General features: G+C 59.4%; 199 protein-coding genes and 6 pseudogenes. 95 read left to right on the forward strand and 110 right to left on the reverse strand.

The window, feature by feature from the left end; genetic code table 11:
• Window positions 1-779 (forward strand): BID domain-containing protein (locus AC1D2R_RS05110; protein WP_477965415.1); only part of this gene is annotated, 779 nt, incomplete at its 5' end.
• A 344-nt stretch (window positions 780-1,123) separates the two neighbouring features.
• On the opposite strand, the gene AC1D2R_RS05115 is transcribed toward AC1D2R_RS05110, so the two are convergent.
• The 6 genes from AC1D2R_RS05115 to AC1D2R_RS05140 form a co-directional block, all read right to left on the reverse strand.
• On the reverse strand, window positions 1,124-2,374 hold the full coding sequence (locus AC1D2R_RS05115) for a class I SAM-dependent methyltransferase (RefSeq protein ID WP_477965417.1): 1,251 nt from the start codon (window positions 2,372-2,374) through the stop codon (window positions 1,124-1,126).
• Between the two features lie 373 nt (window positions 2,375-2,747).
• Window positions 2,748-4,181 (reverse strand): endo-1,3-1,4-beta-glycanase EglC, encoded by a 1,434-nt coding sequence (gene eglC, locus AC1D2R_RS05120; protein ID WP_477965419.1) that lies wholly within the window; start codon window positions 4,179-4,181, stop codon window positions 2,748-2,750.
• A gap of 182 nt (window positions 4,182-4,363) precedes the next feature.
• Window positions 4,364-5,671 (reverse strand): HlyD family type I secretion periplasmic adaptor subunit, encoded by a 1,308-nt coding sequence (locus tag AC1D2R_RS05125; RefSeq protein WP_477965421.1) that lies wholly within the window; start codon window positions 5,669-5,671, stop codon window positions 4,364-4,366.
• On the reverse strand, window positions 5,668-7,422 hold the full coding sequence (locus tag AC1D2R_RS05130; RefSeq protein ID WP_477965423.1) for a type I secretion system permease/ATPase: 1,755 nt from the start codon (window positions 7,420-7,422) through the stop codon (window positions 5,668-5,670). The genes AC1D2R_RS05125 and AC1D2R_RS05130 overlap by 4 nt, the downstream gene beginning before the upstream one ends.
• Before the next feature lie 518 nt (window positions 7,423-7,940).
• Entirely contained in the window at window positions 7,941-8,177 is a 237-nt protein-coding gene (locus AC1D2R_RS05135) for a hypothetical protein (protein ID WP_477965425.1), read from the reverse strand.
• Between the two features lie 619 nt (window positions 8,178-8,796).
• Window positions 8,797-10,326, reverse strand: coding sequence for a phospholipase D family protein (locus AC1D2R_RS05140; RefSeq protein ID WP_477965427.1), 1,530 nt, complete (start codon window positions 10,324-10,326; stop codon window positions 8,797-8,799).
• A 446-nt stretch (window positions 10,327-10,772) separates the two neighbouring features.
• Between AC1D2R_RS05140 and AC1D2R_RS05145 the strand changes: the two genes are divergently transcribed.
• Complete coding sequence (locus tag AC1D2R_RS05145) at window positions 10,773-11,660, forward strand: glycerophosphodiester phosphodiesterase (RefSeq protein ID WP_477965429.1); 888 nt, start codon at window positions 10,773-10,775, stop codon at window positions 11,658-11,660.
• Here AC1D2R_RS05145 and AC1D2R_RS05150 read toward each other — a convergent pair.
• Genes AC1D2R_RS05150 through AC1D2R_RS05180 form a run of 7 tightly spaced genes read right to left on the reverse strand, consistent with a single transcriptional unit; the run spans window position 11,657 to window position 18,852 of the window.
• A complete protein-coding gene (locus tag AC1D2R_RS05150) occupies window positions 11,657-12,481 on the reverse strand; it encodes an inositol monophosphatase family protein (RefSeq protein ID WP_477965431.1) in 825 nt (274 codons plus the stop codon). The two genes, AC1D2R_RS05145 and AC1D2R_RS05150, sit on opposite strands and share 4 nt — an antisense overlap.
• Window positions 12,481-13,485 carry a LacI family DNA-binding transcriptional regulator gene (locus AC1D2R_RS05155; RefSeq protein ID WP_477965433.1) on the reverse strand — a complete coding sequence of 335 codons (1,005 nt, stop codon included), beginning with the start codon at window positions 13,483-13,485 and terminating at the stop codon, window positions 12,481-12,483. The genes AC1D2R_RS05150 and AC1D2R_RS05155 overlap by 1 nt, the downstream gene beginning before the upstream one ends.
• Window positions 13,469-14,248, reverse strand: a complete 780-nt coding sequence (locus tag AC1D2R_RS05160; protein ID WP_477965434.1) for a glycerophosphodiester phosphodiesterase — start codon at window positions 14,246-14,248, stop codon at window positions 13,469-13,471. The genes AC1D2R_RS05155 and AC1D2R_RS05160 overlap by 17 nt, the downstream gene beginning before the upstream one ends.
• Window positions 14,248-15,303, reverse strand: a complete 1,056-nt coding sequence (locus AC1D2R_RS05165; protein WP_477965436.1) for an ABC transporter ATP-binding protein — start codon at window positions 15,301-15,303, stop codon at window positions 14,248-14,250. Before AC1D2R_RS05165 ends, AC1D2R_RS05160 begins: the two co-directional genes overlap by 1 nt.
• Entirely contained in the window at window positions 15,303-16,145 is an 843-nt protein-coding gene (locus tag AC1D2R_RS05170) for a carbohydrate ABC transporter permease (RefSeq protein WP_477965438.1), read from the reverse strand. Before AC1D2R_RS05170 ends, AC1D2R_RS05165 begins: the two co-directional genes overlap by 1 nt.
• A gap of 2 nt (window positions 16,146-16,147) precedes the next feature.
• The gene (locus AC1D2R_RS05175) at window positions 16,148-17,449 is read right to left on the reverse strand and encodes a carbohydrate ABC transporter permease (RefSeq protein WP_477965440.1); all 1,302 of its coding nucleotides are present in this window, start codon (window positions 17,447-17,449) and stop codon (window positions 16,148-16,150) included.
• A gap of 56 nt (window positions 17,450-17,505) precedes the next feature.
• Complete coding sequence (locus AC1D2R_RS05180) at window positions 17,506-18,852, reverse strand: extracellular solute-binding protein (protein ID WP_477965442.1); 1,347 nt, start codon at window positions 18,850-18,852, stop codon at window positions 17,506-17,508.
• A 499-nt stretch (window positions 18,853-19,351) separates the two neighbouring features.
• On the opposite strand from AC1D2R_RS05180, the gene minC reads away from it, so the two are divergent.
• From minC to AC1D2R_RS05205, 5 genes are all read left to right on the forward strand, one after another.
• On the forward strand, window positions 19,352-20,089 hold the full coding sequence (gene minC, locus AC1D2R_RS05185) for a septum site-determining protein MinC (RefSeq protein WP_477965444.1): 738 nt from the start codon (window positions 19,352-19,354) through the stop codon (window positions 20,087-20,089).
• Window positions 20,090-20,121: 32 nt separating this feature from the next.
• Window positions 20,122-20,937 (forward strand): septum site-determining protein MinD, encoded by an 816-nt coding sequence (gene minD, locus AC1D2R_RS05190; protein ID WP_477965446.1) that lies wholly within the window; start codon window positions 20,122-20,124, stop codon window positions 20,935-20,937.
• Window positions 20,934-21,194, forward strand: coding sequence for a cell division topological specificity factor MinE (gene minE, locus AC1D2R_RS05195; protein WP_477965448.1), 261 nt, complete (start codon window positions 20,934-20,936; stop codon window positions 21,192-21,194). The genes minD and minE overlap by 4 nt, the downstream gene beginning before the upstream one ends.
• A gap of 237 nt (window positions 21,195-21,431) precedes the next feature.
• Window positions 21,432-21,830: a (R)-mandelonitrile lyase gene (locus AC1D2R_RS05200; RefSeq protein ID WP_477965450.1), complete on the forward strand. Its 399-nt coding sequence runs from the start codon at window positions 21,432-21,434 to the stop codon at window positions 21,828-21,830.
• Between the two features lie 163 nt (window positions 21,831-21,993).
• The gene (locus AC1D2R_RS05205; RefSeq protein ID WP_477965452.1) at window positions 21,994-23,088 is read left to right on the forward strand and encodes an extracellular catalytic domain type 1 short-chain-length polyhydroxyalkanoate depolymerase; all 1,095 of its coding nucleotides are present in this window, start codon (window positions 21,994-21,996) and stop codon (window positions 23,086-23,088) included.
• 325 nt (window positions 23,089-23,413) lie between these two features.
• Here AC1D2R_RS05205 and AC1D2R_RS05210 read toward each other — a convergent pair.
• A pseudogene (locus tag AC1D2R_RS05210) lies at window positions 23,414-23,524 on the reverse strand (SOS response-associated peptidase); the annotation flags it as partial.
• A gap of 414 nt (window positions 23,525-23,938) precedes the next feature.
• Here AC1D2R_RS05210 and AC1D2R_RS05215 point away from each other — a divergent pair.
• The 4 genes from AC1D2R_RS05215 (at window position 23,939) to AC1D2R_RS05230 (ending at window position 27,175) form a co-directional block, all read left to right on the forward strand.
• Complete coding sequence (locus tag AC1D2R_RS05215; RefSeq protein WP_477965454.1) at window positions 23,939-24,286, forward strand: hypothetical protein; 348 nt, start codon at window positions 23,939-23,941, stop codon at window positions 24,284-24,286.
• Between the two features lie 188 nt (window positions 24,287-24,474).
• Window positions 24,475-24,921 (forward strand): SyrB-like regulator, encoded by a 447-nt coding sequence (locus tag AC1D2R_RS05220; RefSeq protein ID WP_477965456.1) that lies wholly within the window; start codon window positions 24,475-24,477, stop codon window positions 24,919-24,921.
• A gap of 1,015 nt (window positions 24,922-25,936) precedes the next feature.
• Window positions 25,937-26,407: a transposase gene (locus tag AC1D2R_RS05225; protein ID WP_477965458.1), complete on the forward strand. Its 471-nt coding sequence runs from the start codon at window positions 25,937-25,939 to the stop codon at window positions 26,405-26,407.
• 156 nt (window positions 26,408-26,563) lie between these two features.
• Window positions 26,564-27,175 (forward strand): hypothetical protein, encoded by a 612-nt coding sequence (locus AC1D2R_RS05230; RefSeq protein WP_477965460.1) that lies wholly within the window; start codon window positions 26,564-26,566, stop codon window positions 27,173-27,175.
• Between the two features lie 209 nt (window positions 27,176-27,384).
• Here AC1D2R_RS05230 and AC1D2R_RS05235 read toward each other — a convergent pair whose 3' ends face one another.
• Window positions 27,385-28,383 (reverse strand): ABC transporter permease, encoded by a 999-nt coding sequence (locus tag AC1D2R_RS05235; protein WP_477965462.1) that lies wholly within the window; start codon window positions 28,381-28,383, stop codon window positions 27,385-27,387.
• Window positions 28,384-28,425: 42 nt separating this feature from the next.
• Window positions 28,426-29,229 (reverse strand): ATP-binding cassette domain-containing protein, encoded by an 804-nt coding sequence (locus AC1D2R_RS05240; RefSeq protein WP_477965464.1) that lies wholly within the window; start codon window positions 29,227-29,229, stop codon window positions 28,426-28,428.
• A 191-nt stretch (window positions 29,230-29,420) separates the two neighbouring features.
• On the opposite strand from AC1D2R_RS05240, the gene AC1D2R_RS05245 reads away from it, so the two are divergent.
• Both AC1D2R_RS05245 and AC1D2R_RS05250 read left to right on the forward strand, forming a co-directional pair.
• The gene (locus AC1D2R_RS05245) at window positions 29,421-30,401 is read left to right on the forward strand and encodes an NAD-dependent epimerase/dehydratase family protein (RefSeq protein WP_477965466.1); all 981 of its coding nucleotides are present in this window, start codon (window positions 29,421-29,423) and stop codon (window positions 30,399-30,401) included.
• Between the two features lie 42 nt (window positions 30,402-30,443).
• Complete coding sequence (locus AC1D2R_RS05250; RefSeq protein WP_477965468.1) at window positions 30,444-31,430, forward strand: sugar-binding protein; 987 nt, start codon at window positions 30,444-30,446, stop codon at window positions 31,428-31,430.
• Between the two features lie 359 nt (window positions 31,431-31,789).
• Here AC1D2R_RS05250 and AC1D2R_RS05255 read toward each other — a convergent pair whose 3' ends face one another.
• The gene (locus tag AC1D2R_RS05255; protein WP_477965470.1) at window positions 31,790-32,011 is read right to left on the reverse strand and encodes a hypothetical protein; all 222 of its coding nucleotides are present in this window, start codon (window positions 32,009-32,011) and stop codon (window positions 31,790-31,792) included.
• Between the two features lie 84 nt (window positions 32,012-32,095).
• Here AC1D2R_RS05255 and AC1D2R_RS05260 point away from each other — a divergent pair, with 84 nt between their 5' ends.
• Both AC1D2R_RS05260 and AC1D2R_RS05265 read left to right on the forward strand, forming a co-directional pair.
• Window positions 32,096-32,953, forward strand: a complete 858-nt coding sequence (locus AC1D2R_RS05260; protein WP_477965472.1) for a DUF6030 family protein — start codon at window positions 32,096-32,098, stop codon at window positions 32,951-32,953.
• Between the two features lie 309 nt (window positions 32,954-33,262).
• Complete coding sequence (locus AC1D2R_RS05265) at window positions 33,263-34,408, forward strand: ROK family transcriptional regulator (RefSeq protein ID WP_477965474.1); 1,146 nt, start codon at window positions 33,263-33,265, stop codon at window positions 34,406-34,408.
• Window positions 34,409-34,442: 34 nt separating this feature from the next.
• Here the strand turns inward: AC1D2R_RS05265 and AC1D2R_RS05270 are convergent, their stop codons facing one another.
• Complete coding sequence (locus tag AC1D2R_RS05270; protein ID WP_477965476.1) at window positions 34,443-35,489, reverse strand: Gfo/Idh/MocA family protein; 1,047 nt, start codon at window positions 35,487-35,489, stop codon at window positions 34,443-34,445.
• Window positions 35,490-35,761: 272 nt separating this feature from the next.
• Between AC1D2R_RS05270 and AC1D2R_RS05275 the strand changes: the two genes are divergently transcribed.
• From AC1D2R_RS05275 to AC1D2R_RS05305, 7 genes are all read left to right on the forward strand, one after another.
• The gene (locus AC1D2R_RS05275; RefSeq protein WP_477965478.1) at window positions 35,762-37,060 is read left to right on the forward strand and encodes an extracellular solute-binding protein; all 1,299 of its coding nucleotides are present in this window, start codon (window positions 35,762-35,764) and stop codon (window positions 37,058-37,060) included.
• A 67-nt stretch (window positions 37,061-37,127) separates the two neighbouring features.
• Window positions 37,128-38,057, forward strand: a complete 930-nt coding sequence (locus AC1D2R_RS05280) for a carbohydrate ABC transporter permease (protein ID WP_477965480.1) — start codon at window positions 37,128-37,130, stop codon at window positions 38,055-38,057.
• Window positions 38,054-38,896 carry a carbohydrate ABC transporter permease gene (locus tag AC1D2R_RS05285; RefSeq protein ID WP_477965482.1) on the forward strand — a complete coding sequence of 281 codons (843 nt, stop codon included), beginning with the start codon at window positions 38,054-38,056 and terminating at the stop codon, window positions 38,894-38,896. Before AC1D2R_RS05280 ends, AC1D2R_RS05285 begins: the two co-directional genes overlap by 4 nt.
• A gap of 56 nt (window positions 38,897-38,952) precedes the next feature.
• Entirely contained in the window at window positions 38,953-40,191 is a 1,239-nt protein-coding gene (locus AC1D2R_RS05290) for an ROK family transcriptional regulator (protein ID WP_477966050.1), read from the forward strand.
• A gap of 32 nt (window positions 40,192-40,223) precedes the next feature.
• Window positions 40,224-41,078 carry a sugar phosphate isomerase/epimerase family protein gene (locus AC1D2R_RS05295; RefSeq protein ID WP_477965484.1) on the forward strand — a complete coding sequence of 285 codons (855 nt, stop codon included), beginning with the start codon at window positions 40,224-40,226 and terminating at the stop codon, window positions 41,076-41,078.
• Between the two features lie 23 nt (window positions 41,079-41,101).
• Window positions 41,102-42,157, forward strand: a complete 1,056-nt coding sequence (locus AC1D2R_RS05300; protein ID WP_477965486.1) for an ABC transporter ATP-binding protein — start codon at window positions 41,102-41,104, stop codon at window positions 42,155-42,157.
• 142 nt (window positions 42,158-42,299) lie between these two features.
• The gene (locus AC1D2R_RS05305) at window positions 42,300-45,344 is read left to right on the forward strand and encodes an alpha-mannosidase (protein ID WP_477965488.1); all 3,045 of its coding nucleotides are present in this window, start codon (window positions 42,300-42,302) and stop codon (window positions 45,342-45,344) included.
• 288 nt (window positions 45,345-45,632) lie between these two features.
• On the opposite strand, the gene AC1D2R_RS05310 is transcribed toward AC1D2R_RS05305, so the two are convergent.
• Window positions 45,633-45,824 (reverse strand): hypothetical protein, encoded by a 192-nt coding sequence (locus AC1D2R_RS05310; protein ID WP_477965490.1) that lies wholly within the window; start codon window positions 45,822-45,824, stop codon window positions 45,633-45,635.
• Between the two features lie 310 nt (window positions 45,825-46,134).
• On the opposite strand from AC1D2R_RS05310, the gene AC1D2R_RS05315 reads away from it, so the two are divergent.
• Window positions 46,135-46,941, forward strand: coding sequence for a phosphate/phosphite/phosphonate ABC transporter substrate-binding protein (locus AC1D2R_RS05315; RefSeq protein ID WP_477965492.1), 807 nt, complete (start codon window positions 46,135-46,137; stop codon window positions 46,939-46,941).
• Here the strand turns inward: AC1D2R_RS05315 and AC1D2R_RS05320 are convergent.
• Entirely contained in the window at window positions 46,931-47,329 is a 399-nt protein-coding gene (locus tag AC1D2R_RS05320; protein WP_477965494.1) for an ATP-binding cassette domain-containing protein, read from the reverse strand. The two genes, AC1D2R_RS05315 and AC1D2R_RS05320, sit on opposite strands and share 11 nt — an antisense overlap.
• 223 nt (window positions 47,330-47,552) lie before the next feature.
• Between AC1D2R_RS05320 and AC1D2R_RS05325 the strand changes: the two genes are divergently transcribed.
• Window positions 47,553-48,506 carry a fatty acid desaturase gene (locus AC1D2R_RS05325; RefSeq protein WP_477965496.1) on the forward strand — a complete coding sequence of 318 codons (954 nt, stop codon included), beginning with the start codon at window positions 47,553-47,555 and terminating at the stop codon, window positions 48,504-48,506.
• A 205-nt stretch (window positions 48,507-48,711) separates the two neighbouring features.
• On the opposite strand, the gene AC1D2R_RS05330 is transcribed toward AC1D2R_RS05325, so the two are convergent.
• The gene (locus AC1D2R_RS05330) at window positions 48,712-49,074 is read right to left on the reverse strand and encodes a winged helix-turn-helix transcriptional regulator (RefSeq protein ID WP_477965498.1); all 363 of its coding nucleotides are present in this window, start codon (window positions 49,072-49,074) and stop codon (window positions 48,712-48,714) included.
• Between the two features lie 101 nt (window positions 49,075-49,175).
• On the opposite strand from AC1D2R_RS05330, the gene AC1D2R_RS05335 reads away from it, so the two are divergent.
• The 10 genes and pseudogenes from AC1D2R_RS05335 (at window position 49,176) to AC1D2R_RS05380 (ending at window position 59,944) form a co-directional block, all read left to right on the forward strand.
• Window positions 49,176-50,189 (forward strand): zinc-binding alcohol dehydrogenase family protein, encoded by a 1,014-nt coding sequence (locus AC1D2R_RS05335; protein WP_477965500.1) that lies wholly within the window; start codon window positions 49,176-49,178, stop codon window positions 50,187-50,189.
• Between the two features lie 660 nt (window positions 50,190-50,849).
• Window positions 50,850-52,484 (forward strand): annotated as a pseudogene (locus AC1D2R_RS05340) (TIGR04028 family ABC transporter substrate-binding protein).
• A gap of 57 nt (window positions 52,485-52,541) precedes the next feature.
• Window positions 52,542-53,486, forward strand: a complete 945-nt coding sequence (locus tag AC1D2R_RS05345) for an ABC transporter permease (protein ID WP_477965502.1) — start codon at window positions 52,542-52,544, stop codon at window positions 53,484-53,486.
• Window positions 53,483-54,403: an ABC transporter permease gene (locus AC1D2R_RS05350; protein WP_477965504.1), complete on the forward strand. Its 921-nt coding sequence runs from the start codon at window positions 53,483-53,485 to the stop codon at window positions 54,401-54,403. The genes AC1D2R_RS05345 and AC1D2R_RS05350 overlap by 4 nt, the downstream gene beginning before the upstream one ends.
• Complete coding sequence (locus AC1D2R_RS05355; protein WP_477965506.1) at window positions 54,400-56,100, forward strand: dipeptide ABC transporter ATP-binding protein; 1,701 nt, start codon at window positions 54,400-54,402, stop codon at window positions 56,098-56,100. The genes AC1D2R_RS05350 and AC1D2R_RS05355 overlap by 4 nt, the downstream gene beginning before the upstream one ends.
• Window positions 56,100-57,143: a putative FMN-dependent luciferase-like monooxygenase gene (locus tag AC1D2R_RS05360; RefSeq protein WP_477965508.1), complete on the forward strand. Its 1,044-nt coding sequence runs from the start codon at window positions 56,100-56,102 to the stop codon at window positions 57,141-57,143. The genes AC1D2R_RS05355 and AC1D2R_RS05360 overlap by 1 nt, the downstream gene beginning before the upstream one ends.
• A gap of 29 nt (window positions 57,144-57,172) precedes the next feature.
• Window positions 57,173-57,808, forward strand: coding sequence for a CMD domain protein (locus AC1D2R_RS05365; protein ID WP_477965510.1), 636 nt, complete (start codon window positions 57,173-57,175; stop codon window positions 57,806-57,808).
• 14 nt (window positions 57,809-57,822) lie between these two features.
• On the forward strand, window positions 57,823-58,428 hold the full coding sequence (locus AC1D2R_RS05370) for an alkylhydroperoxidase domain protein (protein WP_477965512.1): 606 nt from the start codon (window positions 57,823-57,825) through the stop codon (window positions 58,426-58,428).
• A gap of 162 nt (window positions 58,429-58,590) precedes the next feature.
• Window positions 58,591-59,103, forward strand: a complete 513-nt coding sequence (locus AC1D2R_RS05375) for an L-2-amino-thiazoline-4-carboxylic acid hydrolase (RefSeq protein WP_477965514.1) — start codon at window positions 58,591-58,593, stop codon at window positions 59,101-59,103.
• Between the two features lie 85 nt (window positions 59,104-59,188).
• Complete coding sequence (locus AC1D2R_RS05380; RefSeq protein ID WP_477965516.1) at window positions 59,189-59,944, forward strand: MBL fold metallo-hydrolase; 756 nt, start codon at window positions 59,189-59,191, stop codon at window positions 59,942-59,944.
• 82 nt (window positions 59,945-60,026) lie between these two features.
• On the opposite strand, the gene AC1D2R_RS05385 is transcribed toward AC1D2R_RS05380, so the two are convergent.
• From AC1D2R_RS05385 to AC1D2R_RS05450, 14 genes are all read right to left on the reverse strand, one after another.
• The gene (locus AC1D2R_RS05385) at window positions 60,027-61,097 is read right to left on the reverse strand and encodes an LLM class flavin-dependent oxidoreductase (RefSeq protein WP_477965518.1); all 1,071 of its coding nucleotides are present in this window, start codon (window positions 61,095-61,097) and stop codon (window positions 60,027-60,029) included.
• Window positions 61,098-61,263: 166 nt separating this feature from the next.
• Window positions 61,264-62,322: an amino acid ABC transporter permease gene (locus AC1D2R_RS05390; protein ID WP_477965520.1), complete on the reverse strand. Its 1,059-nt coding sequence runs from the start codon at window positions 62,320-62,322 to the stop codon at window positions 61,264-61,266.
• Complete coding sequence (locus tag AC1D2R_RS05395) at window positions 62,319-63,518, reverse strand: amino acid ABC transporter permease (protein ID WP_477965522.1); 1,200 nt, start codon at window positions 63,516-63,518, stop codon at window positions 62,319-62,321. The genes AC1D2R_RS05390 and AC1D2R_RS05395 overlap by 4 nt, the downstream gene beginning before the upstream one ends.
• Before the next feature lie 8 nt (window positions 63,519-63,526).
• Window positions 63,527-64,555, reverse strand: a complete 1,029-nt coding sequence (locus AC1D2R_RS05400) for an amino acid ABC transporter substrate-binding protein (RefSeq protein WP_477966052.1) — start codon at window positions 64,553-64,555, stop codon at window positions 63,527-63,529.
• Window positions 64,556-64,747: 192 nt separating this feature from the next.
• Window positions 64,748-66,124: an O-acetylhomoserine aminocarboxypropyltransferase/cysteine synthase family protein gene (locus AC1D2R_RS05405; RefSeq protein WP_477965524.1), complete on the reverse strand. Its 1,377-nt coding sequence runs from the start codon at window positions 66,122-66,124 to the stop codon at window positions 64,748-64,750.
• Between the two features lie 107 nt (window positions 66,125-66,231).
• On the reverse strand, window positions 66,232-67,272 hold the full coding sequence (locus AC1D2R_RS05410) for an isopenicillin N synthase family dioxygenase (RefSeq protein WP_477965526.1): 1,041 nt from the start codon (window positions 67,270-67,272) through the stop codon (window positions 66,232-66,234).
• Between the two features lie 26 nt (window positions 67,273-67,298).
• Entirely contained in the window at window positions 67,299-67,595 is a 297-nt protein-coding gene (locus tag AC1D2R_RS05415) for a hypothetical protein (RefSeq protein WP_477965527.1), read from the reverse strand.
• Window positions 67,585-68,376 carry an ABC transporter ATP-binding protein gene (locus tag AC1D2R_RS05420; RefSeq protein WP_477965528.1) on the reverse strand — a complete coding sequence of 264 codons (792 nt, stop codon included), beginning with the start codon at window positions 68,374-68,376 and terminating at the stop codon, window positions 67,585-67,587. Before AC1D2R_RS05420 ends, AC1D2R_RS05415 begins: the two co-directional genes overlap by 11 nt.
• Complete coding sequence (locus AC1D2R_RS05425) at window positions 68,376-69,383, reverse strand: ABC transporter permease (protein WP_477965530.1); 1,008 nt, start codon at window positions 69,381-69,383, stop codon at window positions 68,376-68,378. The genes AC1D2R_RS05420 and AC1D2R_RS05425 overlap by 1 nt, the downstream gene beginning before the upstream one ends.
• Window positions 69,384-69,392: 9 nt before the next feature.
• Window positions 69,393-70,418, reverse strand: coding sequence for an ABC transporter substrate-binding protein (locus AC1D2R_RS05430; protein ID WP_477965532.1), 1,026 nt, complete (start codon window positions 70,416-70,418; stop codon window positions 69,393-69,395).
• Window positions 70,419-70,613: 195 nt separating this feature from the next.
• Window positions 70,614-72,008 (reverse strand): LLM class flavin-dependent oxidoreductase, encoded by a 1,395-nt coding sequence (locus AC1D2R_RS05435; RefSeq protein ID WP_477965534.1) that lies wholly within the window; start codon window positions 72,006-72,008, stop codon window positions 70,614-70,616.
• Between the two features lie 107 nt (window positions 72,009-72,115).
• Entirely contained in the window at window positions 72,116-73,372 is a 1,257-nt protein-coding gene (locus AC1D2R_RS05440) for an LVIVD repeat-containing protein (protein ID WP_477965536.1), read from the reverse strand.
• 57 nt (window positions 73,373-73,429) lie between these two features.
• Complete coding sequence (locus tag AC1D2R_RS05445; RefSeq protein WP_477965538.1) at window positions 73,430-74,476, reverse strand: ABC transporter permease; 1,047 nt, start codon at window positions 74,474-74,476, stop codon at window positions 73,430-73,432.
• The gene (locus AC1D2R_RS05450) at window positions 74,473-75,954 is read right to left on the reverse strand and encodes a sugar ABC transporter ATP-binding protein (protein WP_477965540.1); all 1,482 of its coding nucleotides are present in this window, start codon (window positions 75,952-75,954) and stop codon (window positions 74,473-74,475) included. Before AC1D2R_RS05450 ends, AC1D2R_RS05445 begins: the two co-directional genes overlap by 4 nt.
• A 289-nt stretch (window positions 75,955-76,243) precedes the next feature.
• Between AC1D2R_RS05450 and AC1D2R_RS05455 the strand changes: the two genes are divergently transcribed.
• A complete protein-coding gene (locus AC1D2R_RS05455) occupies window positions 76,244-77,290 on the forward strand; it encodes a substrate-binding domain-containing protein (RefSeq protein ID WP_477965542.1) in 1,047 nt (348 codons plus the stop codon).
• A gap of 74 nt (window positions 77,291-77,364) precedes the next feature.
• On the forward strand, window positions 77,365-78,576 hold the full coding sequence (locus AC1D2R_RS05460; protein WP_477965544.1) for an acyl-CoA dehydrogenase family protein: 1,212 nt from the start codon (window positions 77,365-77,367) through the stop codon (window positions 78,574-78,576).
• 63 nt (window positions 78,577-78,639) lie between these two features.
• Here AC1D2R_RS05460 and AC1D2R_RS05465 read toward each other — a convergent pair whose 3' ends face one another.
• Window positions 78,640-79,857: an SfnB family sulfur acquisition oxidoreductase gene (locus AC1D2R_RS05465; RefSeq protein WP_477965546.1), complete on the reverse strand. Its 1,218-nt coding sequence runs from the start codon at window positions 79,855-79,857 to the stop codon at window positions 78,640-78,642.
• A 342-nt stretch (window positions 79,858-80,199) separates the two neighbouring features.
• Between AC1D2R_RS05465 and AC1D2R_RS05470 the strand changes: the two genes are divergently transcribed.
• Window positions 80,200-80,712, forward strand: a complete 513-nt coding sequence (locus AC1D2R_RS05470; protein WP_477965548.1) for a DUF992 domain-containing protein — start codon at window positions 80,200-80,202, stop codon at window positions 80,710-80,712.
• Window positions 80,713-81,344: 632 nt separating this feature from the next.
• Here AC1D2R_RS05470 and AC1D2R_RS05475 read toward each other — a convergent pair.
• The 8 genes from AC1D2R_RS05475 to AC1D2R_RS05510 form a co-directional block, all read right to left on the reverse strand.
• Window positions 81,345-82,145, reverse strand: coding sequence for an ABC transporter permease (locus AC1D2R_RS05475; RefSeq protein ID WP_477965550.1), 801 nt, complete (start codon window positions 82,143-82,145; stop codon window positions 81,345-81,347).
• Window positions 82,142-82,996: an ABC transporter permease gene (locus AC1D2R_RS05480; RefSeq protein WP_477965553.1), complete on the reverse strand. Its 855-nt coding sequence runs from the start codon at window positions 82,994-82,996 to the stop codon at window positions 82,142-82,144. The genes AC1D2R_RS05475 and AC1D2R_RS05480 overlap by 4 nt, the downstream gene beginning before the upstream one ends.
• On the reverse strand, window positions 82,993-84,078 hold the full coding sequence (locus AC1D2R_RS05485; RefSeq protein WP_477965555.1) for an ABC transporter ATP-binding protein: 1,086 nt from the start codon (window positions 84,076-84,078) through the stop codon (window positions 82,993-82,995). The genes AC1D2R_RS05480 and AC1D2R_RS05485 overlap by 4 nt, the downstream gene beginning before the upstream one ends.
• 80 nt (window positions 84,079-84,158) lie before the next feature.
• Window positions 84,159-85,184, reverse strand: coding sequence for an ABC transporter substrate-binding protein (locus AC1D2R_RS05490; RefSeq protein WP_477965557.1), 1,026 nt, complete (start codon window positions 85,182-85,184; stop codon window positions 84,159-84,161).
• 54 nt (window positions 85,185-85,238) lie between these two features.
• A complete protein-coding gene (araD1, locus tag AC1D2R_RS05495; RefSeq protein WP_477966054.1) occupies window positions 85,239-86,237 on the reverse strand; it encodes an AraD1 family protein in 999 nt (332 codons plus the stop codon).
• A 29-nt stretch (window positions 86,238-86,266) separates the two neighbouring features.
• Entirely contained in the window at window positions 86,267-87,046 is a 780-nt protein-coding gene (locus AC1D2R_RS05500) for an SDR family NAD(P)-dependent oxidoreductase (RefSeq protein WP_477965559.1), read from the reverse strand.
• A gap of 12 nt (window positions 87,047-87,058) precedes the next feature.
• Complete coding sequence (locus AC1D2R_RS05505; RefSeq protein ID WP_477965561.1) at window positions 87,059-88,786, reverse strand: IlvD/Edd family dehydratase; 1,728 nt, start codon at window positions 88,784-88,786, stop codon at window positions 87,059-87,061.
• Window positions 88,783-89,499, reverse strand: a complete 717-nt coding sequence (locus AC1D2R_RS05510; RefSeq protein WP_477965563.1) for a FadR/GntR family transcriptional regulator — start codon at window positions 89,497-89,499, stop codon at window positions 88,783-88,785. Before AC1D2R_RS05510 ends, AC1D2R_RS05505 begins: the two co-directional genes overlap by 4 nt.
• Window positions 89,500-89,688: 189 nt before the next feature.
• On the opposite strand from AC1D2R_RS05510, the gene AC1D2R_RS05515 reads away from it, so the two are divergent.
• Both AC1D2R_RS05515 and AC1D2R_RS05520 read left to right on the forward strand, forming a co-directional pair.
• Entirely contained in the window at window positions 89,689-89,979 is a 291-nt protein-coding gene (locus AC1D2R_RS05515) for a DUF982 domain-containing protein (protein ID WP_477966056.1), read from the forward strand.
• A gap of 163 nt (window positions 89,980-90,142) precedes the next feature.
• Window positions 90,143-91,381, forward strand: coding sequence for a DUF763 domain-containing protein (locus tag AC1D2R_RS05520; protein ID WP_477965565.1), 1,239 nt, complete (start codon window positions 90,143-90,145; stop codon window positions 91,379-91,381).
• A gap of 1,037 nt (window positions 91,382-92,418) precedes the next feature.
• On the opposite strand, the gene AC1D2R_RS05525 is transcribed toward AC1D2R_RS05520, so the two are convergent.
• The 7 genes and pseudogenes from AC1D2R_RS05525 to AC1D2R_RS05555 all read right to left on the reverse strand — a co-directional run bounded on the left by AC1D2R_RS05525 (window position 92,419) and on the right by AC1D2R_RS05555 (window position 98,755).
• A complete protein-coding gene (locus AC1D2R_RS05525; protein ID WP_477965567.1) occupies window positions 92,419-92,652 on the reverse strand; it encodes a hypothetical protein in 234 nt (77 codons plus the stop codon).
• A gap of 435 nt (window positions 92,653-93,087) precedes the next feature.
• Window positions 93,088-94,110, reverse strand: coding sequence for an LLM class flavin-dependent oxidoreductase (locus AC1D2R_RS05530; protein ID WP_477965568.1), 1,023 nt, complete (start codon window positions 94,108-94,110; stop codon window positions 93,088-93,090).
• A gap of 458 nt (window positions 94,111-94,568) precedes the next feature.
• On the reverse strand, window positions 94,569-95,861 hold the full coding sequence (locus tag AC1D2R_RS05535; RefSeq protein WP_477966058.1) for a peptidoglycan L,D-endopeptidase MepK: 1,293 nt from the start codon (window positions 95,859-95,861) through the stop codon (window positions 94,569-94,571).
• Between the two features lie 707 nt (window positions 95,862-96,568).
• Window positions 96,569-96,772, reverse strand: a complete 204-nt coding sequence (locus AC1D2R_RS05540; RefSeq protein ID WP_477965570.1) for a cold-shock protein — start codon at window positions 96,770-96,772, stop codon at window positions 96,569-96,571.
• A 117-nt stretch (window positions 96,773-96,889) separates the two neighbouring features.
• A pseudogene (locus AC1D2R_RS05545) lies at window positions 96,890-97,502 on the reverse strand (class I SAM-dependent methyltransferase); the annotation flags it as partial.
• 19 nt (window positions 97,503-97,521) lie between these two features.
• On the reverse strand, window positions 97,522-98,031 hold the full coding sequence (locus tag AC1D2R_RS05550) for a PAS domain-containing protein (RefSeq protein ID WP_477965572.1): 510 nt from the start codon (window positions 98,029-98,031) through the stop codon (window positions 97,522-97,524).
• 106 nt (window positions 98,032-98,137) lie between these two features.
• Entirely contained in the window at window positions 98,138-98,755 is a 618-nt protein-coding gene (locus AC1D2R_RS05555; RefSeq protein WP_477965574.1) for a TetR/AcrR family transcriptional regulator, read from the reverse strand.
• Window positions 98,756-98,865: 110 nt separating this feature from the next.
• On the opposite strand from AC1D2R_RS05555, the gene AC1D2R_RS05560 reads away from it, so the two are divergent.
• The 6 genes from AC1D2R_RS05560 (at window position 98,866) to AC1D2R_RS05585 (ending at window position 105,698) form a co-directional block, all read left to right on the forward strand.
• Complete coding sequence (locus tag AC1D2R_RS05560; RefSeq protein WP_477965576.1) at window positions 98,866-99,555, forward strand: PspA/IM30 family protein; 690 nt, start codon at window positions 98,866-98,868, stop codon at window positions 99,553-99,555.
• Window positions 99,556-99,587: 32 nt separating this feature from the next.
• Window positions 99,588-99,869 (forward strand): YiaA/YiaB family inner membrane protein, encoded by a 282-nt coding sequence (locus AC1D2R_RS05565; protein WP_477965578.1) that lies wholly within the window; start codon window positions 99,588-99,590, stop codon window positions 99,867-99,869.
• Window positions 99,870-99,964: 95 nt separating this feature from the next.
• Window positions 99,965-103,360, forward strand: coding sequence for an acyl-[ACP]--phospholipid O-acyltransferase (locus AC1D2R_RS05570; RefSeq protein WP_477965580.1), 3,396 nt, complete (start codon window positions 99,965-99,967; stop codon window positions 103,358-103,360).
• A 602-nt stretch (window positions 103,361-103,962) separates the two neighbouring features.
• Window positions 103,963-104,868, forward strand: a complete 906-nt coding sequence (locus AC1D2R_RS05575) for an adenylate/guanylate cyclase domain-containing protein (protein WP_477965582.1) — start codon at window positions 103,963-103,965, stop codon at window positions 104,866-104,868.
• On the forward strand, window positions 104,850-105,326 hold the full coding sequence (locus AC1D2R_RS05580) for a helix-turn-helix domain-containing protein (RefSeq protein WP_477965584.1): 477 nt from the start codon (window positions 104,850-104,852) through the stop codon (window positions 105,324-105,326). Before AC1D2R_RS05575 ends, AC1D2R_RS05580 begins: the two co-directional genes overlap by 19 nt.
• A gap of 15 nt (window positions 105,327-105,341) precedes the next feature.
• A complete protein-coding gene (locus AC1D2R_RS05585; protein WP_477965586.1) occupies window positions 105,342-105,698 on the forward strand; it encodes a CAP-Gly domain protein in 357 nt (118 codons plus the stop codon).
• A gap of 115 nt (window positions 105,699-105,813) precedes the next feature.
• Here the strand turns inward: AC1D2R_RS05585 and AC1D2R_RS05590 are convergent, their stop codons facing one another.
• The 6 genes from AC1D2R_RS05590 to AC1D2R_RS05615 all read right to left on the reverse strand — a co-directional run bounded on the left by AC1D2R_RS05590 (window position 105,814) and on the right by AC1D2R_RS05615 (window position 111,822).
• Window positions 105,814-106,152, reverse strand: coding sequence for a hypothetical protein (locus AC1D2R_RS05590; protein WP_477965588.1), 339 nt, complete (start codon window positions 106,150-106,152; stop codon window positions 105,814-105,816).
• 101 nt (window positions 106,153-106,253) lie between these two features.
• The gene (locus AC1D2R_RS05595; protein WP_477965590.1) at window positions 106,254-107,351 is read right to left on the reverse strand and encodes an ABC transporter substrate-binding protein; all 1,098 of its coding nucleotides are present in this window, start codon (window positions 107,349-107,351) and stop codon (window positions 106,254-106,256) included.
• Between the two features lie 49 nt (window positions 107,352-107,400).
• On the reverse strand, window positions 107,401-108,441 hold the full coding sequence (locus AC1D2R_RS05600) for an ABC transporter permease (RefSeq protein ID WP_477965592.1): 1,041 nt from the start codon (window positions 108,439-108,441) through the stop codon (window positions 107,401-107,403).
• Between the two features lie 18 nt (window positions 108,442-108,459).
• Window positions 108,460-109,956, reverse strand: coding sequence for a sugar ABC transporter ATP-binding protein (locus tag AC1D2R_RS05605; RefSeq protein WP_477965594.1), 1,497 nt, complete (start codon window positions 109,954-109,956; stop codon window positions 108,460-108,462).
• A 107-nt stretch (window positions 109,957-110,063) separates the two neighbouring features.
• Window positions 110,064-110,957, reverse strand: a complete 894-nt coding sequence (locus AC1D2R_RS05610) for an NAD(P)-dependent oxidoreductase (protein ID WP_477965596.1) — start codon at window positions 110,955-110,957, stop codon at window positions 110,064-110,066.
• A 100-nt stretch (window positions 110,958-111,057) separates the two neighbouring features.
• Entirely contained in the window at window positions 111,058-111,822 is a 765-nt protein-coding gene (locus tag AC1D2R_RS05615; RefSeq protein ID WP_477965598.1) for an SDR family oxidoreductase, read from the reverse strand.
• A 138-nt stretch (window positions 111,823-111,960) separates the two neighbouring features.
• Between AC1D2R_RS05615 and AC1D2R_RS05620 the strand changes: the two genes are divergently transcribed.
• Both AC1D2R_RS05620 and AC1D2R_RS05625 read left to right on the forward strand, forming a co-directional pair.
• Entirely contained in the window at window positions 111,961-112,902 is a 942-nt protein-coding gene (locus AC1D2R_RS05620) for a 2-hydroxyacid dehydrogenase (protein ID WP_477965600.1), read from the forward strand.
• Between the two features lie 10 nt (window positions 112,903-112,912).
• Complete coding sequence (locus tag AC1D2R_RS05625) at window positions 112,913-113,944, forward strand: L-idonate 5-dehydrogenase (protein WP_477965602.1); 1,032 nt, start codon at window positions 112,913-112,915, stop codon at window positions 113,942-113,944.
• A 13-nt stretch (window positions 113,945-113,957) separates the two neighbouring features.
• Here AC1D2R_RS05625 and AC1D2R_RS05630 read toward each other — a convergent pair whose 3' ends face one another.
• Entirely contained in the window at window positions 113,958-115,025 is a 1,068-nt protein-coding gene (locus AC1D2R_RS05630; RefSeq protein WP_477965604.1) for a LacI family DNA-binding transcriptional regulator, read from the reverse strand.
• Window positions 115,026-115,255: 230 nt separating this feature from the next.
• Between AC1D2R_RS05630 and AC1D2R_RS05635 the strand changes: the two genes are divergently transcribed.
• Window positions 115,256-116,182 carry an SMP-30/gluconolactonase/LRE family protein gene (locus AC1D2R_RS05635; RefSeq protein ID WP_477965606.1) on the forward strand — a complete coding sequence of 309 codons (927 nt, stop codon included), beginning with the start codon at window positions 115,256-115,258 and terminating at the stop codon, window positions 116,180-116,182.
• Between the two features lie 406 nt (window positions 116,183-116,588).
• Window positions 116,589-117,578, forward strand: coding sequence for a potassium channel beta subunit family protein (locus AC1D2R_RS05640; protein ID WP_477965608.1), 990 nt, complete (start codon window positions 116,589-116,591; stop codon window positions 117,576-117,578).
• A 284-nt stretch (window positions 117,579-117,862) separates the two neighbouring features.
• Here AC1D2R_RS05640 and AC1D2R_RS05645 read toward each other — a convergent pair.
• Together AC1D2R_RS05645 and AC1D2R_RS05650 are read right to left on the reverse strand one after the other, a co-directional pair.
• A pseudogene (locus AC1D2R_RS05645) lies at window positions 117,863-118,058 on the reverse strand (4-oxalocrotonate tautomerase); the annotation flags it as partial.
• 36 nt (window positions 118,059-118,094) lie between these two features.
• On the reverse strand, window positions 118,095-118,316 hold the full coding sequence (locus AC1D2R_RS05650; RefSeq protein ID WP_477965610.1) for a hypothetical protein: 222 nt from the start codon (window positions 118,314-118,316) through the stop codon (window positions 118,095-118,097).
• A gap of 824 nt (window positions 118,317-119,140) precedes the next feature.
• Between AC1D2R_RS05650 and AC1D2R_RS05655 the strand changes: the two genes are divergently transcribed.
• A complete protein-coding gene (locus AC1D2R_RS05655; RefSeq protein ID WP_477965612.1) occupies window positions 119,141-119,932 on the forward strand; it encodes a LuxR C-terminal-related transcriptional regulator in 792 nt (263 codons plus the stop codon).
• 50 nt (window positions 119,933-119,982) lie between these two features.
• Here AC1D2R_RS05655 and olsE read toward each other — a convergent pair whose 3' ends face one another.
• Window positions 119,983-120,930 (reverse strand): ornithine lipid hydroxylase OlsE, encoded by a 948-nt coding sequence (gene olsE, locus AC1D2R_RS05660; RefSeq protein WP_477965614.1) that lies wholly within the window; start codon window positions 120,928-120,930, stop codon window positions 119,983-119,985.
• Between the two features lie 222 nt (window positions 120,931-121,152).
• Here olsE and AC1D2R_RS05665 point away from each other — a divergent pair, with 222 nt between their 5' ends.
• From AC1D2R_RS05665 to rfbC, 8 genes are all read left to right on the forward strand, one after another.
• Window positions 121,153-122,055: a DMT family transporter gene (locus tag AC1D2R_RS05665; RefSeq protein WP_477965616.1), complete on the forward strand. Its 903-nt coding sequence runs from the start codon at window positions 121,153-121,155 to the stop codon at window positions 122,053-122,055.
• Between the two features lie 878 nt (window positions 122,056-122,933).
• On the forward strand, window positions 122,934-123,515 hold the full coding sequence (locus tag AC1D2R_RS05670; RefSeq protein WP_477965618.1) for a hypothetical protein: 582 nt from the start codon (window positions 122,934-122,936) through the stop codon (window positions 123,513-123,515).
• A gap of 374 nt (window positions 123,516-123,889) precedes the next feature.
• Window positions 123,890-124,048, forward strand: coding sequence for a hypothetical protein (locus tag AC1D2R_RS05675; protein ID WP_477965620.1), 159 nt, complete (start codon window positions 123,890-123,892; stop codon window positions 124,046-124,048).
• Window positions 124,049-125,094: 1,046 nt separating this feature from the next.
• Window positions 125,095-126,528: an exopolysaccharide biosynthesis polyprenyl glycosylphosphotransferase gene (locus AC1D2R_RS05680; RefSeq protein ID WP_477965622.1), complete on the forward strand. Its 1,434-nt coding sequence runs from the start codon at window positions 125,095-125,097 to the stop codon at window positions 126,526-126,528.
• A 54-nt stretch (window positions 126,529-126,582) separates the two neighbouring features.
• A complete protein-coding gene (rfbB, locus tag AC1D2R_RS05685; RefSeq protein WP_477965624.1) occupies window positions 126,583-127,632 on the forward strand; it encodes a dTDP-glucose 4,6-dehydratase in 1,050 nt (349 codons plus the stop codon).
• Complete coding sequence (gene rfbD, locus AC1D2R_RS05690) at window positions 127,629-128,525, forward strand: dTDP-4-dehydrorhamnose reductase (RefSeq protein WP_477965626.1); 897 nt, start codon at window positions 127,629-127,631, stop codon at window positions 128,523-128,525. The genes rfbB and rfbD overlap by 4 nt, the downstream gene beginning before the upstream one ends.
• Window positions 128,522-129,406, forward strand: a complete 885-nt coding sequence (gene rfbA, locus AC1D2R_RS05695; protein ID WP_477965628.1) for a glucose-1-phosphate thymidylyltransferase RfbA — start codon at window positions 128,522-128,524, stop codon at window positions 129,404-129,406. The genes rfbD and rfbA overlap by 4 nt, the downstream gene beginning before the upstream one ends.
• The gene (gene rfbC / locus AC1D2R_RS05700; RefSeq protein WP_477965630.1) at window positions 129,403-129,948 is read left to right on the forward strand and encodes a dTDP-4-dehydrorhamnose 3,5-epimerase; all 546 of its coding nucleotides are present in this window, start codon (window positions 129,403-129,405) and stop codon (window positions 129,946-129,948) included. Before rfbA ends, rfbC begins: the two co-directional genes overlap by 4 nt.
• 315 nt (window positions 129,949-130,263) lie before the next feature.
• On the opposite strand, the gene AC1D2R_RS05705 is transcribed toward rfbC, so the two are convergent.
• Window positions 130,264-130,905 (reverse strand): GntR family transcriptional regulator, encoded by a 642-nt coding sequence (locus AC1D2R_RS05705; RefSeq protein ID WP_477965632.1) that lies wholly within the window; start codon window positions 130,903-130,905, stop codon window positions 130,264-130,266.
• Window positions 130,906-131,080: 175 nt separating this feature from the next.
• On the opposite strand from AC1D2R_RS05705, the gene AC1D2R_RS05710 reads away from it, so the two are divergent.
• From AC1D2R_RS05710 to AC1D2R_RS05740, 7 genes are all read left to right on the forward strand, one after another.
• On the forward strand, window positions 131,081-132,505 hold the full coding sequence (locus AC1D2R_RS05710) for a M20 family metallopeptidase (protein WP_477965634.1): 1,425 nt from the start codon (window positions 131,081-131,083) through the stop codon (window positions 132,503-132,505).
• Window positions 132,502-133,221 (forward strand): ABC transporter permease, encoded by a 720-nt coding sequence (locus AC1D2R_RS05715; protein WP_477965636.1) that lies wholly within the window; start codon window positions 132,502-132,504, stop codon window positions 133,219-133,221. Before AC1D2R_RS05710 ends, AC1D2R_RS05715 begins: the two co-directional genes overlap by 4 nt.
• Complete coding sequence (locus tag AC1D2R_RS05720; protein ID WP_477965638.1) at window positions 133,221-133,961, forward strand: ABC transporter permease; 741 nt, start codon at window positions 133,221-133,223, stop codon at window positions 133,959-133,961. Before AC1D2R_RS05715 ends, AC1D2R_RS05720 begins: the two co-directional genes overlap by 1 nt.
• The gene (locus AC1D2R_RS05725) at window positions 133,958-134,740 is read left to right on the forward strand and encodes an ABC transporter ATP-binding protein (protein WP_477965640.1); all 783 of its coding nucleotides are present in this window, start codon (window positions 133,958-133,960) and stop codon (window positions 134,738-134,740) included. Before AC1D2R_RS05720 ends, AC1D2R_RS05725 begins: the two co-directional genes overlap by 4 nt.
• Window positions 134,741-134,775: 35 nt before the next feature.
• Window positions 134,776-135,633 (forward strand): transporter substrate-binding domain-containing protein, encoded by an 858-nt coding sequence (locus AC1D2R_RS05730; protein WP_477965642.1) that lies wholly within the window; start codon window positions 134,776-134,778, stop codon window positions 135,631-135,633.
• 623 nt (window positions 135,634-136,256) lie between these two features.
• On the forward strand, window positions 136,257-137,294 hold the full coding sequence (locus AC1D2R_RS05735) for a LacI family DNA-binding transcriptional regulator (RefSeq protein WP_477965644.1): 1,038 nt from the start codon (window positions 136,257-136,259) through the stop codon (window positions 137,292-137,294).
• A gap of 17 nt (window positions 137,295-137,311) precedes the next feature.
• The gene (locus AC1D2R_RS05740; protein ID WP_477965646.1) at window positions 137,312-138,565 is read left to right on the forward strand and encodes a glycerate kinase type-2 family protein; all 1,254 of its coding nucleotides are present in this window, start codon (window positions 137,312-137,314) and stop codon (window positions 138,563-138,565) included.
• Between the two features lie 136 nt (window positions 138,566-138,701).
• Here the strand turns inward: AC1D2R_RS05740 and AC1D2R_RS05745 are convergent, their stop codons facing one another.
• Window positions 138,702-139,397 (reverse strand): TetR/AcrR family transcriptional regulator, encoded by a 696-nt coding sequence (locus AC1D2R_RS05745; RefSeq protein ID WP_477965648.1) that lies wholly within the window; start codon window positions 139,395-139,397, stop codon window positions 138,702-138,704.
• Window positions 139,398-139,605: 208 nt separating this feature from the next.
• Between AC1D2R_RS05745 and AC1D2R_RS05750 the strand changes: the two genes are divergently transcribed.
• The 11 genes from AC1D2R_RS05750 (at window position 139,606) to AC1D2R_RS05800 (ending at window position 152,636) form a co-directional block, all read left to right on the forward strand.
• Window positions 139,606-140,805 carry a multidrug effflux MFS transporter gene (locus AC1D2R_RS05750; RefSeq protein WP_477965650.1) on the forward strand — a complete coding sequence of 400 codons (1,200 nt, stop codon included), beginning with the start codon at window positions 139,606-139,608 and terminating at the stop codon, window positions 140,803-140,805.
• A 321-nt stretch (window positions 140,806-141,126) separates the two neighbouring features.
• Window positions 141,127-142,161, forward strand: coding sequence for a Gfo/Idh/MocA family protein (locus AC1D2R_RS05755; RefSeq protein ID WP_477965652.1), 1,035 nt, complete (start codon window positions 141,127-141,129; stop codon window positions 142,159-142,161).
• 11 nt (window positions 142,162-142,172) lie between these two features.
• On the forward strand, window positions 142,173-143,075 hold the full coding sequence (locus AC1D2R_RS05760) for a sugar phosphate isomerase/epimerase family protein (protein ID WP_477965654.1): 903 nt from the start codon (window positions 142,173-142,175) through the stop codon (window positions 143,073-143,075).
• 63 nt (window positions 143,076-143,138) lie between these two features.
• A complete protein-coding gene (locus tag AC1D2R_RS05765) occupies window positions 143,139-144,371 on the forward strand; it encodes an ABC transporter substrate-binding protein (protein WP_477965656.1) in 1,233 nt (410 codons plus the stop codon).
• Window positions 144,372-144,480: 109 nt separating this feature from the next.
• Window positions 144,481-145,383: a carbohydrate ABC transporter permease gene (locus AC1D2R_RS05770; protein WP_477965658.1), complete on the forward strand. Its 903-nt coding sequence runs from the start codon at window positions 144,481-144,483 to the stop codon at window positions 145,381-145,383.
• Window positions 145,380-146,207 carry a carbohydrate ABC transporter permease gene (locus AC1D2R_RS05775; protein ID WP_477965660.1) on the forward strand — a complete coding sequence of 276 codons (828 nt, stop codon included), beginning with the start codon at window positions 145,380-145,382 and terminating at the stop codon, window positions 146,205-146,207. Before AC1D2R_RS05770 ends, AC1D2R_RS05775 begins: the two co-directional genes overlap by 4 nt.
• On the forward strand, window positions 146,204-147,274 hold the full coding sequence (locus AC1D2R_RS05780) for an ABC transporter ATP-binding protein (RefSeq protein ID WP_477965662.1): 1,071 nt from the start codon (window positions 146,204-146,206) through the stop codon (window positions 147,272-147,274). The genes AC1D2R_RS05775 and AC1D2R_RS05780 overlap by 4 nt, the downstream gene beginning before the upstream one ends.
• 142 nt (window positions 147,275-147,416) lie before the next feature.
• Window positions 147,417-148,346 carry a phosphatase PAP2 family protein gene (locus AC1D2R_RS05785; protein ID WP_477965664.1) on the forward strand — a complete coding sequence of 310 codons (930 nt, stop codon included), beginning with the start codon at window positions 147,417-147,419 and terminating at the stop codon, window positions 148,344-148,346.
• Between the two features lie 168 nt (window positions 148,347-148,514).
• On the forward strand, window positions 148,515-149,174 hold the full coding sequence (locus AC1D2R_RS05790; protein ID WP_477965666.1) for an ABC transporter ATP-binding protein: 660 nt from the start codon (window positions 148,515-148,517) through the stop codon (window positions 149,172-149,174).
• Complete coding sequence (locus tag AC1D2R_RS05795; RefSeq protein ID WP_477965668.1) at window positions 149,171-151,579, forward strand: ABC transporter permease; 2,409 nt, start codon at window positions 149,171-149,173, stop codon at window positions 151,577-151,579. Before AC1D2R_RS05790 ends, AC1D2R_RS05795 begins: the two co-directional genes overlap by 4 nt.
• Window positions 151,569-152,636 (forward strand): lipocalin-like domain-containing protein, encoded by a 1,068-nt coding sequence (locus tag AC1D2R_RS05800; RefSeq protein WP_477965670.1) that lies wholly within the window; start codon window positions 151,569-151,571, stop codon window positions 152,634-152,636. Before AC1D2R_RS05795 ends, AC1D2R_RS05800 begins: the two co-directional genes overlap by 11 nt.
• 388 nt (window positions 152,637-153,024) lie before the next feature.
• Here the strand turns inward: AC1D2R_RS05800 and AC1D2R_RS05805 are convergent, their stop codons facing one another.
• From AC1D2R_RS05805 to mazE, 3 genes are all read right to left on the reverse strand, one after another.
• On the reverse strand, window positions 153,025-154,257 hold the full coding sequence (locus AC1D2R_RS05805; protein WP_477965672.1) for an MFS transporter: 1,233 nt from the start codon (window positions 154,255-154,257) through the stop codon (window positions 153,025-153,027).
• 390 nt (window positions 154,258-154,647) lie between these two features.
• Window positions 154,648-155,007: a type II toxin-antitoxin system toxin MazF gene (gene mazF, locus AC1D2R_RS05810; protein WP_477965674.1), complete on the reverse strand. Its 360-nt coding sequence runs from the start codon at window positions 155,005-155,007 to the stop codon at window positions 154,648-154,650.
• Entirely contained in the window at window positions 155,007-155,270 is a 264-nt protein-coding gene (gene mazE / locus AC1D2R_RS05815; RefSeq protein WP_477965676.1) for a type II toxin-antitoxin system antitoxin MazE, read from the reverse strand. Before mazE ends, mazF begins: the two co-directional genes overlap by 1 nt.
• A gap of 280 nt (window positions 155,271-155,550) precedes the next feature.
• Here mazE and AC1D2R_RS05820 point away from each other — a divergent pair.
• Window positions 155,551-156,036, forward strand: a pseudogene (locus AC1D2R_RS05820) (transposase); the annotation flags it as partial.
• Here AC1D2R_RS05820 and AC1D2R_RS05825 read toward each other — a convergent pair.
• The gene (locus tag AC1D2R_RS05825; protein WP_477965678.1) at window positions 156,033-156,899 is read right to left on the reverse strand and encodes a lipid kinase; all 867 of its coding nucleotides are present in this window, start codon (window positions 156,897-156,899) and stop codon (window positions 156,033-156,035) included. The pseudogene AC1D2R_RS05820 and the gene AC1D2R_RS05825 overlap by 4 nt on opposite strands.
• Before the next feature lie 211 nt (window positions 156,900-157,110).
• A pseudogene (locus AC1D2R_RS05830) lies at window positions 157,111-157,852 on the reverse strand (efflux RND transporter permease subunit).
• Window positions 157,853-158,896: 1,044 nt separating this feature from the next.
• On the opposite strand from AC1D2R_RS05830, the gene AC1D2R_RS05835 reads away from it, so the two are divergent.
• The 3 genes from AC1D2R_RS05835 to AC1D2R_RS05845 all read left to right on the forward strand — a co-directional run bounded on the left by AC1D2R_RS05835 (window position 158,897) and on the right by AC1D2R_RS05845 (window position 162,372).
• Complete coding sequence (locus AC1D2R_RS05835) at window positions 158,897-160,678, forward strand: peroxidase family protein (protein ID WP_477965680.1); 1,782 nt, start codon at window positions 158,897-158,899, stop codon at window positions 160,676-160,678.
• Between the two features lie 183 nt (window positions 160,679-160,861).
• The gene (locus AC1D2R_RS05840) at window positions 160,862-162,094 is read left to right on the forward strand and encodes a S8/S53 family peptidase (RefSeq protein ID WP_477965682.1); all 1,233 of its coding nucleotides are present in this window, start codon (window positions 160,862-160,864) and stop codon (window positions 162,092-162,094) included.
• A 17-nt stretch (window positions 162,095-162,111) separates the two neighbouring features.
• Window positions 162,112-162,372: a hypothetical protein gene (locus tag AC1D2R_RS05845; protein WP_477965684.1), complete on the forward strand. Its 261-nt coding sequence runs from the start codon at window positions 162,112-162,114 to the stop codon at window positions 162,370-162,372.
• Between the two features lie 449 nt (window positions 162,373-162,821).
• Here AC1D2R_RS05845 and AC1D2R_RS05850 read toward each other — a convergent pair whose 3' ends face one another.
• Both AC1D2R_RS05850 and AC1D2R_RS05855 read right to left on the reverse strand, forming a co-directional pair.
• Window positions 162,822-164,723: an ABC transporter ATP-binding protein gene (locus AC1D2R_RS05850; protein ID WP_477965686.1), complete on the reverse strand. Its 1,902-nt coding sequence runs from the start codon at window positions 164,721-164,723 to the stop codon at window positions 162,822-162,824.
• A 95-nt stretch (window positions 164,724-164,818) separates the two neighbouring features.
• The gene (locus AC1D2R_RS05855) at window positions 164,819-166,624 is read right to left on the reverse strand and encodes an ABC transporter ATP-binding protein (RefSeq protein WP_477966060.1); all 1,806 of its coding nucleotides are present in this window, start codon (window positions 166,622-166,624) and stop codon (window positions 164,819-164,821) included.
• 512 nt (window positions 166,625-167,136) lie between these two features.
• On the opposite strand from AC1D2R_RS05855, the gene AC1D2R_RS05860 reads away from it, so the two are divergent.
• Window positions 167,137-168,543, forward strand: coding sequence for an FAD/NAD(P)-binding protein (locus tag AC1D2R_RS05860; RefSeq protein ID WP_477965688.1), 1,407 nt, complete (start codon window positions 167,137-167,139; stop codon window positions 168,541-168,543).
• A gap of 1 nt (window position 168,544) precedes the next feature.
• On the opposite strand, the gene AC1D2R_RS05865 is transcribed toward AC1D2R_RS05860, so the two are convergent.
• From AC1D2R_RS05865 to cyoA, 5 genes are read right to left on the reverse strand one after another with little or no spacing between them, the layout of a single operon-like run.
• Window positions 168,545-169,300 (reverse strand): SURF1 family protein, encoded by a 756-nt coding sequence (locus AC1D2R_RS05865; RefSeq protein ID WP_477965690.1) that lies wholly within the window; start codon window positions 169,298-169,300, stop codon window positions 168,545-168,547.
• 45 nt (window positions 169,301-169,345) lie between these two features.
• Entirely contained in the window at window positions 169,346-169,747 is a 402-nt protein-coding gene (cyoD, locus tag AC1D2R_RS05870) for a cytochrome o ubiquinol oxidase subunit IV (protein ID WP_477965692.1), read from the reverse strand.
• Window positions 169,744-170,364 (reverse strand): cytochrome o ubiquinol oxidase subunit III, encoded by a 621-nt coding sequence (gene cyoC / locus AC1D2R_RS05875; RefSeq protein ID WP_477965694.1) that lies wholly within the window; start codon window positions 170,362-170,364, stop codon window positions 169,744-169,746. The genes cyoD and cyoC overlap by 4 nt, the downstream gene beginning before the upstream one ends.
• A gap of 4 nt (window positions 170,365-170,368) precedes the next feature.
• Window positions 170,369-172,372, reverse strand: a complete 2,004-nt coding sequence (gene cyoB, locus AC1D2R_RS05880) for a cytochrome o ubiquinol oxidase subunit I (protein ID WP_477965696.1) — start codon at window positions 172,370-172,372, stop codon at window positions 170,369-170,371.
• Between the two features lie 45 nt (window positions 172,373-172,417).
• The gene (gene cyoA / locus AC1D2R_RS05885; RefSeq protein ID WP_477965698.1) at window positions 172,418-173,587 is read right to left on the reverse strand and encodes a ubiquinol oxidase subunit II; all 1,170 of its coding nucleotides are present in this window, start codon (window positions 173,585-173,587) and stop codon (window positions 172,418-172,420) included.
• 380 nt (window positions 173,588-173,967) lie between these two features.
• Here cyoA and AC1D2R_RS05890 point away from each other — a divergent pair, with 380 nt between their 5' ends.
• On the forward strand, window positions 173,968-175,296 hold the full coding sequence (locus tag AC1D2R_RS05890; protein ID WP_477965700.1) for an MFS transporter: 1,329 nt from the start codon (window positions 173,968-173,970) through the stop codon (window positions 175,294-175,296).
• 60 nt (window positions 175,297-175,356) lie between these two features.
• Here the strand turns inward: AC1D2R_RS05890 and AC1D2R_RS05895 are convergent, their stop codons facing one another.
• From AC1D2R_RS05895 to AC1D2R_RS05940, 10 genes are all read right to left on the reverse strand, one after another.
• Window positions 175,357-175,827 (reverse strand): cyclic nucleotide-binding domain-containing protein, encoded by a 471-nt coding sequence (locus tag AC1D2R_RS05895; RefSeq protein ID WP_477965702.1) that lies wholly within the window; start codon window positions 175,825-175,827, stop codon window positions 175,357-175,359.
• 92 nt (window positions 175,828-175,919) lie between these two features.
• Window positions 175,920-178,634, reverse strand: coding sequence for an ABC transporter transmembrane domain-containing protein (locus AC1D2R_RS05900; RefSeq protein WP_477965704.1), 2,715 nt, complete (start codon window positions 178,632-178,634; stop codon window positions 175,920-175,922).
• 194 nt (window positions 178,635-178,828) lie between these two features.
• Window positions 178,829-179,977: a glycosyltransferase family protein gene (locus AC1D2R_RS05905; protein ID WP_477965706.1), complete on the reverse strand. Its 1,149-nt coding sequence runs from the start codon at window positions 179,975-179,977 to the stop codon at window positions 178,829-178,831.
• On the reverse strand, window positions 179,959-181,206 hold the full coding sequence (locus AC1D2R_RS05910) for a glycosyltransferase (RefSeq protein ID WP_477966062.1): 1,248 nt from the start codon (window positions 181,204-181,206) through the stop codon (window positions 179,959-179,961). The genes AC1D2R_RS05905 and AC1D2R_RS05910 overlap by 19 nt, the downstream gene beginning before the upstream one ends.
• A gap of 45 nt (window positions 181,207-181,251) precedes the next feature.
• Complete coding sequence (locus AC1D2R_RS05915) at window positions 181,252-182,460, reverse strand: glycosyltransferase family protein (protein WP_477965708.1); 1,209 nt, start codon at window positions 182,458-182,460, stop codon at window positions 181,252-181,254.
• Between the two features lie 87 nt (window positions 182,461-182,547).
• The gene (locus tag AC1D2R_RS05920; RefSeq protein WP_477965710.1) at window positions 182,548-183,720 is read right to left on the reverse strand and encodes an ABC transporter permease; all 1,173 of its coding nucleotides are present in this window, start codon (window positions 183,718-183,720) and stop codon (window positions 182,548-182,550) included.
• A complete protein-coding gene (locus AC1D2R_RS05925; protein WP_477965712.1) occupies window positions 183,720-184,718 on the reverse strand; it encodes an ABC transporter permease in 999 nt (332 codons plus the stop codon). The genes AC1D2R_RS05920 and AC1D2R_RS05925 overlap by 1 nt, the downstream gene beginning before the upstream one ends.
• 3 nt (window positions 184,719-184,721) lie before the next feature.
• Entirely contained in the window at window positions 184,722-186,629 is a 1,908-nt protein-coding gene (locus AC1D2R_RS05930) for an ABC transporter substrate-binding protein (RefSeq protein ID WP_477965714.1), read from the reverse strand.
• Complete coding sequence (locus AC1D2R_RS05935) at window positions 186,623-188,515, reverse strand: ABC transporter ATP-binding protein (RefSeq protein ID WP_477965716.1); 1,893 nt, start codon at window positions 188,513-188,515, stop codon at window positions 186,623-186,625. The genes AC1D2R_RS05930 and AC1D2R_RS05935 overlap by 7 nt, the downstream gene beginning before the upstream one ends.
• A 150-nt stretch (window positions 188,516-188,665) precedes the next feature.
• Complete coding sequence (locus tag AC1D2R_RS05940; protein ID WP_477965718.1) at window positions 188,666-190,009, reverse strand: adenylate/guanylate cyclase domain-containing protein; 1,344 nt, start codon at window positions 190,007-190,009, stop codon at window positions 188,666-188,668.
• Between the two features lie 447 nt (window positions 190,010-190,456).
• Here AC1D2R_RS05940 and AC1D2R_RS05945 point away from each other — a divergent pair, with 447 nt between their 5' ends.
• Entirely contained in the window at window positions 190,457-191,797 is a 1,341-nt protein-coding gene (locus AC1D2R_RS05945) for a nucleotide sugar dehydrogenase (protein ID WP_477965720.1), read from the forward strand.
• Here AC1D2R_RS05945 and AC1D2R_RS05950 read toward each other — a convergent pair.
• Window positions 191,787-192,962, reverse strand: coding sequence for a DUF3095 domain-containing protein (locus tag AC1D2R_RS05950; protein ID WP_477965722.1), 1,176 nt, complete (start codon window positions 192,960-192,962; stop codon window positions 191,787-191,789). The genes AC1D2R_RS05945 and AC1D2R_RS05950 overlap by 11 nt on opposite strands.
• Before the next feature lie 337 nt (window positions 192,963-193,299).
• Between AC1D2R_RS05950 and AC1D2R_RS05955 the strand changes: the two genes are divergently transcribed.
• On the forward strand, window positions 193,300-196,953 hold the full coding sequence (locus tag AC1D2R_RS05955; RefSeq protein ID WP_477965724.1) for a hydantoinase B/oxoprolinase family protein: 3,654 nt from the start codon (window positions 193,300-193,302) through the stop codon (window positions 196,951-196,953).
• A 246-nt stretch (window positions 196,954-197,199) separates the two neighbouring features.
• A complete protein-coding gene (locus AC1D2R_RS05960; RefSeq protein WP_477965726.1) occupies window positions 197,200-197,679 on the forward strand; it encodes a class I SAM-dependent methyltransferase in 480 nt (159 codons plus the stop codon).
• Here the strand turns inward: AC1D2R_RS05960 and AC1D2R_RS05965 are convergent, their stop codons facing one another.
• Window positions 197,680-198,558 (reverse strand): FkbM family methyltransferase, encoded by an 879-nt coding sequence (locus AC1D2R_RS05965; RefSeq protein ID WP_477965728.1) that lies wholly within the window; start codon window positions 198,556-198,558, stop codon window positions 197,680-197,682.
• Window positions 198,558-200,276 (reverse strand): adenylate/guanylate cyclase domain-containing protein, encoded by a 1,719-nt coding sequence (locus AC1D2R_RS05970; protein WP_477965730.1) that lies wholly within the window; start codon window positions 200,274-200,276, stop codon window positions 198,558-198,560. The genes AC1D2R_RS05965 and AC1D2R_RS05970 overlap by 1 nt, the downstream gene beginning before the upstream one ends.
• Window positions 200,277-200,467: 191 nt before the next feature.
• Here AC1D2R_RS05970 and AC1D2R_RS05975 point away from each other — a divergent pair, with 191 nt between their 5' ends.
• On the forward strand, window positions 200,468-201,556 hold the full coding sequence (locus AC1D2R_RS05975) for a glycosyltransferase family 4 protein (protein ID WP_477965732.1): 1,089 nt from the start codon (window positions 200,468-200,470) through the stop codon (window positions 201,554-201,556).
• Window positions 201,553-202,305, forward strand: a complete 753-nt coding sequence (locus AC1D2R_RS05980) for a polysaccharide deacetylase family protein (protein WP_477965734.1) — start codon at window positions 201,553-201,555, stop codon at window positions 202,303-202,305. The genes AC1D2R_RS05975 and AC1D2R_RS05980 overlap by 4 nt, the downstream gene beginning before the upstream one ends.
• Here AC1D2R_RS05980 and AC1D2R_RS05985 read toward each other — a convergent pair.
• The 11 genes from AC1D2R_RS05985 to pcaD form a co-directional block, all read right to left on the reverse strand.
• The gene (locus tag AC1D2R_RS05985) at window positions 202,302-203,132 is read right to left on the reverse strand and encodes an MBL fold metallo-hydrolase (RefSeq protein WP_477965736.1); all 831 of its coding nucleotides are present in this window, start codon (window positions 203,130-203,132) and stop codon (window positions 202,302-202,304) included. The two genes, AC1D2R_RS05980 and AC1D2R_RS05985, sit on opposite strands and share 4 nt — an antisense overlap.
• Before the next feature lie 341 nt (window positions 203,133-203,473).
• Window positions 203,474-204,190 (reverse strand): ABC transporter ATP-binding protein, encoded by a 717-nt coding sequence (locus AC1D2R_RS05990; RefSeq protein WP_477965738.1) that lies wholly within the window; start codon window positions 204,188-204,190, stop codon window positions 203,474-203,476.
• A complete protein-coding gene (locus AC1D2R_RS05995; protein ID WP_477965740.1) occupies window positions 204,171-204,935 on the reverse strand; it encodes an ABC transporter ATP-binding protein in 765 nt (254 codons plus the stop codon). Before AC1D2R_RS05995 ends, AC1D2R_RS05990 begins: the two co-directional genes overlap by 20 nt.
• Complete coding sequence (locus tag AC1D2R_RS06000; protein ID WP_477965742.1) at window positions 204,932-205,942, reverse strand: branched-chain amino acid ABC transporter permease; 1,011 nt, start codon at window positions 205,940-205,942, stop codon at window positions 204,932-204,934. The genes AC1D2R_RS05995 and AC1D2R_RS06000 overlap by 4 nt, the downstream gene beginning before the upstream one ends.
• 1 nt (window position 205,943) lies before the next feature.
• On the reverse strand, window positions 205,944-206,807 hold the full coding sequence (locus AC1D2R_RS06005; protein ID WP_477965744.1) for a branched-chain amino acid ABC transporter permease: 864 nt from the start codon (window positions 206,805-206,807) through the stop codon (window positions 205,944-205,946).
• Window positions 206,808-207,004: 197 nt separating this feature from the next.
• Window positions 207,005-208,177 (reverse strand): ABC transporter substrate-binding protein, encoded by a 1,173-nt coding sequence (locus AC1D2R_RS06010; RefSeq protein ID WP_477965746.1) that lies wholly within the window; start codon window positions 208,175-208,177, stop codon window positions 207,005-207,007.
• 121 nt (window positions 208,178-208,298) lie between these two features.
• A complete protein-coding gene (locus tag AC1D2R_RS06015; protein WP_477965748.1) occupies window positions 208,299-209,357 on the reverse strand; it encodes a 3-carboxy-cis,cis-muconate cycloisomerase in 1,059 nt (352 codons plus the stop codon).
• Window positions 209,358-209,498: 141 nt separating this feature from the next.
• A complete protein-coding gene (pcaG, locus tag AC1D2R_RS06020) occupies window positions 209,499-210,113 on the reverse strand; it encodes a protocatechuate 3,4-dioxygenase subunit alpha (RefSeq protein WP_477965750.1) in 615 nt (204 codons plus the stop codon).
• Window positions 210,113-210,862, reverse strand: coding sequence for a protocatechuate 3,4-dioxygenase subunit beta (gene pcaH, locus AC1D2R_RS06025; RefSeq protein ID WP_477965752.1), 750 nt, complete (start codon window positions 210,860-210,862; stop codon window positions 210,113-210,115). Before pcaH ends, pcaG begins: the two co-directional genes overlap by 1 nt.
• A 10-nt stretch (window positions 210,863-210,872) precedes the next feature.
• Complete coding sequence (pcaC, locus tag AC1D2R_RS06030; protein WP_477965754.1) at window positions 210,873-211,277, reverse strand: 4-carboxymuconolactone decarboxylase; 405 nt, start codon at window positions 211,275-211,277, stop codon at window positions 210,873-210,875.
• A complete protein-coding gene (gene pcaD / locus AC1D2R_RS06035) occupies window positions 211,274-212,083 on the reverse strand; it encodes a 3-oxoadipate enol-lactonase (RefSeq protein ID WP_477965756.1) in 810 nt (269 codons plus the stop codon). The genes pcaC and pcaD overlap by 4 nt, the downstream gene beginning before the upstream one ends.
• A gap of 152 nt (window positions 212,084-212,235) precedes the next feature.
• On the opposite strand from pcaD, the gene pcaQ reads away from it, so the two are divergent.
• From pcaQ to AC1D2R_RS06050, 3 genes are all read left to right on the forward strand, one after another.
• Complete coding sequence (gene pcaQ / locus AC1D2R_RS06040; protein WP_477965758.1) at window positions 212,236-213,162, forward strand: pca operon transcription factor PcaQ; 927 nt, start codon at window positions 212,236-212,238, stop codon at window positions 213,160-213,162.
• Between the two features lie 79 nt (window positions 213,163-213,241).
• Window positions 213,242-213,670, forward strand: coding sequence for a lipocalin-like domain-containing protein (locus AC1D2R_RS06045; RefSeq protein ID WP_477965760.1), 429 nt, complete (start codon window positions 213,242-213,244; stop codon window positions 213,668-213,670).
• 270 nt (window positions 213,671-213,940) lie between these two features.
• Entirely contained in the window at window positions 213,941-215,533 is a 1,593-nt protein-coding gene (locus AC1D2R_RS06050; RefSeq protein WP_477965762.1) for an adenylate/guanylate cyclase domain-containing protein, read from the forward strand.
• Window positions 215,534-215,726: 193 nt separating this feature from the next.
• On the opposite strand, the gene pobA is transcribed toward AC1D2R_RS06050, so the two are convergent.
• The gene (gene pobA, locus AC1D2R_RS06055; protein ID WP_477965764.1) at window positions 215,727-216,899 is read right to left on the reverse strand and encodes a 4-hydroxybenzoate 3-monooxygenase; all 1,173 of its coding nucleotides are present in this window, start codon (window positions 216,897-216,899) and stop codon (window positions 215,727-215,729) included.
• A 111-nt stretch (window positions 216,900-217,010) separates the two neighbouring features.
• Here pobA and AC1D2R_RS06060 point away from each other — a divergent pair, with 111 nt between their 5' ends.
• Window positions 217,011-217,910, forward strand: a complete 900-nt coding sequence (locus tag AC1D2R_RS06060; protein ID WP_477965766.1) for a helix-turn-helix domain-containing protein — start codon at window positions 217,011-217,013, stop codon at window positions 217,908-217,910.
• On the opposite strand, the gene AC1D2R_RS06065 is transcribed toward AC1D2R_RS06060, so the two are convergent.
• Entirely contained in the window at window positions 217,907-218,662 is a 756-nt protein-coding gene (locus AC1D2R_RS06065) for an IclR family transcriptional regulator (protein WP_477965768.1), read from the reverse strand. The genes AC1D2R_RS06060 and AC1D2R_RS06065 overlap by 4 nt on opposite strands.
• Window positions 218,663-218,793: 131 nt before the next feature.
• On the opposite strand from AC1D2R_RS06065, the gene AC1D2R_RS06070 reads away from it, so the two are divergent.
• Genes AC1D2R_RS06070 through pcaF form a run of 3 tightly spaced genes read left to right on the forward strand, consistent with a single transcriptional unit; the run spans window position 218,794 to window position 221,642 of the window.
• On the forward strand, window positions 218,794-219,654 hold the full coding sequence (locus AC1D2R_RS06070; protein ID WP_477965770.1) for a CoA transferase subunit A: 861 nt from the start codon (window positions 218,794-218,796) through the stop codon (window positions 219,652-219,654).
• Between the two features lies 1 nt (window position 219,655).
• Window positions 219,656-220,444, forward strand: coding sequence for a CoA-transferase subunit beta (locus AC1D2R_RS06075; protein WP_477965772.1), 789 nt, complete (start codon window positions 219,656-219,658; stop codon window positions 220,442-220,444).
• Window positions 220,437-221,642 (forward strand): 3-oxoadipyl-CoA thiolase, encoded by a 1,206-nt coding sequence (gene pcaF / locus AC1D2R_RS06080; RefSeq protein ID WP_477965774.1) that lies wholly within the window; start codon window positions 220,437-220,439, stop codon window positions 221,640-221,642. Before AC1D2R_RS06075 ends, pcaF begins: the two co-directional genes overlap by 8 nt.
• Window positions 221,643-221,766: 124 nt before the next feature.
• On the opposite strand, the gene AC1D2R_RS06085 is transcribed toward pcaF, so the two are convergent.
• From AC1D2R_RS06085 to AC1D2R_RS06120, 8 genes are all read right to left on the reverse strand, one after another.
• A complete protein-coding gene (locus AC1D2R_RS06085) occupies window positions 221,767-222,561 on the reverse strand; it encodes an SDR family NAD(P)-dependent oxidoreductase (protein WP_477965776.1) in 795 nt (264 codons plus the stop codon).
• Between the two features lie 97 nt (window positions 222,562-222,658).
• The gene (locus tag AC1D2R_RS06090; RefSeq protein WP_477965778.1) at window positions 222,659-223,387 is read right to left on the reverse strand and encodes a glutathione S-transferase; all 729 of its coding nucleotides are present in this window, start codon (window positions 223,385-223,387) and stop codon (window positions 222,659-222,661) included.
• Window positions 223,388-223,535: 148 nt separating this feature from the next.
• Window positions 223,536-223,712 carry a hypothetical protein gene (locus AC1D2R_RS06095; RefSeq protein WP_477965780.1) on the reverse strand — a complete coding sequence of 59 codons (177 nt, stop codon included), beginning with the start codon at window positions 223,710-223,712 and terminating at the stop codon, window positions 223,536-223,538.
• A 286-nt stretch (window positions 223,713-223,998) separates the two neighbouring features.
• Window positions 223,999-224,250, reverse strand: coding sequence for a DUF2934 domain-containing protein (locus AC1D2R_RS06100; protein ID WP_477965782.1), 252 nt, complete (start codon window positions 224,248-224,250; stop codon window positions 223,999-224,001).
• Window positions 224,251-224,472: 222 nt separating this feature from the next.
• Window positions 224,473-224,925, reverse strand: coding sequence for a helix-turn-helix domain-containing protein (locus tag AC1D2R_RS06105; protein ID WP_477965784.1), 453 nt, complete (start codon window positions 224,923-224,925; stop codon window positions 224,473-224,475).
• A 157-nt stretch (window positions 224,926-225,082) separates the two neighbouring features.
• Window positions 225,083-225,376, reverse strand: coding sequence for a hypothetical protein (locus AC1D2R_RS06110; RefSeq protein WP_477965786.1), 294 nt, complete (start codon window positions 225,374-225,376; stop codon window positions 225,083-225,085).
• 130 nt (window positions 225,377-225,506) lie between these two features.
• Window positions 225,507-226,667, reverse strand: coding sequence for a fumarylacetoacetate hydrolase family protein (locus tag AC1D2R_RS06115; protein ID WP_477965788.1), 1,161 nt, complete (start codon window positions 226,665-226,667; stop codon window positions 225,507-225,509).
• Window positions 226,668-226,904: 237 nt separating this feature from the next.
• The gene (locus AC1D2R_RS06120; RefSeq protein WP_477965790.1) at window positions 226,905-228,782 is read right to left on the reverse strand and encodes an IlvD/Edd family dehydratase; all 1,878 of its coding nucleotides are present in this window, start codon (window positions 228,780-228,782) and stop codon (window positions 226,905-226,907) included.
• Between the two features lie 78 nt (window positions 228,783-228,860).
• Between AC1D2R_RS06120 and AC1D2R_RS06125 the strand changes: the two genes are divergently transcribed.
• On the forward strand, window positions 228,861-229,760 hold the full coding sequence (locus AC1D2R_RS06125) for a LysR family transcriptional regulator (protein WP_477965792.1): 900 nt from the start codon (window positions 228,861-228,863) through the stop codon (window positions 229,758-229,760).
• An 11-nt stretch (window positions 229,761-229,771) separates the two neighbouring features.
• On the opposite strand, the gene AC1D2R_RS06130 is transcribed toward AC1D2R_RS06125, so the two are convergent.
• Window positions 229,772-230,686 carry a helix-turn-helix domain-containing protein gene (locus AC1D2R_RS06130; RefSeq protein ID WP_477965794.1) on the reverse strand — a complete coding sequence of 305 codons (915 nt, stop codon included), beginning with the start codon at window positions 230,684-230,686 and terminating at the stop codon, window positions 229,772-229,774.

Raw genomic sequence — 230,686 nt, forward strand, 5'->3', positions numbered from 1 at the left:
CTGAAGGCAATGAGCACAGTGTGGAGAAACCTCCGCCGCTGCTGCCGGCCGTCCAGCGATATGATCGTAGCATCGAAGACGTCGCCCGCGACAAGGCGATGCCGACATTTGATCGGCAGTGGCAGGACGTGGAAATGGTTGCCCGGATGGCGTTCAACAATCCGATTGCCATCGTGGCCAGCCTGCGCCTGGCCATCATCGAACAGAGCGCTGACGCCGAGCGGCTGGCGAAGGTACTTGCCGAACGGCCGGAGCACTTTGGTAGTCTACGCGGCAGGACCGGAATGTTCGGAGACAACCGTGAGCGGAAGGAGGCGCGGCGCCTCGCTCGGGCCGTCGCCTCTCATGTCGCGTCAGCCGGTGCGACCTGGCAACGGTGCCTCTCCGAAGAACGCGGCGCCGAACAGTGGCGACGTGACAAGCGTGACGTGGTCGAGGTTCCGGATCTCACGCCGCGAAGTGCCGCCCTGTTGCACCAGCTCGTCCAGACTGCCGAACGGAGCAGGTTTATCGAACAGCTTGGCGGCACCGCCGAGGGACGACAGGCGCTCGACGAGGCCAGGCAGATCACATCTGCCTTCGAGAGACGGTTCGGCCGGTCCGATCCTCGGGACCACCATCTCCGCCATGAGTTCGAGCGACTGGGACCGGAGCTTGCCGGTAAGCTTGACCGTATCAAGAGTGTCGCCCGCCTCGTCGATCGCGCGCACCACGCCGAACTGAGCCAGCAGCTGGAGCCAAAACGATCACTCAGGCGCGGCCTGGGTCTGCAGCGATAAGGCCGCTCGGTCAAAGAACGCACTGGGCGCAGGATCATCGCTTGTCAGGAAGGTCTGAATGCTTGCCCGCTGACTCATGACCGCGCGCCTCGTTTGTCGGGCAAGCCCGGCAGGGCTAACGAGCTCGCCGGGACACGCGGGCGCCTCCGCCGAAACCAAGGGGCATTTCTGTCCGGGACCTCCACATCGACATCCGGAAGGTGACGTTTCGCCGATGGCTCAGCCCTCCGATCGGGGCAATCCCGATCGTTCATTATCGGAATGCTAATTCGCACTCGTCAGCGGGTGCTCGACCGTTGGCCTGATGTAACACATTGCCGCGCGAAGGAGCGAATTGCAGCAGCTCATCGAGTCCCTAAAGAAAGATTTAGCTTCGCTTCCGCTTCCGCGTATTCTCTCTGTTTGTCGGTGATGTAATCTCGAACGATCGGGGCTGCGTCACGGGAACGCGACAGCTGCATATGGAAAACGAGTTGACTGCCGGTCCGGAACATCATCTCCGCGCTGATGAGGTAGAATTCCCACATGCGCGCGAAGCGGTCATCGTAAAGTGCCACGACCTTGTCGCGGTTACGCTCGAAACGCTCGGTCCAATGAGCGAGGGTTTTTGCGTAGTGAATACGCAGGAATTCCAGATCAGTTACCCAAAGACTATTCTGCTCGACAACGGCGAAGACTTCGGAGAGGGCCGGTGAATAGGCCCCTGGAAAAATGTATTTCCGCAGCCACGCGCTGGCCATTCCCGGTGGGCTCATGTGGCCAATCGAATGCAGCACTGTCAGGCCGTCGTCCGGCATCAGCGCATTCAGCTTCTTGAAGAATTCGTCGTAGTGGTGGACGCCGACATGTTCGAACATACCGACGGAAACAATGCGGTCGAACTGTCCTTCGACATCCCGATAGTCCTTGAGCTCGAAACGGACGCGGCCGGCAAGCCCTGCGTTTCTGGCACGTTCGGAGGCAAGCACCTGTTGCTCCTTCGAAAGCGTCACGCCGAGAACTTCCACATCCTCCAGCGCTGCAAGATAGAGCGCAAGGTCGCCCCAACCGCAACCTATATCGAGTACCTTCATTCCGGGCTTTAGCTCAAGCTTGCTGGCGAGAAGCCTCAGCTTATTGCGTTGAGCCTGCTCCAGGGTCTCGCCAGGCTCCCTGAAATAAGCGCATGAATACAACATGTTATCATCGAGAAACAGTTTGTAGAATTCATTGCCGAGATCGTAATGGTGGGCGACATTCTGCTGGGCTTGCCCCTTGCGATTTGACTGCTGGCGCTTGCGGAACCGCATCTTTATTGCGCGCAGGACCTTCTGGATTGGATATGAGCCGAGTGACAGACGGTTTATGGAGAAGAGCGTCAGAAAATCCCGAAGAGTMGAGCCATCCTCGAACCGCATCGTTCCGTCCATATAGGCCTCGCCGGCGGCAAGCTCGGCGTTGAAAACCAATGTCCGGTAGAGCGTCTTGTCGGTCAGCCTCATCGTCACGCGTGGACCAGGCTCGCCTTCGAAAACATGGGGTTTGCCGTCGGCATCGATGACGGTTAGCCGACCCTTCCGTATGAACGATCTCATCATATGGGAAAGCGGAAACATGATCGCCTCGATTGCTTTCAGTGTCGGACCTTCGACTCGTGTATACTCATCTTATAGTTTGCGATTCGCAAGTCGCGCGTGCGTTATCGATATCGGCGCGTTTATGTCAGGAGGGAAGCGCAACAGCCCCTGTCATTCGATCATGCCATTCAAACACAATAGCGCCTACGTCATCGTATTGAGAAATTGAACTTCAGGGTAACGAACTGGCTGCGATAATAACGTGATCGCTTGGCGATGTTGCGATTGAGCTCGTGGCGAAAGCCTCCTGGCGCTGGCGGCTTAGCGATTCACCCGGGGGCGCATTCGCCACGCATTGAAAGAAGCATGCTTGCACCTTTTCGACTTTGAACATTTGACTAAATGTTTCGCCTCAGGTCTGCCAGTCATCGCCTGTCACGTGCGCGCCTTGAGTGGCAGGGCTATCGGCAAGCGCGTAGGCATGGATGTAGTCTATTTGAAGATCGGCGCCGTTCGGTAAGCCATCGCTTGGTGATCCTGCGCTGCCGCCGATGGCCAGATTGACCAGCATATACATTGGGCCATGCATGTCGGCTGGCGTGTCTGCGTGTGCCACGGCCACGTCATCGAAATACCAGACGATCTGATCCTGGTCCCAGAGTACGCCGTACTTATGAAACCCCTCGGTGCTGGCGACCTTGACCGCAGTCGATTCCATCACATGGGATCCGGCTTCCTGACTGTGGACCGTGACATTCACGGTGTTTGGGTCCTGGCCCCGCATCTCCACGATGTCGAGTTCCGGCGGCCAGGATCCGTCTTCAGGCAGTAGCCAAAACGCGGGCCAAGCTCCCTGCTGTGTCGGCATGTCGGCGCGAATCTCGAAATAGCCGTAGGTCTGCGCAAACGATGAATGGGTCGTGAGTATGCCCGACGTGTAGTCGTAGCCGTCGATCTGTGGTTCGAGCGCTGCAGGCGTCCGGCTCGCCGTAATGGTCAGGACGCCGTCGTCAACCGAAAATGGGTTGACCGCCGAAGTCGCGGCGTAAGAAGGGTTGATATACCATTGCTGCTCACCATTCCCAGGAAGCGTGCTGCCCTTTTCGGGCGCCCACCAGAATTTAGTGTCCCAGGTGCCCTGGTCGCCATTGCGAACAGACAGACTGTTGAATTCATCTGCAAATGTGAGCGTCAGCTTGGACCGATCGAGTGTCAGCTGAAACTGATCGGCGTGGAGATCGGCGGCTGTGCTATTCGCAAAGACAAGGCTTTCACCACCCCCGAGATCCAGCCGCAGATTGTTGCCCTCCTGCGTCGAATGGCTGAGGACCTGATTAAAGGTGGTCAGGCCATAGCCGTTGAGACGGATCGTGTCGTCGCTGCTGAAATCGACGATGAGGTCGCTGCCATTGCCATGCGTGAAGATGAACGTATCGGCGCCGCCGCCACCAATGAGGACATCATTTCCTGCTCCGCCATCGATGGTCTGGCTCCCAGATGCGCCCGAGATGATGTTGTCGCCATGATTGCCGAACGCATAGCGGCCGTTGCCCGTAACGGTCAGGTTCTCGAAGTTCTCGGGCAGGGTATAGCTCATCCACGTGTTGATGGTGTCAGTGCCTGCGCCCGGCGCCTCGACGGCGCGGTTGATGCTGGAGTAGAGGTAGTAGATATCGTCGCCCGTTCCACCCTGCATCGTGACATTGACTGAGCTGTCACCCCAGATGGAATCATTGCCAGCGGTACCATTCAGCACCGGCCCCGAACCGGTTGCCGAGAACCAGGCGCTTGATCCGCCACTGTAGAAAAGGCTTTTACCAACGGCGTTTTGAATCGACTGCGGCATGGTCAGCTCCTTTTTTGCCTCCCCACCTGAAGGCTATCATCGTGAATAGTGTGGCGGCACCCTCAAGGGTCAGATGTCCGACTGAGGCACCCGGTTCTCCCATCAATCTCAATGGGAGTATTAACAATCATTCCCGTTGGCATCGCCTGTGCCAGTGCGGGCATCCGTCGTCAAAACAGCTTCTACTCCTCCCTGAACGCTCGGGCAGACTGGTCCATGAACGGCTTTGCGAGGTAGGCGAGGGCGGTTCGCTCACCCGTTTCGATAAATGCTTCTACGGGCATGCCAGCGAGGGGCGCCAACTTTCCAAGCCGCTGCCATTCTGGCGCGGGCACATGAATTCGGACACCGTAGTAGCTTTGGCCGGTGCGTTGATCGGCGGTAAGATCTGCCGTCACGCTGGCGACGCGGCCGGTCAGTTCCGGCGTGGTGCGCTGATTGAAGGCGGAGAACCGCAGCGTCACCTTTTGGCCCACGGTCACCTGGTCGATGTCCTGAGGCGACAATCTCACCTCCGGGGTCAAGGCATCGTCGTCGGGCACGATCTGCATGATCGCTTCGCCGGGCGCAACTACAGCACCCGGAGCATGAACCGCCAACTGATGGACCACGCCCGCCTGCGGCGCACGAATGTCGACGCGCTTCAGTTCATCCTGAGCAGCGACAAGTCGCTCCGAGTATTCTCCGATGTCACCTTGTGCCTGCCGTAGCTGTTCCGACACTTCACTGCGCCGATCATCGCCGACTTGAATCATCTGCAATTCAGTCTCGGCAATTTTCCCCCTCACTTCAGCCGCTGACGCGACCAACCTGCCTAACTCGCCTCTCGAGTCAGCTGCGTCGCGCTGGAGAGCATAAACGCGGGTAGCGGGAATGATGCCCTGGCTCAGGAGCGGCTGAAGACTTGCAAGCTCCAGGCCGATGATATCGATCGCCTGACGCTTTCCCTCCTGCTGCGAAATCAAACCGTCGGCTTCTTGGTCGAGCTGGCGCACACGCTCCTTCAACTGCGCCTCACGGCCACGGATCGAAGATCTGCGGTCGTCAAACAGCCTGCGTTCCCCATCCATGAGTGCGGCGCGTTCATCAGCGTCTGCTCGACCTACCACTGCGGGAAATTCGAGTGTCTCGCGGCCATCGCGTTCAGCCGTCAGTCGCGCAGCCCGTGCCGCAAGCTGCCTCAGTCTCCGAGAGACAATGGCAAGCGTTGCGCGGGTTTGGGTGTCATCGAGATGAACCAAGACCTGTCCTGGCTCGACGCGGTCGCCATTGAGAACGAAGACATGATCGACGGTACCGCCTTTTTGATGCTGAACCGGCTTTACGTAGCTGTCGACAACGAGCGTGCCAGTGGCAATCACGGCGCCGTTCAAATGGATAGTCGCCGCAAGACTGCCGAGAACGCCAACGAGAACCAAGATGACGGAGAGGGCAACCAGTGTCAGCCGCCTGATTGCACGTTCCGCGGGCAGGGCACCTTTTTCCATCATTGCGCCGCCGCTTCCTGGGTGGGATGACGAAGGCGGGGGGAGAAGGACACGGTTGTGGACGGCGGAGTGGCCTTGTTGAGAACATCGTCCTTTGAGCCAAAGGCCTGTTTCTGGCCATGTGAAAGAACCAACACCTTGCTGACGCTCGCCAGGGCGCTTGGCCTGTGAGCCACGACGATCGTCATGCCTCCGCGCTTGCTGACGCTGAGGATCGCGCCCGCGAGTGCCGCGTCTCCTTCGGCGTCAAGATTGGCGTTCGGTTCGTCGAGGACCACCAGGAAAGGCTCACCGTAGAGTGCTCGCGCCAGTGCAACACGTTGTCTCTGGCCAGCTGACAAATGAGCGCCCTGTTCGCCGATTCTCGTATCGAAACCATCAGGAAACTGCACGATCATGTCATAGATGCCCGCTGCGCGAGCCGCGGCGATGACCATGTCCGGCGAAGCCGTGCGGTCAAACCGTGCGATATTCTCGGCAATCGAGCCGTCGAACAGGCCAATCTCCTGCGGAAGATAGCCGATATGCCTGCCGAGTTCCTCCGGAACCCATTGCGACAGGTTCGCGCCGTCGAGGCGGATCGCACCAGCAAGCGGCGTCCAGAGCCCGACAAGTCCTCGTGCCAGCGAGGATTTTCCCGATGCGCTTGGACCAATCACACCAATCGCTTCGCCAGCTTTGACTTCGAACGATACACCACGGACGATCGGAGTCGGCGACCCGGGTGCGGCAAGATAGAGGTTCTCCACCCTGAGGCCGACGCTGGGCCTGGGAAGACGAATTTCCGGTTTGTCAGTGTTGGTTTTCCCGCTGAGGTTGATAAGACGCGACCAACTCTGGCGCGCCGCAGTAAATCCTCGCCACTGCCCGATTGCAAGCTCGACCGGGGCGAGTGCACGGCTGACCAGGATGGAACTCGCAATCATGATGCCACCGGTCGCCTCCTGGCGGATGACGAGCATGGCGCCCACCGCCAATACACCCGATTGCAGCATGAGCCGGACGATCCGGGACAGGGTCGTAAGCGCCGCAGTGACGCTCGTTGCCCGAAGGTGGTTTTGCCGGTACCGCGCATTGATCTCCACCCACCGATCTCCCAACCGGTGAGCGAACCCCATGGAGGCGACCGCTTCGGCATTGCGCCGCGTTGCCTCTGCAAGAGCCGTTCGCTCGATGCCAATTTTGGCGGCTTCTCGTGCAGGCGCTTTCGATTTTATGTCTGCGAGCACAGTCAGTCCAACAAGAAGCACGGCACCCGTCAGTGCTGTGATCCCTATCCATACATGGAAGAAGAAGCATAGGCCGAGATAGAAAGGCATCCAGGGTAGATCAAAGAGTGCCGTCGGGCCCGGTCCGGAGAGGAAGCCTCGCACAGTATCTATATCCCGCAGCGACTGGAGGCTGTTGTCTTGGCCCTGCCTGCGCGACGGCGCTGCGACGAGTGATCGAAACACCACTTGACTGAAACGCTCGTCAACGGATTGGCCAATGCGAGCAAGGAGAAGGGCGCGGATAAGCTCCAGAATGCCCTGAAAGGCGAAGAGGGTTGCCGTAATCATGATCAATCCGGTCAGCGTCGGCAAGCTGCGGGCGGGAATGACCCGATCATACACCTGCAGCATGAAAAACGAGCCGGTGAGCGCGAGAACGTTTACGAAGCCACTTGTCGTCGCGACGCCGAGAAGCGCGCTACGCAAAGATGAAACGGCTGCAAGCAGGAAGGATGGGGATCGATTGGGATGGGATTGGGACAACGTGCCTCTCAGTAGGTCGTGTCGGGTTGTGCAGACAATGGGCCAGATTGTTCGCGTCGGCCAACCCCGAGTGCGAGGGTTCTTGGGAGTTCTGCCCGGTTTATGCCTTTCAGCATTAACAAACGCTTTCCGCGCGACACCGATCCGTGCCGGCTTGAAGCACGCCGGGACAGCAAACGCGTGACAGAGCGCAGCGTTTTGACGAGGGGCCATGAAAGCATCAAACGGTTGTTAGTGGCCGCGCCTGGGTGAGCGTTGTGATCGACGTCGAACGGGCCACGCGCCATGCTGATCGCCACCGAAATGTCGCGCGACGTTGGAAGTCACCCGTTTGCTAGCACAGCGATGATTCGCGCACGGGATGCCAAGTGTGACTAAACAGGCCGAAGTCCGATGCTTCATCGCGGACCGACACTAGGGTGGGTCCAAAGGGACAACCTGTTGCTTATGCCGAGCAGATCGACCCCTTGCTTGAGCGTTCAAGAGCGTTCAAGCTGAGTCTGCCTTTGCTTGCACCGCTAGATTTTGCGCTGGCTGCGATCACGATCAGTCCAATGAACGACTTCACCTTTAATCAGGATGAGGAAGTTTTCGTTGTCGAGGCGACTGACGACTTCGCCATCCTCGGTGATGTAGTCGGCCTTGGGTATCGCATTGCGTTGAAATGAATCCGATTCCCTTATCTGTTCAATGATGACGCAGTTTTTGCCGGCATCGCCTTCGCAACGAAAACGCTTGGTCTCTTTGTAGCGCAAGATTTTAGCCCTCCGTTTCGATGACTAAGTTTGGGCGAATGGGGACAGAATTCAAGACGGCAAAACTAGGTAATTCCTAAAGGGTCCCAGACGGATCTTGTCAGCTGTATGATCCCCGGGGTGAATAGCTCTTTCCTCCCAAAGGGCAGTTCGCGAAGCGTTCGAGCGGCCGTGATTCCGGCCAGAAATTCGCGGCATTAGGTAGCAAAGACCACCAAAAACGGGTTACGCATGTGAATTAGAACAGAAACCAGCAAACTTCCGGAAATGCCGCTGACGTTGGTCACGCTCGTGGCGTTGCATGTGAGCCGTCATCGCGCTTAGTCCGGAAAGCGGACAAAGCCGACGCTGGCTTTAGGTAAAATCTCGACGGTTCGTCGGCATGCAAAGGATCGCTTATTTGCGGCCAACCAGCAAGGGGCCGGCGGAAGGCGACAAGAACTCTTTGCTCCATCCGCCATCGCTTCAGTTGTCGAATACAATTATCCTGTTTGGCGCTCACGCCGAACGCTACAGTCTAGCTTAGCTAGGTCTGGATCTTTCCGGTTTCGATTACGAAAGGTGTCGGATAAAGACGTCACGTCAGAGTGCCGGTCAGGCTGGTTGCGTCGCGAAAACCTCAGAGCTGCGAACCGATAGGGAGAATCGCATAAAATCCCGCCACGAATTGATCCCAGGGCGAACCCGTCGGCTCATGATAATAGATCCGCTGCGTCCCGTCCGGCTCGGTCTCCGTCCACGAGATCCGCTTGTACTTGTCCAGCCTTACGGCAAAGGTTTCTTCTCTTAAAACGCCTCTTAGAGCATTCGACGTCTTCCTGGTAAATTCAGGCGAGTCGATCAGAATGCCCATTTCCGTATTGATATTCACCGACCGCGGGTCCCAGTTGAACGAGCCGACGAACAGGTAACGATCGTCGATGGTAAACGCCTTGGCATGCAGACCCGATCGCGATTCACCCCAATTGACGCCGCGCCGCGCTTCTTGATCCGCGTCAGGCCGAAGTTCGTAGAGGTGGACTCCACCTTCCAGAAGAGCCCGCCGGTCCTTTGCATAATGCGCATAGACGGGTTTCACGTCGTTCGATGCCAGCGAATTGGTTACAACCAACACCTCGACGCCCCGCGCCTCAAGTTCCCGCAACCACTCTGTGCCGCGTTTGCCTGGCACGAAATATGCGGAGATGATCTCAATCTTTGATGTTGCATCGGCGAAATACTTTGACAGTTGAGAGGCAAGAATCTCGTCTTCATTGTCTTCACCGGCCGCTTTTGAAGGGGGGTCCGAGTACATTTTGGCGGGAACCCACGCGAGCTTCAGCGTCGATGGCGTTAGATTCTGCTTCGCAGCCGCACGCACGACGCTGGCATATTCCGTCTCTCGGGCATCCCCGATGATCTCGTCAAGGCGATGGCGCGCTTCGTCGAGACTGAACCCCTCTGGTGCGCCAACGACGGCGCGCGCAGGCACTGCAAACTTGCTGTTCCAGTATTCATCAAAGTTTGTCGAGACTTCGTCGACAACGGGTCCAGCAACCAGCACATCGAGATCCGAATAGTTCAATTCCCTCTTGGCCAGGAAATACTCATCGCCGATATTGCGGCCACCGACGATCGACATGGCATTATCGGCGGTCATCGACTTGTTGTGCATCCGGCGGTTGATCCGCTTGAAGTCGGTGAGGCCGGCCGCGAGACGGCTCTGATCCCGCCAGAACGGGTTAAAGAGCCGGATTTCGATGTTTTTATGCGAGTCCAGAGCCGCAGTCACGGCGTCATAGCTCTTAGTGTCCATGTCATCGAGCAATAGCCGCACCCGCACACCCCGATCCGCGGCTTGCAGCAAGCTCCACGCAAAGATTTTTCCGGTAGGATCATTGTGCAGAAGGTAATACTGCGCATCGATCGTCTGTTCGGCGGCCGCTGCAAGCGCCAAGCGCGCCGCCAGCGCTTCTTCTCCGTTGCCGATCAGCCTGACCCCGGAGCGACCGTCCCTAGGGTCACCAAGCCTTTGGACAGCTTGTGTCAGCCGCGTGCTTGTTGGCTGCGCGGGCGAATATGACGCTGTTTGCTTGAATGTTCGCACGGTGTGCGAACAGGCGGCGAGAAGAAACAAAGAAAGCAATGCGGCCGAGATAAATGGTTTCATACTACGCCCCATCCAGAATGCTCCACGCCACCGTCCCGTCGCGACTCGCCAATCGAGAGTTTGGCTGTGTCGCGCAGTTTGCCGCTAGTACAGGCATGCTCTCACGTTTTGAGCTTGAGCACCATTTCCGGAGTGACATCGTCCACGAAAACTCATTGTCGCTCTGGGCCCGGAAGTTGCCAAGGAGCCGCTTTCGCTTCGCGCTATTAGCGGTCATCGCAGATCTTCATCGATCTCTCCACTCCTTGACGTTTTCCCCGGAAACAGGGTTCGGACGCGAAGAAACTGCGGACCGCCCGGCGACAATAGCCTCCATGACGCGACAGTCCGAAGTGTTTTCGTGCACCACTGGAAATGCTGTTGTTGCTATCCACAGCGACCGCTTCAAGTCCGTCAGTCATCTCCTGCCAGAAAGCGCATTGTGTTCACCAAATGGGAAATGATAGATGCCTCGACCAAAGAGTCGGGAGACAAAACGAGCGATGGACGCCATAGGCTTGGAGATACGTCACGATGGTCATTCTACGCGACTGAAATGGCATCGGTTGCGCCGCCAAATGCGCGACCCGCTGTTTTCGCGGGAGGTTATGACGGCAGGTTTCGATGAAGGTGCATCAATGGAACTCGATCTGCGCGTTCGCGCAGATGGGGGGTTCGTCGTGCTGCACGATGCCGAGCTTCAGGGCGAGACGACTGGAACAGGACCGATCGCAGCGACTACGGTCGATGAGTTGCTCCCAATCTGCATGCAGCAGGGCGGACGGCCCCTTATCCTCAGCGAAGACCTGTCTGCCATGATGCAAAGCACACATCCGCAAGCTCTTTTGCAGTTCGACATGAAGGACGATTATGCAACGATCGGCGAGAAGGGGATTGCGCATCTCACGGCGCATTTCACCAACGTCGCCGCGTCGATCATTGTCAGTGGAGCCTGCCTCGACCTTATCGCCGCAGTCAAGGAGCGTCTGTCGCATCTGAAACGTGGTATCGACCCGACCGACAAATTGATTGATATCTATCGGCAAGACGGGCTGGCTGCCGTCGAGCGCGAACTATTGGTCGACTTGCGCGGACCCACGGAACCGAACACGGTCTATCTTCACTGGCCGCTAATCCTGCGCGCCAAGCGTGACGGTCTCGACATGATCGGCCTCTGCAGGGCCGAAGGGCGGCTCGTCGATGCCTGGACCTTTACGTTGAAGAACCCCGAGGCCGGTTTCGATGACGAGGAATGGACGAATTTCTCGGCCTTGATGGCGTTGAAGCCTGATCAGGTGACCACTGACGAAGCCCCGGCGACAGAGCGTGCCTGGGCACGGCGCGTGGCGGGCTAGTCAGCCGCCAGCGGCTTCAGGCCCTCTATCTCCAGGATGAACTCGAACTCCCGGGCAAGCGCCGGCGAAAAGGCGACGACCGGACCACCATCGGAGAGAAGGGTGGTCAGCTCGGGCATCGCGACCTTCGCGCCCGCTTCATAAGCGATCAGTGCGCCAGCCAGCATATCCCACGCATTCAGATGCCGTTCATAGTAGAGATCAGCTGCGCCCTCAGCCACGCGCAGGAGGTCGATTGCGGCCGCGCCCATGCGGCGATAGTCCATGCCGCGCTCATACAGGCGGCGGGACAGGGAAAGATGCTCCTCGAAACTTGTCTTGCGCGAATGGCCAAGGATGCACATGGCATTGGTAGGATCGCTGGTGGCCGCAGCATGGACGGCCACACCCTCGCGGAAGGCTCCTTTCCCACGGACCGCGGACACAACCGAGTCCTTGGCGGCATCGTAAACAACACCGACTTCCAGGCGGCCCTCGGCGCAGAAAGCGATTGACACGCCCCAGTGGCGGAAACCGCGGATGTAGTTCGTCGTGCCATCGATCGGGTCGACGACCCAGGTTCCGGCGCCGCCGGAACTTCCGCCTGTTTCCTCGCCCATAAAGGTGTCCCGCGGAAATAGCGAAAGCAGTCCGTCGCGAATGGCCTGCTCGGCATTGCGGTCGGCGACAGTGACAAAATCCTGCAAGCCTTTGTTCTCGACTTTCAATCCCGCACCCATCTCTGTGCGGAAACGAGCCGCCTCGCGCCCAACGCGGCGGGCGATATCAGTCGCGGCCGCGGCGCGGTCATCAAGGGCAGCGGCATCGAATGCGGAACTCATCAGGCGGTCCTTCTCTTGATCAGTGAAACAGGTGTGAATTCCACACGCGCCCTCATGTCGGGCTCGGCCATCCGGCTGATCAGCAGGTCGATCGTCTGTTCGGCCTGGAGGTCACAAGGCTGGCGGATCGTGGTGAGCTCATAGGCGGCCCAGCTTGCCTGGGGAATGTCGTCATGGCCGACGACGCGGGTAGCAGGTGTGTCCTCACGGCTGCGACCGTGCATAAGTTGGTCGACGACCCCGCAGGCCATGTAGTCGTTTGCGCAGAACACCCCGTCAATCGCCATCGGACCAAGTTTGGATGCGATGTCATAGCCGCATGGATAGTCGTTCACGACAACAGTCAGCAACTGTGCTTCAACGCCGCGCTGGCGGCAGCGACTGAGGAAGGCATCGCTGCGGCGGCGGGCCGTATAGGAGACAGAAGGTGCTGCAATCACGGCCAGACGCCGGGCGCCGGCATCGATCAGATGATCGGCGGCCAGATGCCCGGCAGAACGGTCATCGGAGATGATGCGGTCGACAAACGGAATGTCGTCACCCTTGTTGATCAAAACGATCGGTACGCCTTCGGCGGCACACTGTTCACAGATTTCCGTCGGCGGGGCGTCCGATGTCACGATAACCCCCGACACCGCATAGTGCAGCAATTGGCCGATGACGGTCGAGGTATCCGCCTCCTTCGAGGTTGGCAGCAGGATCGGGCGGAAATTCCGGGAAATGAGGGTTCGCGCCAGATGCTCGATCTGCAGTGTGCGGAACGGATTGTCCAGCCCCGCCGCGACGACACCGACGAGGTCAGAGCGCTTGTTCGTCAGGCTGCGGGCAAGATAATTGACCCGGTATCCCAGCTCCTTTGCGGCTTGATATATCTTTTCGCGGGTCTTCGGAGAGACGCTCGCATCGGGCGTAAAAGCGCGCGAAACCGCCGCGCGCGACACGCCTGCCACGCGCGCGACATCGAACGACGTTACTCTGCGCGGTACCCTATCCTTGTCGGCCAAGATTTCGATCCCCACCCCGTGCCGTGCGCATCATGTCCGGCAGGTCCGTGCAGATGCCGAGCACCGGCAGTCTCATTATATCATCCAGTATCTCCCGTCGTTCCTCGTGCCACAGTACGATTTCGCGGCCTTCTGCGAAGGCGCGATCCGTCAGTGCCGGGGTGACCAGATCCTGCGGCCGGTCGCCGCCCCGCTCCCAGCAAAGATGCAGGATATCTGCAAGTGCCTCGTCGCCCATGGCGTGCGGATCTTGACCGACGCGGACAAGCACTGAGAGCGGATAGTCGCAGCCAGCCACGCGAAGCTCGCGGATCTGTGCGGTGTCGAAGGAGCCGAGACAGGCGAAATGCTGGCCTTGCCCCTGTAGATGCTGCCAGCAGTGAAGTCCGCTTCCCGGCGCCTTCAGCTCGACATAGAGCCCGGTTCCGGTTTCCCGGGCGAGGGTGGCGACAGCCTCGAACGTTGGCACCTCCACACCCTCCAATCCAGCAAGTTCAGGTGCGGTCATTTCCGAGATCAGGCGGTCCACGCCGAATACGCGCTGGAGATGATCGTCATGGGAGACGACGACCACGCCGTCCTTCGTCATTTGCGTGTCGAGCTCCCACATTTCGGCTCCGAACTCCGTCGCCAGCCGGAAGGCGGCGAGAGTGTTTTCACGGGCATGGCCGCTGGCGCCTCGGTGGCCGATGCAGAAGGGAAGTTGGAGCTTGGCTGCCGGCCAGCGGAAGCGCTCGAAGAAGGCCGAAAAGTCCCGTTCCATCAGAGCCTCCGTCCGATTTCATCGAACACCAGCACATTGCGGCTGTCGATCGCCCATGTGACCTCGTCACCGATCCCGACGTCATGGCGCACCGGCTGGATGGATCGCAACAACGGGCCGCCCGCCAGGCGCACGTCATAGAGGTTTTCGCGCCCCTGGGTCTCCGCGAAGTTCACCGTGCCGCTCACGCGGACGTCACCCGTCGGATTATAGTGTTCCGGTCGTACGCCAAGCATCAGTTTTGCGCCTTCGCTGGCGTTGACCGAGACGGGCAACGGAACTTCGATCTGGCTCCCGGGAATGGAGAAGGCGCCTTTCGACACCACGCCGTGCAGGAAGGTGATTGGCGGATTGCCGAGAAAACCGGCGACGAAGGCGGTACGCGGATCGTTGTACATTTCCGCGGGCGTCGCGATCTGCACGATTTCGCCTTCCTTCATGATGGCAATGCGGTCACACATGCTCATGGCCTCCACCTGGTCGTGGGTCACGAGAATGGCGGTAATGCCCGTTTCGCGCTGGATGCGGCGTATTTCGGACCGCATTTCCAGCCGAAGCTTCGCGTCGAGGTTGGCGAGCGGCTCATCGAGAAGCAGGACGTCGGGCTTGCGGATGAGAGCGCGGGCGAGCGCCACGCGTTGCTGTTGCCCGCCGGAAAGCTCGGAGGGGCGGCGGCCCATCAGGTTGCCAATCTGCACGAGCCCCGTGATGAGCTCGACTTCCCGGCGAATATCGGCTGCGGCCATCCCCTTGACCTTCAAGGGGAAACCGATGTTTTCGGCCACCGTCATGTGCGGGTAAAGCGCGTAGGACTGGAAGACGACGCCGACATTGCGCGCCTGACTCGGAAGGTCGGTCACGTCGCGGTCGCCAAAAAGAATACGGCCGCCGGACGGACGGTGGATGCCGCAGACGGCGAAAAGCGTCGTCGATTTGCCGCAACCCGAGGGACCTAAGAGCGCCAGCATCTCGCCATGGGCCACTTCAAGGTTCATGTTCTCGATGACCTTCGTGGAGCCGAAGCTCTTCGAGAAATTGTCGAGGAGGATACGCATCAGCCCTTGCTCCCGCCGCCGTAGATATTCATCAGATATTTGTGAAAGAAAATGTAGAGCAGCAGGACGGGGATCACGTAGAACACGCCCACCGCCTTGAATGTGCCGAAGTTGAAATTGTTGTCGTCGGCGATCAGTCCCGAGAGATAGACCGAGAGCACCTGAACCTGGCCGCCCGGCGCTAGCACCTGCGGCAGGATGAATTCGCCCCAGCCCGAGAGGAAGGAGAAGAGCGCCAACGCCATGATCGCTGGGCGTACCTGCGGCAGCACCAGGCTGCGCCACACGCGAAAGCGCGAGGCGCCATCGACGATGCCGGCCATTTCAATCTCCCAGGGAACGGCGTCGTAGAAGCCCTTCATCAGCCAGATGCCGAGGGGCAGGTCGATCGCAGCCTTCACCAGAATGACGCCGACCAGGGAGTTATAGAGACCGACCATCTGAAGCACGATGAAGATTGCAATGATAAGCGTCACCGACGGGAAGGCGTGCAGCACCATAACGCCGGCGAGGAAGAAGCCGCGTGCGGGCACGTTCAACCGTGAGAGTACGTATCCGGCCATAGATGAGACGAGCAGCACGAGAGCCGTTGTGCTGGCTGTAAAGATCAACGTGTTCAGCGTCACCAGCCAGATGTTCGGCTTTCCGGGCAGCGTCTGCCAGAGAAAGGTCCAGTGACGAAAGGTGATCGAATCCGGGATCAGCGACGCAGGCTGCTTGTCGGTGATCGTGTCGATGAAGAGATAGACATACATCAGGACCAGCGGCAGACTGACGATCGTAAGCGCCAGGATAACCGGCCAGGTGCGATAGTTTGCAGAGGGTTGCGATTTCTCTGCCATGATCAATCCTCGATGAGTGGCCGCGCTACCAGCGTGGCGTAGTTGAAGACGCGCAGGTAGGCGAGCGACAGGATTATTCCGATCACCACGAGGACCAGTGCCATTGCGGCGCCAAGTCCGTATTCCAGATTGCCGGCGTAATTGTTGAGCGCCGTGTGATAGGCCGCAAGCGACCAGACCTCGGTCGCCTTCCCCGGTCCACCGCGGGTCGACAGCAGGATTTCGTTGAAGGAGGCAAGGAGCGACAGCGTCTGGTAGCAGGTGACGAAGAGGATCGGCCAGCGCATCTGCGGCAGGATGATGTAGCGGATTTGCTGCCAGCGACTGGCACCATCGACTTCGCTTGCAAAGAATTGGCTCTTGGGAATCGCTCTCAGTGCGGAGGAAAAGACCAGCATTCCCATGGAGGCGCCGATGAAGCCGTTGATCAGCACGACGAAGAACCAGGCGTGGTAGGCGCTGTCGAGGAGATAGTTCTTCGGTGGATAGCCGAATTTGCCCATCAATACGGAAATGAAGCCGGTATCCCAGGCAAGCCACTTCCACATCAGCACGTAGATGACGACCGGCGTAATGCGCGGCAGGAGCCAGACCGACCGGAAGATTGTCGCCGGCATGTTCGGCATGTAGTGCGTCCAGATCGCCAGGGCCATCGCATAGGTCGTATTGAACAGCACAAGTACCAGGGCGACATAGAGAAGCGTGTTGAAGAGAATCTGCGCCATATCCGGGGAGGAAACGATGCGCGAGAAATTCTCCGTGGTCCAGCTCCACCCCGTATAGGTTGCACTGGCAAGGCCTTCCTTCTGATCCGACGTCAATTTGAGGCCGAACTTGTCGAGCGAGGCGAAAAGCTCGTCCTTGCTCTCGAAACGAAGATTGGCCACGGAACGGTTGAACTGCTCCGAGATCTGCTTGACATCTCGGGTCGAGGGCCGGTTCTGCAAGTCCTTGATCATGCGTTCAGCCTCGCGACGCGAGGGGAAGACGTCGCCGAGGTGCTTTTCGCGCAGTTCCCTGGCGATGCCGGGTTCGAGCCCGAGAACTTCAACGCTCTTGATGCCTCCCTCATCGATTGCGTAGCGCGGTTCGGTCAGCTGCTGCACAACATCCGGCATTTCGCGCTTGAGCGCGTCTAGCGAGTTCGGTGCGATCTGATAGGCGCCGCCCGAAATGCCGGTGGCCGTCGTCATGTTCGTGAAGGAGAAGACGGCAGTCAGGACGACCGGCATCAAGAAGAACAGCAAGATCATGACTGCGGCAGGTGCAATCATCACGAGCCCGAGCGTTCTGGAGGTTCTCATCGAAAGTCTCCGCAAAGGATCCGGGCGGACTGGCCGCCCGGAAGGTTGCTGCGTGCCTAGCGGATGACGATCTTGTCGCCGAGCGTACTTTTCAGCTCGCTCTCGACGTCGTTGACGGCCGCATCTGGAGTCTTGGCGCCCGTCCAGGATGCTTCGAGGCCTTTCCACATGATGTTCCAGTAGGTGCCGAAGTCGGCATTGTTGGGCATCGCATTGGCGTAGGGCAGCAGGCGCTCGGTGGCTTCACGCGCCCAGCGATCAGAGGAGTAGAGCTCGATCTCGGTTTCGGCTTTCGAAATGCCGAGGTGGGCGGACTTGACGGCATGCAGCACGTTGATGCGCGGCTCGGAAGCGATCTTGACCAGTTGGGCGGCGACCTCGGTGGAATCCTTGTCGTGACCAGAGGTCAGAAGATAGACGAGCGGATGCGTCAGTGTGTTGGCCTTGCCGCCTTCGCCGGCCGGGATCAGCGTGAAGACGACGTTGCCGAAGAAGTCCTTCAGACCTTCCTGGTTGACGTATCGGGCATAGTGCCAGGTGCCGCCGTGCCAGATGCCCGCCTTGCCCGAGGCCACTTCCTTCCACCATTGGTCGCCTGGCATGCCGATATGGTTTTTCTTGGTGACCCCATCCTTTACAGCATCGGCGAAGAATTGGTAGGTGCGCTGCATCGCCGCCTTGTCGAAGACGAGCTTGCCGTCCTCTTCCATCTTTCCGCCGAAGCTGGTGTAGAATTGCCAGTAATCCGGGCCGTTGCTGTTGCGCGGATAGAAGCCGTAACCCGCCTGGACCAAGCCCTTGTCCTGCATTTTCTTGGCGTCTTCCAGCACGTTTCTCATCGTGTAGCCGCCGTCCTGGACTTTCTTCGGCAGCGCATCTAGATCGGCGTCGCTATAGCCGATCGCCTTCATGTAAGGCTTCCAGAAGAACATCGGGCGGGACTCCGCATCCTGCGGAATGCCGTAGACCGTACCGTTGAAGGAGGCGATGTTCATCAGGTTTTCGTAGATGTCGTTGACCGGCCAGGAATCCAGGTCGACGTAGTCCTCGATCGGCACGATCAGGCCTGACTGCGCCCAGGGGGCGATGTCTTCGTGGCCGGTGACGACGATATTCGGAGCAGTCTTTGCTTCGGCGGCAAGCGTCATTGCCTGCTTGAAGTCCTCCCAACCGCTGTAAGCCTTTTTCTCCACCGTGATCTTGAGGTCTTCGCCCTTGATCGCGGCTTCACGCTGAAGCTGTTCGGCGGCAATGTCGATAGCGTCGAGGCGGTAGACATCATTGGGTCCTGTACCACCCGCCCACACCGTGATGGTCAAATCCTTGGCAAAGGACAGGGCGCTGCTTGAGGCCAGGATGGCAGCCGCGGCGGTCATGCACTTCAATGTCGTGAGAATAGTCATCTCTTCGTTTCCTCCGGAAGGTCGGGTGTGAGCCTCTTGAAGGGCCATCACCTGTGTTGAAGGCCGTCGCGAGGTCCCATGAAAGCGCGAACGAGATCCGCTCTACGTGGGGCATGTGACGGCCGAATGACAAAATTGAGCACGTGTGCAAGATTAATATGACGCGGCAAAAAAACATTGCAAGCGGCATCTTAGGCTCGTGAAATCGCGCATACTTGTGCTGATTTGAGCAACGGAAATCCACGGCGATGTGCGATGGTCAGCGACAGCATTGGCGCGAACCGACGAATAGCCAGATCGCCTGCGGGACCGGACAAACGCCGCCCATCCCACTCAATCCAAACGCCTTTGCCCACTGCCCCGGGAAACCGCTCATCGAGACATCAATCCTCGACATGTTGGATCCGCGACCGGGCAGGGAGCTCTCTCAGTGGATCGTCGCGTTAACGCTTTGTTAACCACTTTGGCGATAGACAGGCACAACGATTTATTAACATAGATGACCAAAGTGCTAACAGACGCTCGCTCGATCCGCATCAAGGGCCGTTCTTTCCTGGCGGTCATGCTATCTCCAGACCTGCCTTTCGATGACTGGTTGGTCCGGCTCGACGATCTTGCGGCGCGTTCTGCGGGCTTTTTCCTGGGGCGTCCGGTCGTACTCGATGTTACCGACCTGCCGATTGACCGGTCTCAGCTCAAGGATCTCGTCGCAGACCTCGCTAGGCGCAATGTAAGCATTATGGGAATCGAGGGCGGGCGCCCTTCCATTCTCGGACCAGGCATGCCTCCAGCGCTGAAGGGTGGCAGACCGGTTTCCGACTTTGCGATTGCCGAAAAAGGTCAGGCCGTCGATCCGCAAAACGGACCGTCAGCGAGCGAAGCCCGCCAAGCCGTGCAATCATCGGCCCCACAATCAATCGTGCTGCGGGAACCGGTGCGTTCGGGCCAGTCGGTGATTTTCCCCGAAGGGGACGTGACGGTCGTCGGATCCGTTGCTTCAGGGGCAGAGATCATTGCTGGGGGCTCGATCCACATATACGGAACGTTGCGCGGAAGAGCGATGGCCGGGTCGATCGGCAACACTTCCGCGCGCATCTTTTGCCGAAAGCTTGAGGCCGAGTTGGTAGCGATCGATGGCATCTACAAAATGGCAGATGACATGACCCCCGACCTTCGTGGGCAAGCCGTCCAGCTATGGCTCGAAGATGACGCGATCATGGCAGAGAAACTTATCTAAGCCGCAAGCCGGCTAGGTCAAAGGAGAGCAAGATGGGGAAAGTCATCGTAGTCACGTCAGGCAAGGGCGGGGTTGGAAAGACGACCTCGACCGCCGCACTTGGGGCGGCCCTGGCGCAGCGAAACGAGAAGGTCGTCGTCGTCGATTTTGACGTCGGGCTACGCAATCTCGACCTGGTGATGGGTGCCGAGCGGAGGGTCGTTTACGACCTGATCAACGTCATACAGGGTGACGCCAAGCTCTCTCAGGCGCTTATCCGCGACAAACGGCTGGAAACGCTCTTCTTGCTGCCAGCCTCCCAAACCCGGGACAAGGACAACTTGACAGCAGAAGGTGTCGAGCGGGTGATAAGCGATTTGAAGCGACATTTCGACTGGATCATCTGCGACAGCCCCGCCGGTATCGAGCGCGGTGCTACCTTGGCAATGCGCCACGCCGACATCGCGGTCGTCGTAACCAACCCCGAAGTGTCATCGGTTCGCGATTCAGACCGCATCATCGGTCTGCTGGACGCAAAGACAGCCAAGGCGGAGCGCGGCGAGCGCATGGAAAAGCACCTTTTGCTTACCCGCTATGACGCCAACCGCGCCGAGCGGGGGGACATGCTCAAGGTCGATGACGTCCTCGATATTCTATCCATTCCCCTTCTTGGCATTATTCCAGAAAGCATGGATGTCCTGCGTGCCTCCAATATCGGTGCTCCGGTCACTTTGGCCGACAGCCGCAGTGCTCCTGCGATGGCTTACTTCGATGCTGCCCGACGACTCGCTGGCGAGAATCTGCCGATCACGATTCCTGGGGAAAAGCGGGGCATTTTCGGCAAGATATTCGGACGGAGGGCCGCATGAACATTTTCCAGTTTTTTGTCAAACAGAGAACCGCACCCGCTGCACGCGAACGTCTGCAGGTGTTGCTAGCCCACGAACGCTCGTCGGTAGGCTCGGACCTCATATCGGTTCTGCGCGAGGAAATCCTTGCGGTAATCGCAAAGCACGTGCAGGTCGACAGTGACAGAGTACGTGTAAAGATGGATCGCGATGAACATATGTCGATCCTGGAGATTGATGTCGAGATACCGCTTGATGCGGCTGTTCGAGCAGCCTAAGGTGGTCACCGCGCCGTGGTTCTGAACTTCATGGGCTGTCTCGGAAGAGCGCCACGATTTCAGATTCCGGTACGTCCACAAGCAGTATTCGCCTTACATTCGCACCTTGCGCATGCATGAACCGCGTTCACAGGTTCATGCAGCTTGTTCCATCTAATCGACCCGCAAGCGGGGTGATATCGGTTCCGACAAGATGAGGCGCAACCGCGTCCTCGCATACTCAGGAAGGATCACCCCATGGAAATCAAGCGCGCAGGAACCCAGGCCTCTGCCAAAGGTCCATCAGACTGGTTCACGGGCACAGTGCGGATCGACCCACTGTTCGCCGTCCGTGATCCGGCCCGTTCAGCCGGAAACGCCGTCACATTCGAACCGGGAGCGCGGACGGCCTGGCATACGCATCCGCTTGGACAGATTCTGATCGTGACCGCCGGATTTGGCCGCGTCCAGCGTGAGGGCGGCACGGTTCAAGACATCGGCCCAGGCGATATCGTCTGGTTCGAACCAGGCGAAAAGCACTGGCATGGCGCGGGTCCCACCACGGCCATGACACACATTGCCATTCAGGAATCGCTCGACGGCAAGGCGGTCGATTGGATGGAGAAGGTCAACGACGGCGAATATGCAGGGTCCTGAAGTTCCGGAAAGCGCAGGGCGAGCCTAATCGGTCGATTTTTTCAACGGAAGTGGACCGGTCGCAATTCATTCAAAAAATTTTGTGCGGTGCAGCAACGATCTGGCTTCTGGTACGTTGTCCCTGATCACAGCCATCCCGGCTGGCGACTGCCAGGAGGCTGCAATGAGAACACTGTCCGACACCATCGCCAGACTTGTAAATCTGCGTTCGCGAGGGAACGGAGGCGAGCCTCCGTCCCACAAGCGTTTGGCGTCGCTCGAGGAATTCGGATCTAACCCAGGCGCTCTCGACGCGAAGCTGTATATACCCGACGGGCTCAAGCCAGCGGCTGCACTTGTGGTCGTTCTCCATGGTTGTGCGCAGACGGCGGAAGGATACGACGCGGGATCGGGATGGTCTCGCCTTGCCGACGAATACGGCTTCGTTGTTCTTTATCCGGAGCAGACACGCGCAAACAATGCCAATCACTGTTTCAACTGGTTCCAGGCCGCCGACATGGAACGCGATCACGGTGAAGCACTTTCAATACGACAGATGATCCAATCGACGGCTGTCAAACACGACATCGACGAAAAGAGGATCTTCGTCACCGGACTGTCTGCAGGCGGCGCGATGGCCAATGTCATGCTTGCAACCTATCCCGAAGTCTTCGCTGGCGGTGCTGTTATCGCGGGGCTGCCTTACGGGACGGCGAATTCTGTCCCGCAGGCTTTTGATCGCATGCGCGGGCAGGGCATGCCATCCGTCCTCAACCTGCAATCAGCTCTTCGCAACGCGTCACCGCACCGCGGCCCGTGGCCGACGATTTCAGTCTGGCATGGAGCCAACGACGGCACTGTGGTCGATGCCAACGCGCGCGCGCTACTTGACCAATGGCGAGCGGTTCACGAAGTCTCCGGCAGCCATGGCCGTGTGGAGAAAAACAGCCACTATACCTATGAGGCCTGGGTGGATGCTTCGGACCGGACCGTCATGGAATCCTACAGCATTCCTGGCATGGCGCACGGTACGCCCATCGACGCGAAGAGCGGCTTTGGGCGCCCCGCACCGTTCATGCTCGACGTTGGAGTTTCGTCGACGGAGATGATTGCCCGCTCGTGGGGCCTTCTAGCCTCGTTCGAAAGACGCGATCGGGCTACTGACCAACACACTGCTCCTTCGGACGAGGCGTCTCCGGTCCCGGTCGGACAATTGCCTATCAGCAACGTTCAGAAGGTCATCGAGGATGCGCTGCGATCGGCCGGGTTGATGCGTTGAGACGGTCACCCAACCGGGCAACGCGTCTGGCGCAACTCTGTGCGCGCAGTGGATGTATCGCTCATAGCGTAACGAGAGCTCAAACGCGCATTTGAGCAAAAGCACCTCCTTTTTGGCTTTAATGGCATATGGCGCGCGAGCGCTAAAAGCGGAGCTCAATGCGAGATGAGAGGCAGGCATCGCGCGGCATCTAGACTTGGGAAAGCGTTAGCGCGGCATGAGGGAACCGTCCGAGGTCAAACCGAGCTCAGCGAGTCGCCCCCCAAATAAACGCGATTGCTGCGATCACGCCGACTGCCACGCCGGGGCTTTCTCTAGATCGGACCATTTGGTCCGGGTTCATCTGATGGGCAGGCATCAGATTGGTCAGGCTTTCCGCGTCCAGAGCCCATTTGCTCACCCAATCCTTATCTTCCATGCGGTACAGATTGCAGATGGACGCGACGACCTCCCGAACAGACTGATCGCCGTCATAGGCCGAACTGAAAGCTGATTTGGGAGCGGCGCAGCTTTTGCATAGCTGCATTGCACAAAAAATGTTTTCCAAATGGTCAAAAAACGATCATAACGCACGCAGCTGATGCACATGGCGCCTCCTCCCAGTTCGCCGCAGCAGCTGTTCCCCTCTGGAGGTTTATGACCTTCACACCTAATGGGCCGCGGTTTTCCGACGGCCCTTTTTTCTTTTTCGCTCGTCTTGCTAAATCAAGACACCTGCCGGCTTGGCCGCCCCGGGCGCTCAACACGGCCCCAAAGGGATTGGATTGCGCCGCTAGGTCAAAGCATGTGACCCCAGTCTCCCCGACGGCATGCCGGCTGCGAAAGCATAGCTATCGGCGGCGGGTTGCAATTGATCGATCCGGATCCGATCGCCGATGCGGCGGCACTCGAGCGCTTCACGCTTTGGGCTCTGGTCAATGTTCTCCCATTGTCGCGTCGGATGCACCCCGACGGTATCGTCTGGATACCGAGGCGCCGATCACACGCAGGCGGTGAGGCGTTGATGCTGTCGGACGTGGGTCAACCGCTTCATGCCAAGGGGCTGACAGTACATGTGGCGATCGCCGACAGGTGGGGTGCTGGCTATGCCTTGGCGCGGGTCGACAAAACCAAGACCGTCATTGTTCCGCGGGGGAGACACGGGACGCTTCGCATCCGCCCGTGTCGATCATCTGGCGTGGCAAACGCCGTTGCGTGAAACGTGTTGACGGTCCGGGCATATTGATACCTTTTGAAAGTGAGGAGCCGGCTCGAAGACGACTTGGTCACGGCGTCTCAAATCTGGCTCTCGTCCCGTGGCTTCACACCACACGCAATCCGTGGCGCTTTAGTTGACTCCGCCCTTAGCGCAGTCGAAAAATGGCACGGCTACAGAGGAGATAGGGAATGGCCGACGAGACCAATACACGCCTCATTGCTGAGGCTGCGGAGACGGATGCCCCGGAAACGACACCGGCGACCAAAAAGCAGCGTGCGCCAAGGCTTGAAAAGACAGCTGTCGAAGCGGTTCAGGCCGCGACAAAGGCGACGACTGCGAAGTCACCGACAGTAAATCCTGGGAAGCGTGACAAACAGGGTAGAACAGGCAAGCGCAAGCCGATCGAGGCGAAAGTCACGGATGGCAAGAGCACGCCCAAAGACGCCATCAAGAGTGTCGGAAGGAAGAAGGCTGCGACGCCCGTTGAGCAAACGGCAATGACGATTGCTTCCGCAATCGATGAGATGGCAGATCTTGTCCAGCTCGAGGAGGAGAACAAGAGGCTTCGCAAAACGCTTGCAGAAAAGCTGCGCGCGGAAAATGCAGAACTGCGCAAGCGGCTCGGGCTCGATTGATCAATGCAGGCAGGCGGGTCGGACGTGAGAACGACTTTGGTCAGTGTCTTTTTGGCGCCGAAGACAAATTGGCCGGGCTCTCGTTATGAGCCCGGCGAAACAGTAATCATGGGTATGTTGAAAATGCAGCAGCACAGCAATGCAGGTTGCCCAAGGTTGAAACACTATAAAAACGTCACCATGGAAATTCCTTGTAGGATTGACGTCACGGCGACCGCAGGAAAAGGCGCAGGAGGGCGCGATTGGGGATGATGCCGACCCCAAAGTTTCCGGTAGCGACCTAGAACACCCCTCGGCGCTTCTGCCGAATTCCACTGGGCCGTCGGGCCCATCCGACCACGACGAAAAAGTCCCAATTGATCGAAAAGCGGCCGCAGCTCCAAAATGAACCTGAGGGTAATCCCGAAATCGCGTCGCGAGCAACGCTTGATGAAGAAGTTCAGATACCGAAGGCCGCTGCGGCCGTTCATTTGGGTGCTGATGCCGATGTAAAGTACCGGAGAGGGGAGCACACAATCCGTCTCAGCGAAAATCCGGGATCAAGAATCCAGAGCGCGCAAAACGTCCCCGCGCCCCGGTAGTCGCGCAGAGCGCTGTCGGCAAAAAAATCAGGATCAAAGAGGGCAATCTTTGGCCTCCGGTGAGCCTGTTTTCTTAGAAGAAGCGGCTGGCCTTGACGAAGAAATCAACCAACTGAAAAGCCTCTTGGCTCAGAAACATTAAATGCAGAACGTTCAGCTAAAAAGGATGCTTGAGCGGTTTGACGTTTCGTAAGCCTGCTGGCGTGACTGAGCATAATTGATGGCAACGCGCTTGAACGGCTGGGACACGGTGGGACCCTTTCAGAAGTGCCGCCGATGGAACTCTTCGTATCTGTGTAACAACAAAACAGCGGACGCAGCGCTGGTCGGTCTGAGATTCTGTTCAGGGCACGCAAGTTTCAGTCGGGCGGCGTCATGTTGACTCCTGAGTCCAGTCAGCCGAAAACATGCAACAGCGAAAGAGAGGCATGCTGATGGCTGACGAGAACAACGTCGAACCTGTGACCGTGGTCGCTGGTACGGATCCCGAGGTAAAGGCATCTACTGCCACGAAGCAGAGACTATCACGGCGTCAAAAGATCCCTGTTAAACCGGTTCGAGCTGCTCCACCGGCGGTGGCCCCCAGCCCCCAGCCCTCACGTGCCAAAAGCTATAGCGCCGAAGAACGGGTGGCGAAGCTCAAGGTAATAGGTGAGCAGGTCGGCGAAGGGATCAGCACACTCAGGGACGCCGTCAAGGCCGCCGGCATATCGGAGCAAACCTACTATAACTGGAAACGGACCGCGAACTCTATTGAGCGGACCGACACCAGGCCCCTCGTGGCCGACGACGAACTGGCAGATCTTTTTCAGCTCGAACAGGAAAACGTGAGGCTCCGTAAGATTCTAGCGGAAAAGCTGCGCGCGGAAAATGCTCAACTGCGCAGGAGGCTGGGGTTGGACTAACCCCAGGAAGAAGTCACCAGTCTCGTTCCGCGTTGATTAACGCCCATTGAATGGTTATTTGAGCTGAGCGAGAAGACAATATATAGGTCCTTAGCGGGAACGCTGCGGCGTTGATCAGTGTGGGCGCAGTGTGAATTTGATTGGATTGAATTATTTATGAGAACGCCACAACGGAAATTCGTTGTTGAATTCAAATCGGGGCGACGACAGCAAAGAGCGGGGACGAAGTCGATTTGGGGCGATACCGACCTCAAAGCTTTTGTCCGCAAAGCGGAAGATGACGCACCGCATCTGTTCGGTCCAAACGAAACACTGGGTTCGTCAGATGACGATGGATCCAAATCGCCTGAACCGATGAATTTGAGATACGCCAGCGCAGCCGAACGTGATAGCGACTCTGCATGCACGATGTTGCAAGCGGCCGATCAGGAAGAGGAAGTGGCACCGAAGCAGCATGAGGATTATTTGGTAGTTCCGGATACTGTTGGGCAAGCAAAGGTGATCCATACAGCACGGCAGCCTCGTGACCCTTCGACAGCCAAACCTCGATCGCGCGCTCGTCGTGCTGCCGCCCCCGCCATCGATGGTAAGGACCGTAACAACGGGGGTCCAAGCGCGCGGTCTTTGACCGCCGGGGTTGCAGTTTCTCTTCAAGAGTTGGCGGTGCTTGATTTAGAAAACAAGCGGCTCAAGGGGATGCTGGCCGAACTCCTTCGTGCCCAGAACGTGCAGATCAAAAGAATGCTTGAACGGTTCGATGCCGGTTGAGAATGCTTATCTTGGGAAGTGGCGTGTCGATTCCTCACTCGCTTCGAGCGTTATAGAGGGCCCTTGGTTCGACGCTTCCCGAGGCATTGGATGGGCTTAGCGTGCTTTCAAATCAGGCCAAATCCTCGACCAATCCGCAGATCAGACTGACCTTCAGGATCGCGCTGAATTCGAGACTCGATTTGCTGAGGGTCTTTGGCGGCTCTTTGCTATTCACTTTGCCGGAAGTTGCGAATCCGGTCGAACAGGACCGCAAGCACGATAGCCCCGCCAATGAAGGTGCCTTGCCAGAAGGCATTGATGCCGAGCAAGCCGAGGCTGTTGCGGATTACCTCGATCAATGCTGCCCCGATTAACGCGCCGAAGGCAGTCCCGACGCCGCCGGCCAAGTTGGCCCCACCAATGACAGCAGCAGCAATGACTTGGAGTTCCATTCCGGCTCCGATGTTGGTGGTGACTGCACCGAGCCACCCGGTTTGAATGATGCCGGCGATCCCCGCTGACAAAGCGGAAATCATGTAAACAGCAACCTTGATCCTGCGTACCGGGACACCGGTGAGCGTCGCAGCATGTTCATTGCCACCGATGGCAAAGATATACCGACCGAATCGGGTCCAACGCAGCACGAAGCCGGTGATTAGCGCCAGTGCGATCATGTAGAGCACCGGATTGGCAATGCCGAAAAGCCATGCGCCGCCGCCCAGCGCCAGCAGCTTATCGTGATCCGGCCCGAACTGGAACACGACCGTGTTGTTGGAGGCCACCATCGCCAGGCTGCGCGCGATTGAGAGCATGCCGAGCGTGACGACGAATGGTGGAAAACCCAGATAAGCGATCAGCACCCCGTTGAACGCCCCTATCACAAGAGCGGTGCCAATCGAGGCGGCGACGCCCACCTCGATGCTGTAGCCAGCATGCATGACGACCGCGAGCACCATGCTGCACAGGCAAAGTACTGAGCCTACCGACAAATCGATCCCACCGGTAATAATGACAATTGTCATACCCAGCGCAATGATCGCAACAAAAGTGACGTTACGGGTGATGTTGTAGAGGTTCTTCGTCGTCGCGAAAGAGTCGGTGGAAAAAGAGAGGAAAATGCAGGCCAGGATGACGGAGAGCAGAACCCAGAACGTCTGGCTCCCAAGTACCGCCGCAAGCCAGCCTTGCTGCTTCTGCCTGGTCGTCTGGTCAAGGGTAATCGTCATTGTCGACCTTCGCTTCCATTCGATACCAGTAAGTCGCTGCAATCACACCTGTTCAATCGCGCCGGTTATGAGCCCGGTCACTTCCTCGGGCGAACTCGCCTCGATTGGCTTGTCTGCGACTTTTCTGCCTCGCCGCATCACGATGACCCGGTCGGCAACAGCAAACACGTCCGGCATGCGGTGGCTGATCAACACGACGGCAATACCCCGATCGCGTAGGTGGCGGATCAGGTTGAGAACTTCCGCGACCTGCCGCACCGAAATGGCCGCTGTCGGCTCATCCATGAGCACAATCTTAGCCTCGGATAGCATCGTTCGGGCGATCGCCACTGCCTGGCGCTGACCACCCGACATCTGCTTGACGAGGTCGCGAGAGCGGGTCTCTGATTTCAGCTCCTTGAAAATCTCCCCGGCGCGACGGTACATGGCCTTGTAGTCCAGCACCTTCAGCGGGCCGACACCGCGGCGCAATTCCCGTCCGAGGAACACATTCGCCGCCGCGGTCAGATTGTTGCAAAGTGCGAGATCCTGGTGAACAATCTCGATCCCATGCTGACGGGCTTCCACTGGGCGGTGGAGGATAAGTTCGGCGCCGTCCATGCGCATGGTTCCGTGACTCGGCCGAAAGTTGCCGGCGATCATCTTGACCAAGGTCGACTTGCCGGCGCCGTTGTCGCCCATCAGTCCGACCACCTGCCCTGCTTCGAGGACAAACGAAACATCGTTGACCGCCTGGATGGCGCCGAAATGTTTGAAGATGTTGGTGAGTTCGAGAACTGCCACCAGCCTTCTACCCTCCTCAAGCACACAGGCGTGTGATCGCCCCGAACCCGGCTCATCCTGCACGCTGAGCCGTCGCGATGCTCATTCCCGTTTTCCTCCCAGGAGAAGCGACGCTATGCATTTATGCAAAGCCGCGTGACAGCGTCAATCGATTGTACGAGGAATCGAACCACATCCCGCAATATTCCACTTGTAGTACAAATATCCATTGACGAGCCGAGCACGCGGATATTAGCTGTTGCTGGGAGGAGAGCATGCTTACCCTTGTTACCGGTGCTACGGGCAAGGTCGGGCGGCACTTCATTGCTGGGCTGCTTGACGATCCGCGATTTTCGAATACGCGCATACGTGCCCTTTGTCATAACCGGTTGTGCGATGAGACCGACCGGATCGAGGTGATGCGCGGCTCGATCGCCGATCGGCGCATCGCGACGGCGGCGCTTGTCGATGTTACTCATGTCGTACACCTCGCCACTTGCAAGGAGACGCCTGCCGACGTCATGGACGTAACGGTCAAAGGCCTTTTCTGGCTGCTGGAGGCGTTCCGGGTCAGCCCCACTGGGCACCAGTTCATCCTTATTGGCGGCGATGCCGCGATCGGTCATTTCTACTATCGCCATGAGGCGCCGATCACTGAGCACAGGCCACACAGCGCGTACCCGGGAAGCTACGCTCTGTCGAAGGTACTGGAGGAGGTGATGCTGGAGCAGTTCGGAAAACAGTATGACATCAACTGGTGCTGTCTGCGTGCACCCTGGATCATGGAAAAGGACGACTTCAGACACACGCTGTCCTTCGGTGACGACGTGTTCGGTGGCCCTGATTGGAAAACGCTTGTCCCGACAACTGACGCGACACGTTATGCGAGAGAGGGAACTGTGCCGTTGCTGCGCGATGCGGACGGGCGTCCGCTGAAGCGCAACTTTGTGCACGTCGATGATCTGGTCAGCGCGATGTTGGCGGCGATCGACAATCCGCGCGCGAAGCGACAACTTTTCAACATATGCATGGATCGGCCGGTTGACTATGGCGAAGTCGCCGACTTCCTCGCCCGTACCCGCGGCCTCGATTCCGTCGACATACCAAGCCAGTTCCACTCGAACTGGATGGACAACAGCAAGGCCAGGTACCTGTTGGACTGGCGACCCGGATACGATTTGGAATTGCTTATTGACTCGGCCTGGAAATACGAGCGCTCACAGAATGACCCTCGCATGGTCTGGTATCCGGGTTGATGTGTGGCGGACACACGTCCGTCTGTTTCAAGGGAGGAAGAAATGAAGAAGATACTACTATTGGGAGTAGCCGTTTTGGCATTGTGTGCCGGACAGGCATTGGCAAAGAAGCAGTTGGTGATCGTCGTGAAGGGCCTCGACAATCCGTTCTTCGAAGCGATTAATCAAGGGTGCCAGAAATGGAACAAGGAAAACGCGAACTCGGAATATGAGTGTTTCTACACGGGTCCCGCATCGACTTCCGATGAGGCTGGTGAAGCGCAGATCGTACAGGACATGTTGGGCAAGGCCGACACCGCTGCGATCGCGATTTCGCCGTCCAACGCCAAGTTGATTGCCCAGACCCTGAAGAGCGCCAATCCCGCTGTTCCGGTGATGACCTTGGATGCGGATCTTGCGGCCGAGGACTCGGCGTTGCGCAAGACCTATCTGGGCACCGACAATTACCTTATGGGCGCGCGCATTGGCGAGTATATCAAAAAGGCCATGCCGAAAGGCGGCAAGATCTGCACCATTGAAGGCAATCCGGGAGCGGACAACATCCTGCGACGCGCTCAGGGTATGCGCGACACCCTCACCGGCCAGAAGGGTGTTGCCGAGCTGAAGGGGGAGGGCGGTTGGACGGAGGTCGCCGGCTGTCCGGTGTTCACCAATGACGATGGCGCCAAGGGCGTTCAGGCGATGACCGACATTCTCGCGGCCAATCCCGACTTGGCTGCGTTCGGCATCATGGGCGGATGGCCGTTGTTCGGCGCGCCGCAGCCCTACCGGGACTTGTTCAAGCCGATGGCCGATAAGATAGCCAGCAACGCGTTCGTCATTGGCGCCGCCGACACGATCGGCGACGAAGTGGCGATCGCGCGTGAAGGCTTGGTGACGGCTCTCGTCGGCCAACGGCCGTTTGAGATGGGCTATAAGGCACCATCGGTGATGCTGGATCTGATTGCTGGCAAGCCGGTAGAGGATCCGGTGTTCACGGGTCTCGATGAATGCACCAAGGACACTGTTGATACCTGCATTCAGAAGTAGTCTGTCCATCGATGGACCCGGCCCCCAGTACATCTAATTGATCGGTAAGTGATGGGGCCGGGGTAGTATCGCGCCGACTTGTATGTCGCTGCAGCAAATGCCGCGTTTCGCAAACTGCATCCGAAGTGAGCTTCGAATTGCTGCTCACACATCGGATGGTCAGCCTCCATGCGAGCGATCTGGATCGAGCGATCGGGGCAGCGGGGCTTTTCGGGTCCCGCGCCCCGGCGGGTGCGCCCCGTTCATGAACGCCCCTTAGACCTCTGCCGTGTCGAACATGGCAGTCGCCTGCGTCCTGCCGTTGTTGCTGCTTGTTGGTGCTTTCTGGAACGGCGATATCGGTTGAACTGCGTCGCCAATCATCTCTGCTCGAAATCCGTCATGGCTGGCGTCGTCAATACCATCATCATGGCATTCTGCACCATGGCGCTCGGGATCCTTCTCAGCGTGGTGGCGGCCTTCATCTTGAACATCAACTGAAAGCTCGGCTGTCGAAAGCACAGATGCCGTGCGTGAGGAACAACAGGGATCTGGAGCCGGATAAACCAGAGGCCCGTTACAGTGGCGATCTGATTTTTCATTGAACAGTTTGCTTCTATGCCGTCATTGAAGCATTGTTGGCCTGAGTTTGAACTTCGTATCCAGCCACGAAGGTGATGGATTTGGTGAGCGAGACTTCAGAAAGGCGCACGCAAACGCCGCGATTGCGGAGAAGGTCTCGCGAGATCCTTTGGCCAATCGTTTTTTTATCCCTGTCGGTTGTTGCTGGGACCGTTCTGTTCTCCGACAACATGGGACATCTTGGAGATCTTATCGGGCACTTCGACTATAGGGTTGCAAAAGAACCGACCCGCTCATCTCGCCTGACGGCCCTCCCACCTGAAGTGGCCATCCCTTCTCGTCCGGCGCCGGTCTCGCTTCCACAGCGTCTCATCGAAGCCCCGAAGCCCGAATTGGCAAGTCAGTTTCTGCGCATATGGCGGGTCTCGGGGCCGAATATGTGCAAGGCTCTTCGAGAGGCCGGGATCGAAATGTCCGAGTGGCGTGCCCCATCGATGCGCAGCGCCATCTATGAGTGCTATTTTCAGCGCATATACAAACAGGACGACGTGCGTCCCCTCAGTTCAATCTTTGTCAAGATTCGAGGAAATGCGAGGGGCGATATCATTGAGATACGAGGCAAGATCAACGGGCCGAGCACAGATGGCCAGGGGCGGCTCGACCCCGCACTCATGCGCATCTTCGAGACCCTGGTGCAACAGGCGCGCTGGAATGATTTCCAGGATATACTCATCCCGGTCCGAAGCCTCCACGATGTTGAATACGAACGCTTCGGGGCATACTTCAGTTTCACACGCGAGGCCGCCAGCGAAAATAGCTTCAACTTCATGCTGGTGATTGAGCCGGTTCCCGGCCCGCAGACGCGGACCAAGGCGTATTTTTCGGCAGATCGTTGGGTGACCCCTCCGGATCCACGGATTTCCGGAGATCTTTTGCCGATCATTCAGAGGGTTGAGCCGTAGGCCCCGGGAAACGCCGGGCCACGTCGATGTCATTTCGTCAAATGCCCATTCGGCCCCGAGCCGTTCGGTTGCTGCCTCGATTTCAGCTTCCTTGCCAATCGGGAAGGAAGGTGGTGTGAGAAAACCCGATCGGTAAGGTTTGGTCCTGCGGGGACCTAAAAGGATCCCGATGCTTCATGGTTTGATACCGTCGGTATCACATGCTTGTCGGCGGCGCTCGAGCGCTGAGGCCACTGATTCGAAGAATAGTGTTGTGATCGATGCCCGCATCGTTCAAAAGCGCATGATCGCTATCGAAGAAAGTGGACTATGCGGCACCTGCGATCGAGACCGGGGCGCACCGTTGCCATGAATGCCGAACCCGTTTTCGGCAAGAATGTCGGTTTGCGCTCGCTCGAGATAGCCGACCGGAATTTTCGTGTCATCCTGGAAGCTATCCGCCGCCACGGGCCGCTGACACGACTGGAACTCGGCGTACATTGCGGCTTGACCGGTCCCGGCATCACCAATGTCCTTGGCAGGCTCACAAAAGAGGGGTTGGTCAGCTCCGGTCGCCGCAACGGTGTGGCCGGCGGTGGTGCGTCCTCGACCGAATTTGCCCTGATACCGGATGGTGCGTTATCGGTCGGACTACGACTGCGGCCGGACCGTGTCGAGGCAGTGCTTGTCGATCTCAGCGGACAGATCCGCAAGCGGTTGGATTTGGGGGCAGGGACCTCGGTTGCTGATACTGTTGCCGAGGCCGTCGGCCGCATATTGGAGGAAGGCCGACCCAGCAAGCCGATCATCGGCGTCGGCATCGCGGCCAATGCTTGGGACACCGAACAGGGCCGTGCTGTTGCCGATTCCTTGGGAGCATCGCGGGTTCTGGTCGAAAACGAATGCGTTGCGGCCGTTCTCGCGGAGCGGACCATGGGCGCTGGCGTTCCGGCCGGCGGACTGGCGATGATCATCATCGACGACGACGTCCAGGCGGGGTTCCTCGTGCGTGGCGTGCCTTTTGCCGGCGTTCACGGAAGGGCTGGCAGCATTGGTGCGATGCGGACAGGCCCCGACCACGTCCGGCTCGACAGCGTCGTTGGCCTGCAGGCGTTGAGAGCGGTCCTTGGCGAGGAGGAATTCAGGCGTGTTCTTGCAGATGAAGATATCCCGATTTCTCCCGCGTTGGGCAAATGGGTCAAGGATGCAGCGAGCCACTTGCTCGATCCCATTCTCGCAATTGCCGGCTTCATCGCACCGAGCACAATCATGATCGGAGGACGCCTGCCGCGATGGATCGTCGAAGCCTTGATCAACCAGCTGTCGATCGAGCGCCTCGACACAAATACCCGGCCGTTTCTCACTCCCTGGATTTCGCCGATCAAACCGGCAAGCTTCAGCGGCGGCGGCATCGCGCTCGGAGCGGCATTGCTGCCATTCCTCGACACTCTTCTGCCGCCGCCGGTGGCAGGCTAAGGTCCCTGCCGTCAGTACGGGTAGAGGGCGCTTCTCACACCAACTCTTCGTCCTTGTGGCTCGCGTCCGATGCAAGTGCCTTGTCGAGGACTTTCTGGATATTCGCGGCGCGGCGGAAAGAGGGCTCCTGGGTTTTTCCGGCCCTGACCGCCTGCACGAAACGCTGATAGTTCGTCTCGACCGGATCGAAGGAGATGTCGCGCCACGTGCGGGTGTGCACATCCTCTCCAAGGCAGCCCCGCAGCGTTGACTTGCCGGTGTCGTAGATCATCTCGATGGAGCCGGTTTCGCCGTAGCAACGCAGCCGCAGCTGGTCGAACTGCCCGGCGGCCGTGCGTGTTGCCTGGATCGTGCCGATCGCGCCGCTGCTGAAATCGACATTCATCGTGAAGCTGTCGTTCGCATCGAGATCGTATTCTCCGATCCTATGCCCAGGCGCCTTGTCGAATGTCTTCAGCCGCGCAAAGACATGGGCGACGTCCAGCCCCGAGCCATATGAGGCGAAATCGACGATGTGGATGCCGATGTCGCCCAGCGCACCGTTCGAGCCGTGCTTCTTGCTGAGGCGCCATAGCCATTTGCTTTCAGTCTTCCAATCGCCCCAGTGATTGCCGACGAGCCAACTTTGCAGGTGAGAGGCTTCGACGTGACGCACTGCGCCAATCTCGCCTGCAAGCACCATTTGGCGGCCCTTCTGCAAGGCAGGTGAATTCCGGTAGGTGAAATTGACCATTCCGACCTTGCCGGAGCGCTCGATTGCTTCGGTCATTTCCATCGCTTTCGGAGCATCGGTCGCCAGCGGCTTTTCGCAGAAGACGTGCTTGCCGGCGGCAATCGCCTGCAAGGTCGTCGGATGGTGGATACGATCCGGAGTGACGTTGGCGACGGCGTCGAATTCGCCCCAGGCGAGTGCATCGTCGAGAGAACTGAACTGATTGGCGATGCCGTGCTCTGCGCAGAAAGCCGCGAGACGCTCAGGCTCGACATCGACGCCACCGACGACACTCACGCCTTCGATGACCTTGAAATTCACGGCATGCTGGTTGGCCATTCCGCCGGTACCAAGAATAAGTAGACGCATGAAATCCTCCATGAGATTGGAAAATGGCCGTCTGATGCAACGGCGCAGCTATGCTCAGCAGCCGCGGCCAGCCGCGGCGCCCACTTTTTCAAACTGAAATACGGATCCCTTCGCCTCGGTCAGCTGGTGTTGGAAACCGCCATGATCCGCTCCTCCACGTTCACGCTTGACAGGAAATCAAAGTTACTTAATCTAATCACTGCAGCATGGAAATGAGGATAGGTCAACAGACTGCCAGGCTGCATTCGTTCAAAATGGGGAGGAGACCCATCATGATCAGAACTACTGTCAGCGCACTCGCGCTGAGCACTGCGTTGTTCTCATTGCACACTGCGTCAGCCCAGGAACTGGCTTCAAAAGACAGAATCGGCCTGGCCAACGCACCAAAATCGCTTGTCGTCAGGTTGACGAATGACAGCCCGAACAATGCCGACCCGGCGATCGCCGCGGGCTATCAAAAGATATTCATCGATTTCATCAAGAAATATCCGGATTGGAAGCTGCAGCTGCAGTTCATGTCTGCCGATATCGGTACAGAGCAGGCGAAAATGCTCGAGCAGGCCAAGGCCGGCAATGCGCCCGATTGCGCTGCCGTAGATTCCTTCGTGCTTTCTCAGTTCATGGTCAACCATGTGCTCGCCGACTTCACGCCCTACTTCACCAAGGAAGAAGTCGCCGATCTGTTTCCCTTCATCCGCGATGGCATCACCGACAAGGATGGCGCGGTCCGTGCCTGGTGGTGGGATACCGACCTACGTGTCCTCTATCGCAACAAGGCGATCGTTCCCGATGCGCCGCAGACCTGGGACGACCTGAAGAAGGCGGCATTGTCGTCCGTTCAACAGGGCATGGAGGGCGTACTCTTCAACGGCGGCCGGTATGAGGGCGCAACGTTCGATTGGCTTGCAAATTATTGGGCGCTTGGCGGCAAGCTTGTCGACGATTCCGGCAAGCCCGTCTTTGGTGAAGGCGACAACAAGGAGAAATTCCTCAAGGCGCTCGACTACTACAAGGACCTGGTCGATTCCGGTGCCGCGCCGAAACGCGTGACGACCATCGCCAATTACGACGACCTCAATGCCGCCGCGGCGGCGGGTACGTCGGCCCTCTTCATCGGCGGCAACTGGCAATACGCCCAGCTGAAAGCCACTCTCGATGAAGGCGATTTCAACAACTGGACCTTCTCGCCAATTCCCGGGCCGACCGCAGACCAGCGCTCGACCGGTACCGGTGGCTGGACAATTGCCTCGTTCAGCAAGGACAAGGAGAAAGTCGAGATGTGCGCCAATGTCGCGCGCGAAGTCTACATGGGTCCGGCGAACGCCCTGCAACAGCAGCTGCCGACACGCAAGTCGCTCTTCGACAAGTATCCGGTCTTTGCGACAGACGCGAACAAGGTCTTCGCCAACGCGCTCACCAACGGTCAGGCGCGTCCCGGTGCTCCCATCTATCCTGAAATCTCCAACCAGATCCAGATCATGATGGGCGACGTTCTGTCAGGCACCAAACAGCCTGAAGAGGCGCTGAATGCTGCCTTCAATGCGACCATGGAGGCCTACAAGCGTCTCTAGCCCTCGCGATCGCGGCGGCGCCGACAGGCGCCGCCAATATCCATCAAAATCCGGATAGAGAAGCCCTATGAGCCCAATCGCAATGGAGGCCACGAGTTTGCCTCATCGCAGATCGTTCATGCGCAGTTTCGCTGGCGCCCCGCTGCCGTGGATGCTGCCCGCCATCGTCGTTATCGGGATCTTCTATCTCTATCCCGTGCTCGACGTCTTCCGCCTGTCCTTCACAAACGCCACGCTGATCGGGGACAATCAGCAATACACGTTCGGGTCGATATATAACGCGCTGACCTCTCCGCAACTGCCTGATATTCTCCAGGCCACTCTGATCTTCGTCGGAGGCAGCGTTGTCGGACAGCAGATCCTTGGGCTTGCCGTGGCCGTCGTCGTGGTCCGTGGCGAAAAGCGCGGTCTGTTCGGGACGACCATATTGCGAACGACGGCGCTCGTCGCCTGGGTCGTGCCGGGGATTGCCGGTGGCATCATCTGGCAGATGCTGTTTTCCGAAGCCCCTTACGGCGCGCTTAACAGCATCCTGCGCCTCATGCATATGCCCACCGTCGCCTGGCTTTCGGACCCTTCGATCGCGCCCTGGTCGGCGCTCATATCCAATATCTGGCGCGGAACGGCCTTTTCCATGGTCGTAATGTATGCCGCGCTGAAGGCCATCGATCCGTCGCTCTACGAAGCCGCCGAAGTGGACGGTGCCACGTCCTCGCAGCAGTTTGCCTTCGTCACCCTGCCGCAGCTGCGTGCCGCGATCCTCGTCAACATGATCCTTATCACTATCATGACGCTCAACACCTTCGACGCCATCATAACGCTGACCGGCGGCGGACCTGGACGGGCGACCGAGGTGATCTCGCTCTACGTCTTCAACATTGTCTTCAGGAACTACGATCTCTCCGGTGGCAGTGTGTTGTCGGTGCTGATGCTGCTGATCAGCCTCAGCCTCGCCTTCGTCTACGCCTCGTTTCTGCCCAAGGAGGAAGAACAATGAGCGCCAGAACCGGAAGCCGGCTCGGAGACCTGCTCAGTTACCTCTTCATGATCGTGATGTTCGTTTTCTTCGCCGGCCCGCTGTCCTATCTTCTGTCGTTGGCGATGCGCGACCGGCGGGAAATCTACCGTGGCGTGGCGCGCTACATCCCGAACAACCCGACCCTCGACAACTTCATCACGGTGCTGACCAACAGCTACTTCCCGCTTTATCTTTGGAACGGTCTGAAGCTCGCGGCACTCAGCGGCTTCGGTGTGCTTGTCGTCGCCCTGCCGGCCGCTTATGCCTTTTCCCGCTTTCACTTCCGCGGCAAGGGACTATCCATGATGGGACTGCTGCTCTTCCAGATGATTTCGCCGCTTGTCATCATGGTTCCGCTGTACCGTTACATGAACCGACTGGGCCTGCTCGACACTCATTTTTCGGTGGTCATGGTCTATGTGGCGCTCGGTGTGCCATTGGCTACCTGGCTTTTGAAAAGCACGGTGGACGGCATCCCGCGCAGTCTCGACGAGGCTGCGATGATCGACGGCTGCAATCGCTTTTCGGTCTTCTGGCGGATCGTGCTTCCGTTGTCGGCGCCAGGCATCGCCTCGGTGTTCATCATCACCGTCATCGCGGGCTGGTCGCAGTTCCTGGTTCCCTTTCTCCTCCTGACACAGAACAACTTGATGCCAATTGGCGTCGGCATTTTCAATTTCAGGGGAATGCAGACCGATTCATCAGTGCAACTGCTTGCGGCTGCTTGCCTGATCTCGGTCGTGCCTGCGATTGTCGCCTTCCTGTCCCTGCAACGGCTCATTCTAAGCGCGATGACGAGCGGTGCCGTCAAAGGCTGACATGAGATCGCGAATGTCTTCGAGGACAGTATGAAAAACAGCAGGAGGCAGCAATGATGCGGCAAACACGCGGGAGCAATGGTTTTGCAGATCTTTCAGGGGCGAATGTCGAGGATGCGGGCGAGCATAACCGTGCCATCGTATTGCGCTGCATCCATCGTCAGGCGCCTATCTCCCGGGCCGAGGTGGCCCGCCAGACAGGCTTCACGAAACCGGCGATCGCCCGCATCGTCGACAGGCTTCTGGACGCGGGCCTCATCATCGAGGCGCGCCGCCGGCACGGTCTCAGAGGTCAGCCGGCCATCGAGCTGGAAATCAACCCGGACGCCTGCTTCTCGATTGGTGTGAATATCGACCGTGACCATCTGACGATTGTGGCGGTCGATGCCGTGGGCAATGTCCGCGGCCGGGTCCACCACGAAAAGCCTTTCATACTGCCGGACGAGTTCATCGAACTGACTTCAGATGCCATTTCGCACTTCCAACGCAGCCGACTGATCGACGAAGCACGGCTCGCCGGCATTGGCCTGGCGGTTCCCGACTGGCTGGGCGAGATCGCCTTCCTCGGAAAGCCACCGGAATACCAGGCCTGGACGAAATTCGACGTGCGCGCGGCACTTGAGAGCCTGACCGACCGTCCAGTCTACATCGAAAATGAGACCAACGCCGCGGCATTGGCGGAACTGGAATATGGGCTCGGCACGGAAAGCAGCAGTTTCTTCTACATCGCCATTAACGCCTGCATGGGTGGCGGTCTCGTTCTAGACGGCAATGGTCATCGCGGTGCCATGGGCCTTAGTGGCGAAATTGGCTGGCTGCCAACGGTCGATCCCGCGAACCCTAGCGCCACAAGAGTGGAACTGTTCGGGGAGATATTCTCCCTGTTTTTCCTCTACGACTATCTTGCGAAGAACGGCGTTGATGCATTCTGCCCGCAGGATCTGCTGGCACTCGATGCCACCGGCAGGGCTCTTGTTTCTCGGTGGCTGAAGCAAATGAGCGTCTATGTCGCCGAGGCCGTCACACATATCGGTATGATCGTCGATCCCGACGCAGTGCTCGTCGGCGGCCGGCTTCCGGTGCGAATGATAGACGAACTGCTGCGCTACACACACGAGCATCTTCAAAACACGGATCCCGACCTGCCGTCGATTCACCGCGCATCGCTCATGGAGGACGCGTCGGCTCTCGGCGGCGCCGTCATGCCGATGGCCGCCGCCTTGATGCTTTCGTCCGCCAATCCCGAACAACGTACCCGGTCTCCGCTCAAGTTCATGGACAGGCTGAATGCCTGAACAGGGACTGACCGGATTGAGGAGGAATTGATATGAAAGTTGGATTCTACACGTCGACCTTCAACGACCGGCCCTTCGAGGAGGTGGCTGATTTCGCGGCTGCCGAGGGCTTTGACGCAATCGAGATCGACGTGGGCAGCCATATCAAGTCGCCCGAGCGCGTGGCTGGTGCCGTCGCAATCGCGCGCGAACGCAATCTGTTCGTCTCGTCGATTACCTTCTTCGGCAACCAGCTCGATCCTGATCCCGCCCGGCGGGAGGAGTTGCGGCGCAGGACGGCCGATTTCGCGCAGGCGATCGGAGAGGCCGAGGTGCCGGTTTTCGTCATATTCCCGGGACGCGACGACACGGTAAGCGACGAGGCGAACTACGACGACTTTGCCGACAACGCCAACCGCCTGATTGCCAGAACCCAGGCGAGCGGATTGATTTTCGCCATAGAGAACTGGCCTGGCCCGAAAGACAATTTCATTGGGACGACCCCGCGGGGGTGGCAGGAACTCTTCAAGCGTATCGAGAGCCCGCGCTTCGGCCTGGAATTCGACCCCTCGCATCTGATCCGCCTCGGCATCGATCCCTACAAGGCGCTTGAACACGTGCAGGACCGCATCGCAATCCTGCATGCAAAGGATACGGCGATTGACCATGAGATGCAGCAGGAGGTCGGCTATCACGGAAAGGGATGGTGGCAATACAAACTGCCTGGCAAGGGCCTGCTCGACTGGCAAAGATTCCTGAACCAGGCAACGTCATACGGCTTCGACGGCACGCTCTCGATCGAACACGAGGACGCGGCCTACGGATGGCCGGGCAAGGATCTCGACGCACGCAGGCAAGGAGAACGACTTGGCCTTGCCTATCTGCGTAATGTCCTGAAGACGATCTGACCCGGGCAATCAGGAGAACGAAAATGGCGAATGTGTCGGTTAGCAATGCGCGCAAGGACTACGGCGCATTCAAGGCGATCAAGGGCGTCTCGGTCGATATCAGCGACGGCGAGTTCGTCATTTTGGTTGGCCCGTCCGGTTGCGGTAAATCCACACTACTGAGGATGATCGCCGGGCTGGAGGGCATAACCGATGGCGAGATCCGGATCGGCAAGCACGTGGTCAACGAACTCGCCCCCAAGGACCGCGACATTGCCATGGTTTTTCAGAATTATGCGCTCTATCCGCATATGACGGTCGCCCAGAATATGGGTTTTTCGCTGCGCCTGAAGCGCATGCCGAAGGCCGACATTGCTGCGCGCGTAGACAGGGCGGCTCGAATTCTTGGTCTCGAGAGCCTTTTGGAGCGCTATCCCAAACAGCTCTCCGGCGGCCAGCGCCAGCGTGTCGCGATGGGCAGGGCAATCGTGCGCGATCCGGCGGTCTTCCTGTTTGACGAACCTCTCTCCAATCTCGATGCGAAACTGCGCGTGCAGATGCGCTCCGAAATCAAGGAACTGCACCAGCGCCTGAAAACGACGACGATCTACGTGACCCATGACCAGATCGAAGCGATGACGATGGCAGACAAGATCGTCGTCATGCGTGACGGCCGGATCGAACAATCGGGATCACCGCTTGATCTCTACGACCGGCCGAACAACCTTTTCGTTGCCGGCTTCATCGGCTCGCCCGCAATGAATTTCATCAAGGGCAGCATGACGCAGGAAGGCTTCCAGACAGAGCACGGAACCGTCCTTCGCGCTGACTTCAAGCCGTCAAATGCCGTCACCTATGGAATACGACCCGAACACATCGTTCTGGATCCCCAAGGTATCGAAGCCGAGATCGTCGTATTGGAACCGACAGGCTCCGAGACATTCCTGATCGCGCGCCTTGGCGAGCAATCGCTTTCCTGCGTGTTCCGCGAAAGGATCAGTCTAAAACCCGGAGATAAGCTTCGCGTGTCGCCAATCATCTCTGCCGTCCATCTCTTCGACGAAAAGGGGGATCGGATCGCGCCGAGATACGGCCACTGACAGTGCGAATGCGGCGAAAGCTCGGGACCTCATCGTGGCCACCCGTGGCCTCGACCGACGTGGCAGTTCAACGCCACCCTTGAAGGCCATGACCCAGCAGCGAAGGTCAACGGCTGTAGTTAACAAAGACAGGACATGCGCCATGCAGCATCTGACAATTTCTCAGCGTCTCGATCGCCTCAAGGTTCGGACCGCCGAACTTGCCCATTGGCGCAACAAACACACGATTGAGATCGATGGCTGGACCTTCGACGGCAAACCCATCGCGCATCAGCAGGATTGGCCGCACCGCGAGGGCGTCGTGCATTTTGCCGCGAAGGCGCAGGCGCCAATGGAGTGGCCACTGGAGGATGTCCGGCTACAGCTTGACCTTGGCGGTGAAAGTCTGATCACACTTGCCTATGGGGGCGGTCAATCCGAGACCTTCGGTTTGGATCCGTATCACCAGGAGTTCGAAGTAAGAGACCGCGATTTTTCGATCAAGACCGAGAGCGTCGCGCGTTTCCCCTTCGGCGAACCCAATCGTCATCCGAAGCTCAACCGTGCAAGGCTGGCCTTGCTGGACCTGCCCGTGCACCGCCTGCACCTTCTTTTGCGTCAGATCGCCGAGGCAATCGAGGCTCTTGGTGAACACGAGGTGATCTCGCATCTCATGGACGCGGCCGAACATGCTCTTCGAAGTCTCGACTGGCCGTCGGCGACCGCGGCATACATCTCCCGCACATCGGGAGGAGAATATCAGCAGAAGATCTGGCAGCTGCCGGAGCTTGAGAAATACCCCGTTGGCCTGACCGGCGAGCAAAGCGCTTTGACTGGCGCTGCCTTCGAAGCGCTGACAGCGCAACTGAAAGGATTGCAGAAGCGTTTCCCGCCAAATGGCGAGTTGCTGCTGTCGGGGCATGCGCATATCGATCTCGCCTGGCTTTGGCCTTACGACGAGACACGCCGGAAGATGCGTCGCACCTTCAATACGGCGCTGTCCCTGATGGAACGCTCTGACGATTTCCGCTTCAACCAATCGACGGCGCACTATTATGCGCAGGTAGAGGAAGACGATCCCGAGCTCCTGGAGCGCATCAAAAGGCAGGTTGAGAAAGGCAGGTGGGAAACGGTCGGCGGCATGTGGGTCGAACCTGACACCAATATGCCGACCGGCGAGAGCCTCGCCCGCCAGGTGCTCTACGGCCAGCGTCTTTTCGAGAGGATGTTCGGCACGCGCCATACGGTTTGCTGGCTGCCGGATTGCTTCGGTTTCTCGGGGGCCCTCCCGCAGATCCTTCGTCTCGGTGGGATCGACAGTTTCTTCACCATCAAGGTGAACTGGAGCGAGACGAACCGGTTTCCGTCTGACCTCTTCTGGTGGAAGGGCCTCGACGGCAGCAAGGTCCTGACCCATACATTCGACAATCCGATGCAGGGCTACAATGGCTTCGTGCGGCCTGATTGTTTCGTGCCGACTTGGAAGAATTTCCGTGGAAAGACGCAGCACGAGACATCACTGCTTGCAGTCGGATATGGCGATGGCGGCGGCGGCGTAACGCCGGAGATGATCGAGCGCGAAGTGCAGCTCCGGGACTTTCCGGCCATCCCGCAAGCGCGCTGGGGCACCGTCAAGGCCTACTATGAAAAGGCGCATGAGACGGCGTCCAAGAAGGATCTGCCCGTGTGGGACGGCGAAATTTATCTCGAGCTGCACCGCGCGACGCTGACCACGCAGAGCGGCGTCAAGAGGATGCATCGCCAGGCAGAGCGCGCGTTGATCACGGCCGAAACGCTGGCTTCGCTAGCTCATCTGATCGGCGGCCAAGCGCCGCAGAGCCTTGAGACGGATTGGCGCATCGTCTTGAAGAACGAGTTCCATGACATCCTGCCAGGCTCCAGCATCCGCGAGGTTTACGTCGATGCAGAGCAAGAGCTTGGCGGTGTGATCGAAAACGCCAAGACCGAACAGGACAGGGCCATGGCAGCGCTGACCTCGAAGCTTTCGAAGGGGAATATCGCCAATGCAGTGGTAGCTGCAAATCCGTCCCTTGGTGCCCGGCCGCTAAACGTCAGATTGGCAGACGGTACGGTGCTCTCGACGGGCGATATGATCGCGCCACTTTCGATTTCGGTTTTTGACCGCGCCGCACTCCGGCCCGCAAGCGAGTTGAAAGCAAGCGCCCAAACACTTGAGAACGCCTATCTGTCCGTATCGATCGGCAAGGATGGCGCTGTGTCCAGTCTGGTTCACAAGGCGACCGGCCGCGAAGCGCTCGCCGCCTCCGCAAACCAGCTCTGGGTTTATCCAGTCGACAAGCCGCGCAACTGGGACGCCTGGGATGTCGACGGCGACTATGCCGAGAAGGGCGTTCGTCTGGACAGGCCCGAAAGCATAACGCTCGTCGAAAGCGGGCAGCATCGCGCTGCAATCCGTGTGACCTATCGCTACCGAGATTCGAGCGTGGCCCAGACTTATGTGCTGGCGGCCAATGCCAGGCGTCTGGACATCGAGACGACAATCGACTGGCATGATCGCCGCACAATGCTGCGCACCCTCAATCCGGTTGCCGTGCAATCGCGCACGGCTACATTCGAATGCGCCTTTGGAGCGATCGAGCGCGCGACCCACACGAACACATCCTGGGATCAGGCCATGTTCGAGGCGGTGGCCCATCGTTTCGTCGACCTCAGCGAGCCAGGCTTCGGCGTTGCGCTCCTGAACAACGCGAAATACGGTCACAGCGCGCGTGGTAACGTGATCGGCATGAGCCTGGTGCGTGCGCCCATCTATCCGGATCCGCTTGCCGACGAGGGGGAACAGCGCTTCACCTATGCACTGATGCCGCATGAAGGCACATGGCACGATGGCGGCGTTCTCGGCGAGGCGATCGATCTCAACCAGCCGCTCGTCAGCGTCGAGGCAAGGGGGCTTGCCGCCGGCTCGGTGCAGCCGCTTGTGGTTGAAGGTGTGCCGGTCGCGTTCTCTGGCCTGAAACGTGCGGAGGATGGTGACGGCCTCATCCTGCGTCTATACGAGCCTGCTGGACGGCGGGGCGATCTTGCTCTCCAGCTGCCTTATGGCTGGAAAGCCTCGGGTGCATTGAACATTCTCGAAGAGCCGATGCAGAGACACGGTCGGGCAGAGATCATGCCGTTTGAAATTCGGACCTGGAAGCTGCAGCAATCCCGATCGAAGGCAGATTGAAGAGTCAGTAGCCTATGGAGCTGAGCCCATGAACGAGCGTCCATCAGATAGTCTGAGGCAGACCCAGCTGGTGCCGTTGCCGGCATCATCGGGTCACCTGCGCATGGCATCGCGCATCTGGAGCTCGGCAATCCGGACGATCACGCCGAGAAACTCAGCGCTCAGCTGATATCCCGACGCCAGAATTCGACGGGAACACGACATCGCCGGGCCAGCGCTATTGCGGCAGACGGAAGTGGTCGTCGATGTGACGCCGGTGGCGGCTTTCCTTGTGCCAGCCGATCGCTTTCACCCGGCGCCGCGACAGTGGCATATATTCCGGTCACTGGACGGAAATGCGCTGCTGCTCCCCCTTTTCGTCGCGTGGGAAGGGATACCCCAGTCCGCCAGCCGGTTGACGCTTTCGAAGGTCTTGTCGAGGACCGGCGCCATCCAAGATCCTTCGGAAAGATCGCCGCCCATCGCTTCGCGGCTGGTCATTGCCGTTTCCCGCTCCGCCGGGTCCGGGGGTACGTCCCAGATCTGGCCGAAGCGGTGGCGCCGGAGCTGCTACAACAGCCCTTGTCGATGACCTTGGCCTTGGCGCTGGCTGCTTGCAGGGCGGCCCAGCACCCCGCGGGACCGCCGCCGGCGACGAGCACGTCGCGGGTAATCGCGGTTGCAGCCGAAATCGGGGAGCGGGCTTCCCGAGAGGGCAGGCTCATGGCAGACAATCCTTTCAACGAACAAACTCATTGCGGTTTAAATCTATGTGCATAGGTTTTTGATTTGTCTTACCCGGAGTTCGCGCATGTCTCTCGCCAGCCTCGCCATGTATGTCAGCCCGCCGCCCGTCAAGGAGGCGACGCGCCTGTTTTGGGAAGCATTAGGCAAGCGCATTCGCGCCTTGGGGCTTGAGGCGCCGGCGGCGCTTGACGAAGACATCCCCTACAACGCCGCCTGGCTTCATCCCGACCTGCTGTTCGGCCAGACTTGCGGATATCCCTACGTTCGACATCTGCGCGGCAAGGTGCAGCTGGTGGCTACGCCTGCCTATGGGTTGCCGGGCTGCGACGGCCCGCTCAAATGCAGCTTCATCATCGTCAGCACACAGTCGTCCGCACAGTCGATCGAAGACATGCGGGGCATGCGCGCGGCAATCAACGAACCCGGCAGCAATTCCGGCTACAACCTGTTCCGCGGCTTCGTTGCGCCGCATTCGGTCGATGGCCGGTTCTTCTCGTCCGTGCTCGAGACGGGAGGGCATCTGGCGAGCATCGATGCCGTTTCGAGCGGGGAGGCCGATATCGCGGCGATCGATTGCGTGACTTTCGGCAATACCCTGCGCTTCGACCCCGATCGTGTCGCCGGTGTGCGCATCCTGGCTGAAACGGCGAAGGGTCCGGGGTTGCCTTTTATCACTGCCGCCACGACGTCGGCGAAGGATCTTGCCATCCTGCGCCAGGCCCTCGCGGACATCATAGCCGATCCCGACCTCGCCGGTATCTGCGATACGCTCTCGCTGCGCGGTATCAGCCTGCTCGGCGATGCCGACTATGAGGCGCTGGCGAAACTTGATCGTGATGCCACGCGTCATGGCTATCCCGCTATCGCTTGAGGCATGATGGCCAGTTCCGCTGCCCGCCGCTCAGCTGGTGCGGACAGCGCGAAAGAAGCTGCTTGCCGAGGCCGATGCTCTCCGCAAGCGCGGCGATCCGCGCCCAACTCTCGGGTGTGTGCAGCTTGGCGATTTTCAGCGGTTCGGCCAGAAGCGCGCCTACTGTGATGAGGGGCGAGAGAGAGGCGGCCGGGTCCTGAAACAGGACCTGGATCGTGCCCTGCAGATCGCTCCGGCGCCGTGCCGAAGCTTTATGAAGCGTCTCACCCTTGATCACGAGCGTACCCGCCGCGAGCTGCTGAAGCCCGACGATCGGCCGGGCGACGGAGGACTTCCCGAAGGCGAGATGGATCTGGAGGGATGCGTCGCTCGGCGAGGAGATTGCCACGAAGCTGATCGGCAGTGGCCCCGTGGGGCTCGGAAATTCGATGGAGGATTAAAGCCGATATCTATATTTTACATAGAATAAATATCCTCCAGAGGTGCCGATTTTCGCAACCAGCTTTCCCTTTTGATCGCTCTGATGCAAAACCATGCGGCGCGGTTCCCGGTGCCACGGTTTTATATTTGCGCCTGAAATCGCATTCTTTTCCCATTCACCGGAACTAATAATGCCCAGCCGCCCTTCGACGGATACCCTTCCTCTTCACTCCAGTCTTTCCGCCATCGCCCGCGTCGAATGGCAGACCGTGGCCTTGGCGGTCGTTATCTATGGCGGGCTCTTCGCCGTGACGTGGTTCTGGCAATCGCTGCCTGTCGTGGTCGTGATCGCCATCGGTGGCTGGCTGGTCGCTTGGCAGGGGTCCCTCCAGCACGAGGTGATGCACGGACATCCGACCCGCAACCGCCGCGTCAATGATGCGATCGGTTGGCCACCGGTATCTCTTTGGCTCCCCTACGCAATCTATCGCGAAGGGCATTTGACCCATCATCGCGACGAGCACCTGACTGACCCGATCGAAGACCCGGAGTCCTCCTATTTCACCCAGGCTGCCTGGGAGCGGATGGGCCGTCTTGGAAAGACCCTTGCCGCTTGGAACATGACGCTTCTTGGACGGCTTACGATTGGGCCACTCGTCATGGTCCTCAGTTTTCTGGCACAGGAATTCGCGATCGTTCTGAAGGGAGACCGGCAAAGGGCATCGCTCTGGACGCGGCATGCGATTGGCGTAGGGTTCGTGTTGGCTTGGGTGATCTGGGTATGCGAGATGCCGCTTTGGCTTTATCTCGGAGGCTTTGTCTATCTCGGCGCCGCTCTCAGCCGGTTGCGATCCTATGCGGAGCACCGCTATGCCGACCACCACGATAAGCGCACGGCAATCGTTGAAAACAGTCCGCTGTTCGGGTTGCTTTTTCTCTACAACAACCTGCATGTACTGCACCACAAGCGGCCCGGCGTGCCTTGGTACCGCATTCCGATTCTCTACCGCCGACACAGGGAATTTCTCGTCGATGTCAACGGTGGCCTTGTCTATGACGGCTATGGGGATGTAGCGCGGCGGTTTCTGCTGAAGCCCCATGACGATCTGTGTCACCCCCTTCATCGATGGTCCGGCAATGATTGAAGGGATGAACTGACTGTAGCGGGGCGGTCGCGGTGGCCGCAGGCGCGCGAAGCCATGGCAAATGGCGGGCAACAAGCCTGCAACCTGTGGCCGGATCGTGCTGTTCACGGCCCCCTTGTTTTGCGGCCATAGAGCTAACCGCATGCACAACCGTCGGGTGGGCGCGATGGGCGAGCGACGCCCGCAACTGAGGGCCGCTATGTGGCTACGCTGGGTGGGGAGCGCCGTTTGCGAACAAATGCATGTTTTGATCCCCCCAGGTCTTCAGGACTTGCACGACGGGTTCAAGGGTGCGGCCTCGCTCCGACAGCGCGTAGTCAACCCGTGGCGGAACTTGCGCGAAGACGGTGCGCACAATGAGCCCGTCCGTTTCCAGTTCTCGCAACTGGGTCGTCAGCATTCGCTGAGTGACGCTGGGCAGCTTTTTACGGATTTCGTTGAAACGCATGGTGCCAGACATCAGGTGGAAGAGGATTACACCTTTCCACTTTCCATCGATCATGCTCAGCGTGGCCTCTACGGAGCAACCGGGACTGCAATCATAGGTGTTGTGGCGCGAGCGTCCCATCCAACAGTATCCTTTTCGACACTATGTGCACTTTATGTGCGTTCTTGCACAAATATCTCATAGAGGCCATGTTTGTTCCGATCAACCAAAGGAACCAACTGATGCGTGCCGTCGGCTACCAAACCCCACAGCCTGTCGAAGCAGATACCTCACTCCTCGATATTGAACTGGCGAAGCCCGAGCCAACCGGCCGCGATATTCTCGTCGAAGTGAAGGCCGTCTCGGTTAATCCGGTCGATACCAAAATCCGCAACTCAACCCGGCCGGCGCAAGGGCAGTGGAAAGTGCTGGGCTGGGACGCTGCAGGGGTGGTCACTGCCATCGGTCAGAATGCAACGCTGTTCAAACCCGGTGACGAAGTCTTTTATGCCGGTGCTATCAACCGTTCGGGCACCAATGCGCAATTCCACCTCGTCGATGAGCGGATCGTCGGCACAAAGCCGAAGTCGGTGGACTTCGCTGCTGCCGCAGCCTTGCCGCTAACCTCGATCACCGCTTGGGAAATGCTCTTCGATCGCCTTGAAGTGACCCGCGCGGTGCCGGGTGCGGCCAATGCGCTGTTGATTATCGGCGGTGCGGGAGGTGTAGGCTCGATTGCCATTCAGATCGCACGCGCCCTTACAAATCTTACCATCATCGCCACTGCATCCCGTCCGGCAACGCAAGAGTGGGTGACGTCGCTGGGCGCCCACCATGTGATCGATCATCGCCAACCGATTGCGCCACAAATCGAAGCGCTTGGCATCGGGCAGCCCGCGTTTGTTTTCTCTACGACCAATACCGACGATCATCTGGCGCAGATTGTCGAGCTTATCGCCCCGCAAGGCCGCTTCGGCCTCATCGACGATCCGAAGGAACTGAGCGCTCTATCGTTGAAACGCAAGTCTATTTCTCTCCATTGGGAATTGATGTTTACCCGCTCGCTGTTCGACACGGCTGACATGGAAAAGCAGCATGAACTGCTGATCCGCGTGGGCGAGATGATCGATGCCGGTACAATAAAGTCGACTCTTGCTGAGAACTTCGGCGTCATCAACGCTGCCAACCTCAAACGGGCGCATGCATTGATCGAGTCCGGTAGGTCAAAGGGCAAGATCGTCCTCGCGGGCTTCTAGCTTTGCAATGGTATCGGGGTGGATAGGCAAACCTGCGCCAGATCGCCGACGCGAGATGTTTCAGGATCGCGTCGATCTGAGAGCATGACCCGGCGCATGAACGAAAGGGGTTGCAACGGGTCATACACCTCGGTTGCGGCATATCCAGCCGTTTTCAGGGTTCATCCTTGCCCGGCCCTAGCAATCCGAGCTGCACGCCGCTGGCGCGCCACGGTGCGATAGGCATCCTTGGTCGATCGGCATCAGGGGCGCGTTCCTGGATGGCTTGAGTCCGCTCCGCAATCGCAACATAGTCGCCGGCCTCACTGCCGTTGGCGCAACAAAGCAACAGCGATTGCGAGGCAGGGCGCAGAGATCTAGCTTCGGATCTCGGCGCTCACCGTCGGCCGCCTCGGATATCGCTCTCTCCATCGCCTGTTCTGACGGCACCAGCGCCGGGGCGCACCCTGCGCCTGCCGCTCGCTCCGCCAGGGCTGAGGAAATGGAGACGTTGAGTGCTCTCCCGATCCCCGTCCGATCAACCTCGATCTTTTTTTGCCGACATCGTGGCAAACAGGCGGTCACCGTTTTCCGCGGTCGACGATAAATAGAATACAAATTCTATGGACGAAATACTTTATGCCTTAGCCTCATTCTCATCAATCTCGCAGAGGGAATTCGATGACAGTCCGAGGAACATTCAAAGCTGCAACCGTGATTGGCGCACTGTCGCTGAGCGCCTACGCAGCCGTCGCCCAAGATACCGCAAAACCGATTGAGGGTGGCACGCTGATTTATCTCGAGCAGCAACCGCACACGAACCTTTATCCTCCTGCCGGCGGATTCTATCCCAACGGCGGTATCATCAACCAAATCACAGATAAACTGACCTATCAGAACCCGAAAACGTTAGAGATCGAGCCCTGGATCGCCGAATCCTGGACAGTCAACGACAACGCAACCGAATATTCCTTCAAGCTCCGCAGGGGCGTGACCTTCTCGGACGGATCGCCGCTCGATGCCAACGCAGTTGCCAAGAACTTTGATGTATTCGGGCTCGGAAACAAGGAACTCAAGCAGCCCGCGTCTGAGGTCATCAACAACTATGACCACAGCGAAGTCATCGATCCGCTCACGGTTAAATTCTATTTCAAGAAGCCGTCTCCAGGCTTTCTGCAGGGCACCTCGGTGATCGGTTCGGGCCTTGTCTCGCTAAAGACACTGTCCCTTCCGTTCGAGCAGCTTGGCGATGCCACGAAGATTATTGGCTCCGGCCCATTCGTGGTCGAAAGCGAAACGCTGGGCAAGGAGCTGTCTCTCGGCGTACGGGCGGACTACAGCTGGGGTCCGGCCAAGCTCGAGCATCAAGGGCGCGCCTATCTGGACGGGATAAAATACATCGTGACCGGGGAAGACAGCGTGCGCATCGGCGCGCTGCTGTCGGGTCAGGCTGACTTTATTCGCCAGGTGCAGGCTTACGACGAAGAGCAGGTCGAGAGCCAAGGCTACAAGATCTATGCTGCCCCCACCCGCGGCGTGAACAACAGCGTCGTCTTCCGTCCAGACAATCCCCTCGTCGCCGATCAGCGCGTCCGTCAGGCGCTGCTCCACGGCACGAATACGCAGGAGATTGTCTCGACGCTTTTCTCCGCAAATTACCCGCAGGCCAAGTCGATCATTGCCTCGACTGCGCTGGGCTATGTCGACCTGTCGTCGAAACTCACCTAGGATCCGACTGAAGCAGCAAAGCTGCTGGACGATGCCGGATGGAAGCCCGGTGCTGGAGGAATCCGCGAGAAGGACGGCCAGCAACTGGTATTGACGGCCTACGAGTCTCCCCCGCAGCCGCAGAACAAGGCAACCCTTCAGCTCGTTGCGCAGCAATGGGCAAAACTCGGGATAACACTCAACGTTCTGGCCGGCGACGCCGGCAGCAGAACCGTCGACGATCTCGATCCGGCAAAGACACCTGTCTCTCCTGCAATGGTGGGCCGTGCCGATCCTGACGTGATCAAGAGCCAGTACTACCCGAAGAACCGCGATGTGTTGCGCCAGAAGGGTGGGCCGAGCGACAAGGTCAAATCCTTCGTTGACAACAAGCTGAACGGTCTACTCGAGGCGCTGTCATCGGAGCCAGATCGCCAGAAGCGATTGGCCATTGCGGGCGAGGTGCAGAACTACGTGCTCGACCAGGCCTACGCGATCCCGATTTTCGAGGAGCCTCAGGCCTTTGCGGGCGCCCCTTATGTGCAGGGTGTAGGCTTCGAGTCCGTCGGCCGCCCGACCTTCTACAATACCTGGCTCGCGGCCCATTGAGTACTCGACACCGGCCCGACAGATCGTCGGGCCGGTCGCAATGACAAGGTGGTCGTGATGGCAAGATACATACTATCGCGGATAGGTCAGGCTATCCTCGTGCTCTGGGTGGCATTTACCATCTCCTTTGTACTGTTGCAGGCAATGCCCGGCGATGCGGTGCTGATCAAATTTCAGAATCCGGAATATGGATTGAGCCCGGAGCAGATCGCCGACATCCGCGCTGCTTACGCAGCCGATGGTTCGGTGGTGTTTCAATACCTGCGCACGATCGAGAACTTCCTCAGGGGCGATTTCGGCTATTCGCTGCAGGCGGGCGTTGCCGTCGGCGCCCAGCTTGCCGCCAATCTGCCGCCGACAATCCGGCTTGCCGGTTTGGCCTTCCTGGCCGCTTCGATCCTCGCGGTCATCATCGCTGTGCTCTCCAATATTCCCGGGCTCGGTCGGCTGCGGGGGCTAATCCAGGCAATTCCGGCGCTTTTCGTCTCCATTCCGACATTCTGGCTTGGCATCATGCTTATCCAGATATTCTCCTTTCGACTGAGATTGGTGCCCGTCATCAACCCGGGGCCCTGGGAGGGCCTCGTTTTGCCGATCTTGACGATCGCGGTGCCGATTTCCGCACCGATGGCGCAGATCCTTTTGAGAAATGTAGACGAGGTGCTGACCCGTCCTTTCGTGGCAGTGGCCCGTGCCAAGGGCGCCTCGCAAGGCTGGGTGCTATGGAGGCATGTCGCCAAGAATGCCTTCCTGCCGGTACTCACTGTTGCCGGCGTCCTTTTCGGCGAACTGCTGGCCGGCGCGGTCATCACTGAGACTGTCTTCGGCCTCAACGGCATTGGCAGCCTCACCGAACAGGCGGTCAACTTCCAGGATGTCGCGGTGCTTCAGGCAATCGTCGTTCTCTCTGCCGCCGGCTTCGTCACCATCAATCTCGCGGTCGATCTCCTCTATCCCTTGCTCGATCCGCGGCTGAAAACCAAATTGGGGAACGCGCGATGACCATTCTGGAAACCGGCGAACGCCATATCATCATCGATAGTGCCGCGCCGGTCGATCGGGCTGCAGAGACGCCGCCCGCACATCGAACGGCGAAGGTTGCTGCAGGTCGTCGGCGGTTGCCGATCGACATACAGCCAGGTTTTGTCCTTTCAATTATTGTCCTGACGCTCGTTCTGCTCTGGGCAATGCTGCCAGGCATATTCACCAGCTATGATCCCGTCCAAGGGCTTCCCGGCCAGCAGCTCAAGGCGCCGAGCGCGCTACATCTGCTTGGAACGGATTCGCTTGGCCGCGATCTCTACGCCCGTCTTGTCTACGGCGCGGTTCATTCGCTGTCCGGCGCGCTGGCGGCCGTTGCGATCGGCCTTGTCGTCGGCTCCGCGCTCGGCGTCTTTGCGGGCTCGCTGGGCGGCTGGGTCGATGAGGTCATCATGCGGTTTGTCGATGTGCTTCTCTCTATACCAGCACTCCTTCTGTCCCTCAGCATCATCATTCTGCTTGGCTTCGGCACCGTCAACGCTGCCGTCGCCGTGGGGGTGACCTCGATTGCAAGCTTCGCGCGCCTCGTCCGTTCGGAGGTCGTCAGCGTCCGACGCAGCGAATATGTCGAGGCGGCCTTCGGCAGCGGCGGCACCTTCCTCAAAGTTCTCTGGCGTCATGTCCTGCCTAACTCGCTGACGTCGGTGATCGCCTTCACAGCCCTGCAGGCAGGATCGGCCATCCTGCAATTGTCTACCCTCGGCTTTCTCGGATATGGCGCTCCGCCGCCCACCCCTGAGTGGGGCCTGCTGATCGCGGAGGGTCGCAACTACATTGCAACAGCGTGGTGGCTGACGGCCGCGCCCGGCATCGTCGTGGTGCTCGTCGTTCTCTCGGTCAATCGTATCAGCCAGGAAATAGCGAAGGTGCAGCGATGACAGTCTTGCCCCTTGGAAGGTCGCAGGACATCCTGCCGTCGCCGGTCCTGGACGTGTCAGGACTGACCATTTCCTACCATGACCGACAGGGTGCACGGACAGCCGTTCACGGCATCGATTTTTCAGTCGGAGCCGGCGAGGTGGTGGCGCTGGTTGGCGAGTCCGGCTCGGGAAAGAGTTCCACCGCCCAGGCAATCATCGGCCTCCTGCCGGAGAACGGTCGCCTTGAACAGGGTAGCATTCGCTTGAACGGGCAGGATATTGCCGGTTGGCCGCAGCGCCGGCTGGCTGCCATCCGCGGCTCGGTCATGAGCCTTATCCCCCAGGATCCAGGGAGTTCGCTCAACCCGGTCAAGACAATCGGCAAGCAGGTTGCGGAAATCCTGGCGATCCATGGCAAGGCCTCAGGCCCCGTCGCCTATGCTCAGGCGATCGAGTTGCTCGAGCGCGTCGGCCTCAACCAGCCGAGGCTTCGGGCGACCCAGTATCCCCATGAACTCTCCGGTGGCATGAAACAGCGTGTTCTCATTGCCATTGCCATCGCGCTGAAACCTTCCTTGATCATCGCCGACGAACCCACGAGCGCGCTCGATGTGACCGTGCAAAAACACATTCTGGACCTGATCGACGAGCTTCGTCGTGCCTACGGGACCGCGGTCCTTCTCGTAACGCACGACCTTGGCGTCGCCGCCGACAGATCCGACCGGCTGATCGTTTTGCAGCATGGTCGTATTCAAGAGGAGGGTCGCACCTTTGAGGTTCTGAAAAATCCTCAAAGCGCCTATACGCGACAGCTCCTTGCAGACGCCCCTTCGCTGAACGGCGGCAAGCGCCGGTCGCCCGCCGTTTCCGCTACTGAAGCGCGCGGGCCTGAAGAGGAGGACATCATCATCGTCGAAAACCTCGTGCAGGACTTCGGTGCCGGCGATCGTCATGGTGACTTTCGCGCAGTCAACGATATTTCCTTCCGCGTCCGGCGTGGCACCACACATGCCCTGGTCGGCGAATCCGGCTCCGGCAAGACGACGACGATCCGGACGGTGGCGGCGTTTCAAAGGCCGACAGCCGGAAGAGTGATCGTTGATGGGTTGGATCTTGCCTCCCTGCGGGGCGAGACGCTCCGGTTATTCCGAAAGAAGATCCAGCTTGTCTATCAGAACCCCTTCGGTTCACTCGATCCGCGGCAGACGATTTCAAGGATCGTTGAAGAACCGCTGTTGAATTTCGATCCCCTGCCGCCGGCTGCACGTGTTGAGCGTGTCGCGAGCACCCTCGAAAAGGTCGGACTTCCCCTCGATGTTCTGGAGCGGCGGCCGTACGCGCTTTCGGGTGGTCAGCGTCAGCGGGTGGCTATTGCCCGTGCTCTCGTGCTCGATCCGCAGATTCTTGTCCTGGACGAGGCCGTATCGGCCCTTGACGTGACGGTGCAGGCGCAAATTCTGGAACTGCTCGATGCACTCCAGCGTCAGCTTGGCCTTACCTACCTGTTTGTGTCTCACGACCTCTCCGTGGTCAGGCAGATTTCCGATACGGTATCGGTGCTGAACGGCGGGAAGCTCGTCGACAGCGGGCCGGTGGAGGCGGTCTTCAGCCGTCCGCAGAGCGCCTATACGCAAGAGCTGATCGACGCCATCCCAGGCAAGAAATATCCGCGGCTCGCCACGCGGCCATCCCCGACAAGTCCAGGAGTCATCTGATGATCCATGCAGCCCAGCCCAAACGGCTTGGATTTTTCAGTCGCATTCTCGACCAGGCCGATGCCGCGACGCGCTACAGGCTGGTCGCCGAGCAGATCATCCACGCCGAAAAACTGGGTTTCGATAGCGCTTGGGTGGCTCAGCACCATTTCAACGGCGAGGAAGGCGGTCTTCCTGCTCCGCTGGTCTTCCTGGGCGAGCTTGCTGCCCGCACATCGCGCATCCGGCTTGGAACAGGGGTCATCACGCTGCCGATGGAAAATGCGGTTCGCGTCGCCGAAGACACCGCGGTCCTGGATATTCTTTCCGGTGGCCGCCTCGAGGTCGGCTTCGGCACCGGCGGCACGCCGGCTTCGTTTCTGCCGTTCGGGCGCGACAGCGGAAGCCGTGGATCCGTTTACGCCGAGAGCCTCTCGACGGTGCGTGATGCCTGGGCCGGACGGGAGCTTCCCGGAGGCAATCGTCTTTACCCCACGGCGCCGCATCTGCTGGATCGCGTCTGGCAGGCGACTTTCTCCGTTGGTGGAGGCGAACGGGCAGGGCAGGACGGTGACGGGCTGATGCTGTCACGCACCCAGCCGCGCCCGGCAGACGCGTTGGATGCCGAGCTCTGGGAAATGCAAAACCCGATCATCGATGCATATCTTGCAAAACTTCCCAAAGGCAGGCCCCCACGTATTTTTGGTTCGCGCAGCCTGTTCGTCGCCGACGACAGGGCCTTGGCGCTGGAGCTGGCGGATCTAGGTCTGCGACGAAGCGCCGAGCGCTTCGTCGCAAGCGGGCACACGATTCCCGGCACCGCGACAACCGATCTGATCAAGGCATTTGACGTCCATGTCGGCACGCCTGACGACGTGATTGCATCGCTCAAGGCGGATACGGCGCTCGCGCGCGTGACCGATCTCGTGTTTCAGGTGCACTCGGTTGATCCTCCCCACGACCATATCCTGCGCTCCCTTGAATTAACCGCCAACGTGGTGGCGCCGGCGCTAGGCTGGGCCCGGCCAGAACATCAGCAACGCCGCCTTGCGGCAACCGCCTGAGATTTTCATTCCGAAGAAAGGCAATCACCATGACTTCAACGACGCCTGATGTCATCGATCTTCTCGCGGGTGTCCGCGCTGGATCGTTCGTCGAACGTATCCGCGCGCAAAGGCCCGAGACCCGTGCCAACGCGCAGAAGAGCTATCTCGCGCTCTTCGAGCCCGCTCAAGAAGGCGACGTGACACGTGCCGAGCGGTTTGTCGTGGCGGCTTTTGTCACCGGGCTGCACGGTGCGACGGCTGCTGCCGAATTCTACGCCGCCGGCGCCGGTGAAGGAAATGGCGGCGCCTCCCTGATCGCGGCCGTCAAGGCCGAGGTCGAGAGGGGCTCCGCCCGGGGCCCTTATGGCAGGTATCCCGATGGACCTCTTTCGGTGGAAGACAAAGAGGGTCTGGCATTCGACGTCTCGGAGTTCAGTCGCGTCGTTCTCGGCGCAAAGCTGTCGGCCGCTCTGGCACATAGCCATCTGCTTGTATTCCGTCCACGCGAGGCAAGTGCGGCCGCGCTGCAGGCCCTGCGGGATGCCGGATGGAGCACCACCGCAATCGTGACGCTGTCCCAGATCGTTGCCTTCCTGGCCTTTCAAGTGCGCGTGGTGACGGGGCTTGCTGCGCTCTCGGGGGCGGGTGAAGGAAAAGCAGTTGCGGCAACGGCAGCCGAGTAAGGAGACGATAGATCATGACCGAGACCGCAATTGACACCCCAGTCGCAAACCGACCCAATGCCTTCACACAGGCGGAAATCGGTTGGACTCCATGGCTGCAACCACTCGCCGAAGCGGAGTTGACCGACCGGCACTGGGCCGGGCTCGTCGATGCATCGCGTGCGAAATCGCCATACTTCATGTTGCTTGCCCGCGATCCGGAAATCCTGGAAGCGCGCACCAAAACGGATAAGGACATCTTCTACAACACAAGCGTTGGCCTGCCGCGAGCCGAGCGCGAACTCTCGGCCACTGCGGCATCGCGCTCGAATGGCTGCATTTTCTGCGCATCGGTGCATTCCCGCTTCGCCTCTCATTTCTCGAAACGAACGCAGGATGTGCAGCGGTTGCTCGATGAGGGAACAGACGCAGATCTTGGGAGCCGGCGGTGGAATTCAGTGGTAGAGGCCTCGGTCGCGTTGACCCAGACGCCCTTGGCATTCGGCAGGGCGGAAATCGAACGTTTGCGCTCAGATGGACTGGATGACCTTGAGATTGCCGACGCAATCCACGGCGCTGCCTTTTTCAACTGGGCAAATCGTCTGATGCTCTCCCTCGGTGAACCCACACCGGCATCCTAGACCAGATCGGGCCACTGTCGTCCTGTAAACTCGGACTTTGCTGCCACTCATCATCGTGCGGACGATTATGGGTGGCATCGTATGTCCGGCGTCGTTGCCTAAGGACGAGAGCGTTGCTTTGGGCTATCTGTAGGCATAGCCCGCAATCGGAGAGGATTCCAGATGGACCAAGAGACCAACAACGATCAACCTCGGGCCGAAATAGGTATCCTGCGTCGTCGCACGATCGAGGCATCGGTCATCGCGCCGATCTACGAAGAACTCGTCGCGGAGATTGGCGAGACACGTGCGCAGTCGGTCCTCGACAGAGCGATCAGCAAGGCCGCAATCGCGGCGGCCGAGACTTTCGCAGCACACACGCAGGGCGGAACCAGCCTCAGAACATTCCAGGCGCTGCAGACGTTGTGGACGCAGGATGATGCCTTGGAGATCGAGGTGCTGAACGCGACGGATAAGGAATTCGACTACAATGTCCACCGCTGTCGCTATGCCGAAACCTATCGGGATATGGGGCTCGGGAAGATAGGGCACCTTCTCTCCTGCAATCGGGATGCAGTCTTCTGTCAAGGATATGACCCGCGCATCAAAATGAAGCGGACGCAGACCCTCATGCAGGGCGCGACGCATTGCGACTTCCGTTACACCTTCAATGATAAAGCAGACGTTTCCGATTGATCTGCGGCAGCATCTTCGCGTGTCCGCTATGTATATCGCGCCCTACCGCATATCTTTGAGCTGATCAGCAGCGTGAGCACCGGTCATGAAACTACAGCTTATTCGCAACGCGACGCTCAAGCTCGAGTATGCAGGGCGAAGTGTGCTGATAGATCCGTTCTTCGCACCGAAGCAAAGTCGACCGTCGTTTACGGGTCGCTCGCTCAACCCGCTCGTGGATCTGCCCGTAAGCATCGAAACGATCCTGTCAGACGTCGAGTTTGTGGTCGTTTCCCATTTGCATGCGGATCACTTTGATCCGGTCGCTCAAGCGGCGGTGCCCAAACACCTTCCATTGCTTTGCCAGCCAGTTGACGAAGAGGCAATCACGGCGATGAGCTTCGAAAATGTCATACCTCTGCACGACGGTTTCAATTGGCAGGGGTTGGATTTCGTCCGCCACGAAGCAAGCCATGGTCTTGGCCCCGTCGTTAAAAAGATGGGTTCTGTCATGGGCTTCACCCTGGAGGCCGTCGGTGAGCCAAGGATCTATTGGGCAGGCGACACGGTGTTCTATCCGGCGATTGCCACAACGCTTCAGAGCACGCGCCCGGACATTGTCGTTACCCATTCCTGCGGAGCGCGTTGGGACGGTGAGCTGATTGTGATGGATGCAGAGCAGACCCTTTGCGTGTTGGACCACGCGCCGGCCGCCACCGTTGTTGCAACCCATATGGAGGCGCTCGACCACGCAACGATCGACCGCCGCGAGCTACGCGAGGCAGCGCGCCTGCATGGTATAGCCGATAGCGCACTCCTGATCCCCGACGACGGCGATACTCTGACCTTCTCACGGCTGTGACCACGAGGTTGAACCCGTTTGCCGGCGTGCTGTCCTTCTATGGGCCCGCTTCGTGATGAGCGCGAGTACACGCTCGGCTGCCTCAACTGCGTAGCAACGGAAGCAGTTTATCGCCCTGCCGTCTTATCTCGGTCAAATACGGCGTATCGGATAAGACAAAGTGGGTAATACCGAGATCCTGATACTTGCGCAGCGAACGGGCGACATCCACCGCCGAACCCACCAGCCATGTAGTGCCGGCCCCGCCGCCGCCGAACTTGCCCGGCGCCGTGTAGAGGTTGTCGTCGAGCACCTCGCCGCGGGCGTGTAAATCGAACAGCCGCTTCTGGCCTACTGCAACGTCCCGACGGTGATCGTTCCAGCCGTCTCCGCTGCGCTTGGCCATCTCGGCTACCTTCGCCTCCGCGTCGGCCCATGCCTGCTCGGTGGTGTCGCGGACCAGTGTGGTGATACGCAACCCGAACTCCAGTGGAGGGATGTCACGGCCAAGCGCCGCGCTCAGCGCCTTCAGCCTTTCAATTCGTTCGCGGACGCCGTCCAGGGGCTCGCCCCAGAAAAGCTGCACATCGGCCTCGGTGGCGGACACGCGCTCGGCCGCCTCTGAGGCGCCGCCGAAATAGAGCCTGGGGTGCAGACGGCTGCCTTTAACCCGAATGCGCGGGACCACGGTGGACCCGGCCACCTGGAAATGCTCTCCCGCATAGGTGACATCCTCTTCGGTCCACAGCCTGCGAATCAGCCGCATGAATTCCTTGGTGCGGGCATAGCGATGCGCCTGATCGCCTTCGCTGTCGCCATACGCAGCCAGGTTGTCCTTGCCTGATACGATATTGATACGCACACGCCCGCCGGTCAGGTGATCCAGCGTGGCCGCAGCAGACGCGAAATTCGCGGGCCGCCAATAGCCCGGGCGGACAGCAATGAGCGGTTCGAAGGTGACGGTGCGCGCAGCAAGCGAGGCTGCAACGGTGAAGGTATCGGGCCGGCCCCATCCCGTGCCGATCAGCGCGCCCGTCCAGCCGTGATCCTCAAGTGCCTTGGCGTGGCTGGTCAGCGTTTCCAGGCTATTGTGGTTCTCGACGACGGCATCGCCGCGGTGGCCGGCGGTAACGTCGTTTGGAATGTACCAGAGAAATTCGGAATTGGTCTTCATGATAAAACCTGCTGTTGCGCGTCGGGAACGCCGGGGTCGGCGTGGTTGGTCTCTCTGTGAGCTGACCGGTCCTGGTGGATCAAAAAGACGATATCAGATGCCGCAGGCCGGCTCGAAATGAGGCTTGCAGTCGGTGCTGACGCGCCTTTGGCATCGCGTTCCCCCATCATACCCCTCGCAATCGTCGCTCTAGCCAGAGACTGTAGCGGGATGCGGTGAGGCTGATGACGAAATAGATGCAGGAGGTGAAAATGAAGGCCTCTGTATAGTATCCCAGCCATTGCGGATCAGTCGCGGCGGTCTTTGCCGCGTTAAGGAGGTCGGAGATTCCGATGACGGCAAGCAGGGACGTATTCAGGACGATCCCAATCGACAGGTTGACGATCGCCGGGATGACTGCGCGCAAGGCTTGCGGCAAAACGACGAGCTGCGCCGTTCGCCAGTAGCCGAGGCCGAGAGCATAGGCTGCCTCTTTTTGTCCGGCCGGGATGGACTGCAGTCCGGCGCGGATGATTTCCGCAAGGTATGCGGAGACGAACAGGCTGATGCCAACCTGTGCTCTGGCAAGCTTGTCGAGCATTGCGTCGGCCGGCAACGCCATCGGCACGATCAGCATAGCGACATAGAGTACGACGATCAGAGGCACGCCACGAAGGCACTCGATGAGTACGACGGCAAGCATGCGCAGGAGCGCCATCGACGAACGCCGCGCCAGCGCAAGGAGCAAGGCAACAGGGAACGCCGTTGCGAGCCCGGTGAGTGACACCAGGATCGTGATCGGAAGTCCGCCCCATTGATTGGACGGCACAGCAGGCGGCAACAGGGTGCCGGCCATGAGCAGCCAGGCCAGCCCAATGGAGGCGAGCCACAGCAAGACAAGCCGCTTGCTCCACAGGCGCGGCCGTGCTGAAACAAGGAGGAGGGCTGCGATCGCCACGAGCACCGCGGTAGGGCGCCATTGCAACGCGGGGGGATAAAAGCCGAACATGATGAACCTGAACTTTGCTCTGACGAAAGCCCAGCAGGCTCCGGCGGCCTCGAGGGAGCAATCCTTCGCCCCCCCGATCCACACGGCGTCGCTGACGGCCCACTGCCAGAATGGCCAAATGAACCAGACAAGGATGGCAAAGCATGCGAGCGTGATCAGCCCATTCAATTTGCTGTCGAAAAGACCGGCAGACATGGCCCTGGTTCGACCTCGAATGACCATATGGCGCTTGCTCATGATCTGAGCCCGTCCTTGCGCAAAAGACGGTTGTTGTAGAGGTTCATCAACACGGAAACACCAAGATTGAGCGCGAGGTAGGCAAGCGCAATGATCGTGATGGCCTCCAGTGTCTGGCCGGTGGTGTTGGCAGTCGTGTTTGCAACGCTCACGAGATCGGGAAAGCCGATGGCGACCGCAAGGCTCGAGTTTTTCGTCAGATCAAGATAGCTCGAGGTCATCAGGGGTGTGATGACGCGCAGCGCCTGCGGCATGACGATCAGGCGCATGATGTGCCCGGGGCTAAGACCAAGTGCGCGCGCTGCCTCCCATTGGCCGTTTCCGACGGACTGAATGCCGCTACGGACGATTTCCGCAATCGTCGCGGCCGAATTGAACACCAGGCCGGTCAGGAGTGCTGCGAATTCCGGCGTAAGTGACAGGCCGCCGCTGATGTTGAACCCGCCCCTTGCTGGCAACTCCGCCGCAATCGAGACATCTGCAACCCAGAGCGCGCCGAGGCCGCACAGGATAGCGGTTGTGGCAATGCGGCTGGCATAGAACCGCTGTCCGAAGAAAAGCCGGCGCGTTGCAACGACGGCAGTGGCCGCCGCAGCGAGCGTCAGTGGCAGCCAGACGGCCGCAGGCGGGCCATCGAAAGACAAGCGCGGAACAAAGACGCCACGATTGGTCAGAAATACGCTGCCGGCAAACTCCACCGCTCGCCGCGGTGCCGGCAGGCCGTGGAAGATCGCGCTCCAGAGGAAGAGCTGCAGAAGAAGCGGCGTGTTGCGGAAGATTTCGACGTAGCCGCGTATAATGGATGACAGGACGAGGTTGCCTGAGAGCCGTGCAATGCCCAGAGTCGTGCCAAAAAGCGTGGCGATCAGGCAGCCAATGAATGCAACGTTGATCGTGTTGAGCAGTCCCGCCAGGAGCGCATGACCGTAGTTGTCGGACGATGAATATTGGATCAGGCTTTCGCCTATCTCGAAATTGGCGCGTTGGCTGAGGAAGCCGAAACCAAACCGCAGTCCGAGCCGCTCCATGGTTTGCACCACGTTATGACCAAGGTACCACAAGACAGCGACGACGGCCAAAAGGACCATCGCCTGAGTGAACGGCGAGGGGCCGATCCACCGGAGGATGCGGATGAAAAAGCCGGGCTTGGAAAAGCCCGGCTGGTGTTGGCTGCGAGAACTGACCCGGAACAGCACTGGCAGGCTCAGCGGAACGGCGGGGAGTAGATGAGGCCGCCATTCGTCCAAAGCTGGTTATAGCCACGCTCGAAATTGAGCGGAGTGCCCTTGCCGACGTTGCGCTCGAAAATCTCGCCGTAATTGCCGACAGCCTTGATGATGTTATAGGCGAACTTGGGATCGAGGCCGATCGCTTCGCCGAGCGAGGTGTCGACGCCAAGGAAACGCTTGATCGCAGGATCTTCGCTGTTGAGGAATGTATCGACATTGTCCTTGGTGATGCCGAACTCTTCAGCCTGAATGGTGGCATAGACCGTCCAGTTGACGATTTCGAGCCATTGATCGTCGCCTGATCGAACGGCCGGCGCGAGGGGTTCCTTGGACAGGCGCTCTGGCAGAAGGACATAGTCGTCAGGCTGCTTGAGTTGTGTGCGCTTGGCCGCCAGATCGGTGGAATCCTGCGTGAGGGCGTCGACACGACCGGTGTCGAGCGCCTTGGTGAATTCGCTGGTTTCCTCGATCGTCACCGGCGTGAATTTCTTGCCGGTCTTGCGGAAGAAATCAGCGATGTTCAGTTCGCCCGTCGTACCGCTCTGGACGCCGATCGTGGCGCCATCGAGGTCCTCTCCCTTTGTCACGCCAAGATCCTTGCGAATCAGCAGGCCCTGGCCGTCGTAGAACACCACCGGACCGAAATGAAAGCCGAGCTTGAAGGCGCGGGTAATGGTTTCGGTGACGCCTGACAGAAGGATATCGAACTCACCGGCCTGAAGAGCCGGCAGGCGCTGCTGCGGCGAGGAATTGGTGAACTCGACCTTGTCCGGATCGTTAAAGACCGTCACCGCCAGTGCCCTGCCCAAGTCGACAAAGAACCCCTGCCAGCGGCCATTGCTGTCGGGTGTAAAGAAGCCCGGCGTGGTGCCCACGCCCACTTTGATGGTGCCCCGTTCCTTGATCTTGTCGAGTGTCTGACCGGCTTGCGCCGCGATCGGCAGAAGGGCCGTTGCGGCCAAAAGGGCAGCACCCGCCGCAACCCTTAGGGATTGGATCGTCAAATAGGATCTCACAATATGCTCCTTGGAATGTTTGCCCCCGCCGGCGGTGTGATGCTTGGGAGGATCTACGACCGCCAGCCAGTTGAACTTAAATACTTATTGTCTATAGAATAGATAGATTAATGCAAATTACCGGCTAAAGCAGAAACAATTTGCTCAATCTTTGGGCACTGGCAAGCCAGTCCCGCCCTATCAAGCGACATCCAGTGCCTGCGAAATGTCGGCGATGATATCGTCGGCATGTTCAATGCCGATGGATAGCCGCACATAGCCCGGCGTCACCCCCGTTTTCAGCTGCTCCACAGCAGAGAGCTGCGAGTGGGTGGTTGTCGACGGATGGATGGCAAGCGATCGCGCATCACCGATGTTGGCGACATGGTAGAGCAACTGTAGCGCGTCGATGAAGCGACGACCGGCATCGCGACCATCCTTGAGTTCGAACCCGACCAGTGCGCCGAACTGGTTGTTGCGGAGGTACTTCTTCGCCCGCGCGCCAGCGACGCCGTCCTGGAACTTCGGGAAGATGACCGTGGCGACCTTCGGATGATCGAGAAGGAACTCCGCCACCTTGATGGCATTCTCATTATGCTGTCTCAGGCGAAGCGGCAGCGTTTCCAGGCCCTGGATGAACTGGAAGGCGTTCTGCGGACTGATGGCGGCGCCGATGTCACGAAGAAGCACGGCCCGAATGCGCAGGATGTACGGGTGAAAATCGATAAGCGCTGCTTTCTCAATCCAGCTCTTGCCTTGATAGCTCGGATCGGGCTCGTGCAATGTCGGCAATCGTTGAGAAAGGTCCTTCCACGGAAAGTTGCCGCCATCGACGATCGCACCACCGATCGAGGTGCCGTGACCGCCGATGTATTTCGTCGTGGAGTAGACAACGACGGCGGCGCCGTGCTCCAGCGGTCTGATGGTCAACGGCGCGGCCGTGTTGTCAACTATCAGCGGTATGCCGAAGCGACGGCCGATCTCGGCCACTTCGCCAATCGGGAAGACCTCGAGTTTCGGGTTTGGCAGGGACTCCGCATAATAGGCGCGCGTGCGCTCGTCCGTTGCCCGTTCAAATGCCTCCGGGTCGGCTGCATCCACGAAACGAACCTCGATACCAAAGCTCTTGAGCGTTGCGGCAAAAAGCGCCCAGGTCCCGCCATAGAGGCCGACAGCGCTGACGATGTTATCGCCGGCGCGCGCCAGGTTCAGGATTGCAAAAGCAGACGCTGCCTGCCCTGATGCGAGCGCCAGCGCGGCAGCGCCACCCTCAAGCTCGGCAAGACGCTGTTCGAAGGCATCCTGAGTTGGATTGGAGACGCGCGTGTAGAGATGGCCGGCAGCCTCCAGTGCAAAGAGCTTGTCGGCGCCTTCCGTGCCAGGCAGCTGGAACGAGGTCGTCTGGTAGATCGGTACCGCGACCGCACCGGTTGCCGGGTCGAACCGGAAGCTGCCGCCATGAAGCGCGATTGTCTCCGGATGCAGTCTGAGCGCACGTGGGCCAGAGGTTCCCACCGGCCGCACTGTCGGCTCGGGGGCAGGAGTAGCATCAGGAGCAGGAGGCGTATGAATGGTCATGTCGTTCACCTTTCCGTTGTTTGGCCGTTGTTGTCGCCGACAGGGCATAACCAGAACCGGCTCTCACAGGTGCCGGCAATCAATCATTGCGTCCCGACGAACGCTGATCAGGCAGTGACAGTCTCGCGGGCCTGCTCCTCAAGCAGATCGGCATGGTGCTCGCGGGCGACATCGGGGTGCGAGCGCAGCCGCGATTTCAGGACATTGCGCCCGACCTCGCGAAAGAGCGGATTGAGCGGGTCCTGGGTGACGCCACGCACCTCGGCGGCAAGTGCGGGCGGCAGGTCGAGGACCGGAATGGATGCGGCCAGATTGGCGCCGAGGAAGAAGGGGATGGAAAGGCGATCGCCACCTGCAGGCGGTGTGACGACGCGATGGATGTTGGCTTTCAGATAGCCGTTGGACGCCAGCTCCAGGAGTTCGCCGACATTGATGACGAAGGTGCCGCGGATCGGCGGGGCGTCGATCCAGCCGCCTTCGCCATCGTCGACCTGCAATCCACCGACAACGTCCTGGAGCAGGATGGTGACAAAGCCGCCGTCCTTGTGAGCACCGACGCCCTGATCGCTCTGCGTATGGTCGCGCCCGGGATAACGGACGATCTTCAACAGCTGGTTGGGACCGTTGCTATAGATCGGGGCAAAGACATCGGGTTTCTGACCGAGCGCCTCGGAAAATGCCTGCAAAACCTTCAGGCCGACCGATGTCACGTCGTCGATCCATTTGAGAACGGCCGGGCGCAATTCCGGCAATGCTTCCGGGAACTGGTTCGGCCCGATCAGACGTTTCCATGGAGCGTCGTTGGACGAGAGATCGAGCCTCTCTCGTTCCGGGCCGAAGTCGACCTGCTCGCGCCAGTCCTGGGTGCCGCGTGTGTATTCGAATCCGGCTCTGTTGTAGCCGCGAAAATGCGGCGATTTGCGCATTTCGATCTGGAGCTTCTCATCTTCGGTCAAGGAGAAGAAGCGCCGGGCAAGCGCTGTCAGCGCATCGATTTCATCCTGTGCAATGCCGTGACCGGTGAGATAGAAAAAACCGAGTGTGCGGGTGACGTCGCGCAATTGCGAAAGGACCCGGTCGCGTTCGGGATGGCCGGCACCAAAATGTTCGAGATTGAGGATGGGAAGCGTCTTTGGCGTTGCGGCCATGATCAGGATCCTTCACTTTTATGCGCTCAGACCGGGCGTTTTGCAGAGCGCAGAGCGATACCTGCGCTGATCGTGGCGAGCCCTGCCCAGAAGATGACGGAGGAATATGTGGTGACACCAAGCCAATGGTTCGACTTGCACAGAGCCTGGGCAAGTGCGCATAGATCGCTGGATCCGCCGATGCAGGTGGCCGCCTGGCTGTAGCTGATATAGCCGTTGGCCACGACTTCCTCGAACACCACCCACCACCAGAAAACGCCCAACGCCAGCGTGCCCAGGCCCGATAATGTGATCAAGGTCGACAGGCGCCCATCAGTCGTCATGAGACACTCCCAGCTTCTCAAGCAGGGTCTGGCGAAGAGCAATGAGCGCTGGATCGTCGCGGCGGCGCGGATGGGCCTTCCCGACGGTGACGTCGGCGATGATGCTCGCCGGCCTGTCGCCGAAGACGATCACGCGGTCGGCCAACAGGAGTGCCTCCTCGACGTCATGGGTCACGAGAAGGGCGGTAAAACCTGAGCGCTGCCACAATTGTAGCAGTTCTTTCTGCATCTTCAGCCGGGTCAGTGAATCGAGCTTGCCAAACGGTTCGTCGAGAAGGAGCAACTTGGGGTCGTTGACGAGTGCGCGAGCGATTGCGGCGCGCTGCGCCATTCCGCCGGAAAGCTGGTGTGGATAGGCGTCGGCGAAGGCGTCAAGCTTCACGAGTTTGAGAATGTCGTCGACGCGATCCTCGTGATCTTTCAATATGCCTCGGGCGTCCAGTCCGGCCGCAACGTTCTTCCAGACGGTCAGCCAGGGAAAAAGCGTGGCGTCCTGAAAGACGAGAATGCGGGAGGGGTCCGGACGTGTGATCGGCTTGCCGTCTTCGAGCACGCTGCCACGGGTCGCGGTTTCAAGGCCGGCCGCAAGTCTGAGCAATGTCGATTTTCCGCAGCCGGACGGCCCGAGCAAGGCCACGAATTCACCTGGCTCGACAATGATGCTGATGTTGGACAGCACCGGCAGCCGCGTCTTGCCGAGATCGAACTCATGGCTGACATTGTCGATGTCGAGCCGCAGGCTGCGTTCGACGGCTCTGGCTTGCGCAAATGCGACGTTCATCAGATTATCCCCTTCTGCCAGCCGAGAAGGCTGTCTCGGGCAATGAACAACAGCCTCACCAGTCCGGCGCAGATCAGTGCCATCACGATGAGCGCTGCGTAGACGTTGGCATAGGCGGAATAAGCGGTGTTGAACTGAAGGTACCAACCCAGGCCGTATTTCGCGCCAAGCATTTCAGCAACGACGAGCACGGCGAACGAATAATAGAGGCCCATGAACAGGCCGACGAAGACATTCGGAAGAGACGCCGGGATTGCTACCTTGAAGATGAGGTAGCTGTTTCTTGCCCCGAGTGTCCGGGCCACGTCATAGAACGATCGGTTGACCTGGCTGACACCGGCTGCGGTCAGGATGGCGACCGGAATGCCGGACGCAAGTGCCACCAGAAAAATGCTCGCGTGAAATGTCGACGGGAAGATGAAGAATGTGCAGGGTATCCAGGCGCTGGCCGGAACAGGGCCGATCAGCTTCAGGATTGGCATTCCCCAGTAGGCGAAGCGCTTCGACCAGCCGAGCGCAACGCCTGCGACAAAGCCGCTAATGACGCCGGAGGTGAAACCGAGAATCCACAGCCGTCCGGTATAGGCAATGCAGATCAGCAGCCGGTCCCAGTCGCTGAGGTAGACATGCAACAGGCCTTGAGGCGGCGAGAAGAAGGGCTTGGGCAGCCAGCCGAGCTTTGCCGTCACCAGCTCCCAGACAGCAAGCCAGATGCCGATTGCAATGAACCACGGTCCGTAATGCACAAGGGTGCGGGTGCGGTCCGGCATATGCGGCACGATGAATGCCAAGAGAAGAAACACCAGCCCGCCGACCGCTGCAAAGACAGCAAATGCCCCGGTATTGCCCCAGACGATCACATCCGGCAGGTACCACGTGATGGCTGCCGTGATGAACCATGAAAGGGCGGCAATCAGGCCGTCCTTCCATAGCAATCCAGTCAGCGCGGCGGCCTGTCGTGGGCGTGGACGACCGATGGACGCATCGTCCTGGGCAAGGTCAGTCATCGCCTGGCCTCACGCGAAAATATCGAGAGTGACGCGATTTGCGATCTCTTCCGGATCCGTGCTCGTATCGATGACGCCGGTGAGCTTCAGGTTCGCATAACCCTCGCGCACTTCAGCGACCAGATCCTTGCCGAACCAGTTCTTGTGGTAGGTCAGCGATCCGAGAACCTCCGTGAGGTCCTCGAGCGGAAGGCCAGGCTTCAGGGTATCGAAATACCACTTCGCCACTTCGTCGGGATGCTCTGCGGTGTACTGGTGAATCTCCAGATTGGCGGTGGCAACACGACGGATAATATCCTTGTTGCTCTCGTAGTAGTCGCCGTTGACGCCGAGAACGCAGCAAACGCGGTTCTCGAATATGCCCGTCTGGGTGTCGTAGATCTTCAGGAAGTCGTGCTGCTTTTCATATGAGTAGGCCCACGGGTCCATATGGGCGACCGCGTCCGCTTCGCCGCGCTCCACGCCTTCTGCGACGAGATCGAACGGGAAGACTTTCCAGGTGACGTCGTGCTCCGGGTCGATGCCCGCCTTTGCGAGCGCCACCGAGAAGGCAACGCGCGACGGCGAGCCGACATCGAACGTGCCGATGGTCTTGCCCTTGAGATCGGCGAGCGACTTGATGCCGGAATCCTTCTTCACCAGAAGTCGCTGGCATCCGCCATGCGATCCGTGGAACAGCTTGACGTCGAAACCCTGCTCGATCGGCTTCAGCCAGTCGTAGAGCAGGCCCGGACCGGCTTCTGCCTTGCGGGTCGCCAGCGACTGGATCAATGTCTGGCCGCTTGCGCCCTGGTAAAAGAGTTCGACATCAAGGCCATGCTTTTCATAGATGCCTTTTGAGAGTCCAAAGCCGACCGGCGAGTGGCATGCAGCCACTTCGGTCCATTCGAGCTTGATCTTGTCGAGGTTGCCGGCGATTGCATAGCTGGTGCGACCCGCGATTGCGCCGACCGATGCCGCCGCGCCGACAACGCCAGCCGCCTTGAGAAAATTACGACGTGAAAGAATGCCGGTATCGGAAGATAGGTCGCTCATCGATGTCCCCTTCGAATTGACTGGGACGCACGTTATAAAGAAAAGACTGTAATCTACAGAATTAATAGACTAATTATGCCCCACCGCTGGGAAATTATTTTTATGGCGGAGCACGTCGTCGGTCGACGCCCGATGCTTGGCATACCAGTGTGGAACGGGAGCGCGCAGGAATTCTCGTGCACGCGTCCGGTAATGTCAGACGGCGAGCCGCTGCGATGTCCTTGCGGAGAGATCGCGGTAGCTGGTGCCGGGATGCGGCGCCTCGAGCTTCGACCCCCCACCAAATAGCTTCTCGCGCAACGTGCCCTGACGGTAGTCCGTCTTGTAGACCCCACGCTTCTGAAGCTCGGGGACCAACAGGTCCACGGCATCCTCGAAGCTCTCGGGCGTCACCGCATAGGCGAGGTTGAAGCCATCGACATCGGTGTCTTCAACCCATTCCTGAAGCAGATCGGCAACCGTCTGTGGCGAGCCGACGAAGACCGGACCGAAACCGCCGACGCCGACCCAGTCGGCCATCTCGCGGACCGACCACACCTTGTCCGGATCAATGGTCGTGAAGGTTTCGACAGCCGACTGGACGGCATTGGTATAGCGGTGGCGAAGCGGCTCATCCGGCGAGAACTGGCCGAAGTCGATGCCCGTCCAGCCGGAGATCAGCGCCTGCGCACCCTCAAAGGAGGCATATTTGCGGTAGTCGTCGAACTTCTTCTTTGCCTCCGCATCCGTTTCCCCGAGAATGACGGTCTGAAGATTGAAGGCGAGAATATCGCGCGGGTTGCGACCGACGCGTTCGGCAGCGTCGCGAACGTTCTTTACATAACGCTTCAGGACGGTTTTCGACGGGGCGGCAACGAAGATGCATTCAGCATGCGCGCCGGCGAAATCCTTGCCACGGCTGGATGCTCCGGCCTGGTAAAGCACCGGTGTGCGCTGAGGCGACGGTTCACTGAGGTGGATGCCGGGCACGGTGAAATGCCTGCCGGAATGACGGATGGGGTGGACTTTCTCAGGACGCGTAAAGATTCCGGCCTCACGGTCACGAACTACGGCGTCATCCTCCCAGCTGCCTTCCCAGAGTTTGTAGCAGACCTCCAGATACTCCTCGGCGAGATCGTAGCGGTCATCATGCCTGGCCTGGGCTGCCTGGCCGATGTTGATCGCGCCGCTGTTGAGGTAGGACGTCACGATGTTCCAGCCGACGCGACCCTTCGTCAGGTGATCGAGTGTCGAAATCCGGCGGGCGAAGGTGTAGGGGTGCTCGAAGGAGAGTGAGGCGGTGAGACCGAAGCCCAGATGCTCGGTCACGTAGGACATCGTCGGGATGAGCTGCAGCGGATCGTTCACCGGCACCTGCGCCGAGTGGCGCAACGCCGCATCGACGTTCCCGTTCAGCACGTCATAGACGCCCAGCACGTCGGCAATGAACAAGCCATCGAATTTGCCCCGTTCGAGCGTCTTGGCGAGATGGACCCAGTAATCGAGATCCTTGTATGTCCAGGATCTATCGCGGGGATGCCTCCAGAGACCGGGCGACTGGTGGCCGACGCAGTTCATGTCGAAGGCGTTCAGCCTGATTTCTCGTGTCATCTGCAATTCCTCAAGCAAGACGGGATGGAGACAGCAATCGTCAATCCCGAGCCCGATGAAAAGATATCTAATTCTATAGTCATTGTGTAATTAAAACGGTATTGCGTTCAGCCGCCATACTCGATGATTTCCAGACCGGCATTGTAATCGGTGGCGTATATCAGTCCGGACGCGTCCACGAAGACATCAGCCGACTGGATGACCTTCGGGCGGCCCAGCCGCCTGTCGGTCATCGTTGTCGGGGCAGCAGGCACCAACGCTCCCGTCTCCCGAGGTCGATAGGGATCCGAGATATCGAAGGCCCTGATCCCGGCATTCTGCCAGGTTGCGAATATGAGCGTGTCTGACACGAAGGATCCCGGGCGGTTTTCGTGAAGGTTATGCGGACCGAAATGGCCTCCCTTGGCGGCGTAGTCGGCCTCGGACGGGGTCGGAAACGTCGAGATGCTGACCGGGTTTGACGGTTCTCTGATGTCGAAGACCCAGCCATGCTTGCGGCCGTCCTCCTCGTTGTCGAGGACCGCCTCATCGGCAACAACGAGGAGATTTCGGCCAGGCAGTGGCAAGGGGGAGTGTGTTCCCCCTCCATAGGGCGGCGACCAGTTGCGATGGGCGATCAGGCGGGGTGCGGCGTGGTCGGAAATGTCGAGCAGCGTCAGTCCACCGTCGCGCCAGCAGGCATAGGCGGTATTGCCTGATACCAGCGCATGATGCAGCGCGTAGCGCTTTCCCTCAGGCGAGGCGGAGACCTCGCCTGCAGCCCTGTTCATGCCTGGAAGCCACCAGCGGCCGACAAGTTGCGGGCGCGTCGGGTCTGCCATGTCGATGGTGACGAAGATGTAGTCGGAAAAGCCGTTGATGAGGGCGGACGCATAGGCATAGCGGCCGCCGACATACCAGAGTCGATGGAAGCCGACGCCTTCGACGTCAAGCTGCCCGATCCTGCGCGGTCTGTCCGGCAGCGAAATATCGTAGACTGTCATGCCCGCCGTCCAGGAGCGCGACGTCTTTGCGCGGGCGACCGTTTCTCCGACAGATTTCGTATAGTAGCTTTTCTCGTCGGTGAAGGTATCGACATCGGCAAAGAGGTCGAGCGCGTTGATGACGAGCAGCAGGTCGTCATGTGTCTGTAGATGGATGTTCCAGGTGTTCGGCGGGGCGGGAACGTAGGTGGCGGCACCAGGTCGCCTCGGGTCGCGCACGTCGACAATCGAAAATCCCTGGGACCAAGGATGGGCCACATAGGCATGTCCGCGATGCACCATGATCTGCAATCCGTCACCCCTGCCACCGATGTCGGAATGGCCGATGAGCCGCATGTTGCGGGCGAAATCCGGGCGTGGAAGGTCGTGGCTGTCGGCCATGGTCGTCACCTGTGTTCGATGCAATAATTTGAAAAACCGCCGCCCGCTGTCCTCGTTTCAGGAATTGTTGCGGCCAAGGCCATAGGTCATAGCCAACGCGCTGGCGAGCACGGCGCCCTTGACGAAGTCCTGCGTGTAATAAGGTGCGTTCAGCATCGTCAGACCGTTCAGAAGCACTCCGACGAAGACGGCCCCGACAATGGTCCCGAGCACGTTCGGCCGGCGCAACCCCATCACGGTAAAGCCGATCAGGGACGCCGCGACCGCATCCATCAGGAGCGAACCACCAGAGGAAACATCGCCACGGCCAACGCGAGCGGCGACTATGATACCGCCGAGGGAAGCCAGCGTTCCTGATATGACATAGGCAAGCGTCTTCAGGCGCGTCGTCGAGGCGCCGGCCAGCCGGGTTGCGACTTCGTTGCCGCCAGTCGCAAAGAGCAGCCTGCCAATGCGGGTACGCTCGGTCAGCACATAGAGAACGATAGCAACCAGAGCCATGAGGACGACGGCAACGGGAACTGTTGCGAAAACGCTGTGGCGCCCGATCAACAGAAAGCGTGGGTCATAGGCGCCACCTGCCGTTGTGCCGTCGGGAAGGATGAGACCCGCGGAGATCGACCGGCCGGCGGTCGGGATCAGTTGCAGACCGGAGAGCAGGAACATCATCGACAGCGTCGCGAGCAGGTCGGGCACTTTCAGTCGCACGATCACGAAGGCGTTCAGAAGCCCGACGAGGGCACCGAAGGCCAGCACCAGAGGAACGGTTGCGAATACTCCGAGGCCCCAGACGATCATGGCGTAGCTTGCGGCCATGACACTCGACGCTGCGACCGCACCGATCGAGAGATCGAAGCCTCCGACCGCGAGCGTCACCGTCACGCCGGCGCCCAGAATGGCGACCACGGAGACGGCCTGCAGAATGCTCATCAGGTTGTTGATGTTTATGAAGGCTGGCTCAGCCGCCGTGAAGCCGATGACAAGGGCAACCAGCAGAATGAAGACGGCGCCGGAGCGCAGGGTTTCTGCGAGCCGCGCGCTCAACGGACTGCCTCCTTGCTGTACGGGAGCTTTCGAAAGGGTTTCGTCGGTCATTGAGCTCATGCTGGAATTCCTTCGAAGGCGGTTTCGTCGCCCTGGCCTTGTGCAGGTCTGATGCTGTGACGGTCGATGACAAGGATGCGGTCGGCCACTTCATGGGCCTCCTCCGGATCGGAGGTCGCGATCAGTGTCGCGCGGTCGGTGCGGCTGCGGATGGCGTCGATAATGTCGCGGCGGGCGCCGACATCGACACCCTGGAACGGTTCGTCGAGAAGCAGAAGCCGGCTTGGCTCAGCCTCCCAACGCGCCAGCACCGCCTTCTGCTGATTGCCACCTGACAGCGTCCAGATCGAAGCGTCCGGGCCGGGCGCCTTGATGCGCAACCGTTCGATTGCTGTGTCCGCTTCACGTCGTTCGCGTTTTCCCAGCAGAAATTGATAGGGAAACCATTTGCGCAGGTGAGGCAGGCTGATCGTTGCCGCTACACTGTTGCCGGGCCACGACGGTGGCATCAGGGAGGAGCGATGGCGGTCCTCGGCGGCCATCGCGACACCTGCTTCTATCGCTTCGGCCGGGTCCGCCGGGCAATGCGGCTTGCCATCGAGCAGCATGGTTCCGGCGGAAAGCGTGCCGGTGCCGAAGATCGCGGAAAGCAGGCGGCTCTTTCCGGCTCCCAGAACGCCGGTGACAGCCACGACTTCGCCTTCGCGCACGCAAAGGCTGAAGGCGTCGCTGCCGGGAAGCAGGCGCGCGTTCGCCATTTCGAAGATCACCGCACCACGACCCTCCGGTGATCCAGGCCGCGCGGATTGAAGCTTGCGACCGATCATCGTCTCGATGGCTGCTCCAAAGTCGATTGGCCGCGCAAAGGAGCCGACGACGCGGCCACCGCGCATCACCAGCGCGCGATCGGCAATGGCCTGAAGATCGGCGGTGCGGTGGGAAATATAAAGAATTGCAAGGCCTTGTGCCTGCAGGCGTTGCAAGACCGCGAAAAGCCGCTGGCTCTCTCCGATCGACAGGCTGGCCGTCGGCTCGTCGAGGATCAAGAGATCCGCCTTGCTGGCGAGCGCGCGTGCGATCGCAACGAGCTGCCGGTCGGCGGCCGTCAGCTCGGCGAAGTCGCGATCGAGCGGTAGAGAAAAACCCGCTTCATCAACTATGGCTTTCGCGCGACGACGGATACCGGCTTTCGATACGAAGAACGGTTCGTCACCATCAGCAAAGCCTCCGAGAAGCAGGACGTCAGCCACTGTCAGGCCGGGTGCGCCAACGAGATCGGTCGACTGGTGGACGGTGACGATGCCGCGCCGCGCAGCCTCGGCCGGCGTTCGCGGGGAAAAAGCCAGACCCTTCAGTCTGACCGCGCCGCCGTCGGAAGGAAGCACGCCGGACAGGATCTTCACCAGGGTGGATTTCCCGGCACCGTTGGCCCCCATCAACGCAACGATTTCTCCACGCTCAACGGAAAGTGAAGCCCCGGAGAGAGCGCGCGTGGAGATGAAACTGCGGGTGAGATCTTCGACTTCAAGCAAGGGCATGGCTGCAACAAATCATCACTGGTGGAGACATATGAACGCTATGCACGGCGACGCCGGCACAAGGGGTGGTGTGCTCAAGGAAAGGAGCGGTCAGTTGGGCGCCAGCTTGGCGCGAAACAGGACCGCGCGACAGGCAACGCTTTTCTCAGGCGCCTGGGAAACGGCACAAAGTTTCCTCCGAATACGGAAAAAACGCAGCAATTAATCTACTAAAAATATGGAAAATATATCTAATGAAAATGCGGAGGACAGACCGCAGATCGTTTTTAAACCTCCACAGGAGCGCACAATGAAGATTTCAACGCGTCTCGCGCTATCGGCTGCCGCGATTTCCCTTCTCTTTTCGGGGGCTGCCCGCGCCGACGGGTTGGCGGGGGCGCCTGCTCCCTTTGACAAGGGCGGCGTCAAGCTCGCGCTGATCAGCTACATCTCCGCCGGCGACTTCTTCCAAGCCTATCAGGCAGGTGCCGAGGCGCAGGCAAAGGCTCTCGGCGTCGATCTTCGTGTATTTCCCGGTCGCCAGAACGCTGCCGAGCAGCGCGAACAGATCCTCCAGGCCGTCAATCTCGGCGTTCAAGGCATCGTGGTTGATCACGGCCTGCCGGAATCACTCGGCGACGTCGTACAGCAAGCGCTCGACAAGGGCGTGAAGATCGTCGCTTTCGACGTTAATCTCAACAATCCAAAGATCCCGCAGGTCGAGCAAAGCGACCATGAACTTGCACAGCTCGCGCTCGATCAGGCCGTCAAGGACAACGGCACCAGCTTCAACGCCGGCTACGTCTATGTCGCGGGCTTTGCGCCGCTCGATCGTCGCAATGAGGTCTGGGAAAAGTTCAAGGCGGACAACAAGGGCGTGGTCGAGAAAGCCCACTTTGGCAATGTCAGCGACACCACGGCAGCATCGACGGCGGACCAGGCGAAGGCGGCGCTGACGGCCAATCCGGATATCAGTGTCGTCTTCGCTCCCTACGATGAGTTTGCACGCGGCGTGAAGCTGGCAGCAAACGATCTCGGGATTTCCTCGAAGTTGAAGATCTACTCGGCCGACGCCTCGACTGCCGATATTCAGGAGATCACCGAAGAGGGCAGTCCCTGGGTGGCGACCGTCGCAACCAATCCGGCGGTGGTCGGGGCGGTCTCGGTGCGTGCAGCGGCTCTTCAGATTGCCGGTGAGGAGGTACCTCACAGCATCACCGTGAAGCCAACGCTCCTGACGCAGGAGGCGCTTCGCGCTGCAGGCGTCAAGACGATCGAGGATCTGGGCAAGAAGATCCCGGCCTTCAGCACGAGCGACGCCGTGACGGCAAGCTGGATCCCGGCCACGCTTTTCTGACAAGGCAGACCTGTCTTGCGGCGGGACCGAGAGGTTCCGCCGCTCTCGTTTTCAGCAAACCTGGAGTTTTTTCGATGAGCCCATCCAACGTCATTCAAGTCGTCAGCAGAGGCTCGACGCGCGACGACATCTTTGCACGGGCGGAAGAGATTTCCACCGATCTTGCGCGGCGCGCCGCTGATCTCGATCGTGACGGGCGGCCGCCTCTGAGCGAAATCGTGAAGCTCAAGAATGCCGGACTGCTCAATGCCCTTCATGCACCTCAGATCGGCGGCGGCGGGCTGGATTGGGTCGATGGACTGAAGCTTGTGCGCATTCTTGCACGCGGCGAAAGTTCGATCGGCCAGTTGCTCGGCTATCACTTTGTCAACAGCCAGTACATCTACTGGGCGATCGAAGATGAGGCCCGTGCCAACGCGCTTGGCGCCGAGACGGTCGCAAGGAATCTCTATTGGGGCGCTGCGGTCAATCCGCGCGATCCCGGCCTGGTCCTGACCCGACGCGGTAACGGCTACGTGCTGAATGGCAAGAAGTCGTTTTCCACTGCCGCGCGGATTTCCGACTACATCAATGCCAATGCGACGCTTGACGGAAAGATCGCCAGCTTCGCAGTTCCGACCAACCGGCAGGGCTATGTGGCAAATGACGATTGGGACAATATAGGTCAGCGGCTCTCCGACAGCGGCAGCGTCGAGTTTCGCGACTTTCCAGTCTACGAGGACGACCTCATCGGGATCCCTACCGACGAAAACGCAGTTCCGTCGGCGCTTCCGACATTCAACACGCCCCTCATCCAGCTGGTGTTTGTGAATTTCTATCTGGGTACCGCGGAAGGGGCGCTGCGGGCAGCCCTGGACTATGTCCGTAGCACGACAAGACCGTGGATCACCTCGGGCGTCGCTCGCGCACAGGACGATCCGTATATTCTTGAGCGGGTCGGAGAGCTCACCGCATCGCTGAAGGCGTCCGCGGCGCTGGCTGATAGCGCCGCAGCAGATGTCCAGAACGCCCTGGCGCGCGGCAGGGACGTAACAGAACGTGAGCGTGGTGAAGTTGCTGCCGAAGCTTATGCAGCAAAGGTGCATGCCACGAATGTCTCGCTCGATGTCACGGCCCGTGTCTTCGAGCTGACGGGTGCAAGATCGACAGCAGAGACCTATCGCTTTGACCGCTTCTGGCGCAACGTTCGCACGCACACGCTGCATGATCCCGTGTTCTACAAGGCAAAGGAAGTCGGTGAGTTCGCGCTGAACGATAAAATCCCGGTCGTCAGCCTGTACAGCTAGTCAAACATTCTCAAGGTAAAGGGCCCGTTGTGCAATCCTCAACGGGCCTGTGTCATTCGATGGTCAGAGAGCGCCACTTCTGGGAGGTGCCGCATCGTTGAGGTGATAGTTTCCGACGACATGATACTTCCAGCGCACCGGATCGTGGAGTGTATGCGTGCGTGCGTTGCGCCAATGCCTGTCGAGATTCAGTCCGCTGCTGGTAGAAGCCGTGCCGGCGAGTTCGAAGAGTGCGCTTGAGGCGTCGAGGGCGATTTCCGACGTCAACACCTTGGCGGCGGCGACCGCCAGCGTCGCAGCAACGACATTCTCCTGCGTGGTATCGATTTGAGCGATGTCCACCTTTCGCCCCGCGCGCTCAAGCAGTGCGGAGGCTGCCTCAAGCCGGATTGCGAGCTCGCCCACTCGTGCAACAGTCAGCGGATCGTCCGCTGCCCGGTCCACGCCGCTGTCGGTCCATGGGCGCGACTTTGTCCTAACGAAATCGATTGTATCGGCAAAGGCTGCGCGTGCTATGCCAAGATCGATGCCGGCGTGGATGATCTGGCCGACGGAGCCGATGGTCGTCGGGCGCTCAAACCCCTTGTGGTGCAAAACGACAGCATCTGCATGGACGTATACATTGTCGAGCACTGTCGTGCCGCTGCCCGTCGTTCTCTGCCCGAATCCATCCCAGTCATCGACGACCTCAATACCGTCGGCTCCTTGAGGCACGAATGACATCGTCAAGTGGTCGTCTTCGTTGAGAGCAAAGACCGTGATCCAGTCTGCAAAGATGACGCCAGTCGAGTAGTATTTGCGACCGTTGATCCTGTAGCCGAACCCGTCACGGACGATGCGCGTGTTGTAGTGACCAACCGTCTTCGTACCCCGTTCGGAAAGAGCATTTCCGAAACGATCGCCCGCCAGCGCGCGGCCGAAGAAGAAGCGCTTCTGTTCCTCGGTTCCGTCGGCGCGCAACGCTTCAAGGATATAGAAGTGGTTTTGTGGGATCTGCCCGATTGATCCGTCCGCCTCGGCGAGGCTGGCCGTCACTTCGGCGAGAACGGCATTGGAAACGTCAAGGCCGCCATATTCTGCAGGAACGGTAATGGAGAGAAGCCCCGACTTCGACAATACGTCGAGCTCGTCATAGGGTAGCAGTCGATCTACATCGCGCGCCGATGCTGTCTTTGCGAAACGCTCTGCCAGTTGCCGCGCTGTTGCAATTACCTCTTCCTCACTCCGCAAGCGCGCAGCGAGGGGACGATTTCGATCTGTCTGATGTAGGACTTGATTCATCTTTCGCTCCAAAAATTGCATGTTCACATGCGTGGAAGATGTGCGCCGTAAAATTAAGAGCTGAAATTCTATAGAATCACTCAAGGATAGAATGTCTTTTCTACGCTAGGCGCATCCTCCAGGCGGGCCTCACTGGCGGGCTGTTCAATTGATGAAGATCGCCCGGTCGCACTCATCCTTGACGAAGAACACCATTGACGATGAGCCGCAACAGTTCAGGCGGCTCGACGGCGGAGGCAAGACGCTGCCGCTTCCACCTTTGAGCATTCCAGCATGCCTCTGAATGAACGAACTGGGCTGGGGCGCGTTTAGGATCAGCGCCAAACCAAAAAAGGAAAAACCATGAACAAGATCCTCCTCTTAGCTGCGGCCTTCTCCGTTGCCGTTGTTCCGATCGCCAACGCTGCAACCATGCATAAGCCGAACACGCACACCACCCAAATAGCTGAACCCAGGCAGCGCCTTGGGACATTGTCCTGCGAAGTCGCCGGGGGCGTCGGGCTTATCATCGGATCGAGCAAGTCGGTCGATTGCACTTTCAAGCAGAGGTCTGGAAAGATTGAGCGATATGCCGGCAAGATCGGCAAACTTGGAGTTGACGTCGGTGTTACCGGCAAGACCTATCTGAGCTGGGTGGTCCTGAATACCGCACCAACCCGTGTAGGCGACGGCGCCCTTGCCGGCACGTATGTCGGCGCCTCGGCCGCCGCTTCGATCGGTGTGGGACTTGGAGCAAACGCCTTGGTCGGTGGCAATAGCAAGAACTTCGCCTTGCAGCCCCTTAGCACCGAAGCTGGCACCGGGCTGAATGTTGCGGCTGGCGTGTCGCGTCTGCAGCTTCAACGGATGCGCTAATCATGGTTTGGTCACGCGGCGACTCCTTGTCGCCGCTTTTCACTGTGGGCGGTTCATTGCATCTAGAAGAGCTAGATTTCGCCCTCCGTCGTCCCATCGCCAGCAAACGTCGCCTCGCCGGAGCACTACTATCGCCAGCCTGCGCTCCCAGTACCTGGGTGCGGACGCGGCCTTCGTGCAGGGCAAGGAACCTCAGGTGACTTCGGCGACACATTCTCGGGCCTTGCAATGCCCGCCCGGAGGCCTACGCCGCTTCGTCGATGCTGGAGCCGGAAACTACGTCGCCCTGCACGCCTGTTTCTGGCGAAGTCGGCGCTGAAGCGTGGACATCTCCTACCGACATCAACCCAGAAATCCGAAAAACCAACCCGCGAGAAGGACTCCACTCAGTGCCATCCCGATCAATATCCACACGCCGCGTCCGTATTTGGGCGGTCTCCCGGAATAACGAGCAGGATTGGCCATCGCGCTTGCCTCCAATCGCAAAGCTCGGCTCGGCCGCCGGCTTGGCTCTTCTGGCTTCGCCTATAGTGCGCCCAACTCCACCTCACGTCCACCAACAAAACCCTGCAGACAGTGGCGGGGCAATTGCACGTGCCGAACATCGCTGGTGCTGCATCATTTGGAGTGTCTTATGCACGCGACGTTGCCATCTGCTTCGGTATCAAGAGTCGAGCCGTCAACATGCAGAGAAGGACGGTAAACAAAAGGATGAGGGCGACGAGCGCGTTGATGTCGGGTGAAAATCCCAGCCGCATCATCGCCCACAAACGGACAGGCAAGGTGCTCTGCGTGCCTGTGACGAGGATGGTGATCATGGTTTCGTCGAACGAAAGAGCGAAGGCGAGAATGGCGCCACCAGCCATGGCACTGGAGAGGTTAGGCAGGACAACGCGCCAGAAGGTCTGCCATCCGTTCGCACCGAGGTCGTATGAGGCTTCGACGAGCGTCGGGCTCATCGACTGCAGCCGCGTGAGTATCGTCCGGTAAACGATTGCAAGCACAAAAACCGTGTGGCCGATGATGATGGTGACGAGCGAGCGATCGAATTCGATCTCGCGAAAGAATATCAGCAGCGCGAGACCGCTGATGACGGGCGGCATCAGGAAGGGCAGGAAGATGATGAACTGCAGTGCCCCGCGCCCCGCACCCCGGCTGTGGTAGTACTGCGCCAGTAGCGTGCCGGAGACGACCGATATGATCATGGTGCAGAGTCCCACGATCAGGGTCGCACGCAGTGCCGCGAGGACGTCGGTATTCTCCGTCAGCGCCGTATAGGCTGAAAGCGTCGGCGTCGTCCAGTCGACCTGGCCATGGGTGGTGGCAAAGAACGAAGAGACGATCGGCACGAAGAGGGGGCTGTAGAGCAGGATGGCCACCAGAGCGGTAACAAGCGCGAGCAAAATCGTGGACAGGCGAAGGCGACCACTCATCTCGAAGAACCCCGCTGACGACCGAAATGCTCGCCGAGCAATATCGCAGCGATCACAACGACGGCCAACGCCACCGACAGCGCTGCGCCGAAGGGCCAGTTGAACGCGGTGCCGAACTGGCTGTAGAGAACCCGGCCGAAGGTGAAGCCGTTCACGCCGCCGACCATCTGCGGCGTCAGAAAATCGCCGATTGCAAGCACGAAGACGAAACTGGCGGCCGATGCGATGCCCGGAATGCTCAACGGAAGCGTGATGCGCAGGAACGTTTGCAGGCCGCTGGCCCCGAGATCGTCAGAGGCACGCAGTAAAACTTGCGGAATGCGCTCGAGCGTGAGGAAAATCGGCAGGATCGCAAAGGGAATGAGCAGAAGGGTCAAGGTGAGAAGGATCGCGTTCATGTTGAAGACGAAGAGTGTGGAGGGCTTGTCGAGGATCCCAAGACCGACCAGCATGGAGTTGAGGAAGCCGTTCTGGCCCAGAATACTGCGGATGGCATAGATCTTGATCACGTAGCTCATGAGCAAGGGCACCATCAGGAGCATGAGCATGCTGTATCGCCATCGGCCATGCAGCAAAGTCAGGAAATAGGCAGCGGGATAACCGAGAGCCACACAGATCACGGCGACTGAAAAACAGAGCACACAGGTATTCCAGAACACCGGTAGGAACACGGGATCGGTGAAGAAACGCACGTAGTTTGCGATCGTCAACGTATATCTGATTTCGCCGTGCTCGACGCTAAAGAAGCTATAGCAGAGGAAGATCGTCAGCGGCACGAGGATGAAGAAGACCGGCATCGCAAAGGCGACAAGCGTGGCAACGACGGCGTGGACACTGCCTCGTGCGCTCATGAAAGCACCAGATGTGATTCACGCGGTGCAAAGGACAAGCCGATCGTTTCGCCTCGCCGCAACGAACTTCCCTCAGCGCGGCTCGGCAGGCGCATGCGCAGACGTTCATCGCCGGCCATGATATGGGCGACGGTCGAAGATCCGGCAAAGGCAAGCTCGGTCACGGCGCCGGAGAAACGGTTGCTGCCTTGATCCGTGACATGAAGCGCCTCCGGTCGGAAAACGGCGTATGCCAATGTTCCATCGGCGGCGGACCTCAACCTCCTATCACCATCGGTGGAGCAGACGAGCCTCCCGAGCGCGGTATCGATCGAACGCAAGTCGCCGTCGACAGCGCCGAGCGTTCCGGCCACAAGATTGTTTTCGCCGAAGAAGCGGGCGACGAACTTGCAACTGGGCTTGTAGTAGAGTTCATGCGGCGTCCCGAGCTGGCGGATGCGCCCGGATTCCATGACGCAGATGCGGTCTGCCATGCCGATCGCCTCTTCCTGATCGTGTGTGACGAAAAGGAAGGTGGTCTTGATTTCGCGTTGGATCGACTTGAGAAATTCCTGCATTTGCCGGCGTAGTTCAAGGTCCAGTGCCGCGAGCGGCTCATCGAGCAGAATGAGCCGCGGTTCGCAAATGAGGGCGCGGGCGAGCGCAACTCGCTGTCGCTGCCCACCGGAAAGTTGCGCGGGATAACGCTCCGCAAACTTGTCGAGCTGGACCAGATCCAGCGCCTCGGCAACGCGGCGTTTTATTTCTGGGCGCGGCTTGTGGCGGATGGATAGGCCGTAGCCGACATTGGCGGCGACAGTCATGTGCGGAAAAAGCGCGTAGTCCTGAAAGACAGTATTGAACGGTCGCCGGTTGATCGGCATGCGGCTGATGTCCAGCCCGTCCAGCGTAATTGATCCCGATGTCACAGCTTCAAGGCCGCCGATGAGGCGCAATACCGTCGTCTTTCCGGAGCCCGACGGCCCAAGTACGGTCAGAAACTCGCCGTCGCGGATCGACAGATCGATCTCGTGGAGCACAGGCACCGGTCCGTAGGACTTCGACACGGACTGCAGACTGAGCAGTTCCTGGGATTGGGTCATGTTCTATACTCGGCATGTTATGGGACAGCAGTCCGAAAGACATCCGGACTGCTGCGTTCAAGGCTGCACTCGCCTGATGATCAAGGCGTAGCCTTGACCTCGTTCCAGAGATCGGAGCGCCTGAGCGGATCCTCGACATTGTCGAGCCATATCAGTTTATCGGTACCGCCAGCACTCGCTGTCTCGGTAACGGTATTGCCGAAGCCGGTCCGTTCCGAGAGCTGCGAGCTCACCTTCTTGGAAATCATGAAGTTGATCCATTTTTCGGCCGCGGCCTGGTCGTGCACGCCCTTTGAGATCACCCAGTTGTCGAGCCAGGCAAGAGCGCCTTCACTGGGATTGATGTAAGCGACATGGGCACCCACAGCCTGCAAGGCCTTGAGCTGCTGTTGTCCGTAGTTGGCCCAGATGAGGGCCACGTCGTTGCTCTTATAGATCTGTTGGGCTTCGTCAGCAGTCGTGTAGAAGCTGAGGACGTTGTGCTTCAGGTCGACCAACTTGGTTTTGACGGCAGCGATCTGCTCGTCGCTGAGATGGAAGGGATCCGCATAGCCGAGCGTCAGCGCGGTGAAGGAGACATTGTGTTCGCCATTGTCATAGGCGAGCACTTTACCCTGATAGGCCGGGTCCCAGAGAACCGCCATGGAGGTCGGCGCCGGTTTCACCTTGTCGGTATCGTAGATAAGCCCGATCGAGTCAAAACAGAACGGGATACCGTAAACCTTGCCGTCCTTTGTGACGCCGCGAACCGACGTCAAGTCACGGAAGCGCGGTAGCACTTCCTTCTGGTTGGGCAAGTCAGCCGTATCGATGGCCGTGACGAGATCGGCAGCTATATAGCGCTGCAGCTGGGCCGTATTGACGGCGAAAACGTCGAAATCCTTGCCTTCGCTGCCCTTCATCTTTGCCCAGGCTTCATCGTCGCTGCCAATGAAGACCACATCGACGCCGATACCCGTCTCTGCGGTGAACTCTTTGACCCAGTCCTTGTCCGCATAGCCGTCCCAGGCGAGAACGCGGAGGTTTTCAGCAAACGCGGCCGATGCCATCATCGACACAGCAAAGCCGGCGGCTGCCATTCCTGTCAGAAGTTTTTTCAATCGCATTGTCGTTCCCTTTTTTGTTTGGTGTTGCGAATGTGATCGATGCGGACCTAGAGCTTACAATTGCGTGACGGTCACCAGACCTTCGTCGGGCGCTAGCTCGACCCGATTGCGCAACGGCTTGCCGAATACGTTCGCCTCGATTTCGTACTCATCCCCCGGACCGGTCTGGACGCCGAAGGCGTAGCTCATCACCGCCGCACCGAAGAAATAGGCGTGCAGGTCTCCCGGCCTGCGGTGCATCGGATAGCGGAAATGGTAGTGCTCAAGATTGGCGATGGAGTGCGACATATGTGCCTCGCCCGACAGGAACTCCTCTTCCCAGATGACGACGCCATCACGTCGGATACGAGAATGGCCATGCACCTCCTCAGGCAAATCCCCAACCAGCAACTCCGGTCCGATCGAGCAGGAGCGGAGCTTGGAATGGGCAAGGTAGAGGTAGTTCTCCGCCTCGGTGACGTGGTCGGAATATTCGTTTCCAAGCGCATAGCCGATCCGGTACGGACTGCCGTCCGGCCCGATGATGTAGAGGCCGACGATTTCCGCCTCTTCAGCGCCGGCACGGGCAAAGGCAGGCATCGGAAGGGTTGCGCCTGGTGCGACAACGCAGCTGCCCACGCCCTTGAAGAACCATTCCGGCTGCACGCCCGGTGGGCCGCCAGCTGGCTTTCCACCTTGGAGACCCATTCGGAAGATCTTGAGTGAGTCGGACTCCTCGGCGTCTTCGCCATGGGTCAGAATGTGCATCTTGTCGCGCGCATTGGCGCTGCCTGTATGGGTGAGGCCAGTCCCCGTCACGAGAAAACGGGCAGGCTCGTCATGGTCGAGCGGAGCCAGCACCAGATTGTCGCCGAGCAGGCGGTCGTAGTCCACCAGTTCGGATGTCATGCGCTCCTCGGCCATCATTGCAAGCGACACACCACGTCCGATTGCCGCCTCGGCGAGTTCCCGGACACAATGCGTATCCTTGAGCAGATGCAGATGGCGACCATCGGTGGCGACGCGGCCGACCTTGCGCACTCCCTCAGGCGTTTTGAACTGAACGAGACGCATGAATGCACCTTTCTGTGTGGATTGAATGGTCATACCCAGCCTCCGTCAACGATGAATTGCTGGCTTGTGCACATGGCACTGTCATCGGCTGCAAGGAAAAGCGCCATGCGGGCGATGTCGGAGGGCTGAAGCCGGTCCGGCAGGCATTGGCGTTCGTCAATCTGGCGCTCGCCTGCAGGCGTCAGCCAGAGGCGCACCTGACGCTCGGTCATCACCCAGCCGGGCACCATGCAGTTGACGCGGATGCGTTCGGGGCCGAGTTCACGGGCGAGCGCACGCGTCATGCCGTAGATCGCCGCCTTGGCGGTGACGTAGGCCGGACAATCTGGATCTCCGACCATCCAGGTGATAGAACCGAAATTGATGATCGAGCCGCCGCCGAGCTCCTTCATGTGAGGCCTTGCAGCCTGGGCAGCGAAGAACTGATGACGAAGATTGACGGCCATCCGGTCGTCCCAATAGGCGACCGTGACATCCTCCGTCTGGTGCCGATCGTCGCTGCCGGCATTGTTGCAGAGGACCTGGAGCGGGCCATTCAGGGCAACGGCCTGGCCAATCGCAACACGCAGGGTTTCGATATCGCGCAGATCGCAGGGGATGAAGAGAGGAGGCTCGCTGTCGTCGGCAGCGATATCGGCGACCAGTTGCCGGGAGGCCTCTTCGGCCACATCGACGAAGGCGACACGACTGCCCTGGGCACAGAAGTGCCGAACGAGGCTTTCGCCGATACCGCTGCCGCCGCCGGTGATGAACACGCTGCGGCCCCTCAGGCTCGGATAGATTGCGAGATTATTTGGCTGGCTGCTCATCATTGGAACCGTCTAGTGGGAGTGCCGAGGGATGCCGGCATCACGCCGTCCCACGAGAAAATCGAAGTCACAGCCGGCATCGGCCTGCATGACCCGCTCGACGTAGAGACTCTGATAGCCTCCCTGTGGCGGGGAGGGTGGTCGCCATTCGGCGCGGCGCGCTTCCAACTCGTCGTCGGACACCATTAGTTCCAGCCTGCGTCCGGCAACGTCGAGCTCGATGAGGTCTCCATCGCGCACAAGGGCGAGGACACCGCCTGCTGCAGCTTCCGGCGCGACGTGCAGGACGACGGTACCGTAGGCGGTTCCGCTCATGCGGGCGTCGGAAATACGAACCATGTCGGAAACACCCAGCTTCAGGAGCTTTGCGGGCAGCGGCATGTTGCCGACCTCCGCCATGCCCGGATAACCGCGGGGCCCGCAATTCTTCAGCACCATGACCGAACTGGCATCGATATCAAGATCTGGGTCGTCGATGCGCTCATAATAGTGTTCGATATTCTCGAAGACGACCGCCTTGCCGCGGTGCTGCATTAATTCTGGTGTGGCCGCGGAAGGCTTGATAACCGCACCGCTCGGGGCGAGATTGCCGCGCAGCACGGCAATGCCTCCTTCCTTGGTGAGCGGGTTGTCAAACGGCCTGATGACTTCTTCGTTGTAGTTGGGCGCATTCTGGATGACGTCGCCCAATGTCCTGCCGCTGACCGTGATCGCGTCCCGATGCAGAAGCCCCGCAGCGTCGAGCGCCGCCATGACGGTCGAAAGGCCGCCCGCGTAATAGAAGTCCTCCATGAGGAAACGCCCCGAGGGCATCAGGTCGACAATGGTCGGCACATCCCGTCCGAGCCGGTCCCAGTCGTCAAGGCCGAGTTCGACGCCGGCCCGCCTGGCAATGGCGATCAGATGAAGCACAGCATTGGTCGAGCCGCCAATCGCGCCGTTGACGCGGATTGCGTTTTCGAATGCAGCCTTCGTCAGGATCTGGGAGATCTTGATGTCGTCATTGACCAGTTCGACGATGCGCCGGCCGGCCATATGGGCCAGAACGCCGCGCCGCGCATCCACGGCAGGAATGGCCGCATTGTCGGGCATTCCGATACCAAGGGCCTCGACCATGCTCGCCATCGTTGAGGCTGTGCCCATCGTCATACAGCTGCCTGCCGAACGGCTTTGGCCTTGCTCGGCCGACAGGAAGTCGCTGACGTCCATACGGCCGGCCTTGACGTCCTCTGCAAATTTCCAGACGTGTGTTCCCGAGCCGATATCCTGCCCGCGGAACTTGCCGTTCAGCATCGGGCCGCCGGACACGGCGATGGTCGGCAAATTGGCGGATGCGGCACCCATCAACAGCGCTGGGGTCGTCTTGTCGCATCCAACGAGCAGGATGACCCCGTCCATAGGGTTGCTGCGGATCGATTCCTCAACATCCATGCTGGCGAGATTGCGAAATAGCATTGCTGTCGGGCGCATGTTGCTTTCGCCCAACGACATCACTGGAAATTCAAGCGGAAAGCCGCCTGCCTCATACACGCCCCGCTTCACATGCTCGGCAATTCCACGCAAGTGGGCATTGCAGGGCGTCAATTCGGACCACGTGTTGCAGATGCCGATGACCGGGCGACCGTCGAAGACATGATCAGGCAGTCCCTGATTTTTCATCCAACTGCGATGCATAAAGGCATTCTTGCCCTCGCCACCAAACCATTCGGTAGAGCGCAGCCTGCGTTTGGGCTGTGTCATTTCTTCTGCTCCTGTGATTTGCGACGCACGTTTCGGCTTTCCACTGCGCGGCGCACATCCTCTTCGGCGTGATCCAGCAGCACCAGAAGCGCCTGCTGCGCGCCCACCGCATCCCTTGCGGAAATCATTTCGGCGACATTGCGATGTAGCGGCAGGGAGGGGCGCTGGCCCTGCGGGTTGTCGTTGGACAGGCGGAAGCTCATGACAAGCGCCGTCTCGATCAGAGCGGCGAGCGATCCCATCAACTCATTGCCGGTCATTCGCAGGATCGTCTGATGAAAAACCAGGTCAGGTTCGGCGAAGCGCTCGCCGTCGTCACCAAACGCTTCCATCTCAACAAGTGCTGCATAGAGCGCGGCAAGCTGGTCCGGAGTTGCGCGCTGCGCCGCCAGGGCTGCAGACATTGGCTCGATTGCGCGGCGTAGTTCGAATAACGCCTTTACATCGTCGTGATTGATTGCGCCCGAGTATCGCCAGGACAGAACGTCAGGATCAAGGAAGTTCCAGTCAGACCGCGGGCGAACGCGTGTGCCGGTCTTCGGACGGGACTCGACCAGTCCCTTGCCCGCGAGCACCTTGATCGCTTCGCGGAGCACGGATCGGCTAACGCCGATCAGGTCCTTGGATTCGTCGGCATTCGGAAGCACTTCTCCGGGAAGGAAGCGGCCCTGAACGATCCAGCCGCCAATCTGGTCTACCGCAGCAGCGTGCATGCTGTTGAAGGTTTGAAACCCAACAGACGCCGAGGGTGCGAACCTGGAGGAGGTTTTCTGATTATTACTATTATTCATATTATATGTATTATTGGCAACGGAATGCATGTCAAGGAGCGATTTTGATAGGCCTGCGTTAAAAGCGACCGCACCTGCTCCCGTTGGTACGCATCTTGCACGGTTACTAATATAACTACGATGCAAGGACCAAACGTAATGAATCGGTACACATCGCATCATTTCTCCGCCCTGAGGTTGCTTTTGAGCGGCCGAGAAAAATACAGTGTCGTCAGAACCCTCGGCGATGCCGCCGACGTCCTGATTTCCAAATGGCCCGGGGATGACGGAGAGGAATACATCGTGGCGGTGAAGACTTGCCTTGATGCTATTCACGGGGCAATCCACCCGAACCTCGCGCGTGAAGCGCTCATGAGGGCCGCAGACGAAGCCGGCATCCGGTATCTCTCTGTCGTTCACTGATACCGAGCTCCGCTCCAATACGCTTCCACGTCAACCGGATCACTGTCGGTCCCAAAGACGGGAACGGAACCAGGCGGCGCAGGTACGGGTCACGCACCGACACAGGATATTGGGATCCAACCTGAATTGCATTCCCCTCAACCTTCACGTAAATACTGGGGAAATGTCAAAACGATCCGGAAGTGCAGACCTGCCGCTTCATGGTGGACGCGTCCCCCACTGGCTGGCCGATCGCATGACGAAACTTGGCGTACTGGTTGCTGAGGCGATCATACACCACTACGGCCGTGACGAGTTTTTGCGCCGGATGGCCCACCCCTTCTGGTTCCAGTCCTTCGGTTCCGTCATGGGAATGGACTGGCATTCGTCCGGGATCACCACAAGCGTCCTCGGAGCATTGAAGCGCGGTCTCAAGCCCCGCTCCGCAGAGCTTGGTGTTCATGTTTGCGGGGGGCGAGGCTCTCAATCTCGAAAGACCCCAGACGAGCTGATAGACATTGGGTTTCGTGTGGGAATCGATGGGGCGGCCTTGGCCAACGTCAGCCGCCTGGTCGCGAAGGTTGACAGCGCGGCTGTTCAGGATGGCTTCGATCTCTATCTGCACGGCTTCATCGTTGCCGACGACGGTCATTGGGTTGTTGTCCAGCAGGGAATGAACGACACCACACGGCAGGCCAGGCGATACCATTGGCTGTCCGAAGGATTGGAGAGCTTCGTCGATTCCCCGCACAGCGCAATTGAGGGGCGGCCTCAGGGCGAAATCGTAAATCTTGCAGATAGACGAGCAGACCGCTCGCGCGGTGGTCAGCTCGACATTCTCGCCACTTTGGGCCCGGACCGTATCGTGCGTGAGGCTGCTGCAGCACTGGAGCGCCACGCTGAGCCCGTGGCCCAGGCTGCTGACCAGCTTGTGCTTCCTCATTTGGTCATGCCGAAGCATCACGACCTTCGCCAGAAGGACGTCAACATGAAGAGACTGCATGGCACCCTGGCGGCTGCGGCAAACCGGGCACCGGTGGATTACAAGGATCTATTGCTTGTGCCCGGCGTCGGCGCGCGCACCGTCCGCGCGCTTGCGATGGTTGCTGAAGTCGTTCATGGCGCGCCATGCCGGTTTTCGGATCCGGGAAGATTTTCGATCGCCCATGGCGGGAAAGACCGGCATCCGTTTCCCGTACCGTTAAAGGTCTACGATGAAACGATAAGGATTATGAAGTCAGCGGTTTCTCGGGGCAGGCTTGGTCAGGATGAAGAGTTGGCTGCCCTTCGGCGCTTGGACCTGCAAGCACGTCAACTGGAACGATACGCAACCGGTCCTGACCTGAAGGAAATCGTCGCAGGCGAGTTTCGTGACTCGGCGAGTTATGGCGGGCGCAGCGTTTTTGGCTGGGAAGAGGACTAACGCCGAACAGTCTGCGTCCCTCAGGACCGTCTCTTCAGTCAAATCGTCGCAGGATTTCATTGGGCCTGCATTCGTCGCATTCGATCCTGGGTCAATTGAGCATCCATACTGTCGGTTTTCTCGCGGAGGAACACCAACCGGGGACCACTGCCGACGGGATTGAGAAGGTGCATCGCCACGTCTTCACGACTGTCCGGTATCGGGCAAGATACACTGCGCCAACCCTGTCGCGCTCGATGGGAGCTGACAGTGTTTGCAAACCGCGGGGAATATTGTCACCTCCCGGCGCGGTCGGCGCGCCATCCGCGCCGACCCTGTAGAAACTATACGCAATCGCTATGGCTTTGTGCTGCCGCTGTTGTCCGACGGGGCGGCAACCGGCGGCGTAGCGGGCTGCATCGCTTCGGGAGATGGCTGCGTAATCGGGGGCTTCGTCGACGCCGTGGTTGCCTGGTCGGTTCCAGGCGAGGGCGCCCATTGCATCCATGCAAACGCTGCTACAAGAATAACAGCCGCAACGGCAATCCACGTGCCCCATGAGCTGCCGCGTCGCGTTAACGGGGGGGTGGTCCGAAGTTCAGGCTCTCTGTTAGGATCATAAGTCACAGGGATTCCTCCGTGTTGATATGCAATACTAAATCTACAGGTGAGCTTTTGTTCCATTGCGAGATGTGACGGGGGACGCGGCGATTGGTAACGACACGCGCTTGTCCACGTCGATCTGCCTTGGATGACGACGTGTCCTGTCCGCCTGTCGATTTGCAGTGCCCAAGGTTGCGCGGCCCACACATATGGTCTTGCCCGCAATGCAAGAGCCCGGTGCGGAGGGACCGACACCGGGCTCATATTTCCCACCGACGATTTGAGGTTGGTCGCCGGCCGAGCAGCGCTTCAGGATCAGCGCCACTGCCAATTCAATGACTGGAAAACCATATTGTTCCCAAAATGGAGGTGCCCGGCACCAGCGGACAGCGCTAGCTCGTGCGACGTCAGGGCGCGTGTAGCAATCGAAAAACGCGCACGGGTTTCCTTGCCTTTCAGTAATGTGGGCCGTGGGCAGAAGCCCGCCCAATAAGGTATCCGAGCCCGAATGCGAACGCGCCGATCGCGAGTACCACTGTCGTGGCGGTGTGGGGGTGATCAGCGGCGCCAACCGCAAGCGCATTGGTTTCGCGCTTCACCGCGTCAGTTGCGCTTTGAGCGGCTTTGCGAATACCTTCCGGTTGGTCGGTGGGCGATCCAGTGAACCCGGCTTTAAGAACGTTGGCCATGTCATTTCTCCTTTGTTTGCGTAGGAAGAACTGCCGGGCAGGGGATGTGTTCCTTGTCGTCCAAATCGATCATCCCGGCGGACGTTTGAATCAAGCGTCATCGAAAAGCCGGCATGAACCCATTTCCTGTGCGAGATGCAGCTGACGCCTGACGATCTAGGGCATACGCGCTAGCGTCCGGCCACGTCATTGCACCAGCCAGGTCGCAAGCCGAGGTATGAGATGGGCGGCACACCAGACTTCATCATAGTCGGTTCAGACGTGGGGCATGCTGGCGCCAGACCGTCCACTTGCTTTGAAGTCCATCCGGACGGAAGTTCAGGCGCGGATCAGTGACAGGGCCGGGATGATTTGCCACGCCGAATGCGTCGGCCAGGCCCTGATCGAAACCAGGACCCTCGCGGGCTTCAGGGCGGGACAAATTCGCGGCATCCATCAACGCCAGCCGAGCGCTGGTGCGATATACTTCAGGATCGCCTCGATCACATGCGCGTTGTACTCGACGCCAAGCTGATTGGGGACGGTGAGGAGGAGAGTATCGGCTTCGGCGACGGCCTCGTCTTCGGTCAGTTGGGCGATCAACGCTTCTGGCTCTGCGGCGTAGGAACGACCGAAGATTGCGCGGGTATTCTCATCAATGTAGCCGATCGAGTCCTGCTCCTTGCCGCCACGTCCGAAATAGGCCCGGTCCCGATCATCCACCAGCGCAAAGATGCTCCGGCTGACGGACACGCGGGGCGTGCGGCTATGCCCGGCCTCCTTCCAGGCGTCCCGATAGGCGCGTATCTGCGCTGCCTGCTGGACGTGGAAGGGCTCCCCGGTTTCGTCATCCTTCAGCGTCGAGCTCTGGAGGTTCATGCCAAGCTTGGCTGCCCAGACGGCGGTGGCGTTCGATCCTGCGCCCCACCAGATGCGCTCGCGTAGACCGTCTGAATAGGGCTCGAGGCGCAGTAGCCCGGGTGGATTCGGGAACATCGGGCGCGGATTGGGTTGCGCAAACCCATCGCCCTTCAGCGCCCGCAAGAATACCTCGGCATGACCACGGCCGAGATCAGCATCACTCGCACCCTCCTCCGGCTGGAAGCCGAAATAGCGCCAGCCGTCAATGACCTGCTCAGGGGAACCTCGGCTGAGGCCGAGCTGCAGGCGACCACCGGCGATGAGATCGGCAGCCCCGGCGTCTTCAGCCATGTAGAGAGGGTTCTCGTAGCGCATGTCGATGACCGCTGTGCCGATCTCTATCGTCCTGGTTTTAGCGCCCACAGCCGCCAGGAGCGGGAAAGGGGAGGCAAGCTGCCGGGCGAAATGATGGACGCGGAAATAGGCGCCGTCGGCGCCGAGTTCTTCCGCGGCGACCGCCAGATCAATCGACTGGAGGAGCGCGTCGCCCGCAGATCGGGTTTTCGATTGCGGTGAGGGTGCCCAGTGGCCGAAGGAAAGGAAACCGATTTTCTTCATGATTTTGCCCATTGAATGTCGCGGTCCGGTGTTGACCTGTGGTTGGCATAACATGGGGAGGGATGTTAGCCATCAAAAGACGATTGAACGCTCTGTTCAACAGATTGCTGCGCTTGCGCAGTGTGGGAACGGTTCTCAAATTCGATGGCAAGACCGATCAAGAGGAGGGATGGCGGAGAACCGCACCGTCGGCGAACCCGGAATCTCGCCATCGTTTGAATTTTGTCAGTCGCCGTAATGTCGAGATAGCTCAGACATGCAGCGGGCCTACGGGGACCACGTGATCTACCTGATGGGCGGCGCGCTTCTGCGCGAAAGTGTTCTGGTCTCCGCTTGCCAGGCCCTAAGAGCCGGCATCGCAGGCGCAACGACCGCATCGGGCAACGTCACACCTTCGGTAAAGCACCTTCTTGACAAGTCCACCCCTGCAGGCGCCAAGAGACTTGCTGCAATACGCCTCAACCTTCGATGCCGAACCTGTCAGCGTTGAACCTGTCCTTGGCAAGTTCGGAGACGCGGCGATTGCTTTCACCTGCATCACCTACGTGAGGGAGGTGGAATCCGACAAGGCCAGGGGGCGTCATATCGACAGCGATGCCGGGAGGCTGCAGCGCCCATGCGACAAGCGCCCTGGCGGAGATAGTGCCGACCCCGGCTGACACCTCCCGGGAGGTGAGCGCGGACCCGGTGGCCACAGGCTGCATCGTCGCGACATGATTGATTATCGAATTCTTGGCTGGTTCCCTCACGAGCAGCTCTCCTGTCGGGCTCCTTCCCACGACAATGCTTGCGAATATGACCGGAGCGGCCTCGATCGGTGTGGACGAGGTGGCACCGTCGCTTTGATCCGGTCGCAGCGCCGGCAGCGGTACCGTATAGGACGCAACGTCGGGGACGGGACGATCCCCGCTATTTTCGCCTGACTGCTTTCCGAACTGTGCTGCCAGTCCATTCTCGGTGCGGCTTTGAGGTACAGGCAAAAGGGCAGTGACGAGACTTCCGCCCGTGAGGTCTTCGGACGAAGCCGCATTCGACCCGGCATCTTCGTCGTCGTCTGCAGCGCGAGCACTCGCGATGGCCGAAGGGCGAATGCGTTTCTTTTGATCTGCTACTGCTACCTCATAGCCAGGCAGGGGTCGGCCATCTGCCGGCAGATGAAGCGTCCGGCCACCGGGAAACAGCCGAGCCAACTCTTGCCGCGACATTCGGGGCCAGGCGCGAACATTGCCGACGTCCAGATGCACAAACGGAGATCCGGACGTCGGATAGTAGCCGACGCCGCCCACCTGCATCTGCATGGCCAGCGTCCGTAGCGTCGAGAGCTTTACTCCCGGTATATAGAAGTCCATCGCCTTCCCAAGCATGTGCTGGCTTTTCTTCGCGACGCCGGTACTGCGCGAACGGCTTCGCAACATATTGTTGGTGGACGGAGAGCGGTAGGCCGAGACGACATGAATGGAATCGGTTGCGCCACTTCGGCGATAGACCTCCCAGACCAGATCGAGCAGCCGTGGATCGATCTTGGTGGGCTCGTTCTTTCGCCAATCGCGCAGGAAGCGATTGATCTGCACGAGGCCCTTCGGGTCGAATTTGCCATTGCGCTTGAAAACGATGGTCGCTCTTTCGCCCGTGTGGGTAAAGAAGAGCTTGAGCGCCCGGTCGTCAGCCGCTGCCTGCGCAGCTCCTGTGGTGGCGGCCAACAATAACACGGCGATGAGCATCGCTCGGTGGGCGACCAGTGACAAGAGCATGGCGAACGTGGCAGTCGGGATGGAAAAGATTGCTTGATGCACGAACACGACTCTCGTCATTGGTGAAGGGCAGTGGAATCAAGAGCGTCACATCGGCGACGGCACTTGGCTTGCAATTATGGTCAACAGATCCCTAACGGACCGTTTATGGCCATCGCAATACGGTGCCAAAATCCCGAGCTGGGATGGAAGCATCAACGCTGGTCTTTCCTCGGGAGGTGGAGGTGCGGGTCTCAACCTTAGGCGTCAACACCTGCGACACTATCGTCACCATGTTGCGCCGGGTGGAACAAGTCCGTCGATCACCCCTGGGTGATCAGTCAATCGGCCGCCTGTCCGTCAATGTCGCCCTTGGTATGGCGCATCGCAACGGCTCGGCAGGGTCAGGCGTCACCGGCCACCCGCATGGATGCGCCGGTCGGTATCTGGACTGGGTGCAAGCACCTCATTGCAATTCGGCCCAACGACCACATGCTCACAACCACTGCGACAGCACATCCGAGGCAAATAGCGGATAGACGAGGCGCACGAGCGACCTCCGAAAACGCATAGGGAGATCGGACACGGTAGAGGATCGCGCGAGCAATACGACCGTGCAGGTGACGGTCGCCTGTCGTCCCTGTCAGGGGGGAAGGACTATAGCCCTTCCGACACCAACGACCGGTTAAGGTTCGCGGCGAAGCCCCTGGATCAGGCAGTCAACCTGATCAAAGCACGCTGACGTTTTCAGCCTTGGACTTCCCGGTCTTGCGATCTTGGCCCAGGTCGTAGCTTACTCTTTGCCCTTCCCTAAGCGAACTGCCCCCCTGCAACGCGGACACGTGCACGAATACGTCAGCTCCACCATTTTCGGGCGTAATGAAGCCAAATCCCTTGTCGTCGTTGAAAAATTTTACTGTACCAGTGGCCATGACTCATCCTCGTTGCTTGTGCGCGGCTGTGTGCCGCGACGCAATACCTATAGCTCGACAGCGTCGTCTGCAACACTTCCCTACCGGGTGTCTGCGATGCATGCCCGCCAAGTCAGGCGGCAGGACACCGCGGCAGGCCAAGACCACGTTCGCAAAGCATCGTGGCTCTTCGGGCAGGCCGGCCTCGTAGGCGTCACGTACTGCGGCTTCCGTCCGTGCACGCTGCGAAGCGTCGATGGTCGCAACAAACGTTCCGAGTGGCCCTTCGCCCGCGGCGATTGGTGGCGAGAAGTCGTCGAAGTTCTGGTAGTCCATCCCTATCGTCAACCGGGTTTCGGAGACATCCAGGAGGTTGTGCTCGAGAAAACTCTGTCTGATTTCACCTGGTTGCATCAACGGCTGAAAGGAGGATCGGGTACTGAGCTGCAGGCCGCCGTCGCTGAGTGCCGCTACTGCATCGACCATATGCGCATGGCAGGCATGCCGCCGAGATGATCCCAAACGGCAGCGGCGACTACTCCCCCCGGGCCGCACGACGCGGCACATCTCGGCAACCACCGTGTCGGCTCTCGGGCGCGCGAAGTGGCGTCCGAGCAGCGCCAAGGAACGGTCGAACATGTCGTCGTTGAAGGGGCAGGGCGCAGGCATCTGCCCGCCGGTCGCTTATGCGCGGATCCGTGTTGCTCATGACCATCTCCTCGACAAAGACGGGTGAGCAGTCGATTGCGCTAGGACAGCGTCAGGCGTCCTCAGTTCAGCAGCGAGCGCGTCCCTTCCAGATCGCGGACGATGGCGCCCAACTTGGCGGCAACGTCATCTCTGCCTGTGTCGACGGCAATGCGCAGTGCCGCCGTGCAAGTTTCGAGCAGAGGATCGGAAGCGGTTTCGGATCCGTCGAACGGAAACACGATACCTGCATATTGGACTGGTTGGCCCTCCCGGCTGTGGAAGCAGCGTCCGAAAGCTTCGACGTTGCGGTAGATTTTTCCAGCGCCAAGAACCCTGTATTGGCATTGGTAGGGAGCCCCGGTCGTGATCGCTTCGCGGATTTCTCCAGCCACGTTCGCAAGATCGTCAGGATGGATGCACTGCAGGTAGGCGGCAATCGGCTGGCCGCTCAATGCATCGGCGACGCTCATTCCGAACAAATGGGCGATCGCGCTGTCACCAAAGACAGTATCGGTCTCGATGTTCCAGGTGAAGATGCCTGCCTCTGACAGCTCCGCGGAGCCGAGCATCGGCAGCCTGTTCTCAATCATGTGTGCTCCATCCCGTTTCGAAGCCAGCAGTTACGTCTAGTATTACCTCGAGCGAGTCGACTCATTTTATGCAGCACGGCTCGTTCTGTTGAAAGCCCAATCCCGTCTATTGCTGACGCTTCTGTCTTGAAGCGGCACCGGCAGCAATGGTCAGCACGAATTCATCAAGCTCGCGTTCGAGGCGATCTGGCGGCAAGCCTACGAAGCGCGCTTCCAAAGTGATGCTAATCACGCCATGAACAGCACCGAACAGGGTGCGCGCACGAATGGACCTTTCCTCTTCGGGCATATCGGGCTGAAGTCCAGCCAAGGGCTCAGCAATCACACCCATTAGGAACAGATGCTCCTCGAGATGCCACTGAGGTGTGGGTGTACCTTCCGGGGGATAATGGTCGAACAGAGATTTCCATAGATTGCGGTTGGCAAGCGCGAACCTGAGATATCCCCGTGCCAGATTTCGGAGCCGATCCGTCGGCGTCCGGTTCTTGACCTCGGCAAGAGCCAGCGATTCTTCCAGGGACTTGAGCGTCGTGGAATTGACATGGATGATGAGTTCGCTGAGGTCCGCGAAAACCGTGTAAAGCCCCCCGAGCGCACAGCCCGCATCCTGTGTGATGTCGCGCGCCCTCAGGTTTGCCAGCCCTTCATTGGCGATGCGGGTGCGTGCCGCATCAATCAAGCGGGCCTTGAGATCTTCGCGTTTTTCTTCTCTCCGTCCGGCCATTTACCATTCCATTTCGATTTATGAACGCCGTTCAAAATAATTCTTGAACATCGTTCATTCTTGTGTCAGAAATTTCCTCATGAACAACGTTCATAAATGGGAGACGCCGAATGTTCAACCTGATTGTCACACTGCTGCGGGGCAGGGCGCATGACGCCGAGCAGGCCCTCGCAATCCGCAACGCCATGCCGCTTCTCAGCCAACAGATCCGCGATGCGGCCCGTGCCATCCAGTCTGCCCGCCATGCCGTCGCGGTTGCCATTGTCCAGAACGAGCAGGAGAAGGGACAGCACGCTACGATCCTTTCAAGGATGGCCGATCTGGAGATACGCACCCTTGCCGCATTGGAAAAGGGCAACGAGAACCTTGCTCGCGAGGCTGCGACCGCGATCGCCTTTCTCGAAGCGGAGCGGGACGCGTCGGAGAAGGCTCAAGACCAGTTCACGAATGCGATCTCCAAGCTGAAGGGCATCGTGCGCACCGCCGAGGCCCGACTGCAGGAACTGCAGCGCGGTGAACGACTGGCCCGCGCCACCGAACAAACCCAGACGATTGACCTCGCGGCGGCCGGTTCCGGTCTCGCAACACTCGACGACGCGGAAGAAACGCTTGCGCGCCTTCGAGCACGCCAAAGCCAGAACGACATGATGAATGCCGTGCTCAAGGAGATGGACAGCGCTGCCCCTCGCTCGGCCGGAATTGTCGAGAAGCTCGCCAACGCCGGCTGCGGTTCGCCGCTGCGTTCATCCGCCGATGATGTGCTCGCCCGGCTCCGGACACGCCTGAGCAACGCCGCCTAAAGCGTATTTCATCCAACGAAGGGACCACGACCATGAACGACAGTTTCCAGATGCATTCCCCAAGCTGGGTCAGCTTTTCTTACATCTCCTTCGGCACGGCAGCCTTCATGCTCGCCGCCGGCCTTTACATGATGCCTCTCGACCTTTGGGGCAAAGGTTATCTCGCCATGGGCATTTTGATGTTGGTGCAGACAACGGTGAACATCACAAAGACGCTGCGCGATAATGCTGAATCCGAAAAGCTGATCCGCAAGATCGAGGACGCAAAGACTGAAAAGCTCCTCGTTAATTTCAATCGTAGCAACGAAAGCTAAGCCTCCTTAACCACACCACAGAGTTGCTTTCCAATTGCAACTTTTGCGAAACGACTCTGTGGCTTTCTCTTGCGATCAAAAAACGGGGAACAGCCATGCAGCGCAATCTGATGACATCGAGGAAGTTCGCGCCGTTGTTCTGGACGCAATTCCTCTCTGCCTTCAACGACAATTTCCTCAAGCAGACGCTCATCTTCCTGATCCTCGCGCAGATGGCCGCCGAGGGCGCTTCGCTTATTACGCTCGCCGGAGGGATTTTTATCGTTCCCTTCCTGCTTCTGTCCGCAGTTGGCGGCGAGCTTGCCGACAAATACGACAAGGCACATATGGCGGAGATCCTAAAGCGTGCGGAGATTGCAGTCGCCGCAATCTCCGTCATTGGCATTGCGCTATCGTCGATCTGGATACTGATGCTGGCTCTGTTCGGCTTTGGCGTCATCTCGTCGCTCTTCGGCCCAATCAAATACGGCATTCTCCCAGATCACCTGGAACGCAAGGACTTGCCAAAGGCCAACGCCTGGATCGAGGGCGGCACATTCATCGCTATCCTGACCGGCACCATCGTTGCTGCGGTCGCCTTCAACAAGGGCGACAATGTCTTTGTGTTCGGGCCGATGATGATGGGGCTTTCCGTTCTGTGCTGGTTCTGCGCGCGTATGATCCCCCCGACGGGATCCAAAGCGCCTGATCTGGACATCAACACAAACGTCTTCCTCTCGAGCATCACACTCGTCAACGAACTGCGGCAGGACCAACGGATCTGGCGCTCGGCCCTGATGAATTGCTGGTTCTGGTTTGTCGGCGCATTCGTCATGTCGATGCTGCCGATCATGGTCACCGAGATCCTCGGCGGCTCGGAAATCATCGTCCCTGCGTATCTGGCGACGTTTGCAATCTCGATTGCCGTCGGTTCCGCGATTGCCGGCTGGATGTCGGCGGGTCGTGTCGTGTTGCTGCCGGCGCCCGTGGGTACCGCCATCGTCGCGCTCTTCGGAATTGATCTCGCCTGGAACCTGTGGGGTCTGCAGTCGACCTCCCACGCCGATACGATCACCGCCTTCTTTGCCGGTACAAGGACCGTGCGCGTGGCGATCGACCTTGCCGGCATGGCGATTGGCGGCGCCTTCATGGCGGTACCGACGTTTGCCGCAATGCAGACCTGGGCCGCCGAGGCCCGACGCGCCCGCGTGATCGGAGCCGCAAACGTTCTATCCGCATTGTTTATCACAACCGGCCTGGCGCTGGTTGCAATCTTGCAGGCCGTCGGTGTCCCCGTGCCGATGATCATTCTCAGCCTCTCGGTCATTAACATTGGCGTGGCCTGGTTGATGTTGAAAACGCTGCCGACCAACCCGTTCCGGGATTTCATCTCAATATTGTTCCGCGCCTTCATGCGTCTTGAGGTCGATGGTTTGGAGAACATCAAGAAGGCTGGCAGAGCGCCGATCATCGCACTCAATCATGTGAGCTTTCTCGATGGAGCACTTGCTCTTGCGATTACCGAAGAAGAGCCAGTCTTTGCCGTCGACTACAAGATTGCCCAGGCCTGGTGGGTTCGCCCTTTCCTCAAGATGTGCAAGTTCCTGCCACTTGATCCGACGAAGCCGATGGCGACACGCTCGCTGATCAAGATCGTCAACGAGGGTAGCGCGATCGGCATATTTCCGGAGGGCCGCCTGACGGTCACCGGCACGCTGATGAAGGTCTACGACGGAGCGGCCATGGTTGCCGACAAGACAGGGTCGATGGTTGTCCCGGTCCGCATCGATGGGCTCGAGAAAAGCTACTTCTCGCGCCTTTCCGGTGGACAGGTGCGTCGTCGACTGTTCCCCAAGGTCAAGGTGACGATCCTCGAACCGGTCAAGCTCGACGTGCCCGCGGACCTCAAGGGACGCAAGCGCCGCATCGCAGCGGGCGCCGCGCTCTATCAAGTGATGTCAATGCTGATGTTCCGCACGACAAACACCGATCTGACCGTGCTGGAACGCATCATCGAGACGGCTTCGGAAAGGGGGGGCAGAAAACTTGCGGTCGAGGATCCCATCTCCGGCCAGCTTTCCTATGCCAAGCTGCTGACCGCCGCCGCCGTGCTCGGCGCCAAGTTCACCACGCTGTTCCCCGATGACAAGGTACTCGGCGTGATGTTGCCGAACGCCAACGGCACCGCCGCGACCGTGCTCGGTGTCATGTCCGCTGGCAAGGTTCCGGCGATGCTGAATTTCACCGCGGGCGCTTCCAATATCCTGTCGGCGTGCAAGGCTGCACAGGTGAAGCATGTGCTCTGCTCGCGCGCCTTCGTCGAGCAGGGCAAGCTCGGCTCGGTCGTCGCCGATCTTGAAAGGGAGGTCAAAATTGTCTGGCTTGACGACCTGCGCAAGACGGTGGCTTTTCCCGACAAGGTTCGCGGCATTCTCAGGAAGTACACGCCGCGGGTCAAGCGAACAGCTGATGATGCCGCCGTGATCCTGTTCACGTCGGGCTCGGAAGGTACCCCCAAGGGTGTCGTTCTGACCCATCGGAATATTCTCTCGAATGCCGCGCAGGCAGCCTCGCGTATCGACTTTCATTCCGGGGACAAGGTCTTCAACATCCTTCCGGTGTTCCACTCCTTCGGTTTGACGGCGGGGACCGTTCTGCCGCTGGTGGCAGGCGTGCCAGTCTATTTCTATCCGTCGCCACTGCACTATCGCATCGTACCGGAACTGATTTACACCTCAAATGCCACGATCATTTTCGGGACCGATACATTCCTGAACGGCTATGCCCGCACAGCGCACCCTTATGACTTTCGGTCGATCCGCTACATCTTCTCGGGTGCCGAGCCCGTGAAACCGTCGACGCGCGAAACCTACATGGAAAAGTTCGGCCTGCGCATTTTGGAGGGCTACGGGGTCACGGAGACCGCACCGGTCATCTCGCTGAACACGCCGATGTTCAATCGCTCGGGCACTGTCGGCAAGATCATGCCGGGCATGGAATGGAAGCTCGAGCCCGTACCCGGCATAGAGGAAGGTGGCCGTCTCTTCATTCGTGGCGCAAATGTCATGGCCGGCTATCTTCGCGCCGAGAACCCCGGCGTTGTTGAACCGCTCCGGGATGGCTGGCATGACACGGGCGACATTGTCACAATCGACGATGACGGGTTCGTCAGGATCCGCGGCCGTGCCAAGCGCTTCGCCAAGATCGGCGGCGAGATGATTTCGCTCGCAGCCGTCGAGGCACTTGCCGGCCAGTTGTGGCCCGGGGCACTTTCGGTTGTTTCCTCCGTCCCTGATGCGAAGAAGGGTGAGCGGCTGATTCTGCTGACGGATGCGCCGCATGCCAATCGCGCTGAGTTCACCAGCTTCGCCAAATCAATGGGAGCGATGGACATGATGGTGCCGGCGGAGATCAGGATAGGAAAAGTACCGGTTCTGGGTTCCGGAAAGGTGGATTTTGTTGCCGCAAGCAAGATCGTCCAGACGTTGGAACCACCGCTGCACGTGAAGTGACGTAGCTGCCCCCCGTCGTCACGATGGCCCCGCCACCTTCGGGCGCGGCAATTTCCTGCGCGGGACGGTTCCGCTCACCAAGAGGTCGATGCCGTGTGCTTCGATGCCCGAGGGAAAACCGGGGGTGCTCCCGCAACTGCTCTTTCCCGTCGGTGAAAGCGCCTCGGCAATCGGCCCTTTTGGCCTTCGTTGTACTCCTCCCGAAGCAATTCCGCCCGGCCGGCTGATGCCTTGCATCCTTGGACAGGGTGGTGATGGGCGCCCACTTCCTGTCCGATGTGACGATCGCGGCCTTCATGCACGCCCGTGATGTTTCCTCTCTTCAGACTGTTTTCACCGGGTGATCAACGATGCAGCAGTCATGCGAAAAGGAACGTTGCTGCATGAGACATCCATCGGTTGAGAGCTGTCGGCAAAAGTTGAGGCGTTGGTCGTGCGTCGCGTGTGAGGCTTGTTGTATGGGATTGCGCATCTTCCGAGCAGCATGACGCGGGCCGTTGCGACCGGGACCAGGTTGAAAAGTCGCAGCATACATTTCACATTTGTCTCAATCGCGCGTCAGGATCGTCGCGAGGCGGAAGATGAGCTAGGGTCGAGGCATTATGAGCGAGACGCAACGTAAGCTGACTACCATCTTCTCTGCCGACGTTCAGGACTATACCCGCTTGATGGGGGTGGACGAGGAAGGCACACTTGCCACTCTGAAACGCTATCGTGATGCGATGTCGCGTTTGATCGGGGCGCATGGTGGAAGGGTGATCAACACCTGGGGCGACGGGTTGATCGCCGAGTTCCCGAGCGTTGTCGAGGCGGTGCGAACGGCCGTGGACATCCAGAACGAGTTGGCCGGGCTGAATGCAGCACGGCCGGCCGATGGGCGCATGCTGTTTCGGATCGGTATCAATCTCGGTGACGTGATCGTTGAAGGCGATGATATCTATGGCGACGGGGTCAATATTGCGGCGCGGCTTCAGACCTCGGCTGCTGCTGGTGGGATCGTCATATCGAGTACGGTCTACGACCAGGTTCGCAAAAAAGTGGCCGTTGGTTTCGATTTTCTCGGTCCCTTGACAGTCAAGAATGTCGCAGACGCCGTACCGAGTTATGCCGTGCGGATCGGCGAGGATACCAACGGCGCGCCGCAGCAGCCAAAAGAGCCGGCGTTGTCGGTGTCCGCGTCGGGAAAGCCTGCCCCGCAGGCGGCGACGCGAACCGACCGTCGGTTGGGCTTGCTTGCCATCGTCGCCGCGGCGGTGATCGCCATCAACGTTCTATCCTGGCGAGGTGTGTTCTGGGCAGCCTGGCCGCTCCTCGCGCTTGCTGTGCTGTCCGCGATGTCGTGGGCCCGGAACCAGAGCCGCGTGGACCCGCCAAGTGCAGCGCTTGCTGTCGTCGCGCTGGGCCTTGTCGGCATCAACCTTCTGTCATGGCATGGAATATTCTGGGCGATATGGCCACTTCTCGGCATTGCCGTCGCCGCAGGAATTCGATGGTCGACGCGAAGATAATTGCGGCGATGCCGACTGGACGTTCAGTGTTTCCAGCGTTGATTCTCCGTAATCTCGGTTTTGATTTGCTGCCAACACTTAGGTGTGTATTTTATCCAGTTACAGATCGTTGGGAGATAGCCTTGGCTATAAGTGGCAATCAAATCAGGGCCGCCCGTTCGCTTGTCGGAATGGATCAGCAAACGCTTGCCGACAATGCGGGCATTGGCATCAACACGGTTCGAAACATGGAAGGTGTCGGCGCTGATCGGATACGGGTCAGAACCGATACGCTGGATGCGGTCGTTGATGCGCTAAGGACGGCCGGCGTTGTCTTGGTTGATGAAGGCCAGAGTGACGGCGGTCCGGGCGTGAGACTCGCGCGGGCGGCGACGCGATCGTTCGACACGATCGAAAAGGAGGTCGTGCAATACTCCGAATATCTGGAAAATGATGCACCTCCGGGCGCAGGTGGTTGAGGCGGAGGTTCTGACATGAGCTACGAATTTCACGTTGGCCAGAAGGTCGTTTGCATTGACGACAAGTTCAAGCACGTCAGCATCGACCAGGGAATCCGCAAGGGTGAGATCTACACTTTGCGCTGGGTCGGTGAGTACACGCACTACATTGACGGCACGTTCTTTGGTGTGAAGCTCGAGGAGCTGCACCGTGGTAACGACGACGGTCCGGAAGGTTATGGGGCGGCGGACATGCCTTTCCGTGCCACGCGCTTCCGCCCGCTCGTCAAGGACAGAATTTCATCGCTGCGCAAGCTGCTCGCGCCGACGCCTGATGCGCCAGTCGAGCCGACGACACCCAAGGAAAAGGTCAAGAAGAAGGAGAGAGTTTAAGCTCTGGCCAAGATGGCTGATTTCCGCGAGACGTGAGGCGGTAGCCGCGGATGTCGAAGGCAGCGAGATAAAGATCGCTGCCGCCGCCTTGTTTGCCGAAAGCGCGGCATTCACTTCAAACACCAAGCGGACTGTACTCGTTTGCTGCGAACAGATGGTGGTGAACCTTGCCGGCAAACATTTGCAGGAGTTCACCGGTCACTTCGCGGCTCTGCGCGCGTACGTCCGACGAGAGGGCGGCGCTGACTGCGTTCATATCGGGATAGCGAATGGCGAGAGCCATTGCGTAGACCGGCGCACCTTCATCGCGCTCCAGGCCGTCAAGTACTCGTACTTCCTGGGCACCTGGAAATTTCGTCCAAAGTGGCACAAGCCGTTCCTTCACGAAATCGCGGAAGTCTGTTTCTTTGCCGGGTTGGATTTCGCCTTCAAACAGTGCGTAACGAATGATCATGGGTTCTCTCTTCCAAAAGCGCGAAAGCTCGGGCTGAATGCGCATCAACAACGACTGGGAAAGGTGCGGGGCGTATTCGCTCGATACGCCCCAACTGATGGCTACTTGCCCCAGATTTTCTTGTATTGGTCCCGATAGCCATTATCCGGATCGAAGGTGTTCTTCGGCCCCCCGTCAAATTCAACGTTTTGGCTGGTAACCACATGCAGCGGCGACACATAGCCGGACCAGGGAGCGCCTGCAAAAGCACGGTTCAACTCGTCCACGAGCTGCCAACCCTGAAGATTGAGCGGCTCTGCGACCGTGACGGCCTGGAACTGTTTCGCACGAATGCGTTGATAGGCGCTCTCCGAACCATCGCCTGCTGCAACGTTCACCGGTTTTCCGTCGCCTGCAATACCCGCCGAGGCAAGCGAAGGCCCCATGAAGTCGTAGTAGAGGTCGTTGATCGCGAGCGAATGCGTCCACTTCGCACCATATTTCTGCAGAAGCGACGTGGTGAGCTGCGGCATGCGCTGAGACGTTTCTGCAATCGGCGTGTCGACATATTCGAGGACCGTGCCGCCGAGATCCTCGATCTCCTTCTTCATACGATCGGCCTTGGCAATGGCAATCGCATAGGTGGAATCGGTAAAGATGATGACGCCCGGTTTGCCGCCGGCATCGGCAAAGGCCCAATCCGCGGCAGACTTCGAAACTTCCATTGCGTCGGTCGTCACGTTGGCAAAGACACCGACTTCAGGAACCGGGCCGACGGCGGAGGCGGCGTGCCAGGATACCATCGGAATACCCGCGGCTTTGGCCGCTTCCATCGCGGGCTTCTGCTCGACCGCGTCGAAGCCATTGATGATAATGCCATCCGGCTTCAACGCCATCGCCTGGCCGAAAGCGGCGGTTCGCCCCCCGATCGAGCCGGCGCCGTCAAGCGCCTTCACCGTCCATCCCAGTGAACCCGCTGCTTCCTGAACACCATTGACGACGCCGAGGATGCCGCCGTTCTTCATGTCGGCTGCAAGAATGACAATGTTTTTGCCGGCAGCGGCCTTGGGACCGCTTGTCGGGCCATCCCACGCACTCACCTTGGAAGCATACTTATCGACCACTGCCTTGGCGTCGGTCATTGGATCGGCAAATGCCGGCATGCTGATCATAATGGCGACGGTTGCGACCGTTGCCTGCAATAGTGTTCTGCGTTTCATGTTCACTCCTCCATTGTTTCTTGTTAAATGCTGGCGGCGTCCGGCATTATCATTTGGACGCGGGTGTGATCCTCCTCACAGCTCCGCGCTTGCGCTGTGCGTAACCTGCGATGCCGATTGCAATGAGCAGGGTCACGCCGTTGAACAGCGGTTCCACGAAGAACGACCCGCCGAATTGCTGAATTCCGGAAATGCCGACAGCCAGGATGATGACGCCGATCAAAGTCCCCCAGACGTTGACTCGCCCTGGCTTGATCGTCGTTGATCCGAGAAAGGCGCCAACCAGCGCCGGCAGGAGATACTCAAGCCCGACGCTCGCCTGGCCGATACGCAGCTTCGATGCCAGAAGGACGCCGGTGAGTGCCGCCAGCAGGCCCGAGGTGACGAACGCCCCGATCACGAATTTCCGGACCGGAATGCCGTTGAGTGCCGCAGCCTTCGGATTGGCACCGATGGCGTAGAGATACCGTCCGATGGGCAGATATTCGAGTACGATCCACATGCAGATTGCGACCAGGAGAACATAGAAGCCGGTGATGGGCAGCCCGAACAGCATCGTACCGTTCAGCGCATAGAAGCCTTCCGGCAAGACACCGACCACCTGCCGCCCGCCGGTGTGCCAAAGCGCAAGCGCGTAGAGTACCGTACCCGTGCCGAGTGTCGCAATGAAGCTGTCGATCTTCGCAACCTCGACCAGCAGGCCGTTCAGGAAACCGGTCAGGACGCCAAGCGCGAGAACAACCACGACAGCGACCGGCCAGGGAAAACCGTAGGATGTCTGCAGGCTTATGGCGAGAATATGCCAGAGCACGATGCCATACCCGACCGTCAGGTCGATACGCCCCGATGCCATCGGGATCATCGCGGCAAGGGACAGAAGCGCAATAATTGCCTTGTCCGATACGATCGAGCGGACGTTCAAAACGGTGGGGAAGGTATCTGGCAGTAGTATGGAGAAAAGTACGATCAGGATGACGGTCAGGATGACCAGCCCATAGACCGGGATCAGGCGTCCGATCTTTTGTGCGGTCGACAGGTCGGCCATTTCGCTTCTGGTCGGCTCGAGCGCGGTGGATTCAATTGATTGCATGGCTTTTCTCCTGCTGGCTCACGCGGCTTCTGATGCGGATGCCGCGGTAATCACCGCCTCCGTGGTCAGGGCGCTCCCAGTCAATTCACTGACGATTTTACCGCGCGAGAACACCAGGGCGCGGTGGCAGATATGAGCGATTTCCTCGAAGTCCGTGGAGACCACCACAACCGCGAGGCCGGCGTCGAGCGCCTGCGTGATCAAGCGGTAGATCTCCGCTCGCGCTCCAACATCGACGCCGGCGGTCGGATCTTCGGCGACCAGTAGCTTGCGGCCCGTCGCCAACCAGCGGCCGACGACGACCTTCTGCTGGTTGCCGCCTGACAGAGCCTCCACGGGTAGATCCGGGTCGTTCGGGCGCAGGCCGACGGAGCGGCCGATCGCGTGGACAAGATCTGCTTCCCCACGCGGGGACAGGAAGGACAGAAGTCCGCGTCCGACCGCTCCCGGATTGATGAAGGTATTTTCCCGAACGGAGAGCGACAGGGCAACCGACTCCTCCGTGCGGTCCCGGGCGATCAGCCCGATGCCCGACGCCATTGCCCGACGCGGGCTCGAAAGGTCCGGAGTTTCGTCATGCAGCCTGACCGAGCCGACGAAGGGTTCGCAACCGAAGAGGGCGCGGCCAATACGCTCCTGGCCAGCGCCCCGCAATCCGGCCAGTCCCAGAAGTTCACCCTGCCTGATGTCGAAGGATACCGGGCCTGTAGCAGCGCAGGCGAGGTCGCGGACCTTGACGATCGCCTTGCCGGGCGTGATCTGCGCCTTGGAGAAGAGATTATCACCGCTGCGGCCGATGATCATCGTCACAAGTTCATCCGGCGTCGTCTCGCTGACCGGCTTTTGTCCCACCATGCGCCCGTCGCGCAGAACGGCGACCCGATCGGCAATACGGAAAATCTCGTCGAGCCTGTGGGAGACGTAGATCATGCCGACGCCGCGATCCTTAAGGGGACGGATCGCATTGAACAAACGATCGACTTCATCGGCAGGCAGGCTGGCGGTCGGCTCGTCGAGCACCAGGACGTCGGCTTCGACTGCGAGCGCGCGGGCAATGGCAACGAGTGATTTTTCGGTTCGCGACAGCGCCGAGACCCGTGTGGTGGGGTCAAAGTCGCAGCCGACCAGTTTCAACGCTTCCCTGGCGCGCGCCTGCGTCCGGCCCCAGTCGATAATGCCCCGGCGCATTGTGAAACCCTGCGACAGGCCCATATTTTCGCCGACCGTCATCCACTCGATCAAACCTAGATCCTGGTGGATGAAGGCGACCGGCTGCCGCTCGTTTGGCTTGGGAGGACGGTGGTGGTAGCTCTGGCCACGGAAAAGGATGTCGCCGCCGTCGGGTTTGTAGATGCCTGCAAGCGTCTTGATAAGCGTTGATTTCCCGGCGCCGTTTTCGCCCAGCAGCGCCAGGATCTCACCCTCACGCAGATCGACTGACACGTCGCAAAGCGCCTGTGTGCCGCCGAAGGTCTTGGTGATCGACTGGAACTCCAGCAGTCTCTTGGCTTCCACTGTTGCTCCTCCCAGAGCTCAGGCTGCGTTGGATGTATGTTATCGATAACATTCCCAAATGGTCAAGTAGAAAGATGTCTCCCGAAATGCAAAAGGAGCGATCGTTGTCAGTCGACAGGAAATCCGTCGAGAAGGCGCATCATCTCGGCCGAATCCTTGGGCCCAAGACCTGAAGCACACAGCAATCGGTGAATTTCCACCACCGTGCCGGTCATCGGCAGCGGCGTTTTTGTTTTGAGCGCGAAGGCCTGAAGCGAATCCAGGTCTTTCAGCATGTTGTCGATCCTGCCTGTCGGTGAGAAATCGCGGGCGGCGAATTTTGCCATGAATTCCTGCAGTATCCGGCTATCTGCCCTGCCGCCGGCAAGCGCTGCCGGAATGGCGACCGGATCGACGCCGCCGGCCTCAGCCAGCTTGACCGCCTCGGCGACCGCCTGAAAGAGCACGGCGCAAAACAGCTGGTTGATCAGCTTTGTGGTCTGCCCCGCGCCGGATGCCCCCATCAGCGTGTAGTTGGCGGCAAGATGCCTCATCACCGTGCGCGCGCGCTCGAAGTCCTCAAGGCTGCCGCCGGCCATGATTGTCAGCTTTCCGGTGAGGGCGCCGGGTACTCCTCCAGACAAAGGGCAATCCACCCATGCCATGCCCGTTTCTTGACGGAGCCGCATCGCCATATCCGCCGTCTCGGCGGGGTCGATGGAAGACATGTCGATCAGGACCTTGCCTGCGCTGGCCGCCGCCGCAACGCCGTGCTCGCCGAAGACGACGGCACGGACGATGCTTGCGTGGTTGAGGCTGAGCACGCAGAACTCTGACAGTGAGACCGCATCCTCCACCGAGGCCGCAGCACGAGCGCCTTTTGCCTCCAAAGCCGCGACCTTCTCGGCATCGAGGTCGAAGACGGATACTTTGTGCCCTGTTTCGATCAATCTCGAGACGATCGCCGTTCCCATGATGCCTGCGCCGATGACCGCGACATCTGCTCTGTTGTCGTTCTGCATGGTATTCTCCGGTGACGATTGTGACTTCTCAGCCCTTGTGCTGCAAACTCATCCGATGCGAACCGGTCACAACATCGGTTTGCTCGGACGGCAGATCAGCTTAGAGGCAGGTCGTGATGCCGCCGTCGACATAAAGCGTGTGCCCATTGATGAAGGACGAGCCGTTGCCTGACAGGAACACGGCCGCGCCGACGAGTTCCTCGACGTTGCCCCACCGTCCGGCCGGCGTCCGCTTTTCGAGCCAGGAAGAGAACTCGGGATTGTCGACCAGGGCTTGATTGAGCGGGGTTTTGAAGTATCCAGGCGCAATCGCGTTGATCTGCAGCCCATACTTTGCCCAGTCTGCGCACATGCCGCGTGTCAGATTGCGAACTGCCCCCTTGGTGGCCGTATAGGGGGCGATTCCAGGCCGGGCGAGCTCGCTTTGAACAGAGGCGATGTTGATGATCTTGCCCTGTCTGCGCGCGATCATGCGCTTTGCGACCGCCTGACCGACGTAAAACACGCTCGAGATATTTGTCGTCAAAAGCAGCTCCCATTTGTCTGCGGGAAACTCTTCAAGCGGTGAGCGAAACTGCATACCGGCATTGTTGATGAGGATATCGATTGGACCGACTTCGGCTTCGATGGCGGCAACGCCCCTTTCGGCGGCGTCCTTGCTGGTGACGTCGAAGACGGCTGCATGCGCGCAATGTCCCAGGCCCTTGAGCGCATCGACGGCGCGGCCGACAGTTTCGACCGTTCGGCCGTTGATGACGATCTCGGCGCCATGCTGTGCCAGGCCCTCGGCCAGGGCATAACCGATCCCCTGGCTGGAGCCTGTGATCAGTGCCCGCCGGCCGGTGAGATCAAACAGATTTTTCATGCGAAACAACTCCTCCGATCCACGCTGTATGCGATGATCAACATCACTCTGTCATAGCGAAAGCTTGCTTGACATCCCTCGCTCGGATTATATGTTATCGATAACATAATCAACTGACAAAATGCGGATGGAGATGGAATGCCTAAGGTAGAAATCTTGATGACCGGACCCTATCCGGAATGGGATATGGTGGACCTGGAGTCGACCTACCGTGTCCATCGCTTGTGGGAGGCGGCGGATCGACAGGCATTCATCTCGAAGGTCGGAAACGGCATCCGGGGCATAGCGACCCGTGGTGAAATCGGGGCTTCGGGCGATCTGATGGCGCAGTTTCCGAAACTGGAGATCGTTTCCTGCTACGGAGTGGGCACCGATGCGATCGACCTGTCATATGCCCGGGCCAACGGCGTCCGCGTAACGAATACTCCGGACGTCCTTACCGAGGATGTCGCCGACATTGCAATTGGGTTGATGCTCGCCACCGCAAGGCAAATTCCACAGGCCGATGTTTTCGTCCGCTCCGGCCAATGGGGCAGCGTTGCCATGCCGTTGGTGACGCGTGTATCGGGCAAGAAGGTGGGGATCGTCGGCATGGGGCGGATCGGAAAGGCAATCGCCAAGCGGGTCGCCGCCTTCGGCTGCGATATCGCCTATTTCACCCGCCACGATCACAAAGACGTTCCCTACGCCTACCAGGCTGATCTGATTGCGCTTGCGGGTTGGGCAGATTTTCTGATCACCATTGTCCCTGGAGGGGAGGGGACTATGAAGATCATCAACGCCGAGGTGCTGAACGCCCTGGGCTCGAAGAGCATATTCATCAATGTCTCGCGAGGGACGACCGTAGACGAGGGAGCGCTGGTCGCGGCACTTCAGAACCGCACCATCCAGGCCGCAGGCTTGGACGTCTTCCTGAATGAACCTAAGATCGACGCGCGTTTCCTGGCACTCGACAATGTCGTGCTGCAGCCCCACCACGGCTCTGGCACCATCGAGACACGCAGGGCGATGGGCCAACTGGTTCGAGACAATCTCGCGGCGCATTTTGCGGGCGCCACGCTTCCCACTCCCGTCGTATGAGGACCCCAGCATGAAAGCCATTGTCATTCATGCCGCCAAGGATTTGCGCATCGAAGAGCGCGAGCCGGAGATTGCCGGCGAGGGGCAGGTGGAAATTGCGATCGAGGCCGGCGGTATCTGCGGCTCTGATCTGCATTATTATAATCACGGAGGCTTCGGAACGGTTCGACTGCGCGAGCCGATGATCCTTGGCCATGAGGTTGCCGGCACAATCAAGGCGCTCGGGGCCGGTGTTGCAACACTTGCGGTGGGCGACCGCGTGGCTATTTCCCCAAGCCGTCCATGCAGCCATTGCCAGTACTGCATGAAGGGGCAGCAGAACCACTGCCTCAACATGCGGTTTTATGGCAGCGCCATGCCAATGCCCCATATTCAGGGCGGCTTTCGCCAGCGGCTGGTGGCGGAGAGTTGGCAATGCCACAAGGTGGTGGACGGAATATCGATCCACGAGGCGGCCTTTGCCGAACCGTTTGCGGTGACGCTCCATGCAGCAAGTCGCGCCGGATCACTACTGGGTAAACGGGTGCTCGTCACCGGATGCGGTCCAATCGGCATGCTGGCAATCATTGCCGCGCGTGTTCTAGGTGCCCGTGAAATCGTTGCGACGGACGTGGTGGACAGTGTACTGGGGCTTGCACGCACCAGTGGCGCGGATCGAACCATCAACGTTGCCACCGACTCTGCGGAACTGACGGCCTACAGCGCGGATAAGGGCTACTTCGACGTCATGTTCGAGGCGTCTGGCAACGAGAGGGCCGTGCGCGCCGGTCTGGAAGTGCTCAGGCCGCGTGCGACGCTGGTGCAACTGGGCCTTGGCGGCGATGTCTCCATTCCACAGAATGTGATCGTGTCGAAGGAAATCGAGATGCGCGGTACATTCCGCTTTCACGAAGAGTTTGGACTCGCTGTCGAACTGATCAATGCACGTCGCGTCGATTTGAAGCCGCTGCTCACCGGTGTATTTGGCATTGACGAAGCTGTTGCCGCCTTCGAACTGGCAAGCGATCGCAGCAGGTCTATGAAAGTGCAGATCGCCTTTTGACGTTACGCCCAATTCAAGCGCCCGCGCGGACGGTGCTTTCGCGCAGCACAACCTTGTAGCCGGTCAATGTGATCTCGTCGCCTGCCGCGTCGCCGGTGTGCAGGGCATCCAGCAAGCGGGCAGCAGCCTGACTGCCGATGCCGTAACAGTCGACATTTATCGTCGTGATACTGGGATGGCAGATCGACGAGATCTCGTAGTCGCCAAAACCGGCAATCGCTATGTCTTTGGGAACGTTCATTCCTCTTCGCGTGCACTCCATGATCGCGCCGAAGGCCGACAGATCGGAGACGCAGAGCACAACTTCGGTGTCCGGCCAGCGCTCGAGCAGGCTCACGATAGCTTGCGCACCCTGTTCCATGGTGATGGGCGGCACGCCGAAGGAAATCATCCGTCCGGGTCCCAACCCCAGCTCTTCGACAGTCTTGAGAAAACCGCTGCGTCGTTGGCTGCCCCGCGTATCGCGCGCCGTGGTCCCCCCGATATAGCCGAACTTCCGATACCCCTGCTTGGCAAGCTCCCGGACCAGGAGAGCCATTGCCTCGCTGTTGGAGAAGCCGACGACATGATTGATCGGTTCTTCAGGAAGTTCCCAGGTTTCAACCACTGGAATACCGGCCTTTTCCAGCATGCGCCGAGCCCGGGCTGTGTGCGATCCACCTGTCAGGATGATGCCTTCAGGGCGGCGGCGCAGCATCGCCTCGATCAGCTTTTCTTCTTTCTCCGCAGAGTAGTCGGTGTAGCCGAGAAGGAGCTGAAGGCCCGTATTCTCCAATGCATCCGTAATGCCGCGCGCGGTGTCGGAGAAATTCGAATTGTTGATGGATGGTACAAGTGCGGCGATGAAGCCGCTACGCCGGGATGAAAGACTGCCGGCAGACAGATCAAGCACATATCCAAGCGCGTCGACTGCATCCATAATGCGCTTGCGCGTCTCTTCGGAGACACTTGCATCCTGCCGAAAGGCACGCGAAACGGTCATGGCCGATACGCCTACATATTTGGCAACTTCCGCCATCGTGAGCTTTTGAGCGTCCCCGGCTTTGAGAGGCTTGTCTCTGGTCTCGTCCTCTTTTTTCACTGGATCTCCGCTTTCAAAATCTGCGTCTGAGCTTGACCATTAGGACGTAAAATAAAGTTATCGCTATCATCGCACAATCGATATTATTGCAGGTATCCGTCGATATGGGCTCAGAAAATCCAGATTTTCAACAATTTTTCTCGGCTGTCGGAATGTTGGCATCTGTACGCTTTTCGAAAAACAGCACAAAATGATATCGATAACAATCTGAAGCGAGCGGGAGCGGCATCATGTTCGGGCAAATAGTGGGTACTGGCTTCGAGGTTCTCGATCCACGCTTTGAAAGCTGCTTTGTGGGTCACGCTCGTGTCGAGCGGCTCTGGACGGGCGGCCGATGGCTGGAGGGGCCAGCTTGGTTCGCCGCCGGGCGCTATCTGGTTTTCTCAGACATTCCAAACAATCGGATGATGCGCTACGATGATACGAGCCTGCATACGTCCGTATTCCGCTCGCCCAGCAACAACTCGAATGGCAACAGTGTCGACAATCAGGGGCGGCTGATCACGTGTGAGCATCTTATGCGCCGCGTCACACGAACGGAATTCAGCGGCATTGTCTCCGTTCTGGCCGACCGAGTTGCAGGCAAGCGTCTCAATTCGCCGAATGACGTTGTTGTCAAATCCGACGGCACGATCTGGTTCACCGACCCGAGCTACGGCATACTTCACGACTACGAGGGCGACTACGGCGAAGGGGAAATCGGAGGATGCCACGTCTATCGGCACGATCCGACCAGCGGGATAACCGAGGAGGTGGCATCCGATTTCGTCAAGCCGAACGGATTGGCTTTCTCCCCGGACGAGAGCGTGCTCTACGTTGCCGATACCGGGGCGACACACCTGCCGGGAGGGCCGCGTCATATCCGAAAGCTCGCAGTGTCGGGTGATGGCAAGCTAAGTGATCTCGGTATCTTCGCGGAATGCACCGCTGGCCTGTTCGATGGCTTTCGAGTGGACCGCAAAGGAAGGGTATGGAGCAGTGCCGGCGATGGTGTGCATGCTTATGATCCAGATGGCACGTTGATCGGGAAGATCCACATTCCCGAAGCCGTCTCCAACGTCACCTTCGGCGGAGAGAAATTGAACCGACTTTTTATAACGGCCAGTACGTCCCTGTATGCTGTTTATCTCACAGCGAACGGAGCGAGGTTTGGATAGTCTGCCGGAACGGTACCTGGGTCCAGGTTCATCTATATTCTGACCAGGCTCACCGCGAGAATGGTCCGGCGCTTAAAGGAACAACGTGATCAGGCGGGTTCTGCGAGGCTGGTGAACCTTGTGGTCATCGTTGAGGACGTCAACAAATCGCCCGTCATGATTCCACAGCCGCTTGCGCGACAACCGATCCGGTCGCCTTGTGCTGGGAAAGACGAAATTGGCGAACTGGCCGGGCATCAAGATACCGCCTGGGTTGGGAACGATCGTGCGGATGAAACGAGGTGTCTTCCACCGCAAATAACCAGGAGCCACACAACGGCGCTCGATCAGCAGGCAGGAAGGCGATTGTCTTTGCGGCGGCTATCAGCCTATGCTGCCCAATCTGATGTCGCATAGGAAATGCACCATGGAATATCGTCGTCTTGGAAAATCGGGCCTGAAGGTCAGCGAGTTCTCTTTCGGATCCTGGGTTACCTTCGGCCGACAGGTCGAAGGCAACGATGCCGCGAGTTTGATGGCCTATGCCTACGACAATGGCATAAATTTCTTCGACAATGCCGAGGGCTATGAGAGCGGAAAGTCCGAAGTCGTTATGGGCGAAGCGCTAAAGACCCTCGGCTGGAGCCGAGACAGTTTCGTCGTTTCCAGCAAGGTATTTTGGGGCGGTCAGAAGCCGACACAAAGAGGTCTGTCGCGCAAGCACGTTACCGAGGCCGCCCACGCTGCGCTTAAACGCCTGCAGGTGGAATACCTTGACCTTTATTTCTGCCACCGTCCCGACATCGATACTCCGATCGACGAGACTGTTCGTGCGATGCATGATCTCATCACCCAGGGCAAAATTCTCTACTGGGGAACGTCGGAATGGTCTGCCCAGCAATTGACCGAAGCCTATGCGGTTGCACGCGATCTGCGCATCACGCCTCCGACCATGGAGCAGCCGCAATACAACCTGTTCGAACGCCAGAAGGTCGAAGGCGATTACCTGCCGCTTTACGATCTCATGGGCTTGGGCACTACGATTTGGTCGCCGCTTGCATCGGGCGTTCTGACCGGCAAGTACAACAAGGGAACGCCTGACGATAGCCGCATGAACCTGCCCGGTTACGAGTGGTTGAAGGAGAAATGGTCTAGCGAAACCGGCCGTGCTCAGCTTGCCAAGGTGGCGGAATTGGCTGATCTCGCAAAGGAGATAGGTATTTCGATCACCCATCTCGCTCTACTCTGGTGCCTTTCCAACCGTAATGTGTCGACAGTCATCCTCGGCGCATCGCGCATGAGCCAACTTGAGGACAACCTGGCGGCGCTGGCACACAGAGACAAGCTGACCCCTGACGTGCTGGCCCGTATCGACGCTATCGTCGGGAACAAGCCGGCTGCCCCCCAGCGGTTCTGATCTGTGGTAGGTCGCAGGCGCACTCCAGCTCTCCGCCAGAGGGAGCTTACCTAACAACCGTCCTGCTCCAGGCTGCCGATGTCGTGTCGGCTGAGCTGACACTCGGCAATTGTCGAGCAGCGATGCCATGTCGTGCGCTGATGTCCGCTCCTCTTGGCTCGTCGCAGGATGCTGTGGGCTTCGCGATGCGCCGAGATGGCGCCGCCCCATCGCAGTCGGCGGCGGCAGGGTTCTTCGGGACAGCTTCGGGACTTTACTGCCGCTGCGCTTGTTTGTGGATGTGCGGTCGGAAAGACCGACCCGGCGCCAATGTCGAGATCGCCTTCTTCGATCCCGACATAGGTGGGTTCAAGCGGCTCGTTGAAGACGTCGAGCAGCCTGACTGACGCCCTTGATGATGGCGGCGTTCTCCTCGGCGGATACTGAATTGCGATCGGGCGTGGTTCCTTCACGAGTAACCTATACGGCGACAATAGGCATTGCTGTCTCCTTTCGAGAGTTCGAACCTGAAGGGAACTATTTGGCGGTGAGTATCGCGCCGATCTCCTGCTCCAGCGCTTTGACATGGCCATAGCCATTCCCTGCCAAGCGCCATTTCTCCTCATGGGCAAGGAATAAGGATGGGTAGCAGGCCACTCCCATCGATCGCGCACTGACGAAATCGGCGGCGGCGGTGGTCGTACTTTTCCGCTGCCATGTCGCCAGGAATTGGTCTTGGCCCACATAGCCGCCCGGCACTCAGGGTCCCCGCACCCACTTGGCCAGGACTGCGCCATCGGTGGTGTCGAGCGCGTCGACGTAGAAGGTATGCTTGGGGGGCGCGGAAGATCTTCAGCAAGTCCGCTTCCGGAGAGAGAATACGGGCGGTCACGACGGTGCGACGGGCATCACTTTCACCCATCGCAGGCTCCATGGAGAGACAGCCAAACCGCGCGAGCAACGATGTGACGGAAGCTTTGTCGCTGGCGGCAGGGGCGGACATGCGTCGTCTGCCATCGACGATATGAGGGCCGGTGGTCGATACAAACTCGGAGGTCACGGACGACCTCGCGGTAAATATGGCTGTCTTGACCGACCTATTACATGGCCCCGAACGGCCCATCAGCAGTCTACACTGTCACCGGTAATACAGCTGGACATATTGCAAAAATCCTACATTTGAATAAAAAACAGGCGAGTAGTCCGCCAATAATACGATCTACAGCAGTAAACGAAGAGACGAAACTACAGCAATCTATTATTGTTAAGGAAACGTATTTCGACATGTTAGTCTCTAGCCCAATAATAATGGGTGTTTACTCCAGTTTGTGAAAATAAATTCCGATTTTTCTCCCGCAATGGTACAATTTTATATACTGGGCGTTTATTATTTTAGATCAGACAAATATTTTATATTGATTATTAGTAATCACCTATGTAGGGTCTTAATGAAGTAGAAACCAGACGACATAAACGATCCAAAGACGGTAAACTACTTTGTAGGCACAATAACGGTGAAACGCCCCGAGTATTGAATTTCGTTACGAATGGTCACCTCGAACACTATTGAGTATGAGGCTAGTATGAATTACGTACATTCGGAATTTGAAAGCGGTCGAACACCTCTTGGCAAGCTCCAGGCATTGGCGGCTTCGCCCCGGGTGCTCGGTGATATCGGTCACGCGGAGCAAGAGCACCAAGACGAACGGTGCCTGCTCATCATAGATGGCAGGACGCTGGAGCGAGAGTGTCTTGCGACCACGCTGACACGCAACGGTCTTGGAATGAAAGCTCTCGCGGTGGGCTCTGTCGCGGAATGGCGGCGGAAGAAAGACACGCTTGAGCGTGTATCGGCCGTCCTTCTCAATATTGCTGGCCGCAAGACGAGCGATGGCTTGCTGTGCGACGAGATCGCAAGCATTGCCGCTGAGCTTGCGCCTGCTCCAGTCATCATTCTGGCTGATGGGGACGACCTCAATCAGACATTGAAGGTTCTTGAGCACGGCGCTCGTGGGTTCATCCCGACCTCGGTCGGAATCGAAGTGTGCGTTGAGGCCATTGCCTTGGCCGTTGCCGGCGGCACTTTTATTCTTGCCGGAAACAGCTTCTCGGCATCGGTTCCGGTCGACAAAAATCCGAGACAGAGAGAGCTGTCCCGCATGTTTACGCTTCGCCAAGCGGAGGTCGTACAGGCACTTCGCAAGGGAAAAGCGAACAAGATAATCGCCTATGAGCTCAATCTGCGCGAGAGCACCGTGAAGGTTCATATTCGCAATATCATGAAAAAGCTGAAGGCAACCAACCGCACCGAAGTCGCCTACAAGCTCAATGACCTCTTCCAGAGCGACTCGCGCTGGAGTGCGCCTTCCGAATAACCCAGCAGGGCTATTCGGCGCACTTCCGCAAAGAGCAGGGGTGCAAAATACTACTGGTGGCCGAGCGGTGGGTCGAGATCGTCGGCATCTGCCTTGCGGCCGAGGATCTGGCGAAATCCGTTTGCCGAAAATGGCTGTAGCAACTGCGCCAGGAATCCGTCCGCAATACGCCCGCTTATGCCGATATCGGCGGGCGGGCGGCGGCTTGGGTTGAAATAAGTCCCGAAAAGCTGATCCCACAGGACGAGGTTCTCGCCGTAATTGGTATTTCCCTCGGCGAGAACGCGTGAATGGTGCCATCGGTGCAGGCGCGGCGTGCTGAAGATCAGATCGAACGGTCCTGTTCGAAGATCGATGTTGCAATGGGTCAGAAGGCCAATGAAGGCTGTGACTGCGCCGATCCACAGGAATACGGGCAATGGCGCGCCCAGGAGATAGAGCGGAAGCTGGCTGAGCGCGATCTTGACGAGCGAATCGATGAGGTGAAAGCGTCCAGTATTGACGACCCAGAGGCGCTCGACGCTGTGATGGAGCGCATGAAACCGCCAGAGCGAAAGAATTTCGTGCGCGGCTCTGTGGGCAACATACAGCCCGAGCTCGGCAATGATCAGGCCCAGCATCACTTGAAGACCGAGGGGCCAGGCGTCTGGCCAGATGTGCGCCGGGCCGCTGATCACTGGCTGGGCAACAGTTGCAATTGCCAGCGGCGCCGACGCGCCTATCGCTGCGGCTATCTGAACTCCGCCCTTGTTCAACAGGGTATGGGCTATGTCGTTGAGCGCCTCCCCGTCGTGATGCAGCCATTGCTGCTCGAAGGGCATCAGGCGCTCCAAGAGTGCGATTGAGGCAACGATAGCCAGGTAGACAACATTGAACCACAGCAGAGGTGCGCCTGTGCGGAACGCAAAACCTGCTCCTGTCAGCCCAAGGGCAAATAGCGTCGGCCACAGTATCCATGAAAACGCGATGTAAACAGGCGCTTGGCTACGGTCGGTCACATGCCACCTCCGACGAAACTGACGATGTACCATGCTACACTCCACTTGCCCCTGTGAAGCAATAGCTGAAGTCAATATCGCGCCTCACGGTTACGCATATGAACCCGATATCAGCCGAATTTCCAAGTCAAGCAATCCGTGTCTTCCGAATTCTTGCAATTGTCGGCATGCCTGCTTCTTGCTAGGTCCAGCCTAGTCAACGAAACCCCGCCGCAGGCCGCAATGCTCCCCAAATCATCCGATCAACTGCCGAATCCGCTTGTAGGTATCGCGCTCGCCTGCTCGGGCTATTCGCTGTTCGCAATCCAGGATGCCGTCGTGAAATGGCTCGTGGCCGACTATCCAGTTCCACAGATCCTTTTCATACGCAGCGTCATCGTCGCTACGGCTGCAGGCTTTATGGTTCGGCGGCTGCGGCATCCGTCGATCCTGAAAAGCAAGCACCGAAGTTCCCTGATGCTGCGCGCCGGTCTGATGTTCTCCGCCTGGATGGCCTACTATTCCGCAGCAAAGCATCTCGGACTTGCCGAGATCACCACGATGTATTTTTCCGCTCCGATCATCGTCATCCTGTTGTCGATCCTGATCCTCAAGGAAAATGTCGGTCCCATACGCTGGCTTGCCTGCATCGGGGGATTTGTCGGGGTGGTGTTGGCAGCAAATCCGACAGTGGCGCCGACCCTCGTGCCGGCCGGGATGGTTGTCTTCGCCGGCTTCTGCTGGGCCTGGAGCACGGTGCTCGTCCGCCTCGTCAGCCGCACCGAAAGCACGCTGAACCAGATGATGGCGACAAGCTTTCTGTTTGTCCTCGCCTGCGGCGCAACCCTGCCGTGGCTCTGGAAGACGCCGGACCTTGCGGGTTGGGCGTTGATGCTCGGTCTTGGTGTCGTCGCAACGGTCGGTCAGTACCTGCTCTATGAAGGCTTCCGACATGCACCGGCCTCAACACTGGCTCCCATGGAATACAGTGGTCTGGTCTGGGCGTTCCTTTATGGTTACCTCATCTGGTCGGAGATCCCGACTGTAAATGTGGTTGGAGGCGCCCTTTTGATCGTGGCGTCGAGCCTGGCGCTCGTCTGGTGGGAACGCCGGCAGATACTTGCCAGCCGTCGTATTGCTGCCTGAGAACGATGGTGGCGCAAGCGCCCCTTACAAAACATCTGGCAATCGTCGCGAACGACGATTGCGTGCAAGCAAGTAATCGTTTCTATTTTCCGTGCACCCGAAAGTTGAAATATAGACGAAAATGTCGCCTAGTACATATTAATGAAGGGCATTACTTCAAAAGGCGCGCAAGCACGTGACCATAAGATCGAGTCTCAGGTCCGTAGGTCAAGGGCACACAAGATCAAAAGCGTTCAATTCCCGAAGTATTGCTTATTGTCGTTTAAATTCATACTATTAGTGGCGATGTGCGCCCTCGTTCATGGTTCGATCGGCGGCTCGTTCACGTGGCGATATTGTTTCCATCAACGCGCATTTTGACATTTGCCGTAACCGAAATGGATGACCCAGGAGGCTCGATTTAAAGCTAAAATCTCCGCATCAACGTCTGATTCATTTGAAAACTCAAAGAGAATAGATGAGCGCATCAATTTATATTAGATAAGGTTAATTGTTGACTATTGCATGGACTAATTTTTACGCTTAGCATTATTTCCACAGCAACAACAAACGAAACAGACTGAACCAGCGCCTGGTGAGGAATTCCTTAGACTTAAGCATAATAGCTGGTGAATGCATTTCACCGGCGGGCTAAACTGTGCTCAGACGAGGCCGGACATGGAAATTGAGTTATATTTTCCAAGCTTTGTTTCCGCGACCGGGCTTTGTACCAGAAGGGGTTCGACCACTTCCGGACCATACTCGATGATGCTCGCACCGACGGAAGCAGGCCGCTGGAATAATGACGCGGCGCACTGCCGCTTTGGGCCGAAGTCGCCGAAGGCTGCCGGGATGGCCAGTTCAATGCGGACGTCGTGGAAAACGGAAAGAAGAAGTCCATGTGGACGATCCTCTCCTACTGGATGAACGGCCTGACGAACCCGATACTGGTCAAGAGTGGCGCAGGGCTCCTGAAGAGCGCAGGCGTTTCGCAGGACAATCTACTGAGGATTCCGGATTTCGTCGGCGCGCGTTGTGCACTTGATGCAGCGAACGGCGATGTTTCCGTGATGACAGTAGCCGGTATCGCGCTCCTGTCCGGCTTCGGCACGGAACGGGATCCGCAGGCCGGCACCATGTGGCTGAAGAGGGCATCGGCAGCAGCCGGTCCGGAGGCGTCGCAGGCGATGTATCGATTGGCCGAAATCAACAGGTATGGCGTAGGTGTCGATGCCGACCGCGCCAAGGCGAAGGGTTGGAAGCGCAGGGCGGTTCGCGCCGCCGCAATGTCCCCCATTGCGCTCGACCTCGAGATCGAAAACACGCAGGCCAGCCGCACCCGAACCATCAGGTGGTTTCAGCGCGCGCAAGCACTTCGGCCCGTTCAATCAGGCAGGAAACTCAGAAGAATGGGGATGGGTGCCGAAGGGTCGCCTGCGCTGCAGTTAGAGGAGGTCGGGGACGATGGCGTGGAAGAGTGAGCGAAAGCGGAGCATTACATTTCGCAAACGCAGATTGCGCGACAGTCCATTTGGCTGGACCTTGCAGCCGTTGAGGGAAGCCGGCCCACGGGTTATGGCATGTATGGCGCTTATCATGCCTCCGCCCCGCGGTTCCGGGCTGGATCGTCTCCCCAATTGGATCGTGCTGTTGAGTACCCAAGCCACCCCAGGGGCGCATCAGAAAATGTTCGACGGCATTCGGCCGCGCTCAGGCGGCCGGAACAGCGACGACGATGAGTGATGGGGCAGCGATCACAGACGAACGCGAAGCATCGGAATAGATGGGAAGGTCCCGTCGGCTCGGCCCATAGAGGAAGATCGCCCCGTCCTTTGGCCTCGCGCGGCTGTGGAGGATGGACGCCGGCTCGAACGTCTCGACCGCCGAACAGCCGATGATCGCAATCAGCCTCTATTTCGATTACGCGCAAATCTGCGTTGCTCCAAGAATGTCGGCGGCGCTGCGCTACTTCGCAGGGGTGGGATGGCAACTGCACCGTCAAGGTCTTCTCTGACGCGATGCCTCAAGGATGCGCAGATGCTCTACAGTCGGAACGCACGCCATGAAATGCCCGCCCAGAACCGAGCGCGGACTTTGGCACTCGGGGGCGAATTCTGTAGAATATCCGTTGGCGCGCGCTGCTGACGACGCTGCCGCCTGCGGGAAATGCAATCGAGCGATCTTTTCTGGCAAGCCGACCTCGACTGCGTCGTCCAGCAGCGCGCAAAGCACCAATGCCTAAAGAGTTAATATTCACACGGCTGGAACGGCGCCGCGATGCTAAGTTTGGTTTCGCGGAATTGTCCAAAAACGCTTTAAGTAACTAGTATAAATTGTATTAATGTGACAGAAATTTAACAATTATATTGAATGTTATCTATATGTTTCTTAGTGATTTATGTAGATATTCTTTGGAATTCAGGAAATTCCGACGGTCATTGGTCTGAGCTTCTGCCGGTCACCATGCTCCGCACTACAATGGGCTGGCCCATCCGTCCGGAAAGCCGATCCAGCGGCATTTCGACAAATGCGGTGTCCGCAAATATGCTTTTGGCGGAAAGGTTTGCCCTGCAAACTTCCCGTCAATGACTACGCGACGAAATCGACGGCACCTTCTATCATTGCGGAATGCAATTTCGAACGCATCATCAGGAAGAGGCGGAAGTATGTCGTCAGCTGCCCAGTCAGCGGAAATCATTATGATTTTCCCAGCCTGAAGCCAGACGCGGCGCAGTGATCGGCGCCAGGCCTGCGTGGCTGCTGCGCAGAGCCGCCGCCTGCCGGTTTGCCAGACGTTAACGACGCGCATCGAGCTGAATGAGCTCCAGGTGAACGCCGCGTTCGACGTGGTCGTTTGGTCTCAAGGCGACGCGACGCGGGCCCCAGCGATCGCCTTCAGGCGATATTACTCCAGAATTGAAACTTATAGTTCGGTGGTTTTGCAGATTCGGCGCCCCGCTACTTCGGAATTACTGAATAAGGAGTATTCATGGGCTGATTGTTGTATGGGTTTATCTTGTGTTAACTAAGCTGGCGGGTTGAGGGTTACAGGTTATGACCATGCCAGTCGAACAAAGCTGGAGCGGGCGCCTTTCGGTCAGAAGCGATCGAAGCTGGTTTGGCCTGAACAGCGTTGCTATAACATACGTTGCCGCGGCGCTTGATTTTGTCGTGCTGCTTGTGGCGAGCACCGGGGGCTATTGGCTCTATGGGCAGTTTGCCTTTGGAGCCTATGGCGATCTGTCGCCGTATGTCGGCATCGGATTGCTGGTGGCCACCGTCTTCGTCCTGGCCATGGGTGGCCTACATGCTTATCGGCCCCCTGAAATTCTGTCGTTTCGGCGTCAGGTGGCAATGATCTGCACGTGTCTTCCGGCAGTGCTCGTATTTTTGCTGGCGATTGTCTTCTTTCTGAAGATAGGAGAAACGGTTTCGCGCGGCGCGATCCTGTCGACCGCAATCCTGTCTTTGGGTGGACTGATTTCGCTGCGCCTGATGTGGTATTCGTATCTGAAGAGAGCGATCGCCCACGCCGCTTTCCCTACCCGGCGTGTGCTGTTGATCTGCCACAGTGCAACGCTCACCGAGCCGATCATGCAGAAGGCGGCCCTTGGCGGGCTCTCCGTCAAGCATACGATGTACATCGGCCAAGCAGACGGCACCGCGGCCACTATGCGGGAGGATTGTGAGAAGCACGGTATCGCCGATGTCGATGAGGTGCTGATCATCTGGGGGGACTATGGCAAGCTGCAGACGCTGGAGGCATGTCTGTCAGCTTTGCGCCAGTTCTGCTTGCCGGTAAGCGTAATGTTTGCCGGGCTGGTTGGCGACATCGCCGAAGGATCAGCACAGAGCATTGGCGAGAGTCGCGCCTTCCAGACGCACCGGCCGCCGCTCGACATGTTCGAACGCAGCGTGAAGCGGGCCTTCGACATTGCCTTTTCGATCGCGGCACTGACGGTGATGTTTCCCATCTGCCTTGTCATTGCGATCGCCATCAAACTCGACAGCAGCGGGCCAGTGTTTTTCGTTCAGTCGCGCAAGGGCTACAGCGGCCGGCCGTTCCGAATTCTGAAGTTCCGCAGCATGACGGTTCTGGAGGACGAGGGCGACATCCGCCAGGCCACACGCAACGACCCCAGAGTAACACGGGTAGGCGCGTTCATCCGCTCGGCAAGCCTAGATGAACTGCCGCAGTTCTGGAATGTGCTGAGGGGTGAGATGTCGGTAGTTGGTCCGCGCCCGCATGCAATGGCGCACGACGACCTCTACGGAACGCTGATTGCGCAATATGCCTCTCGCCGGCATGTGAAGCCTGGCCTGACCGGATGGGCGCAGATCAACGGACACCGAGGCGAAACGCCTACTGTCGACAAGATGGCAGACCGCGTGCGCCACGACATCTGGTATATTAACAATTGGTCGCTATGGCTCGACCTCAGGATCATTTTTTCGACGGTGCTCAGCATGCGCGATCGCACCAACGTCTACTAGCAGTTCGTCGCTGACCTTTGTGTTTGCGTTGGTATCGAGAGGGGTGCGTGGGCGATGATATTAGTGACAGGCGGCGCCGGGTTCATCGGCTCGAATTTCGTTCTCGACTGGCTGGCGCAAACCGACGAACCGGTCTTGAACCTGGATGCTTTGACCTACGCCGGCAACCTGCACAATCTGCGGTCTTGTGACGGCGACCCACGTCATCTCTTCGTTCACGGGAACATCGGCGACGCGGCGCTTTTGGCAAGCCTCCTGTCGCAGCATCAACCAAGGGCGATCATCAATTTCGCCGCCGAGAGCCACGTCGACAGGTCGATCCACGGGCCGGAAGACTTCATCCAGACGAATATTCTGGGAACCTTCCGTTTGCTCGAAGCGGCGCGGGCTTACTGGACCGGACCGCGGGACGAGGCAGCCTTCCGTTTTGTCCACGTGTCGACGGACGAAGTGTTCGGGACACTCGATGCCGAGGATCCGGCATTCCACGAAGAAACCCGCTATCAGCCCAACAGCCCGTACTCCGCCAGCAAGGCGGCGAGCGACCACCTGGTGCGCGCCTATCACCACACCTATGGGCTGCCGGTGCTGACGACCAATTGTTCGAACAACTACGGGCCGTTTCATTTTCCCGAAAAACTCATTCCCCTGGTGATCCACAATGCGCTGCAGGGCGGGCCGCTGCCACTCTATGGCGACGGGCAGCAGGTCCGGGATTGGCTCTACGTCAAGGATCATTGCAGCGCTCTCCGGCGCGTATTGGAGGGGGGTGAGCCAGGGCAGACCTACAACATCGGCGGCTGGAACGAGCGAACCAATCTCGATGTGGTAACGATGCTATGTGACGTTCTCGACGAACTCCGCCCCCGCGTCGACGGCATGCCATACAGAGATCAGATTGCATTCGTCAAAGATCGGCCGGGTCATGACCGACGCTACGCGATCGACGCGCGCAAGATTGAGAAAGATCTCGGTTGGCGGCCGGCCGAGACGTTCCAAAGCGGAATCCGCAAGACGGTGACGTGGTATCTCGACAATCCCGACTGGGTCCACGACGTCACCTCAGGCGGCTATCGCAACTGGCTGGAGAAGCAATACGCATGAGCCTGGTGCTTCTCGGCAAGAGTGGCCAAGTTGGCCTTGAACTTCAGCGCACGCTGCTTCCGTTCGGCCGAATGACGGCCTTGGGCCGCGATGCTGTCGATTTGGAGGCAACCGACGAGATCGCGGGAAAATTCGACAGGTATCGTCCGGAGATCATCGCGAATGCGGCAGCATTTACCCAGGTCGACCTTGCCGAAGAAAGTTCCGACGCGGCGTTTCGGATCAACCGTGACGCCGTGGGGATCATGGCTGAATACTCTCGCAACCGTAATGCCTTGCTCGTTCACTATTCCACGGACTATGTCTTCAGCGGCGACAAAACATCGCCTTATGTGGAGACGGACGAAACGCAACCTCTGAATGTCTATGGCCGCTCGAAACGTGCTGGAGAATTGGCGATAGAGGCCTCGGGTTGCAGACATCTGCTGTTTCGGACGAGCTGGGTCTTTTCTGCCGAGGGCGCAAACTTCATCACCACCATACTTCGTCTTGCACGGGAAAGGCCAAGCCTTCGCATCGTCGCCGATCAATTTGGTGCGCCGACTTCCGCAGAATTGATTGCGGATGTGACGGCGCTGGCCGTTGCCGCTTACCGTCGCGGCGACATGGCGGGAGGAACATATCACCTCACTGCAAACGGCCGGACAAGCTGGCACGAATTTGCCTGCCACATTGTCCGACGCGCCTCGGAGATTGGCTTCGAATTACAGGCGAGCGCCGACGATATCGAGCCCATCACGACACAAGAATATCCGCGACCTGCGGCGCGGCCGTACAATTCCTCATTGAACACGGACGCGTTAGCTTCCGCTCTCGGCATCACCTTGCCGGACTGGACTGTCCATGTCGATCGGATGCTTGAGCAACTTCGAAAGCGGGGATGGAAGCCATGACCCGAAAAGGGATCATTCTGGCCGGGGGGTCTGGCACGCGCCTGCATCCCGCAACACTTGCCATCAGCAAGCAGCTATTGCCGGTATTCGACAAACCGATGATCTACTATCCACTGAGTACGCTGATGCTGGCGGGCATCCGCGACATTCTCGTCATTTCGACTCCACAGGATATTCCGCGTTTCGAGCAGTTGCTTGGCAGCGGTCGTGAATGGGGCGTGCGTTTCTCCTACGCCGAGCAACCGTCACCGGACGGGTTGGCGCAGGCATTCGTCATCGGTGAGACATTCCTCGACGGGTCGCCCTCGGCGCTTGTTCTCGGCGATAACATCTTCTACGGGCACGATTTGCCGATGTTGCTCGCAAGCGGCATGTCGCGTGAGGTAGGGGCGACGGTCTTTGCCTATCACGTGCTGGATCCGGAGCGCTACGGTGTCGTGGAGTTCGACAATGAACGCAGGGTTCTCTCGATCGAGGAGAAGCCCGCGATTGCCAAATCGAACTATGCCGTGACGGGGCTTTACTTCTACGACCAGCGAGCCGTCGAGTTTGCCAAACAGCTGCGTCCGTCTCCACGGGGCGAGCTGGAAATCACCGATCTCAACCGATGCTATCTCGACGACGACAGCCTGACGGTCGAAATCATGGGACGCGGCTATGCGTGGCTGGACACGGGCACGCATGATTCCCTCCTCGACGCCGGTCAGTTCATCTCCACGCTGGAGCGTCGTCAGGGTCTCAAGGTTTCTTGTCCCGAGGAAATCGCCTTCCGAAACGGCTGGATCAGCGCCGTCGAGCTCGAGCGGCTCGCTGCACCGCTCAGCAAAAATGGATACGGCAAATACCTCCTGCGGCTCCTGGATGAGGGTGGCACTCGATGAAAGTCAGACCTCTCGATATCGGAGACGTGCTTCTCATGGAGCCGACAGTTTACGGAGATGAAAGAGGCTTCTTTTTCGAGAGCTTCAACCAGCCTCGTTTTAACGCGGCTGTCGGCCGGGATGTCGATTTCGTTCAAGACAATCATTCGAAATCGGCCAAGGGGGTGCTGCGGGGTCTGCACTACCAGATCAGTCATCCGCAGGGGAAACTCGTTCGGGTGGTTGAAGGAGAGGTGTTCGACGTCGCTGTCGACCTGCGTCGATCTTCACCCACGTTCGGAAAATGGGTCGGCGAGATGCTTTCCGCCGACAATAAGCGCCAAATCTGGATTCCGCCCGGTTTCGCGCACGGATTTCTTGTTCTGTCTGAAACAGCCCAGTTCCTCTACAAGACCACGGACATCTATTCGCCGGAAAGTGAACGTGCCATCCTCTGGAGCGACACCGCGCTGGACATTCGCTGGCCGACGGATTGTACGCCTGTTCTTTCGCCCAAGGATGCGGCGGCTTCTTCGTTTGAGGCAGCTGAATTCTTCGATTGAGGAACTCCGGAATACCGGACGGGCGGGGATGCGAAAGGCCTTGTTGCTGCTGTTAGGTCTTAACACCGTCGTAGCGCGCTGCGACGCGCCGGCGTGCAATCGTCCTTCAAAGAGATGCAGTGAACAAAAGACGCCTTCGAATTGTTGCTCGCCAAACTTCGGGCCGGCAAATCAGGTCAGCTGCCGACGAACCCATCCATTCGATACCCGTGGCATTTTGAAAGCGTGATTTGCAAGCTTGTCTGGTTTCAAACCGAGCCGCCTTCATCCACGCGAACGACCTGACGGCGCCTGCGTCGGACTTGTGCCCTGGATTCAGAGACAGCGCTGCATGATGTGCTGACGCACCAAGCCCTTAAGCCGGTCGGAATCGCTGGCTTCGATCGCATCGATCATCATATGATGCTCGCGGCCGGACTGCTCCACGCGCGCGCGCGTCCGCCACTGAGAGACCGGAGCGGACGATGTCCGCTGGCGAATCTCTGTGACGAGCTCCACCAGTTCGAGGTTGCCGCCGAGGATCAGCAGATGGCGATGGAACGCCAGATTGGCTTCGTAAAGCTCCAGCGTCGTTCCGTTCAGTGCCATATTGTCGAAATGCTCGGCCAGTTGCCGCAGCCGGAGGATCTCGGCCGGTGTCGCATTTTCGACTATCGCGGTGGCAGCGGCTGTCTCGAGAACGACGCGGATTTCGCTCACCTCTCGTGCCCGCCGTCCATCCGGTTCATAGACATGGTAGCCACTATTGGGCACATGCTCGACCAAGCGTTTCTGGGCAAGGCGGTCCAGAGCCCGGCGCACTTCGGGGCGCGTGCATTTGTAGCGACGTTCGAGGTCGATCTGCTTCAGCCATGTTCCCGGCAACAGAACGCCTGCAAGAATATCCTGCAGCACAAGATCGGTCACATCTCGCGCGTCGGATCCTTCCGACTTCGAATTCATCACGACCTTCGCCATTCGCACCCCCGGAATTTCCATGACCCATATCACGCCCGATCGAATTTCTGTAGGCGCATAAAGCGCTTAGGACTGTCCAAAATTAATTCGCGCATGTGGATTGCACAAAAAAACTTTGTATCATAAATTGGCGCCAATTTTGGATACTATGCGAAACCGGATAGCTTTGAAAGCCATGAAAAACACGAATGCCGTTTGGGACATCGTCGAAAGCAAGCGCGAGGCCTACTTCGCGCTGAGCGACCGTATATGGGACATGCCGGAAACGAACTACTGCGAATACCGCTCGGCAGAAGAGCATGCGCGCCAGCTCGAAATCGAAGGCTTTCGCGTCGAACGCGGCTTTGCCAGCCTTCCGACGGCAGTCATGGGCGAGGCGGGCGAGGGCGGCCCGGTGATCGCCATCCTCGGCGAGTTTGACGCGCTTCCTGGTATGAGTCAGGAAGCCGGACTTGCCGAGAAGCGCGAGGCCGCGCCGAACGGCAATGGCCACGGCTGCGGGCACAACATGCTCGGCGCCGGCTCGATGCTGGCTGCCGCCGCCGTCAAGGATTTTCTCGCCGCAAACGGCCTGAAGGGCCGTATCCGCTATTACGGCTGCCCCGCGGAAGAGGGCGGTTCGTCAAAGGGTTTCATGGTGCGGTCCGGCGTCTTTGACGATGTCGACATCGCCATCTGCTGGCATCCGGCTGCCTTTGCCGGCATCAACAATCCGGTTTCGCTCGCCTGCAACGAACTCAACTTCCACTTTACCGGCCGCGCCTCGCATGCGTCCGCGACGCCGCATCTCGGGCGCAGCGCGCTCGACGCCGTCGAGCTCATGAATGTCGGCGTGAACTACATGCGCGAGCACATGCCTTCGACCGCCCGCATCCACTATGCCGTCACCGACACTGGCGGCCACGCACCCAACGTGGTCCAGGCGCGTGCTGCCGTCCGCTATCTCATCCGCGCGCGAAACCTGCCTGAGCTGCATGCATTGGTCGCCCGCGTAAGGAAGGTGGCGGAAGGGGCGGCGCTGATGACGGAGACGTCCGTGCGCAGCGAAGTGATCAGCGGCGACGCGAACCTCGTCGGCAACCGTCCGCTCGAGGAGCTGATGTTCGCAAACCTGGAGCGGCTCGGGCCCCCGGTCTTTGACGAGGCGGACCGCAATACGGCCCGCGCGTTCCAGCAGACCATGAGCGCCGAGGACATCGCCTCCTCCTATCAGCGCTTCGGGCTAAAGGCGAAGAAGGACCAGCCGCTCTGCGAGGAAATCTTCCCGCTCTATGCCGGCGACAGTACGATCGTCGGCTCGACCGACGTCGGCAGCGTCAGCTGGGTCGTGCCGACGGTGCAGATGCGCGGTGCGACCTACGCGATCGGCACGCCCGGCCATTCGTGGCAGCTCGTTGCCCAGGGCAAGCTTCCCGTCGCCCACAAGGGCACCGAACATGCTGCGAAAGTAATGGCGAGCACGGCCATCGACCTCATCCGCAACTCAGCACTCATCGAGGACGCCAAGGCGGACCTCAAGGCCCGCCTCGATGGGACGCCCTTCGTCAACCCCATCCCTGACGACGTTCAGCCGCCACTGCCCGAAAGAGAGGCACGATGAACCAACCCGGCATCCTGGAGCTGGTAAGCTTCGGCCCTGACGGCTGGGGCAAGGCGCTGTTAGCCGGCGCGTGGATGACGATTCTGATCGCGCTGGCCGGCTATTCGATCGGAGCCGTGATCGGCACGTTCGGCGCCTGGGCGAAGATTTCGGGCGGTCGCGGCCTCAGGATGGCGGCTGACACCTACACGACCGTCCTGCGCGGCATACCCGACCTTCTTGTCATCTACCTCTTCTACTTCGGCGGAAGCGCCCTTGTATCCGCCATCGGCCAGATGTTCGGCGCCGACGGTTTCCTCGGTTTTCCCGGCTTCCTCGCTGGTTCGCTTGCGGTTGGAGTGACCTCCGGTGCACAGTTCACCGAAATCTTCCGTGGCGCCTTCAAGGCCGTACATCCGGGCGAGATCGAGGCCGCCGTCGCCTGCGGCATGGGGCGCGCCCTTCGTTTCCGCCGCATCATCGCGCCGCTGACGCTGCGCCACGCGCTGCCCGGGCTCGGCAACGTCTGGCAGGTGGTGCTGAAGGAGTCAGCGCTCGTCTCGATCACAGGCGTCGCCGAACTGCTGCGCCAGACGCAGATCGCCGCCGGTTCCACCGGCCTGCCCTTCGATTTCTATGTCATTGCCGGTGGTATCTATCTCATCATCTCGACCGGCTCCGGGGTGTTTCTGCGGCGCGCCGAAAAACAGCTGTCGCGCGGCGTGAGGAGGGGCTGATGGATTGGGGCTTTCTCACCGAAACCTTCCTCAGCCTCATCTCGGCGATCCCGTTGACGCTGACGCTTGCGGTAACCTCGATCGCGCTCGGCGCGATCCTGGCGCTGGCCATCGCCCTTTGCCGGCTCTCCGGCGTGCTTGCGCTCGAATGGTTTGCGCGCGCCTATGTCTTCGTCTTCCGCGGAACGCCGCTGCTCGTGCAGATCTTCTTGATCTATTACGGCCTTGGCCAGTTTGCGGCAGTGCGCCACAGCTTCCTGTGGCCCCTCCTGCGCGAAGCTTATTGGTGCGCAGTCCTGGCGCTCACCATGAACACCGCCGCCTATGCCAGCGAGATCATCCGCGGCGGATTGCAATCCGTGCCCTTCGGCCAGATCGAGGCTGCGCGCGCCTGCGGCATGCCACGGTTCATGCAGTTCCGCCGCATCCTGTTGCCCCTGGCGATCCGCCAGGCGCTGCCGGGCTACGGCAACGAGATGATCTCGATGGTGAAGGCAACCTCGCTCGCCTCGATCATCACCCTCATGGAAGTGACGGGCGTTGCGGCACGAATCATTTCCGAGACCTACCGCGCTATCGAGGTCTTCATCGTCGCCGGTGCTGTTTATCTCGCGATCAACTTCCTGCTGACGCGGCTGGTGCATCTTGTTGAATACTGGCTGAGCCCGCATCTGCGCCAGCCCGATCCCCATCATCCGGCGGCGGACGCCGCACCCGCACTTGAAGGAGACGCCCGATGACCGCGGCGAACACCTCTCGTCCCCCGGTCGCGCTCAGCGTCCGCGACCTGCATAAGAGCTTTGGCTCCGTCGAAGTCCTCAAAGGCATATCGCTCGAAGCGCACGAGGGCGACGTCGTGTCGATCCTCGGCTCATCGGGCTCGGGAAAATCCACCTTCCTGCGCTGCATCAACCTGCTCGAGACGCCGAATTCCGGCGAAGTCACTGTCGCCGGCGAAACCATTCGCATGGTCCCGGACGGCAGGCATGCTAGCCGTCCGGCCGACCGCCGACAGGTCGACCGCATTCGCTCGCAGCTCGGCATGGTGTTCCAGAGCTTCAATCTCTGGTCCCACAAGACGGTGCTTGAAAACGTCATCGAGGCTCCGATCCACGTTCAAGGCCGGTCAAGGGCCGAATGCATCGAGGAAGCGGAAGCGCTGCTTGCAAAGGTCGGCATTGCCGAGAAACGCAATTTCTATCCCTCGCATTTGTCCGGCGGCCAACAGCAGCGCGCCGCGATCGCCCGCGCGCTTGCCATGCGTCCGAAGGTGATGCTCTTCGACGAGCCGACTTCAGCCCTCGATCCGGAACTGGTCGGCGAGGTGCTGCGCGTCATGCGCAGCCTTGCCGAGGAAGGCCGCACCATGCTGGTCGTGACCCACGAAATGGGCTTTGCCCGCGATGTTTCCAGCCGCGTCGTCTTCCTGCACAAGGGCGTCGTCGAGGAAGACGGCAAACCGCAGGACGTCTTCCTCAATTCCCGCTCAGAGCGCTTCAGGCAGTTCATCAGCAAATAGATTCCAACCCAAACAACGAAAAAGGGGACCAAAACATGATACTTCTTTCACGGATTTTCGCGGCGATCTCCGCCACCACCCTGGTCGCGGCCGCAACTGTCGCGCACAGCGAAGACAAGAAGTGGACGACGGTCACGATCGCCACCGAAGGCGCCTTCAAGCCTTACAACTTCACCAAGCCGGACGGCACGCTCGACGGCTACGAAATCGAGCTCACCAAGTATCTCTGCGATCGCATGAAAGTGGAGTGCAAGGTTGTCGTCCAGAACTTCGACGGCATGATCCCGGCGCTCAACGCCGGCAAGTTCGACGCCATCGTCTCCGGCATGTCGGCGACTGCCAAGCGCGAAGAAGTCATCGCCTTCAGCGACTCGTATGGCTCAACCGGCCAGGCCTTTGCGACATCCAAGTCGAGCGAACTTGCAGGCCTGCCGGAGAAGGGCCAGGTCTTCTCGCTCGCCAGCGACGAAGCCGGCGCCGTGGCTGAAATCGAGAAGATCAAGCCAATGCTGCAGGGCAAGACGATCGGCGTGCAGACAGCTTCGACTGGAGCGGCCTTCGTAAATAAGTATCTCAAGGATGTCGTCGAGGTTCGTGAATACAAGACAACCGAGGAGCATGATCTCGACCTCAAGGCGGGCCGCGTCGATCTCGTCATGGCATCAATGGCCTACCTCACCACCGCGTCGCAGAAGCCGGGCAACGAGGACATGGCGACGGCGGGTCCGCGCTTCCAGGGCGGGTTCCTGGGTCGTGGCAGCTCCGTCGGTCTGCGCAAGGACGACGCTGAGCTGAAGGCGATGTTCAACGACGCGATCGCAGCCGCAAAGGCAGACGGCACAATCAAGACGCTGTCGGAAAAGTGGTTTGGCTTCGACGTTACGCCGAAGTGATCTAGCGGACCGTCGTTTCGAAGCCCGGTGGGAACCCCCGCCGGGCCACTCTCTGGATCTCCGGTGATGGCTGATCGACAGTTTCGTCCGAGATCTGACCGGCTTTTTTGAGATACGGTGGTTGAGGAGCATCACCAACCTTACAAGATGCGCGCCATCGGCGGTCACGACCCTTGTCGCTCGCGATCCATTTGTTTGTTGAGGTAACGTGATGGCGAAATATCGGGGATAGACCACCAACTGCTTGGGGCCGGAGCGGTGACACGTGATGCCGCTGATTTACTGTTCCTGCCGTCTGACATCAAGGAGCCTGATCGCAACCGACAGAGATCGCGCATCGTTCACGGACGGCACATCCGAGATGGGTCCCGAGGAGACGGACCCTAGAGGCCGTGTGATGAACTGGATTGTTTGACGTCAGAACGTGAGAGCCGGAACGTTCCTCTCACTCTGTCACGGTCTGCCGGCTTGGGCTTCGATCCCGTCTCATCACCCGCAGCCCTCATTTCGCCCCACATTGAAACTTCCGCGCGAAATGACCCGATGCTAGGCGCTTTCCGGAAACGTTTCGGTGTGGCAAATAGGAACGAGGCATTTTCAGCGAGGGAGGAAGATTGGCGCACATGAGGGGAATTCGTCAGTTGGCCAAGCATCTCGATATCTCTATCGGGACAGTCTCTCGGGCGCTCAACGGCAAGCCGGACGTGAACGAGGAGACGCGCCGGCGCGTGCTTGCAGCAGCCGAGGAACTTGGCTACGTGGCAAACCAGTCAGGGCGCAGCCTTCGCCAGGGCACGACAAACGTCATCGGTCTGATGATCGAGTCCAGCAAGGAAACCCTCGAGAACGGCGACAACTTCTTTCTCGGATTGACGGGCGGCTTGCAGAGCGTCTTCGTTCGCCACAAGCTTGATCTCGTCATGCTCCCTTGCCCAAGCGAGGAGGATCCCCACGAGTATCTGAAGCGCATGGTGGCGCGACATGTCGTCGATGCCATGATTATCTCCGCCACCCAGCGCATCGACAAGCGTATCGATTTTCTGGCAAAGGCGAAAATCCCGTTCGTGGCTCTCGGACGCAGTGCTTCAGGCGGCAATTATACCTGGATAGACCTCGATTTCGAAGGCGTGGCTGCCTGCGCCGTCGATCGCCTGATTTCCAAGGGGCACCGGCGCATTGCGATTGCGGCTCCTTCCAATGACATCAATCTCGGCTACATCTTCGTCGACGCATACCGTCAGGCACTGGAACGGCACGGCATCGAGTACGACCCGGCGCTGGTCATCCGCGTGAAGTCGAGCGAGCAGGGCGGTTATCAGGCCGGGGACGATTTGCTCGGGCTGGAGAGCAAGCCTACGGCGATCATCCTGATCTACGAGCTGATGGCGATCGGCCTCTACCGCCGAATGGTCGAGGCCGGCATTGTGCCCGGCCGGGATCTTGCCGTCATCGGCTTTCGCGAAGAGCCCCGCGCCAGGTTCCTTCAGCCGACCCTGACCTGCTTCCGCATGTCACTGCGCGATCTCGGAGTGGAGCTTGCCGAAACGCTGCTTGCCACCATGCCGGCGTATGCGGAATTCTATCCGAAGGGCGCGCGCAATGCGATCTGGCCACTCGAACTCGCGCCCGGCGAGAGCGATGCCTTCACACTCAACAGCTGACGTCAGGAACGCTTTCCATGCAACCCCGTGACTTCCTGAAAAGCCTGTTTTTTGCTGCCGTCGATGCCGCCGATCCCCTCACGGGCATCAAGCGCCACCTGCCACCAAAGCCGAAGGGCCGGACCGTCGTTGTCGGCGCCGGCAAGGGTGCTGCCCAGATGGCAGGCGCGCTCGAAAGCGTCTGGGACGGACCGCTCGAAGGCATCGTCGTGACCCGGTATGGCTACGGCTGCGACACGCGCCACATCGAGATCATTGAAGCCGCACACCCCGTTCCTGACGCAGCCGGACTGATTGCATCCAGGCGGCTCATGGAGGCAGTCATGACGCTCGCCGAAGACGACCTCGTCATTGCGCTCGTTTGCGGCGGCGGCTCCGCGCTGCTGCCAGCCCCGCCGGAGGGCTTGACGCTTGCCGACGAGATCGGACTCAACGAGCAGCTATTGGCTTCAGGTGCGCCGATCTCGGCTATGAACGTCGTGCGCAAGCACCTCTCGACCATCAAGGGCGGTCGGCTGGCGGCGGCAACGCGGGCCCGCGTCGTCAGCCTGATCGTCTCCGATATTCCCGGTGACAATCCGGCCCTTGTTTCGTCGGGGCCGACCGTACCTGACCATTCGACCCGCCACGACGCCCTTGCGATCGTCAAGCAGTACGGCTTGCAGCTTCCACAGGCAGCACTCGATCATCTGGCCTCGCCGAAGGCCGATGCGCCAAACCCGGATGATCCTGTCTTTGCCCGTCACGTGCACCATGTCGTTGCATCCGCCGGCGTCTCGCTGGAGGCGGCTGCGGCGGTAGCGCGTGCGCAAGGAATAACACCCGCCATCCTTTCCGATTCGATCGAGGGCGAGTCACGCGACGTCGCTTCAGTGCACGCCGCGATTGCCCGCGAGGTCCTCGCCAAGGACAGGCCGTTCGCCAAGCCGGTGGTCATCCTGTCCGGTGGTGAGACGACCGTCACCTTGAAAGGCAAGGGAGGCAAGGGCGGACGAAACGGCGAGTTTGCGCTTGCCATGGCGCTTGCGATCGAGGGGCATGACCTGCATCTTCTGGCGGCCGATACCGACGGGATCGACGGTTCGCAGAACAATGCAGGCGCCTTTGCGGACGGCGAAACGATGCGGCGATTGAGAGCGGCAGGCTTCGACCCTCGGCGCCTGCTCGACGGCAACGACAGCTATAGCGGTTTCAAGGCAATCGGCGACCTCTTCGAGACGGGACCGACCGGCACCAACGTCAACGATTTCCGGGCGATCCTGGTTCGATGAAGCCGACTGCGTGCCGTCGGACAGGGAACCTCGCACAAAACCGGAATCCGCCTGTGACGATCGGCAAATATGCGGTCGCGCGAGTAGGGGAACGGCATGCAAGCGTTCCGTCACGAAGGCACGCCTTTTTCTGAATCTAGGCACCAATCGCCGTCAGCTGCGGCCGCTGTAGACCGTCGGCCTTGCCATAGGCGCGCAGAAACGTACGCACAGCATTGCGGGCCGCGCTCTCCAGTTGGTCGTCTGTCGGCGTTCCGCCAAACAGCGTCAGCATCTGCAGATCGGCGTTGCAGAGGGCCACAAACTGGCGCGCTGCCAGATCGAAATCGTCGATTGCCAATGCCCCGCTATGGTTCAGCCTTGCCAGGAGCGCCGATAGTGCATTTGTCAGTTTTCCCGGTCCCTGCTGCCGCCACGAAGCGAAGAGGTGAGGATAGTGCTCGCCTTCGGTTTGGACCAGCTTGCGCAGGAATTTACCGTCGTGATTGCAGATGCAGTTCTTGCTGAGCCGGACGGAAAACGCAGTCAGGTCGTCTTCCAGGTTGTCCGCCTTGTCCGGGAAACTGGTCAGGACCGAAAACAGCATGGAATTGGCTCGGTTCATCACGTCGTCGACGACGGCGACAAACAGCGTTTCCTTTTCCCGATAGTGATTGTAGATTGTCTGGCGCGACACGCACGCCTCGGCGGCGATCTCATCGATGCTAGCTCCGGCGAACCCCTGGCGGCAGAAAACGTTTGCCGCGGCTTCAAGGATGGACAAGCGCTTGGCACACTGTCCGCGCTGCGTATGCCCTGCCGTCCCCTTCGCCGGTGTAACTCTATTCTTCATGAAGCAAAGATAAGGCGTATTGACGTTTTAGACAATAGTGTCTAATTTGACATTAGTGTCCAAATTTATAGACACAGTGGTTTGCCGGGGGCACGGGTCCTCCCAAGAGCGTTTTCGTCGGCGACCGACCATCAATGAACCCCTCGAGAGCAATGCGGCGGAGCGACAATCCGGTCACTTCGCCGCGGTTTCATGAAAGATTACCACTATGACGGCTCCCTTCTTTCGCATTGCACTCATCCTCGGCCTTCTCTCGGCCATCGGTCCTTTCGCGATCGACATGTATCTTCCCGCCCTTCCATCGATCGGGCAGGACCTTGGCGCGGATAACAGCGTCACCCAGCTGACACTTCTCGCCTTCTTCATTTCCTTCGCGCTTGCACAGCTTCTCTATGGTCCGATCTCGGATACCTGGGGGCGCAAGCTGCCGCTTTACCTCGGTATCGGGATTTTTGCACTTGCCAGCATCGGCTGCGCGCTTGCCACCAATATCGAGACGCTAGTCATGTTTCGTTTCCTCCAGGGCATCGGCGGTGCCGCCGGCATGGTGGTACCGCGCGCCATCGTTCGCGACATGCATACCGGCGTTCAGGCCGCGCGCCTGATGTCGCTGCTGATGCTCGTCTTCAGCATCTCGCCGATCCTTGCCCCGCTGACAGGTAGCGCCGTTATTCAGTTTTACGGCTGGCGCGGCGTCTTCTGGGCAGTTACAATCGCTGCTTTCATAGGTCTTGTCCTGCTGGCGACCCAGCTCGACGAAACGCGGTCAAAGGAGGATCGCGCCGGCAGCGGCCTGAAATCGGCGATGGCGGCGTACTCCCTGTTGCTTCGCGACCGCAATTTCATGACCTTGACCTTCATCGGCGGTCTCGGCATTTCAGGTTTCCTCGTCTATCTCGCCAACTCGTCCTTCGTGCTGATCGAGCATTACGGGCTGTCGCCGACGCAATACAGCCTCGCGTTTTCGGTCAATGCTGTCTCGTTCTTCACGGTGTCGCAGGCAACGGGCTGGCTCGGCGATCGCTTTGGATTGGTGCGCGTCATGCGGCTCGCGGTCACGGCCTTTTCATTCGTCATGATCGTTCTTGCGGTCCTGATGGCGGCGGGTTTCGACCAGTTGCCGGTCCTCGTCGCCTTCCTTTTCATCGGCTATGGCTTTCTTGGTCTCGTCATCCCGACAAGCGCAGTGCTCGCTCTCGAAGATCACGGTGAAATTGCCGGCACCGCATCATCGCTGATGGGAACCCTGCATTTCGTCATCGCCGCCGTCGCCATGGTCATCTCCGCTTTCTTTGCGGATGGCACGGCCTTGCCGATGACGATGGGTATCGCGCTCTGCGCGCTGTTTGCCTTCCTTCTGACGCAGGCGACGATCGGTCGCCGCGCCGCCGTCGCTCCGGCGGAGTGATGATGCGGCCGCACCCGGGTCAGGGTGCGGCTATCGCATCGGGATCGTTGAGATTGGTTCCCGGCGATCGAACAGGTCAGATTCGGGACCTGGTTGGCCGTCTGCGGCAAGCGCCAGCCAGGCCGTCCATTCGATGGCAGAACTTTTTTATGCTGCACTGCAGCGCGTTTACTCCTAAGGCCCGGCATTCGCAGTGGATTTCCGCAGCATTTCTCCCAATTGCGCATCTCTTGACACTGCGAAACGTTTCCGCTTAGTATCGTAAACGTTTACGGGACACGTTTCGGGAGGAAAACCGGAAGCGGTCCACCGGAGGAAATCGTGACATTGAATGCCGTTCTCTGCGGTTGCGGAGCCATGTCCAAGGGCTGGTTGCGCGCCATCAAGGAAACCCCGGCTCTTGCAGCCGCGATCGAGGTCAAGGGCCTCGTTGACGTCAATCCGGCCGCGGCCGAAAAGCTCGCCGAGGAATTCGGCTTGAGCGGTGCGGTCATCGGCACCGACCTTGCCGGCGTCATTGCCGAGGCCAACGCCGACATCGTTTTCGACGTCGTCATCCCGACTGCACGTTTCAACGTCGTTTCGACGGCGCTGAAGGCCGGCTGCCATGTGCTGAGCGAGAAGCCGATGGCGACGTCGCTGGCCGACGGCGCGGCCCTGATCGATCTCGCCGCCGAAACGGGCAAGATCCACGCCATCATCCAGAACCGCCGCTTCATTTCGGGCGTGCGCCGCATGCGACGCTTCGTCGAGAGCGGTGCGATTGGCGATATCACAGCCATTCATTGCGATTTCTTCCTCGCACCGCATTTCGGCGGCTTCCGGGAAGAAATGCAGAATGTCCTGCTTCTCGACATGGCGATCCACACCTTCGATGCGGCACGCTTCGTCGCTGACAAGAAGCCGCTTGCCGTCTATTGTGTTGAACGCAACCCGAAGGGCTCGTGGTACCAGCACGGCGCATCCGCCAACGCCACTTTCGAGTTTGCTGACGACGTCGTGTTCACCTACCGAGGCTCATGGTGCGCCGAGGGCGAGCGCACCAGCTGGGAGAGCCAATGGCGCCTCGTCGGCTCCAAGGGAATGCTCAGCTGGGACGGTGAGGACACCTTCCGGGCAGCGGTCGCAGGCGCGGAGCAAGGCCTGTTGTCTGGCTTCAGGCCGGTCGGGGTTCCCGCTCCCGCGAACGACGACGAGACCCACGGCCACGCTAGTGTGATCGCCGACTTCATCAAGTCGATCAGGACCGGCACGCGGCCGGAGACAGCAAGTTCCGACAACATCAGAAGCCTTGCCATGGTCTTCGGCGCGATCGAGAGCGCAAAGACCGGCAAGCGCATTGAAATTTCAGCATAAGGATCGAGATTGTGAGCAACCCCGCAAAGTCCATTCGTGTCGGCACCATGGTGAGCGCCTCCAAGGGCGGCGCCGACAAGCGCATCGGCCAGATTGCAGACATGGGCTTCGAAAGCTTCGAACCCTTCTTCTGGCAGACCACCAACGGCCAGGATCTCGCCGAACTCGGCAAGCGCTCGATCGAGGCTATCGGCGACCGGGACATTACCATTTCCACGCTCGGCATGTTCGGCAATCCGCTCGAGACGACCGAAATCGACCTGCAGACGCTGCAAGGCTGGAAGGATTGCATCGACAATGCGCATCACTTCGGCGCCACCTGCGTTGCCGGCTTTACCGGCCGCATCCGCAACAAGCCGCTGACCGACAGCCTGCCGCGCTACAAGGAAATCTGGAGCGAGCTTGCCAAGCGCGCAGCCGACAAGGGCGTCAAGATCGCCTTCGAAAACTGCGCCATGGACGGCAACTGGGCGACCGGCGACTGGAACATCGCGCACAACCCTGATGCCTGGGAGCTGATCTTCAACGAGACGCCTGATGACAACATCGGCCTCGAATGGGAACCCTGCCACCAGATGGTCTATCTGATCGAGCCGTTGCCGCAGATCCGCAAATGGGCCTCGAAGATCTTCCATGTTCACGGCAAGGATGCGACGATCCGCTGGGATGTGATCAAAGAGCACGGGATCTTCGGCAAGGAGAAGTTCGTGTTCATGCGCACGCCGGGCTTCGGCGACAGCAACTGGACCGACATCATCTCCGAGCTTCGCCTTGCAGGCTGGTCCGGTTCCATCGACATCGAAGGCTGGCATGACCCGGTCTACCGCGATGCGCTCGAGATGACCGGACAGGTTTATGCGCTGAACCATCTGAAGCATGCCCGGGGCGGCGATTTCGTCGTCGATCCGGTTTGAGAGTATGGTAGCCGGCGAGGAGGAATCGCCGGCTCGACGGGATAACCACAAAGGAGGAGAACTATGGGTATCCGCAAATTTGCAATGATCGGCGCTTTGGCGCTGGCAGGCGTCTCGCTCTTCGGTCTCGCTGCCAAGGCAGAGGACGTCACCTTGACTCTCTGGGCGCTGGACAAGGACATCCAGCCGGCACCGAATCTCGTCAAGGCATTCAATGCCCAGAACAACGGCATCAAGATCGAATACCGTCTGATCCAGTTCGATGACGTCGTCACCGAAGCGATGCGCGCCTACGCGACCGGCCAGGCGCCCGATATCATTGCCGTCGACAATCCGGAGCACGCGCTGTTTTCGTCGCGCGGGGCCTTCCTTGACCTGACGGACATGATCTCCAAATCCACCGTTATCAAGCCGGACAACTACTTCCCTGGCCCGCTGAAGTCGGTCGAGTGGGACGGCAAGTACTACGGTGTGCCGAAGGCGACCAACACGATCGCGCTCTACTACAATAAGGACATGTTCAAGGCGAAGGGTCTCGACCCCAACAAGCCGCCGCAGACATGGGGCGAACTTGTCGAGGACGCACGCAAGCTGACCGATCCAGCCAAGAATGTCTACGGACTGGCGTTCTCCGCCAAGGCGAACGAGGAAGGCACCTTCCAGTTCCTCCCCTGGGCGCAGATGGGTGGTGGCAGCTACGAGAACATCAATGCCGAAGGTGCGGTCAAGGCGCTCGACACCTGGAAGACCATCATGGACGAGAAGCTTGCCTCGCCGGATACTCTGACGCGCGGTCAGTGGGATTCCACCGGGACCTTCAACTCCGGCAATGCTGCGATGGCGATCTCCGGTCCGTGGGAACTCGACCGCATGATGAAGGAAGCCAAGTTCGACTGGGGCGTGACGCTGCTTCCAGTTCCGACGGAAGGTGCTGAGCGCTCGTCGGCAATGGGAGACTTCAACTGGGCAGTCTTTGCGAGCACGAAACACCCGGCGGAAGCCTTCAAGGCGCTCGAGTTCTTCGCTTCGCAGGACGACAAGATGTTCAAGAACTACGGCCAGCTCCCGGCCCGCTCGGACATCGTCATTCCGGCGACCGGCGAAGTGCTCAAGGATGAAGCCCTCAAGGTCTTCATCGAGCAGCTGAAATATGCCAAGCCGCGTGGTCCGCACCCGCAATGGCCGAAGATCTCCAAGGCGATCCAGGATGCGATCCAGGCCGCACTGACCGGCCAGATGAGCCCCAAGGACGCGCTTGATCAGGCCGCAGACAAGATCAAGGCAGTCCTCGGTTAATCTCCCGGCATAACCGGATGGCCGTCGGGCCATCCCATAATTTCCTCCCGGCAGGGGCTGTCTTCAGGCGAAAGCACCAGGCAGCCCCGTTCGGAGTATCGGAGGACCGATGAAAAGGATTCTTTCCAGCGTCAGGGACGGCCGGGGTTTTGATATCGCGCTTGTCACCTTTCCGCTCCTGTTTCTCTTCGTGATGGCAGGTCTGCCGCTCATCTACAATGTGGTCATGAGCTTCCAGGAGGTTGATATGTTCAGCCTCGGCACCTTCTCGCGCCCTTTCGTCGGCCTCAAGAACTACACCGACCTCTTCGCGCAGCCGGAGACGTGGCCGATCTTCCGCAACACCGTGATCTTCGTTGTCGGCTCGATCGCTGGCCAGTTCCTGATCGGCTTTGGTCTTGCGCTGTTCTTCTGGGTCAATTTTCCCGGCGCCTCATGGATGCGCGGTCTATTCCTGGTGTCCTGGGTGATGCCCGGCCTCGTCGTCGGCGCGATCTGGAACTGGATCCTCTCGGGCGATTTTGGTGTGCTCAATTTCATCCTGAAGGAAAGCGGTATCATCAGCAGCAACATCTTCTGGCGCTCGGATCCGCATTATTCGCTCTATGCCGTCATCATCGCCAATGTCTGGCTTGGCACTGCCTTCAATATGATCCTGCTCTCCGTCGGGCTTTCCGGCATTCCGGGCGACCTCTATGAGGCGGCGGAGCTCGACGGCGCCAATGCCTGGCAGCGCTTCTGGACGATCACGCTGCCGATGATGCGCTCGACCATCGGCGCCATCGTCGCGCTCGGGCTGATCTTCACGCTCCAGCAGTTCGACCTCTTCGCCGCGATCACATCGGGCGGGCCGAACAATTCGTCCAACGTCACGCAATACTGGGCCTGGGATTTGTCCTTCCGCCAATATGATTTCGCCAAGGGCGCAACCATTTCTGTCATCATGATCATCTTCGTCATGTTCGCATCCGTTGTCTATGTCCGCTCGACACGCCACGAGGTGCGCGGATGAGCGAGACGATACGCAACCGCCTTATGCTCGCGATCGCCATCGTCATGGCGGCGATCTATCTCTTCCCCCTCTACTGGATGTACATCACCGCTCTCAAGAGCGGATCGGACATGTTTGCGACACCGCCCAGCTTCTGGCCGAGCGATCCCCAATGGGGCACTTACGGCTACGTCTGGGAAAGCCGCGAGATGGGCCGCTATCTCTGGAACTCTCTGGTGATCGCGATCGGCTCGGTGACGCTTATCACTGTCCTCGGCGTCGGCTGTGCTTATGTTCTGGCACGCTATCGCAACGTCTGGGTGGACATCGGCCTATTCCTGATCCTGATGCTGCAGGTTCTGCCGGCATCCCTGATGGTGACCCCGATCTTTGTCGGCTTCTCGCAGTTAGGCATGCTGAACTATCCCCGTATCGCTGTTATCATCGCGATAGCCGCAAAGAGCATGCCCTTCTTCGTCGTCCTTGTGCGAGCTACATTCATGGCTGTGCCGATGGAACTCGAGGAGGCGGCACTGGTCGACGGCAATTCCCGCGTCGGCGCCTTCTTCAACATCGTGCTGCCGCTTGCCCGCAACGGCATTCTCGTCAGCGCGATCCTGATTTTCATGCAGGCCTTCGGCGAGTTCGTCTATTCGAAGTCGATGATCCAGGCCGCCGAGCTTCAGCCAGCGAGCGTTGGTCTTAATTCCTTCATGGGGCCGAACACCAACGAGTGGAACAACATCATGGCTTATGCGACGATGTATGTGACGCCGATCCTCGCCATCTTCGTCCTCTTGCAGCGCCGCATCGTATCCGGCCTCACCTCTGGAGCCCTCAAATGACCAATCAGATCGAGCTCAGCGGCGTCAACAAGCACTACGGCGCCTACCACGCCCTCAAGAACATCAATCTTTCGATCGCCAAGGGCACCTTCGTGGCGCTCGTCGGCCCGTCCGGTTGCGGCAAGTCCACGCTCCTGCGGTCTCTGGCGGGCCTTGAGAGTATCTCGGGCGGCGACCTCAAGATTGCCGGCCAGCTGATGAACAACGTGCCGCCGCGCAAACGCGACGTGGCAATGGTCTTCCAGTCCTACGCTCTCTATCCCCATATGACGGTCGAGGACAACCTGACCTACAGCCTGCGCATCCGCGGAACCCCCAAGGCGGAGGCTAAGAAAGCTGCCGAGGAAGTCGCGGCCACCACCGGCCTGTCGAACCTACTCAAGCGCTATCCACGCGAGCTTTCCGGCGGCCAGCGCCAGCGCGTCGCCATGAGCCGCGCCATCATTCGCCATCCGAAGGCATTCCTGTTCGACGAGCCGCTGTCCAACCTCGATGCGGCGCTGCGCGTCCACATGCGCAAGGAAATCCGTGCCCTGCACGATCGCCTGCACGCAACCTCGGTCTACGTGACCCACGACCAGATCGAGGCCATGACCATGGCCGACCACGTGGTCGTCATGCGCGAAGGGATCATCGAGCAGCAGGGCAAGCCGCTCGAACTATACGACGCGCCTGCCAACAAATTCGTCGCCGGCTTCATCGGCTCTCCGGCCATGAACTTCATCCCGGCCATCGCCGCCGAGGATGGCCGGAGCCTTAAGATCGATCTCGGAACGGTACAGCACGTGCTTGCGATCGATCACCTATTGCAAGCGGGTCGCAAGGTCACGGTCGGGATCCGGCCGGAGCATATCGGCATCGCCACGGCGGGGCAGGGGACGTTCGACGTGCCGGTGGCAGTCGTGGAGTCCACCGGCTCCTCGACCTTCATAACTGCGGCGACGACGCCGGAGCTGACGATCGTCGAAACCGGCCGCGGCACAGCTCGCGCCGGCGAGACGATCGGCGTGACCGTCGATCCGGCGCAATTGCATCTGTTCGATGAAACGAGCGGCATCCGCATCTGATACCGATGAGGGGCGGCCGCCTTTTTCGGCCGCCCACGACGGATGTTACCGCCCGACTGCCGCTGGTTGATGCCCGTGCCGTAAGGACAGTGTGACGGCCGCCGACCTGCGTTCGCCCTGGGTATTGTTACGTGACAATCGAATGGAACGAACTCTCACCCTGCTGCAGATGTGTCATTGTGCCGCCCGAGCCTGTTACTCCGCCGCCGATGGCAGTTCCGGAACTGCTCAAAGAAGCCGGCGCGTATCTGGCATTCCGCACCTGTCATCCGCCTATGCGATGGACATAAAGTGGGAAACACTGGAAGATACGACAAGCCAGAAGGTTAGGAATTTCGAGCGGCGCAAGATGGGTATAATCAGGACTGACCGGCCTTTGCAGTGGGCAAAGCGAGTTCGGAGTCTCGAGCCCGCGGTAATCGCCGCCTTCTGCGTGGTGTCGGGCGGTGCCTTCCTCTATGTAAGGATTGCAGGCGAAGTGCTCGAGGGCGAGACCTCGAAGTTCGACAGCGCAATCTTGGTTGCATTGCGCCAGCCTGGGGACATCGACACGCCGATCGGGCCAGTATGGCTGACGCGGTTGTTCACCGATTTGACAAGCCTGGGAGGTACGACTGTCTTGTGTCTGATCTCTTTCCTGGCGATCGTTTATCTCTTTATCATAGCTAGGCGTAACGACGCCGTTTTCTTGTTCCTCAGCGTGCTCGGCGGCTGGTTGATCAGCCATTTTACGAAACTCGGCTTGGCCCGGCCCCGTCCGGACCTGGTCGCGCATCTGGTCGAGGTCAACGATTTCAGCTTTCCAAGCGGACACGCGATGGTGTCCGCGGTGACATACTTGACTTTGGGATTGTTGTTGGCCGGCAACCAGACCATCCAGGGAGCGCGCTACTACTTTGTAGCTGTGGCGCTGCTGCTGACCCTCCTGATCGGAGTCAGCCGCGTCTACCTTGGAGTTCACTATCCTACTGACGTTCTGGGCGGTTGGAGCGCTGGCGCTGCCTGGGCATGTGGGTGTTGGTTAGTCAGGCGATGGCTTGTATCTCGCTCAGTGCCTAGCGCTGTTGACTGACTAGCCGAGGTTCATAATTCGTGCAGTGTAACGATGGCCGCCATTCGCAGCCTGCGTGTCGAGATATCGACACAATTTTGATCGGAAACATTCCAGCGGACAGCCGGTGGGCACTGCCATCTGCAGCACGGCGCGCTAGATAGGTGGGGTTCGCAGATTGAGACCTTCATGATCCTTTCGCTGTCAGACATCACAAAATCCTATCAAACTGCCGAAGGCGAAATTCCCGTCCTCAGGAGTGTGAGCCTCGACTTGGCAAGAGGTGAGAGCCTTGCCCTGACAGGGGAGTCGGGGAGTGGGAAAAGCACTCTCCTTCATCTGGCGGGCGGGTTAGACAAGCCGGACGGCGGCAGCATTCTGGTGAACGGGCGAGAAATCACCAAACTCGACGACGCTGGCCGCGCGAACTTCCGACGAACCGAAGTCGGCGTGATCTTCCAGCAATTCAATCTCATCCCCAGCCTCGACGCCGGATCGAATGTCTCCTTCCATGCGAGGCTCGCCCGGCGGTCCGATCCGGTTTGGGAAAGTGAACTTGTTGAAGCGCTCGGGATCGGTCAACTCCTGCGACGCTATCCCGAACAGCTCTCAGGGGGACAGCAGCAGCGGGTGGCAATCGGGCGGACGCTGGCAGCGAGACCACCCCTCGTTTTGGCGGACGAACCGACGGGCAATCTCGATGAAAGCACGGCGGATGCTGTGCTCGACATCATGTTGAGCCTCACGAAGTCGTCGGGCACTGCTCTTCTTCTGGTTACCCATTCCAACCGGCTGGCCAACAAGCTTGACCGCCGAATTACGCTCAGTGGGGGGAAGGTTGCCGCATGAGCTGGATCGCCCTTTCGGCGCTGCTTTCCCACTGGCGCTACCGACCGCTGCAATTGGCGACGCTGATTGTTGGTGTAGCGCTTGCAACAGCGCTGTGGTCAGGGGTCCAGGCGATCAATGCTGAAGCAAGAGCAAGCTACGGGCGCGCGGCGGCGGTGCTTGAACAGAACGAATTCGACCAACTTGTTGCCAAGGATGGCGGGTCAACGCCGCCCCAGACATACGTAAGGCTGCGAAGAGCGGGCTGGAACGTATCGCCCGTGATCGAAGGCGATTACAGGTTTGCCGAGGCGCGTATCAGGCTGATTGGCATCGATCTCTTGAGCATGCCGCCGGCAGGAAAGGTGTCCACGATTTCAAAGGCCTCCGAGCTTGTCGACTTTGTCGGCTCTCCAGGACTGTTGTTGGTTTCAGCCGCTACCGCCGCCCGCCTCAAAGACACTGAAGGCCTTGCGGTTAAGATCGCCGCCGATCTTCCAGATGGCGCGGCCTTTGTCGATATCGGCGTTGCCGACCGCCTACTGAACCGCAAGGGGGAACTGAGCAAGATTGTCGTGGCGCGGTCGCAGAGGCCGGGCCTTGAGCCTCTCGAGAGTCTTGCACCCGAACTGGCGCTTAAAGTTGCCGGGGAGCGACCGAACGTCGCGCGGCTCACCGACAGTTTCCACCTCAATCTCACAGCCTTTGGTTTCCTTGCCTTCGTTGTCGGCCTGTTCATTGTTTACTCGGCCACCGGCCTTTCTTTCGAGCAGCGCCGCTCAACGTTCCGGACTCTCAGGTCGCTCGGCGTTTCCCTCCGCTCTCTGACGGCAATGCTGCTCGTGGAGACGATCGTCTTCGCACTTTTCTCGGGGGGCATCGGTGTCGTTCTAGGGTACTTCGTGGCTTCAGCTCTCCTGCCGGGTGTCGCGGCGACACTGCGTGGTCTCTACGGCGCAAGCGTGCCTGGGACGCTTTCCCTAAGACCAGAATGGTGGCTGGCAGGCGTGGCGATTGCGCTTGCTGGCACAGCACTATCTTCGGCTCAACATCTCTGGCGAGTCCGGAAGATGCCGATACTCGCGGCGGCGCAACAGAGGGCGTGGGCACGGGCATCCACGGGAAGTCTGACGGTGCAGGCAGGCATCGGCGGACTCCTCCTGCTGACATCCGCTCTGCTGATCCTGTTCGGTAGAGGCATTTATTCCGGCTTCGCGGTCCTCGCCACTCTCCTTCTCGGAGCCGCGCTTGTTCTGCCACCGGTGTTGGCGGGCGTGATGGCGCTAGCGCAGAAGGCGTCGAAGCATGTACTTGTTCACTGGTTCTGGGCGGATACGCACCAGCAACTGCCAGGCCTATCCCTTCCGCTTATGGCGCTGCTGCTGGCCCTGTCGGCAAACATTGGTGTCGGGACCATGGTGTCCAGCTTTCGCCAGACGTTCCTCGGCTGGCTCGATCAGCGCCTGGCCGCCGAGGTGTACGTCACGGCTCGCAATGAGGCCGAAGCCGAACGTCTTCGGCAATGGTTTCCCGCTCAAGCAAAAGCCGTGCTCCCTATCTGGAGCACGGAGGGTGAGGTTGTTGGACAGCGGATGCAGATTTTTGGCGTGGTCGACGATCCAACCTACCGCGATCACTGGCCGCTAATCCTTGGATCGCCAACAACATGGGACGAGGTTGCCAATGGAAGTGGTGCATTGGTGAATGAGCAACTCTGGCGATCTGGAAAAGCCGCGCTTGGACAGCAGATCGAACTTCCCGGCGGTTGGGAGGCCAGGGTCGTCGGTGTGTTTTCCGACTACGGCAATCCCGCAGGGGAGGTTATTATTGGCCTGGATGTCTTGGTCCAACATTATCCAAACATCTCCAGGCTGCGATACGGCTTGCGCATGGAGCCGGCGCAGGTGCCAGAATTTAAAAGGAGGCTCAACGAGAACTTTGGCGTCCCGGAAAGCAACATCGTCGACCAGGCCTCGCTCAAGCGACAGTCTACGGCAATCTTCGAACAGACCTTCGCTGTCACAGGAGCGCTCAGCCTGCTGACTTTGGCCGTCGCAGGGTTCGCGATGTTTTCAAGCCTTTTGACATTGTCATCACTCCGCTTGCCGCAGCTCGCGCCCGTCTGGGCGATGGGCCTTCGCCGCCGCGACCTTGCCCTCGTGGAAGTCATCCGGACCCTTGCTCTATGGTTCGCTACCTTCATCGCATCGATCCCGGTCGGACTGGCGCTCGCCTGGGTCTTGCTGGAGATCATCAATGTCGAGGCTTTCGGATGGCGACTGCCGTTGATCCTATTCCCAATGGATTGGTTGAGGCTCGGCATCGTGGCACTGATCGCGGCCACCATCTCGGTTGCGATACCCGTACGTCGTCTTGCAAAGACCGATCCCGCCGATCTCCTCAAGGTATTCGCGAATGAACGCTAGAACGATCCTCCTCACGGCCCTGGTCGCGTCCCTGTTGCTACCCATTGCGGTCCTTGCTCAGGGCTTCGCAGGCCTTGGGTCGAACGCCGAAGGTTTCTCGGTACCAGAGCGAGGGAATAGGCTTGAGTTTCCGCGAGATCATGGAGCACATCCCGATTTCCGTATCGAATGGTGGTACGTCACCGCCAACCTGCAGACTGTCGACGGTCAAGAAATGGGCGCGCAGTGGACGCTCTTCCGTTCAGCGCTTGCTCCTAAAGATCAGCGTGGCTGGACGAGTTCGCAAGTCTGGATCGGCCACGCCGCCGTCACAACCGCAGAGCACCATTACGTGGCCGAGCGACTGGCACGCGGAGGAATTGGGCAGGCAGGAGTTAATGATGCTCCGTTCGAGGCATGGATCGACGATTGGCAGATGAAGAGCGGAGCCGCCGCCTCACACGACGAACTGGACCATCTCGAACTCGCTGCAAAGGGCACCGACATGGCTTATCGCCTGACCCTCGATGCTGAAGGCCCGTTGGTCTTTCAGGGGGACCAGGGTTATTCGGTAAAATCCGCGGCGGGTCAGGCGAGCTATTATTACTCACAGCCTTTCTACGAGGTGCGCGGGACGGTTGAGCTCGACGGCGAACGCCATGCGGTCACCGGAAAAGCCTGGCTCGACAGGGAGTGGTCGTCACAGCCTTTGGCGTCGGACCAGATGGGTTGGGATTGGTTTTCCTTGCACTTGGCCTCCGGAGAGAAGGTCATGGCATTTCGACTCCGCGATAAAGGCCAGGGCTACATCTCAGCGAACTGGATCGGAAGCGACGGCAAGACGTCACCACTCAGTTCGGAAGACGTCTCGCTGGAACCGTTGAGGACGGCGGACGTCGGTGGCAAGGCGATCCCAGTTGAGTGGAGAGTGACGGTCGCCAGTCGAGGCCTTGATATCCGGACGAAGGCGCTCAATGACCAAGCCTGGATGACGACCTCAACGCCCTACTGGGAGGGGCCGATACAAATCGAGGGCAGTAGCTCAGGGCAGGGCTATCTTGAAATGACAGGCTACTAACGGGATGCCGCAGGGATAGTCGTCACTGGTGGACGTCTTCGCTAAGCAATGTCCGCAATCGGCAAAGGCTGTTTGCGCACGACGTCCTTGCGATCCATGTCGCCGCGGATACCGGAACGACGACCGAACGTGGTTTTATCGCATCACGTATAAGCAGGGTTCATGTCGGGCCGACAGCAGGGAGTGGCTTCGGCAGGATTGCGCCATTGGCGATCATTGCGACTAACGCAAAATTCAGCCCGCCTCGCGCGCCGCAAGTAAGTATGCCGGGGCTTTTCGACTACCCCTTCCTAAACCCTCAGAAAGCCTCCGCGTGAAGTTCGGCAATGCACGTCGCAGGTCGTCCACTGGAGTGCCAACCGCGGAGTGAAGCGGCGGCCACAACCGCTCATCGCTTGACCTCGAGACGAGGCAGGAAGATCGCCAGAAAGCCAGCAATCGGTATGAATGAGCATATCTGATAGACGCCCTCGATCCCGATCCTGTCGGTTAGGCCGCCCAAGAACGCTGCGGCAACCCCACCTATTGCGAAGTTTAGGCCGTAGAACATGCCACCTATCAGCCCAATCCGCTTGGGGACGAGGTCCATGGCATAGATCATGATCGAGGCGAATGCGCTTGCCATGATCAGGTTGATCCCAACCGTCAGTACACCCGTCCAGAAGAGGTCGGCATAGGGCAAGAGCATGGTCAGGGGTAGCGGCCCCAGGATGGAAATCCAGATAATGCGATACCGACCGATCTTGTCCCCGACGATGCCGCCAAGGAGCACGCCGGCTGCGGACGAGATGAAGAACACGAACAACATCAACTGCGACGTGGACACTGAAACGCCGAAGCGGTCCATCAGGTAGAATGTGTAGAAGGAACGGAAGCTCTCGAGGTACGTCAGCTTGGACGCCATGAGAAGCGTCAGAATCACTAGGCCGATGATGACGGTGCGGCGCGAGTGATCCGGGTGAGCGCTTTTCGCGCTCTTACTGCGAAGCGCGGAGTCGAATTGTGACTGGATCGACGAGTATTGGCGAGCGCTCCACGCGAGCAAAAACATCGCCAGAGCGATCATCGCCGTGAAGTACACCAGACTGTGCCGGCCGTTCGAAACGATGAAGACCGCAGCGCATAGCGGGCCGAGTGCGCCGCCAACCTGTCCACCGACCTGGAAAATGCCCTGGGCCAATCCCTGCCTGCCGCCGGATGCGTATCGCGCTGCCCGTGTCGCCTCCGGATGGAAGATGGATGAACCGATACCGACCAAGGTCACGGAGACGAGAATGAGTACATACGACGAGGCATAGGCCAGGCTGATCAGCCCCGCGAGTGTGAAGGCCATGCCGAACACCGCCGAGTAGGGCAAGGGGTGGTGGTCAGTGTAGAGCCCGATGGCAGGCTGCAACAACGCTCCTGCGACCTGGAAAACAAGTGTTATGACGCCGATCTGGACGAAGTCGAGGGCGAACTCGCTCTTCAAAATCGGATAGACTGCCGGAATAAGGGACTGGATCGTGTCGTTACAAAGATGCGAGAGGCCCAATGCGAGCAATACCGATAGATAGACCCGAGGCCGAGAGACGCTCGGCGTATCGACCGGAGTCGTAGCCTCCGAAACTGATGCAGTCATGAAGTTCTCCCAAGGGGTCCGCTTCGTCCCTTTTGTCCTGCAGTTTTTTTAGAACCCCGACAGAGGTGCGTCGAGGTCACATTTGAATGGAATGGTCCAGGCAGTAGCTTTTTCAATGGAGAAGTCACTCGTCCGCTAATGCTGTCGGATCGTTGCGCTGGTTCGTGGGCACGGCGCTCGAATTTATGGCAGTGTGGTGACGGCCTTGTTGCGGAATTCCCGAATGCCGTTCAGGTCGGTTGCGTGGTTGAAATCCAGGGATAACTTCCCTGCTTCTCGACATGTGTGGCCGGTTGCGGAGTTGCAGACCCTGTAAAAAAACGCTAGATTAGCTTCGATTGACGGGCCACACGTCACGCCTGAGCAGGAATAAGCCTTTGGGGCAATAACTTAGGGGATGTCGATAATGCTGACCACTCGGGCGACAATCTCGTCGACGATTGTGGCATTGAGGGTATCCATGTGCCGAGCAGTCCTTTGCTTGACCCGTTCCACAATATCTAAGCTTCTGACCTGATTACAAAGAGCCACGCCGTTGGTTGCGTGTCCGGTTATGTTTACAGCCATACCAGCTTTTCGGGCAAACGCGCCGCCAGTCGTGATGGCCACTGTCATGCACATCCCCAGCACGTTGATTTCGCGAGGCGAGATCACGACACACCGATGGTCGTCCTTCATCTCATTTCCGACTACGGGGTTCAGATCAACAAGGAATACATCACCGCGTTTCGGAACATTGCTCCGTACCATCAGAGCACTTCATTCCCGACCGGGGCACCAGACTCCCAAGCCGCTGCCTGTTTGTTCAGGGCCACCATTTCATCGGCCCCTTCAAGAAGCTCGGCGAGCGTGTATCTCTTCTTGGTCTTCAGCGGCGTTGCGACAAGCGCACCATTGTCAACGACCAAGGTAAGCTCTGCACCGACTTCCACCCCAAGCATCTTCAAAAGCGCAGGGGGAATGCTAAAGACTGTTGCCCCGCCCTGACGGCGAATTTTGGCTGTATTTGACATCCCAGTAACCTCCAAGATGTGCTACATATATAGCACTCCACAGTGATCTACAAGTCCGTCGGTAGGATCATGCAAGAGCTGTTTCCGCCTGGGAATGTCAGATCGGACTGCCCTCGACAGACCGTTGGCCTCTTGTGGCATTATGCTCAATAATTCAGGACATTTCGGTCGGCTGTCGGCCCAAACCGGACTTTGCCGGTTCATATGTAAGTTTCGCCAATAAACTCGCGGTATCTTAAAAGTCGCTCAGTACAGCGTCAATCTTCGCGGTAGCCCAACTCAGAAGCGCGGCTTCACATTCAAAAAAAGCCGCACATGCATCGGAGCCGGAGCAGCCAGACATCCTGAAGCGTCGGAAGACCACGACCTTCACCGGGGGGCTTTTCCGGCATGACCGCACCGATGGTCCTTGATAGTGTGCTGAACGGGGTCGCATCCGGGCTTATGTCGAGCAGGTTCTCGTGCCGATGCTCGCGCCCGGCGACGTCGTCTTTATGGAAAACCTACCGGCCCATAAGGCCGACGGAATTCGCAACGCCCTAGACCTGCAGGCTGCGTACTCCTCTGCATCCCGCCTTATATGCCCAACTTTAATCCGAACGAGAACGCCTCCCCACACTCAAGGCACTTCTGCGGGCAAAGAAAGAACGCTCTGTCTACGCCCTGTGGAAACCGGTGGCGATATCGTCGAACTCTTCGAACCGCAAGAATGCGAAACTACTTCACGGCGCAGGATGCTGACTCAGATTTCTTCGACGTACTCTAGGGCAAGAATACCTGAACAGCCTTTTCAAGGATCATGAATTCTACGGGAGTTTTTGTCTTCAGCTCTCCGTCGAGGTTGACCGATCGGGGTTTGCTAGTTCGTACAGTAAGCGCTTTTGTGGAGAATGCCCGGACATCGTCCCATTTGCCTTGAGTGCCGTTGCGAAGAGCGGGGAGCAGCGCCAGAAGTCGCCACCAGTGATCGACCTCGAGACTGTAGAAATCAAGCAACCCGTCCGTGGCGGTCGCGTCCGCATGGACAGTCATACCTCCTCCATAAAAACGCCCGTTTCCGACCGAAATCTGAAGCGTCCTTACCCGCTCGACCCCACCATCATGTTCGACAGTGGCCTTGAATAACCTCGAGCTTCCGAGAAGCTTGAGTGCTACGATTCCATACCCGAGTTTCCCCCACTGTTTCTTAGCTTTGCCGGACAGGGAGGCAGCCAGATTGGCGCTAAATCCCATGCTGGCCACATTGAAGAACGGGTGTCCGTTCGCCATGCCGAGATCGACTTCCGTCGGCCTGCCTTTGGCGATAACCTGCACGGCTGCAGGAAGATCCGGGGGAAGCGCCATCGTTTTGGCGAAGTCATTGGCTGTGCCGAGCGGGAGGACACCCAGCGGGAGCCCCGTTTCGAGGAGTCCTCGCGCGGCGTCATTAAGGCTGCCATCACCGCCACCTACTATTATGCGGCTGACCTGTCCCCGATGCTTCAATATCAAATCCGAGCTGTTGTCCCCCTCGGAAATGACAGGTTCTACGAACTCAATTTGTGCTTTGCGCAGCAAGCGCCTGATCTCTGGGAGGCTTTCACCACCGCGTCTTGATTTCGGGTTCACTAGCAGTAATGCTACGTCCATGCGACCTCCACCCTACGTTCGTCGGTTACCATATGGGAGACGAATTGGGGAGACCCAAGGCTTTCAACTAATTTAGGCCTGCATCCCAACTAAAGCTCGAGCTAGCCTTGGGCCAAAGCGTGTACTCCCTCGGCGGTCGGACGTTGACCAGACCCAAGACAAGTTTCCTCAACAAACGGGTAGGACCGGGCAGAGCCCGGTCCTACAAATTCTAAGTCGCTTCCGGGGCAATCACGGTCACCGGTTTGGGCTTCCATCGCGACCGCAACAGTACGTAGAAGACGGGCGTCAGGAAAAGTCCGAAGATCGTTACACAGATCGTTACACCAAGCATCCCGAAGAAGACTGCCGTTCCCAGCGACTGCCTCATCTCCGCGCCTGGACCTGTCGCGATCATCAGCGGCAATACGCCGAAGATGAACGCGAATGCTGTCATCAAGATCGGACGGAGGCGAAGCCGTGTCGCTTCACCGCAGCCTCGACCGCGGATTTCCGCGATTCCTGAGCCTGGCGGGCGAATTCGACGATGAGAATCGCATTTTTCGCCGCAAGGCCGATGAGGACGATAAGGCCGATCTGGGTCAGGATGTTGTTGTCCAGCCCGCGGAAGTGCACGCCGAGCAGTGCGGCGAGGATTGCGAGCGGGACTATCAGGATAATCGCCAATGGCAACGTCCAGCTTTCGTACTGCGCCGCGAGGGCGAGGAATACGAAGACCACGGAGAGGGCGAAGATGTAGATCGCCGTGCTTCCGGTATTTGCCTCCTGGTACGTGAGTTCCTCCACTCGAAGTTCGTCCCCGCAGGCAACATGTCCTGCGCAAGCGTCTCCATCTTGGCAAGCGCCTCGCCGGTCGACACGCTGGGTCCCGGATTTCCCTGAACCGGAACGGAAACGTACATGTTGTAGTGCTGGACCAAGGTAGGGCCATTGGTGTCTTTGATATCAACCAAGGTGCCGAGAGGAACCAGTGCCCCCGTTGCGGAACGAACCTTGAGGCCGAGGATGTCATGGTTTCGTCAATCGCGCCCTCGATTTTCGGTCGCAATGGAACGACATACGGTCGCGCCGGTGCATGCTGTTTACCGCGATGCTATCCCGGCAATGACCATGCCATGATGGATTTTCTTTAATTCGGGGTTCCATGCGAGTTCAATTGCCCGATCCACTGACGCCCACAGCATCGCGCGCTGGCCCCGTTCCGGGAAATTCTTGGCAATGGACCGGACTTCGAGCAAGTGAACGCGCACCCTGAAGGGATCTACCATTTAGTGTAGTGGAAAATTCCTTGCACGCTGGTGTCGCATATCCCCCGTGCATCAACCCGCTTGCGTTTCACGATCGTCGGATAATGCTTGTCAATCTCTTTACGGAAGTCATCCCTCGTGCGCGCGAAGGTTTTTCCCAAAAGTGCCTCCGGTCGGCAGGAGGTGATCCAGCAGCAGCAAGGCGGCCACGCGTTTCTCAGATGCGTGCATAGGCGCGCACCTGATTGACGGCCGTGGTCAGCTGAGCCGCCGGGCAACACGATGAACGCTTTTTCCGATGCCGCTGCTAACAAGCTAAGGTCTCATAATTCCCACCATCTGTTTGTCTGTCTTGAAGCAAAATCGTTTCTCGGAAATTTGGCTGCGGCAACCCCTTCGAACCGATTTTTCACAATCTTTCGTTGTCGAACACTGAGTTCGATGAGCAGCTAGGACATTTGCGACGACTTGCGATGGGCGAGGGCTAGGCCACGCAGGAGTTTGCGCGCCATAGAATCGACCAAGCGATTCAAGGTTGCAAATAACATTATTAATATAGACTGCCATGCTGCGAAAGGTGTTTGGATATCGGTCATGGAATGTAGTTTTGTATCAGTATAATCCGTTCTTTGTCGAATATTGTATGTTGATAACTTTGCGATAATCAATTTTATGGCGACTTTTGATTGGTTGACTTCGCGCTTTGGCTGCGGGGATTATCCTCGCGGGCTGGAAACCGGAGGGATTTCTATGAGTATACTGTTTCAATCGCATGGAGGAACAGAAAAGGAAGGGAAGGTTCCACCAGTGGATCTCAGGGCAGGGCCACCTGCCGGGACAGATGTCGCCATCGATGAGGAGGCGGATTTCGGATATTTCGTCCCGCCTCTGGACGCGCCGGAGAATTACCTGCCGGAGACCGGTGAGACGGTCGGTGAACTCGACGAACTCGGGGACATCATGATTGATGTGGTCGCGGACCCCAATGCCTTGGAGGCACCCGAGGAAGATTCGACGCTTCCTCCGGTGTTCACCTATTGGGGGCAGTTTCTGGATCATGAGCTGACGGCGCGAACGGACCGCGAGAGCGCGGTGTCTAGCATGGTGAATCCGCATCCGCCTGCGGCATCGTCGGAGGTCGAGAGCCAACTGAGGAACGCGCGGTCGCCGCGGTTTGACCTCGACAGCGTGTACGGCGGGTCGGTTGTCGGAGCCGGGATCACGGCGGATGTGGTAAAGGTCGTTTCCGGACTTCGTCACCCCACCTTGAAAAACAAGATGCGAGTGGGGACTGCTATCGAGCCCGGTCCTTTGCCCGACACGATCGACGAACATCGCGATTTACCCCGATACGGGCAGGTTCAAGCCAGTGTCCGCGACGCTGCGTTGCGTCTTGCCCAGGCCAGCATGCCCTCCGACGCCTTCCAGAAATATGCCGCCAGTCTCCCGCAAAGGGCGATCATCGGTGACAATCGCAACGATGAGAACCTCATCGTCGCGCAGTTCCATCTCAGCTTCCTCAGGTTTCACAACAAGGTCGTCGATTTTCTGTCCAGTCACGACACCGGATGGATTGCCGATTTTCATTCTGCACAGACGCTCACGCGCCTCCACTATCAGTGGCTCATCGTCGAAGGCTATCTGAAGGGGGTGTGCGACCCTGCCGTGGTGCAGCGCGTGGTCGACGACCGCGCGTCGCATTTCTTCAAGTTCAGGGCAGAGTTCGATGCTCGCAGACAAAATACCAGGCTCGGCAACGCGCTGCCCCTGGAATTCTCGTCGGCCGGGTATCGCTTCGGTCATTCAATGGTTCGAGCCGTCTACGACTACAACAAGAATTTCGGGAGACCCGGTGGCATCCTTCCCCATGCGACGCTCGATCTGATCTTCCAGTTCACCGGAGGCGGCGGTCGTCTCGACACCGACAAGAAGCTCCCGAAAAACTGGGTGATCGACTGGACACGCTTCACCGGCGTTGCACCGCACGACACATCCGACGGCCAACCCGCCCGTATGGCGAGAAAGATCGACACCGATATCGCCCCGCCGTTACGGCTGATGGTCAAGGAAGGCAATGACGAGACGGACGATAACCTGAAAAAGCTCTTCAAAAGCTTGGCGCGACGAAACCTCCGCCGCGGCTACAATCTTCGTCTTCCCACCGGACAGGCTTTGCACAAACACCTCAAGCAGATCGGTGCCGTCCAATCTTCGCCCATCGCGGACGTCTCCGCTCTGTTCAATACGAAGCCGGACCTGCGGGATTTCCTGAAGAACACCAACGCCAAGTTCCATGAACGCACGCCGCTCTGGTTCTACATCCTGGCGGAGGCGGAAGCAGCTGGTGGCAACAGGTTGGGCGAGGTCGGAAGCTGTCTGGTCGCGCTCACCTTCGTGGGCGTGTTGCTTGCCGACCCGGACTCCGCGCTCTCCCGCGGCTTCACGCCGGATCAGAGCCCGCTGCGGATGCCCGACAACTCGCCGATCGACTCCATCGCCAAATGGATGCGCTTTGCCAGCGTGATGCAGTGATGCCTCGATCGCGCGGCGAACCCCTGCCGCGCGATCGCCTCTCATATCCAGCCTGTCCCGCTTTCGATGGAGGATGTCATGCGCGTTTCGGTAATTGTGTCGATGCCCGCGGAACAGAACCTACGCTCGCTCAGTCTCGCGGCATTCACACCAGGTGGACTTGCTGCACCTACTTATACGACAATGAGGTCCACCGACCTCTATATCGATCCAAAATTTCCGCCGCTGCCGCTATCGGCCAAGCGCGCCGAAGGCATCAATCTTGCGATGGCAACCGCCGACGTCGCGCCGACTTTCGTGACCCGAGGAACGATCGACACGGAAAACATCGATCGTCTGCGACAGGAAAATCGCGGTATCGAAATCTTCGCTGATCCGGAAATCGGATTGCTCGAGACGCCGCATTGCGGATCGACCGCTGTCGGCGCGAAGTCAGATGTCGAGATCAAGCTCGACGTTGAAGGACTACTTTCCAAAGGACTGGACGGCCGCCGTGTCGCGGTCGCGGTGATGGACACCGGGATCAACCTCGCGCATTTGCGCGGACGCGGCCTGAGACCCAAGCTCGATCGCCTGGTATTCTGGGCTCCACCCGGTGTTGCTCACACACCCGGTCAATTTGCGGTCGACCACGGCACAATGTGTGCCTTCGACGCGTTGATCGCAGCCCCCGCCTGCACCCTGCTTGACTTTCCGATCTTGAAATCGACGACGCCCGGCGGTAGCGCCATGGCGGGCTTCCTGAGCGACGCGCTCCTTGCTTTCTCGTATCTGAACACACAGCGCAGCACGGCGTCGTTCCTACGGAAATACAAGGCTCTGGTAGTCAGCAACAGTTGGGGCATGTACCATCCGAGCTGGGATTTTCCGATCGGCCATCCCGGGCGATATGCCGACAATCCCAATCACCCGTTCAACATCATGGTGGGAACTCTGGCCCGGTCTGGCGCAGATGTGCTGTTCGCCGCGGGAAACTGCGGGGCCGATTGCCCCGACGGGCGTTGTCAGGGCGTGACGGCAGGGAGTATCAGTGGGGCGAATGCCCATCCCGATGTACTGACAATCGCAGGCTGTGATGTCTCCGACACCCGTGTCGGCTATTCGTCGCAAGGGCCGGGGATTGCCGGAATGGCAAGCCAGAAACCGGACTTGACCGCTTACACGCATTTCGTCGGCTCTGAAGCGTTTGGACCGGGAACACCTGACTCCGGCACCTCCGCTGCCTGCCCGGTAGCCGCGGGATGCATCGCGGCGATCAGAACCAAGCTTCCGGCTGGCAATGTGACCTCGAAGGACCTATTCTCACAATTCCAAGCCAACGCGCTTGCGCGGCCGGGCCCCGGCTTAGCGTGGAACAAGGACTATGGCGCAGGCGTAATACGACCTAAGGCAGTCGCAAGCCACTTCGGCTTGTAATGATCCCCGGAGACTAGATGGCCGACCCGTTTGTTTTGATGACGATTGAATCACCAGGTGGCGTTCCGGACCTAGCCCGGGCGGCTAGTCTCTTAGGTGTGGATACTTCTGCCATGGATACCGCGTTCGGTGTCGTCCCGATCGACCCCGAGAACGGCAAGTATGCGGTGCAGGTGCGCGCTAATGCGGTTTCGAACTCGGGAAAAGCTGCCGAAGGTTTCAATGGTCCGTATTCAAACCCCCGCATTGAGGGCTATGGCCCAAAGAACGATGGTTAGTCGACGGTCAAGTGACCCCGACGCGGTACGCATAAGCGACACGCTACTTCGATCTAGAGCTGTCGCTGCGGAGCGTGCTGCTCAGCACGCCAAAAAAGTATTTAAGCCGAGCCAGTCGGTTCCCGCGGATCACTCGAAGAAAAAACCTTCTTTTGTGTGTCGATGATGCGAGCGCAATCAGCCTGGAATGAGCAGGCGAACATGCATGATTGGGCTGCATCGCCCATCTCCCAAGAGGGAAGCAAATGCTAGAAATTATACTAAAACTAAATACAGAAAAATATCGATTAGAAACCGAAACGAAAAATATATATTTATCTGGAATTGCATTTTGTAATTAGGGTGGCATCGAAAATACACATTCATTGGATCGATTCGGCCGTAGATTGGACCAGTTTGAGTTAGGTCGGCGCCGACTAGACTACTCGGTGCGATTTTTATATTTGGCATTATGTGGCGTTGGGGCCTTCCGGCTGGCTCCCTACAAACACCTGCTCCGGAATATCGTCAAACGACGCGTAGTTTAGATTGTAGAGCCGCGAGTAGAGCTTCTTGTTTTTCATTAGCTGCTGGTGGTTGCCGCTCTCGATCAGCTCACCGTTCTGTAGCACGATGATGCGGTCCGCCTCGCGGATCGTGGCCAGCCGGTGCGCGATGACCAGGCCCGTGCGGTTCTCCAACAGCTTGACCAGCGCCTTCTGGATCAGCATCTCGGTATAGCTGTCGATATTCGCCGTCGCCTCGTCGAGGACCAGGATCTTCGCATCCGCGATGAGAGCACGCGCGAAACTCAGCAACTGGCGCTGGCCGAGCGACAGATTGCCGCCGCGCTCGCCAAGGATGCTGTCATAGCCCTCGGGTAGGCGCATGATGAAGTCGTGGGCGCCAACGGCCTTGGCGGCCTCGATCACCTGTTCGCGCGTAGCGGCCGCCTTGTGATAACGAATGTTTTCGAACACCGTGCCGGTGAACAGGAACGGCTCCTGCAGGACCATGGCGATCTGGTCGCCGAGCGAATCCTGCGTCAATGCGCGCACATCGTGGCCGCCCACCAGAACCTGACCCTGCTGCACGTCGTAGAAACGATGGATAAGCGACATGCAGCTCGATTTTCCCGAGCCGGTAGGCCCGACAAGCGCAACGGTCTCGCCTGGATTGACCTTGAAGCTGACATGCTTGAGCACTGGGTGCTCCCGATTGTAGCCAAAGACAACATCCCTGAACTCGACCGAGCCGTCCATGTCCTTGGACAGCACCCTGGCGTCAGGCGCATCCTCGATCTCGACAGGCACATCCAACACCTCGGTCAGCCGCTGGCCGGAGGCCATGGCGCGCTGCATGACGGAATATTGCAGCGTCAGGGAACGGATAGGATCGAAGAAACGCTGGATGTAGAAGAGAAAGGCAACGAGCACGCCGACGTCGAGCGCCTGGTTCAGTACACGTGCACCGCCAACGACGATGACGAGCGCCATCGCGACGCCGGTGAGCGAGTCAACAATGGGCACCATGACCTGCGCATAACGCGCCGCCGTCAGATGCGCCTGCAGGTTGGCTCTGGCCTTGTCGTCGTATAGCGCGAAGTTAACGCCTTGGCGGTCCATGCTCTGCACCGCGCGAACGCCATGGATTGCTTCGGCAAGCGCACCGTTGGCAACCGAGTTGGTCTCGTGCGCCGCCATGAACGATTTTCGGGCCAGCGGCAGCCAGAAGAGGCGGACAACGAAGAGGATAGGCAGCGCCGACAGTGTCAGCAGGCCCAGCTTGAAGTCGAGATAGAGCATCACGAAGATGATCCCGAACAGCAGCGCGATATCGCCGACCGAGAGCACCGACGTTTCAAGAAACTCCTGCATCGAGTTGACGTCGCCCTGCAGGCGCGACATCAGGCGGCCGACTTCCGTCTTGTCCATGAAGGACAGCGACACGCGCTGAAGATGAGAAAACATCGCCCTGCGGATGTCGAAGAGCACGTCTTCGGCAACGCCGCCGACAAGCGTCTCCTGTGCGTAACTCGCAGCATAGTTGATGAGGATGGCGACGAGAAACGCCAGGATCGACCACGTCAGCGCCGAGTGACCGCCGCCGGGTTTCATCCCGTGGTCGATCGCGTAGCGGATGATCAGCGGTATCAGCAACTGCATTGCGGTGAACGTCAGCACGGCCGCGACCGACAGCCACACCTGCTTTCGATAAGGATGCACAAAGGCCCAGATTCGTTTGATGATATTGCTGTCGAAGGCCTTGCCGAACATCTCCTCTTCGATACGCTGCGAACCGACGACGGCGCGGGGCGGTCGCCGTCCGTCTTCCCGAACGTCGGAGCGCTCCGTTTCCAGTTCCTCGGCCATTGTATTTCTCCCTAGAGCCGGATGATTCAAAATCAGACCGACCAGAAATCTGGATCCGCTCTAAACCAAACAATTAGAGCATCGGTATTCGTGCTCTAGGCGGTGAGCACGTCGTCTGGTCGCACCTGCAGATCGTAGAGCGCCTTGTACCGACCGCCTGCAGCCAGCAACGCTTCGTGAGTGCCGCGTTCCACGATCTCTCCGTTTTCAACGAACAGGATCTGGTCGGCATGCATCAGGGAGCTTAGGCGATGAGCGACGATGATGGTCACCCGGTCGGCCGAGTATTTGCGCATGGCGGCGCGGATACGCTGCTCGGTGGCGGCGTCGATCGCGGCCGTCGAATCATCGAAGACGATAACGGCCGGCTTCAGCATCAGCGCCCGCGCAATAGACAGTCGTTGCCGCTGGCCCCCCGAGAGCGACACTCCGCGCTCGCCGACGACGGTGCCGTAGCCGATTGGCAGGCCGAGAACGTAGTTGTGCAGCTGCGCGCTTTCGCTGGCTCGCTCGATGCGGCCCTCCTTCGCCCACGGGTCGCCGTAGGCGATGTTGTTCTCGATCGTTGTCGTGAACAGGAAAGAGTCCTGCTGAACGACGGCGACGGAGCGGCGGAGCGACCGCAGTGTAGCCTTGCGGATATCCTGCCCGTCGATCGTGATCATGCCCTTCGTCACGTCATAGAAGCGTGGGATCAGATGGGCGAGGGTCGACTTGCCGCTGCCCGGAGGGCCGACGATGCCGATCGTCTCGCCGCGCCTGGCCTCGAAGGACACACCTGATAACACGTCGTGCATCGGTGAGCTTGGATAGGCGAAGTTTACATTCTCGAACCGTAGCGTGCCTTCGGTGACCACCAAGTCATCGGCGTCCGGCGAATCGCGAACGGCGATTTCGAGGTCCAGGAGATTGAAGAGGCGCGTGCCGCAGGTCGAGGCGCGGGCAAAGGCGTTGACCATCAGACCAAGCTGACGCACCGGCATCTGGAGGATCGTCATGAAGGTGAGGAAGGAGGCCAGTGTTCCGACCGTAATCTCCCCCGACATCACCTTTCCGCCACCGACCCATAGCACCAGGCCCATCGACGCAAAGAAGGAGAAGGTCATGGCGCTGGTATTGACCACGCGAATACCGACGCGCTGGTGGGCAAGTGTCAGGGCATTGTTCGAGGCGGTCTCGAATTTCATCATTTCGTGCGCCTGCGCGGCGAATGCCCGCACGACGCGGATGCCGCCGAGGTTTTCCTCCATGATGCGCGTCAGCACAGACAGGCGCTCCTGCAGATCGAGCCAGGTGGCGCGCAGTCGAAGCTGGGTGGCAGAGGACCGCCAGGCGACGAAGGGGACGAAACTGAGTGCCAGCAGGCCGAGTGCAACATCGGTGGACAGCAGCATGTAGGCGCCGATACCGATCAGCATGGCCAGCAGGATCATTCGTACGAGGGCCGTGGAAAAATACATTCGCACGCCTTCGAGATCCAGCAGGCCGACGGTGATCAGATCGCCGGAGTGGACGCTGTCATGAAAGCTGAATGAGAGCCGCTGGATCTTTTCGTAGCAGGCAAGGCGCAGCTCGTAGCCCATATGGTGGCCGACGCTCTCGCTGTAGTAGTTCTGGACCATTGTGAAGAGCCCGCGCAGCACGCTTGCTCCGAGCAGCATGAGCGCCGTGGTCAGAAGCGCGTCCTGGGCAAGCTGGCCCGCCTGCCCCCCTTCCATTGCCACCTGCGTGTGATCGACCGCCCGACCGAGCAGGCGCGGGATCATCAGCTGGAAGGTCGACGCGACAAGGGTTGCGCCGATGGCGAAACCAGATTGCCAGGGATGGCGGAACGCCATGACGGTAATGCGGACCAGAGTGGAGAGGCCTTTGCCCCAGCCTGCTGCGGTCGCCCTCGCCATCGAGGCCGAGGGCTTCGTCGCGCGTGTTAAAGCATCGCTGCTCACGGTATGATTTCCAAAACAGATGTGCGGGTCGGACGCCGGTCCGAAAAGACGGAGAATCCAGGGAGGGATTGATTAGTACGCTTAGTTTTGCTGATTCCGGTTTGGGCTTCAAGTAAAGAATTCACCAGTTGGTTATTTTATCGTGAGTACGGAAACCAGGGCATGCACCTGCCCACGCCATGCCGTTGTCGGCGATAATAGTCGTTAATATTCAACTTCTTAAAGAGGTATTGGTGCCCGCCGCGGAACAAAAGGCTTGCCTAAATTCCGTTTTGGGTTTTTGATACACGACCAGATTGATAGACTATCCTTTAATCAGAGAGCTCGATGCGACCTGCGCAGTGAGCTCACGATTTGCGGCACGCGAGCTCGGGAAAGCCGCATGAACCTGCTCAACGCGCGATCTGTACGTCCCGCGTTGAAACCATGATCGAGACACGGTGCGGATGAGCCGCAAGGGAGTTGAGATGACGGTTCAGGGACTCTTTTCGTCGAAGTCGAACACGGCGGCGCACATCTCGGCCGTGCCGCGCATTGCCATCGTGGGGCGCGGCTTTTCCGGGATGATGATGGCAATTGCACTGATGAAGACCGTGCGTATGCCCTTTCACATGCAGCTCTTCGATCCGAATTCTACAGTTAGCGGCGGACAGGCGCTCTCGTCAGCCCGCTCGTCTACCATCTTGAATACCCGTGTCCGCGACCTGTCGGTCGAAACAGGCGATACGGACGATTTCAACGACTGGCTCTGTAGCAACGCGGAATTCCGGGCAGCCGTGCCTGCCGCGATCCCGGGCTTTCGCCAGATATTCGTGCCGAAGGAAATTTTCAGCGATTATGTCTACCAGCGCTTTTCCCAAGCACTGTCCGTCCGCAAGGACATCACCGTTCAGGTCTGCCATGAGCCCGTCGTTGCAATCCGCAAAAGTCACGGCAACCGCTATCTTCTCGAAAGCGCCAATCCTGCCAATCCCCTGTTCGACACCGTGATTTTTGCGACGGGTTACGGCCTGCCCGAGGCAGACGCTCCGCAACAGGAGGTGCCACCGGTCAGGGCCCAGCGTCTCGTCGCGCGCCCTCATACGGTTCTCCTCGGCAGCGGCATCAGGGTCGTGGACCAGCTGCTGCAGTTGCGCGATGCAGGCTATATGGGCCAAATCACGATCCTCTCGCGGCATGGCTTCCTGCCACAGAGCCACACGCCCAATTCGGCCGATCCTGTTTTCCCTGCCGAGGCATTGCCGCAAAGCCTGCCGGATATCTTACGCTTTATCCGCATGGCCTGCCGAGAAGCGGAAGAGGAGGGGCGCAGCTGGCAGTCGGTGATGAACGGCCTGCGCAAGCATGCACGCTCCCTCTGGCGCTCGCTGCCGGCGCATCAGAAGCATCAGTTCAACCGGCACCTCAGGTCGATCTATGACAGCCATCGCAACCGCCTGCCCGAGGCCATGCATGCGCGCCTCAAGGCCGAACTTTCCGGCGGCAACACGGTCTTGCGGCGCGGTATCGCCGGAAGGCGGGGATTGAGCGGCATCTTCTTCAGGCCCGCCGGTTCCCACGCCGATGATGTCATTCATGCCGAGCGTATCGTCGATTGCCGCTGCCGGGCGCCGGCGCTCGCCTCTCCGCTCCTTCAGAGCCTTCTCGACCAGGGGCTCGCTCAGCCGGACGAATTGTCGCTCGGCCTTGCTGTCGATCAGCGCGGTCAGATTTGCCTGGAGGATGGAAGGATCGTCGACGGGCTCTTTGCGGTTGGCCCGCTTGGCCTTGGCAGCCTGCCAGATATAGACCTCGTCCCCGAAATCGTCAGCCAGGCCTATGCTGCCGCTGAGCATGTGGGGGAGCGCTTCTATCCGAAGTGCAAGGCCGTGTAATTCAGGCCCGTCGCACCCTCCTTTCGACGCGGACCACGATAACCAGCAGCCCGAGCGCCATGGCGGCAAGGACGAACCAGGTGATCGCATAGACGAGATGATTGTTGGGAAAGGCGATCTGCGTCAGTCCGCCCGTCGGCATGCCGCCCGGGTTCGGCGTCCCGTCGGCATCGATAAAGTAGGGCGCAATGTCGGCAATGCCGCGCTGTTGCGCGATCGCTGCCGTATCGCGCGAATACCAGCGACCGCCTGCCGGATCGTTCTTCTTGATCAGCGTACCCTTCGGCTCGGTCAGGCGCAGCAGTCCAGTGATGCTCACGGGTCCTGAAATCTGGCCGTCAAGGCGGGTGGTCGGATCGCGCTTTTCAGTTGGCACAAAGCCGCGATTGATCAGGACGGACGTGCCGTCGGCAAGCGCAAGCGGCGTTATCACCCAGTAGCCCGGTCCGAGCGCGGTAGAGGCGTAGACCAGTGTTTCCAGGTCGTTCTGCAAGGTTCCCTCTGCTGTGACGCGACGATACTCGTCGTCCGGCCGGTTCACCCGGCTCCATGCGGCGCGCGTCGGCGCAGGTGAGGGCTCTGCATGAACACGCTGATCGACCCGGGCGATGAGATCCCGTTTCCAGGACAGTCGCTCCACCTGCCAAACACCGAGCGCCAGCAGCGCACCGATCAATAGCACCATCGAGCCGCAGAAGATCGTCAATCCGGCCGCCGAATGCTGTCGATGGATTCTATCGGGAGAAGCGCTGCTCATGGCCAAAAACCGTTGCGGGCGGCGCTATCACCGCCCGTCCGCCTGTTACGGCATGTTTTTCATCATTTCAGGGCTCATCGGCATCATGTTGGTATTCAGATGATGCATGACCCAGAGCGAGCCCGAAAGGGCAATGGCAACGATGAGCAGGGTAAATATCAGCGCCATCATCGTCCACCCGCCTTCCGAGCGTGGGTTCATGTGCAGGAAGAAGATCATGTGGACCACGATCTGCACGACCGCGAACCCCATGATCAAGGCGGCGGTGACGGCATGGCTGTCGACGACGTCTGCCATGACCAGCCAGAACGGAATGGCGGTCAGGATGACAGACAGGACAAAGCCGATCACGTAGCTCTTGAAGGTGCCGTGGGCTGCCTCGTGCCCGTGGCTGTGACCATGATGGGCTTCGTGAGCGTCCTCGTGTGCTGGTGCGTGCGAACTCATCCGAGAACTCCCAAAAGATAGACAACGGAAAAGACGCCGATCCAGACGACGTCGAGGAAGTGCCAGAACATAGAAAGGCACATGAGACGACGGCGGTTTGCCGGGATCAGGCCGTGCATCGACACCTGCACCATCAGCGTCACCAGCCAGATAATGCCGAAGGTGACGTGCAGACCATGCGTGCCGACCAGCGTAAAGAAGCTGGAGAGGAACGCGCTGCGCCACGGGCCGGCACCTTCGTGGATCAAATGTGCGAACTCATAGAGTTCGAGACCGAGGAAGGCGGCGCCGAACAGGCCGGTGACGGCCAGCCAGAACAGGGTCTCAGCTTTCTTCTGCCGCTCCATCTGCAGCATGGCAAAGCCATAGGTGATGGATGAAAAGAGCAGCATGGAGGTGTTGATGGCCACCAGCCGCAGATCGAAGAGATCAGAGGGCGACGGACCGGCTGCATAGTTGCGGCCGAGAACGGCGTGGGTCGCAAAGAGAATTGCGAAGATCAGGCAGTCGCTCATCAGGTAGAGCCAGAAGCCAAGCATCGTGCTGCCTTCCGGATGGTGCTCTTCCGTCATGTAGAATTCAGGCTTGGCGGCCTTGTCGATTGTCATCTCGCTCATGGTCCTACACCTGCTTTGCAAGCATTGCGGTGCGCTTGCCTTCCGTTTCCGTGACCTCTTCAGCTGGGATGTAGAAGTCGCGATTGTAGTTGAAAGTATGGCCGATCGAGATGGCGATCATTGCGATGAAGGAAACCGCCACGAGCCACCAGATGTACCAGATCATGGCGAATGCGAAGATGACGCTGATCGCCCCGAGAATGACCCCGGTGCCGGTGTTCTTCGGCATATGGATAGGCTTGAAGCCTTCCAGCGGGCGCGCATAGCCGCGTGCCTTCATGTCGTACCAGGAGTCATGATCGTGGACGACCGGGGTGAAGGCGAAGTTGTACTCGGGCGGCGGCGACGAGGTCGACCACTCCAGTGTACGCGCATCCCAGGGATCGCCGCTCACGTCGCGCAACTGGTCCCGCTTCCGGTAGCTGACAAAGAGCTGGATCAGGAACGAGGCGATGCCGAGCGCGATCAGGAAAGCACCGAAGGCAGCGATGATGAACCAGATCTGCAGCGACGGGTCTTCGAACTGCGACACGCGGCGGGTGACCCCCATTAGCCCGAGCACGTAGAGTGGCATGAAGGCGAAGTAGAATCCGATCAGCCAGAACCAGAACGACATTTTGCCCCAGAACGGATCGAGCTTGTAGCCGAAGGCCTTCGGGAACCAGTAGGTAACGCCGGCCATCAGGCCGAAGACCACGCCGCCGATGATGACGTTGTGGAAGTGGGCGATCAGGAACAGCGAGTTGTGGAGCACGAAGTCCGCGGGCGGAACCGCCAGCAGGACACCGGTCATGCCGCCGATAACGAAGGTGACCATGAAGCCCATTGTCCACAGCATCGGCACTTCATAGCGGATACGGCCGCGGTACATGGTAAACAGCCAGTTGAACATCTTTGCCCCTGTCGGGATCGAGATGATCATCGTTGTGATGCCGAAGAACGAGTTGACGCTCGCACCCGAACCCATCGTGAAGAAGTGGTGCAGCCAGACGAGGTAGGAGAGGATGGTGATGACCACCGTCGCATAGACCATCGATGCGTAGCCGAAGAGGCGCTTGCCGCAGAAGGTTGCGACGACCTCCGAGAAAATGCCGAAAGCCGGCAGCACGAGGATATAGACTTCCGGGTGACCCCAGATCCAGATGAGGTTGACATACATCATCGGATTTCCACCAAGGTCGTTGGTGAAGAAGTTCGTGCCGGCGTAGCGGTCGAGCGAGAGCAGCGCCAGTGTGGCTGTCAGGATCGGAAAGCTGGCAACGATCAGGATGTTGGTGCAGAGCGACGTCCAGGTGAAGATAGGCATCTTCATCAACGTCATGCCGGGGGCGCGCATCTTGACGATCGTCGCGATCAGGTTGATGCCCGAGAGCGTGGTGCCGATACCCGCCACCTGCAGGCCCCAGATATAGTAGTCCACGCCGACGCCTGGACTGTAGTCCGAGCCCGAGAGCGGCGGATAGGCAAGCCACCCGGTCTGCGCGAATTCCCCGACGAAGAGCGAAATCATGATGATGATCGCGCCGGCAGCCGTCATCCAGAAGGAGAAATTGTTCAGGAACGGGAAGGAAACGTCGCGCGCGCCGATCTGCATAGGCACGACGAAGTTCATCAGGCCCGTCACGAAGGGCATCGCCATGAAGAAGATCATGATGACGCCGTGCGCGGTGAAGACCTGGTCGTAGTGATGTGGCGGCAGATAGCCCGCCGAACCGTTGAAGGCCATTGCCTGCTGCAGACGCATCATGATGGCGTCGGAAAAGCCGCGCAGCAGCATGATCAGCGCCAGGATGACATACATGATGCCGATCTTCTTGTGATCGACGCTGGTCAGCCAATCGCGCCAGAGATAACCCCAGAGCTTGAAATAGGTAACGACGCCCAAAAGAGCGATGCCCCCAAGCGCCACGGCCGCGAAGGTCGCGACGAGAATCGGCTCGTGATAGGGGATTGCCTCTAGGGTCAACCGACCGAAGATGAACTTCAGGAGGTCAGGATTGGAAAACATGGAATAACCCGTTCATTGATGTCTTATCGACGCAAAGCGCCAGGTCTAGTTGTCGCTCTGCTGCGCAGGAGATTGATCGCCGGTGCCGTGATCCATCCCGGGCATGTTGTGCCCGTCATGCTGCATGCCCGGCATGTTTTGCATGTCGTCGGCCTGGCTGGCGTCGCCTGTGGCAGGCGCCTCGGTGTCCACATGGTCTTCGCCACCTGGAGCAGGCGCGCCGTGGGTGCCTTCGTTGCCGTCGGCATGACGATCGTCGTATTTCAGCTTCTCGCGATTTTCGGCGCTTTCCTTACCGCCCCCGCCCATCATGTCGATGTGCATCATTTCGCTCATGCACATCTTGCCGGGCGTGGCACACATGTTGAGGATCGCATTGAAGAGGTCCTTGTCGGCCGACGCAAAGTAGCGGACCGGCTCGCGCTCGCTGGGGCGCTCCAGCTTCAGGTAGGCGTCGCGATTCAGGGCCGTGCCCTGAGCCTTGACCTGCGCCACCCAGGCATCGAAACCCTGAGCGTTCAAGCCGTGGAACTTGAAGCGCATGTGCGAGAAGCCGGCGCCGCTGTAGTTCGCGGAAAAGCCGTCGAACACGCCTTCCTCGTTGATCACCGCATGCAGTTTCGTCTGCATGCCCGGCATCGCATAGATCTGACCGGCCAATGCCGGAACGTAGAACGAGTTCATCACCGAAGACGACGTGATCTGGAAGTTGATCGGAACATCAACCGGTGCGGCCAGTTCATTGACGGTGGCGATGCCGAGGTCGGGATAGAAGAACAGCCATTTCCAGTCGAGCGCCACAACCTGGACCGTGAGAGGCTTGACGTCGGCAGGAATGCTGCGCTCGCCATCAAGCCGGTCAAGCGGACGATAGGGGTCGAGCTTGTGGGTGCTGATCCAGGTGATGGCGCCAAGCGCGATGATGATCGCCAGCGGCGCAGACCAGATGACCACTTCGAGCCGGGTCGAGTGATGCCACTCGGGATCGTAGGTCGCGGCCGTGTTTGACCGACGGTAGCGCCAGGCAAAAAACAGCGTCAGAAAGATAACCGGAATGATGATCAGCAGCATCAGCGCCGTCGACACGATGATGAGGTCGCGCTGTTGCACGGCAATGTCGCCCGAGGGCGCCATGACCACCAGATTGCATCCTGCCAGCGTCAGAAGCAGCGGCAAGATGAGGAGATGGCGGGAAAACTTCGGCAGTTTTTGCACGTCTCTATGCTCTTGTTGTTTCGTCCAAACCGCGACTAAAGCACTGTAACTGGTAGCAACATGAGGTGTTTGGTCGCAGTGCAGCAGAATTGCCGCACTGCGGGATAAAACAGACGCTGCCGGATGTCAAAATCCTGATGTGAAACTGAAGGATTTACGGCGGCGGTGATAGTTTGAAAGGCTAATATATCCGGGCGATCGACAACGACCACCATCTCAGGGACGAATTACGCCGCCCTCCGCGCGATTTTTCATCCACATGAGATTTTGAGTGGCCGATGGTGAACTATTTACGTCCCTCAGACTTGATAAGCATGACGGTTAGTCCAAGATCGGTGTGAGGCGCTTTGCCGCAAGCGTCTCAATGAGGGAGGCGTTGAATGGCTAATGCAACACATGGACCGTCGTCCACGTCGATGGAACGCGACGCAAGACAAATTCATGCAGACAAACCGGTATCGCCCGGCAGTATCGCCATTGGCGTCGTCATCGGGCGCATGTCGGAGTTTTTCGATTTCTTTGTCTATGGCCTTGCCTCGGTACTGGTCTTTCCACAGCTCGTTTTCCCATTCGCACCCGACCGGTTGACGGCGACGCTTTATTCGTTCGCGATTTTCTCGCTCGCTTTCCTCGCCCGGCCTGTCGGTTCGGTTGTTTTCATGACCATCGACCGATTGTATGGCCGCGGCACAAAACTCACCATCGCCCTGTTCCTGCTCGGTGGGTCGACCGCGTCCATTGCATTCCTGCCGGGATATAATGAGATCGGGGTCTGGTCGATCTTGCTGCTCTCGCTCTTTCGACTGGGGCAGGGCTTTGCGCTTGGTGGCGCGTGGGACGGGCTGGCCTCGCTCCTGGCGCTCAACGCGCCAAAGAATCATCGCGGCTGGTATGCCATGATCCCGCAGCTCGGCGCGCCGATCGGCTTTGCGCTCGCGAGCGCTCTGTTCGGCTATTTCATCGCCAACCTGTCAGCAGAGGATTTTCTGAGCTGGGGCTGGCGCTACCCCTTCTTCGTCGCTTTCGCGATCAATGTGGTAGCGCTTTTCGCCCGTCTTCGCCTCGTCATGACTACCGAATTCGGTACGGCCCTGGAGCGGCACGAGCTTGAGGCCGCGCCCATCCGGGATGTGTTGCGTGTTCATGGCTGGGATATTCTGATCGGCGCCTTCGTACCGCTGGCAAGCTTTGCGATGTTTCACCTGGTCACGATCTTCCCGCTCGGCTGGATGAGCCTCTACGGCAGCCAGCCGATCGGCGCCTTCATGGTGGTCCAGATCATTGGAGCAGTGGTGGGTCTCATTGCGATCGTCGCGTCAGGCATGATTGCCGACCGTATCGGCAGGCGCGGCCAGCTGGCGGCCTGTGCTATCCTGATCGCGATCTTCAGCTTCATCGGGCCCATTCTGATCGGTGCGGGGTCCGAGGGACAGGATGCCTTCGTGATCATCGGCTTCGGTGTTCTCGGCCTTTCCTTTGGTCAGGCCACCGGATCGATCTCCTCGCGCTTCGGCCGCGGTTACCGCTACACTGGTGCGGCATTCACATCGGATCTCGCGTGGCTCGTCGGTGCGGGTTTTGCGCCGCTGGTGGCGCTCAGTCTGTCCAGCCGCTTTGGTCTGACATTCGTCGGGTACTACCTGCTCTCAGGTGCGATCTGCACACTGGCGGCGCTGGCGTTCAGCAAGGCGCTCGAACAGCGCGATTGATCCCCCGGACAAGACAAGAAGCCCGCCTGGCGGCGGGCTTTTTCTTGCAATAAGCCTGACTTACATTGCCGCTGCTTGCGGTCGCTTCGCCGCCCGGGCTGCCGTCAGTTCGGCAGTCGTATGATTGAGGCGATCGGCCAGCACGCGCATGATCTCAACGGCCATCTCCGGAAAATCGCTGAGCAATTTCAGGAAATGCTCCTTGCTTATGCGCAACACCTCAAGCGGTGAGGTCGCGCGGACGGTGGCTGTGCGCGACACATCGCAGAGTATGGCAATTTCTCCGACGATGGAATTGGGCTCGACATCGGCGACCTTGATGTCGCCTGCGGGCGAATGCACGAGGATATCGGCGGTACCGGACAACACGACATAGGCTGCGTCGCCTGGATCGCCCTGCCGGAACAGGTCCTGACCGAAATTGTAGGTCATGCGATCAGAAGTGAAGGCCAAAAGCTTGAGTTTGGCCGGCGCAATTCTGGAGAAGATCGGCACCCGCCGCAGCATTTCGACTTCATCTCTCAACAGCATGAGCGTACTTATCCCTGCCGCACATTCGGTGCGCCCGCTAGAATTCCATTGCGTCCCTCGAAGGACGCCACTTTTGCCGCAGACATAGGATATTACGATAACAGTTCCTTGAACATACCGTTTTGTTCTAAAAGCTCAGGAAAGTTTCCCGCTTCTACAAGGCTTCCCCGGTCGAAAAGTAGAATTCGATCGAAAATTTCCGCCAGCTTCGCATTCGACAACACCCAGATGATTGTCGGCCGCTCGCCCTCCTTGTGAAGATCGTGGACGATGTTGTGCGTGATCTGGTCCTGAACCCGCTGGTCGAGTGCAGAGAGCGGTCGGTTGAGAATGAAATAGTCGGACCGTCGCAGAAGCGCGCGGGCAAGGTTAAGCTTCTGCCGCTGCACCATCGTCAAACGCTTGCCCCCGGAGCCGACGTCAAACTCAAGTCCGATCGACAATACGTCGTCGAAGAGATCCAGCGAATCGAACAGGTCTCCCATGATCGCCCGGATGCGAGACTGCGCATCCGCTTGCTGATAGGCAATGCGGCCGAACAGTACGTTGTCCATAAGGCTCGCCGAAGAGATGAAGTATTCGGGATCGTAGCGCTCGATCACGGCGGCGAGATCTTCCGGAATATTCTCATGGAACTGCTTGCGGGCGCTGACGATCTTTGCCGTCAACTCATCGGTCAGAAGACCGAAGCGGTGCCGCGGCTCGATGTAGGCGAAACTCAGCCGGATGATGGATGAGCGCTCCTCGGGTGTCGCGTCGTCGAACTCTCGGCTCGTGAGCTTCTGAAGCAGTGCCTGATAGGTCGGAATGTCATCTGCCGTCATGAACGTCAGTTGTTGGAAGAAGGGATGATCCGGGGGAAGGTCATGGAAGAGTTCGACGGCGTTTTCGGCAATCTCCAGGCCCATCGCGTAGAGATCGTTGCTCAGCCCGGTCTCCCGGAAAAGCGTCTGGAAATACGGATGGGCGGCCAGACGGCGGTTGTTCATGGCGGGCCGCTTCATGGATCCGAACAGCAGGTTCTCGCCGACTGTCGCTTGGACATTGTAGGCGTCGAAGTCGAACGGCACCACGATACTGCCGAGGTCCGACTGCTGCATGCGCTCGCGAAGCGCCGCTCGCACATCGACGATATGATCGGCGAGAGTAACATGCACATCCGTATCGACCGTCGAACGGAGCGCCAGATCAAGAATGTCCTGCGAAATGAGGACGGCGTCGAGCACCGGTCGTATGGCTTTGAGAATGTCGTCGGGGCCGCTGGCGCCTGCCGCCCCATAGTCGACCCAGTCGCTGTTGGGATCGAGTGTCGGATTTCCGGCCTTGAGCGCTTCTGCGGCGTGCCACTTGACTTCGAGAGCGGTCTGCTCGTCGTAGTCCGGGTCGCGTAGCGGTGCATGCTTCAGCCCGTAGAGAATGTTGTCGCGGAGCGTGCCCTGGAAGAAAAAAATGTCGGCGGATGCATAGGAAATTCGCCGTCCGGTGATCGATTCGGGAAGCTCGAACAGATCCTTGCCGTCGATCGTGATGCGGCCGGAATCCGGCCAGACCAGACGCCCAAGGGCTTCGGCAAACGCCTCTGCACCGCTCGCATTCGGGCCGACGACCGCCACCGTCTCGTTCGGCCTGATCTCGACGGATATATGATCGATCAGACGCGCACCGCTGTCGTCGCTGACGGACAGATTGCTGACGACAATCGACGACGTCAACGGCGTGACGGCTGCGCCCGCAACCTCGTGAATCCTCTCGTCTATCAGGGGTTCGACATTAAACTGCTCGTAGACCTGCTGGTACTTTACCTGGACGTCCTGGCGCATCTGGTCCCAGTCGATCAGTTCCTTCAGCGGGCCGGGCAGATCTTTGTAAGCGCTGATTACGGCCACCAGCTGGCCGATGTCCAGACGGCCCTGCAGCGCCAGATAGCCGCCGATTGCATAGAAAAGGAAAGGCGTGACCTGAGCCAGAAAATTGTTCAGGAACTTGACGAGGAACTTCCACTGATAGAGGTCGTAGCGGATCGAGAAGATCAGGCCAAGTCGGGCTGCAATGTCGGCGCGCTCAAGGTTCGAAGTGTCGTTGCCGTGTATCGTGCCGATACCGTCGACGATTTCACCGACACGCCCGGAAAGCTCGCGAGCCGTCAACTGGCGCTGGCGGCCAAGCTCGAGCAGGCGCTTTCGCATCCGCGGAATGATAACCGCCTGAACGCCGACGATAGAGGCGGCGATCATTCCCAGCCAGAAATTCTGCACGATGATGAAGACGAGGGCGGTGAGCGCCTGTCCTCCGAGCAAGGCGGGAGACACGAAGGCATCGCCGGTAAAGCCACCCATGGGCTCCACCTCATCCTTGATCATGGTGGCGATTTCAGCCGATTTCACGCGCTTGAAATGGTTGGGGGGAAAGCGCAGGACGCGGTCGATCAGCTGAAAGCGGATCCGCCTCAGCATGCGCTCCCCGAGCCGGCCCTTGTAAGTGTTGATGTAGAATTTGAAGAGGCCGTTCAATACCACCAGTGCCAGGAAAACCAGGCTGAGGGCCATCAGCGTCTGCAGGCGGTCCAGTTGCAGGCCCGAAAAAAACTCGACCGTTCCGATGACAGGAAAGGTATAGGATAGATGCATGAAGGTCTGGGTCGCGCCTTCGCCCTCAAATCCGGATCCCTGAATCGGACCGTTGACGATCTGCTTGGGAAGATCGAACGAAAGGAAATAGGGTATCATTGACAGCGCAACGACCGCCAAAATCCAGAGTTGCTGCAGCCGCGTGTTCGACCAGATGTAGCGCGCGAGGCTTTTTTCCATTGTTAACCGTCAATTGTCGGGAAAATTATAACCACCACCCCTGCCGCAGAACGCAAACGAAGTGCCGAGAACAGAACCATGCAACCGGGCCGCTGGATACCCTAACGAAAACAACGCGAAACGGCTCGCAATCATCGCGCCGATTCTCGCGGGAATCTTTTTATATCATAGGAGTTTCATAAAGTGCGAGGGTTTCAGCCGACCAACGAGCGAATGATCGCTGCTGTTTTGTTCGCGCCATCGAGGTCGAGCGCGGCGAGGGGGCGAGCCGGCGCGTCCAGGGCCGTCCGGACGGCAGCCGCCACAAGCCCTGGCGTCAGCTCCTTTTCGGGCAGGATGTCGGCAAGGCCAAGGGCCTTCAACCGCTCAGCCCGAACGGTCTGCTCGGTCTCGCCACCGGCAACGAATGGGATCAGAATCGGGCGGCAATCGGTTTTCAGGAGATCGCCCACCGTGTTGTAGCCCGCTTGCGAGATGGAGACGCGCGCGCCGCGCAGGAGCGATGGGAAGTCCTTGCGGAAACGCACGAGCGTCACGTTCGGCGGCGTATCGGCTGCAAGCGCGGCAAAATCGCGCTCGGGCAGATTGGGCCCGCTGATCAGCAGCCAGCGCAGATCCGGGGGAAGAATTGAAGCTGCCTGGCCGGCAGCAACGAGAAGATCCATCCCGACGGCACCCCCGCCAGCGGATGCGATGATGTCGTAGATGTCCGAAGGTTCGGGAGCCGGCGACGGCGCCACCATGCCCGTATAGATGATTTTGCTGGCAATGTCCGGGGTCAGTGGGAACGTATCTTCCAGGCGAACAAAAGCCGGATCGCCGTGCACCAGGACCGCGTCGAAGTGATCCTGCACAAGTGCAGCGGTCTCCGCGTCCCGGCCGGGTTTGCGGTTTTCCTGAAGGATGTCGCGCACCGAGCTCAACAGCTTCGGTCGGGGATCGGCGTTTTTGATCGCATCGAGGAGTGGCAGCAGTTCGAAGCGCATTTGTCTGCGTCCGAAAGGGAACGCTTCGATCATGACCAAGTCGGGTCGTGCGTCGTAAAACGCCGACAATAACAGATCGCGGCGCCGGTTGAGAAAATCCTCGCCGGCAGCGATGCCATTGGCCTCGGCCAAGCCCGAGAAGCCGGCATTGCTTGCGACAACCGGCGGGAGCGCAACCGTCTTGATGCCGTCTCCTGGAAAGCCGGGGACGGGCAAGCCGCCGGTGACAACCGTCACATCGAAGCCGTCGTCGGCGAGCGCATTGGCAATGCGGCTTGCGCGGGCGATGTGGCCGATGCCGAGCAGGTGCTGGACGTAAAAGAAGACGCGCGGCGCCGTCATGTTGGCTTCTGCCATTCCGCTTCGAAAAGTCGGCTGAGCTGCGCGATGCTGGCTTGATAGTCGAAATGCTTGCGCACCCGTTGCTCCGCTGCATCGCCCAGTCTCCGGCGCAGCATCGGATCCCTTATTGCGGCCTCCAGTGCCGCGGCCAATGCGGCAGGATCTTCCGGCGCCACGAGCCATCCGTTTTCACCGTCTACAAGGAGCTCGGGCACGCCGGAGACAGCCGTGGAGATGCAGGGCAGGCGCTGACTGGATGCCTCGACCAGAACATTGGGAAGCCCGTCGCGATCGCCGTTGGCGGCAATCCGGCAGGCGAGAGCGAAAAGGTCCGATCGACGATAGTGATCGAGTACATCTTCCTGCGCGAGCGCTCCCTTCCACGTGATTTTGCCGGCAATGCCAAGTGTTGCCGCCAACGCCTTCAGCTTCGGTAGTTCGTCGCCGCCTCCGATATGCTCGAAGCGCCAGTTCAAGTCTGCCGGCAGGCGCGCGAGCGCCTGAAGCAGCGTGTCATAACCCTTTTTTTCCACAGCACGGCCGACGCTCAAAATGGAGACGGGGTCAGCCGGATCGCCGCCGTTGCGACAAGGCCTCTCCTCGGCAAAGTGGCCGAATCGCGCCAGATCCAGGCCGTGATAGCTCAGATGAACCGCCTCCTTGCGTGCAGTCAGCGTGCGCATGTGCTCGTATCCGCTCCTGGTGCACGTCACGGTCCAGCGGGCGCTGCCGAGCTTTTCGTTCAGTTCCCAGTCGGGCGAGGTCCAGATGTCCTTCGCGTGCGCGGAACAGGTCCAGGGGACCCCGGTCAGGATGCTGGCATATTCGGTGACGGAAGCCGGGGTGTGAATGAAATGCGCATGCAGCCACGCACCCTCGTCCGGCCACTCGCGGGCCAGCACCAGTGCCTGGCCCAGCCGACGGAAACGGTTTCGCGAGATATCGCGCGGCAGGTCCTTGAGGAAACGCTTCACAAGCGCCATGAAACCGGGCATTCGGTAGCCTGAAACAAGCCCCTTCAACGCCCGGATCGGTTCTTCGTGTAAATACTCCGGCAGATATACGACGCGCGCCTTTATCTCGTCATGCACCGGGTGCCGCTTCTTGTCGGTCGGACGGCGCATCGAAATCAGGGTCAGGTCGAACCCGGCTCGTTCAAGCCCGAGCAGCTCCTGGGCGATGAACGTTTCCGAAAGGCGCGGGTAGCCCTTCAGAACCACCAGTATCTTCCGGCGTTGCGGCAATGCCTGAACCTTCACTCGGCTTGGACCTTCACTCGGCTTGAACCTTCACTCTGCGCCGACGACGGAAAGGTGCCGGCCGCGGCTATCGAGCCAGTGTCCAACCGTCTGCGAAATGTGATTGAGGCCCTCAAGCCGCAGGGTGCAGCCGCTTATCGACGGGGGCTGGCGATGGGGGAGGCGCTTCAGCGCGTCGGCCATCACGGCCGCGTCGGCGGACTGTTCGGGCAACAGCATGTCGACCAGGCCAAGTGCACTTGCACGCTGGGCGCGGAGTAGTTGCTCTTCGCGCGGTTTGACGCGCGGCACGATCAAAGCCGGCTTGTCGAAGGACAGAATTTCACAATAGGTGTTGTAGCCCCCCATGGCGACGACCCCGGTTGCACCGGCGATCAGTTCTTCCATATGGTTGTCGAACTCGATCACTTCGATATACGGGATCTTGGCGCCTTTCTGGACGAGCTTGCCGCGCTCGGCAGCCGGCATATATGGCCCAAGGACGACGAGTGCCTTCTGCTGCAAGGTCGCGTCCTGCTCATAGGCGTTCATCACGTCGTGGACCAGATCGGATCCGTCTCCGCCACCGCCGGTCGTCACGAGAATATAGTTGTCGCTGCGGGCGTTGATCGATGTCTTGCTCGTGGACACGCTACGCTGCAGGAAGCCGACAAAATCCATCTTCCTGCGCACGCTCGCAGGTACGTCGAGGCCGATCAGCGGATCGTAGAAATCCGGCGGCCCGTAAACCCAGATCGAATCGTAGTATTGATCGATCTTCTGCATGATTCCGTTCTTCTTCCACTCGGCGTCCAGCAGATGCGGGGCATCCATGATCTCTCGCAGGCCAAGCACCAGCTGCGTTCCGCGTGATTTGAGGTAGGCCAGAGTGTCCTCCACCTCGCCCTTCAGGCCCATCGGTTCCTTGTCCACGATGAAGATATCCGGCTGAAACGTCTCGGCCGTGTGGCGGATGATCGATTCCCGCATCTTCAGCGTTTCCTGAAGATCGATGTGGCTCGCAAGCGACGTGTATTCGCCGTTGCGAAGCTTGATCACGCTCGGAACCTTCACGAAGTCGACGCGGGCTCGATAATCGAACGCGCCGGCAATCGTCGCGCCCGAGATGATCAGGATATTGAGACCCCGATAATCCTCGACCAGCGCATGGGCGATCGTACGACAGCGGCGCAAATGACCGAGCCCGAAGGTATCGTGGCTGTACATAAGGATACGGGCATCTTCCAGTCGCCGTGCCATGGGCATTCCTTCCTGGCTGTACATCACTTAGCACCGCCGCTTTCCACGGCGTGTCGGACAGATCGCATAGGTGCGCCCGGCTGACCGCTATTTGTAGGGATCTGCGGCATCACGCAAGCCGTCTCCCAGAAAGTTGAACGCCAAAATCACCAAGACCACCGGTATAATCGGGAAAAGCAACCATGGATAGAATGCAATAACGCTTACGCTCTTTGCCTCTGTCAACAGGATTCCCCAACTCGTAATCGGTGGGCGCAGCCCGAGCCCCAGGAAGCTCAATGCCGTCTCGCCGAGAATCATGCCGGGAATGGAGATTGTCGCCGAGGCGATCAGGTGTGACATGAAGCCGGGGACGAGATGCCTGCCAATGACGCGCGACGTGCTGGCGCCCATGAGCTGGGCCGCCTGCACGTAGTCTTCTTCGCGCAAAGCAAGTAGCTTGGAGCGCACGGCACGCGCCAAGCCGGTCCAGTCGATGATCCCGAGGATCACCGTGATGCCGAAATAGATGACAATCGGGCTCCAAGTTACCGGCATGATAGCGGCAAGCGCCATCCACAAGGGCAGGCTTGGCAGAGATTGGAGCACTTCTATCAGGCGCTGAACGATCAGGTCGAACACACCGCCCCGATAGCCCGCGAGGCCGCCGATAACGATACCGAGGCAAAAGCTGATTGCGATGCCGATCAGGCCGATGGTCAACGAGATGCGGGCTCCATAGAGTATGCGCGACAACACATCGCGCCCCAGACGGTCGGTTCCCAGCAGAAACATCTGGCCGCCCACTGCCGGGCAGACGAGATGCAGGTCTGCACTGACCACTCCCCAGAATTTGTAGGGATCGCCCCGGCAGAAAAAGCGGATCGGCTGTACGTCGTTTTTCCTGTCGGTGTAGACGCGATGCAGCGTATCTAGGTCGAGCGACATGCTCCGACCGTAGACGAACGGGCCGACAAAGCTGCCGTTGTCAAAGAAATGGATCCGCTGCGGCGGCGCATGGATGAAATCGACGTTTTTTGTATGCAGCCCGTAGGGCGCCAGGAATTCGACGATCAGGATCATCAGATACACAGCGACCAGGAATATTCCGGATGTCAGCGCAAGTCGGTGCTGCTTGAATTTCCACCACATCAGCTGCTTCTGCGATGCAAGATGGATGCGCGACTGCGCAGATGTCATGGCCTCGGTCGCGTGCGGATCGAAGGGTGCGGTCGAAACATAGTGCGGCATAGGCGCGCCGGGCGGGGGCAAGGGCGACATTATTTGGTGCTCCTGCCTTGCAGGCGAATACGTGGATCAAGGAAGCCGAGCGCAATGTCGGAGACCAAGACGCCGATGACGTTGAGGAATGCAAGGAACATCAGGAACGATCCGGCAAGATACATGTCCTGGCTCTGCAACGCCTTGATGAGCATGGGTCCCGTCGTCTCGAGCGACAGGACGATCGCAACGATCTCGGCACCCGAAATGATTGACGGCAAGATCGATCCGATGTCGGCGACGAAGAAGTTGAGCGCCATGCGCAGCGGATATTTGATCAGCGCGCGCAACGGGTGAAGCCCTTTGGCGCGAGCAGTCACGACATACTGCTTCTGCATTTCGTCGAGCAGGTTGGCGCGCAGCCTTCGGATCATACCGGCTGTCCCGGCTGTTCCCACGATCACCACCGGGATCCAGAGATGAGAGAGAATCGAGCGCGCTTTCTCCCAGCTCATGGGCTCCAACAGGTACTTCTGATCCATCAGATGACCGATGGAGACGCCGAACCACATGTTGGCAAAATACATCAGGATAAGCGCCAGCATGAAATTCGGAATGGCGATGCCCAGCAGTCCGAACAGCGTCAGGCCGTAGTCGCCCCAGCTATACTGGTGGGTCGCCGAATAGATGCCGATCGGAAAGGCGATCAGCCATGTCAGCAGGATGGTGGAGAAGGATACGAGAATCGTCAGCCACAACCTGTCGCCCACCACGTCGGATACTGGCAACTGATACTCGAACGAATAGCCGAAATCGCCGTGCAGCATGCCGCCGACCCAATAGAAGTAGCGAACGACTGCAGGCTTGTCGAAGCCGTACTGCTTCCGCAGCTCCTCGATTTCCTGGAGGTTTGCGCTCTCGCCTTGCGCCCGGAGTTCGGCGATCTGGCTCTCGAAAAAGTCGCCGGGCGGCAGTTCGATGATCGTGAACACCAATGCGGAGATGACGAAGAGCGTCGGAACCATTGCGGCGATGCGCCAGAGAATATACCGCAGCATCGCTCAGACCTCCTTGAACCAGAAGGAATCCGGCATGTAAATCCCGAGATAGGAAGTCGGGTCAAAGCCGTAAAGCCCGCGCGCCGGGACGTTCTGCAGTTTGGCCGACTTCAAGATCGGCTGGAGCGTGCTGTTGATCAGGCCGATCGAGAAGACCTGTTGCGTGTAAAGCGACAACATCTGGTGCCAGATCGCCTCCCGCTCCTCGAATTGTGCGGTTTCGCCCCATTGGTTGAGCAGATCGACCAACTGCTTTGCCTCCGGCAGGTCAGGTGCGCGGCCGGCCTGTCCGGCGGAGAGGTAGTACATGCCCCAGAGCGGCCACTGTAACTGATCGTCTTGCGTCGGAGCGAGCTGTCTCGGCGACATGTCGGCAGTGGCGACACCGTTTTCGATGCCGAACCAGATGGACATCATAATCGTTCCACTCATCGCCCGGTTGTGGAAGACGTCGCGTTGCGACGTGCGGGTATAAAGCGCAAGGCCGACCTCACGCCAGTGATCGCGCACGAGCTCCAGCACGTCGGTATCGAGATTGCTTTCGCCCGGCGTCTCTATCGTGATCTCCGCGCGGCGGCCATCTGGCAGCAGGCGAATGCCCTCGCTGTCGCGATTGACCAGCCCCAGCTCGTCGAGCAGCTTGTTTGCCTGGTCTGGATCATGGGCGATGAAGGCGTCTGCATACTCCGACCGGAAAAGCGGACTTTCCGGTAGAACGGTGTCGGCGCTCGCCTTGCCGAGGCCGTAGAAGGCGACCATGTTGAGTTCGTGCCGGTCGATCGCCAGCGACAGTGCCCGGCGGAACCGAGTTTCTCGGAAAAGCCCGCGCCAGACATCATCGGCACAGTTGAGGTTCGGCAGCAATGCCACGCGCGAGCCGCGCACCTGCCGCCAGAGGCTGACGTTCACCGGAAACCGCTTCTCGGCATCCTTCAGGAAGGTGTAGTCGTTGAAGTCGATTCCGGTCGCCTGCAGATCGGACTCGCCGGCGCCCGCCTTGGCCGCAATGATCGACGACGAGCTGACGTTGAGAATGAAACGGTCGACATAGGGAAGCTGGACGCCATTCTCGTCGATGCGATGGAAAAACGCATTGCGCACGAAAACGAATTGCTCGGCTGGTGGCGGTGTCGTGTTCTGCCACGGATCAAGCGTCGGAAGGTCCGGGTTTTCCGGACGCGAAGCGCGCGACATCTTGATGTGTAGGTCGGCCCACTTCTTGACCCTGTTTTGCTTCATCAGGGCGGACATCCGAAAATCGTCCTGGTATTTCTTGTGGAACTGCCTCAGATAGTGTCCCGGGCCGAAAATCATCAAGGGCAAGGGGCCCGCCAGCGCCGGCATGAAATTCGGATTGGGCCGATCCCAGGTGTAGCGCACCGTTAACGGATCGAGCACTTCGAAACGCGGCAGATCGCCGTGAGGCCTGAGTTCCAGCGCGCCTCCGCCAGGGGTGAGGTCCTTGTTGAGGATAACGTCTTCCCACCAGTAGCGGAAATCGTCTACCGTAAACGGCGCGCCGTCCGACCAGCGATGACCTTCGCGCAGGTGGAAGGTAAAGACGGAATCTTTCTCCGACGTGAAACCCATCAGGATATCGGGCTGCAGCTGCAGCTTCGTGTCGTAGCCGACGAGCCGCGAATAACCGTAGACGGTCATGTAGCGGATGTCTTTTGCGCTCCCGATGATCGTACGTACGGTGCCGCCATAGGTGCCCGGCTGGAGCCCCGCGTCCTTCATGTTGATGATCCGCGGATGCGTCGGCAGGCGATCCACCATGGCCGGAATGCGGCCGGCGCGCAGCAAGTCGCGCAGGAATTCCGGTTCGATATCGCGGTCCGCCGCCTTGACGACCGATGGCGCGATTGCGGCACCGACCATGCCTCCGAGAAAGCGCCGACGCGTTACCATGAACGGAGCTCCTCGACGTCAGCGCCCTTGCGGGCGCGCACGAAATGGCCGTTGCCGAGATCGGCGTAGTCGAGCTCTGACGCATCGTCGTGTTCGGCGGTGAACGTAAGGCCCCAATTCTGCTTGTCGGCGGCGCCATTCTTGCGCAGCGCCTCGAAATCGAGCGGCCGGTCGAGATCGGGGAAGGGGACCGCCGCAAGCAGCGACTTTGTGTAGGGGTGCACCGGATCGCGCAGGATGACCTCTCGGGGTGCTATTTCAACAATGCGTCCCATGCACATCACGGCTATCCGGTCCGCCATATAGTCGACGACGGCGAGATTGTGCGAGATGAACAGGTAAGTCAGTCCCAATTCTTTCTGCAAATCCTTGAGCAGGTTGAGGATCTGGGCCTGGACAGAGACGTCGAGCGCCGATACCGGCTCATCGAGGATGACGAGCTTGGGCCCAAGCGCCAGCGCGCGTGCGATGCCGATCCGTTGCCGCTGGCCGCCGGAGAAGCTGTGAGGGTATCGGCTCAGATAGCGACGGTCGAGCCCGATTGCGCCCATGAGCGCTTCCACCTTCCGGCTGCGCTCCGCACCGTTGCCTCGATCGTGGATTTCCAGCGGCTCGCTCAGAATGTTCCTGACAGTCATGCGCGGGGATAGCGAGGATACCGGGTCCTGGAACACCATCTGGATCTTGGTCCTGAGATCCTGCAGCTCGTCGCCGCTCACGGACAGGACGTCGATGACATCCTTGCCATCGTTGAACGTCACCGAGCCGCTGTCCGGCGTGATTGCGCGCATCAGGATCTTGCTTACGGTCGTCTTTCCGCAGCCGGACTCTCCGACCAGTCCGAGGCATTCGCCGCGCTGAATGTCGAAGCTCACGTCATCGACCGCACGAAAACCGACGGTCTCTCGCGTGCCCAGCAGGCCGCGATTGCGGGTTTTGAAAGTCTTGGTCAGGTTGTTGACGGACAGCAGGATTTTCGGTCCCTCGACCTCGATCCTTTTCTTGCCGATCATGGATTCGAGATTGACCGGCACATCGCGCATGGCCTTCAGCCGTTCGCCGGGCTTCATGTCGAAATGCGGCACCGCGGCCATCAGTCCCTTGAGATAGGGGTGCTGCGGATTGCGGAAAATGGATTTGACCGGCCCGGCCTCCATGATCTCGCCATGGTAGATCACCACGACTTCGTCGGCCATGTTTGCCACTACGCCGAGGTCGTGGGTGATCAGCAGCATCGCCATGCCGAGCTTATGCTGAAGATCGCGCAACAGCTCGAGAATCTGCGCCTGGATTGTCACGTCCAGCGCCGTCGTCGGCTCGTCGGCGATCAGCAGCGCTGGATTGCAGATGAGCGCCATGGCGATCATCGCACGCTGGCGCATGCCCCCCGAAAGCTCGAACGGAAACATGTCGAAGGTGCGCTTTGGATTGGCAAAGCCGACAAGGCCGAGCATATCCTCGGTCTTGTCGCGGGCCTCTTTCTTGTCAGCCTCGGTATGGATCAGCAACGCTTCGCTGATCTGATTGCCGACCGTGTGCAGGGGAGACAGCGAGGTCATCGGCTCCTGGAAGATCGTCGCCATGCGGCGGCCGCGCAAATCCCGCATTTCCGCACTGTCACGTGAATAGTGCAGGATATCCGTGGTCTTGCCGTCGAGGGGGTCGGTAAACAGAATGCGACCCTGGGCCTGTGCCGGGTTCGGCAGGATGCCCATGATGCTCTGGCTGATAACCGATTTGCCCGAACCGGATTCACCGACGAGCGCAGTGACTTTGCCGGGCAGAATACGCAGGTTTGCGTTTTTTACGACCCGGAGGCTTTCGCCGAAAACCGAGAAGGAAACGTCGAGATTCTCGATGCGCAGCAGATCGGAGGCGGGCGCCATACCAATGATATTCCCCAGTTTTTCTTCGTTCCCGTTGCGCCACACTAGCGTACCGCAATCAGGGTGTCCAGTTGATGACGGACACACAAAAACCGGGAGCTTTAGATCCCTTGGAAGAGTGGGATCCGGCCGCCTCGGCGGCCGGATCAGCTACTGAATAAATTTCTCGACTGCCGGCGCCTTGGCATGATTGCGAGCATCGCGATGCAGCAGAATGACCTGCTCGGCTTCCGACAGCGCGGCCTCCTGCGTCTCGGCGAAGTTCTCATCGACATGAAGCGTCGGTGCAGGTGCACGCGGATGCAATACCGTGATCTTCTGGCGGACGCCCCGCAGCTTCTCCTCGCCCAGCGTCGTCCAGTCGCCTCCGCAGTAGCCGGCAAAGGCCTGGCTTGCGACAACCTCCCGGGAGTACTTTTTCGTCAGCGCCTGCAGCCGCTGGACCTCGTTGACCGCGGAGCCGAATGCAGAAAACGTCAGCCTGTCCTTGAGCCCGACATTGCCGAACATGACGTTGCCGACATGCAGGCCGATGCCGTAGGAGACCTTGCCGAGACCGCTTTCCTGCCGCGTCTTGTTGAGTTCGGCGACCCGCGCCTGAGCTTGATGAACCGCCGACAGAGCTGCCTGGCAGGCGATTTTCGACGGATCCTTATGACGGCCGCACGGATAGACGGCAAGAAATCCATCCCCGATGAAGCTCAGAATTTCGCCGCCATTGCGATTGAACGGTGCCGCGATCGCATCGAAGAACTGGTTCAGTGTGTCGATGTAGTTCTGTCTGCCTTCCTTTTCGGCATACATGGTCGATTGGCGCATGTCGCCCATCACCAATGCCGCACGGATCGTTTCGCCGTCGCCCCGGCGTATCTGGCCGTTCAGTACCCGCTTGCCCGCATCGCCACCCAGATAGGTGGTCAGCATGTTGTTGGCCAGCTTGCCCAGTACGGCCATCTTAGCGGCAACCGCGAGATGGTTCTGCATGCGCAGCAGCGCATCGATCATGTCATCGGAAAAGCCGGCGTGACTGTCGGTCGACCACGACCCCATCATGCCCTGAACCGATCCGTCGCCGAAGGGCTGCACGAAGGCAAGGTAGTCGGTAATCCGTTCGTCGCGCAAATCGGCAAACACCGGGAATTCGGGCTGACCGTCAACGGGAATGCGGCGGCGAAGGTGCTGCAGATTGTTGTCCAGCAGATAGTAATAGGGGCTTTGAATAAAGCGGTCGGGTTTCTGGCCCGCCGCATGGCGGTAGCCTTCGATAGTGACGCCGCTTGTGCGCCGCCAGGTGAAGCTCAGCGCGTCGTAGAGCGGATGCAACATGGAAAACGTCAGGTGCACACGTGCAATCGGCAAGCCCGCCGCGGCAATTCGTTCGCAGAACCCGCGAACGATATTCTCAAGGTCGTCGCCGGCCAGCGAAGAGTTCGTCAGCCATTCCGCGACCCGATCCAATAAAATCGCTGAAACCCGGGACTCGATCACGCCCATTCCTGGTAGTATCCTCATAAGGCACGCCATCCATGAAAGTCGGAAAGACCATCTGCAGCACGGTTGTGCGCAGATCGGAAAGTCAGGATGGGCGTGTGATATTATTGTGTCAACAATCTGCCGGTGACCCGGCAGTCGCACCTGTCAAACCCCTGATATCGTGGGCTGGATAGGCGGTCCTTTCTGTGGTTCGTTACCCGACCTAGATAGGCACCTCGCAATAGGCAGACAATGGGCACCGCACATTTTATGATGCGGTATTGGCATCTCTTTGGGCATCCGGGTCATTTCCGCAACACCTGCAAGGGTTGTTTTTGTGCCGGAGCGCAGCCAGTGGAGGAATGGCCGTATGGCGTTGCTTGGTCATAAGGCTGGCCAGCGGGTTTCATTCGCCACGATCTTACATTAGATCAGATAACTCATTCCGGACTTCAAACGAGACCCGCCTTGGCCAGCTCCCCTATCTCAGACGCTCTCTTGAACAAGATCGAAACCCGCACCGCGCGCGCCGGCGTCATCGGGCTCGGCTATGTCGGCTTGCCGCTTGCGGTCGCGATCGCCCGCAGCGGCTTTCCCGTGACAGGGTTCGACATCGATCCGAAAAAGATCGTTTCGCTCGATGCTCGTCGCTCCTATATCGATGCCGTGACAAGCGCGGACCTTTCTATCGAAATCGATGCAGGGCGGTTCTGCGCCACGTCCGATTTCGTCGGTCTGGCGGCTTGCGACGTCGTCGTCATCTGCGTGCCGACGCCGCTTACCAAGCATCGTGATCCCGACCTGTCCTTCGTCGAGGCAACTTCGCGTTCGATCGCCGAGCACCTGCGGCCCGGCCAGCTCGTCGTGCTGGAATCGACCACCTATCCCGGCACGACCGACGACATCGTCAAGGTCATCCTGGAAGAGACCGGCCTCAAGTCCGGCGTAGACTTCTTCGTCGGCTTCTCGCCGGAGCGCGAGGACCCCGGCAATCAGCACTACCACACCGCGACAATTCCCAAGGTCGTTGCAGGCGATGGAGCGGAAGCTCTCGAGCTGATGAAAGGCTTTTACGGGGCCGCGGTGAAGACCGTGGTGCCGGTCTCCTCCAATGCGACGGCAGAGGCAGTCAAGCTAACCGAGAACATCTTCCGTTCGGTCAACATCGCGCTGGTCAACGAGCTGAAGACTGTCTATGCCGCCATGGGCATCGATGTCTGGGAGGTGATCGATGCGGCAAAGACCAAGCCCTTCGGGTACATGCCGTTCTATCCTGGGCCAGGTCTTGGCGGGCACTGCATTCCGATCGATCCGTTTTATCTCACTTGGAAATCGCGGGAATACGAACTGCCGACCCGCTTCATCGAACTCGCGGGCGAGATCAATTCTGCCATGCCGCGCTACGTTGTCGGCAAGCTTGCGGAGGCGCTCGACATCCGGGCAGGCAAGGCGCTCAGCCGCTCGCGCATTCTGGTGATCGGCCTCGCCTACAAGAAGAATGTCGCCGACATTCGCGAAAGCCCGTCGCTTCGCCTGATCGAAATCATTGAGGAACGCGGCGGCAAGGCCGATTATCACGATCCCTATGTTGGCGAAATTCCTCCGACACGCGAATATCAGGCGCTGAAGGGTCGCTGCTCCGTTGCCCTGACGGCCGAGCATCTGACCGACTATGATGCGGTGCTGATCGCAACGGATCACGACGAGGTCGACTACGGCCTGCTTGCGGAAAGCGCCCCGCTGATCCTCGATACGCGCAACGTCTTTGCGCGCCGCGGCCTTGTGGCGGATCATATCCTCAAGGCGTGACGGCGCTGACCGGGGGCGCCTTGCCGGTGATCTGGCTGGCGGCGACGGCATATCCGCCGCCTGCGCCGTCGATGAAGTGCATGTGGTCGCGCGACAGGGGCGTTGGCACGAAACACGTCATCAGCGCAGATGACTGGCGATGCAAGCCGTATCTGGCAATGCCGTTCGCTTGCGCCTTTTCCAGCAGCGTCTGAATCCGGCTGAGATGATGGGCATCGACGTCGATCGTCATCTTCAAACCGTCGTCGAACTTGCGGAAATCCGTGTTTCCCGAAACATCCTGCCGATAGCGCCGGGCGTCGAATGTGCCGAGCTTCAGGCCGAAGCGGTGCAGGAAGATCGTGAGGCCGATCTGGAGCATGATCCACAGCCGTTTGCCGAAACGTTGCCCGGCCGGTGCTGTCGCGCTTGCCTCGCGATTGATTCCTGTCATGGAAAAGCGAAGCGAGGGGCCGTCGGCCGGCACAGGGTGGCCGTTTCGGCTCTGCTCGGCGGAAATGGCAACGACCTGCGTCACAAGCTCGCGAAATTCAGGGCTTGTCCCGCCATCGCCCGGAACAGCGATGATCGAGACAATCTCGCCGTTGCGCGCTTCGATCGGATTCCATCGGCAGGAGAGGCCGGTCAAATCGGGTCTGGTGCCCTCCGGTGCGGCTTCGACACCGTACCGCCCAGCCTTCATCTGCCGCTCTGCCCAGGTATTGCCGCCGCCGGCGAACATCGCATAGGTAACAAACGGGCTTGCCTGATAACGCGCCACGCGAACGTCCAGGCCCGCGCGCCGAATGTCGGCGATCGGCACCACCGATATCCGAAGGTTGAGCTTCAAATCTTCTTCGACCCAACGCTGAGCCGCACCCAGCGCTTCGCGCGCGGTCTTCTCCAGCGCGCCGGGCAGTGCCACCAAGCCGCCATCCCCGCCGAAGACGAACGGGTAGTCTCCCATGCCCACGGCGTTCAGCACGGCGGAAATGACACTGACGCCCGCCATATTCACGTCCTTGTAGCGGCCGTCCATGATTGCCTGCGTCGAGCCGACGATATCGGCGAGCGCCAGTATCCAATCACCCGGCAGCGGGCGATAGTTGCCGGTGTCCGCCACGCCTTCGAATTGGTCGAAGATCGGCACGCCCGCAAAGAATGAGTCATTCGAAACATCGTTCATGGCTAGAACTTAGAACAGACCCGTGTTGCCATCGCAACGCCATTTTGTGGCAGGGCCGCTACGAGCGCCGCCCAGTGCAGCGACACTCCATCCTCCAAAGGGAATGGCTGATCGCCATTGTGCGAGCCGGTCCGATCGTACTCGCCAGAGAGGGATCATTCGTTAGCGCGTCTATCACCCGACCGGGGCCGCCCGTGCCGGACTTCTATTGAAGGTCGTCGTTCCCGGGTGGTCAGGCGCTGCGGCCCCTATTTTGCACTTGCCTGCAACCGTTTCATCTGCTGTTCAAGAGAACACTGATTACGGGTGAGATTGTCGGCGGCAAGGGATTTGGCACATGAGCGGGAAGTGGGATTTCTGGGTCGACCGCGGCGGCACCTTCACCGATGTGATCGGACGCGATCCGGATGGTGGTCTGCATCCGCGAAAGCTGCTCTCCGAAAACCCGGAGGCATACCGTGATGCGGCGATCGAGGGGATAAGGACGCTGCTCGGCCTCGAGGCGGGTGCCATCATCCCGGCCGAGCGTATCGGTACCGTCAAGATGGGTACGACGGTCGCCACCAACGCGCTCCTCGAACGCAAGGGCGACCGTGTTCTTCTCCTCACGACGAAGGGTTTCCGCGATGCGTTGCGTATCGCCTACCAGGCTCGCCCCGATATATTTGCAAAAGAGATCGTTCTGCCCGAGCAACTCTACGAGCGCGTGATCGAGGTCGATGAACGGGTCCGCGTGGATGGTCAGGTCGAGAGAAGCATCGATCTGGCGAGCGTCAGGGCCGAGATTGCGAGAGCCAAGGATGACGGTATCGACGCGGTCGCTGTCGTCTTCATGCATGCTTGGAAGTTCCCGGATCATGAGCTCAGAATGGCGCAGCTCTGCCACTCGCTCGGCTTCGGGCAGATCTCCGTCAGCCATCAGGTCTCGCCACTGGTGAAGCTCGTCGGCCGTGGCGACACGGCTGTCGTCGATGCCTACCTCTCGCCGATCCTCGGCCGCTATGTCAGCCAGGTGGCCGAACAGCTCGGCATCGATCCCGGCAATTCGCCGGCAGAGGCCGCGGAAGTGCGCAGCGCGCCGCGGCTCATGTTCATGATGTCTTCGGGCGGTCTTACGGCTGCCGCGCTTTTCAAGGGCAAGGATGCGCTTCTGTCCGGGCCGGCGGGTGGTGTCGTGGGGATGGTGGAAACCGCCAGGCTCGCCGGCTTCGATCGTGTCATCGGTTTCGACATGGGAGGAACGTCGACCGATGTTGCCCACTATGACGGCGAGTATGAACGAGCATTCGATACCGAGGTCGCGGGCGTTCGGGTACGTGCGCCGATGATGCGGATTCATACGGTTGCGGCCGGCGGCGGCTCGATCCTCCATTTTGAAGCGGGGCGCTTCCGCGCTGGGCCCGACTCTGCCGGGGCCAACCCCGGACCGGCCTGCTATCGTCGCGGCGGCCCCCTCGCCGTCACCGACGCCAACGTCATGCTTGGCAAGCTTCAGCCCGAGTTTTTCCCTGCCATCTTCGGACCGGATCAGAACGAAAGACTGGACCGTGATGTCGTTCGCGCCGGGTTTGAAGCGTTGGCGGTCGAGATAGGCGACGGCCGGAGTCCCGAGGGCGTTGCGGAAGGCTTCATCACCGTGGCCGTCGAGAACATGGCAAACGCCATCAAAAAGATATCCGTCCAGCGGGGATACGACGTCACCGAGTATGTCCTGAACTGCTTCGGCGGCGCCGGTGGCCAGCACGCCTGCCTTGTCGCCGACGCGCTCGGCATGGAGGCGGTGCTGATTCATCCCTTCTCGGGGCTGCTTTCGGCTTATGGGATCGGGCTGTCGTCGGTGTTCGCCTCTCGCCAGCAAGCGCTGATCAGGCCGCTTGCAGATGAAACGCTGCCGGCAATCGAAGCGCTCATCGGCCAGTTGCGCGCCGCGGTCCTTGCGGAACTCCGAGATCAGGGCATCGAGGAGCAGCAAACACGCACACGCCCAATTCTTCATATCCGCTACGACGGAACCGACACTGCACTCCCCGTCGGCTTCGAAGCGGGCTCGCTCGTGCAGGCGCGCCACGATTTCGAAGCGCTTCACAAGGCACAGTTCGGCTTTATCTACGACGACAAGGCGATGGTCGTTGAGCTTGTGGCGCTGGAAGGCCATGACCATCGCCAACGGGAACGGGACGAACAGGACGCACCTGTCGAGGACATCGCGCCGGAAGCCGCTGAAACGCGGATGGTGTTTTCCGACGGCGCGTGGCGCAAGGCCGCGGTCTTGCCGCGCGAGGCGCTCCGAGCGGGACACCGCATGCCGGGTCCGGCGCTGATCATCGAAAAAAACCAGACCATCGTTGTGGAGCCCGGTTGGCAGGCAACGATCAACGCCAAGGGTCACGTCGTCATGCGCCGTGTCGAAAAGAAGCGCCGGCAGGCCGCCCTCGGCACCGAGGCGGATCCAGTCATGCTGGAGGTCTTCAACAACCTCTTCATGTCCATTGCCGAGCAGATGGGCGTGACGCTCCAGAACACCGCCTACTCGGTCAACATCAAGGAGCGCCTCGACTTTTCCTGCGCGGTGTTTGACAGCGCCGGGGCGCTCGTTGCCAATGCGCCGCACATGCCGGTGCATCTTGGCTCGATGGACAGATCGGTCGAAACGATCATCCGCCTGAACGAGGGCAAGATCCGTCCCGGAGACGTATTCGCCCTGAACGCGCCCTACAATGGCGGGACGCACCTGCCTGATATCACTGTCGTGACCCCGGTCTTCGACGACACCGAGGCCGACATCCTCTTCTACGTCGCGTCGCGCGGACATCACGCGGATATCGGCGGGACAGCGCCCGGATCGATGACACCGCTCGCCACCACCGTTGACGAGGAGGGCGTGCTGTTCGACAATTTCCTGCTCGTGGAGGAGGGCGGCTTCCGTGAGACGGAATTGCGGCGGCTGCTTACGGAGCATCGTTATCCGGCGCGCAACCCGCACCAGAACGTCGCCGACCTGAAGGCACAAATCGCCGCGAACGAAAAGGGCGTGGCGGAGTTGCGCAAGATGGTTGTCCATTTCGGGCTCGGTGTCGTCCAAGCCTATATGGGCCATGTCCAGGACAATGCGGCCGAGAGCGTGCGGCGCGTGCTCGACCTGTTGCCTGACGAAAGCGCCTGCGAGTACCCGACAGACACCGGTCAGATGATCAAGGTGAAGATTAGCGTCGACAGGCAGAGGCGGAAGGCGACGGTCGATTTTACCGGCACCTCGCCGGTCATGAAAAACAACTTCAACGCACCGGAGCCGGTCGCGCGTGCGGCTGTTCTCTATGCCTTCCGCGTCATGGTCGAGGACATGATCCCGATGAACGCCGGATGTCTTCGCCCGATCAACATCATCATACCGGACGGATGCATGCTCAAGCCGGCCTATCCGGCCGCGGTCGTTGCCGGAAACGTCGAGACTTCCCAGCATGTAACCAATGCGCTGTTTGCGGCCATGGGGGCTCTTGCCAATGCGCAAGGGACGATGAACAACCTGACCTTCGGCAACGAACAATATCAATACTACGAGACGATCTGCTCCGGCTCGCCCGCGGGACGAACAAATGATGGAAGGGGATTTGAGGGCACGTCAGGCGTCCACACGCATATGACGAATTCGCGTCTTACCGACCCCGAAATCCTTGAACTGCGCTTTCCGGTTCTTCTCGAAGACTTCCACATTCGCACAGGCTCGGGTGGCATCGGCAAATGGAATGCGGGCGACGGCACGGTCAGGACCATCCGTTTCCTTGAGCGTATGGAATGCGCCATTCTGTCGTCGCACCGCTCTCATCCGCCGCGCGGGCTCAACGGCGGTGGCGACGGCGAGACCGGGAGCACCCACGTTCGCCGCAGTCACGGCTCTGTTGAGACGCTCAAGGCTTGCGACCAGACCGTGCTCGAGCCGGGCGACGCAGTCATCGTGACGACCCCGACATCAGGCGGATACGGCAGCCGGTGAGGTCTGCGGAACGCCATGTTTGAAGCGCTTCAGGAGCAAGCCTGACCCGGCCGTTGCGTCATTTAAGGATTGCAAGTGCCAAGCTTGCTTCAGTCACCGTTTCTCGCTAGCTCTGTTCCGAGCCGGTTGGCCCGCTGACTTCGAGGTTGCATCGCCACCTTGTTGTCACGATCGAGACGAATTGAACTCCCGAACTTGGTACGATCGTATCATCTTCGAACAATTGATGAACGGACAAAGTCATACATGAGCCGCCTCGACAGCTTCATTCGCCGGTTGACGGCCCAGCGTGATATCCTCAATGAGATCGTCGCCCTTGTGGACGGAACTGAAGGTCCGGTGATGGAGTTCGGCCTTGGCAACGGGCGCACGTACGACCACCTGCGGGAGCATTTTCCCGATCGGCGCATCATTGCCTTTGATCGCGAGGTCCGCTCCTATTCGTCCTCCACGCCTCCCTCCGAAGATATGATCACCGGCGACATTCGCGAATCGGGACAGGCCTTCCTGGGGATCGGCGCCGCCCTTGCCCATGCGGATATCGGCACAGGCCACGACGACATCGATGCGATCACGCTGACATGGCTGCCGCAACTGATGGTCGGGGTGCTGACCAAGGGCGGCATCGCCGTCAGCGGACTGCCGCTCGATCGCGCCGAACTCGAGCCGCTGCCCTTGCCGCCCGGCATCAAGGAAGGCCGCTATTTCCTTTACCGCAGACGCTGATCACGGCAGAAAGAGCACGTCATACTGGTCGACGCCGCCCGGCAGGTCGATGACCCGCATCTCCTTCTCTTCGTCTTCGAAGAACACCAGGCAGGTTTCGTAGAAGCCGGCAAGCGCGACGATGAAGTCGCGTGTCTGATTTGGGCCGTAGAACAGCGGCGTGAACTCCATGTAGAGCGGCACACGTCGCGACATGAGCGGCGCCATGGAACGGCAGGCGACCGGCTCATAGCCCTCTATGTCCATCCACACCAGGCCGATCGCGGCAGGGTCTATCGCGAGGTCGGCCAGTATTTCGGTTACCGGCTTCACTGGAACGCTGATCTTCTTGTCGTTCGCACTCTGGCGGATCGCGCTGCTCTTGCCGTGATTGTTGGCATTCATGAAGAAATCGATCTGACCGTCGATGTCGCCGGCCGCGCAATTGACCAGGGTCACCGTCTGTTCCAGATTGTTCTGGCGGATGTTGGTCTGCAGCAGGGGGAAATTGCGGGGATCGGGCTCTATGCTGACGATCTGGTCATAGGCGCGGCTAAGCGCGAAATAGACCGTCTGCGTACCGATGTTGCCGCCGATCTCAAGAAGACTGCTGTGATGTCTCATCAGGCCGCGCTCGCGCAGGACCGCAAGCAGCCTGTCCACGTGCTCCCGCTCGAAGTGCCCTTTGCGAAAAACCTTCCGCCCGATGTAGTCGGACGGAGAGAATGTCATCAGGTGATCGCCGGCATCGACGGTCATCGAAACAACCCGCGGTCCCATAGTCTCGATCAGGAGACGTCGGCCGGTGCGGGTATCGAAGAAGCGGCTCGCAAGGGCATTGCGCATTTTGCGCAGGCGTTTCTTCCAGTATTTTGTCGCAAGCCAGCTGCGGCCCGGCATCAGCTTTTTCCTTCTGCCAATTCGACTGCCTTGTCCCTCGAAATCACATAGACTTTCAAGGGCAGGGCGCGGCCGCGCACGCTGATTTCACGACTTTCCACGCCCTCCATATCGGTGCCCGCAAGCGCGGCGACAGGCTCGGAAATGACGAGCGCGACGTCGAATTCCTTGGCGGCTGTTTCGAGCCGGCTGGCGACGTTGACCGTGTCGCCGATCGCCGTCGTGCTGCGCACCCGGCCGTAACCAAGCGTACCCACCACCGCTGGTCCTGTATGGATGCCGATCGCAATGCGAAGCGGGAGCGACAGTTCGTCGGACAATTCCGCGCCCAGCTTCTCGATGTCGCGCGCGATTGCCGCTGCAGCCGACAGTGCCTGCCGGCATGCCTCTTCCGGCGAGTTGCCGATGCCGAAGAGGGCCATTGCGCCATCGCCGATGAACTTGTCGATCCGCCCGCCGGCCTTTTCGACGGCATTGCCGACCAAGGCGAAATAGCGGTTCAGAAGGAAGACGATGTCGAAGGGCAGGCGTGTTTCGGTGAGGGTCGTGAAATTTCGGATATCGCAGAAAAGCACGGCTATCTCCCGTTCGCGGCCCGGGCTCGTTTCCTGGCTGTTGGCGGGAAGGGTCATCTCCGTTGCGGGAATGAGCAGTGGAACGACGGTAATGTCGGCGACAGGGTGAAGCTGGCAGGCAAGGCGAACATCTGGTGCGGCGTTGATGCGTCGCAGTGTCGACAGCTCCAGCTTGTCGGGCGGCGGAAGATCCTCATAACTGCTCAGCACCTGAACACGGCAGGTCGAGCATTGGCCTTTGCCGCCGCAGACGGAATAATGCGGCAACCCGCCGAGCCGGCTGGCCTCAAGCACGGTAAAGCCGCGCGGCACACGGATCGACTCGCCGCTTTGATAGTGGACGGTGATCTGATCGACCCGCTCTTTCCATCGGCGACGCGTGCGTGCGCCGATGACAAGCAACAGCGAACTTGCGAAGGATCCGTAAAGCCCTGCACGGATCATCGCGACCTGCGCCTGCGCGGCAGGATCCGTGTAGTAGCGGGCATTGATGTTGGCCTCGTAGCGGTTCGTATCGACGATGCCCTCGTAGGCAGGCTCGGCAATGGTCCGACCCATTTCGATAAAGCCCAGTATGGCCAGCACCGGTACGAGGATGGCAACGGCCAGCAGAGGTGCTGCGACATCCTGGTACCATGCGCGATAGCGCAGCCAGTAGTGCAGGCCGACGCAGCCGTGAAACCACACGACCAAGAGTGCGAAGACCTGTCGCAAACCGTTTCCGGGCGACGTTATCCAGAGAAGCCGAACGATCGTTTCGTAATCGTCTCTGTAGTGGAAGAGCGAATGGGCGATGCGCGTTCCGATGACGTGATCGATCAAAAGCAGCGGGATCGCCAGTCCCAGCACGATCTGAGCCATTTCCCCCTTGGGCATGACAAGGCTGCGGCGGACGTAGATGGAGCGCAGCACCAGTGCAATATGGGTGAATATGGCGCCATAGAGGATCAATGTGCCGAGCGGATTTCGCCAAAGGGCCATGAAAAGCCTGCGGCCCTCATCCGCCGCGGAAACCGAAACAAGGCCCAGCGCATGATTGGAAAAATGCAGAAGCACGAAGGCAAACATGACGAGACCCGAGCCGAGCCGGGCTCTTCTGATCGCGCGCTCCGAAAAAATGCTGCTGGCTGCGACGGTCGCCATTCAAACCCGTTCTTGAATACCAAAACACAAATACACTAGAGATGAGGCAATTGAGGTGAAATTGTCGCCCCGACAGCGATCGCTCGTCACATTCTCGTCATGCAAACCATAAGGAACGCAACAATAGCAGATTCTCTCTTGGCGGGCCCAGGTGCCGGTTGTGAACAGTCCGTCTCGGCAGGAATGCAGTGATGCGTATTGCATTCTACGCGCCGTTGAAATCGCCTAACCATCCTGTGCCCTCCGGCGACCGCCTGATGGCGCGGCTGCTGATCCGCGCGCTGGAGCTGGCAGGGCACACTGTCGACGTTGCGTCGGAGTTTCGCAGTTTCGCGGCAACTCCTGAAACCGCAATGGCCGTACAGCACAGTGCAGGAGAGGAGTTGGAGCGGTTGCGGCAATGGTGGGCCGGGCGACCAACGCCGGAGCTCTGGTTCTGCTATCATCCCTACTACAAATCCCCTGACCTGTTTGGCCCCGAACTTTGTGCCGAGTTCGGCATTCCCTGCATCACCGCGGAGGCGTCCTATTCGCCCAAAAGGGACCTAGGCGACTGGGCGCCGTTTCAAGCGCGCGTCGCCGCGCAGGTGCGAGCGGCGGCGGTCAACATCGCCTTTACGCAGCGCGACAGGCAGGGTCTCGAGCGGGCCATCCCGCAAGCCCGCATCGCTTCGCTTGCCCCCTTCATTGACGCTGCCCCCTTCGCGGTAGCGTCCTCGAAATCGGAGCCGACGAGACTGATCTGCGTTGCAATGATGCGCCGCGGCGACAAGCTCAAAAGCTATGCGATGCTTGCCGATGCGTTGCACCTGATCAAAAAACGGCCCTGGACACTGACGGTCGTTGGGGACGGTCCCGTGCGTGCGGAAGTCGAGCAGCTGTTTGCCGATTTCGGCTCCGAGCGCGTCGAATGGCTCGGCGAGCGAAGCGCCCCCGACATCGCAGGGGATCTGGCGGGCGCCGGCATCTATGTCTGGCCGGGCTGCGGTGAGGCCTATGGGCTGGCCTATCTCGAGGCCCAGGCTGCCGGTCTACCCGTCGTGGCGCAGCATACGGCTGGCGTGCCGGAGGTGGTAAAGGCTGACCGGACGGGTTATCTGACGCCGGACGGCGATGTCGCGGCGTATGCTGCGGCGATAGACCGCTTGCTTGCCGACCCGGCGAAGCGATCCTCAATGGGTGAATGCGCCCGCCGCTTTGTGCTTGACGAGAGATCCCTGACGGTCGCAGCAGCGGCCTTGGACGATATTTTAAGACGATACGCGGGAGCGGCGGCATGAGAGCTGATCAGACATGGATGCCGCTGCGGGTGGAGCTCGAACGCTGGCGAGCGGCGGGCCGCATCGCGCGGTTCTGGTTTCGTGATGACGATGCGGTGGAGCCGACCGACGCTCTCGACAGGCTGCTTGGAATGACGCGCGACGCTGGCGTGCCGCTGTTGCTTGCCGTGATTCCGGCTTTGACAGGCAAAACCCTGGTGGATCGGCTCTCGGGCGAACACCATGTGTCAGTCGCACTTCATGGCTGGTCTCACACCAACCATGCTGCCCCTGACGAGAAGAAGCAGGAACTCGCAGGCCACCGGCCGGCCGATGTCGTGCTTGGGGAGCTGCGCGCCGGCTTCGGCAAGCTTGAGCGGCTTTACCCGCAACAGCTCCTTCCAGTGCTGGTTCCACCATGGAACAGGATAGACCAGGCGCTTGTTGCCGAACTACCCTCCCTCGGGCTCAGCGCTCTGTCCGTCTACGGCCGGGCGAAATCTGGCGGTGCGATCAGGTTGCTCAATACCCATGTCGACATCATGAATTGGCACGGGAAAAGGGCGGGAAGGCCTCATGCTGAGCTTGTTGCCGCCCTGGTCGCGGAGCTGCAGGTTCGCTTCGAAGGAGACCCCGAACCGACCGGAATTCTCGCGCACCATCTCGTCCACGATGCGACTGCCTGGGATTTTCTATCACGGCTTGTTGAGGAAACGCATCGCCACCCTGCCATCGCCTGGACGGCGGCGCGGACGCTGCTGCAAGCCTAAAGCTTGATCACCTGATTGTCGCGGGCAGCGAAGGATTTCGCGAAGACGGCCTGGGCCTCTTTCTCCATGGCCTCCAGCTGAACGTCCGTTCGCGACGGGGCGTGATGGAAGAGCGCGAATTGTTTGGTTCCTGCCATCCGGGCAAGCTCGACGCCATGTTGCCACGTGGAATGACCGAAGCCCTTGAAGCGCTGCATCTCGTCTTCGTTGTAGGTGCAGTCGTAGACGGCGAGATCGACGTCCTTCATCATCTCCAGGACCGAAGGGTCGTAGACACCGGGAATATGCTCGATGTCGTAGACGAGGGCGACAGAACGGCCCTGCCACTCGACACGGTAGCCGATTGCTCCGCCGGGATGATTGAGCATGAAGGTCTTGATCTTGATGCCGGGGCGCGGTTCCAGCGTCTGGCCTGCATGAAAATCGCGGAAGCTCATTGTTGCCTGGCAGATATCGGTCTTGACCGGGAACCAGGGCGGGCTGATGAACTGCTCGATCATTTCGCGCGTACTCATCTTGCCGTCGAGATGTCCCGACCAGATCCGAAGATCGATCGAAGGATAGTAGATCGCCTTGAAGAACGGCAGGCCGATGATGTGGTCGTAGTGACAGTGGCTGAAGAACAGGTCGACGTCCCTGACCTCGTCGTTGAGCATGGCAAGACCTGCTTCGCGCACGCCTGAGCCGGCGTCGAAGATCATTCGGTGCTCGCCGCAGCGAATTTCGATGCAGGAGGTGTTGCCGCCATAGCGATCGAACTCGGGGCCGGAGACCGGAATACTGCCGCGAACGCCCCAAAACTTTACCTGAAAGAGATCTTTACTCATCGCGTCTTCAAAATGGGCCAACCCCACCACGCTAGCGTAATCATAGTTTGAGCCTGAAGCGAAGCGTGGAATTCCATTGGCCGTCTGTATCCTAGGTATCGCATCCACCCGCTATCACGAGACGTGGTAGATTTTTCCTAAGCAACCGGGTTTTGCTTCGGAAAGCAACTGGTATGGTTCGGATTCGGTAAATAGGTGATGACGCGCGGCCATCGTGGAGCGGCAAATCCTCTATTTCGTCCTGACTACATGGGAATTCGATCGGCGAAATACAATTGCCCGCGACGCGATGTGCCGGGCGCGGGAGATGCTGTGCTATCAGGTCGTTGCGCGTGGTACGGTCAATGCATGCCGCCGACGCCGAGCAACCGCTCGACTGCATCATGATCCTCCGAAAGCGCATTTGGGGTTCCCATCCAGGCCAGGCGCCCCCGCTCTAGCACAATCACGTGATCGGCAAAATCCAGGGCGCTCTGGATGCGCTGCTCAACCAGCAGGATCGTCATGTCTCCTGTCTTGGCGAGCTCGACGAAGGCGGCCATCAATTCCTCGCAGATCACAGGCGCAAGTCCTTCAAGCGGTTCGTCGAGCAGCAGCACGGACGGGCGGCCGAGAATGCTACGCGCCGTCGACAGCATTTGCTGCTCGCCGCCGGAGAGCTGGTTGCCGAGATTGCGGCGGCGCTCTTTCAGCCGAGGGAACATGGCATAGGCTTCCTCGAGTGCACTCTTCGGTCGCGCCTTGAGGCCGACGAAGAGATTTTCCTCGACCGTCAGCGTCGGAAAGATGCAGCGTGCCTGCGGCACATAACCAAGTCCGTGGCGGGCGCGGGCGGCGCTCGGCATCTGGGTGACGTCGGCCGATCCGATGCGGATGGCTCCGCCATAGCGCCTGGTCTGTCCGGCAAGCGTAGCAAGCAGCGTGGTCTTGCCCATGCCGTTCCGACCGAGCACGGCAAGCCTTGCGCCAGCCGGCACGCAGAAGGATACGCCTTCCAGAACCCGGGTCAGGCCATAGCCCGCGGAAAGGTTCTCGACCTCAAGCGGCGTGGCTGTCATTGGCGTAGCTCCCGAGATAGGCCTCGCGAACGCGAGCATCTTTTGTAACATTGGCGGGCGAGCCGTCGAAGATAATGGCGCCTGCGGCGAGAACGACGACGCGCTTGGCGAAGCGGAAGACCAGGTCCATGTCGTGCTCGATCATCAGCACGGCAAGATCGGCCGGCAGATCGGCCAGCGCCTGTTCGATGCGGCCCGTGTCGCTCTGCGGTACGCCGGCGGCCGGCTCGTCGAGCAGCAGCACCTTCGGCTTCAGCGCCGTGGCAACGGCAATTTCGAGCAGACGCTGCTGGCCGTAGGCGATTTCGTTGACCTTGCGGTGCATGAGGTCGCTGAGACCGAGGGTTCCAAGCAGATTGGAAATCTCCGCCACGACCTTGGGCATGGCGAGAAAGTTTCCGAACATGCGGCCCGTTCGGCCCTCCCGCTGCAGGATGGCAAGGCCGACATGCTCGGCCGGCGTCATCTCCTGGAACAGCCGGGTTACCTGAAAGGAGCGAACCAGACCACGTTTGACGCGGCCATTGGCTCCGATCTTCGTCACCGCTTCCCCACCGAGCATGACCTCGCCGGAATCGGGATGAAGATTGCCGGTAACAAGATTGACGAAGGTTGTCTTGCCCGCACCGTTCGGGCCGATCAGGGCAACACGGTCTCCCGGCGCCATCGATAGCGAGACGTCGTTGGTAACAGCAAGGCCGCCGAAGGACTTTCTGAGATTGGTGACTTCGAAGACGGCGCTCATTTGCCGGCGTCCTTCCTGCGATTGAAGAGGTCTGCTGCGGTGCCGTACAATCCCTTGGGCGCAAACAAGACCACAGCGATCAAAAGCACCCCAACCATGGTTAGCCAGTGGAAGGGGTTTGCCGCTGACACATAGTCTTCGAAGAGCATGAAGATGACCGTGCCAGAGAGGGCACCGAACAGTGAGCCGGTGCCTCCGAGCACGAGCATCACAAGCGATTCCGCAGACATTGTGAAGGAAAGGCTATCCAGGCCGACGACCTGCGTGGTGATTGCATTCAGCGCACCGCCGACACCGGCAACGGCTCCCGAGATCACATACATCCTGACAAGGGCAGCTTTTGGCGAGGCGCCGATGGCACGGATACGCAACGGGTCTTCCTTTATGCCGCGGCATAGCATGCCGAAGGGCGAGCGGACGAGGATGCGCAGGAGCATGAATACGACCAGGAGCAGGACAATCGCGAAGACATAGGCCGTATGGCCGTACAGATCGAACTCGAACCGACCGAGGATCGGATCGGGTGCGATACCTGAAAGGCCGTCGCTGCCGCCCGTCCAGCTCGACGCCTTGTTGGCGAACTCGTGGAAGAGATTGATGAGCGCAATCGACAGAACCAGCTGTGGCAAGCCGTGGCCCCGCAAAATGATGGCGCCGCTGATCAGCCCGGCAATCGCTCCTCCTGCGATGCCCGCAAGCAGCATCAACAATGGATCGTTGATGCCGAAATGTGCCGAAACGATGCCTGCCGCATAGGCGCCCGAGCCGAAGAGCGCCGCATGGCCAAGGGTGGCAACGCCGCAATAGCCGGTGACGAGGTCGAGCGACAGCACGAGCAAGGCAACCGCGGTGATACGCGTCAAAAGGGCCAGATTGTCCGGAAACAACAGGTAGCCGATGACGGCGAGCGCCAGGATCGCTGCGACGCCGACCGCATCGCGGATGACGGAGCGCTGCCGCTGTGCCGACGTTGAAATCGTATCGTCGGTATTCATAACAAGAGCCATCCTATTTCGCCCTTCCCGCAAGGCCGCGCGGGAACACGCAGACGATGGCGATAACCGCGAGGTAGAAGAAAAACTCGCCGAATTCCGGCATCAGATAGCGTCCGGCTGTGTCGATACCGCCCAACAGCAGGCAGGCAATCAACGCTCCGGGGATCGAGCCGGCGCCACCGACCGACACAACGACGAGAAAGGTGACCATGTAGCGCAACGCATAGTAAGGTTCCACCGGCAGCAGCTCCGCGCCGACGACGCCTCCGAAGGCGGCAAGGCCGACAGCGACGGCAAAACTCAGAGCGTAGATGACCTCGGTGCGAACGCCAAGCGCTGCCGCCATGGCAGCGTTGTCGACGGACGCGCGTAGCTTCACGCCGAAGCTGGTGCGTTCGATCGCGTACCAAAGCCCTCCCGCAACGGCCAGACCACACAGGATTGCGAACAGGCGGTGGACAGGAATTGTCCGGAAGCCAAGGTCAGCCGAGCCCTGCAGGCCGGCGGGAAGCGGAATGGTCTTCAGTGTCGGACCGAAAACGTAATTCGCAATGCCGATAATGCAGAAGGTAATCCCGATGGTCATGAGCACCTGCGTCAGCTCTGGCGCCCCATAGATGCGGCGGTAGAGGAAACGCTCGATCGGGATGGCGATGATGACGGTTCCGACGACCGCGGCGACGACCGCAAGGCCGTAGCCGAGCCCGAGATCGCGCGCGGCGTAGGAGGCGATGTAGCCGCCGATCATGGCGAAGGCGCCATGTGCCAGATTGACGACACGCATCAGCCCCATGGTGACGGAGAGGCCGATCGAAATCACGAACAGCACCATGCCGTAGGCAAGCGCATCGACGGCTATGCTGAAGACTGTTTGCATGAGGCTCGTGTTTTCCTTGTACTGTTCACGAAGCGGCTGATTGGATCTTTGTACCGCGTGGCCACCTCATCCGTCTGCCGGCACCTTCTCCCAGGGGAGAAGCGATGTCCGGTATGGGCCGCTCGCGTCGCCTCTCCCCTCCGGGAGAGGTTAGGGTGAGAGGTGGCGTTCCACGCAATGGTCAGTTGTGCCGTTCGTTACTTCATAGCCGCAAGGCCGGGGTCTCCCTGCTTTTCGAACGTCTGGATTTCCTTGTTGTAGTAGGTGCCGTCGTCGGCCTTGGTGACCTCGCGCAGATAGATGTTCTGCGTGATGTGCCGGCTTTCCGGATCGATGGAGACGGGCCCCCGCGGGCTCGTCCAGGCGAGACCCTTGACGCCATCCACAGCCTTTGCCGCGTCCTGTTGGCCGCCAGTTGCTTCGATCATCTTGTAGATGACATGCATTCCGTCATAGGCGCCGACCGCGGGGAAGGAGAGTTCAGCCTTGTTGCCGATCGCCTTGGAGGCTGCTTCGACGAACGCGGCGTTTTCGGGCGAAGCGTGCGAGACGGCATAATGGAAGGTCGTCTGTATGCCGAGCGCAGCGTCCCCGAGAGCGGGAAGGTCGGACTCCTGCGTCAGATCGCCAGGCGCGAAGAACTTGATGCCGGCGGTCTTGAGGCCGTTTTCGCTGTAAGCCTTGACGAAGCCGAGTGTGGTCGGGCCGGACGGCAGGAAGGCAAAAACGCCCTGTGCGCCGGAATCCTTGATGCGTTGCATGATCGGGCTGAAGTCGTTGGTCGACAGAGGCATGCGGATTGCCTCGACGACCTGCCCTCCTTCCTTCTCGAAGGCCGCCTTGAAGGCGTTTTCGGCATCGACGCCGGGGCCATAGTCACTGACCACGGAGATCACCTTGGAAACGCCGGCGTCATGAGCGACCTTGGCGATCGGCGTCGATGTCTGCCATGTGGTGAACGAGGTGCGCACGACGAGCGGGCTCTTGGTCACGATGGCCGACGTGGCAGCATTCATGATGACCAGCGGTGTATTTGCCTGCTTGAGGATCGGCGTGACGGCCATGGCGTCCGGAGTGAAATAGAACCCGGCGAGATACTGAACCTTCTCCTTGACCACAAGTTCCTGCGCCAGCGCCTTGGACTGTGCCGGATCGGGTGCAGGCAGATCGCGGTAGATGACCTCGACGGTATGGTCGCCGACCTTGTCGCCATTCATTGCCATATAGGCATCGATACCGGCCTTGAAGTTTTTGCCTTGCAGGGCAAAGGGACCCGAGAATGGGCCGACGACGCCGACCTTGATCGTGTCGGCATAGGCGGCTGTGCTCATAGCGATTGCCGCGACGGCGGCCAGGACAAACCGTTTCATAAATCCTCCCAGAAAGATGGCGCATCTCCGGCGCCGGGCCAGCAGACAGCTAGAACCTTTTTACGATAGTGTCCCATTCGAAACGGTAATGTAAAATGAAATAAATGGCGTATTTCATATCTTATGAGTTATGAATGTCGGCTCCGATCCAGCGGATGTTGCCGACAAGTTCGAGCGCAAGTCGGAGCGAAACTCCCGTGGCCATAACCATCTGCGGCAGAATAAGCCATTCCAGTGTCCATGCGGCACCGGAGCGTTCCTGCTCGTGCACCAGCGACTGATGAATACCCGCAAGCTGGACAGCGTTGAAGCGGGCAAGGGCAACGAGCGTCTCGGCAGCGACGGGGTTCTGCTTGTGCGCCATCGCCGATGAGCCGCCGCCGCCCGCCAGTGCAATTTCGTCACCAGCCTGTGCCAGCAGGGCGACGTCCTGGCCGAATTTCCCAAGGCTTCCGGATATCAGGGAAAGCAGGTTCGCAAGGTCGGCGACGAGCCCGCGCTGGCTCTGCCATTGTGGCGCGTCGGTCAGGCCGAGTTCCTGAGCAAGCCGGGCGCGAACGTCCGCCGCCGTGTCCCCAAACCTGTCGAGCGTACCGGCCGCGCCGCCGAACTGCACCGGGAAGCGCTGTTCTGTCAGCCGATCGCGATATGTGCCCAGTGGCTCGCGCCACGCGCGAAGGCGGTCGGAAACGCTGATGGGGATGGCCGCCTGCATGCGGGTTCGCCCCATGAGGGGGCGGGCACCGCATTGGGTGTCCAGATCCCGGAGTGCGTGAATGATCCCCGAAAGACGTATTGAGAACACGAACGCGACGGCCTTCAGCCGCAACATCAGACTAGTGTCGATGACATCCTGGCTTGTCGCGCCGAGGTGAACATAGTCAGAAAGCGGGCTCCCGACCGCGGTTCGAAGTTCTCTGACAAGCTCGGCCACGACCACACCATCCCGGGCGGTGGCGGTCCTCAGTGCCAGGACATTGGGGCTGAAATCGTTACACACTGCAGCGATTTTCTCCGCTGCTTCGCTTGGGATCACACCGTGGGTTGCTTCGGCTCTGGCAAGTGCTGCCTCGAACCCCAGCATGGCCCGGATGTCGGCTTCGGCGGCAAAATACGAGGCCACCTCGGCATCGCCGAGCAAGCCGGACAGGAATGGATGGTCGAAGGGAGATGTCGTCATAAACTTCGTTCCGTGTCGCTACCGCCCCTAATGCCCCCCCACCACCTGCTCTCCGGGCAATCAGACGATAGATAGACCCCCAAATGTCGGGGGAAGGGCAGGGTGGGGGCGCCGCGGGCGTCCGAGGCAGAAAATCTCGTCTCAGATGTCCAAGAATACAGTTTCCTTGTCGCCCTGCAGGCGAATATCGAACGTATAGGTCGATCCATCCCGCGCCGCAATCACCGTCGCTACGCGTTCGCGGTGTTCGATGCGCAGAAGAAGTGGGTCGGCATTGTTGGCCTCGGTCTCTTCCGGGAAATACATGCGCGTATGCAGCCCGATATTGATGCCGCGTGCAACGATCCAGAAGGAAATATGCGGAGCCATCTTGCGCCCGTCCTTGAACGGAACGCTGCCGGGCTTGATCGTCTCGAACGTGTAGACGCCGTCCTCCGCGCGTGTCGCGCACCGGCCCCAACCGGCGAAGTTTGGATCGGCGGCACCGCGCATCTCCGAAGGGCTGTTGTAGAGGCCGGTACCGTCGGCCTGCCAGATCTCGATAACCGCATCTCGAACAATGGCGCCGGCGCCGTCAAATACGCGTCCTTTCACGGTTATGCGCTCGCCGACAGTCTTGTCGTTGACCATCACAGTACCGAGATCGGTCTCGTAGACCCCGGTGATGTCGCAGAAGTTGGGCGTCAGGCCGATGTGTACATAAGGTCCCGCCGTCTGTGACGGCGTTTCCTTGAGGTAGCCGAGTTCCTGTACCATCAGTTCCCCTCCAGCCGGTTTTCGAACATCGTCGAGCGGCGGCCACGCAGCACGATATCGAACTTGTAGGCGCGCGCATCCATCGGGATCGTGTTGCCCCAATCGAGCGGTGCGATCAACTGTTCGATGCCGCGCTTGTCCGGGATCGTGCCGACGATCGGACATTTCCAGATCATCGGGTCTCCCTCGAAATACATCTGCGTGATCAACCGCTGGGCAAAGCCGTGGCCGAAGATCGAGAAATGAATATGGGCCGGTCGCCAGTCATTGACGCCATTCGGCCAGGGATAGGCGCCGGGTCGGATGGTGCGGAAGGAGTACTGGCCGCATTCGTCGGTAATCGCTCGTCCGCAGCCGCCGAAATTGGGGTCGATCGCCGCCAGATATGTCTCTTTCTTGTGGCGGTAGCGTCCACCGGCATTGGCCTGCCAGAATTCGACAAGTGCGCCGGGAACGGGGCGCCCTCGCTCGTCCAGAACGCGGCCATGAACGATAATGCGTTCGCCGATTGCGCTTTCTCCGGGCTTGGCGAAATTGTGGATGAGGTCGTTGTCGTGCTCACCAATCATGGAATGGCCGAACACCGGGCCGGTGATTTCGGAAATCGTGCCGTCCAGAGACAGCAATGCGCGCTGCGGCGAGCGCAGTACCGAGGTTTTGTACCCGGGCGTCAATGCGGGCGCATGCCACGCTCTGTCGCGGGCGAAGAAGGCCCCGTTCTCAGGCTTGCGGTTGGTTAGATCGGACATTGTTTGCCTTTCAGGCCGCCGCGTCGGCGTCCACCTGTTCGAAAACCTGCTTGGCGATCTTGATGGCATGGTTTGCGGCGGGAACGCCGGCATAGATTGCCACGTGCAACAGCGCCTCGCAGACGTCGTCGCGCGATGCGCCGGTATTCGAAGTGGCGCGCACATGCATCGCCACCTCGTCGTCTTGCCCGAGCGCGGCCAATAGCGCGATGGTTACGATCGAGCGTTCGCGGCGCGTCAGCGTCGGGCGCGACCACACATTCCCCCAGGCAGCTTCTGTGATCAGTTCCTGAAAAGGTCTGTCAAACTCGGTCGAGCTTGCCTCGGCGCGATCGACATGGGCGTCCCCGAGGACGGCGCGGCGGGTGGCCATGCCCTGCTTGTAGCGTTCGGAGGGCAGGTGGGGTTCATTCATGGGCTCTTTTCTCCATGCAAGGCAAATTCGATGAATGCGCGGATGACCGACGTCAAAGCTTCGGGTTGTTCGACGCAGGGAATGTGGCCCGCATCGGGGATCACCTCGAAACGCGCGTTCGGAATGAGCCTGGCGGTCGATCTGACGAGATCGGGCGGCGTCGAGCCGTCCTGATCGCCGACGATGCAAATTGTCGGAACCGCAATTCTACCCGCTGCCTCCGTATAGTCGGCATCGCGGATCGCCGCACACGTGGCGATGTAGCCCTCGAGGGGCTGGCGGACCAGCATGTTGCAATATCCTGCATAGGCCATGTTTTCGGGGCGGCGGAAGGCCGGCGTGAACCAGCGCTCCATGACAGCATCGACGATACTGTCGATGCCCGACTTCTCGACGGCGGCGATCCGGCTGTTCCAGCTGTCGGCGGTGCCGATCTTGTGCGCGGTATCGCAGAGGATCAGGCCCTGCACCAGATCAGGGCGGCTGCGGTAGAGCGACTGCGCAATCAGTCCGCCCACGGAAAGGCCGCAGATGAAGGCGTTCTCGACGGCAAGGAGGTCGAGCAGGCCAGCGAGATCGGAAGCATGGTCCTCGATCGAATAGGGGACCTGGCCGACGTCGGACAGGCCGTGGCCGCGCATGTCGTAGAGCACGATTGCGTAATCACCCGCCAGCCGGACGATGACGTCGCGCCAGATGCGGAAATCGGTTCCGAGCGAATTGGCGAAGACGATGACCGGCTTGCCAGCAGGGCCGCCGACTAGCTGATAATGAATGGTGGTGTCGTTGATGCGAGCGAACTGCACTCTGGGATCTCCTCTCCGCACACAGGGCTTCCTCATCGGTGTCGACGGAAGAAACAGCCCATACGCAGACCTGGCGTCAAATTGGATGTTTAATCTGGTTAGGTAAAATGATATTTCGTGGCATTTCGATAACTCGGTGGTTATGAAAGTCCATGATCGATAGCCGTATAAAGTTTCGCCATCTGCAGACGTTTGTCGAGGTCGCACGCCAAAAAAGCGTTATGAAGGCGGCTGAGCTGCTGCACGTCAGCCAGCCCGCGGTGACAAAGACCATCCGCGAGCTGGAAGAGGTGCTCGGGGTTGCGGTCTTCGAGCGCGACGGGCGCGGTATCAAGATCACGCGCTATGGCGAAGTGTTCTTGCGCCATGCCGGGGCCGCGCTGACGGCGGTGCGCCAGGGTCTCGATTCCGTCTCGCAGGAACGGTTCGGTGATGCTCCGCCTATCCGCATCGGTGCGCTGCCGACGGTTTCCACGCGGGTCATGCCGCGCGCCATGGAGCTGTTTCTAAAGGAGAAGACCTGGAGCCGGATCAAGGTCGTCACCGGCGAGAACGCCGTGCTCCTGGAACAGCTCCGCGTCGGTGATCTCGATCTCGTCGTCGGCCGCCTGGCCGGCCCGGAGAAAATGGCCGGTTTCTCCTTCGAGCATCTGTATTCCGAGCAGGTGGTCTTTGCGGTCCGCGCCGGACATCCGTTGCTCGCGACCAAGCACTCGCTCTTTGCCAGCCTTGGCGAATACACCGTTCTAATGCCGACCCGCGCCTCGATCATCCGGCCGTTCGTGGAGAGCTTCCTCATCGCCAACGGCGTCGCAAGCCTGCCCAGTCAGATCGAGACGGTGTCGGATTCCTTCGGCCGCGCCTTTGTGCGCTCGAGCGACGCAGTGTGGATCATCTCAACCGGCGTCGTCGCAACAGACATTGAAGACGGCTCGCTTGCGGTGCTCCCGGTCGACACCAGCGAGACAAAAGGCCCCGTCGGGTTGACGATGCGCACCGACTCCATTCCCTCCATGCCCCTCTCGATCCTGATGCAGACGATCAGGGAAGCGGCGGCCGATGTGACCGCGAAGGCTTAGCGCGCAGCCATTGCCGCGATCTGGTCGGCTGGTTCTCTCTATGGTAAGCTTATTGGAAGAACTGCGCACGGGGTAACTCATGGGAAACGCGGCCGCATTGCATGGAACCTGGCGCATGGTTTCCTGGACGCGAAAGGCGGTCGTGTCGGGTCTTGTTACCGACGCCATGGGCGTCGATCCTGTCGGATATCTGTCCTACCAGCCGGACGGCCGGATGATGGCGGTCGTGGTCAACCGGGAACGCCCGATCCCCGGCAACGGACTGCCGAGCGACGCTGAGAAAGTCGCCCTCTTTGACACCATGCTCGCTTATGCCGGGTCATACACGTTCGAAAACGGCCGCGTCGTGCACCATGTCGACGCAAGCTGGAACCCGGCCTGGGGTGTGGCCGATCTGATCCGGCCTTTCTCAATCGACGGCGACAAGCTGGTCATCAGCGGCGCACCGGGGGTTGATCCGGCGACGGGAGAGGAGGTCGTCTACCGCATCGAATTCAGAAAGGTGTAACACCGGCGCATCGGCCAGATGCAGAATATCTCCAAGCTTGGACTGCCAGCGTCGAAATGACGGGAATGGCTGGCGCAGTTCCTGCAGGGAGCGCGTGTTCAGCTGAGATGAGGAAGCTCTCTTCATGGCCATCGATACCACCCCAGCAAAAATGACCCGTAGGGATCTACCGGTCTGGCGCCAACCTGGGCGACCGAATGCTGGTGTGGCGGTGTCGCCCTGCGTGGGTCGACGCAAGCCCACTGCCGGCGAGCTCTCTGGTGAGGTTCAATGAGGAATGGATCGGATCACGGGTGGGCGGCACGAAGAGCGGGCTACTTCATCACCTTGCTCGTGCTGGCCATGTTGGCGGGCTTGCCGCTGGCGGTATGGATGGATGTCAGCAACCTCTCTCAGGGAGCACTGAAACGGCAGGCGCAGGACATGAGCTCGCTCATCACCAGCATCCGTTCCTACTATGCCACCAATGTCGTCGGAAGGGTGCTCGCGGCGCATGCGGCGGGCGAAAATATCGGCACTGTGGTGTCGCACGACTATGCCCATATCCCTGGAGCAATCCCGATACCGGCGACCCTCTCCCTCGAACTCGGCGACGTCATCAAGCAGCAGCAGGCAAACGTCACCTACCGCTTCGTCTCCGACCTGCCGTTCAAGAGGCGGCCGTCTCATGATCTCGACGCGTTTGAGACCGCCTCCCTCACCGCCTTGCGCGCCGATCCGAAGCGGTCCCTGACGGAGGTCAGCCGCGACGGCTTCACGAACACCTTCAGGCTGGTAACGCCTGTCATCATGGCACAGACCTGCGTCGCCTGTCATAACACCCATCCGGAAAGTCCGAGGACCGATTGGAAGGTCGGCGACGTCAGGGGCATCCAGGAAGTCATCATCAAGCAGCCGTTTGCGAGCAACGTCTTCGCGTTCAAATATCTGCTTTTCTATTTCATCTGCGTGGCCGGCCTTGGTATCACCCTCATCGCGGTCCAGCAGCATCAAGCCGCGCTCATCCAGGGCTTCAACCATGAACTTGAAGCGGCGAACGAGTTTCTGGCAAGCATCTCCCTTAAGATTTCCCGCTACCTGTCGCCGCAGATCTACAAGAGTATTTTCAGCGGGCAGAAGGACGTGGTGATCCAGACAGAGCGCAAGCGCTTGACCATCTTCTTCTCGGATATCAAGGATTTCACCGCAACGACCGAACGATTGCAGCCGGAAGCCCTGACGGGGATGCTGAACGAATATCTGACGGAGATGTCCGCCATCGCGGTCAAGCACGGCGGCACGCTCGACAAGTTCATCGGCGACGCGGTTCTGGTGTTCTTCGGCGACCCCGAGACGAAAGGAGCGGCAGAAGACGCAAAGGCCTGCCTTCAGATGGCGATCGACATGCAATGGCATCTGGGCGAACTGAAAGCCAAGTGGCGGCGCGATGGGACGGAAGAACCATTTGTCGTCAGAATGGGCATCAATAGCGGGTACTGCAATGTTGGAAATTTCGGCAGTAACGACCGGATGGATTATACGATCATCGGGGCTGAGGCCAATCTCGCCGCCCGCCTTCAATCGATCGCCGAGGGTGGAAAGATCGTCATCAGCTACGAAACCTATGCGCTGGTCAAGGATATCGTCGATGCCAGTCCGCTACCGCCGATCACGATGAAGGGAATCCACCGCGAGATCATTCCTTATGCGGTCAATGGACTTCTTCACAGCGACGACCGCACAATCCGCGTCCTCAGCGAGCATTTTTCGGGTCTCGACCTGCATCTGGACATCGGCCAGCTCGATCCCGCCGAGCGTCCCCGCGTGCGCGCAGCACTTGAGGAAGCGATGGCGGCGATCGACGATAATCCTGAGCCGCATTAGGAGGGCCTGAGGCGGATTACGCAAGTAGGCGAGCGGCGGTGTGACGCATAAGCACCGCCGCTCCCCATGCACCCTTCCGTGGATGGCGGAAGGGAAGGCGCTGTATGATCGCTAGATCGGATCCGATCCTGCAATCATGCAGCTTGTCAGAATCCCAAGTACTCCTTGCGCGTCCGTTCAGACGCGAGGCGCTTTAGAACGGCAGGCCGACGTAATTCTCCGCAAGCACGGTCGAAGCGGCGCGCGAATGCGTGAGGTAATCGAGTTCCGCTTCCTGGATGCGCTGGTCGAAGTCGCCGGTATCGGGGAACCGGTGCAACATCGTGGTCATCCACCAGGAGAAGCGAACCGCCTTCCAAACGCGCGCGAGCGCCTTTTGCGAGTAGGCTTCAATTCCGGCATTCGAGCGATCCTTGTAGTGCTCGATGAGGCCGCAGAACAGATAATGCACGTCGCTCGCGGCCAGATTGAGGCCCTTCGCGCCGGTCGGAGGCACGATGTGGGCTGCGTCCCCGGCAAGGAAAAGCCGGCCGAAGCGCATTGGCTCGGCGACGAAGGAACGAAGCGGCGCGATTGATTTTTCAAAGGATGGCGCGGTGATCATCGCCTCGGCGTGATGGCTGGGCAGCCGCCGGCGCACTTCGTCCCAGAAGCGATCGTCGCTCCAATCCTCGACCTTCTCATCGAGCGGGCACTGGATATAGTAGCGGCTGCGATGCGCCGAGCGCATAGAACAGAGCGCGAAGCCGCGGGGATGATTGGCATAGATCAGTTCATGGCTGACCGGTGCTACGTCGGCCAGAATGCCGAGCCAGCCGAAGGGATAGACCTTCTCGAAGGTGTGAACGGACTTTTCCGGCACTGCCTTGCGGCTCGCGCCATGGAACCCGTCACACCCCGCGATGAAATCGCAGTCGATGCGGTGTTCGGCGCCATCTTTCTCGTAGGTGACGTAAGGCGCCTGTCCGTCGAAATCATGAGGCTGCACGTTGACGGCATCGTAGATGCTGAGCGCGCCAATTGTCGCGCGGCATTCCATGAGGTCATGCGTTACCTCCGTCTGACCATAGACCATGACGCGCTTCCCGCCGGTCAGGCCGAAAAGGTCGATGCGGTGATCGCGCCCGTCGAAAGCAAGCGAGAAGCCGTCATGTGGCAATCCCTCGGCATGCATTCGCGCACCGGCGTTTGCCTTATCCAGCAGGCCCACAGTGCCTTCTTCCAGCACCCCTGCACGCACGCGGCCGAGAATGTAGTCCTTGCCTGCCCGGTCGAGGATGACGGTGTCGATGCCGGCTTCCGCAAGCAATTGACCAAGCAGGAGGCCCGAGGGTCCTGAGCCGATAATGGCAACCTGGGTGCGCATACTTCCTCCCGGACTTGTCTTTTGCCAAATTCTGCCGGGTCGGAGCACGCTGAACAATGGACATTTCGTCCAAGAAATTGTACTAATCGAACATTGGATTGGCGGTACGCAATGACAAAGTCTGTTCCGACCTACGAGCTATACGGGGAAAATGTCGGCAGAAATCCGGATTTTTGGCTGCATTGCGAGACAATTCCATCACGCAGCAGTCTGCATCACTGGGAGATACGACTGCACCGTCATGACAGTTTCTTTCAGATATTGTACATAGATAGTGGTTCCGGCGAGGCGCTGTTCGATGGCGTGTGGCATTCGATCCCGACCTATTCGATCGTCACCGTCCCGCCAGGGCTCGATCACGGCTTCCGTTTCTCCAAGGACATCGACGGCTTCGTCATCACCGTGCTCACATCACACCTGAAAACGATTCCCGGCGATCGCAGCAGGCTCGGCGCGTGGCTTGCGAGACCGCATCTGACGCCGCTTGACATGACGAACGAGGATGCAGCCTACGTCGCGCAGTCGCTGCGCCGCCTCGGCACCGAATTTACAGGCAGTCGCAGCGGTCGCACGGATCTGCTCGAAGCTTATCTGACAACGGCATTGCAGCTCACATCGCGGCTGTTCTCAGAGGGTGCAGAAGGCAAGGCCGCCACCGATGAGAACGAACGACGAATGGAAATGCTGGATGATCTGATCCAGCGCCATTATCGGTCCCACAAGCCGGCGGCCTACTATGCGGGCGAACTTGGCATCTCGCCGACCCATCTGAACCGGATCGTACGGGCGAAGACCGGTCATGGAACGCACGAGCTGATCGCCCGCAAGCTGATCGACGAGGCCAAGCGCGAGCTGGTGTTCACCTTCGACAGCGCCCAGGAGATCGGCTATCGCCTGGGGTTTGCGGATCCTGCCTATTTCTCGCGTTTCTTCCTGAGGCAGACCGGCCAGACGCCCCGGAGCTGGCGGGTCGCGGAACGCGGGAAACTCGGTGGGCTGAACGCGTCCTAGCGCAGTACGAGACGCAAGGCTCTCCGTGTCTCCTGCAGAAGCGGCAGGTAGCGCTCGGACATCTCCAATGCAGAGATATGGGCCGCCGGCGCTCCGATATTGATCGCCGCGACCGTCTGGCCTCGGTCGTTCTCAATGGGCACCGCAATCGAGCAGAGGCCGATCTCCAGTTCCTGATCGATGATTGCATAGCCTTGCGTGCGCACACGGCTGAACTCCGCCATCAATTCTTCCGGATCGGTCCTGGTATGAGGTGTGTTCTGCTTTAGGTCGCTTCTCTCAAGGATTGCACGGGCCTCACCTTCAGGCAAGGAGGCGAGCAGCACGCGTCCCATAGAGGCGCAGTAGGCGGGCAAACGACTTCCCGGTGTGAGGTTTATCGACATCACACGGCGCTGCGAGGCGCGGGCAATATAGACGATCTCCGTGCCGTCCAGAACAGAGGCAGAGGCGCTTTGACCGGCCTTCTCGGACAGTTGATCGAGGTGCGGCTGAATGAGCGCCGGTAGCGGCGTGGCAGACAGATAGGCGTGCCCCAGCCGCAGGATCTTCGGCGTCAGAGCAAAGAACTTGCCGTCATAATCGGCGTAGCCGAGCTCGGCGAGCGTCAGAAGCGACCGACGCACTGTGGCACGGTCGAGGCCGGTGAGCTTCGATGCCTCTGCGATGGAAAGCCGCTGTCGTGTCTCCTCGAAAGCCTCGATCACTCTCAAGCCTCTTGCGAAGCCGCTGACAAAATCCGTTTCGCGCATCGCTGCCCTCCTGAATGTCACGATTTTGTGCGATATATGAACAAATGTCAAATAACGCACAAAATGTTTGACCACGGATTGAGAGAGGAGCTTATTGGCGCCCATTCGACAGCATGATTGCGGGAGGCCAGATGGCGAAGATCGTATCGTTGAAGGAAGCCGTGGCGGAAAACGTCCGGGATGGCGACACCGTTGCCATGGAAGGCTTTACCCACCTCATTCCCTATGCGGCCGGTCACGAAGTGATCCGGCAGGGCCGCAGGGACCTGTATCTCATCCGCATGACGCCGGACATCCTCTACGATCAGCTGATCGGCGTGGGTGCTGCGCGCGGCATGAAATTCTCCTGGGGCGGAAATCCCGGCGTAGGCTCGTTGCATCGTTTTCGCGATGCGGTGGAGAACCAGTGGCCGCGGCCACTTGAGATCGAAGAGCACAGCCATGCCGCAATGGCGAACGCCTACGAAGCGGGTGCAGCCAACCTGCCCTTCGCCATGCTGCGTGGCTATATCGGCGCCGACCTGCCCAAGGTAAATCCGAACATCAAGTCGGTGGCATGCCCCTTCACCGGTGAAGTTCTCGCCGCAGTTCCGGCGATCCGCCCTGATGTCACGATCATCCACGCACTACGCGCCGACAGGAAGGGCAACGTTCTGCTCGAAGGCATCGTTGGCGTCCAGAAGGAGGCGGTTCTTGCCGCCAGGCGTTCGATTGTGACAGTCGAGGAAATTGTCGACGAACTTAACCCGCCATCACCCAATTCCGTGATGCTGCCGGGATGGGCGGTGACAGCCGTGGCCGAAGTCCGGGGCGGAGCCTTCCCTTCCTATGCGCAAGGGTACTATGCCCGATCGAACGCCTTCTACATCGCCTGGGACGAGATTGCCCGCGACCGCGAGAGCTTCGAGAAATGGATCGATGAAAACGTCATGAAGGCGCAGCCGGAAGACTTCGCCAAGCATGCGAAGAAGCAGGTTGCGAGAGGAGGCTGACATGAGCGATTTTACCCCCACCGAAATGATGACAATCGCCGCATCCCGCGCACTCACCAACGACGATGTCTGCTTCGTCGGCATTGGCGCGCCGTCGGCCGCCTGCAACGTCGCACGCCTGACGCATGCGCCCGATATCACACTGATATACGAAAGCGGCACGGTTGGAACCAAGCCCGACGTCTTGCCCCTGTCGATCGGCGATGGCGAGCTTTGCGACACAGCGCTTTTCACGGTTTCGGTGCCTGAGATGTTCCGTTACTGGCTGCAGGGCGGCCGCATCACCACCGGCTTTCTCGGCGGCGCCCAGATTGACAGGTTCGCCAACCTCAACACGACGGTCGTCGGTCCCTACGATCATCCGAAGGTCCGTCTGCCGGGCGGCGGGGGGGCGCCTGAGATCGCCAGCAATTGCGGCCAGATCTTTATCACCATGGCGCTCTCCAAGCGCGGTTTCGTCGAGAAACTGCCCTTCATAACCTCGATGGGCCACGGCGAGGGCGGCAATCACCGCGAGCGCCTCGGAATGACGACCAAGGGTCCGACCCGCGTGATCACCGACCTGTGCATTCTCGAGCCGGACCCGCTGACGAAGGAGCTGACCGTGGTATCGATTCACCAGGGTGTCAGTCGCGAACAGATCGTCGAAAACTGCGGATGGGCGATCAAGTTCGCCCATCAGGTGATCGAGACCCCAGCACCGACCGAAATCGAACTGGCGACGCTGCGCGATATCAACGCGCGCACCAAGAGGGCCCATCAGGGCGCCAAGGAGGCCTTGAATGGCTGATGCCTATATCTGCGATTACATTCGCACACCGATCGGCCGCTTCGGCGGCTCGCTTTCGGCCGTTCGCGCCGATGATCTCGGCGCTGTGCCGCTACGGGCACTTGTCGAGCGAAACAGCTCCGTCGACTGGGAAGCCGTCGACGACGTGATTTTCGGTTGCGCCAATCAGGCGGGCGAGGACAATCGCAACGTCGCACGCATGTCGCTGCTTTTGGCCGGTTTGCCGGTCTCCGTCCCTGGCACCACGATCAACCGCCTATGCGGCTCGGGCATGGATGCGGTGATCGCGGCTGCCCGCGCGATCCGCGCCGGCGAAGCGGGGCTGATGATCGCCGGCGGCGTTGAAAGCATGTCAAGGGCGCCCTTCGTTCTTCCGAAGGCCGATACCGCCTTTTCCCGAAATGCCGAGATCTACGACACGACGATCGGCTGGCGCTTCATCAACCCGTTGATGAAGAAACAGTACGGCGTCGATTCCATGCCTGAAACGGGCGAGAACGTCGCTGAGGACTACAAGGTCAGCCGTCAGGATCAGGATGCGTTTGCCGTCCGCAGTCAGGCAAAGGCTGCAGCCGCGCAGGCCAATGGCCGTCTAGGCAAGGAGATCGCTGCCGTATCAATCCCACAGCGCAAGGGTGATCCCATCGTCGTCAACATGGACGAGCATCCGCGCGCAACGACCATTGAGACGCTCGCCAAGCTCGGCACGCCCTTCAAAAAGGAAGGCGGCACTGTAACGGCAGGCAACGCTTCCGGCGTCAATGACGGCGCCGCGGCCTTGATTATTGCTTCCGAGATGGCTGCTAAGAAGTACGGACTGACGCCGATCGCCCGCATTCTCGGCGGCGCAACGGCAGGCGTGCCACCGCGCGTCATGGGCGTCGGCCCGGTTCCGGCATCGCGAAAACTCATGGCTAGGCTCGGCATGACGCAGGACCAGTTCGATGTCATCGAACTGAATGAAGCCTTCGCTTCACAGGGGCTCGCCGTGCTGCGCGCACTCGGCATCGCCGACGACGATGCCCGCGTCAATCGTAACGGCGGTGCAATCGCGCTCGGACATCCCCTTGGCATGTCGGGCGCCCGCATCACCGGCACGGCCGCACTGGAACTCAACCAAACCGGCGGCCGCTTTTCGCTCTCGACCATGTGCATCGGCGTCGGTCAGGGTATTGCGATCGCGCTCGAGCGCGTTTGAAACAACAGCCGGCGCAGTCTGAAAGTGGCGCTCCGGCTGTTGGCTCGATCGTCTTCCCAACCACGCCGGTTCGAAATAACGCTTCGCAGGGACGTCCGGTAGAAAGCAGCGTTCTGCCGATGCCTCAGGGCATCAGCTGCCCGCCGTTGACCTCGATGATCTGACCCGTAACGTAACCGGAGAGCGTCGGCGAGGCGAGGAAGAGGTAGGCGCCCACGCAATCCTCCGGTGTCCCGACGAATCCCATGGGAATGGACTTGCGCTGCAGTTCCATCTGCTCGTCGTTCGTATATCGCTCGTGGAACGGAGTGGCGATAACACCGGGCGCCACGGCATTGACGCGGATCTGATCAGCCACGAACTCCTTCGCGTGACCACGGGTGATCGTCGATACGAAGCCCTTCGACGCAGCATAGAGAATAGCGCCATTGCCGCCGCCGTTGCGAGCTGCGATCGATGTCGTATTGATGATGAAGCCACCTTGCTTCTTCAGCCAGGGATGAGCCGCGCGTGTCGCGGCAAGTACCGAACGAGCGTTGAGATCCATCACCTTGGTATAGTGCTCGTCGGTATATTCCGAGGTCGGCTTGCGCCCGAGCATTCCGCCTGCATTGTTCACCAACCCGTCGAGGTGGCCGAAGGTCCTGGCGGACTCCTCCACCACGCGCTCTGTTTCGCCCTCCGTTGACACGTCGCCATGTACCAGGTGAACGGTTCCGCCGGCGGCGCGGATCTCGTCTGCCAGTTTTTCGGCGGGTTCGCGGCTGGCATTGTAGTGGATGGCGACCTTCATATCCTGCGCCGCAAAGGCTCGGGCCAGCGCCGCGCCAATGCCCGTCGAGGCGCCCGTGATCAGAACGGCCTTGCCTGCCAGGTCAGGAATTTTGATGGTGGCCAGCGATTGAGCAAGTGTTGCCATGGCAGCGACGATCTCCAGCGTTTGGACAAGTGAATGATGAGTGAATGGCGAAAGCCTATCAGGTTGCGTCGCCGGTCTGCAAGGCGAGGTGATGCAATCAGCGCGCCGCGTCGAGTTCGGGATAGCGGCGGAAAATGCCGTCCTCATTGAAGGCAAGCCGGCGGGGCGAGCCGAGATACGCTGCAATGTTCGGCCGGCTGCGCACGGATGCGTGGAGGGCGGCCAGACCCGGATAAAGCCGGCCATGACCCTTCATGGTGCGTGGAAATGCATAAGTCAGACCCTCGATGACCTGGAAAAGCGAGAGATCGACATAGCTGAGAGCAGTCCCAACGATGTGGTCGGCGCCATCAGGGTTCTGCTGGAGCACGCGCTCGAAATAGCCGAGGAATTTCGGGATGCGATCCTTGATGAACGCAGCCGACCGCGCTTTTGCCTCTGTTTTCTGGTCTTCGTAGTATAGCGAGGTGGCGATCGGATGATGTGTGTCGTGTACTTCGGCAACAAAGTCCGTGATTGTCAGCTGCAGCCCGTTTGCCACATAGCGCAGCCCGTCTTGCTGGGGCGCGAGCCCGACCTTGGGGCCGAGATAGAGCAGGATGTTGGCGACGTGCGAAACGATAAGATCGCCATCCTCAAGGAATGGCGGTGCAAAGGGGATATGAGCTTGCGAGCTGTTCATGATCGTCAGCATGAGGTCGGTTCCGCCACCCTTGCCGGCCTGGCGCGTCACATCGACATAGTCTGCTCCCGCTTCCTCCAGCGCCAGCCGCACGAACTCTCCCCGCCCCTGGATACCATCCCAGTAATAAAGCTTGTACGTCATGGTCCCCCCGGCTGCGCCGCGCATTTTCCCCTGCCAGAGGCTAGGCATGGCAGTTCGCCTTTCCTCCGGGAAGGCATATCAACCAACCGAGACGAAAAATGTTCGGCCTTGAACTACGGCTCGGTGAAGAACCGAGCGGGGAATGCTCCTACCAGCGGCGATAATACTCACGCGAAATGGCCAGCATCTTGTCGAAGGCTGAGTGTCGAAGTGCATGCTGCGGCGGCGTTTCGCGGAACAACAATCCGACCAATTTGTCTATGGCCAGCACCAAAGCGACGGCCAGTGCCAAATAGGCTATCGCAGCAAAAGCCAGAAGGGACATGGTGTCTCACACGGGAGCGATGAACATGTAGCAGCCTGCGACAATCAAAGAGACCAGAATGGCATCGAAATAGCTTCTGTTCATGGCGATCCTCCTACTGTCGCGGAAAACATCCGACATCGGCTTTTGTTCCACGCCGGCATATTTTTGCGAGGCCAGAGGTCCGCTCTCGACCGGACGTCCGCATTCGGTAGCAATAGGGGAGAATTGATGCACGTGTATGACACATAGAAGCCAGGCGCCGTGTGGCGCCCTGCTGCACGCAGATTAAGTCAAACGAACCCGTTCAGGCAGACTTTCGCGCAGCGATTTTCTTGGGGCTCGCTTTTGCAGCGCCATTCGTCTTGGGAACGGCAGCGGTGCGTTTGGCGCGGGTTTTCACTTCCTTGCCGTCGGAAGAGGCTGCCGAGCCTTCCAGCGCTTCGCGCTCACGCCGCGCCTGTTCCCAATGAACGAAATCGCGGCCGGCAGGACGGCCTTCCTCTTCCCAAAGCGCATATGCGCGCTTCATGATCCACTCTTGCTGAGTTTCAGTCATCGCCGATCTCCAGTGCAAGCTGCCTCGTTGTAACGCGATACCGACCTGCAGAGTTCCAGAGGAACCGCACCATTTCAAGCGATTTTTGACACGGTGCAAAAAATACTTTTGCGTCGCAGCATTTGTCGCTTTCGCTGCTGTTTAAACGTCCCGGGAACATTGCGGTTTCGAGCCGCTGAAATTCTCCGGGTCTTCCACAAAATGGCCCCTGATGTCCTGGATTTAACCAGGGTCCACCCTTGGAGCCGGTGAAGCAGGCGCTGTGGCCCGATCTCCATGAGACTGCGCCATAGCCTTTACCAGGGCAACGATCTTCTCGCGAAGCTGCGCATCGGTGATTTTCATGAATGCCCTGTTGAGGGCGAGCCCTTCCTTCGAGTGGAGGAACTCTGCGACGGGATCCGTGGCGATCGTCATATCGAGACCAGCCAGCGAGAGTGGTTCGGAGGGGTCTTGCTCGAAGAAGTAACTCGGCGATGTACTCAGCACTTCGGCAATCCGCTGCAGTCGGCTGGCGCCGATACGGTTCATGCCTTTCTCGTACTTCTGCACTTGCTGGAATGTCACGCCTATCTGCTCGGCAAGCCTTTCCTGGCTGAGCCCGAGCAACTGCCGGCGCATTCTCACCCGCGAACCTACATAGCTGTCAATTGCGTTCGGCGTCTTTGCATTCATCTTATGTGTCCATGTACCGGAATTAAGCGAAACGGTTATCCCGGCAAACCGCTCCCAGCTACGGGAGTGTGTCCTAGCAGATCGTCAAGTTCAATTGTCCGTTCTTGACGATCGAGTGATTTCCTCCGACCGCGGAAACCGTGAACGGCGTCCTGTCTCAATCCCGATCTCGACCTAGTCCTCCGAAACGTATGGGACGATATTCGCGATGCACGATCTTGAGGGTTCTGTCAGGCTGAATCATATAGGTTTCCTCTACTTGATCTCCGTACTGGTCGATGAAGTTGTGCGGGAACGTCGACCCGATCGGCGACTTCGTCAGCTTCGTGTTCGGCTGGCCACGATAAATGATGCTTCCAGGTATCGGATCGATACCGGGCGAGGAAAAGTTCGTCGCCGTGCAGCCGGCAAGCATTGCGATGCCGATTAGGGCAGCAGCTTTGATGATCATGGCGTCCTCACACGTTCGGCCCGCGTCTACCGATGCATATATGTGAGGAACTGCGCAACAGACAGGGATCAGGCGAGGACCACGAACATTTTTTTGGCATCGCGGTCCGCACCAGGCCCTGGAAGCCGAGTTAGAGCAGGCCCCGTCGCGCTAGATTGGCCATCAGCGCCGAAATACCAAAGGTCCATGGCGTGCATTGGGTGGAAAGGCGCACCGTATTGACCAGTGATCCGAGACCGGCAGACGAAATCTCGACGACATCTCCTAACTTGTGGGTGAAGCCCTGGTTCGGCGCCTCGCGGTCCTGGGTCGGGGCAAACAGCGTGCCGAGAAACAGCATGAAGCCGTCCGGATATTGATGGTGGCCGCCGCATGTCTGCTTCACGAGTTCGGTCGGATCGCGGCTGATCTTCGACATCGAGCTCTTGCCATGGAGCACGAAGCCGTCTTCACCTGTTACCTTGAGGTCGAGTTCCGCCTGGCGGACGTCATCAATGCCATAGGTCGTGTCGAACAGGCGTATGAAAGGGCCGATGGAGCAAGAGGCATTGTTGTCCTTCGCCTTACCGAGCAGCAGTGCCGAACGCCCTTCGACGTCGCGCAGATTGACGTCGTTGCCGAGTGTGACACCTTTGATCTCGCCGAGGCTATTGACCGCAAGCACGAGTTCCGGTTCGGGGTTGTTCCAGGTGGAAATTGGATGCAGGCCGACATCGGCCCCCCAGCCGACCGAGGACAACACCGGGCCCTTGGTGAAGACTTCGGCGTCCGGTCCGATGCCGACCTCCAGATACTGCGACCACATGCCTTCTTCGATCAGCGCCTGCTTCACCTTGGCCGCTTCCGCCGAGCCCGCCTTCAAATTGTTGAGGCTGCCGCCGATCAGCGTGCTGACGCGTTCGCGGATGGATGCGGCGCGGTCGGGACTGCCGGCCGCCTTCTCCTCGATCACCCGTTCGATCATCGATTGGGCGAAGGTAACGCCACACGCCTTGATCGCCTGCAGGTCAGCCGGTGCGAGTAGGTAGGCGCGCGACGGATCCGGCTTGCCTGTGCTGTTCGCCACGATCTCCCCAAGCGTGCCGAGCTTCTCCCCCTTTGCTGAGCGGATGATTTCAGCCGGGTCCGGCTGTTCCAGAAGCGCACTCAGTGTTGGTGCGCTCTTGGAGGTGATGTCGATCAGCTGGTCGTCTCGAAGGGTGACCACGCTCGGGCCGCTGGCCGCAGGGTTCCAGGCACGACCGACAAACAAGCCGCCGGCAGCAGCAATATCCAGAAGAGTATCAGGCATCGTCATATTCCGTCACGCGAGCGATGGACGCGCTCTCCGATGAAAGGGCTTGAGCCGCCCTCCAACCCGGCGGCTCCGAAAACCGATCACATTCGCTGCCAGTCGGCAAGGCAGCGGAAGGAAAAAGGCGACAGCCTGCCTGCATAAAGTTGTGGGCCCGATGCCTTTTCAGACATGAGCCCACAATGGAGGCAAACCTGGCACTACCTGGCGCGCCGTTCAGCGTGCCCGCTGACGTCAGTGGTTATCGCGCGGAATGCCCTTCGTCTGAGCGATGCGCTGATACTTGACAGCCGGCTCGAGCACCGCACCCGTTTCCATCTGGCCGACATAGCTGCGCTGGATTTCCTGCCAGGGCGTCTGGCTCTCGGGGAACGCATAGCCGCCGGCCGCATCGAGTGCTGCCCGGCGCGATGCGATCTCTTCGTCGCTGATCAGGATATCGGCCGTCCCCTTTTTGAGATCGATGCGCACCTGGTCACCGGTCTTCAGGATGGCGAGGCCGCCACCCGCCGCTGCTTCAGGCGAGGCGTTAAGGATCGAAGGTGAACCCGATGTGCCGGACTGACGGCCGTCGCCGACGCAGGGCAGGGAGGAGATGCCCTGCTTCAGCAGGTAGTCGGGCGCACGCATGTTGACGACCTCGGCGGCTCCCGGATAACCGATCGGGCCGGCACCGCGCATGAAGAGGATGGTCGTACCGTCGATGGCAAGCGACGGATCGTCGATGCGGTGGTGATAGTCTTCCGGGCCGTCGAATACGACGGCGCGACCGACGAAGGCTTCCGGATCGTTGGGATTGGACAGGTAGCGGTTTCGGAATTCCGGCGAGATCACGCTCGTCTTCATGATGGCCGACGAGAAGAGGTTGCCCTTCAGTACGCGGAATCCGGCCCGCTCCTTCAACGGACGTTCGAACGGCCGAATGACCTTTTCGTCCTCGATGACAGCCGACGTGTAGTTTTCGCCGACCGTTTTGCCGTTCACCGTCATCGCGCTGGTGTTGATCAGATCGTGCTTGATCAGTTCACCCATGACTGCAGGAACGCCGCCGGCGTGATAGTAATCCTCGCCGAGATACTCGCCGGCCGGCTGCAGGTTGACGAGCAGCGGGATTTCCTCGCCGTAGGTCTGCCAGTCATCGACGCTGAGTTCCACGCCGACGTGGCGGGCAAGGGCATTGAGGTGGATAGGCGCATTCGTGGAGCCGCCGATCGCCGAGTTGACCCGGATGGCGTTGATGAAGGCTTCCTTGGTCAGAATGTCCGAGGGTTTCAGATCTTCGCGGACCATCTCGACGATGCGAAGACCAGTCTCGTAGGATATTTCCTGCCGGTCGCGGTAGGGCGCCGGAATTGCGGCAGCGCCCGGCAGCTGCATGCCGAGAGCTTCGGCAAGCGAGTTCATCGTCGTTGCCGTGCCCATAGTGTTACAGTAGCCGGTCGACGGTGCGGACGACGCGACGAGCTTGACGAAGCCCTGATAGTCGATCTCGCCACGGGCCATCATTTCGCGGGCTTTCCAGACAATCGTGCCGGAGCCCGTGCGCTCGCCGCGGAACCAGCCGTTCAGCATCGGACCGACCGACAGGGCGATCGCAGGAATGTTGACGGTTGCCGCGGCCATAAGACAGGCTGGCGTCGTCTTGTCGCAGCCGATGGTAAGGACCACGCCGTCGAGCGGATAACCGTAGAGCACCTCGACGAGGCCGAGATAGGACAGATTGCGGTCAAGACCGGCGGTCGGGCGCTTGCCGGTTTCCTGGATCGGGTGCACCGGAAATTCGATGGCGATGCCGCCTGCGTCACGAATGCCTTCGCGCACGCGCTTTGCCAGTTCCAGGTGATGTCTGTTGCAAGGCGACAGGTCCGAACCGGTCTGCGCGATACCGATGATCGGCCGTCCCGACTGCAGTTCCTCCTGGCTCAATCCGAAGTTCATGTAGCGCTCGAGGTAGAGTGCGGTCATGTCCGGATTTGCGAGATTGTCAAACCAGGCCTTCGAGCGAAGCTGCAGCGCTTCGGTCTTTTCTTGGACTGCGTTTGGACTTTGGGGGGCAGGGGTTTTCTCAACCACGGTAATTTTCCTTGCGTTGACGCCGTTGTTGTCATGCATTTAGCTGATCGATACTGGATTGTATAATCAGTCTTTCGTATTCTGATATGCAAATATGTTATATCAGACGAGGTGTGCATGGGATTGGACGGTTTCAAGCTGCGGCACTTGAGAATGCTGGTGGCACTGAGCGAGCATGGCAAGCTGGGTGTCGTGGCCGAAATGTTCGGCGTCTCCCAGCCTGCGCTGTCGCGCACGTTGAACGAACTTGAACAGATGTCGGGCCACCAGCTTTTCGAGCGGCATAACAGGGGACTGATCGCGACTGCGCAGGGCGAAGTGATCGTGCGCCATGCAAAGATGCTTTTGGCCGAGGCGCAGCGGGCGGAATACGAGATGGTCGTGGCAGCGGCCGGGCAGGGGGGCAGCGTCGCTTTCGGCACGATCATGACGCCTGCCGCCGACTATGTCGCCCCTGCGCTCAAGCGTCTGTTCGAGACCCACCCGACCATCGACGTCAGCATCACCGTGGGCAGCAGTGACGTGCTGCTGGAAGACGTCCTCAGCCGCCGCCTTGACTTCGCAGTCTGCCGCATCCCGAGCGGTATGAATCCACTCTGGTTTGACCATATCCCGCTTGGAAAGGAAACGTTGAGGATCGTCGTCGCCGCAAACCATCCCCTTGCGAAGAACGCCGTCGCTGCGGAAGACGACCTGCGCCAGCAAAGCTGGGTCCTGCAGCCGCACGGTTCGTTTCTTCGCCACGTCGTGGATGATTTCATACGGCGCCACGGGATTGTCCCGTCAAGCGTCGTCTCGACATCCGATGCGCTTCTGACGATGCTTCTCATGCTGCAAAGCCAGCGCCTTGGCATCCTGGCAGAACCTGTTGCCAGGCTCATGGAAGAGCACGGGCTTCTGCGCATCCTGTCCATTGCAGGCGATATCTCGGTGCCTGACTTTGGGCTCGTGAAGCTCAAGGACCGGGAACTCTCGGCGTCGGCGGAACTGCTCTTCAAGCTGTTCGAATCGGCCTAAGGCGAAAGGGCTCATGGCACCGGCGTGTGTAGCGTCACAAGGCGCACATCCCGGCGAAAGTCCGATGGCGACATGCCGGCAATGTGACGGAAGGACTTGTTGAAGGCACTGATCGAGCCGAAACCGCTGTCCATTGCCACCTGCAGAACGTTGGCACCATCTTTCATCAGCATTGCCTGGGCACGCGAAAGCCGCAGCAGGTTGACATATTTGCTGAGCGTCATCCCGGTTGTCTTCTTGAAGAGGTTCATGGCGTATTTCGGATGAAGATCGGCGGCACGGGCAATGTCCAGCGAATCGATTTCCTGCAGGAAATTGGCAGCGATGAAATCGCACATGCGAGCGACGCTGCGCGACGATTGCGGGTACGCCTGCTCGATGTCGTCGGTGTCGGACAGCCCATTCGATGCAAGCATCGAAAAGGGTTCGAGCGCTATCCGTTCTATCCGAAGCAGCATCTCTTCGACGGCATGCTGTGCTTTTGCCGGATCACCTGATTTCGCGTAGCGCACCCAGCGCTGGAAGTTCTCGGCGTCTGCCGCATCGGTGGTCGACGTGAACAGGATCTCGCCCTTCATAAGCCTGCTGGAAATATTGATCGGCAGACGCATGCGAAAGAAATAGACCAGCGGCAGATGTCCTCCGGCATAGATCGCGTCATCGCTGCACTCGTCCATCTGGTGCGGTTGACCGCCCCAGAAGAGGCACATGTCTCCGGCGGCCATGCTGATGTCGTGGCCGTTCATCCGGTAATGCACGCTGCCGCGCATGATGTAGTTGACCTCGACCTGCACATGCCAATGCGGCATCAGCATCACCGACGGGTGATTGTGGAACATCTGGAGTGCCGTCGGCAATCCTTCGATGCTGCTCGCTCCCGGCTGATAGACCGCTCGCCGTTCAATCTTACTTTCCGCCAAATCCAT

This window comes from Rhizobium sp. P1_C7 (assembly GCF_056406295.1).

What these genes read in the sequence shown, in the direction of transcription:
- eglC (WP_477965419.1), bottom strand. Translation starts at nt 4,181, where the DNA reads ATGCCGCAGTCGATTCAAAACGCCGTTGGTAAAAGCCTTTTCTACAGT.
- AC1D2R_RS05125 (WP_477965421.1), bottom strand. Translation starts at nt 5,671, where the DNA reads ATGATGGAAAAAGGTGCCCTGCCCGCGGAACGTGCAATCAGGCGGCTG.
- AC1D2R_RS05140 (WP_477965427.1), bottom strand. Translation starts at nt 10,326, where the DNA reads ATGAAACCATTTATCTCGGCCGCATTGCTTTCTTTGTTTCTTCTCGCC.
- AC1D2R_RS05145 (WP_477965429.1), top strand. Translation starts at nt 10,773, where the DNA reads ATGCCTCGACCAAAGAGTCGGGAGACAAAACGAGCGATGGACGCCATA.
- AC1D2R_RS05150 (WP_477965431.1), bottom strand. Translation starts at nt 12,481, where the DNA reads ATGAGTTCCGCATTCGATGCCGCTGCCCTTGATGACCGCGCCGCGGCC.
- AC1D2R_RS05160 (WP_477965434.1), bottom strand. Translation starts at nt 14,248, where the DNA reads ATGGAACGGGACTTTTCGGCCTTCTTCGAGCGCTTCCGCTGGCCGGCA.
- AC1D2R_RS05165 (WP_477965436.1), bottom strand. Translation starts at nt 15,303, where the DNA reads ATGCGTATCCTCCTCGACAATTTCTCGAAGAGCTTCGGCTCCACGAAG.
- AC1D2R_RS05170 (WP_477965438.1), bottom strand. Translation starts at nt 16,145, where the DNA reads ATGGCAGAGAAATCGCAACCCTCTGCAAACTATCGCACCTGGCCGGTT.
- AC1D2R_RS05175 (WP_477965440.1), bottom strand. Translation starts at nt 17,449, where the DNA reads ATGAGAACCTCCAGAACGCTCGGGCTCGTGATGATTGCACCTGCCGCA.
- AC1D2R_RS05180 (WP_477965442.1), bottom strand. Translation starts at nt 18,852, where the DNA reads ATGACTATTCTCACGACATTGAAGTGCATGACCGCCGCGGCTGCCATC.
- minC (WP_477965444.1), top strand. Translation starts at nt 19,352, where the DNA reads ATGACCAAAGTGCTAACAGACGCTCGCTCGATCCGCATCAAGGGCCGT.
- minD (WP_477965446.1), top strand. Translation starts at nt 20,122, where the DNA reads ATGGGGAAAGTCATCGTAGTCACGTCAGGCAAGGGCGGGGTTGGAAAG.
- minE (WP_477965448.1), top strand. Translation starts at nt 20,934, where the DNA reads ATGAACATTTTCCAGTTTTTTGTCAAACAGAGAACCGCACCCGCTGCA.
- AC1D2R_RS05200 (WP_477965450.1), top strand. Translation starts at nt 21,432, where the DNA reads ATGGAAATCAAGCGCGCAGGAACCCAGGCCTCTGCCAAAGGTCCATCA.
- AC1D2R_RS05205 (WP_477965452.1), top strand. Translation starts at nt 21,994, where the DNA reads ATGAGAACACTGTCCGACACCATCGCCAGACTTGTAAATCTGCGTTCG.
- AC1D2R_RS05220 (WP_477965456.1), top strand. Translation starts at nt 24,475, where the DNA reads ATGGCCGACGAGACCAATACACGCCTCATTGCTGAGGCTGCGGAGACG.
- AC1D2R_RS05225 (WP_477965458.1), top strand. Translation starts at nt 25,937, where the DNA reads ATGGCTGACGAGAACAACGTCGAACCTGTGACCGTGGTCGCTGGTACG.
- AC1D2R_RS05230 (WP_477965460.1), top strand. Translation starts at nt 26,564, where the DNA reads ATGAGAACGCCACAACGGAAATTCGTTGTTGAATTCAAATCGGGGCGA.
- AC1D2R_RS05235 (WP_477965462.1), bottom strand. Translation starts at nt 28,383, where the DNA reads ATGACGATTACCCTTGACCAGACGACCAGGCAGAAGCAGCAAGGCTGG.
- AC1D2R_RS05245 (WP_477965466.1), top strand. Translation starts at nt 29,421, where the DNA reads ATGCTTACCCTTGTTACCGGTGCTACGGGCAAGGTCGGGCGGCACTTC.
- AC1D2R_RS05250 (WP_477965468.1), top strand. Translation starts at nt 30,444, where the DNA reads ATGAAGAAGATACTACTATTGGGAGTAGCCGTTTTGGCATTGTGTGCC.
- AC1D2R_RS05255 (WP_477965470.1), bottom strand. Translation starts at nt 32,011, where the DNA reads ATGAAAAATCAGATCGCCACTGTAACGGGCCTCTGGTTTATCCGGCTC.
- AC1D2R_RS05265 (WP_477965474.1), top strand. Translation starts at nt 33,263, where the DNA reads ATGCGGCACCTGCGATCGAGACCGGGGCGCACCGTTGCCATGAATGCC.
- AC1D2R_RS05270 (WP_477965476.1), bottom strand. Translation starts at nt 35,489, where the DNA reads ATGCGTCTACTTATTCTTGGTACCGGCGGAATGGCCAACCAGCATGCC.
- AC1D2R_RS05275 (WP_477965478.1), top strand. Translation starts at nt 35,762, where the DNA reads ATGATCAGAACTACTGTCAGCGCACTCGCGCTGAGCACTGCGTTGTTC.
- AC1D2R_RS05280 (WP_477965480.1), top strand. Translation starts at nt 37,128, where the DNA reads ATGAGCCCAATCGCAATGGAGGCCACGAGTTTGCCTCATCGCAGATCG.
- AC1D2R_RS05285 (WP_477965482.1), top strand. Translation starts at nt 38,054, where the DNA reads ATGAGCGCCAGAACCGGAAGCCGGCTCGGAGACCTGCTCAGTTACCTC.
- AC1D2R_RS05290 (WP_477966050.1), top strand. Translation starts at nt 38,953, where the DNA reads ATGCGGCAAACACGCGGGAGCAATGGTTTTGCAGATCTTTCAGGGGCG.
- AC1D2R_RS05295 (WP_477965484.1), top strand. Translation starts at nt 40,224, where the DNA reads ATGAAAGTTGGATTCTACACGTCGACCTTCAACGACCGGCCCTTCGAG.
- AC1D2R_RS05300 (WP_477965486.1), top strand. Translation starts at nt 41,102, where the DNA reads ATGGCGAATGTGTCGGTTAGCAATGCGCGCAAGGACTACGGCGCATTC.
- AC1D2R_RS05305 (WP_477965488.1), top strand. Translation starts at nt 42,300, where the DNA reads ATGCAGCATCTGACAATTTCTCAGCGTCTCGATCGCCTCAAGGTTCGG.
- AC1D2R_RS05310 (WP_477965490.1), bottom strand. Translation starts at nt 45,824, where the DNA reads ATGACCAGCCGCGAAGCGATGGGCGGCGATCTTTCCGAAGGATCTTGG.
- AC1D2R_RS05315 (WP_477965492.1), top strand. Translation starts at nt 46,135, where the DNA reads ATGTCTCTCGCCAGCCTCGCCATGTATGTCAGCCCGCCGCCCGTCAAG.
- AC1D2R_RS05325 (WP_477965496.1), top strand. Translation starts at nt 47,553, where the DNA reads ATGCCCAGCCGCCCTTCGACGGATACCCTTCCTCTTCACTCCAGTCTT.
- AC1D2R_RS05330 (WP_477965498.1), bottom strand. Translation starts at nt 49,074, where the DNA reads ATGGGACGCTCGCGCCACAACACCTATGATTGCAGTCCCGGTTGCTCC.
- AC1D2R_RS05335 (WP_477965500.1), top strand. Translation starts at nt 49,176, where the DNA reads ATGCGTGCCGTCGGCTACCAAACCCCACAGCCTGTCGAAGCAGATACC.
- AC1D2R_RS05345 (WP_477965502.1), top strand. Translation starts at nt 52,542, where the DNA reads ATGGCAAGATACATACTATCGCGGATAGGTCAGGCTATCCTCGTGCTC.
- AC1D2R_RS05350 (WP_477965504.1), top strand. Translation starts at nt 53,483, where the DNA reads ATGACCATTCTGGAAACCGGCGAACGCCATATCATCATCGATAGTGCC.
- AC1D2R_RS05355 (WP_477965506.1), top strand. Translation starts at nt 54,400, where the DNA reads ATGACAGTCTTGCCCCTTGGAAGGTCGCAGGACATCCTGCCGTCGCCG.
- AC1D2R_RS05360 (WP_477965508.1), top strand. Translation starts at nt 56,100, where the DNA reads ATGATCCATGCAGCCCAGCCCAAACGGCTTGGATTTTTCAGTCGCATT.
- AC1D2R_RS05365 (WP_477965510.1), top strand. Translation starts at nt 57,173, where the DNA reads ATGACTTCAACGACGCCTGATGTCATCGATCTTCTCGCGGGTGTCCGC.
- AC1D2R_RS05370 (WP_477965512.1), top strand. Translation starts at nt 57,823, where the DNA reads ATGACCGAGACCGCAATTGACACCCCAGTCGCAAACCGACCCAATGCC.
- AC1D2R_RS05375 (WP_477965514.1), top strand. Translation starts at nt 58,591, where the DNA reads ATGGACCAAGAGACCAACAACGATCAACCTCGGGCCGAAATAGGTATC.
- AC1D2R_RS05380 (WP_477965516.1), top strand. Translation starts at nt 59,189, where the DNA reads ATGAAACTACAGCTTATTCGCAACGCGACGCTCAAGCTCGAGTATGCA.
- AC1D2R_RS05385 (WP_477965518.1), bottom strand. Translation starts at nt 61,097, where the DNA reads ATGAAGACCAATTCCGAATTTCTCTGGTACATTCCAAACGACGTTACC.
- AC1D2R_RS05390 (WP_477965520.1), bottom strand. Translation starts at nt 62,322, where the DNA reads ATGAGCAAGCGCCATATGGTCATTCGAGGTCGAACCAGGGCCATGTCT.
- AC1D2R_RS05405 (WP_477965524.1), bottom strand. Translation starts at nt 66,124, where the DNA reads ATGACCATTCATACGCCTCCTGCTCCTGATGCTACTCCTGCCCCCGAG.
- AC1D2R_RS05410 (WP_477965526.1), bottom strand. Translation starts at nt 67,272, where the DNA reads ATGGCCGCAACGCCAAAGACGCTTCCCATCCTCAATCTCGAACATTTT.
- AC1D2R_RS05415 (WP_477965527.1), bottom strand. Translation starts at nt 67,595, where the DNA reads ATGACGACTGATGGGCGCCTGTCGACCTTGATCACATTATCGGGCCTG.
- AC1D2R_RS05420 (WP_477965528.1), bottom strand. Translation starts at nt 68,376, where the DNA reads ATGAACGTCGCATTTGCGCAAGCCAGAGCCGTCGAACGCAGCCTGCGG.
- AC1D2R_RS05425 (WP_477965530.1), bottom strand. Translation starts at nt 69,383, where the DNA reads ATGACTGACCTTGCCCAGGACGATGCGTCCATCGGTCGTCCACGCCCA.
- AC1D2R_RS05430 (WP_477965532.1), bottom strand. Translation starts at nt 70,418, where the DNA reads ATGAGCGACCTATCTTCCGATACCGGCATTCTTTCACGTCGTAATTTT.
- AC1D2R_RS05435 (WP_477965534.1), bottom strand. Translation starts at nt 72,008, where the DNA reads ATGACACGAGAAATCAGGCTGAACGCCTTCGACATGAACTGCGTCGGC.
- AC1D2R_RS05440 (WP_477965536.1), bottom strand. Translation starts at nt 73,372, where the DNA reads ATGGCCGACAGCCACGACCTTCCACGCCCGGATTTCGCCCGCAACATG.
- AC1D2R_RS05445 (WP_477965538.1), bottom strand. Translation starts at nt 74,476, where the DNA reads ATGAGCTCAATGACCGACGAAACCCTTTCGAAAGCTCCCGTACAGCAA.
- AC1D2R_RS05450 (WP_477965540.1), bottom strand. Translation starts at nt 75,954, where the DNA reads ATGCCCTTGCTTGAAGTCGAAGATCTCACCCGCAGTTTCATCTCCACG.
- AC1D2R_RS05455 (WP_477965542.1), top strand. Translation starts at nt 76,244, where the DNA reads ATGAAGATTTCAACGCGTCTCGCGCTATCGGCTGCCGCGATTTCCCTT.
- AC1D2R_RS05460 (WP_477965544.1), top strand. Translation starts at nt 77,365, where the DNA reads ATGAGCCCATCCAACGTCATTCAAGTCGTCAGCAGAGGCTCGACGCGC.
- AC1D2R_RS05465 (WP_477965546.1), bottom strand. Translation starts at nt 79,857, where the DNA reads ATGAATCAAGTCCTACATCAGACAGATCGAAATCGTCCCCTCGCTGCG.
- AC1D2R_RS05470 (WP_477965548.1), top strand. Translation starts at nt 80,200, where the DNA reads ATGAACAAGATCCTCCTCTTAGCTGCGGCCTTCTCCGTTGCCGTTGTT.
- AC1D2R_RS05475 (WP_477965550.1), bottom strand. Translation starts at nt 82,145, where the DNA reads ATGAGTGGTCGCCTTCGCCTGTCCACGATTTTGCTCGCGCTTGTTACC.
- AC1D2R_RS05480 (WP_477965553.1), bottom strand. Translation starts at nt 82,996, where the DNA reads ATGAGCGCACGAGGCAGTGTCCACGCCGTCGTTGCCACGCTTGTCGCC.
- AC1D2R_RS05485 (WP_477965555.1), bottom strand. Translation starts at nt 84,078, where the DNA reads ATGACCCAATCCCAGGAACTGCTCAGTCTGCAGTCCGTGTCGAAGTCC.
- AC1D2R_RS05490 (WP_477965557.1), bottom strand. Translation starts at nt 85,184, where the DNA reads ATGCGATTGAAAAAACTTCTGACAGGAATGGCAGCCGCCGGCTTTGCT.
- araD1 (WP_477966054.1), bottom strand. Translation starts at nt 86,237, where the DNA reads ATGCGTCTCGTTCAGTTCAAAACGCCTGAGGGAGTGCGCAAGGTCGGC.
- AC1D2R_RS05500 (WP_477965559.1), bottom strand. Translation starts at nt 87,046, where the DNA reads ATGAGCAGCCAGCCAAATAATCTCGCAATCTATCCGAGCCTGAGGGGC.
- AC1D2R_RS05505 (WP_477965561.1), bottom strand. Translation starts at nt 88,786, where the DNA reads ATGACACAGCCCAAACGCAGGCTGCGCTCTACCGAATGGTTTGGTGGC.
- AC1D2R_RS05510 (WP_477965563.1), bottom strand. Translation starts at nt 89,499, where the DNA reads ATGCACGCTGCTGCGGTAGACCAGATTGGCGGCTGGATCGTTCAGGGC.
- AC1D2R_RS05520 (WP_477965565.1), top strand. Translation starts at nt 90,143, where the DNA reads ATGTCAAAACGATCCGGAAGTGCAGACCTGCCGCTTCATGGTGGACGC.
- AC1D2R_RS05525 (WP_477965567.1), bottom strand. Translation starts at nt 92,652, where the DNA reads ATGGCCAACGTTCTTAAAGCCGGGTTCACTGGATCGCCCACCGACCAA.
- AC1D2R_RS05530 (WP_477965568.1), bottom strand. Translation starts at nt 94,110, where the DNA reads ATGAAGAAAATCGGTTTCCTTTCCTTCGGCCACTGGGCACCCTCACCG.
- AC1D2R_RS05535 (WP_477966058.1), bottom strand. Translation starts at nt 95,861, where the DNA reads ATGCTCTTGTCACTGGTCGCCCACCGAGCGATGCTCATCGCCGTGTTA.
- AC1D2R_RS05540 (WP_477965570.1), bottom strand. Translation starts at nt 96,772, where the DNA reads ATGGCCACTGGTACAGTAAAATTTTTCAACGACGACAAGGGATTTGGC.
- AC1D2R_RS05550 (WP_477965572.1), bottom strand. Translation starts at nt 98,031, where the DNA reads ATGATTGAGAACAGGCTGCCGATGCTCGGCTCCGCGGAGCTGTCAGAG.
- AC1D2R_RS05555 (WP_477965574.1), bottom strand. Translation starts at nt 98,755, where the DNA reads ATGGCCGGACGGAGAGAAGAAAAACGCGAAGATCTCAAGGCCCGCTTG.
- AC1D2R_RS05560 (WP_477965576.1), top strand. Translation starts at nt 98,866, where the DNA reads ATGTTCAACCTGATTGTCACACTGCTGCGGGGCAGGGCGCATGACGCC.
- AC1D2R_RS05565 (WP_477965578.1), top strand. Translation starts at nt 99,588, where the DNA reads ATGAACGACAGTTTCCAGATGCATTCCCCAAGCTGGGTCAGCTTTTCT.
- AC1D2R_RS05570 (WP_477965580.1), top strand. Translation starts at nt 99,965, where the DNA reads ATGCAGCGCAATCTGATGACATCGAGGAAGTTCGCGCCGTTGTTCTGG.
- AC1D2R_RS05575 (WP_477965582.1), top strand. Translation starts at nt 103,963, where the DNA reads ATGAGCGAGACGCAACGTAAGCTGACTACCATCTTCTCTGCCGACGTT.
- AC1D2R_RS05580 (WP_477965584.1), top strand. Translation starts at nt 104,850, where the DNA reads ATGGTCGACGCGAAGATAATTGCGGCGATGCCGACTGGACGTTCAGTG.
- AC1D2R_RS05585 (WP_477965586.1), top strand. Translation starts at nt 105,342, where the DNA reads ATGAGCTACGAATTTCACGTTGGCCAGAAGGTCGTTTGCATTGACGAC.
- AC1D2R_RS05590 (WP_477965588.1), bottom strand. Translation starts at nt 106,152, where the DNA reads ATGATCATTCGTTACGCACTGTTTGAAGGCGAAATCCAACCCGGCAAA.
- AC1D2R_RS05595 (WP_477965590.1), bottom strand. Translation starts at nt 107,351, where the DNA reads ATGAAACGCAGAACACTATTGCAGGCAACGGTCGCAACCGTCGCCATT.
- AC1D2R_RS05600 (WP_477965592.1), bottom strand. Translation starts at nt 108,441, where the DNA reads ATGCAATCAATTGAATCCACCGCGCTCGAGCCGACCAGAAGCGAAATG.
- AC1D2R_RS05610 (WP_477965596.1), bottom strand. Translation starts at nt 110,957, where the DNA reads ATGCAGAACGACAACAGAGCAGATGTCGCGGTCATCGGCGCAGGCATC.
- AC1D2R_RS05615 (WP_477965598.1), bottom strand. Translation starts at nt 111,822, where the DNA reads ATGAAAAATCTGTTTGATCTCACCGGCCGGCGGGCACTGATCACAGGC.
- AC1D2R_RS05620 (WP_477965600.1), top strand. Translation starts at nt 111,961, where the DNA reads ATGCCTAAGGTAGAAATCTTGATGACCGGACCCTATCCGGAATGGGAT.
- AC1D2R_RS05625 (WP_477965602.1), top strand. Translation starts at nt 112,913, where the DNA reads ATGAAAGCCATTGTCATTCATGCCGCCAAGGATTTGCGCATCGAAGAG.
- AC1D2R_RS05635 (WP_477965606.1), top strand. Translation starts at nt 115,256, where the DNA reads ATGTTCGGGCAAATAGTGGGTACTGGCTTCGAGGTTCTCGATCCACGC.
- AC1D2R_RS05640 (WP_477965608.1), top strand. Translation starts at nt 116,589, where the DNA reads ATGGAATATCGTCGTCTTGGAAAATCGGGCCTGAAGGTCAGCGAGTTC.
- AC1D2R_RS05655 (WP_477965612.1), top strand. Translation starts at nt 119,141, where the DNA reads ATGAATTACGTACATTCGGAATTTGAAAGCGGTCGAACACCTCTTGGC.
- AC1D2R_RS05665 (WP_477965616.1), top strand. Translation starts at nt 121,153, where the DNA reads ATGCTCCCCAAATCATCCGATCAACTGCCGAATCCGCTTGTAGGTATC.
- AC1D2R_RS05670 (WP_477965618.1), top strand. Translation starts at nt 122,934, where the DNA reads ATGTGGACGATCCTCTCCTACTGGATGAACGGCCTGACGAACCCGATA.
- AC1D2R_RS05675 (WP_477965620.1), top strand. Translation starts at nt 123,890, where the DNA reads ATGGACGCCGGCTCGAACGTCTCGACCGCCGAACAGCCGATGATCGCA.
- AC1D2R_RS05680 (WP_477965622.1), top strand. Translation starts at nt 125,095, where the DNA reads ATGCCAGTCGAACAAAGCTGGAGCGGGCGCCTTTCGGTCAGAAGCGAT.
- rfbB (WP_477965624.1), top strand. Translation starts at nt 126,583, where the DNA reads ATGATATTAGTGACAGGCGGCGCCGGGTTCATCGGCTCGAATTTCGTT.
- rfbD (WP_477965626.1), top strand. Translation starts at nt 127,629, where the DNA reads ATGAGCCTGGTGCTTCTCGGCAAGAGTGGCCAAGTTGGCCTTGAACTT.
- rfbA (WP_477965628.1), top strand. Translation starts at nt 128,522, where the DNA reads ATGACCCGAAAAGGGATCATTCTGGCCGGGGGGTCTGGCACGCGCCTG.
- rfbC (WP_477965630.1), top strand. Translation starts at nt 129,403, where the DNA reads ATGAAAGTCAGACCTCTCGATATCGGAGACGTGCTTCTCATGGAGCCG.
- AC1D2R_RS05705 (WP_477965632.1), bottom strand. Translation starts at nt 130,905, where the DNA reads ATGGCGAAGGTCGTGATGAATTCGAAGTCGGAAGGATCCGACGCGCGA.
- AC1D2R_RS05710 (WP_477965634.1), top strand. Translation starts at nt 131,081, where the DNA reads ATGAAAAACACGAATGCCGTTTGGGACATCGTCGAAAGCAAGCGCGAG.
- AC1D2R_RS05715 (WP_477965636.1), top strand. Translation starts at nt 132,502, where the DNA reads ATGAACCAACCCGGCATCCTGGAGCTGGTAAGCTTCGGCCCTGACGGC.
- AC1D2R_RS05720 (WP_477965638.1), top strand. Translation starts at nt 133,221, where the DNA reads ATGGATTGGGGCTTTCTCACCGAAACCTTCCTCAGCCTCATCTCGGCG.
- AC1D2R_RS05725 (WP_477965640.1), top strand. Translation starts at nt 133,958, where the DNA reads ATGACCGCGGCGAACACCTCTCGTCCCCCGGTCGCGCTCAGCGTCCGC.
- AC1D2R_RS05730 (WP_477965642.1), top strand. Translation starts at nt 134,776, where the DNA reads ATGATACTTCTTTCACGGATTTTCGCGGCGATCTCCGCCACCACCCTG.
- AC1D2R_RS05735 (WP_477965644.1), top strand. Translation starts at nt 136,257, where the DNA reads ATGAGGGGAATTCGTCAGTTGGCCAAGCATCTCGATATCTCTATCGGG.
- AC1D2R_RS05740 (WP_477965646.1), top strand. Translation starts at nt 137,312, where the DNA reads ATGCAACCCCGTGACTTCCTGAAAAGCCTGTTTTTTGCTGCCGTCGAT.
- AC1D2R_RS05745 (WP_477965648.1), bottom strand. Translation starts at nt 139,397, where the DNA reads ATGAAGAATAGAGTTACACCGGCGAAGGGGACGGCAGGGCATACGCAG.
- AC1D2R_RS05750 (WP_477965650.1), top strand. Translation starts at nt 139,606, where the DNA reads ATGACGGCTCCCTTCTTTCGCATTGCACTCATCCTCGGCCTTCTCTCG.
- AC1D2R_RS05765 (WP_477965656.1), top strand. Translation starts at nt 143,139, where the DNA reads ATGGGTATCCGCAAATTTGCAATGATCGGCGCTTTGGCGCTGGCAGGC.
- AC1D2R_RS05770 (WP_477965658.1), top strand. Translation starts at nt 144,481, where the DNA reads ATGAAAAGGATTCTTTCCAGCGTCAGGGACGGCCGGGGTTTTGATATC.
- AC1D2R_RS05775 (WP_477965660.1), top strand. Translation starts at nt 145,380, where the DNA reads ATGAGCGAGACGATACGCAACCGCCTTATGCTCGCGATCGCCATCGTC.
- AC1D2R_RS05780 (WP_477965662.1), top strand. Translation starts at nt 146,204, where the DNA reads ATGACCAATCAGATCGAGCTCAGCGGCGTCAACAAGCACTACGGCGCC.
- AC1D2R_RS05785 (WP_477965664.1), top strand. Translation starts at nt 147,417, where the DNA reads ATGGAACGAACTCTCACCCTGCTGCAGATGTGTCATTGTGCCGCCCGA.
- AC1D2R_RS05790 (WP_477965666.1), top strand. Translation starts at nt 148,515, where the DNA reads ATGATCCTTTCGCTGTCAGACATCACAAAATCCTATCAAACTGCCGAA.
- AC1D2R_RS05795 (WP_477965668.1), top strand. Translation starts at nt 149,171, where the DNA reads ATGAGCTGGATCGCCCTTTCGGCGCTGCTTTCCCACTGGCGCTACCGA.
- AC1D2R_RS05800 (WP_477965670.1), top strand. Translation starts at nt 151,569, where the DNA reads ATGAACGCTAGAACGATCCTCCTCACGGCCCTGGTCGCGTCCCTGTTG.
- AC1D2R_RS05805 (WP_477965672.1), bottom strand. Translation starts at nt 154,257, where the DNA reads ATGACTGCATCAGTTTCGGAGGCTACGACTCCGGTCGATACGCCGAGC.
- mazF (WP_477965674.1), bottom strand. Translation starts at nt 155,007, where the DNA reads ATGGTACGGAGCAATGTTCCGAAACGCGGTGATGTATTCCTTGTTGAT.
- mazE (WP_477965676.1), bottom strand. Translation starts at nt 155,270, where the DNA reads ATGTCAAATACAGCCAAAATTCGCCGTCAGGGCGGGGCAACAGTCTTT.
- AC1D2R_RS05825 (WP_477965678.1), bottom strand. Translation starts at nt 156,899, where the DNA reads ATGGACGTAGCATTACTGCTAGTGAACCCGAAATCAAGACGCGGTGGT.
- AC1D2R_RS05835 (WP_477965680.1), top strand. Translation starts at nt 158,897, where the DNA reads ATGAGTATACTGTTTCAATCGCATGGAGGAACAGAAAAGGAAGGGAAG.
- AC1D2R_RS05840 (WP_477965682.1), top strand. Translation starts at nt 160,862, where the DNA reads ATGAGGTCCACCGACCTCTATATCGATCCAAAATTTCCGCCGCTGCCG.
- AC1D2R_RS05845 (WP_477965684.1), top strand. Translation starts at nt 162,112, where the DNA reads ATGGCCGACCCGTTTGTTTTGATGACGATTGAATCACCAGGTGGCGTT.
- AC1D2R_RS05850 (WP_477965686.1), bottom strand. Translation starts at nt 164,723, where the DNA reads ATGGCCGAGGAACTGGAAACGGAGCGCTCCGACGTTCGGGAAGACGGA.
- AC1D2R_RS05855 (WP_477966060.1), bottom strand. Translation starts at nt 166,624, where the DNA reads ATGGCGAGGGCGACCGCAGCAGGCTGGGGCAAAGGCCTCTCCACTCTG.
- AC1D2R_RS05860 (WP_477965688.1), top strand. Translation starts at nt 167,137, where the DNA reads ATGACGGTTCAGGGACTCTTTTCGTCGAAGTCGAACACGGCGGCGCAC.
- AC1D2R_RS05865 (WP_477965690.1), bottom strand. Translation starts at nt 169,300, where the DNA reads ATGAGCAGCGCTTCTCCCGATAGAATCCATCGACAGCATTCGGCGGCC.
- cyoD (WP_477965692.1), bottom strand. Translation starts at nt 169,747, where the DNA reads ATGAGTTCGCACGCACCAGCACACGAGGACGCTCACGAAGCCCATCAT.
- cyoC (WP_477965694.1), bottom strand. Translation starts at nt 170,364, where the DNA reads ATGAGCGAGATGACAATCGACAAGGCCGCCAAGCCTGAATTCTACATG.
- cyoB (WP_477965696.1), bottom strand. Translation starts at nt 172,372, where the DNA reads ATGTTTTCCAATCCTGACCTCCTGAAGTTCATCTTCGGTCGGTTGACC.
- AC1D2R_RS05890 (WP_477965700.1), top strand. Translation starts at nt 173,968, where the DNA reads ATGGCTAATGCAACACATGGACCGTCGTCCACGTCGATGGAACGCGAC.
- AC1D2R_RS05895 (WP_477965702.1), bottom strand. Translation starts at nt 175,827, where the DNA reads ATGCTGTTGAGAGATGAAGTCGAAATGCTGCGGCGGGTGCCGATCTTC.
- AC1D2R_RS05900 (WP_477965704.1), bottom strand. Translation starts at nt 178,634, where the DNA reads ATGGAAAAAAGCCTCGCGCGCTACATCTGGTCGAACACGCGGCTGCAG.
- AC1D2R_RS05905 (WP_477965706.1), bottom strand. Translation starts at nt 179,977, where the DNA reads ATGGCAGAAGCCAACATGACGGCGCCGCGCGTCTTCTTTTACGTCCAG.
- AC1D2R_RS05915 (WP_477965708.1), bottom strand. Translation starts at nt 182,460, where the DNA reads ATGGCACGGCGACTGGAAGATGCCCGTATCCTTATGTACAGCCACGAT.
- AC1D2R_RS05920 (WP_477965710.1), bottom strand. Translation starts at nt 183,720, where the DNA reads ATGTCGCCCTTGCCCCCGCCCGGCGCGCCTATGCCGCACTATGTTTCG.
- AC1D2R_RS05925 (WP_477965712.1), bottom strand. Translation starts at nt 184,718, where the DNA reads ATGCTGCGGTATATTCTCTGGCGCATCGCCGCAATGGTTCCGACGCTC.
- AC1D2R_RS05930 (WP_477965714.1), bottom strand. Translation starts at nt 186,629, where the DNA reads ATGGTAACGCGTCGGCGCTTTCTCGGAGGCATGGTCGGTGCCGCAATC.
- AC1D2R_RS05935 (WP_477965716.1), bottom strand. Translation starts at nt 188,515, where the DNA reads ATGGCGCCCGCCTCCGATCTGCTGCGCATCGAGAATCTCGACGTTTCC.
- AC1D2R_RS05940 (WP_477965718.1), bottom strand. Translation starts at nt 190,009, where the DNA reads ATGGGCGTGATCGAGTCCCGGGTTTCAGCGATTTTATTGGATCGGGTC.
- AC1D2R_RS05950 (WP_477965722.1), bottom strand. Translation starts at nt 192,962, where the DNA reads ATGAACGATGTTTCGAATGACTCATTCTTTGCGGGCGTGCCGATCTTC.
- AC1D2R_RS05955 (WP_477965724.1), top strand. Translation starts at nt 193,300, where the DNA reads ATGAGCGGGAAGTGGGATTTCTGGGTCGACCGCGGCGGCACCTTCACC.
- AC1D2R_RS05960 (WP_477965726.1), top strand. Translation starts at nt 197,200, where the DNA reads ATGAGCCGCCTCGACAGCTTCATTCGCCGGTTGACGGCCCAGCGTGAT.
- AC1D2R_RS05965 (WP_477965728.1), bottom strand. Translation starts at nt 198,558, where the DNA reads ATGCCGGGCCGCAGCTGGCTTGCGACAAAATACTGGAAGAAACGCCTG.
- AC1D2R_RS05970 (WP_477965730.1), bottom strand. Translation starts at nt 200,276, where the DNA reads ATGGCGACCGTCGCAGCCAGCAGCATTTTTTCGGAGCGCGCGATCAGA.
- AC1D2R_RS05975 (WP_477965732.1), top strand. Translation starts at nt 200,468, where the DNA reads ATGCGTATTGCATTCTACGCGCCGTTGAAATCGCCTAACCATCCTGTG.
- AC1D2R_RS05980 (WP_477965734.1), top strand. Translation starts at nt 201,553, where the DNA reads ATGAGAGCTGATCAGACATGGATGCCGCTGCGGGTGGAGCTCGAACGC.
- AC1D2R_RS05985 (WP_477965736.1), bottom strand. Translation starts at nt 203,132, where the DNA reads ATGAGTAAAGATCTCTTTCAGGTAAAGTTTTGGGGCGTTCGCGGCAGT.
- AC1D2R_RS05990 (WP_477965738.1), bottom strand. Translation starts at nt 204,190, where the DNA reads ATGACAGCCACGCCGCTTGAGGTCGAGAACCTTTCCGCGGGCTATGGC.
- AC1D2R_RS05995 (WP_477965740.1), bottom strand. Translation starts at nt 204,935, where the DNA reads ATGAGCGCCGTCTTCGAAGTCACCAATCTCAGAAAGTCCTTCGGCGGC.
- AC1D2R_RS06000 (WP_477965742.1), bottom strand. Translation starts at nt 205,942, where the DNA reads ATGGCTCTTGTTATGAATACCGACGATACGATTTCAACGTCGGCACAG.
- AC1D2R_RS06005 (WP_477965744.1), bottom strand. Translation starts at nt 206,807, where the DNA reads ATGCAAACAGTCTTCAGCATAGCCGTCGATGCGCTTGCCTACGGCATG.
- AC1D2R_RS06010 (WP_477965746.1), bottom strand. Translation starts at nt 208,177, where the DNA reads ATGAAACGGTTTGTCCTGGCCGCCGTCGCGGCAATCGCTATGAGCACA.
- AC1D2R_RS06015 (WP_477965748.1), bottom strand. Translation starts at nt 209,357, where the DNA reads ATGACGACATCTCCCTTCGACCATCCATTCCTGTCCGGCTTGCTCGGC.
- pcaG (WP_477965750.1), bottom strand. Translation starts at nt 210,113, where the DNA reads ATGGTACAGGAACTCGGCTACCTCAAGGAAACGCCGTCACAGACGGCG.
- pcaH (WP_477965752.1), bottom strand. Translation starts at nt 210,862, where the DNA reads ATGTCCGATCTAACCAACCGCAAGCCTGAGAACGGGGCCTTCTTCGCC.
- pcaC (WP_477965754.1), bottom strand. Translation starts at nt 211,277, where the DNA reads ATGAATGAACCCCACCTGCCCTCCGAACGCTACAAGCAGGGCATGGCC.
- pcaQ (WP_477965758.1), top strand. Translation starts at nt 212,236, where the DNA reads ATGATCGATAGCCGTATAAAGTTTCGCCATCTGCAGACGTTTGTCGAG.
- AC1D2R_RS06045 (WP_477965760.1), top strand. Translation starts at nt 213,242, where the DNA reads ATGGGAAACGCGGCCGCATTGCATGGAACCTGGCGCATGGTTTCCTGG.
- AC1D2R_RS06050 (WP_477965762.1), top strand. Translation starts at nt 213,941, where the DNA reads ATGAGGAATGGATCGGATCACGGGTGGGCGGCACGAAGAGCGGGCTAC.
- pobA (WP_477965764.1), bottom strand. Translation starts at nt 216,899, where the DNA reads ATGCGCACCCAGGTTGCCATTATCGGCTCAGGACCCTCGGGCCTCCTG.
- AC1D2R_RS06060 (WP_477965766.1), top strand. Translation starts at nt 217,011, where the DNA reads ATGACAAAGTCTGTTCCGACCTACGAGCTATACGGGGAAAATGTCGGC.
- AC1D2R_RS06065 (WP_477965768.1), bottom strand. Translation starts at nt 218,662, where the DNA reads ATGCGCGAAACGGATTTTGTCAGCGGCTTCGCAAGAGGCTTGAGAGTG.
- AC1D2R_RS06070 (WP_477965770.1), top strand. Translation starts at nt 218,794, where the DNA reads ATGGCGAAGATCGTATCGTTGAAGGAAGCCGTGGCGGAAAACGTCCGG.
- AC1D2R_RS06075 (WP_477965772.1), top strand. Translation starts at nt 219,656, where the DNA reads ATGAGCGATTTTACCCCCACCGAAATGATGACAATCGCCGCATCCCGC.
- pcaF (WP_477965774.1), top strand. Translation starts at nt 220,437, where the DNA reads ATGGCTGATGCCTATATCTGCGATTACATTCGCACACCGATCGGCCGC.
- AC1D2R_RS06085 (WP_477965776.1), bottom strand. Translation starts at nt 222,561, where the DNA reads ATGGCAACACTTGCTCAATCGCTGGCCACCATCAAAATTCCTGACCTG.
- AC1D2R_RS06090 (WP_477965778.1), bottom strand. Translation starts at nt 223,387, where the DNA reads ATGACGTACAAGCTTTATTACTGGGATGGTATCCAGGGGCGGGGAGAG.
- AC1D2R_RS06095 (WP_477965780.1), bottom strand. Translation starts at nt 223,712, where the DNA reads ATGTCCCTTCTGGCTTTTGCTGCGATAGCCTATTTGGCACTGGCCGTC.
- AC1D2R_RS06100 (WP_477965782.1), bottom strand. Translation starts at nt 224,250, where the DNA reads ATGACTGAAACTCAGCAAGAGTGGATCATGAAGCGCGCATATGCGCTT.
- AC1D2R_RS06105 (WP_477965784.1), bottom strand. Translation starts at nt 224,925, where the DNA reads ATGAATGCAAAGACGCCGAACGCAATTGACAGCTATGTAGGTTCGCGG.
- AC1D2R_RS06110 (WP_477965786.1), bottom strand. Translation starts at nt 225,376, where the DNA reads ATGATCATCAAAGCTGCTGCCCTAATCGGCATCGCAATGCTTGCCGGC.
- AC1D2R_RS06115 (WP_477965788.1), bottom strand. Translation starts at nt 226,667, where the DNA reads ATGCCTGATACTCTTCTGGATATTGCTGCTGCCGGCGGCTTGTTTGTC.
- AC1D2R_RS06120 (WP_477965790.1), bottom strand. Translation starts at nt 228,782, where the DNA reads ATGCATGACAACAACGGCGTCAACGCAAGGAAAATTACCGTGGTTGAG.
- AC1D2R_RS06125 (WP_477965792.1), top strand. Translation starts at nt 228,861, where the DNA reads ATGGGATTGGACGGTTTCAAGCTGCGGCACTTGAGAATGCTGGTGGCA.
- AC1D2R_RS06130 (WP_477965794.1), bottom strand. Translation starts at nt 230,686, where the DNA reads ATGGATTTGGCGGAAAGTAAGATTGAACGGCGAGCGGTCTATCAGCCG.